Origin of the sequence: Mannheimia granulomatis (genome assembly GCF_013377255.1) — a bacterium.
Lineage (GTDB): Bacteria > Pseudomonadota > Gammaproteobacteria > Enterobacterales > Pasteurellaceae > Mannheimia > Mannheimia granulomatis.
In genome coordinates this window covers 485,344-716,029 of sequence record NZ_CP016614.1, presented here as the reverse complement: position 1 = coordinate 716,029, position 230,686 = coordinate 485,344, and the positions used below count along the sequence as shown (strand labels likewise).

Below are 230,686 nucleotides of genomic sequence, written 5' to 3'. Positions count from 1 at the left end.
GCCAACCGCCTCATTAAATAATTTCGCTTGGCTAATCGCATTTTGCCCTGTGCCGGCATCAAGGGTGAGCATAATTTCATGTGGTGCGGTTTCATCATATTTTTTCATCACCCGCACAATTTTTTTCAGCTCATCCATTAAATTATTTTTATTTTGCAGACGACCTGCGGTATCTGCAATTAAAATATCGATCCCTTTTGCAGCAGCCGACTGCATCGCATCAAAAATGACTGAAGCAGAATCAGACCCCGTTGATTGAGCCACCACAGGAATATTATTACGCTCACCCCAAACTTGTAGCTGTTCAACTGCTGCGGCTCGGAAAGTATCACCTGCAGCCAACATCACCGATTTTCCTTCGTTTTGGAATTTGCGGGCTAATTTACCGATTGTTGTCGTTTTACCAACACCATTTACGCCTACCATTAAAATCACATACGGCTTTTTCGGCTCAATCACTAAAGGTTGAGCAACCGGTTTTAACACCTCTCCCAACTCAATTTTAAGTTGTTGATAAAGTAAGTCTGCATCTTTTAATTGTTGCTTAGTAGCGTGTTGGGTTAAATTATGAATAATTTTTTGAGTGGTCGGCATACCGAGATCCGCCACAAGTAGCTGTTCTTCTAATTCTTCAAACAGCTCATCATCAATTTTTTTGCCGCTAAAAAAATTGCGGAAACCGGAACCGATATTCTGTTTAGTTTTAATTAAACCTTGAATTAAGCGGCTAAAAAATCCGCCTTTGCTTGGTTTTTCTTGGTATTCATCTTGAATGGTTTCGCCTTCATTGTTTGCAACAATCTCTTCCGCTGATTCTTGCTCAACAAGCTCCGCTTCAACAGCTTCTTCTACTTGTTCAGTTAATTGCTGTTGCTCGTGAAAAACAAGCTCTTCATTTGCAAAATTTTGCAAATTCTCGACCGCTTGCTCACCTTCTTCAATCTTTTCTTCTACTTCAGTAAAAAACGCTTTAGCCTCTTCTACTTTATCTTCAATAAAATCTTCAACTTGTTCTGCTTTTTGCTCAAGCTTATCTTCTATTTGCTCAACAAATTGTTCGATTTTCTCTTCTTTTTCTTCAATAAAATCGTCAAATTTCTCTTCTAGATGCTCAAATTTTTCTTCTACTTTTTCGATAAGCAATGGCTCAAATTCCTGCTCTTGAATCTGAGTTTGCTCATCTTGTATCGGCTGTAATTGAGGCTCGTCTCCCTGCTCAACTTTTTGCTCTTCCTGTTGCGGATCTTTTTTACCAAGACCAAACCAAGACCAGAAACCTTTTTTCTTCTCTGACATATTTTTCTCTCATTTCTCGTGAAAATAGACTAAACTTGACTAGTTTATCAAATAATCCTTTATTTTCCTTTAGTTAGTATGAAAAAAAATCGAAATTCTCCGCAATCTGCTCATCAAATGGGCGAGGTTAGAATTATTGCCGGTCTTTGGAGAGGTAGAAAACTCCCTGTACTCAATGCAGAAGGGCTAAGACCCACCACAGATCGTGTTAAAGAAACTTTATTCAACTGGTTAATGCACGATATCGCCCATGCTCGCTGTTTAGATTGCTTCGCCGGCAGTGGTTCACTGGGAATCGAGGCCTTATCCCGCCAAGCTCAAGCGGTCGTTTTTTTAGAAAAATTTGCAACTGCGGCAAACCAACTCAAAAAAAACTTACAAGTTTTAAAATCTGAGAACGGTTCTGTGATGAATGTCGATACTTTGCAATATCTGGCACAAAAAAACAGCGGTGCCCCCTTTGATATCGTTTTTATCGATCCACCTTTTCATCAAGACTTAGTGCCTCAAGTGTTAAAATTACTGATTGAAAATCAGTGGTTGGCAGAAAATGCGATACTTTATATAGAAACGGAAAAAAATCATCCGCCATTAACTTTGCCTGAAAATTGGCAGATAATAAAAGAAAAAACAGCAGGTATGGTGACAAGCCGATTAATAAAACGGTAATATCTTTGTTTTTTATAACTAAAAATCATACAATAAAATATATCTATCTAATATTTTCTTAACAATCCGATTAGAATTAGCCTATGACAAAATTAACACCTGATGAAGCAATTGATATTGCTTACGATATTTTCTTAGAAATGGCAGGAGAACATTTAGATCCTGCCGACATTTTACTGTTTAATCTACAATTTGAAGAACGTGGCGCAGTTGAAATGGTCGAAACTTCTGAAGATTGGGATCAAGAAATCGGTACATTAATCGATCCTGCTGCCTTTGCCGAAGTTTGGGTCGGACTGGTAAACGAGAAAGATGAAATGGACGATGTGTTCGCCCGCTTCTTAATTTCGCACGATGAAGAAAATCGTGAATATCATGTTGTTTGGAAAGAATAATAAGGGAGAAATATGTCAAACATCGATACATCTCAACCAATTGAGGCTTCACTTCAATTTCGTGAAGCAATGGCACACTTATCTTCAGCAGTTAGTATTGTTACGACAAACGGTATTGCAGGAAAAGCAGGGCTTACTGTTTCTTCAGTCTGTTCAGTAACAGATGCCCCACCGACTGCTTTATTCTGTATTAATAAAAACAGCCATGTTCACGATATTATTAAACAAAACGGTAAAGTGTGTATTAATGTGTTAAACCACGAGCAAGAAGATCTTGCCAAACACTTTGCAGCAATCCTTGAAAGCACAATGGAAGAACGTTTTAATTGGGATATTTGGGATATAGGTGTAGATGAGCAACCGGTATTACGTGGCGCTATTTCTGCTTTACAAGGTAATATTGTTGATACCTACGCTGTCGGCACTCATACCATTTTTGTAGTGGAGTTAAGCCATATTGATGTTGAGCCGAATCACAGCCTTGTTTATTTTGCTCGTCAATTTAAAAGTATAAGTGTTAAATAACATACAAAAATATATTTCACATAAATTTGATCAAATCCGACTTTTTTAGTCGGATTTATCTTTTCTGCTCGTTAAACAGTGCTAAAATTTTTAGCGTTCTATGTTTACTCACGAGGAAAACTCTATGGAAAACTTAATTTGCTATAAACAAATGCCGGTATGGACAAAAGCCACTCTACCACAAATGTTCCAAGAAAAGCACAATACCAAAGTTGGTACTTGGGCAAAACTGACTATTTTAAAAGGCTCTCTGAAATATTACGAACTTACCGAAGAAGGCGAAGTGATTAAAGCAGAAATTTTTGATGCCAACCACCAACGTCCAATGGTTGAACCACAATTATGGCACAAGGTTGAAGCACTATCTGATGATTTAGAATGCCAACTAGCTTTTTACTGCAAACCCGAAGATTATTTTGCTAAAAAATATAATCTCACCACCACACACTCTGAAGTGTTAAATGCGGTAAATTATGTTAAAAGCGGCAAGGTGTTAGATTTAGGTTGCGGGCGTGGCCGTAACGCGCTTTATTTGAATCTGTTAGGATTTGATGTTACTGCACTTGATCAAAACCCGGAAAGTATTGATTTTCTTAATTATATGATTGAGAAAGAAGAGGCTAAAAATATTACTGCAAGCATTTATGATATTAACGAAGCGACTATCGGCAATCAAAATGGCGAATATGATCTGATTGTTTCCACCGTTGTGATGATGTTCTTAAACCGAGATCGCATTCCCGCTATTATTAATAATATGCAAAAAAATACTAAAGTGGGAGGCTATAACTTAATTGTTTGCGCAATGGATACTCAAGACTATCCATGCCCTCTGCCGTTTTCCTTCACCTTTGCCGAAGGAGAATTAGCCAATTATTACAAAGATTGGGAGTTGGTTAAATATAATGAAGATTTAGGGCATTTACATAAAACCGATGAGCAAGGTAACCGTATCCAGCTACGCTTTGCGACTATGTTAGCTAAAAAAATAGCCTAAGCTAAAGTTGATTAAATTAAGTTGAACGCGCTGTTTTAGTAAATTAAGCTAAACAGCGTTTTTTATTTTATTCTACCTCTTTTTTAAATTCATTTTACGCAAACGTTTGCTTGCTGTTATAATGCCATCGTTTTCTTCAAATTGCTATCGAGGTTAAAATGAGCAGAACACAACTTAGTTACAAAGATGCAGGCGTTGATATTCATGCCGGTAATGAATTGGTAGAACGTATCAAAAGCGATGTAAAACGCACTCGCCGTCCAGAGGTATTAGGAGGTTTGGGTGGTTTTGGGGCCTTATGTGCCTTACCGACTAAATATAAAGAACCTATTTTAGTGTCTGGCACTGATGGAGTAGGCACAAAATTACGTTTAGCGATCGATCTCAATCAACATGATACGATAGGCCAAGATTTGGTGGCGATGTGTGTAAATGACTTAGTTGTTCAAGGCGCAGAACCTCTTTTTTTCTTAGATTACTACGCAACAGGGAAGCTTGATGTGGATGTCGCTGCTTCTGTAGTAAAAGGTATTGCAGACGGCTGTGAAATTTCCGGCTGTGCATTGGTCGGAGGGGAAACCGCAGAAATGCCGGGCATGTACCACGAAGGCGACTATGACTTAGCGGGTTTCTGCGTGGGCGTGGTTGAAAAATCAAAAATTATTGACGGCTCTGCAGTTAAAACCGGCGATGTGTTAATCGCATTAGGTTCAAGCGGCCCGCACTCAAACGGTTACTCATTAATCCGTAAAGTAATTGAAGTAAGTGGAGCAACCCCTGCTAAAGATCTGCTTGAAGGTAAATTATTAAGCGAACATCTACTTGCTCCAACTAAAATTTATGTGAAATCCATCTTGAAATTAGTGGAAGAAGTGGATGTTCACGCTATCGCTCACTTAACCGGCGGCGGTTTCTGGGAAAACATTCCTCGCGTATTACCTGAATCAGCGAAAGCGGTGATTGATGAATCAAGCTGGCAATGGCCTTCCGTATTTAAATGGCTCCAAGAAAAAGGAAACATTAGCCGTTATGAAATGTACCGCACCTTTAACTGCGGTGTTGGTATGGTAATCGCCCTACCTGCTGCTGATGTTGAAAAAGCCTTAGCCATCTTAAAAGAAAACGGCGAAAATGCTTGGGTCATCGGTAAAATCGAAGATTTAGGCAACGGCACAGAGCAAGTTGAAATCAACTAATTTGCAAAATAAATGCTAAAATCAACCGCTTGTAAGACAATGTTCTACAAGCGGTTAAATTTTTAATAAGGAATGCAAATGCAGCTATTTTGGTTTTTCTATTTCATCCTAATGAACTTAGCAGCACTTTATTTAATGTATAGCGATAAACAAAAAGCCATTAAAAAAGCATGGCGCGTGCCGGAAGTTACCCTACTCTCTTTTTGCTTATTAGGCGGTGCTATTGGGACTTATTTGGGGATGAAATACTTTCATCATAAAACGCAGCATTGGTATTTTCATGTTGCAATCATTTGTTCTACTTTTGCTTGGCTAATTGGTTTGCCTTATTTTTATTTGGTCTTGTAATGACATAAATTTATCATTAGTTTTTTTAATCTAAAAGCACAATTTATATCCTAGTTCTCCCGCAAGAAATTTGATTTAGATCGCATTATTTATCTATTAAAATCGCTATTATCTAACAAAACTTATTTTATTATATCTAAGGAGATAACTATGTCAGATATGCGTATTGAACACGATTTATTAGGTGAAAGAGAAGTCCCTCATAATGCCTATTGGGGGATTCACACATTAAGAGCTATTGAGAACTTTAATATCTCGAATGTCACCATTTCAGATGTACCTGAATTTGTTCGTGGCATGGTAATGGTGAAAAAAGCCACTGCCTTAGCAAACGGTGAATTAGGGGCAATTCCTAAAAAAGTGGCAAAAGCGATTGTTGAAGCCTGCGATGAAGTGTTAGTGAAAGGCCGCTGCTTAGACCAATTCCCGTCTGATGTGTATCAAGGCGGTGCTGGCACATCGGTAAATATGAACACTAATGAAGTGATTGCTAACTTGGCGTTAGAAATTTTAGGCGAAGAAAAAGGCAAATACGACATCATCAATCCGATGGATCACGTTAATGCCAGCCAATCTACCAACGATGCTTATCCAACCGGTTTCCGTATTGCTGTTTATAACAGCATTATCAAATTAATCGATAAAATTGTTTATCTACAAACTGCCTTTGGAAATAAAGCCACTGAATTTGCCGATGTGTTAAAAATGGGTCGTACTCAATTACAAGATGCGGTGCCAATGACGCTCGGTCAAGAATTTAAAGCGTTTGCGGTGTTATTGGAAGAAGAGGTGCGAAACCTCAAACGTACTGCCGAATTACTGCTTGAAGTAAATTTAGGTGCAACCGCAATTGGTACAGGCTTAAACACCCCTGAAGGTTATTCGGCATTAGCAGTCAAATATTTAGCAGAAGTCACAGGGCTTCCTTGCTCACTTTCAGAAAACTTAATTGAGGCAACTTCTGACTGCGGAGCTTATGTAATGGTTCACGGCGCTTTAAAACGCACCGCAGTGAAACTCTCTAAAGTGTGTAACGACTTACGTTTACTTTCCTCCGGTCCACGTGCAGGTTTAAATGAAATTAACCTGCCGGAACTGCAAGCCGGTTCCTCTATTATGCCGGCAAAAGTCAATCCGGTTGTGCCGGAAGTAGTCAATCAAGTTTGTTTTAAAGTAATTGGTAACGACACCACCGTCACCTTCGCTGCAGAAGCCGGTCAACTACAATTAAATGTTATGGAGCCTGTTATCGGGCAAGCGATGTTTGAATCTATCGAACTACTTGCTAACGCCTGTATTAATTTACGTGATAAATGTATTGACGGCATTACCGCTAACCGCGAAATTTGCCAAAATTATGTCTTTAACTCAATTGGTATTGTAACTTACCTCAATCCATTTATCGGCCACCATAATGGCGATATTGTCGGCAAAATTTGTGCAACTACAGGTAAAGGCGTGAGAGAAGTAGTTTTAGAGCGAGGTTTACTCACCGAAGAGCAGTTAGATGATATTCTCTCTCTCGAAAACTTAATGAACCCGACTTACAAAGCTAAACGCTTTACTGAAGATGAATAATCTAAGCTAATAAACAAGCGGTCAAATTTGTAATATTTTTTGTAAATTTGACCGCTTGTCTTTATTTCTTATTCGCCTTTAACATCGCCATTAAGTTAGCAATATTAGCGGAAGATTTTTCCACTTTTTGTTGTTCGGTTAATGGAGTTTTATCCCGTTCCCACACCAAATCATCTTGTGGCAGTTCGAGCAAGAAGCGGCTTGGCTCAGGCTTGATGATTTCACCGTATTGGCGACGTTCTTTGCAGAGCGAAAAGGTTAAAGTTTGCTGTGCTCGGGTAATGCCAACATAAGCCAAACGGCGTTCTTCATCCACATTATCTTCATCCAAGCTGGTTTGGTGCGGCAGAATGCCCTCTTCCATTCCAATTAAAAATACGTGCGGAAATTCTAAGCCTTTTGAAGCATGCAGGGTCATAAGTTGAACTTGGTCAGCTTCATCATCATCTTCACCACGTTCGAGCATATCGCGTAAAGTCAAGCGATTCACTACTTGCACCAAATTCATTGGTTCTTCAATTTCATCGCCTTCGAGCATACCTTGTACCCACTCAAACAGCGTTTGCACATTACGGCTTTGCATTTCTGCCATTTTCGGCGTGGTAGCGGTTTCATACAAATAGGCTTCGTATTGAATCTTTGCCAAGAGATCTTTTACCGCTTCAATCGGGTCGGAACGTTCAGCTTGGTCAGCAATTTCTACAATCCAACGGGCGAAATCCTGCAAGGCTTGGTAAGGTTTTGGTGTTAAGCGTTGAATCAGCTCAAAATCAAAAATCGCTTCAAACAGGCTAACCTGCTTTTCATTGGCGAGCATCCCAAGTTTTTCTAAGGTTACCGCCCCGATTTCCCGTTTCGGTGTGTTTACAATGCGTAAAAAAGCGGCATCATCATCTTGATTTACTACCAAACGTAAATACGCCATCATATCTTTGATTTCGGCTCGGGCAAAAAATGAAGTACCGCCTGAAATTTTGTAGGGAATACGGTTTTGCATCAACAATTTTTCAAGCAAACGAGATTGATGGTTGCCTCGATACAAAATTGCATAATCTTTATATTTAGTCTTTTTCGAAAAACGATGAGCAATCAGCTCGCCAATAATTCGCTCGGCTTCATGCTCTTCATTCTTAGCTTCGATCACATTCAGCTTTTCGCCCTCGCCCAGCTCGGAGAAAAGGCGTTTGCTGAATAAATGGGCGTTGTTATCAATTAAAATATTGGCACAATGTAAAATCCGCTGGCTTGAGCGATAATTCTGTTCCAGCTTAATAACTTTTAAGTTGAAATCTTCTTGTAAGCGTTGCATATTCTCAGGCTTCGCACCACGCCACGAGTAAATGGATTGGTCATCATCACCGACCACCGTAAAATTTGGCTCATCGCCAACAATTAATTTAATCAACTCATATTGGCTGGTGTTAGTGTCTTGATATTCATCTACCAACAAATAGCGAATTTTTTGCTGCCAGCGGGCTTTTGCTTCAGGAAATTGGCGGAAAAGCAGCACAGGAAGCATAATTAAATCATCAAAATCTAACGCATTATAGGCTTTGAGCTGATTTTGATAGAGTTGGTAGAAATGGGAAAACACCCGCTCACGCTCGTCACGCACACGCGTAATAACCATTTCAGGGGAAAGTAAATCGTTCTTCCAATTTGAAATAGTGGAAATGAGCGTCTTGAGCAGTTCTTTATCTTCCGTCACATTTTCCGGTAACAAATGTTTGAGTAGGGCGATTTGGTCGTATTCGTCAAATAAGGTCATGCCTGATTTAAAACCGAGCAATTTATATTCACGTTTTAAAATCTCAAAACCTAGGGTGTGAAAAGTCGAAATCGTCAGCCCTTTGCTCTGTTCTTTGCCGATAGAATGAGCCACCCGCTCACGCATTTCACGGGCAGCTTTGTTGGTAAAAGTGACCGCCGCGATTTGTTTAGGCGAATAGCCACAATGTGCAATTAAGTGAGCGATTTTATTAATAATCACCCGAGTCTTGCCCGAGCCTGCTCCGGCTAAAACAAGACAAGCTCCTTTGGTATATTCCACTGCTTGTTGTTGTTGAGAATTGAGTTTCATTGAATTATTGTTCTTTTTTATATTGATAGCCTATTTTAACGAAAAGCAAACAAGCGGTCTATTTCCTTGCGAAATTTGCAAAATTTTTGCTAAAAATGACCGCTTGTAAAAGGTAAGAAAAATCCTTAAAAAGTAAATTTTTCCTTTCATTCTTCCCCCTTTAGCTATATTATTATCAATTGATTTTTTGGGGGCAAAACGCCTAATTTGATTAGTCCTTTTCTTTTTGATTTAAGGGAAAACAGCAGTAGATGGAAAAATTAGAACAAAAAGCTATCATCGAGCTTAAAAATGTAACAAAAAGCTACGGTAGTAAAACGATTCTTAAAAATTTAAATTTGACCATTAATGATGGTGAATTTTTAACAATTTTAGGCCCTTCAGGTTGTGGTAAAACTACCGCATTACGTTTAATTGCAGGTTTTGAAGATTTAACAGATGGCTCAATTATTCTTGATGGTCAAGATGTTTCTGATATTCCTGCGGAACAACGTCCTGTTAATACCGTATTCCAAAGCTATGCATTGTTCCCACATATGACTATTTTTGAAAATGTGGCATTTGGCTTACGTATGCAAAAAGAGCCGAATGCTGAAATTGAGCCTCGTGTAATGGAAGCATTACGTATGGTTCGACTTGAAGATAGAGCACAGCAAAAACCGGCTCAACTTTCAGGTGGTCAGCAACAACGTATTGCTATCGCTCGTGCGGTTGTAAACAAACCTAAAGTATTATTATTAGATGAATCTCTTTCGGCATTAGATTACAAATTACGTAAAGAGATGCAAAATGAATTAAAAGCATTACAACGCCAATTAGGTATTACCTTTATTTTCGTTACCCACGATCAGGAAGAAGCATTAACCATGTCTGACCGTATTATCGTGATGAACGGCGGTAAAATTGCTCAAGACGGCACACCTCGCGAAATTTACGAAGAACCCAGTAACCTGTTTGTAGCTCGTTTTATCGGCGAAATTAATGTTTTCGATGCAACGGTAATTGAGCGTGTCGATGCACAAAATGTGAAAGCAAATGTAGAAGGTCGCATCTGCAATATTAAAGTGGAAAATATGGATGTTCATCCAAACCAGAAACTAAAAGTGCTATTACGCCCTGAAGATATTGTGATCGAAGAGCTAGATGAAAATGAAAGTTCTAAAGCGATTATCGGTCATATTATTGATCGTAACTATAAAGGGATGACGCTTGAATCAAGCGTTAAGTTAGATCATAACGGCTTAAACGTATTAGTTAGCGAATTCTTTAACGAAGATGACCCGAATATTGACCACGAAGTCGGTCAAAAAGTGGCATTAACCTGGTACGAAGGCTGGGAGGTTGTGTTAAACGATGAAGGCGAATAGTAAGTTCCAAAATGGTGCGGTCTCTGCTATTTTCGGTTGGCTATTGCTTTTCGTATTAGTGCCGAACGTACTTGTTTTAATTATCAGTTTCTTAACAGAAAACCGTCAAAGCCAGTATTTCGTTGATTTTGCGTTTAGTCTTGAAGCATATAAATCATTATTCAACGATACCTATGCCACAGTATTGTGGAACTCGCTTTATATGGCGGGCATTGCTACATTTTTCTGTTTAATCATCGGTTACCCTTTTGCATTTATCATTGCAAAAATGCCGGCAAAAATCAGACCGTTTTTACTGTTTTTAGTGGTGTTACCATTCTGGACTAACTCACTCATTCGTATTTACGGAATTAAAATTTTCTTAGGTGTGAAAGGTGTCTTAAACGAAACATTATTATCGCTCGGATTAATTAGCGAGCCTTTACGTTTATTAAACTCTGAAATAGCGATTATTATCGGTTTGGTTTATATATTATTACCATTTATGATTTTACCACTGTATTCATCCATTGAGAAAATTGATCACCGTTTGCTTGAAGCCGCTAAAGACTTGGGAGCAAATGCTTTCCAACGCTTTATCAGAGTAACCATTCCTCTGACAATGCCGGGCATTGTTGCTGGCTGTTTATTGGTATTACTACCTGCAATGGGTATGTTCTATGTAGCAGACTTACTCGGTGGGGGTAAAACACCATTAGTCGGTAACATTATTAAGAGCCTATTCTTAAATACAAACCAATTTGCTTTAGGCTCTGCGGTAAGTATTGCATTAACAATTTTAATGGCATTGATGCTTTATGTTTACTATCGTGCAAATAAATTATTAAATAAAAAGGTGGAGCTTGAATAATGAAAAAGACATTTAGAAACCTTTTTATGTTCGTGGTGTTTGCGTATTTGTATATTCCAATCATCATTTTGGTAGTAAATTCATTTAATGCAGACCGTTTTGGTTTAAATTGGAAAGGATTTACTTGGAACTGGTACGAGCGTCTATTCAGTAATGACACTTTAGTACAAGCAACGATAAATTCATTAACCATTGCATTCTTTGCTGCGACATTCTCAACGATTTTAGGTGCTTTAACCTCAATTGCCCTTTATCGTTACCGTTTCCGTGGTAAAAAATTAGTGGGTGGTATGTTGTTTGTGGTGATGATGTCACCTGATATTGTGATGGCAGTGTCTATGCTCGTATTATTTATGATTTTGGGCATCAAACTTGGCTTTATCTCACTCTTAATTGCACATATTACATTCTGTTTACCTTATGTTGTGATTGCTATTTCATCACGCTTAAGTGACTTTGACGGCAAAATGTTAGAGGCTGCAAAAGATTTAGGGGCAAGTGAAGTCACTATTTTACGTAAAATTATTTTACCATTAGCCTTACCTTCAATTATTTCAGGCTGGTTATTAAGCTTTACGATTTCACTTGATGACGTTATCGTATCATCATTTGTGACCAGCCCAAGCTACGAAGTATTACCACTGAAAATCTTCTCATTGGTTAAAACCGGTGTAACCCCGGAAGTGAACGCACTTGCAACCATTATGATTATTTTCTCGTTAACTTTAGTAGTGCTAAGCCAATTAGTGGTGAGAAAAAAGGTATAATCCTCCATAAAAATTCAAGAAATAATAATCTGCTCTTTATAAAGTAACCACTTTGCAAAGAGCAGATTTTTTATGCCGGTCTTAGTACCGGATAATTAAAAATAACAAAAGCAAGGCAAAAGAAGATCAAAGCCATGTTTATATTTGTTAAACGGTTTTACTACAAAATAAAAAGAGAAAGGCATAGGCTCACGGCCTATGCCTTTCATTTGCAAAAAATTACTTAAATTCAACCGCTTGTATTTTGCATTAAAATTATGCTTTCTCTGCTTCAAAGCGTTCAAATGCCAATACTTTGCTTTCTAATTTTCTTAACGCTAATGTCATAATACCTGTAATTACAAGGTATATAACGCCTGCCATACCATAAATAGATAGAGCATCATATTCTGTACCATATAGCTGGCGAGCATATCCCATAATATCCATAATAGTAATGGTTGAGGCAAGCGATGTTCCCTTAAACACCAATACAATCTCATTACTATAAGATGGTAACGCACGTTTTAAAGCATAAGGAATCAAAATTTTAAGCGTATCTAGTCTGCTTAAACCTAAAGCAGCACAGGTCTCCCACTGCCCTTTTGGAATCGCCTTTACTGCTCCATGGAAGAGCAGTGTTGAGTAGGCAGCACTGTTCAGAGCTAATGCCAGCATAGCACAAAACCAAGCATCAGAAAGTACTGACCATAACGGGCTTTGTGTAATCCACTCAAACTGTCCGGGACCACTATAAATCAAGAAAAACTGAATCAATAATGGCGTGCCGGTAAATAAAGTAATAAAACCATTCACCAGCCATTTAAGAGGACGGTTTTCTAGTGAAAGAATAAATGTAAGTATAATAGCCAAAATAAAGGCAATAATTAATGCCACAAAGGTCAATTGAAGGCTTGTACCAATACCTTGTGAAATTTCAACTAAATAATCCCACAACATCAGGCAACTCCTCGCTCAAAACGGGTAAAGCGGGCTTCTAACAGCTTAATCACTCGTTGGCTGATAAGAGTGATCGCTAAATAAATAAGAGCAGCAATACCATACCAAGTAAAAGGTTGATGAGTATTCGCATTAATTAATTCCGACTGGCGCATTAAATCATCTACTCCAATCAAAGAAACCAAAGCGGTATCCTTTAATAATACTAACCACTGGTTGCTCAACCCCGGCAATGCATGTCTCCATACTTGTGGCATCACAATACGGATAAAAACTTGCGCACGACTTAATCCTAAAGCAGCACCTGATTCCCACTGTCCTAGTGGAATAGCCTTAATCGCTCCACGCAAAGATTGGGATGCATAAGCAGCAAAAATAATTCCAAGCGCAATAGAACCGCACCAAAATGCATTCAACTCTGCAAATTCATCCGTCATTAAGAAAATAATTTGGATTAATCCAAAATAAATGAGGAATACCACTAAAATTTCAGGTAAACCTCTTAATAATGTGATCATGACAGTTGTCGGCTTGCGGATGCAAGCAATCTTACTGGTTTCAAGTACCACAAATAAAATTGACAACAACATACCAATAAAAAGGCTTGCCACTGCAATCCCTAATGTCATCAAGGTTGCACTGGCAAGTAAGTTAAAAATATCAGAAGACATTATTTTCCTGCCATCCAAGTATTATAGATTTGCTCATATTTGCCATTGTTTTTAATAGTGGCTAATGCAGCATTTAATTTTTCTAACAATGCAGTATTGGATTTATTTACTGCAATACCATACCCATTACCAAAAAATGCCTTATCCACTACTTTCTCCCCCACAAACGCTAACTCTTTTTCAGTTTTTAACCATTCAGTTAATACAGGGGTATCACCAAATACCATATCAATACGACCATTTTTAAGATCTAATACTGCAGATTGTAAAGTAGCATAAGGTTTTAAATTATACTGTTTTGCATTTTTTGTTAAATACTGCTGGAAGGTTGTACCATTTTGCACACCCACGTTTTTTGCAGTTTCCGGTGTAAATTTACCTTTTACTGCCATGAAGCTAACCGAGTTTTCTAAGTACGGTTCTGTAAAAGAAACCTGTTTCTGACGAGCTTCGGTAATATCCATCCCCGAAATGATTGCATCGAAATTTTTAAATTTTAAGCCGGCAATCAAACTATCAAATGATTGTGTTTTAAATTGACACGTCGCTTTAATTTCTTCACATAATGCTTTGGCAATATCCACATCAAAACCAACAACCTCGCCTTTTTCATTAGTCATTTCAAAAGGTGCATAAGATGGTTCCATTGCAAAAGTAATAGTTTCTTGTGCGGAAGCGGAAAGAGAAGCTAATGCAATTGTTGAAGCTAAAAATAGTTTTTTCATTGTTGTGTCCTTATTTCTGTTTTAATTTACTCAGAATGAGATAAATACTGCGCAAACTGTTCCGTTTTAGGCTGTTCAAAGCAACTTGCATCCCCTTGCTCAATAATTGAGCCATGCTCCATATAAACGACTTTAGTAGCTACTTTACGCGCAACGCCAACCTCATGGGTTACGATAACTTGCGTAATACCTGTTTGTTGAAGCTCTTTAATAATATCAACAACTTGCGCTGTAATCTCAGGATCAAGTGCAGCGGTTGGCTCATCAAAAAGTAGCACTTGAGGCTGCATCATTAATGCTCTGGCAATCGCTACACGCTGCTGCTGTCCACCGGAAAGCTGTAATGGAAAACGCTCGGAAAACTCTGCTAAGCGCAAACGCTCTAAATGTACTTTTGCACGTGAGATTGCCTCTTCTTTACTTAATCCGAGCACTTTCATCGGAGCTTCGATTAAATTTTGCAGCACCGTTAAATGCGGCCATAAATGATATTGCTGAAACACCATACCTACTTCACGGCGTAATAAACTGACAGCTTTGTTGTCTGCTTTCGCTGTTAAGTCAAATTTATGGTTTGCAATTTCTAATGTTCCAGATTGAGGGACTTCAATAAGATTTAAAGTACGAATTAAAGTACTTTTTCCTGCACCACTCGGCCCTAATAAAACTACAGTATCGCCTTTTTCAATCTCTAAATTAATGTCAAATAAGGCTTGATTTGAACCATAAAAAAAATTGACATTTTGAATACGAATTGCCATTCGTTAAAATCCTATTACACTTTTAAATAATGAATGAATACTAATTATTTTTGCATAACTATGCAATTAATTTTTCATTATATTGCAATATTTTTACAAAAAATAACCGCTTGCTAAACCAAACCTAGGCAAGCGGTCGAATTTCTCCAGAATTTTGTAATTTATTCCGCTATAATTTGTCATATTTATTAATGTTAAACTATCCTCAAGAGTCTAAGATTACTATGATTAAATATTTTTTGTCCATTTTCCTTAGTATATTGATGATTCAACCTGCCTATGCAGGCCTCTTTTCATCTAAAAATGAATTTCTAAAATCAGAAGATGCTTTTGTCTTTTCATTAGGCCAGCGAGAAAATAGCCTTTTACTAAATTGGCAAATTGCAGAAGGTTATTATCTTTATAAGAAAGAAATTAAAATTACGCCTCATAATATAACTATTGGCGAGCCACAATTCCCACAAGCTGAACAACATAATGATGAGTTTTTGGGACAGGTAGAAATATTCCGCAACCAATTACAAGTATCGCTTCCTCTTTTAGAATCTCAAGATAATGCAGTTATAGCGGTGGAATATCAAGGCTGTACTAAAGGTTTCTGCTACCCACCGGAAAAATTAGAACTTACCTTAAATACTATTATTCCAAGTGAACAAGCCGCCGAAGAGACACAAAATATTATAGACTCCAATCAAAATAAGTTAGCAGAAGAATTATCCAGCAATAAATTTTCTATATTTTGGTTTTTTGTTTTAGGCTTAGGTTTAGCTTTTACTCCTTGCGTATTACCAATGTTACCGCTCTTATCTGCGATTATTATTGGTAATCAAAATCGCCCTTCTTCAACCAAAGCATTATTACTCAGCATAGCTTATGTGCAAGGTATGGCTATTACTTATACTTTATTAGGTTTAATCGTAGCGGCAATCGGTTTACCTTTCCAAATAGCATTGCAAAGCCCGCCTGTTCTAATCGGATTAGCAATTGTATTTACACTTTTAGCCTCTTCAATGTTTGGACTCTTTGAATTGCAACTACCTAATTCATGGCAACAAAAGTTAAATTTATTAAGCCAAAAACAACAAGGCGGCGCTTTTGGTAGTGTCTTTTTAATGGGTATGATCGCAGGACTAATTGCCTCACCTTGCACTTCCGCACCACTTTCAGGCGCATTGCTCTATGTTGCACAAAGTGGCGATTTAATAACCGGCGGGCTAGCACTTTATCTGCTTGCATTGGGCATGGGTATTCCATTGATTCTTATCACCCTATTTGGCAATAAAATTCTGCCGAAATCGGGAGACTGGCTATTAAACGTCAAAACTGCATTTGGTTTTGTTATGCTTGCCTTACCTATATTTTTAATAACACGTGTTTTGCCAAACCATTATGAACCGTTTCTATGGTCTGCCTTAGCAATAGCTTTTTTGATTTGGTTATTTGAGCTGATTCCATCTAGCTCTATCCTAAAAAGAGTCTTTAAAGTGATATTGTTAATAGGCTTAGCTTTATCAGCAAAACCTTGGGCAGACTTAGTTTGGGGAGGGTCAAAAATACAGATTGAAAATGCTCAACATTTACAATTAGAACGTATTCAATCACTTGCCGATTTGGAAGAAAAACTGACCGCTTCTAAAGGCAAAAAAGTGATGCTGGATCTCTATGCCGATTGGTGCGTTGCATGTAAAGAGTTTGAAAAATATACTTTTACTGATGCCAAAGTACAAGAAAAGTTAAGTGAAATGGTAGTGCTACAACTGGATATGACTAAAAACTCAGACGAAAACTTTGCGTTTATAGAACGTTTTAAGATACAAGGTTTACCTACCATCTTGTTTTTTGATGAAAACGGCAAAGAAATGACCCAATCTCGAGTAACCGGCTTTTTAGATGCAGATGGATTTTTACGCTGGCTAAATCAGCTATAGAAAATTAAGAGGAACACAATGAATCAAGACCATCATAAAATTGAAGATATTATCCGAATATTTGATGAATGCTTTGCAACAGAATATAACACTCGTTTAGAGCGAGGTGAAGATTATCCGATTTATTTACCTGAATATATTGATGAAGATGGAATCAAAAGTGAGCGACCTTATAACGTGATTCTATTTGCGCACGGCTATTACAGCAGTGCCTTACACGAAATCTCACATTGGTTGGTTGCAGGTGCCGAACGCCGTAAATTAGAAGATTTTGGTTATTGGTATGAACCGGACGGACGCTCTGCCGAACGCCAACGGGAATTTGAAAGTGTAGAAGTTAAACCACAAGCGATTGAATGGGTTCTCGCCACCGCTGCAGGTTTTCGCTATTTTGCAAGTAGCGACAATCTGACTGGTAATCCGGGAGATAATTCCGCCTTTAAGCAAGCGGTGTATGATCAAGTTAAAATATATGCGGAGAGAGGATACTTACCAAAACGGGCAGAGGCACTACGTAAAGCACTCTGCGAATTTTATGGTACACCTGATGTGATTGATTTATCACAGTTTGATATTGAGCGAATTTAATTCGCAAAAAATTGTGCTTTTTTAACCGCTTACACCTCACCATTAACGAAAAAAGCAGAGATATTATCTCTGCTTTCTCTTTAAATTGCAGCTGTAACGACAATTTCCACTTTCCAGTTTGGGTTAGCTAATTTTGCCTCTACTGCTGCTCGTGACGGAGCATTATTTTCAGCAACCCATTCATCCCATGCTCGGTTCATTTCCGCATAATCTGCCATATCTTGCAAATAAACCGTTGCCATTAAAATTTTACTTTTATCCGTATTCGCTTTTGCCAGCCACTTATCAATCTCAGCTAAAGTCTGCTGGGTTTGGGTGTAAATGTCGGCATTTTCATCCAGAGGCACTTGCCCTGCCAGATATGCCACTCCGTTATACACTGCCATTTCCGAAAAACGGCTACCTACTTCAAAACGTTGAATCATAACCTTCCCCTATTTTTTAACACATTGACCTTTATAAGTCTTATGCCCTTTTATCTCTTGTTTAATATCCATTTCGGTATTATCGAAATCGGTTACCGTTAATTCAATAGTTTTATTGCTATCCTTTTCAGAAAGCGTGTTAAACAAGCTATCTTCGTATTGCTGCAATTCACTGTCGCGTTGCAGTTCCGCCCACACATTCGCATTGTGGTTGCGTTGAATGGATTCCGCTAACACACGGTAAACAATGCGGCTATTTTTAAGTGTCCAACGACCGCTATTCTGCACAGTATAAATAAAAATCGGCTTTTGCATTGGATAGTGGATAGAGCCCTGCCCTAACACATTACCGTTTGCGGCAAATTTGAGATTATCCACAGTGCGGATATTAAAATCATCATAATCAATGGTGCAACGCCAATCCCCCACCAGCTGGTTAGAATTGGAAACGCTTGAGGAGCAGCCGGTTAATGCGACTACGGATAAACCTAAAAAAATTAACTTTTTCATACTCTGTCTAAAAAAATCAAGCGGTTAAATTTGCAAAAAATTTTACGAATTCGACCGCTTGTAACTTAAATTATTCTACTTTTACAATCCAGCCTTCCGGTGCTTCTAAATCACCAAACTGAATACCGGTTAATTCTGCATATAAGCGACGGGTAATCGGGCCGACTTCGGTTTCGGAATAGAAGACGTGGAAATTGTCTTTATGCTGAATACCACCAACAGGAGTAATCACCGCAGCGGTACCACAAGCACCTGCTTCTACAAATTGGTCTAGTTGGTCAATATAAACATCGCCTTCAACCGCCTCCATACCTAAACGTTCTTTTGCGATATGTAATAAAGAATATTTGGTGATACTTGGTAAAATCGACTCGGAAATCGGGGTGATAAATTTATTATCTTTAGTAATACCAAAGAAATTCGCCGCCCCTACTTCTTCAATTTTAGTGTGAGTTTTCGGATCTAAATAAATCGCATCGGCAAATTTACGCGTTGATGTGCCTTGATCTACTGCTAATTCATGTGGCAATAAACTCGCTGCATAGTTACCGCCCACTTTCACTCCGCCTGTTCCCATTGGGGCTGCACGGTCGTATTCGGTGGTAACAAAGTTAGAGGGTGCTAAACCGCCTTTAAAATAAGCGCCTACAGGGCAGCAGAATACAGAAAAGATAAACTCAGGAGCAGCTCTTACGCCAATATTTTCACCTACACCGATTAAAAACGGACGCAAATAGAGCGTTGCTCCTGAGCCGTAAGGCCCTAGCCATTCTTGGTTAGCTTTCACCACTTCTTTACAGGCACGAATAAATAATTCGGTCGGCACGCGTGGCATTAATAAACGATCCGCGGTACGTTGCATCCGCTCTGCATTTTGGTCTGGGCGAAATAGGTTAATTGAGCCGTCTTTACAATGATAAGCTTTTAAGCCCTCAAAACATTGCTGTCCGTAATGTAATGCGGTTGAGCCTTCGTGAATGTGTAATACGTTATCTTGTGTTAATTCGCCTTCATTCCATTTGCCATCTTTCCAGTGTGCAATGAAACGGTAATCTGTTTTAATATAAGAAAAGCCTAAATTTGCCCAATCTAAATCTTTTAATGCCATGTTGTGTCCTTTTATTTTATGTTGCGAAATAATTTCATCATTCTAAAACAAAATTACAAACTAGGTAATAATTTTCCATAAAATTAAATGAAAAAATTAAGGCCCTTAATAAAATTAAGAGCCTTAACAATTATATTTCAATTAAGCAGGTTGTTTTGCTGCTGTCGCTTTTAATAATTCCTGAAGTTCGCCTTTTTGGAACATTTCTAATACGATATCACAGCCACCGATTAACTCTCCCTCCACCCATAATTGTGGGAATGTCGGCCAGTTAGCAAATTTTGGTAATTCCGCACGAATATCCGGATTTGCTAAAATATCTACATAACCAAATGGCACTTGGCAGTTAATAACTGCTTCAACCGCACGGGCAGAGAAACCGCAAGATGGGAATTTTGGGGAGCCTTTCATATAAAGCAGAATTGGGTTTTCACTAATTTGTTTTTTAATTTTATCGATAGTTTCCATTTATGTTCACCTTAAGATAATAGAATTTTTATAAAATAGTTGAGTAATTGTATCAGAATTAGATATCAACAGAAATATGTTTAAAGCGTAATATCACGTCTTCCTGCAAAAGAATGCGAAAGTGTTGTACCGTCCACCATTTCTAGTGAGCCTCCAACAGGTACACCATGAGCGATTCGAGTTGCTTTAACATTATACATTTTGCACATTTCAGCAATATAATTTGCTGTAGCATCCCCTTCAATTGTTGGATTGGTCGCTAAAATTACCTCATGAAAAGATTCATTTTCCAAACGTTGTTGCAGTAAATCCAGCCCAATTTCACGAGGTCCAATACCATCGATAGGTGATAAATGCCCCATCAGCACAAAATAACGCCCGGAAAACTGCCCGGTCTGCTCGATGGCTTGAATATCTTCCGGCATTTCCACCACGCAAAGCTGGCCGCTCATTTGACGCCTTGGATTTTTGCAAATGGCACATTCCTCTTCTTCAGTAAAGGTTCGACAAGATTGGCAATGCCCAATATGGCTCATAGCTTCGTTTAATGCCTTAGCCAAAGCCACACCGCCTGAACGATTACGCTGAAGTAGATGATACGCCATTCGCTGTGCCGATTTTGGCCCAACACCGGGTAAAGCACGTAGGGCTTCCATCAAATTTTCAAGTAAAGGACTGGTTTGCATAATTAGAACGGAAATTTCATTCCCGGCGGTAATTGCATACCTGAAGTAACGCTTGCCATTTTTTCTTTTTGCATTTCATCAGCACGGCGAACCGCATCATTAAAGGCTGCAGCCACTAAATCTTCCACCATCTCTTTATCATCTTCCATTAAAGATGGATCAATTTCAATACGACGGCAATTATGAGCACCGTTAATAGTCACTTTAACTAAACCAGCACCGGATTCACCCGTTACTTCTAACTGTGCAATCTCTTTTTGCATTTTTTGCATACGCTCTTGCATTTGTTGAGCTTGCTTCATCAAGCCGCCTAAACCGCCTTTTCCGAACATAATTTTTTCTCCATTTAGCTATAAAAATAAACGGCTCATTTTACTGAACGCACTTCTAATCTGCAAGCGGTTAATTTTTACAATTTTTTTGCAAAAATTGGTAGAATAGCGTTTCTTTTGATTACCGATACATTCACTATGGCTTTAACCCGTTTATTAATAAACCACTTCCGCAATATCCAAAATGCCGACTTGACATTTAGCCCGCATTTTAACTTTTTAGTAGGGGCAAACGGCAGTGGTAAAACCAGCCTGCTGGAAGCGATTTTTTATCTCGGACACGGGCGTTCGTTTAAAAGCCATATCAGTAACCGTATCATCAATTATGATAGTGATGATTTCGTGCTACACGGCAAAATTGATGAAGCTCAGCACTCATGGTCGGTCGGTATTCAAAAATCACGCTCGGGCGATACCACCCTTAAAATCAACGGTGAAGACGGCAATAAAATAGCCGATCTTGCCCATTTATTACCGATGCAAGTCATCACCCCCGAAGGCTTAACACTGTTAAACGGTGGCCCAAGCTATCGCCGTGCCTTTTTGGATTGGGGATTATTTCATCAACACACCGATTTTTACACCTATTGGACAAACTTACGCCGTTTATTGAAACAGCGAAATTCTGCTTTGCAACAAGTGCGGTCTTATCAAGAATTAAAAGCGTGGGATATTGAGTTGGTGAAAACCACTTATGCGGTAAGTGAAATGCGAGCCGAATACGCTGAAGCCCTACGCCCCGAAATTGAAAAAACCTGCCAATTTTTCTTGCCTGAAATTGAAATCGGCTTGAGTTTTCATCAAGGTTGGGAAAGAGGTACGGATTATGCGGAGATTCTTGCCCAAGGTTTTGAACGGGATAAAACCCTTGGTTATACGATGATTGGGGCACAAAAAGCGGATTTCCGCTTTAAAGCCAACGGACTGCCGGTGGAAGATGTGCTTTCTCGCGGGCAACTTAAATTACTTATGTGTGCCTTACGCCTTGCTCAAGGGGAACATTTGGTCGCCCAAAAACAACGCCAATGTTTGTTTCTTATAGATGATTTTGCTTCAGAATTAGACCCAACCAAACGTGAACTTCTCGCCCACCGACTAAGAGAAAGTGGCTCACAGGTGTTTGTAACAGCAATCACTCAAGATCAACTTAACCAAATGCAGTGGCAAGACAGACAAGATGACTGTTTGTTTGAAGTACATCAGGGACTCATCAGCCCTAGATAACAAAAAACGCATTGTAAGTACAATGCGTTTTCTAACCTTATCTTCTAGAGTCATGAGCTTGTTGCAACAAGACCCGGCTCTCTTTTAAAAATTGCTCGGAATAATCCCCAAACCAATGATGTACCTCTTCAAATGCTTGAATGAAGGCAGCCTTATCGTTGCGTTTGAAGAAATCCAAACTTTGTTCAAAGCTCTCTTTCAATGCTTCAATTACTTTTATATTTTCCGGTTTATCGGAAATAATATCTGCATATAAACTGCCGTCTTGAGCAAACAAACGCCCGATCATCGCCAATTCTAAACGGTAAATCGGTGAAGATAAGGCTAGAAGCTGTGAAAGCTGAACTGGCTGGCGAGAAAGATGCAAACCAAAAGCAAAGGTAGAAAAGTGGCGTAATGCCTGAATATAGGTCATTGCATTATCATGTTCTTCCGCCTCAATTTGCTCTATTTTGGCTCCCCAAATTTTCATCTGCTCAAGTAGCCACTCGTAACGTTCCGGGAATCGCCCGTGGCAACAGGCAATCACCTGTTTGGCAAGGCTTGCGACATCAGGACCGAACATCGGGTGTAAGCCCACTGCTGCCCCGCGATGGATTTCCAACATTTTTTTCAGCGGTTGAGTTTTGACCGAGGTTAAATCCGCCAAAATCATTTTTTCGGTTAAATACGGCTGTAAACGCTCAATGGTTGCTATAGTGTCGGCAATCGGCACACATATAATCACTAAATCCGTGTTGGCTAAAATAGAGGTGGCATTATCCCAATCATTACGCCCCAAAGCTTCCACTTGATAGCCGGAGAGCGTTAAATAGTGAGCAAATAATCCGCCTAATTTACCCTTACCGCCAACAATCACAATTTTTTGAATGTTTGGATTAACCGTTTTAAAACCGTGCTTATTTTCGTTGCTGTAAGATTCCCGCATCACACGGCGAAGCACATCTTCAATTAAATCTGCGGAAATGCCTTTATTCTCAGCCTCATCTCGGCGGGCGGAAATCATTGCGGCTTCACGGTCAGGGGCATAGACAGGAATACCGTGTTCTGATTTCACTTTACCGACTTCTGCCACCAAGGACAAACGCTCAGCAAGCAGTTCAATAAGTTGTTGATCGACTTGGTCGATTTTTTCACGCAACGGGGCTAATGGGTTCATATTTCTTAACTCAAAATAAAATACAAGCGGTCAAAAAAGCATAATTTTTTGCAAATTTACTGATTGCGTAATTTCTCTGCGAAATTCGTTAATAAACTCTCGGTAGTTTCCCAGTCAATACAGGCATCAGTAATGGAAACCCCATATTTCATCTCACTAAACGGCTGTTCTGATGCTTGGTTACCTGCATTTAAATGGCTTTCAATCATCAAGCCGATAATAGAAGTATTGCCCGCTAATAATTGCGCTAACACATTTTCGGCAACGAGCGGCTGGCGGCGGTAATCTTTATTGGAATTACCATGGCTACAGTCGATCATAATCGCAGCCGGCAAGTTTGCTTTACGCAGGGCTTGCTCGCATTCATCAACATATTGCTTTTCAAAATTTGGCACTTTACCGCCACGTAAAATGACGTGTCCGTCCGCATTGCCTTTGGTTTTAAGCAAAGTAACCTGCCCTTTTTGGTTGATTCCGATAAAGCTATGGCTCTGTGATGAAGATTGCATCGCATTTAACGCGACCGCTAAACCACCATCCGTACCATTTTTAAAGCCCACTGCCATGGATAAACCTGAAGCTAATTCGCGGTGTGTTTGCGATTCGGTGGTTCTCGCCCCAATTGCCGACCAGCTGAATAAATCCGCTAAATATTGTGGCGTCATCGGGTCTAGGGCTTCGGTTGCAAGCGGTAAGCCAAGTTCGGCTAATTCCAAGCAGAGCTTACGCCCAACACGTAAGCCAGTTTCGATATCAAATGAACCGTCCATTTTTGGATCATTAATTAAGCCCTTCCAACCGACTGTCGTGCGCGGCTTTTCAAAATAAACACGCATAACAATATAGAGCTTATCGCTTAATTTATCTGCCAAAGCTTTTAATTTTTTGCCGTATTCAATAGCCGCTTTGGTATCATGAATCGAACAAGGGCCGATAACGATTAACTGACGTTTATCACGTCTATGGATAATATCAGAAATTTCTTTACGCGAGGTTTCAATCTGCTTGCGTAAATGTTCTGGCAATGGAAATTCTTGTTTTAGTTCTTGGGGAGTTAATAAAATCTTCTCATCTTTAATGTTGACGTTGTGTACACTGTCCTGATTGAATACGGTGTTCATTTTTATTTCCTTATGTAAAATTTTTAATACACTCACTTTACAGCTTTATTTTTAAAGTTTCAACTATTTTTTCTTTCACGGCCTCTACCGTAATTTTTTCCATCCAATCTTTTCCCTTTGCTTTAGTTGCCCAAGCCAATTGTTGCCAAGGTTTGCCATAACTTTTTAAAATTGCCTCATCATACACCGATACCACTTTATCCAAATCTTGATAAGGGCCAGTTCGTCTTGGGTTATGAATCGCATAAAGTCCAATAACAGGCGTATGCTGAGAGGTCGCAATATGTGCCGGGCCAGAATCAGACGAAATCACTAAATCCACTTTCTGAATCACCGCAGCTAATTGTTTTAGTGTCGTTTTTCCTGCAATATTTTGGCATTTTGGCGAGAGTTGTTGAATTTTAGCAGCAGTTTCTAATTCATAAGCAGAAGGAGATCCCGCAACAATTACATTAATATTTTGCTCAATCAACCAATTTGCGATTTCCGCATAACGTTCAGGCAGCCAATCTTTCTCTTTTTTGCTAGAACACGGTGCAATCAGTACATTTTTCCTTTCTGAATCAATTAGTTGGCTAGCAAAAGTTAAATCAGCCTGACTAACAGGCAAATGCCATGTGGCGGATAAATCGGTGACTCCAATCGCTTTAGCAAACATCATTTGTCCATCTAAAACGTGTGGTGAGTCTGTTATTTCTACTTTTTGATTGGTAAACAACCACTGCCCTTCTCTGGCTCGATCTTTATTAAAACCTATTTTTTTCTTGGCTTTAATTCCTAATGAGAGTATTGAGGCTCGAAATGCCGTTTGCAAATTTAATAGAAAATCAAACCGCTTGTGGGAAAGTTGCTGCCATAGTGTAAACATTCCTTTCCATCCTGCTTTTTTATCGTAAGGAATGAGTGTTACATTTGGAATATCTTTCATTAAAACAGCTTCGGTTTTGCCAATAATCCAGCTGATTTCAGCTGTTGGGTAATGACGCTGAATAGCTTGAATAACAGCAAGCGTATGGCATACATCACCAATAGCAGATAAACGCAGAATACAAATAGAAAGAGGTTTAGAATTCATACAGATTACATCAGTTAAAAATCATTGTTTTATATTAAGACATAAAAAAATCCACGTAAATTCTTACGTGGATTTTTATTTCAAAAGTTTAAATTATTCAACTCTTAAAATACGGCAAGTGTTTGTACCACCGGCTCTTAGTTCATCACCGTGAGTTAAAAGCACTAATTCACCGGTTAATAAATAACCTTGCTCTTTTAATGTCGCAATCGCTTTTTTTGCACCTTCCATTGTACGGCTCTCTTCATTGTAATATACCGGTGTTACACCACGGTAAAGAGCAGAGAGATTCAAGGCTTTTTGATTACGAGACATAGCATAGATAGGCAAGCCTGAGCTGATACGGCTCATTAATTTTGCCGTTTCACCAGAATGTGTTAATGAAACGATAGCAGAAACACCTTCTAAATGGTTTGCCGTATACATTGCAGACATTGCAACAGCTTCGTCAATAGACTTAAATGAACCTTCCATACGATGGCGAGAGATATTAATACTTGGCATAGTTTCCGCACCTAAGCACACTTCAGCCATTGATCTTACCGTTTCAACCGGATAATCACCGTTTGCCGTTTCGCCGGAAAGCATTACCGCATCAGTACCATCTAATACCGCGTTAGCAACGTCCATCACCTCTGCTCGGGTCGGCATTGGTTTTTTGATCATAGATTCCATCATTTGCGTTGCAGTAATAACAACACGGTTTAATTTACGTGCTCGGCGGATTAAACGTTTTTGAACACCAACTAATGCCGCATCACCGATTTCAACACCTAGGTCACCACGAGCAACCATCACAACATCTGCACCTAAAATGATGTCATCCATTGCCTCTTCGGTGGCAACAGTTTCTGCACGTTCAACTTTAGCAACGATTTTCGCGTCTAAACCGGCTTCTTTCGCTAATTCACGAGCATAGTGTAAGTCTGCGCTTGATTGTGGAAATGAAACCGCTAAGTAATCTACTCCAATTTTTGCTGCTAATTTGATATCTTCTTTATCTTTCTCTGTTAATGCTGGGGCAGATAAACCACCACCTAATTTATTGATCCCTTTGTTATTCGATAGCGGACCGCCAACAGTCACTTCAGTATGAACTTTCATTCCTTCAACTTCTAATACTTTAAGTTGAACATTACCATCGTCTAATAAAAGAATATCACCCGGCACAACATCATTTGGAAGGTTTTTATAATCTAAACCTACTGCTTCTTGGTAGCCTTCACCACGAGGTAAATCTGCATCTAAGGTAAATTTATCACCGATATTTAAGAAAATTTTTCCATCTTTAAATGTAGACACACGAATTTTAGGACCTTGAAGATCACCAAGAATCGCAACATGACGGCCTAATCTTGATGCAATTTCACGCACTTTATTAGCACGTTCAATGTGATCTTCAGGCACACCATGAGAGAAGTTCATACGAACCATGTTCGCACCGGCTGCAATAATTTTTTCTAAAGTATTGCCACGGTCCGTTGCAGGCCCCATTGTACAAACAATCTTGGTTCTTCTGAGTTTTCTAGACATTATTTGACTCCGTAAATGAATTTGAAATATAAGTTAAAATCTTTCTAAACATATTGATTATGCTTTAAACGGCGTTCATTATACGCTTAAATTGCAAGAGTTTAAATACAAACAGAAGGAGAAAGTGATGAATATTTGGATTATGCGACATGGGGAAGCCGGTTTTAATGCACCGAATGATGCAGCTCGTTCTTTAACCGACTCCGGCATAAAAAGCATTGGATTACAAGGGCAATGGCTAGGGCAACATTTAATTAATCAAAACATCCAATTAGATAAAATTATCGTTAGCCCCTATTTAAGAGCTCAGCAAACACTTGAGCAACTCATTTTAGGTATGCAAGCGGTTAAATTTTCACAAAATTTTGCTACTATCACTGAAATCTGGGATGAAATCACACCTGATGGTAATCCATATACGGTAGAAAACTATCTGGACTTTTTACGCAATGAGGGAGCAAAACAGGTTTTGGTTATTTCTCATCTACCACTGGTATTCGATCTAGCTCTCTCATTAACTCATCATCAAGCCAATATTGCCTTTCAAACTGCTACCATCGCAGAAATTGACTGGCACCAAACACAAGGCAACCTGATTCAGGTTAAATACCCTTAATTTAATTATTTTGGGGATGTCAATAGAAATATTTTCAATATTTTTGCAAATTGTCCAATTTATAGGCTTCCAAAATGATTAAAAAATGCGTATCATACGCCCCCTCAAGTCAGCAAAAGCTGATAATTAGCTTATATAAGAAGTACGGTATTTGCCGTACTTTTTATTTGGATATATTTCTGGTTAAAATTACTTCAAATTTGTTAATAAAAGGTTAAAAATGCAAATAGGACAATATGTAATAAAAAACCGTATTTTCCTTGCACCTATGGCAGGTATTACTGACCAACCTTTTCGGCGTTTATGCCACCAACTTGGTGCAGGCTTAACCTTTTCAGAAATGATGTCCACTAACCCTGATGTATGGCATACTGAAAAATCAAGATTGCGTTTAGCACATCATGAAGAAATCGGTATCAATGCTGTACAAATTGCAGGATCAGATCCGGCTGAAATGGCTGAAGCTGCAAAAATAAATGTTGAGTATGGTGCCGATATTATTGATATTAATATGGGCTGCCCGGCGAAAAAGGTCAATAAAAAAATGGCAGGCTCCGCTCTGCTACGTGAACCGGAATTAGTCGCTCAAATATTAGATGCTGTAGTGAATGCTGTGAATGTGCCTGTAACGCTAAAAATTAGAACAGGCTGGGATCCGGAAAATAGAAATTGTCTTCAAATTGCTAAAATCGCAGAGCAAGCAGGTATTGCTGCATTAACTATTCATGGACGTACTCGCAGCTGTTTATTCAATGGCGAGGCTGAATATGAGAGTGTCAAAGCGGTAAAGCAAGCAATTTCAATCCCTGTAATAGCTAATGGAGATATTACCTCTGCAGACAAGGCAAAGTTTGTCCTTGACTATACTCATGCCGATGCGGTCATGATTGGTAGGGGCAGTTTTGGGAATCCTTGGTTATTTAAGGAAATTAATGATTTTTTTGAAACCGGACAATATTCAAGCTTGACCAAAGATGAAAAATATCAATTAATGTTTAAGCATATTGAAGACCTGCACCTCTTTTATGGTGAAGAAAAAGGTTATCGAATCGCAAGAAAACATGTTGGTTGGTACATTGAACAATTACAGCCGGAATCAAATTTTAAACGCACTTTTAATACATTAAGCTCGACTCACGAGCAACTTAATGCATTAGAAGATTTTGTTAAATCGATTCGTTAGAATCTTAAGAATAAACGTTGGATAGAAAAAAATGTTAGAGCAACAACCTACACAAAACCCATTAACAGTAACCATGTTAAATGCACAAGCACAGCAAGTCAGCAAACCGCTTCGTGACAATGTGAAAGCTGCATTAAAAAACTATTTATCTCAATTAAATGGCGAAGATCCAACAGAATTATACGAATTAGTATTATCTGAGATCGAACACCCGATGTTAGATATGGTGATGCAATATACACGTGGTAACCAAACTCGTGCTGCAACAATGCTCGGTATCAACCGTGGTACATTACGCAAAAAATTAAAAAAATACGGTATGGGTTAATTACCATTTAAATCCGAATAAAAAATCCACTTTCAATGAAAGTGGATTTTTTTGTTTTAATCACAAGGTAATATTTTTATAGCTAAACCACCGGTGGAGGTCTCACGGTATTTCGCATTCATATCCTTACCTGTTTCATACATCGTTTCGATAACCTTATCCAAGCTCACTTGTGGACGGGTTGTACGACGTAAAGCCATACGGCTGGCATTAATTGCTTTCACTGATGCAATTGCATTTCGCTCAATACAAGGCACCTGTACCTGTCCGCCCACAGGATCGCAAGTTAATCCTAGATTATGCTCCATCCCGATTTCAGCAGCCATACAAACCTGATCTGCTGTTCCCCCCATAATTTCGGTTAAAGCAGCCGCTGCCATTGAACACGCAACACCAACTTCGCCTTGACATCCTACCTCTGCACCGGAAATGGAGGCATTCATCTTATAAAGTGAACCAATTACACTTGCTGTAAGCAAATAGCGCTCTATTGTTTCGGTATTAAGTGGGGAAATAAATTTTTCATAATACGCCAAAACTGCAGGCACAATGCCACAAGCACCGTTAGTCGGAGCAGTAACCACTCTTCCCCCCGCCGCATTTTCTTCATTTACCGCTAAGGCAAACATATTTACCCAGTCAATAATCTGCATCGGGTCAATATTAAACTTACTGTTTGCCTCCAATGTACGACGTAATGAGCAAGCACGGCGAGCCACTTTTATTGGTCCGGGTAATAACCCTTCGGTATGTATACCTCGTTGGATACAAGCTTCCATCGTTTGCCAAATTTTAGCCAAATAGGCAGAAATTTCTTCTTTACTGTGAAGGGCTAATTCATTTTTCCACACCACAGAAGAAAGCGGTAAGCCATTTTCGCTACAATGTGCCAATAGGTCTGCTGCATTTTTATAAGGAAAAGGTACTGTTATCGCACTTTCTTGGACTTTGCCAAAGTTCGCCTCATCGACAATAAAACCACCACCAATGGAGTAATAAGTATTTTCAAAGAGTAAATTTTGCCCCTCAAAAGCACTAAACTTAACGCCATTTTCGTGTAGCGGTAAAAAATCACGATGAAAAGGCATATCCTCAAAGAAATCAAAAGTAATTACTTTCGGCTGCTGACTATTTTCAGCTAAGGTTAACTGCTTAGTTGATTTTAAATCAGCGACGGTTTGCTCAATACGTTCAATATCAACATTATGCGGAAGGTAGCCCATTAGCCCCATAATAATAGCAGTATCTGTATTATGCCCACGTCCTGTTAACGAGAGAGAGCCATAAACATCAACACGCAAGCGGTCAATTTTTGCTAAAAATTTACGATTAAGTAAGTCATCAACAAATTCTTTCGCCGCTTTCATCGGCCCAACAGTATGGGAACTGGACGGTCCGATTCCCACCTTAAACATATCAAAAACACTAATCATAAACACATACTTAAATAAATAATAAAAATAAGGGCGTCATTCTACATGGATTAAAGTAATCCGTACACTATCGCTGAAATAGCTATACAGCCCATTACAAAAACAAAAGCATTACTAAATAGATTTTTAAAGCGAGCTAATGCCGGCACTTTGTAAACCGCATAAACAGGCATAATAAACAGAATCATCGCAATAATAGGTCCACCTAAACTTTCAATAAAACCTAAAATACTTGGGTTAATCGTTGCGACAATCCATAAGACGACTAAAAAAACCACCGCAGTAATTTTACGGAATTTGCTTGGTTCAATCGGGTGCTCACGCATTTGGTTGACTAATCCTTCTAATCCCTCACGAGCCCCTAAGTAATGCCCGAAGAATGAGCTACCGATTGCTAAAAAGGCAACGAAAGGACCAAAATAGGAAATAATCGGATTATCAAATTTATTCGCTAAATAAGACAAAATCGAAATATTTTGTACTTTTGCTTGGGCCAATTCTTCAGGCGTGAGTGTAAGCACACAGCTAAACACGAAGAACATCACAAATAATACTAAAATAAAGGCTGTTGAACGTAATACCTTACTTGCCTCAATTTCTGCTTTATTGCTATCTTTATAGAAATTTTGCTGCGAGAGTGCAAAAGATGAAATTGCAGGGGAATGGTTAAAAGCAAAAACCAATACCGGAATGGTCAACCAAAGTGTCGTTAAAAAATCGCCTGTTGTCGGCATCTGTTTTAATGCCGCACCATTCCATTCAGGAATAAGATAAATCGATAGTCCAAATAAAATAAAGACTAGCGGATAAACTAACCAAGCGGTGATTTTTAACATCACTTGTTCACTTAATAACATCACACCAATCATTGCTGCAATTAAGATAAACGATAAAATCACTCTAGGTGGTGCTGTTAGCTGAAGTTGGTTTTCAATAAAAGAACTAACGGTATTGGTAATCCCCACCCCATAAATTAATAAAATCGGAAAAATCGCAAAGAAATAAAGCAGTGTAATTAATTTACCTGCTTTATCGCCAAAATGTTCACGCACAACTTCAGTAATATCACTCCCTTCATGCTTTGAAGATAGTACAAAACGTGTTAACCCACGGTGTGCTAAATAAGTCATAGGCCCCACTAATAAGGTCATGATAACAAGTGGATAAAATCCTCCCATACCGGCATTAATCGGTAAAAATAAAACCCCGGCTCCAACTGCTGTACCAAATAAATTAAGCACCCAAGTTAGAGAAAAACGTTGAGATGGCATAGCCATAATAAGTCTCCTTGATCTAGTAAATTAATTTAAAACAGCAATATGCTACGCCTTTATAAAAACAAAACAATCAGATTATTTTGATTATGTGAACTCGCTAGCAAAGTTAATAAAAATAGTTTTTTATACGAACAATAATCCGACAAAAAGTTAAATATTTTACCTAAATCAAAGAAATAAAGCATTTTATAATGTATATATAAGCAATTTATAAACAATAAAAAAATCTGCTTCTAAAAAGTTAAAAAGTCTAATCACTCTTCAACTTCTCAAAAACAGATTCAATTAAGCTAGTAATAAAAGAGTTTAACCGCTTTATTCCGGCGAAACTAATGGAAAGCCACCCAGATCTTTCAATCGATTGACCATTGCACAAAACAATTCGGCCGTTTTTTCCGTATCATATAACGCAGAATGTGCTTGGTGACCATCAAAAGCAATTTTAGCCATTTGGCATGCTTTGACTAAAACCGTTTGTCCATACATAAAACCGGCAAGACTTGCGGTATCAAACATGGCAAAAGGGTGAAACGGATCACGTTTAGCATTAATACGCTTCACCGCAGCTTGTATAAAGCCTTGGTCAAAAGCCGCATTATGAGCAACTATCACTGCACGCTGGCAACCCTGCTCCTTCATTGCCTTACGAACCATTTTAAACATTTCGGGAATCGCAATATTTTCTGCTACCGCACCACGCAGTGGGTTATCAATATCAATACCGTTAAACTTCAGCGATTCGGGGTTAATATTCGCTCCTTCAAAAGGCTTGATATGGAAGTGGCATTTCTGATCAGGCACTAAATAGCCTTCCTCATCCATTTTCACCGTAATCGCCGCAAGCTCTAATAATGCGTCTGTCTGTGCATTTAACCCTGCTGTTTCAACATCAATTACTACAGGCAAGTAGCCCCGAAAACGATTTTTTAATAATTTATAATCGACTTGTTCCGCTGTTTTTTCCATCTTCTTTTCTTCATCAATTTAAACTACAAGCGGTCTGATTAGCGAAAATTTTTGCAAATTTTCAAACAAATCCGACCGCTTGTCACACAACCATGTGCAAAAATTAGTTACCTAATGCTGCTTGTGCGTTTTTATTTTCAATAAATTCAATTTTATAACCGTCCGGGTCTTCTGCGAATGCAATAACGGTTTTGCCCCCTAAAACAGGGCCCGGCTCGCGGGTAATTTTGCCACCGGCAGCACGTATAGATTCAATAGTGGCGTAAATATCATCCACACCTAATGCAATATGACCATAAGCTGTGCCCAGTTCGTATTTATCCACACCCCAGTTATAAGTTAACTCAATAACAGCACTTTCACTCTCATCAGCATAGCCCAAAAATGCTAAAGTGTATTTATATTGCTCATTCTCACTTCTACGCAATAAACGCATCCCTAAAACTTCAGTGTAAAATTTAATAGAACGCTCTAAATCGCCCACACGTAACATAGTATGTAAAATTCGCATTTCTTATGCCCTCTTGAAGTTAAAAAACGGCTATTATTATGGCATAATCTTGTCCTAAAATCATTTTTCTTTAAACCTTTTGGGATTATTTATGGCTCACGCTCACGATACGCCGTCAAAACTTGAAATTGCTACCCATGCGGCTCTGCCAATGGTATTAATGCTATTTATCGAGATGGCTTTAAATTTTTACGCTGCACCAACAAATTCTATTTTTATTTCACCTTATTTATTAGCTATCTTCATTACCGCTTTAATCAGCTTTATTGTGCTATGGAAAGGGGAAATCTGCCGTGGGCAAAGTAGCCGCTTAACCTTTATCCTGCCTTTCTTGCTGATTTTTGCTATCGGTAACTTTATTTATTCAATAGGCTTTACCCCTAAGCACAATCCACTTGCTATCGCTAACATTGCGGCGATCTTTTTATGTTTAATTTACTTCCGCCTACCGCAGGATGAGAGCCTATATAACACCTTAATGTATTGCGGATTCGCTATTGTTACTGTTGGCATTATTCAATACCTCGCAGTCTATTGGTTTGAAATTCCCTCTTTATTTAATGGTATTCGAGCCAACAACTTTGCTCAAATTCTGCTCGGCATTTTACTCGCCGGCTGGTATTTAATGTTAGCAAAAAGTCGTTTAGAAGTTTTCCTAAAATTGTTGGTCAAAATAGCATTAATTGTGCTGGTACTCAATTATTGCTGGACGGCATTCGTACTCTATCAACATCTGCAAATTATGCCTGAAATGTCACTCACCCCATTTGCTATCTACTTTGCAGTACAATTTGTGGTGCTGGCAATGCTCGCGTGGCTACTATTGGGAAAAAACATTAAAAATCCAACCGCTTGGACAGTAGCAACTTTCCTTGCGATTTTATATCCCTTTACTAATATCATTTAATTATGATGAAACGGACATTAGGCATTCTTGGCATTCTCGCGGTCATGTTAATGACAGCGATTGCTGTGCTTATGTCCAGCCCAATGCTCGGCACTACGCTTAATTGGCTTTTACCTAAAGGATGGCAAATTCAATTAACTAAAGGTTTAACCCCTGGCTGGCAGAGGGCATCGTTGCCTTACTTTAAGCTTTCCTACCAAAATTGCCCGCTGATTAGCATGGATAACAGTGCCGTTACTTGGATTAAAAAACAGCATTTATCTATCGAAAACATAAAAGTTGACTACCAATGCTTATCGCAGTTACCACAAACGCAAAGTAATAATTCCGGTACATCACTAAAAGCCTTATTAGCCCTTATTCCCAATGGCGAGGCCAGTATTCATGCCTTAACATGGGTCAATTTGCCTGAAAACTTATCGCCTCGACTAAATGCCTTATTAAGCAAACCTACTGCATTCCATATTGCCTCGTTAAATCAAAGTATTACTGCGTCTTTACAGCAACAAGCGGTCAACTTCTCGGCAAATTTTGCAAATGAACAACTGAATGCCGAATTAACTTACCACCCTAATGAAAAAGAACAACACAAATTAAACTTCTCTGCTCAGCTCAAAGATGATTTAAGCCAACTTCCCCCTAAGCTTTCAGCTAAATACCAATGGCAATTGTCTGATGAAATTATCTCAAATGCGGCCTTACAAAGCGGAACCTCAACCCTAACTTGGCAACAAAATACTGCACAACAACTAGAAGGAAATTGGCAACTTAATTTGGCTGGCTCAGAAAATGATAAATTCGATTTTCCGTTTCTCTTTGACGGGAAAAATCTAGAAATAAAACAGGGGCGTTTTGACTGGAGCTTAATAGAACAATTTCCATTTCACGGTTTTATTAGTGCTAAATTCACCCCCGAAACATTGCAGTTAGAGAATATGTTCCCAATAAAAACTGCGGTACGAATAAGCCTGCTTTCCCAAAATAGATGGGGAAAAGGCAATATCGTGATTTCAAGTGAAGGAGGTGAAGTCAATCAAGAAAGCTTAACACTACCAATACGATTAACCGGGAACATTAAACATGGGAATTTTATTTTATACAGTAGTATTCCTTTAGATTTACAAGGTAAATTTGACGATCTAAGGCTAAAATTTCTGCCTTCTTCTCTACTGCGACTTACCGGCAAAGAGCGTTACTTAACCATTGAAGATTTACGTTTTCCACTTGCAGGATTACAAGTCGATAAATACGGCATCCACGGTCGTTTATATGCCATTTTAAAAGGCGAAAGCCCCGACTTTAAAAATATCAACTTCCATTTAGACGGCTATGCGAATAATTTTAAAGCCGGAGCATTAGATTTCTTCCAAAATGCCCCACAGCTTGCTCTCCTTCAAGACAACTGGAGCTGGAGAATTTGGGGAAATTCCACTCTCAAAGCCTTTAACAGCAAAGTTAATTTAAACGGTCGGGGGCAATGGCATAAAAATAGTATTCAGCTTACTGAGTTTAAAGGCAATCTATCCGAGATAAAACTGGATGACACGATCATTCCAAAAACAGAATTAACTCTAAATGACACAATCAAATTTGATACTACACAGAACACACTCAAGGGTGAAATCAAATTAAAATCGCCTGAGATCCGTTTTAGCTATGGCGGCAATCTACCTAAACCTGAGGCAAAATTAGCGTTTAACGGTCGGACCGAAAATCTCAATTTTAAAGGTATTATTAATACAACCGAACTAGGTCCGCTAAAGCTCTTTGCTCGCCGCCAATTAACCGAACAATCCAGCCAAATTGTCGGTAAATTGTATTGGCCGGAACAATCAGCACGTGGTTTTCAACCACTTTTTCCGTTTCGAAGCCAATGGATTATCAAACAAGGAACGATTCGAGGAGAAACTGCTTTTAGTGCCAGCATAAAAAACGGCTTAATCGCAGGTGGGCATCTTGCTATTCGAAACGGGGGTATATCTTTGCCGGATGGTGAGGCCACAGGTATAGAGTTTGCATTGCCTTACCGCTATCGAGACGGACATTTTCATTTTGGTGTCAAAAAGCCTATTGCAGTCAACATCGCACAAATTAAATTAGGGGATTTAGCACTAGATAAGATTTCTATGAAAATCAACGGCTACTACCCTTATAACAAAACCAAACCGTTAAATTTAAATGAATTAACCTTTAAATTATTTGGTGGAAACCTCAATATTAAACACTTTTCCTTGCCACAAACAGAACTCGCATATTTAAACTTAGAACGAATTGATTTCGAAGAGCTACTTAATTTTATACAGTATCAACAAATTGATTTAAAGGGAAAAGCAAACGCTACTTTACCATTTTGGTTAAGCGGTAAGCCTTGTTATATTTGCGATGGACTACTGACCCAAGCACAAACCTCTTATTTAACTTTCACCCCCGAATTACTGGCTGCAATGGGAAATAGCGGCTATACCGAACAAATTTTGCTACACTTAGTAGATAAAAGTACAATCAATGATTTTCGTAGTCTTATTAATGTCGGGCCGAGTGGGGATTTAGTGCTGGACGGCAAATTAAAATTATCCTCAAATCAAGGGAAATCTAAGGTAAATTTAAATTATAATCACCGAGAAAATATGTTTGATTTATGGGATTTGATTAACTATGGTTCTCAGTTTGAACAAAAACTGGAAAATTATCTCTATCAAAAATTGGAAAAATAAAACATCACGGATAAAGAATGAAAACGAGCCAATTTTATTTTGCAATATTTTTAGCAAATTTGACCGCTTGCACGCCCAAAGTGCAGTTGGAAACTCCTACTGAAGGCATTACGATTAATATGAATGTAGTGGTTGATCACCGCATTGATGTGAAAATGGATGAAAAATCCAGAGCGGTGATCAAAACCGGTGAAAATAAAATAAAAGATTAACTAAAAACGACCATATGGTGATCTTTAAATTGCTGATAAAGATCGAACAGTTTTTCTCCTGTGGGTAAAATTAAATCAGGGGTTAAGCTAAACAGCGGTACAACTACAAATTCACGGTTTTTCATCTCAATATGCGGTATGGTTAAACGCTCGGTTTGAATCTGCTGATTACCGTATAAAATAATATCCAAATCCAAAGTACGCTCCCCCCAACGGCGTAAACGAACCCGCCCTTGTTTCTGTTCAATACTTTGTAATTTATCCAATAAATCCGTTGGCGATAAATCAGTATCAAATTTTGCTACCGCATTCACATAATCGGGCTGATCTTGCGGACCAACCGGCTTTGAGCCATAAAACGGGCTAATCTCAAAGCGAGTTGCAAAACTTTTTAAATTTTCGACCGCTTGTTTTAGTTGTTCTAAGGGATTATTTAGGTTTGAACCTAAGGCAATATAAACTGTTTGCATAACTTTTCCTATAAGGACGAAAGGTTTTTCGACCATATCCTTAAATTTTATTGGGGCAAAAAATATTTTGCCCCAATAAAATCATTCTACTTTAGCCGCTTTTGACTTTTTCCTAAACGTCTTGCGGCGGCGTTTTTTCTTTTGTTCTGCTTGCACGCTTGGTAAATGGCGGACAGATTTTAACAACTCATTGCGTTGTCCATCATTACTGAATTGATATTCATGCCACCAGGCAGATAACTCAACTAAGTCTCCCCCTTCAATTTCCGCACGCATAACCAATAAATCAAAACCGGCTCGGAATTTAATATGCTCTAGCGTTTGTTGTGGGCGATTTCCACTGCGTTTCATCATTTGGAATTGCAATGACCAAATATCTCGAATAACCGCAGTATGACGGCGATGCAACGCAATAGATTTACAGCTTTCTGCCAATACATCATTTGCTGCTAACATCATCGCATCGTGGCTGTTAAAACCACCTTCATTTTTAAGCTGTTCCATTTTTTCACGTAGTGGATACCAAAGCAGTGCCGCAAATAAAAACGCAGGGTTAACCGGCAACTTATCAGCAATACGCTCATCAGTAGAAGTTAATGCTTTTACAATCATTCGCTCAGCATTAGAATCTTCTTTTTGAGTAAAAAACGGAATAAGCACAGGAAATAAGAAATTTAACAAGCCATATTCCCGTAGTAACCGGTAAGTTTTAAGCCCTTCTCCCGACTGCAATAATTTTAACGATTCATCAAATAAACGAGCAGCAGGTATATTAGTTAACAAAGGAGCCATCTCTCGAATTGGAGAAGCTGTTGCTTTATCTAAAAACATATCTAACTTCGCCATAAAACGAATAGCCCGTAGCATACGCACCGGATCTTCTTGATAACGTACCGCCGGCTCTCCAATTAGTGATAATTTTCCGGCTCTTAAATCTTCAATACCATTGAAGAAGTCAAAAATTAAGTTACGTTTTGTATCATAATATAACGCATTAACGGTAAAATCACGGCGTTCGGCATCATCTCTTAAGCTGCCGTAAACATTATCACGCAGCAACATTCCTTCATCACTTACTTTTGATATTTTATCATTGCTATGAGAATCGTGACCGGCTCTGAACGTGGCTACTTCGAAAATCTCACGTCCATACACAATATGAGCCAAACGGAAACGACGACCGATTAAACGACATTGTCTGCCGAAAATACGCTGTATTTCTTCCGGACGAGCGTTGGTTGCAATATCAAAATCTTTTGGTTTTTTCTCAAGTAGTAAATCACGAATACAACCACCCACCACATAAGCTTCGTAGCCGGCTAAGTGTAATTTATCGACAATAGAAAGTGCATTTTTAGGGAAACTCTTCGGACTGATACCATATTGTGAAGCATTTGCCGTGAATTTTTTATGTAAAAGATGAGATGGTACATCTGTTTGATGCCCTTTAACGTTTTTTTTCGCACTTTGTTGTCTGGTCAATTTAGGCGTTGAGCGTTTAGTACGGATTGGTTTTTCAACATTCTCCGCCTGTTTCACTCTTGATTTCTGCTCATTTTCCTGTGTTTGTTTTTTAGACTTGGAAAACAACGACTTAATATACTTAAAAATAATACACCTCAAAATAGTAAATGCCTCTTAAAAAGAGGCATTATGCAAAACTGATTATAAACCTAGCTGCTTCTCACGAATTTCAGCCAATGTTTTGCAATCTATACATAAATCAGCTGTTGGACGTGCTTCTAAGCGTTTAATACCAATCTCTACACCACAAGTTTCACAGAAACCATAATCATCATCTTGAATTTTATGCAATGTTTGTTCAATTTTTTTCAATAACTTGCGCTCGCGATCACGGTTACGTAATTCTAAACTGAACTCTTCCTCTTGGCTTGCTCGGTCATTTGGATCAGCAAAGTTAGTCATATCCTCTTGCAGCTGGCTCTTTGTTCGTTCCGCTTCATCCATGATTTGGCTATGCCATGCTTTAAGAATTTTTGTGAAATGCTCACGTTGAGCTTCATTCATATATTCTTCATCTTTTTTCGGCTCATAAGGTTTAACACCGGCTAGTGCTAATAAACCTAGAGATGTGGTTTTAGCCACTTGAGTCATAGATTATACTCCTTGTTCAGAATTTTCATTGTTGGAATTATTATCCCCGAATACGAACTAACTTCCTTGTAATTTCACTATACGCGAAAATCAACATCTTCGGGCTTTCATAATAACGGCGGCTATAAATAACACAAAATCGCCTAACTAATCAAATGAATTTGCAAAAAATTTGCATTAAATTTCATTTATTTGACTTCATTCAAAACAATAGCCGAATATTATTCGGCTATTGTTTTTTTGTTCCCACCCTATTAATTTAATGAAATTACCAACTTTTTGACCACTCAGAAAGCCACTTTTGAACCGTTTCAGGCGATGGTTGGCTAAATTCTAATGTTTTGTAAGTTGGCATTTTTGCAAAGGCTGCATCAACACCTTCACTTAACACAGGATTCATCACATTATGGTATGAGATAATACGCTGTGATTCCGGTGTATGCAAAAAGTTCAAAAATTGATTGGCTAATGCTTTTTGCTGACTGTTTTTTAAGATAGCTGCATTTTCAACTTGTACTAAATGCCCTTCTTCAAAAGGTGCTGCCACATATTTATCGGTATTTTCATGCCATTGATGATATAAGGGCGAAGTAGTATAACTTAATACTAAATCAGATTCGCCTTTTAAAAAAGCACCGTAGGTTTCAGACCACCCTTTACCAACAGTTACCGTGTGTTTTGCTAAGCTTTTCCAAGCATTTGCTGTTTCATTTCCGTAAACTTGATTCATCCATAATAGAAAACCACGTCCAACACTGCTGCTTCTTGGATCTTGATAAATCACTTTTAAATCTTGGCGTTCAACCAGTTCTTTTAAGCTTTTAGGTGGATTTTTTAATTTTTCTTTATCATAAATAAACGCATAAGAACCGGTATCATAAGGGAAAAATATTTTGCTCTTAATCTCTAGAGGCGTGTTCACCTCAAATTCTGTAAACAGTCCCGATTTTTCCGCCTCAAGCTGTAAAAAGTTATCAATACCGACAACCACATCCGCTTTCGTTTTACCGCCTTCTAAACGTACACGATTAAACATCGTAACACTATCACCAAAAGGCATAAATTTTACATCACAGCTACACACTTTTTCGAAGTTTTGTTCTAATTTTGGTGCAGGGCCGTATTCAGAAGCAAAAGAACTATAGGTATAAACCGTTAAGGTGGGTTGCTGGGCAAAGGCTGTCGCAGCCAAAAATGCCAGCGAAGATACAGTAAATTTCATAACGTTTCCTTCTAAAAATCAATAAATAGAAGGATTTAAGAATGGCAGTTTGCTATCTCAAATCCCTACGCTGATATTAATCAGATCAGGTTCTATGGGTCTTTCTCAGCCACAAGCGGTCACAAAAAGTATCGCTTTTTGAACGTTGGCTTTGCCAACGGCAGCGAAGCTGTGAACAATCCTTACAAAGGATTGTGAATACATTTTGCAAATTTTTTACTAAAAATGACCGCTTGTAGCACCCCAATGAGAACGCTGCCATTGTAAAAAGTTTATCTATAAATTTCAACTTTAGGCAAACGTTTGCCATTTTCTAAAAAAATCATTATACTACTGCTCTAGTCCAAACAAGGAACTAGAAATGAATTACCATACACTCACAAAAGTAAACTCTACAAAGCTGCGCATCGTTTTTCGAGGTGTGGCTCTTTTATTATTCATTTCTTATTTTTTAAAAATCGCTTTTATAAGCGATTTTTTTATTCTCTATACTTACGTTTTCAAACAAAAGCGTTTATCACCCCAAATTTGCACATTCAATATATAACACAGAGGAATAGCATAAATGAGCCAATTGATTCGCACCCTAAAAAGCCATATTCGTGATGAAATTATCAAAAAAGGCGGCTGGGTTAATGCACATGCTCACGCTGACCGTGCGTTTACAATGACACCTGAAAAAATTACTGTCTACCAAAATGCTAATCTTCAGCAAAAATGGGATTTAGTCGATGAAGTAAAACGAAATTCTAGCGTTGATGACTATTATCGCCGCTTTTCGCAGGCTATTGAGTTAATGATTTCTCAAGGAGTTACAGCATTTGGTACCTTTGTTGATATTGATCAGGTTTGCGAGGACCGAGCTATTATTGCAGCTCACAAAGCCCGAGAAGTTTATAAAAGTGATATTATTTTAAAATTTGCTAACCAAACCTTAAAAGGCGTGATTGAGCCAACTGCTAAAAAATGGTTTGATATCGGCTCTGAAATGGTGGATATGATTGGAGGCTTACCGTACCGAGATGAATTGGATTACGGTAAGGGATTAGAAGCAATGGATATTTTAATGGATAAAGCAAAATCTCTTGGCAAAATGTTGCATGTCCATGTTGATCAATTTAACTCGCCAAAAGAGAAAGAAACCGAGCAACTGTGCGATAAATCTATCGAACATGGTATGCAAGGGAAAGTAGTTGCTATTCATGGTATTTCGATCGGTGCACATCCAAAAGATTACCGTAAAATGCTTTACCAAAAAATGCGAGAAAGCCAAATGATGGTGATTGCCTGCCCAATGGCGTGGATTGATAGCGGCAGAAAAGAAGATCTGCAGCCGTTTCATAATGCATTAACACCGGCAGATGAGCTCATTCCGGAAGGAATTACCGTTGCAATCGGTACAGACAATATCTGTGACTACATGGTGCCACTTTGTGAAGGCGATATGTGGCAAGAACTCAGCCTACTCTCTGCAGGCTGCCGCTTTACTAACCTAGAAGAAATGGCGAATATCGCAAGTGTTAACGGTAGAAAGGTTCTAGGGTTAGTCTAAATATTTCTCAAGTAAAAAAGAGTGAGTATTTTAAAATACTCACTCTTTTTAATATTGGCTATTTTCTATATTTACCGGCCATAGCTTGGTAAACAGCATTCTCATTAGCAAGAATCGCATATTTTGCATTTAAAATAGCAAGCTGCGAGTTACGTGCGGTGTTCATTGATGTAATCCAATCACGGAATTCGGAAATTCCTTGCTCATAGCGATTTTTATAGTATGAACTGATACGTTTGTCATGCTCATGAGTATCTTGCAAGGTTTTTAATGTGCTTTTTGCTTGTGTGTAGCTGTAATAATAACGATCAATCTCATTTAATGCTGAGGTAATTTTCTGCTCATAATTTAAACGAGCTGTAACATAATCAGTTTCTGAGATTTTTACATTATTCTTGACACGATTCCAATCTAAGAAAGGTAAATCCAATTTAATAAGACCATTACCTACAGGATTATCCGCCAAGTTACCTAAATTTTTCGCACTACCTGTAATTGAACCACCAATAGTTAAGGTTGGGAACCAACTTTTCTCCGCTGCGGTTAAGGTTTTAAACGCACTTTGTAAACGTTGTAATGCCCCAACCACATCCGGACGATTTGCAATAGCTGAAACCGGCACATTTAAATCAATATCTTGTAATTTCACATTCATAATATTCGGATAACGAATATTAAGCGGTGTGTTTGGCTGAATATTTAACAAATTCCGCAATGTCTGTTCTGCCACTTTTTGCTCAGTACGTAATTTAACCACATTATTTCGTGCATTTAATACGGCTTGTTGAGCTTGATCCACCGCTAAACGGTCGATAACACCTGCATTTAATTTATTATTTAAAATACGACTGATTCGCTCATAATCTCTAATACTATCTTCCGTAAGACGAATAGCATCATGGTAATAAGCCAAATTATAGTAAGTCGTCACAACAGAGTTAATAATCGACAAACGAGTCGCTTTTAAATCTTCAATCGTTGCTTTATGAGTCCACTCAGCTGCACTCGCGGTATCCGCCAAACGCTGCCATAAATCAATGGTATAACTCAAATTAAATGCAGCTTGAGCTGCAGTGTTTGAAACACCGGTTGAAATATTATTTGAAGTTGAACCTATACCTTTAGCCGCAGACACTGTGCTAGAAGCACTAAAAGTAGGAACTAATGCAGCCCCAACCAAATTGGCATTATAAAGTGCCTTATTAACCGCAATACCACTTTTTGCCAAATCAAGGTTATTTTTAATCGCGAGATCAACAATACGATCTAATTCTGTATCACGATAACCTTGCCACCATTGTTCATTGATTTGATATTGTTTGGTGATTTCTTCATAACTTTGATAGGTATCTGTTGCTTTTTGCAACGAACCATCACGACTCATATTCCCGGTTGTACAAGCACTAACTGCTAGTGCAAGTACTACGGAGAATGCTAATTTAGAGAGTTTCATTACGCTTTCCTTATTTAAATAAAAATAACCGTCGTATTTTACGCAAAAATATTTTCACTTACCAGTTAAAATGAACGATTGTTCATTTAATTATTTAGCAGTTCACCAATCAGATTTTGATAGCGAATTTTCTGACTCTTTAAGCACAAACGCTCTGCCATTAAAATCGATTTCAATTCAGCTAAAGCCTGCTTAAAATCATCGTTAATAATTACATAATCAAACTCATCATAATGGCTCATTTCTGACACAGCTTCCGCCATCCTCTTTGCAATGGTTTCTGTCGAATCTTGTCCACGCCCAATTAATCGTTTTTCTAATTCCGCTTTTGAAGGCGGTAAAATAAAGATAGTTTTCACATTCGGCACTTTTTCACGAATTTGACGTGCGCCTTGCCAATCAATATCTAAAAAGACATCTATACCTTGTTCAAGGCTACGTTCAATCATTGGCAATGAAGTACCATAGTAATTACCAAACACCTCCGCCCATTCTAAAAAATGCCCTTTCTCAATTAAACGCCTAAACTCATCATAGGTTGTAAAATAATAATGCACACCATCTTCTTCTGCAGGGCGAGGTTGACGTGTTGTGTGAGAAATAGAGAGTTGAACTTCAGAGCGGGGTAAATCTGCCAATAATGCATTAATTAATGATGATTTTCCTGCGCCACTCGGTGCTGAAATAATATAAAGATGACCTAAACTCATTTTAAAAATCTACAAAACAGGTAAAAATAATGGACAATTTTCATTGTCCATTACACGATAAAATTACTTGCGAGCAAGCGGTGGAACAAAGGTAATACCTAAATCCCAAGGTTGCTCAATCCAAGTTTCTTGAGGAATATCAATCACATAATCATCAACAAGCGGAGCACCATGTGGTTTAGCAAAGACTGTTACAAAACGAGCTTTCGGATACATTCTACGAATTTCTTTTGCTGTGTTGCCGGTGTCCACTAAATCATCTACCACAATAAAACCTTCACCATCAGTTTGGGCCGCATGCAATACTTTTAGCTCACCTTGCTTGTCGTGATCATAACTTGCAATACAAACTGTCTCTACGTGGCGAATACCCAATTCACGAGCTAAAACAGCAGCAGGGAACAAACCGCCACGGCTTACTGCAATAATCCCTTTCCATTGGGAAGCAGGTAATAAATTCTCCGCTAACTTACGGGCATGCATATGAAACATATCCCAAGTTACCACATATTTTTCATTTGTGTATTTTTCACTCATAGAAACAACCTAATATAAAATGGGGATTAACCCCTGAATATAAAAATTGCGTTAGGATAACCCGAAAATGCTTTTTTCGCCATCATTTCATTTAATTTTTTGTCTAAACGCTCACACAATTGCACACTTAGTACAAAAAACACTCACAATTCCCATGCCAACTAAAATAATTTTTCCAATATGAAAGGGAATACCAAACACAGCAATCCTTACTAGCTTAAGCATATCCAACTCTCTCTGGAACCCTCGTCATCAAGTACTTTTTTCATTTTTTAGGCAATTTTTTCATCCATTTCCGTTAAATTAATCTACAATAGTAAATGTATATGCCGACTTAAATACAAGCGGTCATTTTTTCGCAAAATTTTACAAAGGAGTTATCTATGTCTGAAATTTCAACTCTCGCCCCTAACCTGCTCTGGCAATGGTTTGATAAAATCTGCTCTATTCCGCATCCGTCCTATCATGAAGATGAATTGGCTGAATTTATTGTTAACTGGGCAAAATCAAAAAATTTATTTGTAGAACGCGATGAAGCCGGCAATGTACTGATTCGTAAGCCAGCAACCGCGGGAATGGAAAACCGCCAAACCATTGCATTACAGGCTCATTTAGATATGGTGCCTCAAGCGAATGCTGACACTGTTCATGACTTCAAAAAAGATCCGATTCAACCTTATATTGATGGCGAATGGGTAAAAGCCAAAGGTACAACGCTCGGTGCTGATAACGGCATTGGTTTAGCCTCTTGTATGGCAGTGTTGGAAAGCACAGATTTAGCTCACCCAACCCTTGAAGTGTTGCTCACTATGACTGAAGAGGCGGGAATGGAAGGGGCGATTGGTTTACGTCCGAATTGGCTTACAGCTGATGCAATGATCAACACCGACACCGAAGAAAACGGTGAAATCTATATTGGTTGTGCCGGTGGCGAGGATGTGAATGTAAGCTTACCGGTTAATTTAGAATCTAACCAACAAGACGCTGCACTGACCATTACCCTAAAAGGCTTAAAAGGCGGGCATTCCGGCTGTGATATTCACACCACTCGTGCAAATGCAATTAAAGTTTTCACTCGCATTTTGGCTGAAGCACAATTAGTTGCAGAATTCCAAATTGCCGATATTCAAGGCGGTTCGGTACGTAATGCTATTCCGCGTGAAGCTCACGCAACCATTGTGTTATCTGCAAAAAATAAGGAAAATTTGACCGCTTGTTTAACTGATACTGCAGCTCAATTAAAATCGCAACTCAAATTTGCTGAGCCAAATTTCACCTTATTCATTGAAGAAGCTGCAACACCGGCTCAAGCGTTCGATACAGCAAGCACCCAGCGTTTAATTCATTTCCTAAACGTGTTACCAAATGGCGTGGTGCGTAACAGTGATGTGGTAGAAAATGTGGTGGAAACCTCATTAAGTATTGGCATTCTTAAAACAGAAAATAATGAAGTGAAAGCCACCATTCTTGCTCGCTCACTAATTGAGGGAGGAAAAGCAGATGTTAGGAGCAAAATCAACTCATTAGTTGCCTTAGTTGGGGCAAATGTTGAATTTAAAGGAAGCTACCCGGGCTGGGAACCAAATCCGGATTCAAAAATTACCCCATTAACTAAGACAATTTATGACGAGATTTTAGGCTATGAAGCTGAAATTAAGGTAATTCACGCAGGGCTTGAGTGCGGTCTAATCAAGAAAATCTATCCGGATATGGATTTTGTCTCAATTGGACCAACTATCCTCAATGCTCATTCACCGGATGAAAAAGTGCATATTCCGGCAGTGGAAAATTATTGGGCACTTTTAACAAAAGTCTTGGCTCAAACGCCTGAGAAATAAATGTTATTCAAAAAAAGGGCGAATGATGATTCGCCCCTATTTTTTAATTTGCGTAAATATCTTCCCCATTACGTCTGGTTTTAAGCAAACGTAAAATCCAAACATATTGTTCTGGATTTTTCTCAACAAAATATTCAATCACTCGGTTCATTTCACGAGCCGATTGTTCAGCATCGCCAGAAAACTCAAGCGGAGGGAGAATTTCCATTTCATAAACTGCTTTTTCGGCATTGTAAATGGAAAACATTGGGATTACCTCCGCATTCGCCACCCTCGCCATTTTATTTAAGCCCGGCAAAGTCGCTTTTTCGGTTGCAAAAAAATCCACATAAACGCTTAACTCTTCGCCAAAATCTTCATCTGGCAAAAAATAACCGACATCACCTTTACGCACATCTGCCAAAAATGCTTTAATGCCATTTTGGCGAGTGTGCATTCGCCCACCTAAACGCTCACGAGTAACATTCCATAGCCAATCAACTAGCGCATTGCGGTGTGGATTGTACATGGAAGTCATAGGGTAACCTAAAGAGAACATTGCAACGCCTGCCATATCAATCGACCACGTATGTGGTACAAGCATAATTACGTTTTTCCCGCTTTCTTTCGCTTTAACCACATACTCAAAGCCTGAAAACTCGCAGCGTTTTTGTAAATAAGAAACAGGGCGAATAGCGGTTTCACCAATGGCAAGCATGGTTTGCGCCACAGTAACAAACATCCGTTCAATCACTTCTTCCCGTTTTTGCTCATCCCAATGAGGAAAGCAGTAACGCAAATTCACTTTTGCTCGATGATAGCCTTTTTTATTCTTCTTTCTAAGATATTGGTAAGCAATTTTACCAATCCAACCGGAAAACTTATCCCGCAAACGAGCCGGCACATAGGCTAAAATCACCAATCCAAACACCCCTAACCACACCCCCCAATATCTCGGGTGCAGAAAAGACCATAAGAATTTGTGTGTATAGCCGTCTTGGGCGGTAATTCGTGTCATATCCTTACTCCCAGCCGCGAAAAGCGGCTGTATCATACTAACTTAGGACATAACCCTAAGATAGGCATCTCACAGCCATGCTTAGGATGGCTGCCTCATACTAACTTACTAACCTAGGACATAAATCCCAGGAAAGCTATCTTCCAACCACTTAGAGTGGCTGCAAAAACTAATCTAGGACTAAACCCTAGGAAAAACTATTTTTTATCAATAATATTCTTCACCGCCAAAATCACCCCAAGCCCAATAAAAGCTCCCGGTGGTAAAATAGCCAATAATAATCCGGAATCAATATGCAGCACATCTATGCGGAGTGCTTTTGCCCAATCACCCAGTAATAAATCTAATCCGTCAAATAAAGTTCCGTTGCCGATTAGCTCGCGCAATGCACCTAGAACAAGCAAACTTAATGTCATTCCCAGTCCCATTGCAAAGCCATCAAAAGCAGAGAGTTTAACCTCATTTTTTGAAGCATAAGCCTCTGCTCTACCAATCACAATACAATTAGTAACAATCAGCGGAATAAAAATCCCTAATGATTGATACACAGGAAACGCAAAAGCATTCATTAGCAATTGCACCGCGGTTACCACTGTTGCAATCACCATAACATAAATCGGGATCCGAATATCATGTGGTGTAATTTTACGAAATAGTGAAATAGTCGTATTTGTGCAAATCAACACAAACAGTGTTGCAAGCCCCAAACCTAACGCATTGGTTACACTATTTGAAACTGCAAGTAGCGGGCAAAGCCCGAGTAATTGGACTAACGCCCCGTTATTTTTCCAAACACCTTCAGTAAATAGGTTTTTCCATACCGAAGCTTGTTTAGGCCCAGCTTCAACATTCAGCACAGGAATTTGATTATCTGTTTCCATTTCTTCTACCGATTATTTACAAGATTGAAATTGCTCAAGCATTGCCGGATTTTGTGCTAATTCAGTAATCACCCATTTCGCACTTTGGCGAACGTTATTCACCACCGCACGAGGAGTAATAGTCGCCCCGGTAAATTGATCAAATTGTCCACCATCTTTTTTGACATTCCAATCGGCTTCATTTTCCAAACTAAAGAATTTATTGGTAAAAGATAAAATCCAATTTGAAATACGGGTCTCAATTTTATCGCCTAAGCCCGGTGTTTCTTTATGCTCAAGGGTGCGAACACCTAATACATTGCCATTTGGTTGAATCCCCATTAACAGCACAATATTGCCTGAATAACCATCAGGGGCCGTGCCTTGAATAAGGTAAGCGGTTAAATTTTCCGATTTTTTTGCAAGATAAAGACGATTTAAATAAGGTGCATGCTCTAACTTAACCACTTTACAAGTAGCTAACACATCATTATCAAAATGTGTTCTCGGCACAACTTCTTCTAATAACTTACGTTGCTGCATTGCGGTAACATCATCAATTTTGCCTTTTGTGAGCAAATACACACCGGTAGAAACCGCCGTACAAAGCAACGCAATTACACCTAAAATTAAGGCATATTTCAAAGTAATTTTTGAGGTATTCATTATCGTCTATCCAATTTTGTGCCGTATAGTCTCGGCTGCGTGTAATGGTCGATTAACGGTACGCAAATATTGGCCAACAAGACCGAAAACGCTATCGCGTCAGGGTAATTACCATAATAGCGGATAAGGTAAACCAGCAATCCAACCAAACTACCAAAAATTAATTTACCACGTGGGGTAATAGATGCGGTAACAGGATCTGTTGCAATAAAAAATGCACCGAACATCATCGCACCACTAAACAAATGACTTAGAGGATGCAAGTATAAGTTATTAGAAAACAGCTCCGTTACCAAACTCAACAGTAAAAATACTGCCAGCATTGAAACCGGAATTTGCCAATGAATAATCCGCTTATAAATTAGAACCAAACCACCAAATAAAAAGGCAATATTCAGCTGAAACCAACCTGTTGCAAATAAGCCACTAAAAATCGGGCTTGCCATCACAGCCTCAAAACCTAATTTATGACCACTGCTTTTCATACTATCTAAAGGCGTTGCTTGAGTAATACCATCTACACTATTTACTAGCTGATATGCACTAAAGCCATCAGTGCTTACTCCTTTAAAAATAAGCGATATTGCATCTGCAAACATTGGTGGTTCACTGAGCAAATGAGTTGGCACCATCCAAGATGTCATTTGAACAGGAAAAGAAACCAATAATAAAGCGTATCCTACCATTGCAGGATTAAACAAATTCTGCCCTAAACCACCATAGCTATGTTTTGCCAATAATAATGCGACTATTACCCCAATCAAAACGACCCAGTAAGGAGCATAAGGTGGAATTGACATCGCTAAAATCATCGCTGTTAAAATGCCGGATAAATCCGATAAATAGAAAGCGGTCTTTTTTTTGCGTAATTTTGCAATAATGATTTCAATCACTATTGCAAGACTAATCGCTAACAGCGTTTGAATGAGAACCCCAAACCCAAAATAATAAAGCTGAACCCCAAAAGCAGGTAGCATCATCGCAATTACCCACAACATAAAATTTGCTGTCAGATTACTTGAATGCGTATGGGGGGAACTGACCATTTTAAACATATCTTTCCTTTTTCTAACCACATAAGCGGTCTTTTTTCATTCTTTTTTACAAAAAATCAGTAAAATTTGACCGCTTGTTATACCTTCGGCAAATTCAAATTAAAGCGGATTGCCAGTAAGCGAATAATAATTACGGTGGCAACCGTTGTTAAATAAACCCAATCGCTTTCCAGCCCCAATGAGTTGGCCATTACAAAAATCACACCGCCAATCAAACTTGCCGTCACATATACTTCTTTTTGTAGCACAATCGGCACCTCATTGCGTAAAATATCGCGAATTACACCACCGAAACAGCCTGTTACCGCACCAAGAGCGATACAAATCAGCGGGTGTAAGCCGAAATCCAACCCCTTTTGCACACCAATGACAGTAAAAACGCCCAGCCCAATCGCATCAAATACTAACAAGCCTGTTTGCCAGCTTTTGCGGGAAATTTGATTGCGGAAAATCGCAGTAATCACCACCGCCAACGTAATCATCAGCACATAAATAGGCTGTTTCATCCAAAATACGGGCATGGAACCAATCATCATATCCCGCAATGTACCACCGCCAACACCGGTTACAAATGCCAGCACAAACATGCCGAAAATATCCATTTTATGCTGGCGGGCAGCAATCGCCCCAGAAATAGCAAACACAATAGTACCAATTAAATCCTGCACGAATAAAAACGACCAAGGAAATTCGGGGATTAGACTACTGAGCATTATTCTTCTCCTGTTGAGCCGCCTTTTTCGCTTTGGCTCGAGCTATAGCTGCCGCAACAGCAGCTTTGCGCGGGTCTTCAACTGCCGTTTCGGACGAATTGCCATTCGCCCTTACAGTTTCATTTTCATTATCCGATTTTGCAAAATTCTCGCTTTTTTCGACCGCTTGTTGAGCAGTTTTTTTGGCTTTTGCACGAGCCAATGCAGCAGCAACTGCTGCTTTGCGTGGGTCTTCGATTACTGTTTCGGGCGAATTGCCATTCCCCCCTACGGTTTTATTTTCATTATCCGATTTTGCAAAATTCTTGCTATTTTCGACCGCTTGTTGAGCAGTTTTTTTGGCTTTTGCTCGGGCTAATGCTGCGGCGACAGCGGCTTTACGCGGGTCTTCAACTGCTGTTTCGGACGAGTTGCTATTCGCCCCTACAATTTCGTCTCTGTTATCTGATTTTGCAAAATTTTCGATATTTTCGACCGCTTGTGCCTCTTGCTCCGCCAATTTTGCGGCACGGCGGGCCTTACGTTGTGCCATTAAATCACTGTTGTCCGGCTCGCCATTCGCTTTAGCTTGAACAGGTGATGCGGTTGGTTGTTCCACACTTTCGGCTTTTTTCGCTTTCAGACGTTCAAGAGCGGCTTTAACTGGATCAATTCCGCCGGCATTTGCTACTTCTTCTCGGCGTTTCTCAGCAGCTTGAGTAATACGTGCGGTACGAGCCTCTTTTTCTTTTTGTAAACGAGCCTCTCGGGCTTCAAAACGCTGTTTGGCTTCCTCTGCTTTACGGGCTTTTTCTTCCACTTCATGAATTTTCGCTTTTTCTTGGCGAAAATATTGAATCAGCGGAATGTAACTTGGGCAAACATAAGCACAAACACCGCATTCAATACAGGCATCTAGGCGGTATTCTTTGGATTTATCGTGATCTTCCGAACGGGCAAACCAATAAAGTTGCTGCGGTAATAATCCAACCGGGCAGGCATCTGAGCAGCTCGAACAACGGATACAAGCTCGTTCCGGCTCCGGTGGTGCGTATTCAAAATGATCCGGCGCGATTAAACAGTTAGCTGTTTTGGTGATCGGAGCCTGCAAAGAGGGCAGAATAAAGCCCATCATCGGTCCACCAAAAAAGACCGGGAAGCGCTTGTCTGCTTGGTAATCAACCTGTTCCAATAAGTGCTGAATTGGTGTCCCTAATCTTGCCCACACATTGCCTTTATTACGGATTTTATCGCCGGTAAGCGTTACTACCCGTTCAATTAACGGTTCACCATCAATAATCGCCCGTTTTACTGCAAATGCGGTACCGATATTGTGCATTACAATGCCCATTTCAATAGTTCGCTTGCCGGAAGGGATTTCCAGCCCTGTCAGCACTTGCACCAGTTGATCCGAAGCACCCGATGGATATTTTGTCGGAATCGTTCGCACAAACATGTCGTTTGAGCCTTTTAATGCTTTTTCTAATGCATTGATGGCTTCAGGCTTATTATCTTCCACCGCAATCACAACTTCCTCAGGGCGTAGCACATAGCGTAAAATGCGGATACCCTCGATTATATCGTGGGTGTAATCTTGCATTAAGCGATCATCACAGGTTATATATGGCTCACATTCTGCCCCATTGATTACCAGTAACTTACAACGTTTATCGGCAAAATTTAGTTTTGAGGCCGTTGGAAATACCGCACCGCCCAACCCCGCAATACCGTATTGGTAAATTTTTTGAATAATTTGATCGCTTGTTAAAGTTAGAAAATCCTCAATCGGCTGACGTTCACCCCACTCATCTTTACCGTCGGTTTCAATAATAACCGTCATTTCCGGCAACCCGGAGGGATGTGCAGAAGGGTAAGGCTCAATCCCGATAACTCTACCGGAGGTCGGACTATGCACCGGCAATTGACGATAATCATCACCTTTCGTAAGTTGCTGACCTTTTAAGACTTTATCCCCTACTTTAACCAATAGCTCACCCGCCCAACCGGAATGCTGCACCAGCGGCACATAGAAAAAGCGAGGTAAATTTAAGCGGCGAATAGGCTTGCCATTCGATTGGGTTTTATTTTCCATAGGGTGAATACCACCCGGGAAATCCCATAATTTTCCGGTTTCTTTATTTTGGCGGATTCGCTCAATCACTAAATTAGGACTGCTCATTTTTCCCTCCGCCGGTCACTAATTTTTTCTGTAACTCGGTTGTATTCACAATCGGGATAATTAAATTTTGGTCGAATTGCCAATTCCAAGATTTTGTTGTTTGTTTTATCGGAATCATTTCAATACAGTTAGTCGGACAAGGCGCAACACATAGCTCGCAACCTGTGCAAAGATCAGCAATCACAGTGTGCATTGCTTTATTGGTACCGATGATCGCATCTACCGGACAGGCTTGAATACATTTAGTGCAGCCAATGCACATATCTTCAATCACAAATGCCACTTTCACTTCAGGCTCTACCATTCCATCCATTTCAGGCACTTCAACACCTAAAAGCTCGGCAAGATTCACCACTAAAGGCTGCCCGCCCGGTACACATTTGGTGATTACATCACCGTTTGCAATCGCTTCAGCATAGGGCTTACAACCAGGGTAACCACATTGCCCACATTGGCTTTGTGGCAACAACGCATCAATTTTTTCAACAATAGGATCGGCTTCTACTTTAAGTTTGATTGAAGAATAGCCTAATACCGCCCCGAAAATCAGAGCAATAATCGCAACAGCAACAAGGATATAGGCAATAATTGGAAGATCTAACATTATAGTTTCACCAACCCTGTAAAGCCCATAAAGGCAAGCGACATCAAACCTGCAGTAATCAGGGCAATAGAAGCCCCTTGGAATGGCCTAGGCACATCGGCTGCCGCCAAACGCTCACGTAACGCCGCAAACAAGACTAACACTAAAGAAAAACCGGCAGCCGCGCCAAAGCCATAAAGCACAGATTCCACTAAGTTATTGGCTAAATTCACATTCAGTAACGCCACCCCAAGTACAGCACAGTTGGTGGTAATAAGCGGTAAATAAATACCTAATAGCCGATAAAGCATCGGGCTGGTTTTATGTACGATCATTTCCGTTAGCTGAACAATTACCGCAATCACTAAAATAAACACCAAGGTTCTTAAAAACTGAGCATTTAACGGCACAAGCAGGTAAGTTTCCACCAAATAGGCAGAAAGTGAGGCAACCGTTAACACGAAAGTGGTAGCAAGCCCCATTCCGATTGCAGTTTCAACTTTTTTCGACACCCCCATAAACGGACAAAGTCCTAAGAATTTCACTAGGACAAAGTTATTAATTAAGGCAGTGCTGATGACTAACAAAATATAATCGATCATAAAATCCACAAATATAAGGAAAATAAGCGGTCAAAAATACATTTTATTTTGCAAATTACGACAAAAATCTGACCGCTTGTCAAATCATCTCATAAAAATAAACGTGATATTATCCCTTGTTTTCGGCTCATTCACAATAAGAAATCGGAGATAGTCAATGCAATCAAAAAGTGCCCTATATTTTGGCAGTAAATTCAAGTAAAATAGGGCGAATTTTTTTGTGAGGAAAACTAACGATGTCAACTCAATTTGTTTATACGATGCACCGTGTCGGTAAAGTTGTGCCGCCGAAGCGTCATATCCTTAAAGATATTTCTTTAAGTTTTTTCCCGGGTGCAAAAATTGGTGTACTCGGTTTAAACGGAGCCGGTAAATCAACCCTATTACGTATTATGGCAGGTGTGGATAAAGAGTTTGAAGGTGAAGCTCGTCCACAGCCGGGCATTAAAATCGGCTACTTGCCGCAAGAGCCTAAACTTGATCCGCAACAAACCGTGCGTGAAGCAGTAGAAGAAGCAGTAAGCGAAGTTAAAAATGCCTTGACTCAACTTGATGAAGTCTATGCACAATATGCCGATGAAAATGCCGATTTCGATAAATTAGCGGCAAAACAGGCGGAGCTGGAAGCGATTATTCAAGCCCACGACGGTCATAATCTGCAGAACCAATTAGAGCGTGCTGCCGATGCGTTACGTCTGCCGGATTGGGATGCCAAAATCGAACATTTATCAGGTGGTGAACGCCGCCGTGTAGCACTTTGCCGTCTGTTGCTCGAAAAACCGGATATGTTGCTGTTAGACGAACCAACCAACCACTTGGACGCAGAATCTGTGGCTTGGTTAGAACGCTTCTTACACGACTACGAAGGTACAGTGGTGGCAATTACCCACGACCGTTACTTCTTAGACAACGTTGCAGGCTGGATCTTAGAGCTTGACCGCGGTGAGGGTATTCCTTGGGAAGGTAACTACTCTTCTTGGTTAGAGCAAAAAGAGAAGCGCTTAGCTCAAGAACAAGCGGCGGAATCTGCACGCCAAAAATCAATTGAGAAAGAGTTGGAATGGGTTCGCCAAAATCCAAAAGGTCGCCAAGCGAAAAGCAAAGCGCGTATGGCTCGCTTTGATGAATTAAATTCAGGCGAATACCAAAAACGTAATGAAACTAACGAACTATTTATCCCACCAGGTCCAAGACTAGGCGATAAAGTAATTGAAGTGGAAGGTTTAAGTAAATCTTACGGAGACCGCACTTTAATTGATAATTTATCCTTCTCGATTCCTAAAGGAGCGATTGTCGGCATTATCGGTGCAAACGGTGCGGGTAAATCAACCCTGTTCCGTATGCTTTCAGGGCAAGAACAACCAGATTCAGGTTCTATTGTGATGGGTGAGACTGTTACCCTTGCTTCTGTGGATCAGTTCCGCGATTCAATGGATGATAAAAAAACGGTGTGGGAAGAAGTTTCCAACGGACAAGATATTCTGGCTATCGGCAACTTTGAAATCCCAAGCCGTGCCTATGTAGGGCGTTTCAACTTCAAAGGCGTAGATCAGCAAAAACGTGTCGGCGAATTATCGGGCGGTGAGCGTGGTCGTTTACACTTAGCGAAACTCTTACAACGCGGCGGTAACGTACTGTTATTGGACGAACCAACCAACGACCTTGACGTCGAAACTCTACGTGCGTTAGAAAATGCGATCTTAGAATTCCCAGGCTGTGCAATGGTCATCTCGCACGACCGTTGGTTCTTAGACCGTATAGCCACCCACATTTTAGACTACGGTGATGAAGGTAAAGTCACTTTCTACGAAGGTAACTTCTCTGACTATGAAGAATGGAAGAAGAAAACTTTTGGTGAGGCAGCGACTCAACCACATCGTATGAAATATAAGCGTATCGCGAAATAATCAGATTATTAGCTTATAAGAAAATAGCGGATAAGGGCCAACTTATCCGCTATTTGTTTTTAATAAATAAGAATAATTCGTATTGATTTTGATTTAAATTAAGACTACACTAGCCGAGATCCCGCTCATATTTTATTCTAGGAGATGAAAATGAAAAAAGCCCTTTCTACTCTCGCACTTGCAGTTTCTGCTTTTGCATCAACTACTACTTTTGCTGCTAATGAAGTAAACGTTTATTCTTACCGTCAGCCATATTTAATTGAGCCAATGCTGAAAAACTTTGAAAAAGATACCGGCATTAAAGTAAACGTAATTTTTGCCGATAAAGGTTTGGTTGAACGTGTGAAAAAAGAGGGCGAACTTAGCCCGGCAGACGTACTTTTAACCGTAGATATCTCGCGTGTTATGGAGATTGTAAATGCCGGTTTATCACAAAAAATTGAGTCTAAAGTATTAGAAAAGAACATTCCTGCACAATTCCGTGACTCTCAAGGTGACTGGTTCGGTTTAACTACTCGTGCACGTGTAATCTATACATCAAAAGATCGTGTAGGCAAATTGCCGGCAGGTTTTGACTACTTAGACTTAGCCAAACCGGAATATAAAGGCAAGGTTTGTGTCCGCTCAGGTAAAAACTCTTACAATGTATCGCTCTTTGCTTCAATGATCGAACACTACGGTGTAGAAAAAACCAAAGCATTCTTAGAAGGTCTAAAAGCAAACTTAGCACAGAAACCACAAGGTGGCGACCGTGACCAAGTCAAAGCAATTAAAGAAGGTATTTGTGACTACGCTTTAGGCAATAGTTACTACTATGGCAAAATGTTAGATGACGAAAAACAAAAAGCCTGGGCAGAATCTGCAATCATTAACTTCCCAAGCGGTAAATACGGTACACACAAAAATATCAGTGCCGTTGCAGTTGCAAAACACGCACCGAATAAAGCAAACGCAGTTAAATTGATTGAATACCTCAGTGGCGATAAAGCACAAGGTTTATATGCAGAACTCAACCACGAATATCCGGTAAAAGCCGATGTTCAACCATCTGCTCTAGTGAAAGGCTGGGGTGAATTCTCATCTGATATAATCAAATTAGAAGACATCGCAAAACACTATGAAGCAGCGTTAAAATTAGTGGATGAAGTTAAATTTGACGATTTCGCTGAGAAAAAATAATGCCGACAAGCGGTGAATTTTAAGCAAAAAGTTGCAAAATTTTGCTAAAATTATACCGCTTGCAAAAGGACGCTTTGCGTCCTTTTTGTGTTTTTGGAAAAATATAACTCGAGCTTCGTTTATTTATTCTGCCAAATCTCCCCCTCCCCTCTTTGCTAAAGAGGGGGGATCATTCAGAGAAAATGTAAAATTCGTCTGACTCTTTAAAAATATAAGGAAAAAAGATGAATTTAAAATCTTTGGAGATCAAGTCCCCTTCCTTTAGCAAAGAGGGGCTAGGGGAGATTTGGCAGTAATGAAAACGGAGTAATAACTAGAAAATGAAAAAAAACCTCGGCTGGAAAACCCTTTCCCTACTAATTACGTTAATTACCCTCCTACCACTACTGGCTATCGGCTATCACACCCTTAGTGGTGATTCGGAGAATCTGGCACATTTGTGGAATACCATGTTGCCGATTTACATCAAAAATACCAGCTTATTAGTATTAGGAACGGTATTCCTCTCCCTTGTTTTTGCTCTTCCAACAGCTTGGTTCATGGCAAATTACCAATTTTGGGGACAAAAAACCTTACAGTGGCTACTCTGTCTGCCACTCGCAATGCCTGCCTATTTAATTGCTTATCTTTATACCGATCTGCTCGACTACTCAGGCGCATTGCAAGAAATGCTAAGAAATATTTTCGGCTGGCAACGCCCACAAGATTATTGGTTTCCACAAATCCGCACCCTTTATGGTGCCTGCTTTGTACTTGCCTTAGTGCTTTATCCCTATATTTTCCTACTGGTTCGAGTAGCATTATTAGAACAATCGGAAAATCTAACCCACAGTGCAAAAATGCTTGGGGCATCACCGGCAGAAATTTTCCGTCGAATTACTTTTCCATTGATTCGCCCGGCAATTGCCATTGGAGCAGCTTTGGTTGCAATGGAAACCTTAGGAGATTTTGGGACTGTCGCTTATTTTGCCGTACCAACTTTAACAACCGCTATTTATGACTCTTGGCTTGGTTATCACGACCTTGGTACCGCCAGCCAAATTGCTATTTTTATGTTGCTGATGATTTTCCTGTTTTTAAGCCTTGAACAATACAGCCGCCGCAAACAGCAAAGTTATCAAAGGGGATACGAAAAGAAATCAGCCTTTAAACAACTTCAAGGTTGGAAATTAGTTTTAGCACTTATCTGGTGCTGGGGCTTGCTTGCCCTTGCATTTTTTATTCCGCTTGCACGCCTGCTCTACTGGGCATATCATTATTTTGAACAGTCTTGGAATTTAGATTTCGTCGAATTTGCAATAAATAGCTTAAAAGTATCCGTAATTGCGTCGATTGTAACGGTATCTTTCGCTTTAATTTTACATTTTGCCCACCGTCTCTCTTTTGGTAAATTTTCGGTAAAATCTACCCGCTTGTCGTTGCAAATTTCATCATTAGGCTACGCCATTCCCGGCACAGTGCTGGCAATCGGCTTGCTGTCGCCTTTGACATTTGCCGATCACAAACTGCATGCACTACTGAAAAGCCTTGAACTCTCGCCGGTCGGCTTGATTTTCTCAGGCTCCTTATTTGCTTTGGTGATTGCCTATACAGTACGCTTTTTGGCAATGGCAATCGGAAGTCTGGAAACTTCATTCGGAAAAATCTCACCATCACTTGATATGGCAAGCCAAACGCTTGGTAAAAGCGGGCTAAAAATGTTTAAACATATTCATATCCCACTGATTTATAAAGGCATTTTAACCGGTGGTTTAATGGTATTTATTGAAAGTATGAAAGAGCTAAACGCTTCACTCTTACTACGACCGTTTAATTTTGACACCCTTGCCACTCATGTATTTACCTTTACCTCTGATGAACAATTAGAGCAAGCAGCTCTACCTGCGATTGTGTTGGTGCTGGTGGGATTACTGCCGGTGATTTGGCTGACGAGATCGTTGATTTCGCAATCGGAAAAAGAACGATAATATACGTAAAATCTGTTCGGGCGGGTTAAAACCCGTCCCTACGCCACAATAAAAACTAAAAGCGAAAAATACAAAATAACATAGGAGCGAGTTTTAACCCGCCATCAAAACATAAGAAAAATTAAAAACGAAAATACAAAACAACGTAGGGACAGGTTTCAATCCGCCCGCACAAGGAATTTTATGTCTGTTTTAACTATCAAAAACCTCTGCCTTGATTTCGGGCAAACTTCGGTACTACAATCGCTTAATTTAGCGGTGAATGAAAACGAAATTATCTGCTTACTCGGTGCAAGCGGTTGTGGAAAAACCACGCTTTTAAAAGCGATCGCAGGCTTATTACCGATTGAGCAAGGAGATATTCATTTGGCAGGAGAATGTCTGAAAAGTAAAGCTGTGGAGAATCGCCAAATCGGACTGATTTTCCAAGATTATGCTCTTTTCCCCCATTTAACTGTAGCAGAAAATATCCAATTCGGGCTGTCAAAACTAGCTAAAACCGAGCAGGAAAGCATCACGGAGAAAATGCTTTCCGTGGTGAAATTGCAAGGTTTGGAAAGCCGTTTTCCGCATGAACTTTCCGGCGGACAACAACAGCGTGTTGCTATTGCACGAGCTTTGGCATGCCGTCCGCAATTATTGCTATTAGACGAACCTTTTTCGAACATTGATAGTCAAACCCGATATGCGATGATCCAAGAGATTAAACAAATCTTGAAAAGCCAAAATGTTCCTGCGATTTTCGTTACTCACAGCAAAGAAGAAGCCTTTGCCTTCGCGGATAAAATTGCCGTAATGGATAAAGGCAAAATTATCCAGTTCGGCAGACCAAATGAACTGTATCATTCACCGGTTAATCCCTTTGTTGCAGATTTTTTAGGTGGAACTAACTATCTAAGTTGCACCGTGAGCGAAGAAAAGTTGCTACGTAGCCCGATTGGAGAGTTTCGTCTTTTTCCTGAGATGGAAGTCAAAAAAGGCGCGTGCCAATGGATGTTACGCCCTGAACAGTTGATTTTGAAACCAAATGAACTGGGATTGGGTAAGGTGGCTGGTAAGTTATTTTTAGGACTCTACTACCGCTACCAAATTGCTATTAACGGTGTGGAGCTGACTGCCTACCAAACTCAAGAATTGAAATTAGGTGAACAGGTTGAAGTTGGATTTCAAGTGCGAGAATTTACTTTATTTTAGAAACTAAAAGGCTGAAACCGTTAATGCGGTATCAGCCCCAAATCGACAGTTTTATTTTTTGCAAGGTGAAACAAGTTCAATGATAGAAATACCCATCCAAGTTGAATTTTTACATACATTACCTGAACCATCGTGTCCACGAACCCCAGTACAAGCAGATAATGTAGCAATTAGTGCAGTAAAAGCAAAAATTTTTGTTATTTTTTTCATCAGTTAAAACTCCTTAATAAAATTATTTAGCAACTAAAAGTTGCAGATGAATTGTATATTAAATTATACAAATTATCCATATTTTTATTGTGTCATTTAGCTGTTCATACCACCTACAAATAATCTGCATAAAAACAGCATGTAAACAATTTAATTTTGGTAAAATTTACTGAATACTATTATGTAAGGAATAAAAAAATGAGTGACCCAATTATACGCCAAGTTGTTCTTGATACTGAAACTACAGGGATGAATATGGCAGGAGGACCGCCACAAATAGGGCATAATATTATTGAAATCGGTGCAGTTGAAGTCATTAACCGTCGCCTAACAGGCAGAACTTATCATGTCTATATCAAACCGCCTCGTGAAGTTGATGCAGAAGCCATTGCAGTTCATGGCATTACAAATGAGTTTTTGCAAGATAAGCCCGTTTTCGCAGAAATTGCCGATGAGTTTTTAGCATTCATCAAAGGCGCAGAATTAATTATCCACAATGCCCCCTTCGATGTGGCGTTTATGGATCAAGAATTTTCTTACCTACCAAATCCTCCGGCTAAAACGGCTGAAATGTGCACAGTTACTGATAGCCTACAAATGGCTCGCAAAATGTACCCGGGAAAACGTAACAATTTAGACGCATTGTGTGACCGTTTAGGCATTGATAACAGTAAACGTATCCTTCACGGAGCTTTACTAGATGCGGAAATTCTAGCCGATGTATTCTTAATGATGACAGGTGGTCAGATTTCCTTATTAGTTGAGGAAGAGACAGAAACCACGTCAATAAGTGTGGATACAGAAGAGGAACTTTCAAGCATTGTGTTAAATGCTGATGATGCCATTATTTTAAAAGCAACAGATGAAGAAGAAACATCGCACTTAGCATTATTGAAATTAATTGAAAAAAAATCAAAAGGAAACTGCTTATGGGCAAAAGCATTTACTGAAGAAGCAGAAAACCTTAATTAACTTTAAAAAGTACAAAAAACCCAGCTTTCGCTGGGTTTTCTTTTTGCTTTAACTGATTATTCAGCAACTACGTTAACTGTTACAGTTGCATTCACTTCCGGGTGTAAGTGAACTTTAACATCATGTTCGCCAGTTGTACGAAGTGGACCTTCACCTAAACGAACTTCAGATTTAGCAACTTCAACACCTACTGCTGTTAATGCTTCAGCAATGTCTTTTGCAGAGATTGAACCGAATAAACGACCATCATCACCTGCTGTTGCAGATACAGATACTGCTGCGATAGCTGCAATTTTTGCTGCACGCTCTTGTGCTGCTGATAATGCTGCTGCCGCTTTTGCTTCTAATTCTGCACGACGAGCTTCGAAGTGAGCAATGTTTTGGCTAGTTGCCATAACTGCTTTACCTTGTGGGATTAAGAAGTTACGAGCAAAACCAGATTTAACTGTTACTTGGTCACCCACAGAACCTAAGTGAGCAACTTTGTCTAATAAAATAACTTGCATTGTACTCTCTCCTGATTATTGGTGGTTATCAGTATATGGAAGTAACGCAAGGTAGCGAGCGCGTTTGATCGCACGAGCTAATTGACGTTGATACTTCGCACGAGTACCAGTAATACGGCTAGGAACAATCTTGCCGCTTTCAGAAATGTAGTTCTTTAATGTAGCGATATCTTTGTAATCGATTTCAACAACATTTTCCGCAGTGAAACGGCAGAACTTACGACGACGGAAATAACGTGCCATTTGGCTTCTCCTGATCTATAAATTCAATTTGTTCGGTGTGTAAAACTAATTGGTTTAAACCGTTGTAGTCTTTGTGAGTATGGATAAAACCTTTGATTCTCACTCTCTCACCGAGCTTAATTTGTTGGGTTAAATAACTAAATTGATTGCCACTCAAAACCACTTGGATTTTGCACCACGCTTGGCGTTCTAAATTAACTTCTATTTGACTTGAACGATGTTCTAACCAAAAACTGTAATTCGGAATCCCTAGCGGGCTTAGGCTCTGTTTAACTAAGCTGGCAACTTTGCCGCTTAAGATTAAACAGTTATCAATCGGCGAATTACTCGCCTGCTTCCTCTGATTCAACTTCAGCTACCGCTTCAGCAACTTTGCTTTCTTTCGCTTTCGCCATTGGTGAAGCTTCAGTTACTGCAGCTTTAGTGTGAACGATTAAGTTACGAAGAACTGCATCGTTATAACGGAAGTTAGTTTCTAACTCGTCGATTACACTTTGAGGTGCTTCTACATTCATTAACACATAGTGTGCTTTGTGAAGTTTGTTGATTGGGTATGCTAATTGACGACGACCCCAATCTTCTAAGCGATGAACTTGACCGCCAGCTTCTTTAACAGATGCTGTGTAACGCTCAATCATTGCCGGTACTTGTTCGCTTTGGTCCGGGTGAACCATAAAAACGATTTCGTAGTGACGCATTGACTATCCTTACGGGTTAGCAGCCTCCAACTCTAGCCAGTCACCAACTTGTGGAAGCAAGGATTAAAAAACGGATGTGACTGAACGGCGGAATTATACTGAAAAAAGCATATTTTGCAAGCAACAATTAGCAAATGTGCAAAAAATCATGTAAAAACGACCGCTTGTTTTAAGGTTTATTTGTATTAAATAATCAAGTACAATACGCGCAAACGTTTGCTTAACTCATTTCATCAAGGAATTCAAATGAATATTTTAATTATTGGCAACGGTGGGCGTGAACATGCTCTTGCTTGGAAAATACGTCAATCTCCATTAGCAGACAAAGTCTTCGTTGCACCGGGCAATGCCGGCACAGCAGCAGAAAAAGACATTGAAAACGTGTCTATTTCAGGCACAGATTTAAATGCCTTAGTTGCATTTGCTAAAGAAAATAATGTTGGTTTGACTATCGTCGGTCCGGAAGCTCCCTTAGTATTGGGTGTAGTAGATGTTTTTCGAGCCAATGGATTAAAAATTTTTGGTCCAACACAAGCAGCCTCACAATTAGAAGGCTCAAAAGCCTTTACTAAAGATTTTTTGGCTCGCCATAATATCCCAACCGCAGAATACCAAAACTTCACTGAAATCGAGCCTGCCCTCGCCTACTTAAAAGAAAAAGGCGTTCCTATTGTGATTAAAGCCGATGGTTTAGCCGCAGGTAAAGGAGTCATTGTAGCAACGACCTTACAAGAAGCAGAAAATGCAGTGTGTGATATGCTTTCAGGCAATGCCTTTGGTGAAGCCGGTAGCCGTGTGGTGATCGAAGAATTTTTAGATGGCGAAGAAGCCAGCTTTATCGTGATGGTGGACGGTAAAAATATCGAACCAATGGCCACCTCACAAGACCATAAACGCGTGAGTGAAGGTGATCAAGGCTTAAACACCGGTGGAATGGGAGCGTATTCTCCTGCTCCTGTGGTAACTCAAGAAATCCACAACCGTGTAATGGACGAAATTATTTACCCGACCGTGCGTGGTATGGCAAGTGAAAACAATCCATACACGGGTTTCTTATACGCAGGCTTAATGATTATGCCAAACGGTCAGCCGAAAGTGATTGAATTTAACTGCCGCTTTGGCGATCCGGAAACCCAACCGATTATGATGCGTTTAGAATCAGACTTAGTTGAACACTGCTTAAAAGCGTGCGAGGGCAAATTAGATACTATCGAATCAAAATGGTGCGAACAAGCCGCCCTTGGCATCGTACTTGCAGCGGAAGGCTACCCGGGCTATTACCGAAAAGGCGATGAAATTAGTGGCATTCCGGCAGCCACGCCAAACCAAAAAGTATTTTTAGCCGGCGTGGAACAAAAAGACGGCAAATTGCTCACTAATGGCGGTCGAGTGCTTTGTGCTACTGCTCTTGGCAACACTGTGTTTGAAGCTCAACAACAGGCCTTAAACCTTGCTGAGCAAATCCAATGGCAAGGAAAATTTTACCGCCGAGATATTGGCTATCGAGCAGTTGCCAGAGAACAGGCGAAGTAATCGCAAAAAACCCAAGCAAGGCAGTGCTACGAAATTAAAAGAAGATAATATAAATAACAAGCGGTCGGATTTTGCAAAAAAATGACAAAATCCAACCGCTTGTGCTTATGTTAAGCAAGCTGTTGATGGTTGCGGGAAAGTTTAATCCAGTTGTAGTAGCCGTAAATTGAGTTACATAAATACATTATATACATCACTAATAACGGTAAGCTGGTTTCCCCATTTTGGAAGTACATTGCTGCCCATAACGAAATAGTCATAATATTGACAATAATCCATAATGCCCATTGTTCACGGTATCTCAGTACCATCAAAATTTGTGCAACGATGGAAATTACAACAGTTGCTCCATCAAGTACTGCTAATGCACTCCCTAAATATTTTAATAATTCAATATAAAGAACAGTTCCAACAATGGCAGAAAATATTACAATTAGCCATTGTTTAGCGGTTAATGACTTAGCAATAACCTCTTCAGCACCGGCATTGTTCACTGTATTTTCACGGGTCATATTCTTACGCCAAAAATAAAAGCCAATAAACTGCACCGGCACATAAACGAATAAATTCAACATCATTTCGCCATACAAATTAAAGGTATAGGAAATGTAAGCATATAATGAAACGGAAATTAAACCGAACAAATAGTTGCTGATTTTACCTTTACCCACAAAGACCACACATAAAATACCGGTAATTGCTGCAATGGTTGCAATCCACGTATCGGGCTGATAAATGAAAATTCCGATTTGGATCGCAAGAAAAGTGAGCAACCAACCTGCCTCAAATCTGGTCCAACCAGTTAAAAATTCTTGTTTTAGCTTAACTAAAATCGATGTACCGCTCATTTTTCCTCCAGATAAAGTGAACCATTCTTTCCAAATTCTAATGTATAAAAAATGAAAAATCAAAATAAGGATACCATGTGTAACAAAATGGTATGATTTTAATAACTCTTCTCATAAATCCCCCTAAAAAAACTAACAAAATACCACCTATTTACACCATAAAATCCTGATTTTATACTTTTTTCGAATCTATTTTATAAATTAATAGATGTAGCCTTCATACTTACTAATTAACATAAATAAAAGGAATGGTTTATGAATAAAATTTATCGTGTAGTTTGGAATCACGCTAAACGTACTTGGATGGTTGTTTCGGAATTATCCAGAAACGCGACAAAATCAAAAGCAAACAAAACAACACCTTCAGCCACTAATGTGATTAAACTTAGTGCATTAAGCCTTGCGCTTTCAGCGGGTTTTGCGAGTGCGGCAACTTACGAACCAAAATATGGAACTGTGCCAGATAATAATACTCCACAAAATTCGATCGCAATTGGTGAAGGTTCTAAAGTGGAATCAACTGTAGCACCTACAATAACAGGCTTGGAAGGACACACCGGCAAATTTTCAACTGCGATAGGTTATAATGCAACAGCCAAAGCCGATCTTTCAACAGCACTAGGTGGTCTTGCTAACGCTAGTTTCGCTGCAACCGCAGTTGGTGGGCAAGCAAGTGCTGATAAACGCTCTGTTGCGGTAGGTTACAATGCTTCTGCAACCGGTTTTCGCGAAGTATTTGTAGGTGATAATGCTGGTTTAAACCACACTACTACAACAGAATACAACATTGGAGTGGGTTATTCAGCCGGCTCTAACTTAACAGGTAATAATACGATTTCTATTGGTAATGCTGCGGGTGATGGCACAAGTGGCAGCCATAATATTGCCATTGGTACCTATGCGAATGCAAAAGTAGCAGGACCAAAGGCAGATGTAACTAGTGAGAATAATATCGCTATCGGTAATTCTGCTCTGGCAAATGGACTAACCTCTTATAAAACTACCGATCCTGCAGCAGTAACGTCTGATACAGGCAAAGCCACCGCTGTTGGTAGCCATGCAAAAGCAACCGGTATTGTAAGTTCTGCTTATGGTGCTGATGCAAATGCTTCTGCAATTCACTCAACTGCATTAGGTTCAAAATCTAAAGCAACAGGCGATAACTCAACAGCAGTTGGTTATGAAGCAAGAACATCCGGCCATGGCTCAACTGCATTAGGTTACTATGCAAATGCAACTGCTCTTTTAACCACAGCTGTCGGTACAAATTCAAATGCAATTAAAGACTATGACTCTGCATTTGGTCGTGAAGCTAATGCAAGCGGCGGTTCCGCAACCGCTTTAGGTAACCGTGCAACGGCTTCAGGTGCGGCTTCAGTAGCACTTGGGGTAAGCTCTAAAGCAACAAACCAACGTACTATTGCAATTGGTGATTCAACTAATGCTTCCGGTTTTAATACTATTGCAATTGGGCGAAATGCAACAGCTGAGCAGACTGATGCAGTTGCACTAGGCAGCAATTCTGTGACCGCCGCAGCCGTACCGACAACAACAGCAACTGTAAATGGAATTACTTATAGTGGGTTCGCAGGCACTGCACCGATTGCAACAGTAAGTATTGGTGCGGAAGGCAAAGAAAGAACCATCACGAATGTAGCTGCAGGTCGTATTTCTTTAACATCTACCGATGCAATCAATGGCTCACAACTATACTTAACCCAACAAGCTATAGGCAATGTTGCTACAACAACCGCTAATATCTTAGGTGGCGGAGCAACTGTTACTGAAAATGGAAATATCACTTTCCCAACTTACACTTTAGTGAGTGGCACACCAGATGCAGATAAAGAAGGCAAGCAAGGAACATACAATAATGTTTCTGCAGCACTAAGTGCATTAAACACTGCGGTAATCAGCCCGTTAACCTTTGCCGGTGATACAGGAACTAATTTTGAGCGTCGTTTAGGTTCAACAGTTAATATCAAAGGTGGCTATAAAGGCACATTAACCGAGAATAATATTGGTGTTGTGGCTGATGGTACCGATACTTTAACTATTAAATTAGCAGAAAACGTTGACTTAGGAACTAATGGTTCATTAACAACAGGTGATACAGTTGTTAATAATGCAGGTGTAACCATTGCTAATGGTGCGGCCGGTAAACCGGTAAGCCTTACTAAATCCGGATTAGATAATGGTGGCAATAAAATCATCAATGTTGCCGCAGGCGATGCAGATACTGATGCGGTCAATGTCAGTCAGCTCAAACAAGCAATCAGCAAATTCGCAACTCATTACGTCAGTATTTCAGATGACGGTATTCAACGTGCTAACTATGATAACACAGGCTCTAGCGGCGTTAACTCAATGGCTGTTGGTGTTGCAACAAGTGCTAATGGTGATCTTGCAACTGCTTTAGGTTCAGAAGCAAAAGCGAACGGTGAACGTACAACTGCGGTTGGTCCTCGCGCAACAGCTGATGGTATGAATGCAACTTCTGTAGGCTACAATGCTAATGCAAGCGCAACAAATGCCTTAGCAGTTGGTTCTGCAGCCAATGCAAATGGCGATACCTCAACAGCTATTGGTACAGCTTCAACAGCAACAGCTGCCCGAGCAACCGCATTAGGTGCTAAATCTGAAGCGACCGGTGAAAATTCAACCGCTGTAGGTTATGAAGCAAGTTCAACCGGTGCTGGCTCTCTTGCAGCAGGTTATAACGCAAATGCTGCGGGCACACAGTCAACCGCTTTAGGTAACTCTGCCAATGCAGGTGGAATGTGGTCAACTGCTGTGGGTAGAAATGCCAATGCTGCAGGTGGCTCGGCTATTGCTTTAGGTAACAGTGCAAATGCTGCCGGTGCGGCTTCTGTTGCATTAGGTGTTTCATCACAAGCAACAGCAACCGGTGCTGTGGCTCTTGGTCAAAATGCAAAAGCAACACATCAAGGTTCTGTTGCATTAGGTACTAACTCTGAAACAGCAGCTGCAGTTGCAACAAAAAGTGCAACTCTAAACGGCAATACATACACATTTGCAGGTACTACACCAAGCTCAACTGTAAGTATTGGTTCTGTAGGCAATGAACGTACTTTAACTAATGTAGCAGCAGGTCGTATTTCAGACTCGTCAACCGATGCTATCAACGGTTCACAACTTTATGCAGCTTATACCGAAATTGATAGTTTAAATACTAAAGTAGATGAGTTAAGCAATGGTACTCTTACTTTTGTGGATGATGCAGGAACTGCAATTGCTCGTAAATTAGGTGATTCTCTGAACGTTAAAGGCGGTGCCGATGCAGATAAATTAACTGATAATAATATCGGTGTAGTGGCAACAGATGCTAATACATTAACAGTTAAATTAGCCAAAGACATTGATTTAACTCCTGCCGGCTCTGTGACTGTTGGCAATTCAAAACTAAACAACAACGGCTTAACCATTACTAATGGCCCAAGTGTTACAACAACAGGTGTCGATGCAGGCAAATTAAAAGTAACTAACGTAGCTGATGGTGATATTTCACCTGTCTCAAAAGATGCTGTTAACGGTAGCCAACTTTATGCTACTGCAAGTTCTGTTGCCAATGCTTTAGGTGGTGGTTCAACTGTCAATACTGACGGCACAGTCTCAGCACCAAGTTATACTGTGGTAAATGGAGCACCTGCTGCCGAAGCAAGTAAAACGGTTAATAATGTAGGGGATGCAATTACTGCATTAAATGATGCGGTAACCAGTCCATTAACATTTGCTGGTGATAGTGGCACCGCTTCTAAACGTAAATTAGGCTCTACTGTTACGGTAAAAGGTGGTGTGTCTAGTGAAGCACAACTAACTGATAATAATATCGGCGTTGTGTCAGACGGTAATGGCACATTAACGGTTAAATTAGCTAAAGATATTAAAGTTAATTCTGTCACAGCAAAAACAGTAACTGCCGATACAGTTAAAGCCGGAGATACTACTATTGATAACAACGGGTTAACTATTGCCGGTGGTCCAAGTGTAACTAAATCAGGTATTAATGCGGCCGGAAATAAAATCACGAATGTTAAAGCCGGTACAGCAGATACTGATGCAGTTAATGTTAGCCAATTAAGAGCATCTGAGCAAAATATTAACAATAAGATCAACAATATTGACGCCAAAATCAATAGAACCGATAAACGCTTACGCGCGGGAATTGCCGGTGCAACTGCTACAGCAGGCTTACCACAAGCATATTTACCGGGTAAAAGCATGCTAGCTACATCTGGTGGCACATACCGTAATGAAGCTGCAATCGCTGTTGGTTATTCTCGTATCTCAGATAATGGTAAAGTTATCTGGAAAGTGACCGGAAACAGCAATACTCGTGGCGACTTCGGTGGTAGCCTAGGCATGGGTTACCAGTGGTAATGGCTTTAGATATCTAGTTAATATCACTGAAAAAATAGAAAACCCGGTAAAAACCGGGTTTTCTTATTTCTATATACCATTTTAATTTGAAATATAAAAATTACGTTTCCTATTTTTCCGTTATATCGCCCTTTCTTACTTCTCGGCTAACCTCACCCGAACGGGTTTCTGTGCTAACTGCGGTAGTACCCGCTTTCGAAAATGTGTAATCCGCTTGGTTAAACTCACCGGTTTGATTATGGATAAAAAACGGACGGTACTCTTTCACCCATAACGCTGCAGCTCCGCATACCGCAACAGGCATTACCACAAGATTCACAAATGGAATCATAGTAAATAAACTTACTAAAGCACCAAAGGTAAAGTTAAGGATACGGTATTGTGATAAGGCATTTCTCATCCGCTGAAAGCTAATTTTATGGTTATCAAACGGATAGTCACAATACTGAATAGCAATCAACCAAGCACTAAACACAAAAGCTAACACAGGGACAATAGTTTGCCCTAAAACCGGCACAAAACCAAGCAAGAATAAGGCAACTAATCTTGGAATGCTATACATCATTTTTTGCCACTCTCGCTTTAACATTCTAGGTACATCTTTTAGCATAGCCATAAATGACATATCCCCCAAGGGTTCACCTGTTAATTGCAACTCTACTTTTTCTGCCAACAAAGCATTAAAAGGGGCTGCAACAAAATTAGCAAGTGTGGTAAAAGCAAAATAAAACCCGACTAAGATCATCAGAAAAATTAAGGGAATAAGTATAAAGCTAAGCCACTCTAACCAATCCGGTAGTAGCATTGCCAATAATCCTCCAATATTGGCAAAAAACGCCCAAATCAACCCTACCATTAAAACAGTGTTAATTAAAATAGGGAAAATCACAAACGGTAAAAATTGACGTTGAAGCATCAATCTCCAGCCATAAATAAAATAATGAAAGCCTAATCCAACTTGGTTTTGTCGCTTAGAAAACAATGAAGACATAATCATTCCTTATTTTTTGCAAAAATTACACAGAAATATGGTAAGCTACGCACATTATTTTCGCAAACATGAAAATGAATTTTTATTGATTATTTGATAAAGAGGACACAATGGAACTGCATATTATTTTCTTTATTCTTGCTGGTGTGCTGATTGCAGTATTAATCGGCTTTAGCTTATGGTCTGCCCGTCGTGAAAAATCTACGATTTTCTCTAATACGTTTTCAACCCGCCCTATTGCGGTACCACCATCCAATCAAGGGCTTCAAGCTAATATCCCGACTTCACTCAAACCTCAGCCTGAGGAATATCAAGCGATGTCTGTACCGGAAGAAACCCCACAGCAAATCCAGCAAGAAGTGGAAAGTTCTCTGCAAAATATCAAAATCAGCTTGCCGAACGAGCCACAAGTGAATGCAGAGCCAACATTTAGTACCTACGGTCAGCAAATTTCTAATCAACAACATATCCAAAATGCTCCGGATTTTGCTAATCCAAGTATTAACACTGCAATTTTACCTGAAGAGCCAAAAGTAGCAGCAGAGGAACAAGTTGTGGAACCTGCTACCATACAAGAAGAAAATCCATTTGTTACACTTTATATCTATGCCCCGCAAAATGAGCCTTTCCGCGGTGATTTAGTGGTACATTATTTGGAAGAAGTGGGATTACGCTTTGGTGAACACCAGATATTCCACCGCCATCAGCATATTGATGATTTATTCAGCCCGACTATTTTCAGTGCGGCAAATTTAATGAATCCGGGTACTTTTGATTTAAACAATATCGCGAATTTCTCAACTGTAGGCTTAGTGCTATTTATGCAATTACCGTCTGAGGGTAGCGATATCGCTAATATGAAATTACTGATTAACAATGCCGAACATTTAGCCGGCTCACTCGGCGGATTCTTATACGATGACAATCAACAACCATTTGACGAGCAATCCCGCCAGCGTTATATGCAGCGTGTGATGCACTGATCACAAAACGAGTTGCAAAAAAGTTTAGAAATCCGACCGCTTGTAACAAGCGGTCTTTTTTGTAGAGAATTTTACCAATGTCTTTATCCAATCAAACCGCCTTCTCTTTTGAAGAAAACGCCACTACGGAAGTATCAGAGCAAGTTGAACAACTTCGCCAAAAACTACGTCAATATGAGTACGAATATCACGTTTTGGATAACCCAACCGTGCCGGATGCCGAATACGACCGTTTAATGAATGAGCTGAAAAATCTCGAATGGCAGCACCCCGAGCTTATCACCTCAGATTCCCCAACTCAGAGAGTAGGTGCAAAACCGCTATCGGGCTTTGCTCAAATCACACATGAAATCCCGATGTTATCGTTAGATAATGCTTTTGCGGGTGAAGAATTAGATGGTTTTTTACGCCGTATGGAAAGTTATATTAGTGAGAACCCGGGTAACTTGGAGTTTTGCTGTGAACCCAAACTTGATGGCTTAGCAGTGAGCATTTTATATGAAAACGGCATTCTCACCCGAGCCGCAACCCGTGGAGACGGCACAACAGGTGAGGATATCACAGCGAATATCCGTACTATTCGCAATATTCCGTTAAAGCTTAATCTGCAAAATCCGCCTGCTCGTTTGGAAGTACGTGGCGAAGTTTTTATGCCGCAAGCAGGCTTCAATACCTTAAATGAAAAGGCACTTGCTAAAGGCGAAAAAACTTTTGCTAACCCACGCAATGCGGCGGCAGGCTCATTACGTCAATTAGATCCGAAAATCACCAGCCAACGACCTTTGGTGCTAAATGCTTATAGTATCGGCGTTTATGAGAGTGATGATGAGCTACCCTCTACTCATTACGATCGCCTACAATGGCTAAAATCCATCGGCTTACCGGTAAATTCGGAAATTCGTTTGGCAAAAGGTAAAGGCGAATTATTGAATTATTACGCCGATATTCAAGCAAAACGCCCACAACTCGGCTATGATATTGACGGTACCGTGTTAAAAGTAAACGATATTGCCTTGCAAGAACAACTTGGTTTTATTTCACGCTCACCACGTTGGGCAATTGCTTACAAATTCCCGGCACAAGAAGAGATGACCATTCTTAATGATGTGGAATTTCAGGTCGGGCGTACCGGAGCCATTACCCCTGTCGCCAAATTAGAGCCTGTGTTTGTAGCAGGGGTGACCGTCAGTAACGCTACTTTGCATAATGGCGATGAAATTGAACGCCTGGGCATTGTGATTGGTGATACCGTAATTATTCGCCGTGCCGGGGATGTGATTCCACAAATTATTGGTGTGGTGGCAGAACGTCGTCCGGAAAATGCAGAAAAAATCGAATTTCCGACCGCTTGTCCTATTTGTCATTCAGCTGTTGTGCGTGTGGAAGGCGAAGCTGTCGCCCGCTGTACTGGCGGATTATTCTGTGGGGCTCAACGTAAAGAGGCCTTAAAACATTTCGTTTCCCGCAAAGCGATGGATATTGACGGCGTGGGAGAAAAACTGATTGAACAATTAATGGAGCGTGAGTTAATCCACACCCCCGCTGACCTCTTTAAGCTTGACCACACCATCTTAATGCGGTTAGAGCGAATGGGCGAGAAATCTGCTCAAAATGCGTTAAACAGCATTGAAAAAGCGAAAAACACCACTCTTCCTCGCTTCTTGTTCTCTTTAGGGATTCGTGAAGTTGGTGAGGCAACCGCATTAAATTTAGCTAACCATTTCGGCAATTTAGAGGCTATCCGCCAAGCGACTTTCGAACAACTAAAAGAGGTACAAGATGTGGGCGAAGTGGTGGCAAACCGTATTGTCAGCTTTTGGCAAGAACCGCATAATGTGGATGTGGTTGAAGATTTGATCGCTCAAGGTGTACATTGGCAAGATGTAGTGAAAACGGAAATTGCCGATAACCCACTGAAAGATAAAAATGTTGTTTTGACAGGTACGCTTACCCAATTAACCCGTGATGACGCCAAAGCCTTATTGCAAAGTCTGGGCTGCAAAGTTTCCGGCTCAGTTTCTGGTAAAACCGATTATTTAATTGCGGGTGAAAAAGCAGGTTCAAAACTCACTAAAGCCCAAGAATTAGGCATTCAAATTTTAAGTGAGCAAGAGTTTATTGAACTCACAACTCATTAATATTAGCGAAATCGGCGCAAAGCGAGTAAAATGCAAGCGGTCGTTTTTCCAGAAAATTTTACAAAGGAATAGAATATGGCAATTTTAGTTACAGGTGGTGCAGGCTATATCGGTTCACATACTGTTGTTGAACTGTTAAACGAAAATCGAGAAATTGTAGTGTTAGATAATCTTTCTAACTCCTCTGAGGTTTCACTTGAACGTGTAAAACAAATTACCGGCAAAAGCGTAAAATTCTATCAAGGCGATATTTTAGATCGTGCAATGTTACGCAAAATTTTTGCTGAAAATCAGATTGAATCAGTCATCCACTTTGCCGGCTTAAAAGCGGTAGGCGAAAGCGTGCGTGAACCACTGCGTTACTATCAAAATAATGTGACAGGTTCTATCGTGTTAGTGGAAGAAATGCTAAAAGCAAATGTAAATACCATTGTATTTAGCTCATCTGCAACTGTTTACGGCGATCCACAAGTGATTCCGATTGTCGAATCTTGTCCGGTTGGCGGTACAACCAACCCTTATGGCACCTCAAAATACATGGTCGAACGCATACTTGAAGATACAGTAAAAGCCTTCCCACAATTAAGTGCGGTAATTTTACGCTACTTCAACCCGGTGGGGGCTCATGAAAGCGGCTTGATTGGTGAAGATCCAAACGGTATTCCAAACAATTTAATGCCGTTTATCAGCCAAGTAGCTGTAGGTAAATTGCCACAGCTTTCTGTCTTTGGTGGTGATTACGATACCCACGACGGCACCGGCGTACGTGATTATATCCACGTGGTCGATTTAGCATTAGGTCATTTAAAAGCCTTAGATAAACACCAAAATGATGCCGGCTTGCATATTTATAATTTAGGCACAGGCACAGGTTATTCGGTATTGGATATGGTAAAAGCCTTTGAAAAAGCGAATGGCATCACTATTCCATATAAAATTGTCGATCGCCGCCCAGGCGATATTGCCGTGTGTTACTCCGCCCCACAAAAAGCCCTTACTGAGCTGGGTTGGAAAACCGAACGTGGCTTGGAACAAATGATGAAAGAAACTTGGAATTGGCAAAAAAATAACCCAAATGGTTATAAGGGCTGATAAAACTCTTCATCTTAACGCATAATGTAAAGAGGTATGGTTAGCTAAAACCATACCTCCTTCTTTTAAAATGATATCGACTAAGGGCGAACGCCTAAGGTGTGGCAAATGGCATAAGTTAACTCACTACGATTTAAAGTGTAGAAATGGAAATCGTCCACCCCTTCACGAGACAACACTTTCACCATATCCATTGCAATACTTGCTGCCACTAAATTACGGGTGGTTTGATCATCATCCAACCCCTCATACATTTTCCCCATCCAACTTGGAATTTTCACATTGGTAACCTTAGCCATTTTTTGTAATTGTTTAAAATTCGTTACCGGCAAAATTCCCGGCACAATTTCACAATCAATCCCAATAGAAGCGCAACGATCACGGAAACGTAAATAACTCTCTACATCAAAGAAAAATTGCGTAATGACATGGTTTGCACCCGCATCAATTTTACGTTTTAAATTCAATAAATCAGCCTGTGCCGATTTTGCTTCAGGGTGAACTTCCGGATAAGCCGCTACGGAAATATCAAAATCCGCCACCGATTTTAATAATGCCACTAAATCAGACGCGTAAAATAGTTCTTTGTTGTAACCTTGCGGCACATCACCACGCAAAGCCACAATACGGCGAATACCGCTATCCCAATAATCTTTAGCAATGACTTTTAATTCTTCCGGGCTGGCATCAATCCCCGTTAAATGTGGAGCGGAAATAATCCCTGTTTTATCTTGAATTGATTTTACAATACTATGGGTCCTATCACGCTCGCCTGAATTAGCACCATAAGTTACTGAAACAAACTTCGGATTTAATCGACTTAATCTATCGATTGACTCCCAAAGCATCGTTTCCATCTTTTCATTTTTAGGCGGAAAAAACTCAAAAGAGATATTAATTTTATGATTAATATCTGCAATATGTTGATTTAATGCATCGATTTGTGTTGCATAATTCATAAGCCAAGCTCCATGTTATTTATTAATATTCCTATAAAAAGATTAGTTGGATTCTATAACAAACAAAATTAAAAAAACAACAACTCCCAAGCTTTTTAGTGATGTTATTATTTTAAGTTAATTATTAAAAATTTTCATAAACTCTCGATTTTTATATTGATTTTATTATTGTATAATGCCCACAAATTACACTAAGGAACTTAAAAATGAACAAAAATTTAATCACAGTAACACTACTTGCCGTGTTGCCAAACCTTGCTTTTACTCAAACAAAGACAACTCAACTAGACGAAGTGAAGGTCTACTCTGCTTATGCTACCCCAATCAATCAAGATAAAACCGCTTCCAGTGTCACAGTGTTAACCGAAAAAGATTTCGCCGCACGCAATGCCACTTATGTGAGTGATGTGTTGAAAACGGTAGCGGGGGTGACTCTTACAGCCAGTGGCGGACGCGGTACATTAACAAACGTATTATTGCGTGGTGCCGATGCTAACCATGCTTCTGTCATCATTGATGGAGTGAAAGTCAATCCTGTCACAGGCTATGGTTTTGATTTTGGTGGCTTAAGCTTAAGTAATATAGAACGTATTGAAGTTTTACGTGGTGAACAATCCGCTTTATGGGGAAGTGATGCAATGGGCGGTGTAATTTACATCACCACTAAAAGCGGCTTATATAAAGATAAACCATTCAATATAGATTTTGATTTAGGTACGGGCTCACAAGGTACTTATGATGCATCAGCAACAATTTCGGGCTACCAAAATGGCTTCTACTACGCTTTACACGGTGATAGCCACCGCGCTCATGGTATTTCAGCCTATAGTACCAATACTTTCCACTATACCGCTGAAAACAGAACAAAAATTAAAACTGGTGGTGCCACTGAGCGAGATAAATTCCATCGTGATAATGCCTCATTACGCTTTGGCTATGATGACGGCAAAAAAGGCGTAGAGCTTTTAAGCTCACATAGTTCACAAAATGCGCATTTTGATAACAGCCTTGCAGAAGAAAAATCCTTCGATGATTATACTCGCACACGTGAAACACTGTTTAAACTCAGCAGTTATTTAGGCACGGCTCAAGAACTTATCAAACAAAAATTCAGTATCAGCCACTTAAAAACAGACAGCGATACATTCAGCTCTTATGCCGGTAGCTACGATGCGAAAAAATTCAACGGTAACTATCAATTAGACATCAATTTTGACCGTGAAGGTGATATTACTCAAGCCGTTAGTGTATTAGCAGATTACCAAAAATCATACTATGACTCATCTTCATACAGTGAAGAAAAAGGTTTAAAAGAGAAAAGTGTGGCAACTGAATATCGCTTATTTAGTGAAGACGATCACAGTCTTAGCCTAAGTGGACGTTATATTGACAGCTCTCAATATGAAAATGCTTTTACCGGTCGAATTGCAGGAGCTTATCGCCTATCTCCGAATTTCCGCTTACACGCAAGTTTTGGTACAGCAATTCAAAACCCAACAATGACTGAATACTACGGTTGGAACGGTAAATATGTGGCAAATCCAAACTTAAAAGCGGAGAAAAGCAAAGGTGGCGATGCCGGTGTTTTAATCGAAAGTTCAGATAAACGTCATAGCTTTGATTTAACCTATTTCGCCCGCAATGTGAGTAATTTTATCAGCAGCCGAACTGTAAGCTGTGTAGTAAATGTCTGTGTTTCACAAGCTACAAATCTTGATGGCACAACCAAAATCAAGGGGGCGGAAGCAGCTTATAACAGCAAAATTACCGACAACCTAAGCAGCTTTGCTAATTATACTTTTACTAGAGTAAAAGACAATCAAGGAGTTGAAGTCATTCGCCGCCCGAAACACACAGCTAACTTTGGTCTAGCCTATCAAATCAGCGAAAAATTAGGTTCTAACGTAAGCTTATCTTATGTGGGTAAACGTGTAGATACTTATTTTGATGAAGTAACTTACGCCGCCTCTCGCGTTAAGCTACCTGCTTACACAGTGGTAAATGTCGGCGTAAACTACCAACTAAGCCAAAATCTGAATATTTATGCAAATTTGAATAACCTATTCAATAAAAAATATGAGCAAACTCTCGGCTATGGTCAGCCAGAGCGTAATGTCTATGTTGGATTAAAAGGTTCATTCTAACTAAAAACGGGCGGGTTAAAACCCGCCCCTACTTTGGGCATTCCCAATATCTATGCAAAAAACAGCCAAAATTCTGACCGCACTTTTTCTTACCGCCACCGCACAAGCCGAGCAATTTATCTCGCTCAATTTGTGTAGCGACCGCCTGCTGCTGGAACTTGCCGAACCGCAGCAAATTGCGGCACAATCCATCTATTCCAATAACCCGAAAATGATGTTGGATAAGCTGAATTTAGACAAACCGCGCCTCAAGCCCGAACTGCCGGCATTATTGCCCTATGCGGATAAAACCATTCTCGTCAATACGCTGTTCTACCCTGAGCTTGCTCGGCGTTTGAGCGAATTCGGTTTTAAGGTTGTGCCACTTAACGATAACCCGAAAACGGCAGAAGAGCTGTTTGCTCTGATTTTACAGCTTGGCGAACTAACCCAAAATCAAGCTAAAGCGGAAGCCTTAGTCGCAAAACTGCGTTTGCAAAAAATTCCCGAAAAACGACCGCTTGCCGAAACCGTGATTCTCTCCGAAACAGGGGTGGCGGATATGCACCAGCCACAATACCAAACTTTGCTGGCGCTGCTCGGGTTAGAGCCGGTCAAAATTCCACTTCCAGAACGGAATTTTTCCTTGGAAAAGCTAATTCAAAGCCAACCGCACCAGCTCATTCAACTCACCGACAATAAAAGCTACAACGCCCAAGCCGAGTGGCTTCACCACCCGATTTTGCAAAAAATCTTCAAAAGCCGACCGCTTGTATCACTTCCGATGAAATACACCTACTGCTTCGACCACGGTGTGTGGCAGGGGGCAGAGTTGATTGAACAACAATTTCATCGTACTTCTACGCCTTAACGACCGACAATTCCAAATTCAATGCGTGAATAATCTTGCGGATCGTCTCAAAACGGGGCTTGCTGCTGGAAAGGCTTTGATACAAACTTTCACGCCCAATCCCCGCTTTTTTTGCCAACTCATTCATCCCTTTAGCGCGTGCTACCGTATTCAAGGCTTGAATAAACTCCTCGTCTGTGCCGTCTTTCAAGGTTTCGGCAAGGTAAAGTGCGATAAGCTCGTCATTGGTGAGATATTCTGCGGCATCGAATTCCGTGATGCCGTATTTTTCAACCATTTCGAGTGGAAAGTGACTCATAGTTTTCTCCTCTATACTTCTTCATTTCGTCTAAAAGTGTCCTTGCTTTGGTAATATCATTTTGTTGTGAGCTTTTATCTCCGCCATTTAATAGAAAATAAATGGTGGTATCTATTTGCGTATAATAAATACGATAACCTTTGCCACTGTCAATCCGCAGTTCGGATATACCGCCACCAAGCATTTTGTGGTCGCCAAGATTACCTTGTTTAGCTCGCTCAATCCGTTTTGTGATCATAATCCGAGCGATAGGATCTTTAAGCACTTTTAGCCATTGCTTAAAAATATCAGTCTGTTTGATGACGTACATTCTACCCCCAATTTGTAAGGTTTTAAATACAAAAATAATGCTGTTGTAGGAATATAACAAACGCGGCAAAGCAGGGCACTGAGCAAAACCGATTTTCTCGACTGTGATCGCAAAAACAGATTTTCCAGCTTGACTTTATGGCTATGCTATAATTTGCATGTTTTTAGATGAGAGAGGAAAATGAATAAACTGAATGTCTTTCTGCTAGGGCTATTGGTGCTGATTTGTGCCTTCGCCGCCAACTACCAACTCAGCGACTTTGCTTCGCTCAAAAACAGCGAAGGTGTGCTAACCGATATGCGATCTTTGGTGTTGCTTGAAATCCGCTTGCCGCGCATTGCTCTTGCGGTGCTGACAGGGGCGAGTTTGGCGTTGGCAGGTAATGCGATGCAGGGTGTATTCCAAAACCCGCTGGCAAGCCCCGGCTTGCTCGGTAGTAGTGCGGGAGCGACGGCGGCGAGTGTGTTTATGCTCTATTACCTTTCCGTGCCGTTTGGCTGGCTGTTGTTGGGTGGAATGACGGGGGCGTTGGCGAGCTTTTTGTTGGTCTGGTTTATTGCCAAAAATCATGGCACCACGATGATGATTTTAAGCGGTGTGGCGGTGAATTTGCTGCTCGGCTCAGCGATTACGCTCCTGCTTTCCAATGCCGAAAGCCCGTGGGCATTGGCGGAGCTTTACCGCTGGCTACAAGGCTCGCTGGTTTGGGCAAGATTAGATTCGGTGCTGATGTCGCTGCCGTTTCTCGCACTGGGCATCGCTTGCCTTTATGCCACCCGACGCTACCTTGATGTGCTGACCTTCGGCGAAGAGACCGCCGCGACAATGGGCGTGAACTTGCCGCGTAGCTCTTTTCTCGTCAGTCTTGGCGTGGCATTACTGCTCGGGGCAACTATTCCACAAACCGGCACCATTGGTTTTATCGGCTTAATCGCCCCACACCTTGCCCGACTTTGGTTGAAAAAGCCGCCGTCGCAACTCTATCTGCCGAATGCATTGATTGGGGCATTGCTGTTGCTAACCGCCGATCTTGTGGTGCAATTTGTGCCGTTTTTCTCTAATATCTACATCGGCACGCTCACTGCCTTGCTCGGCGCACCGTTTTTGATTTGGATTTTATTGACAGAACAGCGAAAATTATCCTAAAAATCATAAGGGCGGGTTGTAACCCTCCCAAATAAATGTTTGGAGAAGCAGGAGGGTTAAAACCCTCCCCTACAAAATATCATGATAAAAATTGAAGATCTCACGTTATCTTATGGCATCAAAAATCTTTCGTGCGTTCTGCCGCAAGGAAAACTGATCGGCATTTTAGGGGCAAACGGGGCGGGTAAATCTAGCCTATTAAAAGCGATGGCGGGGATTTTACCACCTACAAGCGGTCAAATTTGGCTGGGAAATTGCAAAATCGGCGAACTTAGCCCTCAACAGAGGAGCGGAAAACTCGCTTATCTTGCCCAAAATTTGCCGGTGGCGTGGCAGCTTTCTGCCTACGAAGTGATTGCCCTAGGCTTGGCAAAACCACTTCCGACACAGGTAGAACAGGAGAAAGTGCGGTCAGTCGCCGAGAAGTTTTCAATTCAGCATCTGCTTGACAAACCTTACCAACAGCTCTCAGGCGGTGAAAAAACGCGAGTACATCTCGCCCGTTGTTGCATTAAAAACGCCTCGATTTTGCTCGCCGATGAGCCGATTGCCGCGCTCGACCCCTATTACCAAATTGACATAATGCAGCGCCTTAAAGCTCTTACACCGCAACAAACCTGTGTGGTGGTCATTCATCACCTATCGCTTGCCTACCGTTTTTGTGATGAAATTATTCTGCTCAAAGACGGCAATTTACTCGCTAACGGCAGTACGCAAGCGGTCATAAACGCTGAAAATCTTGCAAAGGCGTTTGGCATTAAGGCTGAAATGGATGGTGAGAAACGGGAAATGTGGAGGATTGAGAAGTTGGCATAGGGAGGGTAAGCCTCCATTGCTGTTAGCCCTGACGGCACTCCAACCAAGGTACTTGTGTGCCGTTGAGATTTCGATAGTAAGTCGAGCTATGCTCGCGGGCGATTAAATCAATATAGCTGCCGTCAATCGGTTGATAGGAACGGTAGCTCACTTCAAACTTATTGCCACCTAATGTGCGATTTTGTAGATGATCAAACGGCTCGGCTTTACCACCGTCTAGCTGAAAATAAATACCAAAATTTTCTTGCTTACGGCTTTCACGCGATAGCGGAAAATAGGTCGCCAAAAACGAGGTTTCGCCCGTAGTGAGGTTGTTACAGTAATAATTGTAGCGTTTGTAATTCGCGGTATTATTCAATTCCGCCTGGCTGATATTTGCTTTCAAATACCCTACCTGTGCCGATTTCTTTTGAACAGTCGGCGTACAGCCAAATAAGCCGGCAACAGTTGCAGTGAGTAAAATAAGTTTAAATTTAGACATAAAAATTTTCCTAAAATAGGGTTAAAAACAAAGGTTATGATAGCGGCATTTGAGCTGGGTGCAAGCAGTCTGTCTTGTTAGAAAGTTTGCAAAGTTTTTGTGGCAGAGCATGTTAATTCATTTAGAATTTTTAATTACTCCGCAGCATAACCATTTGAAGGTAGCTCATCGCTATCTAAATAAGCTTTGCCGTTTTTAGCGACAAGGCGGTTTGTACAAAACCATTCCACAACGAGTGGGTAGTAACGATGTTCTTGCTCCACCACTCTCGCCTGTACCTCTTCCACACTATCTTCAGGGTAAATCGGCACTTTGGCTTGTAATACGATTGCACCGGCATCCACCTCTTCGTTCACAAAATGAATTGTCATTCCGTGTTCAGTTTCGCCCGCATCAAGTGCTCTCTCATAGGTGTTTAAGCCCGGATATTTAGGTAATAGAGAGGGGTGAATATTTAAAATTTTGCCGTCAAAACGCTGCGTAAATTCAGGGGTGAGAATCTTCATATAGCCGGCGAGTACAATCAATTCCGATCCCAATTTTTCAATTTGTTCGGCAATAGCTAAATCCATTGCTAAATTGCTTTCATAATCCTTACGGGAAAACACAAAGGTTGGAATACCGGCTTGCTCTGCCCTAACCAAACCATATACGTCAGCTTTATTGCAAATTACACCACAAATTTGACCGCTTATTTTGCCTGCTTTTTGGGCATCAATAATAGCTTGCAAATTAGAACCATTTCCTGAAATTAATACGACGAATTTTTTCATTTTATTGCTTATTTTGACATTAATAATTAGCTATATTATGCCTTGAATCATAAGGTCCGTACAGAGAATAAAGCAATCTTTAATAAGAAAGAAACTGACTTAATAATAAAATAGAATCTTTGAGAAGTATGGCTGGGGTACTAGGATTCGAACCTAGGGATGCCGAGATCAAAACCCGGTGCCTTACCGCTTGGCGATACCCCAAAAGAAAAAAACTAACTTAACGTTAGCTTGTGATTAAGACTTGAAAAGTTGAAAATTAAGTGGCTGGGGTACTAGGATTCGAACCTAGGGATGCCGAGATCAAAACCCGGTGCCTTACCGCTTGGCGATACCCCAACACTAATTTTGTTAATCGATAAATGGTGCGGGACGAGGGACTTGAACCCACACACCTCGCGGCGCCAGAACCTAAATCTGGTGCGTCTACCAATTTCGCCAGTCCCGCAATGGTGGCTACAGCGAGATTCGAACTTGCGACCCCAACATTATGAGTGTTGTGCTCTAACCAGCTGAGCTATGTAGCCATTTGCGTTCACCATATCGGTCAACGGTGTGCATTATGCTGATTTTAGAGCTTCTCGTCAAATACTTTTTCAAAAAAAAATGATTTTTTGATTCGCTTGAGTAGATATTCATCATTTTGATGTAAATCTAACATTTTTTGTTTATAAAATAATAAGTTATCTTTGGTTATTTTCCAGTTTGCATTTCATCTTTTAGTTGCGTAAGAACCGGTTCAACATCAGGGAATTTATCCTCCCATAACGCAAACGCAAAAGCTGCCTGCCCGACTAACATCCCTAAACCGTCTTGGCACTGTGTAGCACCACAGCTTCTAGCATAATTGAGGAAAGGAGTCCACATATCTAGCGCATATTGCATATCATAAATTTTCGCCGAAGTGAGTAAAGCAGGCGGTAACTCCACAAATCCTCCCTGTAAACCAAGTGAAGTCGCATTAATAATTAAGTCAAACGTTTGGTTTTCTAGCTGCTCAAAACAAGCGGTCTGAATTTTGCCAAATTTTGCAAATTTTTCGACTAAAATAACCGCTTTATCATGGGTTCGATTATAAAGTGTGATATCTAAGCCGGCTTTGAGTAGCGGTAATAACACCCCTTTAGTCGCCCCACCTGCGCCTAGTATTAAGGTTTTCTGCCCTGATTGTAACCAACCTAGTCGCTCCAAATCTGATGCTAAACCTTCTCCATCGGTATTATCAGCATATAATCGACCATCTTCTAATCGTTTTAAGGTATTACACGCCTCAGCTAATAGGCAGCTTTCACTATGTTCATCAGCTAATTTAAAGGCTCGTTCTTTAAAAGGTGCAGTAATGTTGCAACCTTTCGCACCTTGAGCAAAAAATACTTTTAGCTGTTGCTCAAACTCAATTTCATCGCCCAATTTCGCTAAATATTCGATATTTTTTTTGGTTTGTAAGCCAAATAATTGATGAATACGAGGCGATTTACTCTGTGCAATCGGGTTCCCCCATACAGCATATTGGTTCATTGGTTATCCTTGTCTAAAAATCTGTTGGCTAAATATATCTCGAATTTCAGAGGGGTTTTCTCTTTCAAAAGTTGGGGCATTTAATACCGGAAACGCATCACCAAATTGCTTTTTTACCTCTAAAGCCGTTCTACATGGAGGAAGTCCGCTCAAATTAGCACTGGTAGAAGTGAGTGCAAAACCGGTTGCTTCACATAATTCAACAACTGCAGGAAGATTGCATAGGCGTACTGCAATAGAATCAAATTTTCCTCGTAAATAAGCCGGCACACTTTCCTTTGCCGGCACAACCCAAGTTATCGCTTGCTCCCCAACCTGAACTAATTGCTGCCAAGCAGATTCATTCATTTTGCTCTCATCAATGTAAGGTAATAAATAACTTAAGTTAGAAGCCAGTAAAATAAGCCCTTTTTCCTCCGGGCGTTGTTTAAGCTGCAGTAATTTTCGAACCGCTTTTTCACTTTGCGGATTGCAGCCTAAACCAAATACTGCCTCTGTTGGGTAAGCAACAACTTCTTCTTGTTTTAATTGATTAACAATGTCTAAAAAATTATTCATTAGGTTTTATTTCTGTTTGATGCAAGCACTCTTTATTAGCGCAAATATAGATTTGTTTACCACGTACTTTTTTGATAATAGCTAATTCGCAACCGCATTCGCTACATTGCTGTTTAATCGGTTTGCTCGCTAGCGTAAATTTACATTCGGGAAAGCCGGCACAACCATAAAATGTTTTTCCAAAACGCCCTCGTCTTGCCACTAATTTATGCGTTTTACACTCCGGACAATCTAATTCTTCTTCAACTTCACTCTCTTCTTGCACAATAAAGTGACATTCCGGATAATTGCTACAACCAATAAAAATACCATAGTTACCTTGTTTTAACTGCAGCTTTCCAGCGCATTCGGGGCAAAGTTCGTCTAACTCTTTGATAATATGGCTGGCGTGATGTAAAGGTTTAATATAATCGCATTCAGGGTAAGACGAACAGCCTAAAAAAAGCCCTTTTTTACCCTGTTTCAGTTGCAAAGCAGAACCACACTCCGGGCATTTTTCCGTCTGTTTAGTAGATTTAAAAAGTGCCATATTTTTCATTCACAAACAATAAAAACTTAAATAAGTTGGTAGTGAATCATAAAAAATTCATTATCGTTTGGATAAATTGCTCGAATTACTTCTTTAAGTTGTTCCAAGCTCATATTTTCTTGCAAAGCATGCTGTTCATTGAGTTCATCATAGTTAATCGGCGTGACGGAAAGCACTTTAATACGTGCAAAAAAGCGATCTGTTTCATTAGTAAAAACATCTAACTCTTGATTCGGACGAAAGTAGGACTCCGCTTTATCTCGAATCGTAATGGTTTTTTTACCACTTAAAATATCTGTTTCAAATCGGCTAAAAAAAGTAATTTTATTCATATTCATTGTAATCAATATCCATTAAATGGCTAAAATGATCGTTGTAAAAACCTCGGCTAACCATAAATCGCCACATTTTTTGCTTGGCTTTGAGATCCCTCTCAAGCGGTCGTTTTTTCTCAAAAATTTGCTCAGCCAATGCAAACCAATCAACCTCTGCATTTTCTAATTCTTGGTTGATTAACCAATCTTTGATACCTTTTAGCTTTAATTCTTGCTTTAAACGTCGAGGTCCAATGCCTTGCGATGAGCGGTAACGAATGAAAGTCACACAAAAACGTTCATCACTTTGCCAACGATTTGCTTGAGCTTTTGCAAGTGCTTCATCAATTTCTTCCAGCGAATATTCTTTCTGCTTTAGCTTTTGTCTGAGCTCATTCTCGCTATAATCCCGTTTGGAAAGTAAATATAGCAGATAATTTACTGCTGTATACTTATTTGTTTTAGCTGTAGTTTCTGATATCGTCATATTGTCTAAATAAAAATGCGATTTCCACATTAAGAGGAAACCGCACTTATTTTAATTAATTATAGTTCTTCGTCATTAAATTCTTCATCAATATCTGCACTGTCTTCAGCATCTGATTTACTTGCAGTTAAATTTGGCGAGCTAATTAATGAAGCACGAATTTCCTGCTCAATTTTCTCTGCTACTTCAGGATGCTCTTTTAGCCATTTAATCGCATTATTTTTACCTTGACCGATTTTATCGCCGTCATAGGAAAACCATGCACCGGCCTTTTTAATAAAACCATTTGCTTCAGCAAGAATTAATAATTCATTCATACGCGAGATACCCTCACCGTACATAATATCGAATTGGACTTCGCGGAATGGCGGAGCAACCTTGTTTTTAACTACTTTCACTTTGGTTTCACTACCAATCACTTCATCACCATCTTTTACCACACCGCTGCGGCGGATATCTAAACGAACAGAAGCATAGAATTTAAGTGCATTACCGCCTGTGGTGGTTTCAGGGTTACCAAACATTACACCGATTTTCATACGGATTTGGTTGATAAACACAACCAAACAGTTAGTTGCTTTAATATTAGCCGTTAATTTACGTAATGCTTGAGACATTAAACGAGCCTGCAATCCCATGTGCGAATCACCCATATCGCCTTCAATTTCAGCTTTTGGCGTAAGTGCTGCCACAGAGTCTACAATAATCACATCAACTGCACCGGAACGTACTAGTGCATCACAAATTTCCAAGGCTTGTTCCCCGTTATCCGGCTGAGAAATTAATAAAGCGTCAGTATCTACCCCTAATTTACGTGCATAAATAGGATCTAGCGCGTGTTCTGCATCAATAAAAGCACAAGTTTTTCCCGTTTTTTGTGCTTCAGCTACAACAGATAACGTTAGTGTGGTTTTACCTGAAGATTCCGGGCCATAAATTTCAACAATACGCCCCATCGGTAATCCACCAATGCCAAGTGCGGCATCTAACCCAATAGAACCGGTTGAAACTGCTTCAATATCCAGTGCTTGAGTATCACCCAAGCGCATAATTGATCCTTTACCAAATTGCTTTTCAATTTGGGCTAAGGCTGCTGCTAACGCCTTTTCCTTTTGATCCGGATCAGTTTGCTTTACTGCCGCATTCTTTTGGTTTTTTTTATCTACCGCCATAATTTATCCTTTATACGATTATTGGGTTAAAGCAGCCCTAAGCCGCCAAAAATAACTGCGCATTATTATAGTGTTTATTTATACAGTTTCAAGCACTTTTTTTACGAATTTCGATCTACATCACAAAAATCAATTTGAGAAATTGCCAATGCCCTTTCTTCATCAAACGGATTTAAGGCATTAATCAGCATCACCTTTTCATAAAGTGGCAAATCGGCTTTTTTAATTTGTGTTAAAACCACTTTTTGTTGTTCAAGCAATCGGGTTAACTGTGTACCTTTGAGCAAATAATTTGCAGGGCTATACCAAATACCTTGCTTCAAGAAGAGCAAATTACCGATAGAACAATCGCTTACATTACCATTGTTGATAATAATCACCTCTTCATTTTGCAAAATATTGAGCAAATCAAACCGCTTGCGATCGCTGTATTTCAAGCTGTAGTCCCAATTTTCCACTTCCACACAGCGGAATTGTTGAATCTGTTTCGGGTCATAAGGAAAAAATTTCACCTCAAACTGCTCGGCGTTGTAATCAATACGGCAACGTATTTTCCCGTGTTGAAATTCTGTTGGAATATGCAAAATTTGGGCTAACGAAAAAGTTGGCTTACGTCCGAAAAAGGCGCTGACCGCTTGCTCAAAGCGTTGTTGATGATAGGGCAAATTTTGAATCTGCCCGTCAATAATCGAGAGGGTTTCAAACAGCGGAAATCGGCACATAGACTTTCTCTAAAATTTCGTTATATTCCTGTTCCAACACGCTTTGTGAGGTAATACCGCCGCCACTGCGAAACACTAAACCGTTTTCGGTTTGCTCAATGTAACGAATTGCCACCGCACTTTCTAAACTTTCGCCGTCAAAATAGCCGAAAATACCCGTGTAGTACCCACGCTTGCCTCGTTCTGCCTGCTGAATAATGGAAACCGTTTTCTCTTTTGGCGCTCCACTAATTGAGCCGGCTGGTAATAAAGCAGCTAAAATTGCTCCTATATTTTCTTGCCAATTTTCAGCAAGTTCACCACAGATCTCGGAACTTGTCTGCAAAATCGCCCCGCGATGGGTGTGTACCTTCTCCGCATAACGATATTTTGTAACCTCAATATTTTTAGCAACTAAGGCGAGATCGTTCCGGATCAAATCTACAATAGTATTATGTTCGGTAAACTCTTTTTCAGAATCCATTAATTTCTGCTCAGCATTTTCTTCGCTCGCATTAATCGTTCCTTTCATCGGGTAAGAAAAAATGCGGTTCTGCTCAATTCGCACAAAGCATTCAGGCGAGAAGCAGACAAATTGATCTTGCAGATAACATTTATATTTTGCCTTGCTACTTGTAAAAATCTCCGCTAATGAATAATTGGTTTCAATGGCTGTTGGATAGCTTAAATTCAGCAAATAGCTATTACCGGCTTGAATTTCTTTCTTAACTAATTCAAAGCCTGCTTGATATTCAGCAAAAGTAATTGGATTTACTAAAAATTCAAAAGATTTAGCCACTTTTTCAAAGGTTTTTTCTGAATTCGATTTGCAAAAAAACTCAAAAAAAAGACCGCTTGTATGAGCCTCTTCGAGCGGAAAAATAAGCGGCTTTTCCTGCTCAAAATCAATTAAGAAGAAAAAAGGACGTTTCGCTCGCCCATATTGATTGGCTTTGTCTATAAAATCTTGCATAAAACTGAAATGCTTAATATTGGAAAGCTCTGTTATAATGCAAAGTAATAGTTTTGAAAAGCATTTTTTGAAAAAGGTTTTACCGATGAACACATCACTTAATATTGATGAAATTTGGCTTTATATCGCTCTTGCAATTTGCGTGATAATAGGGATTTATCTATTTTTCTTGAAATCACGTTATCAGCGAGATGCTTATGAATTAAACCAAGATCTCGACATAATCACCGCAAAATCCGAGCAAATTCAACAAAAGTATGAGGTTTTAGCCCAAGAAAAACATCAGCTGGAACAGTGGGCGGTACAACAACAAACGAAATATGAAGCCGTAAGCGAACGCTTGAGTGAAAGAGATGCTCAGCTACAACGTTTTCAACAAAAAATCGAGCTTGCCGAGCAACAAGAAAACCAGCTGGAACGCTATATTAATGAACTGAAAGAACGCATTGGTTCGGCACAAGCGAAAGCCGAAAGTTTGGAAGAACAATTGCAATTTAGCCAAAGTTCGCTTTCTCATAAAGAGCAGGAAAATCAGTCGTTATTTGGGCGATTAAACGAGGTACAAAACGAGCTGACCGAATTACGCACCACTTTATGCGAAAAACAGGCGAATTTTGAGCAGCAACAACGCAATTTTGTGGAAGTTAAACAACAGCTGAATATAGAATTCCAAAATTTGGCACAACAAATTTTGGACGAAAAAAGTAAGCGATTTAGCGAAACCAATCAAAGCTCGCTTGAAGCCCTACTCAAGCCGTTTAAAGAACAAATTGAAGGCTTTCAAAAACGAGTGAATGAGGTGCATAGTGAATCGCTCAAAGGCTCGGCGAATTTAGAGGCAGAAATCAAACGTGTGCTGCAAATTGGCGTATCGATGTCAGAAGAGGCACAAAACCTTGCCACCGCCTTAAAAGGTAACAATAAAATTGCCGGCAACTGGGGTGAAGTGCAACTGGAAAGTGCGTTGCAATCCGCCGGCTTATTGGCAGGTGAGCATTATCAGGCACAAGAGAGTTTTCGAGATGAAGAAGGGCGACGTTTCGCCCCCGATTTTGTCGTACATCTACCCGACCAAAAACATCTGATTATTGACAGCAAAGTGTCGTTAGTGGCGTACGATCAAGCGGTCAGATCCGAAGAAAATTTTGCAATTTCCCAAGCGTTAGACGAACATTGCCGTTCATTGAGAAATCATATCGAGGGACTTTCCAAGAAAAATTATAGTGCCCTGTTAGGTGTAAAAAGCCCTGATTTTGTGCTGATGTTTGTGCCGATTGAGCCGGCATATATTGAAGCGATGAAACACGATCCGCAACTCTTTAACTTTGGCTACGAACGCAACGTGATTTTGGTTTCCTACACCACGCTAATGCCGATTTTACGCACTGTGGCGAACTTATGGCGAATTGAGAGAGGGAATACGGAAGCTCGGGAAATCAGCGAAAAAGCGGGTGAAATTTATAACCAAGTGTGTGCGGTGGCCGATCGTTTAGCGAAATTAGGCAATACGCTGAACACAGCCAATAATCAATATAATCAAACAGTTACCTCACTCGTTGGGCGACAAGGCTTAATCGGCAAAGTGGAACGTTTTCAACATCTTTCCAGTAAAGCCAGCCAAATAATGCCGCAGGTGGAATTGTTGGAAAACGAAGCAGACACGATAAAACTAGAAATGGTGTCTAGGGAATTATTGGAAGAATAGTCAAATCTCGCCTCATCTAGTAAATAAGCTTTATCTGGCTATTTAGTGATAGAAGAAAGATGGGTTAAATATTTATAGCGATCTAGTCCCCCTCTTTAGACAAAGAGGGGCTAGGGGAGATTTGAAAAAAATTACATAAAACAAAATGAACAAAAAATTACTTATCATCGACAATCACGACTCTTTTACATTCAACTTGGTGGATTTACTTCGCAAAATCCATATTCCAACCAAAGTGGTATTGGTGGAAGAGCTAAACCTAGACGAAGTGGAACAATTCAGCCATATTTTGATTTCGCCCGGTCCTGACGTACCGAGGGCTTACCCAAAAACCTTTACGATGTTGGAACGCTATCATCAAAGCAAGTCTATTTTAGGCGTGTGCTTGGGGCATCAAACAATTTGCGAATTTTTTGGTGGCACTTTGTATAACCTGCAAAATGTCCGACACGGGCAACAACGCACCTTAAGCCAAATTGAGCAGAACCCGATTTTCAACGGCTTACCCGCCCAATTTCAGGTGGGCTTGTACCATTCTTGGGGCATTTTGCAAAATTCTTTGGAAAATACACCGCTTGTTGCCACCGCTGTTTGCGACCAAAATGTGTTGATGGCGTTCAAACATCGGAATTTGCCGATTTATGGTGTGCAATTCCACCCTGAATCCTTTATCACCGAATATGGGCTTCAAATTTTGCAAAATTGGCTGGCGAATTAAACAAGATTTTCAGCCGAAAATCCGCTATAATCTGCGGTTATTTACCTTATTTCAAAACAAACGAGAACAGCTTTAAAAAATGAAAGATTCCATCATTAATAAATTAGAAAGTTTAAGTGAACGCCACGAAGAATTACAGGCACTTTTAGGTGATGCGTCGGTCATTGCCGATCAAGAAAAATTCCGTGCCTATTCCAAAGAATATTCCCAATTAGAAGAAGTGGTCGGCACTTTCAATCGCTGGAAAAAACTCAATAACGATATCGAAGAAGCTCAATTACTGCTTGATGATCCAGATATGAAAGATATGGCAGCGGAAGAAATTGCTGAAAACAAAGCTGAAATTGAGAACCTTGAACAACATTTACAAATTTTATTGCTGCCGAAAGATCCGAACGATGAATACAATGCCTTCTTAGAAATCCGTGCCGGTACAGGTGGCGATGAAGCGGGAATTTTTGCTGGCGATTTATATCGTATGTACAGCCGCTATGCTGAAAGTAAACGCTGGAGAATTGAGGAAATGTCCGCAAACGAAAGCGAACAAGGCGGATACAAAGAGATTATCGTCAAAATCAGCGGCGAAGGTGTTTACGGACAGCTTAAATTTGAATCGGGCGGTCATCGTGTGCAACGTGTGCCGAAAACCGAATCACAAGGGCGTATTCACACCTCAGCCTGTACGGTTGCGGTAATGCCGGAACTGCCGGAAAGCGAAATGCCGGAAATTAATCCGTCTGATCTGCGTATTGATACTTACCGCTCATCGGGTGCAGGCGGTCAGCACGTTAATACCACTGACTCTGCTGTGCGTATTACCCATATTCCAACCGGAATTGTGGTGGAGTGCCAAGACGAACGTTCGCAACACAAAAATAAAGCTAAGGCGATGGCAGTGCTTGCTTCTCGCATCGTGCAAGTGGAACAAGAACGCCAAGCGGCAGAACAGGCTGACACCCGCCGTAACTTACTCGGCTCGGGCGACCGCTCGGATAAAATCCGCACCTATAACTATCCGCAAGGACGTGTAACCGACCACCGTATCAACCTGACGGTTTACCGTTTAGATGAAGTAATGAACGGTAAAATTGATGAATTAATCCAGCCGATTATTACTGAATATCAAGCAGATCAGTTAGCAGCATTGTCGGATCAAAATTAAATTACAAGCGGTCAGATTTTGCATAATTTTTGTAAAATTTGACCGCTTGTGGACTACATAAAGAGGAATTTCAATATGAAAAAAATATTATTAGCCATAACGACTACTCTACTTGCTGCTTGTAACAGCTTTATTAACTCAAGCCCTGCGGTAAAAAACGAAGTCATTACACCAACTACCGAGCATTTTGTTGGAGAGTGGGAATGTGCGATGAATGGCGTTGCGGCAACAACCAATAAAGTGAAATTAGGCAAAGATGGCAAAGCGAACTATCTTGGAAATGTAACGCTCCCTGCTGAAAACCCAATCTTTAACTATGCTCTTGAGCGTTCAGGCAGCTGGAAATTTGCAGATAACACCTTAACTTATAACTTTACCCAAAGCAAAGTTTCTCGTGCTCACGCGGATGAAGTTCAAGCTAATTTACAAGCAAACCAAGAGTTACAAAGTTTAGAGCAACAATATTTTGATGCATTAAACCAACAAACAAAAAAAGCAGGAAAAACCAAAGTAAGCCTTGCCGTAAGTAACTTTACGACCAAAGCATTTAGCATCGAACAGAAAGTTGCTGAAACTGTACGTTCAGGGAATTGTGTAGGGGTTTTATAATTTACTATTCTAAATTGAGAATAGATCGATTTTTTAGCATATATTAATATGGAACCTAATTTCTCTTATCAATGGCAATTTGGCATAAAACCTAATACCTTAGCCAATCTCGTGGTTGCGGGTAGAAAGACTGCAACTTGTTCAGGTTATTGCTTTTATGCGTTAGAAAATCAACCGCTTCCACAAAAAGGTGAAAAACACATTGTATTAGACAGCCAAAATCAAGCTGTCGTGTGTATTCAACTGGAGGAAGTCTTCATTGAACGCTTTAATGAAGTCACAGAAGAGTTTGCCCTTGCCGAAGGAGAAGGCGACTATCAATCTTGGAAAATTGCCCACCGCGATTTTTTTAAAGGGGAACTTGACAAGGAGATTGATGAACACTTTGAAGTAGTTTGTGAACGGTTTTATGCAGTAAATATTTTCCCCAAAACTTACGCAGAATGGCTCACCTTTGCTGAACAAACATTGCTTGAAAATGCCGAAAACAACCCTTTTTTAGATGCCAAATTCGATGCAAATTTGCTCCTACAAGCGGTTACAAAACGCACAAAATCAGCAATTTTTGCGTTTAGCGAAACTATCTTAACCGAAAATGAGCTAAAACAACTTGCCGAATACTTAGCAAGACGTGCAAACGGTGAACCAATGGCGTATATTTTGGGCGAACGGGAATTTTGGTCGTTGCCGTTGAAAGTGTCCTCCGCAACACTTATTCCCCGACCTGATACCGAGCGTTTGGTGGAATTAGCATTAGATTGGGCTCACAAGCGGTTAGAAAAACAAAAAAACTTGCAAATTTTAGATTTAGGCACCGGCACAGGGGCAATTGCGTTGGCAATGGCGAGCGAGTTAGGCGATAAAGCCGATATTATCGGTGTGGATTTTCAGCCTGAGGCGGTCAAACTTGCGGAAGAAAATCGCCAAACTCTTGGCTTTGATAATGTCCGATTTTTACAGAGTGATTGGTTTTCTGCGATTAAAAATCAGCAGTTTGACTTGATTTTGTCGAATCCACCCTATATTGATGAAAATGATGAAAATTTAACAGTTGGCGATGTGCGTTTTGAACCTTTAACCGCATTAGTTGCCGATAACAATGGCTTGAGCGATTTGCAAAAAATTATCGAAAATGCACCGCTTCACTTAAAGCCACAAGGGGCATTAATGTTGGAACATGGTTGGCAACAAGCTGAAATGGTACGAAATTTATTTAATTTAACCCTGTGGGAAGCCCTTGAAACATTACAAGATTATGGCGGTAATGACAGAGTGACTAAAGCAGTTTTAAAAGAATAAAAGGCAGGAAATGGACGATATTATTCAAGAATTATTAAGAGAGCTGGAAGAACCAAAAATTACGATTAGTGAAGTGGAATTAAAAAAATATCTTTATCGTGAAATTTTGCGACTCACTACACTTATTGATAGTAATGTACGCGAGCAGCAAGTGTTTGGGCAGATGTCTGCCTTAGTAAAAAAAGCTCGTTATAATGTCAATGGCGAAACAGATGAAGAGCGTATTAATCAACTTCTGACTTTAGTTTATCAAGAGTGGGGCTTCAGCTGCTATTATGAAGATTATTTCCATACGGAAAATTTATTGTTAAATCAAGTAATCCGCAAAAAACGTGGAATGCCTGTGTCACTGGGTTCAATTGTGCTTTATTTAGCCTCAGTGTTAGATTTACCACTCTATCCGGTAAATTTCCCAACCCAGCTGATTTTACGAGCTGAAATCCGTCAACCGAACGGAGCAACCAAAGTTCGTTTTATCAACCCTTGGAACGGCGAATTTTTAACAATTGAAATGCTAAATAAATGGCTAGAGGGCGAATTAGGCTTTGGCTCTGAAGTCACTCCCGATCTTTTAAAACGAGCGAATATGACCGAGTTATTAGAACGCATCGAAACCGTGTTTAAAATGGCACTCACCCGAGAAGGAAAATACGAAGAAACGCTACGCTTAATTGAATACCGCCTAGCCTTTAGCCCGGAGGATCCATACGAGATTCGTGATCGAGGTATGGTGTTAGCAAGTATGGATTGCTACCAAGCAGCCTTAGAAGATATTAATTATTTTATCGACCAATGTCCTGAAGATCCATCTACAGAATTGCTGAAAATGGAAGTGCAAGGCTTGGAACGCAAAAGCCAAAAAAGTTTGGTGCATTAACTTTACCCCTAGCACGCTAAAGCGTGCTAGGACACTTAAAATTAAGGACCCCCTATGACAGATAAAATTGTAAAAGTCGGTAATATTGAAGTGGCGAATAACAAAGCATTTACCCTATTTGGTGGTATGAATGTGCTGGAAAGCCGCGATATGGCACTTCGTGTGTGTGAACAGTATGTGGAAGTCACGCAAAAATTGAACGTACCTTATGTGTTTAAAGCATCGTTTGATAAGGCGAACCGCTCGTCTATCCATTCTTACCGTGGGCCGGGTATGGAAGAAGGGTTGAAAATTTTTCAAGAATTAAAACAGACTTTTGGAGTGAATATCATCACTGATGTACACGAAATTTATCAATGTAAACCTGTGGCTGAAGTAGTCGATGTGATTCAGCTTCCCGCATTTTTAGCTCGTCAAACCGATTTGGTTGAAGCAATGGCTCGCACCGGTGCGGTAATTAATGTAAAAAAACCGCAATTTTTAAGCCCTGGTCAAATGGGGAATATCGTGGAAAAAATCGCAGAGTGTGGCAATGAAAATGTGATTCTTTGCGACCGTGGTACCAACTTTGGTTACGATAATTTAGTGGTGGATATGCTAGGTTTCGGCATTATGAAAAAAGTATCAAAAGGTTGCCCAGTAATCTTTGATGTAACCCATTCACTGCAATGCCGTGATCCGTTCGGAGCTGCTTCAGGTGGTCGTCGCTCACAAGTCACTGAACTTGCCCGTTCAGGTATGGCTGTTGGTTTAGCAGGGCTTTTCTTAGAAGCTCACCCGGATCCAAACTCAGCAAAATGTGATGGTCCTTCAGCCTTACCGCTTTCCAAATTAGAAGCCTTTGTATCTCAAATGAAAGCGATTGATGATTTAGTCAAATCCTTTGCTGAAATTGATACCGCTAACTAAAACTTGATGATGAAGGCGAACCGCTGTGTTCGCCTCTTTATTCGTTATTTTGATAAGAAATTCAATGAATTTAACCCCTTTTTTTATCGCTTTTCGCTATTTTAGATCGAAAAACGCAGACCGTTTCGGACGATTAGTTACCAATCTTGCAAGCCTTGGCATTGTGCTGGGGGTGATGGCATTGGTGATTGTATTGTCTGTAATGAACGGCTTGGAAAATATGCAGAAAAACAATCTGCTTTCTACCTTACCACACGCGATTATTTCTCCCCAAGAGGGAAACTTTAGCAAAGATGAAAAGCTGAACCTCCCTGAATTTGCAAACGGAAGTGTTGCTATTAACCATGCTAACGTCATTATTCAAAGCTCAGAAGGAATTAATGCCGGTCAGCTTATTGGTGTTGAGCACTCAACTGATGATCCACTATTAGTTTCAGAAAATATTTCCCAATTATTACCAACCGGCGAATTTAAAGTGGTAGTTGGTTCACGTTTGGCAAATAAGCTCAATTTAAGCATAGGCGATAAGTTACGTTTAATGATTACCGAAAATAGCCAATATACTCCTTTAGGACGTGTGCCGGTACAACGGTTATTTGAAATTTCAGGCATTTACCAGTCTAATCGAGAGGCGAGTGAGTTTACCTTATTTGCGAATTTAGCCGATGTAGGACGTTTACTCAGAATTACTGAAGACCAAGTTCAAGGCGTACGTTTATATCTGCAAGATCCGTTCCAAGTGACCGAACTTCCACAATATTTTATGGAAGAAAACTACCAAATCAGCGATTGGCGTGAACAAAAAGGCGAATTTTTCCAAGCGGTGAAAATGGAAAAAAATATGATGGGCTTGCTCATTAGCCTGATTATTGTAGTTGCTATCTCGAATATCGTCACATCGCTTAGCCTAATGGTGGTGGATAAACAGGGCGAAATTGCCATTTTGCAAACCCAAGGTTTAACCAAAAAACAAGTAATGCAAATTTTTGTGTTCCAAGGAGCAATTGTGGGCGTGATTGGAGCATTAGTCGGTGGAGCGATTGGTGTGTTGATTGCGATGAATTTGGATCAAATCATTTTATTGCTTAACCCAACCATTCATTTACCAAGCTTAATTCCGGGCTCACAAATTGCAATTATTATCGGCATTTCTATTTTGCTTTCGCTACTTTGCACCATTTACCCGGCTTACCGAGCTTCAAAAATTGAGCCGGCTCAGGCATTGAGATATGAATAACAATTTACAAAATTTTAAGCAAAAATGACCGCTTGTATTGACGATAAATCAATGAATTTAGTGTGTTAGGACAAAAAATGACAGAATTACTCCGCTGTGAAAATATCAGCAAATTTTATGATGAAGGCGAACAGAAAGTTCAGGTACTAAAAGAAGTTTCGTTTTCAATGAATACCGGTGAATTAGTTGCAATTGTCGGTAGCTCCGGCTCGGGCAAAAGTACCTTACTTCATACGCTTGGTGGTCTAGATCAACCTAGTTCAGGAGAAGTATGGATTCGCGAGCAATCTTTGCAAAAATTAAACTCAGACAAATTAGCCCTCTTACGTAACCAAAATTTGGGCTTTGTGTATCAATTTCATCACCTAATGGCAGATTTCTCTGCCCTTGAAAATGTGATGATGCCTATGTTAATCGGTAAACAAAACAAAACGGAAGCTGCCAACCGTGCTGAAAAGATGTTACAAGCGGTTGGATTAGCTCATAGAGTTACACATCGTCCGTCAGCACTTTCAGGCGGTGAACGTCAGCGTGTGGCGATTGCTCGTGCTTTAGTAAACAATCCAGCTTTAGTGCTTGCCGATGAACCGACAGGCAATTTAGACCAAAAAACCACCGAAAGTATCTTTGAACTGATTCAACAACTCAATCAAGAGCAAAATATTGCTTTCTTATTGGTCACCCACGATTTAAATCTTGCCAATAAACTTTCACGCCGTTTAGTCATGCGAGATGGTGTGCTGAGCGAGGGAAATTAATGAACACTCCGTTTTTTATCAGCTGGCGTTATCAACGAGGCAAACAGAAAAATCGATTGGTTTCACTCATTTCTCTTTTCTCAAGCATTGGAATCGCCCTTGGGGTAGCGGTGCTGATTATCGGCTTAAGTGCAATGAATGGTTTTGAGCGAGAGCTAAACCAACGAGTGCTTTCTGTTGTACCACATGCGGAATTAGTGTCTTATCAAGGTAATAAAAGTGTACCGATTGGCAATGCTTCAAAATTAGAAACATTGGTAAAAAAAACCAAAAATGTGACCGCTAGTTCACCTTTCGTGAGCTTTACCGCATTAATCGAAAACGGCTCACAGCTTAAAATTGCTCAAGTGCGAGGGGTTGATCCACAAAAACAAGATCAAGTCAGCCGCCTAAGCCAATTTATTCTGTCAGAACAATGGCAAGCGTTCTCCAAACAGTTTCAGGCTAATGAAGACGGTTTAATTCTCGGAGCGGGTATTGCTAAAGCATTAGAAGTTTCTGTCGGTGATGAAGTCACTATGCTGATTCCACAGCCAACAGAAGACGGGAAATTAGCTCAGCCGTTGCGTTTTAATATGCCTGTCACCGGCGTGCTACGTTTAGAAGGGCAACTTGACCATAGCTACGCACTAATTCCGCTTAATCAAGCCCAAGAGTTAATGGAATATCAGCCGAATGAAATATCAGGACTTGAAATCAGTCTGTCTAATCCTTTTGACGTGCAACATTTGGAAATGCCACAGCTCAACGGCTATCCACAACCGCTGTATTTAAACACTTGGATTGAGAAATTCGGCTATATGTATAACGACATTCAACTGGTTCGCACCGTTATGTATATTGCGATGGTGTTGGTCATCGGGGTGGCATGTTTTAATATTATTTCTACCTTGATTATGGCGGTAAAAGATAAGCAAGGCGATATTGCCATTCAGCGAACCCTTGGAGCAAATAACGGCTTCATTCGCCGAATTTTCCTTTGGTACGGCTTGCTTTCAGGAATGAAAGGGGCTGTATGCGGTATTATTTTAGGCGTAATTTTATCGCTAAATTTGACCGCTATCATCAAGGCTGTTGAAGGATTTTTTGGTATAAAATTACTGTCTGACGGTGTTTATTTTGTCGATTTCCTACCTAGCGAACTGCATTGGCAAGACGTGAGTTATGTGCTATTGGCAACTATCATCTTAAGCTTATTTGCCAGCCTATACCCTGCAAACCGGGCTGCAAAACTAGAACCGGCTAAGGTATTAAGCGGACACTAACAACTAATATTAACAAAAAGCTGCTAACTCTTTGAAAAATCGTTAGCAGCTTTTTTAAATTAAATAATATGCTTAATTATGGATTAAACGGGAAGAACCACGGAATAAGAATAATACCCAAAATCCAATATAAGAGGTTAAGCGGTAAACCGATTTTAATGAAATCAGTAAATTTATAGCCCCCTGCACCGTAAACCATCGTATTAGTTTGATAGCCTACCGGCGTCATAAAGCTAGTTGCCGCAGCAAACATAACAGCAAGAATAAAGGGGGAAGCATCAACACCAAGCATTTTGGCCGTTGAAATAGCAATAGGAGTCAATAATACTGCTGTTCCCGCGTTACTCATAAACTCAGTGAGTATCATTGTGAGTAAATATAACACTGCAAATACAACCAGCGGTCCAAATTCACCTACTTTTCCTAAAGTATTATCTACAATAAACTGTGCTGCACCACTATTTGCCATGGCTTCTCCCAATGGCAATAAGCCGGCTAGTACTAAAATAATTTTCCAGTCAATAGAACGGTATGCTTCCTCGGCTGTTAAACAACCGGCAACACACATCGCAACAGCCCCTAATAATGCACTAATGGCAATGGGTACTAAGCCTAATGCAGCGGTTGCTACAACAGCTACCATCACAGATAAGGCAAATTTGCTGTGCCATGATTCTTCATCTTTCACTAAATCGGAAGATAACACAATAAAATCTTTATCTTTGCGTAAGCTTTCCATGTCATCTTTGGGTAATGTCAGTAAAAGAATATCCCCCATTTTAAAAGCTGTAGAGCGTAAGCGTTCACGAATGACCTGACTACGACGTTGTATGCCTAATGCTGTCGCATTTTTATTCCAACGCTGTCTTAAAATCGGGATAGTACCGCCAATCCAACGAGAAGTAGGTGAAATCATTACTTCAGCTACCATTAAATCATCCTCAAGGTTCTCCTCATCACTATCACGTCGCCCATAAACAACATGGTGTAAACCATATTTTCCGCGAACCTTAGCAAGGTCTTCAGATTCCCCTCGTAGCAATAAAATATCGTGTTTTTGCAGCACTTGATGGCTTGGCGTAGATAATCGCTCACCATCACGCAATACACCAATAGTGAATAAATTAAATTCTTCGTTTAAACCTGAACCGGCAGTACTGTTACCAATTAAAGGCGAATCCTTATTTACTTTTAATTCAGAAACATATTTTCCAAAACCTTCGCCATCTTCTAGCTGCAAGCGTGATTCCGGCAGTAAAAAACGGCTGGTTAGTAATAAGTAAACCACACCAACCGCAAAGAAAATAAGACCTAAGGGCGCAAACTCAAACATACCGAAACCGGAATGTCCTTGTTTTTGAGCAATAGCATTGACTAACAAGTTAGTTGAAGTCCCAATCAGTGTACAGACCCCCGCCATTTGAGAAGCAAATGAGAGTGGAATCAAAGCCTTAGATGGAGCCATTTTAATATTTTGCGCAGCAACAATAACAATTGGAATTAACACGGCAACTACTGCTGTATTATTAACAAAAGGAGATACAGCAGCATTCACTCCACATAATATCAACAAAAACAACCAAGGTGACTTCGCATTTGCCAATAAGCTCCCTACTCTATCTAATGCGCCGCTGTTTTGTAAACCCGCTGCTAAGACAAACATTGCAGTAACAGTTACTGTTGCGGAATTTGAAAATCCACTCAATGCAGATTGAGCATCAACCTGCCCTAATAAAACCAATGAACATAATACCAAAATGGCTACGGCATCCATTCGCATTTTTTCTGTTGCAAACAAAAACACGGCAATGAAAGTTACTGCTAACGTTATTACAATGTCCCAAGACATAACTTTACTCCATATTAAATATGTAAATTAAGATAATCCATACCTTATACTGACTCTTAAAGTGAGTGTTCATCGCAAAATAGAAAGACTATCTTAGAAATTAAGACAGTCTTTCAGCAATGTTATTCATTATCTAAGAGCGATATTTTTGATGCTGTTTCACAGCCTTACGAATTTGGCGAATATTCGTGCGGCGACGATTAGCCGTTACATCAACTTTTGTTTCAGTTTCTGCCGGCAAGCCCACAAGCTCACGTAAATAGTTCACTTGCTCAAGCCCCATTTCTTCCCAGCCGCCACGAGGTAAGCCTTTATCCAGCTTAATATTACCATAGCGGATACGAATCAAGCGGCTTACTTCCACCCCTTGTGACTCCCACAAACGACGAACTTCTCGATTACGCCCCTCGGTTAAAGTCACATCAAACCATTGATTTAGACCTGTACCACCAACAACTTTAATCTGTTTAAAATTTGCCGGACCATCTTCTAATTGAACACCTTTGCGTAAACGCCCAAGCATTGCATCATCAATATTACCAAATACTCGCACCGAATATTCACGCTCCACCTCTCGGCTTGGATGCATTAAACGATTAGCAAGTTCGCCGTCTGTTGTAAACAGCAATAAACCTGAAGTATTAATATCTAAACGCCCAACCGCAATCCAACGTGCACCATTTAAACGTGGTAAGCGGTCAAATACGGTAGCTCGTCCTTCCGGATCAGAGCGTGTACATAGCTCTCCTTCCGGCTTGTAATACATTAAGACTCGGCAGATCTCTTTTTGCGTTAGAGTCAGGTTAATTAAATGCCCATCGATACGAATTTTAGTCGATGAGCTCACCTGAACACGATCACCTAATGATGCAATTTTGCCATCTACACTCACACGTCCGGCAGCAATAATTTCCTCAAGTTCACGGCGAGAACCTTGCCCGGCGCGTGCTAAGATTTTTTGTAGCTTTTCACCGGCTACTTTCCCTTGTTTATCAGCTGATAAAGCGGTCGTTTTTTCGATTTTTTTTACCGTTTTTTGTACCAAAGGCTTAGAAGTCGGACGCTGTGGTTTTTCCGCATTTTTGCCGAATTTGCGCGCACTATTATCTGCTTTTTCATCTGTCTTTTTAAATGAACGGTTACTACTAGGGGATTTCGCATTTGGCATCGCCTTACCAAAGCGAGAATTATTGGCTGGTTTCTTTTGAAAAGTTGTCATAAAGTTCCTTTTGTCGCTTTCACAAGCGTCTGAATTATTATCTCTCCCTTTGTGGGAAAGAGCTAAGCTATTAATTAAACGGGGTCAAATCGCCCGAACCTGCTCGAATAACAGCAGGGCTATCCCCGGTCAAATCAACCACCGTAGTCGGTTGTTGACCTAAATATCCACCATGAATAATCAACTCAACACGATGTTCTAAATAATCTCTAATCGCATCAGGATCAGATTCTGTTACCTCCGTTTCCGGCAGCATTAACGAGCAAGATAAAATCGGCTCGCCTAAAGTTGAAATTAACGCCAATGCAATCGGATTATTCGGCACCCGAATGCCAATAGTTTTCCGCTTTGTCATTAACCGACGAGGTAACTCTTTGGTTGCCGGCAAAATAAAGGTGTAAGGGTTTGGCGTATTATTTTTGATTAAACGATAAGATTGATTCGTCACCAATGCATAAGTCGAAAGCTCGGATAAATCACTACACACCAAGGTGAAATTGTGATTTTCCGGCAATTTACGAATTGCCACAATTCTATCCATCGCATGCTTATCACCCATCGCACAACCCAACGCGTAGCCGGAATCTGTCGGATAAACAATCACACCGCCTTTTTTGATAATCTCAACCGCCTGTTGAATCAAGCGTTGTTGCGGATTGTCCGGGTGAATATAAAAAAATTGTGTCATATTATCCTCAAGCCAAAGGCTACACATAAAAATTGTTGCAATTATACACGAATCCAACTGAAATACTGAATAAATATCTCAACTAATCTCTTGACTTATCTTTAATGTACTAGTTTAATAGTGCAAATAAAATAAATAGCAGGAATTTACTATGCCTCAATTAACTGTTACTCAAACGGAACTTCCTTACTTTGCCGACACCACAACGGTTTACTACCATTTATGTGGCGAAAATCCGCATACTTTATTATTAGACTCCGCCGAAATTCAAAGCAAAAACAGTTTGAAAAGTTTATTGTTTGCTAAATCAGCATTGCATATTTTTTGCGAAGCACAAACCGTTACCTTTCAAGCTTTAACTGCGAACGGAAAAGCAGTGTTACCATTAATTGAACAAACGCTGAACCAACTCAACCCTGCGCCTACTTGCAAATTTTTGGTAGAAAATGACCGCTTGCAAGCCGAATTTCCGGAAATTAACAACCATTTAGATGAAGACAGTAAACTGAAAACCACCACTGTATTTGACGGTTTACGTACGGTGAATCATCTGTTTAATAATGCCGAATCACCTATTTATTTAGGTGGCTTGTTTAGTTATGATTTAGTTGCTAATTTTATCCCAATGGAGAATATTCTCCTGCAAGATGACGGCTTAAGTTGCCCTGATTACAGTTTCTATCTGGCTGAGCAGTTAGTGACTATCGATCATCAAACACAAAAAGCCTTTTTAAGCACTTTCTGTTTTGATCCTAATGAACAGCAAAATCTGGCTCAACAAGCGGTCGAATTTGCTGAAATTCTTGCAAATCAGCAAGGGAAAACACTTGATCTCAACATTCAAGCTGCTTATACCGAAGCCACAACCAATATTGAAGATGAAGATTTCAAAGCAATTATCCGCAAATTAAAACATCATATTAATATCGGTGATGTGTTCCAAATTGTGCCATCTCGACGTTTTAGCTTGCCTTGCCCGAATAGACTTGCCAGTTACAGACAGCTAAAAATCAATAACCCAAGTCCTTATATGTTCTTTATGCAGAGCGAAGACTTCACCTTATTTGGCGCTTCTCCTGAAAGTGCATTGAAATATTCACAACATAACCGTCAGCTGGAAATTTACCCGATTGCAGGCTCTCGACCTCGTGGTTTTGATGCCAACGGCAATATCGATCCGGAATTGGATTCTCGTTTAGAATTAGAACTTCGTCTAGATCAAAAAGAGCTCGCCGAGCATTTAATGTTGGTGGATTTGGCTCGTAATGATGTGGCTCGTGTAAGTGAATCCGGCACTCGCCGCGTGGTGGATTTAATGCAAATCGACCGCTATTCACAAATTATGCACTTGGTTTCGCGTGTGATCGGCACACTTCGCTTTGATTTAGATGCCCTGCACGCTTACCAAGCCTGTATGAATATGGGTACATTGACCGGTGCACCAAAAATCAAAGCCATGCAGTTAATTTATCAAGTCGAACAACAAAAACGCCACAGCTACGGTGGTGCAGTGGGTTATTTAACCTCGGAAGGCAATTTAGATACCTGTATTGTTATCCGCTCCGCATTCGTGCAAAACGGTATTGCCTATGTGCAAGCCGGTTGTGGCGAAGTGTTAGATTCCGATCCACAATTAGAGGCTGATGAAACCCGCCATAAAGCACGAGCGGTGTTAAAGGCAATTGGGCAAGTAAACGCACAATAATTGAGTTCCCCTCTTTGCTAAAGAGGGGAGAAAAATATAAGGTAACAACTATGGCAAATATTCTTTTTATTGATAACTTTGACTCTTTTACCTACAACCTTGTAGATCAATTTCGTGAATTAGGGCATAAAGTCACTATTTTCCGTAATGATTATCCTCTAGATGATTTTTTAGACAAAGCATTAAGCACAGAGGATTGCTTAGTGGCACTATCACCGGGGCCGGGTAATCCGGCACAAGCAGGCAATTTATTAGACATTATCCGCCGCCTAAAAAATAAGGTACCGATGATTGGTATTTGTTTAGGACACCAAGCCTTAATTGAAGCCTTCGGTGGAAAAGTGGTGCATACCGGCACGGTATTACACGGTAAAGTTTCCCGTATTGAACACGATAACCAAGCGATGTTTGCAGACATAAACAACCCAATGCCGGTGGCTCGTTATCATTCCCTCATGGGCGATGATTTACCTGAGGAATTTATCATCAATGCGAAATATGAGCATATTGTGATGGCAATTCGCCATAAAACTTTGCCGATTTGTGGCTTTCAATTCCATCCGGAATCCATTTTAACCGTGGAAGGCACAAAATTACTCAAGCAATCAGTGCAATGGTTATTAGAGAGCAAAAAATGATTAGTGTATATGGTTTAAAACAGACATTAGCAGACCGCCGGGCCAAAATTGCCGAGGTTATTTTTGATTGTTTAGAAATGAGCCTTGGTGTGCCAAAACAACGCCATGCCTTGCGTTTTGAACTGCTAGAGGCGGAAAACTTCTACTTACCTATCAATCGCAGCCAAGATTTTATCGTGATTGAAATTAACCTCATGTTAGGACGTAGCGAACAGATCAAAAAACGACTAATCAAAGGTTTATTTAGCTCTTTGCAATCTAAAGTCGGGATCCTACCGATGGATGTGGAAATTACTATTAAAGAACAACCTGAACATTGCTGGGGCTTTCGCGGAATGACCGGCAACGAGGCAACCGATTTGGAATATCAAGTGCATCGTTAGTGCTTTTATTGCTATTTTAGGTATTTAAATAAGGAATATATTATGCAAACACTCTTAGATAAACTATTTGCAAACCAAGCCTTAACTCAAGAGGAATCGCACGCTTTTTTTAATGAAGTAATAAAAGGCAATGTCTCAAATGAACAGCTTGCAGCAGCGTTAATTGCATTGAAACTGCGTGGCGAAACAGTTGCAGAAATTGCAGGAGCGGCAAACGCAGCACTTGAAAATGCCAATCCGTTCCCCACACCACATTATGCTTTTGCTGATATTGTCGGTACAGGTGGCGATGGGCATAATACCATCAATATTTCTACCACTTCAGCACTTGTTGCCGCAACAATGGGTTACAAAATTGCCAAACACGGCAACCGTAGCGTATCAAGCAAAACAGGCTCAAGTGATGTGTTAAGCCAATTAGGCATTAATGTAGGCATTAGCCCACAAAACGCACGCCTTGCTCTTGATGAAACCGGTATCTGTTTCTTGTTTGCCCCAACGTATCATAGCGGTTTTAAATATGCAGCTCCGGTTCGCCAAGCTTTAAAAACCCGTACAATCTTCAATATTTTAGGGCCTTTAGTTAATCCTGCTCATACTAAACGCCAACTCTTAGGCGTTTATTCCCCGGAGTTAGTAAAAGTATATGCCGAAACAGTCAAAACACTAGGTTGTGAGCATACTATTGTCGTACACGGTGCGGGGCTAGACGAAGTGGCTGTGCACGGTGAAACACAAGTTGCTGAAATTAAAAACGGGCAGATTGATTATTACACCCTAACCCCCGAAGATTTTGGCATTCCCCGCTACTCACTTGATGCCCTAAAAGGTGGTGAACCTGCAGAAAATGCGGAAAAAATCACCGCTATATTACAAGGAAAAGGTGAGCCTGCTCATATTGATGCGGTAGCGGTAAATGTGGCATTACTGCTGAAAGTATTTGGAGAAAGCAATATCAAAGCCAATGTATTAAAAGTGAAAGAAGCCATTGCCTCTGGCAAAGCCTTTGAAACTTTGCGAAAATTAGCAACATATCAATAACCATATCGTAGCGGCGGGCTTTAACCCGCCTTTATTGACAAACGATTAAAGCCTTCCACCAACTAAAAGACTATTACGTGAAAAAAAGTATTTACGACACCCCCATTTTCTTTGAACGCTACCAGCAGCTACGGCAAAATCCTATCAGTATGAATGAAGTCGTAGAAAAGCCGACAATGTTCTCGCTATTGCCCTCACTCAAAGGCAAAAAAGTGTTAGATTTAGGCTGTGGCACAGGAGGTCATCTCGCTCATTATTTAAGCTTAGGAGCGGCAAAAGTAGTCGGCTTAGATTTATCCGAATTAATGCTGCAACAAGCCGAAACCGAACTTTCTAAACAATGGCAAAAAGGCACCGATTTTTCGCTTTACTGTCTACCAATGGAGCGTTTAGATGAAATTGAAGAGGGCTATTTTGATGTTGTTACCAGCTCTTTTGCCTTTCACTACATTGAAAATTTTACTGATCTACTTGCAAAAATTTCCGTAAAAATGACCGCTTGCGGCACGCTGATTTTCTCCCAAGAACACCCTATTGTGACTTGTTATAAAGAGGGTTACCGCTGGGAGAAAAATGACGCAAAACAACAGGTTGCTTATCGGTTAAATTATTATAGAGACGAAGGCGAGCGGGATCGCAGTTGGTTTCAGCAGCCTTTTAAAACCTACCATCGTACAATGGCAACCATTTTAAATCAGCTAATTCAAAGTGGCTTTGAGATCATTCAAGTAGAAGAGCCGATGCTTGCCGAACAACCCGAGTGGCAGAATGAATTTAAAGACTTGCAACACCGCCCACCATTGCTGTTTATTAAGGCTCAAAAATGCAAATAATCACTAAAAGTGGCGATTTTACAACCAATCAAACACTATTTAGCGAAAAATCATTTGCTCAATTTAGCCGAAAACACTATTATTCTTCCACCAGTACGGAGCGGTAGTTCAGCTGGTTAGAATACCTGCCTGTCACGCAGGGGGTCGCGGGTTCGAGTCCCGTCCGTTCCGCCAACAAATTTAAGCCTCTAAGAAATCAGAGGCTTTTTTGTTTTTACTCAATCACAATCAACTTCTGTATCTGCCCTAACCCATTTAACCTTGTACTGGTTAAGTTCGGGGAGATTTTTAGCTCATCAAACATCGCCTTTAAATTAAAATCTTTCAATTCTTCCTCTGATTTTTCTAACAACGCAGTCTGCACAATCATTAAAATCCCTTGCATTAAACGGGCATCACTATACGCCTCAACCTTGCGGGGCGATAATTGAAATTCAAACCACAGTCGGCTTTCACATCCTTCAATTTCAGGCAACTCTACCAACCTTTCTTCACTCGGTTTAGGTAACTCACGACTTAATTGAACCAACAAGCGGTATCTTTCTTCCCAAGATTTGCAAAGTTCAAACTTTGCGTAAATTTCAGCTAACTTCATACTATCCTCAATATATTTGCAAAAGATTTTAACAATCTGACCTCTTGTTGTTAATGATTTTCTGAAAATTTGCTAGAATACGTGAATTTCGTATTACGACAGAGGAAAACAAAATGGCATTAGTCCCTATGGTGGTTGAACAGACCTCAAAAGGTGAACGTTCTTATGATATTTATTCACGTTTATTAAAAGAGCGCATTATTTTTTTAAATGGTCAAGTTGAAGACCAAATGGCAAATTTAATTGTGGCACAGCTGCTCTTTTTAGAAGCGGAAGATCCGGAAAAAGATATTTATTTATACATTAATTCACCGGGTGGTGTGGTCACAGCAGGACTTGCTATTTACGACACGATGAACTTTATTAAGCCTGATGTGGCAACGCTTTGCACCGGGCAAGCAGCTTCTATGGGCGCTTTTTTACTCTCAGCCGGAGCAAAAGGTAAACGCTTTGCTCTACCACACGCTCGCATTATGATCCACCAACCATTAGGTGGTGCAAGAGGTCAAGCAACCGATATTCAAATTCAAGCGGAAGAAATTTTACGTTTAAAAGAAACCTTAACCCGTCGTATGGCAGAACACAGTGGTCAAAACTATGAAAAAGTGTTAGCAGACACAGAACGTGATAATTTTATGTCGGCTCAAGAAGCAGCGGATTACGGCTTAATCGACAAAGTATTAACTTCACGTGGGGAGTTTGCATAATGGCATTTGAAAAAGAACCACACTGCAGCTTTTGCGGCAAAAAACGCACTGAAGTTGATCAACTTGTTGAAGGCTCCGAAGGCTATATTTGTAATGAATGCATTGAGGAATCTTATGCGCTTTTACACGGTGATGAAGAACCTTTAATTGATGAAAACCAAGAAGATGAAAGTAGCTTTTTTACCCGTGTGCCGACTCCGCACGAATTACACGCGCATTTAGACGATTATGTGATCGGTCAGGAACATGCAAAAAAAGTGCTTTCGGTAGCGGTTTACAATCACTATAAACGCTTAAAAAGTGCTTTATCAAACCACGAAGCAACAAACGGTGTAGAACTAGGCAAAAGTAATATTTTATTAATCGGTCCGACAGGAAGCGGTAAAACGTTACTCGCCGAAACACTCGCCCGCCGTTTAAATGTGCCTTTCGCCATTGCTGATGCCACCACCCTTACCCAAGCAGGCTATGTGGGCGAAGACGTTGAAAACGTCATTCAAAAACTATTAATGAAATGTGATTTTGAAGCGGAACAGGCAGAACGAGGTATCGTCTTTATTGATGAGATCGATAAAATTACCCGCAAATCGGAGAGCGCTTCTATTACGCGTGATGTTTCAGGTGAGGGCGTACAACAAGCCTTATTAAAACTGCTTGAAGGCACAGTGGCGAATATTAACCCTCAAGGCGGTCGTAAGCATCCGAAAGGCGAAACCATTCCTGTGGACACCTCAAAAATCCTGTTTATTTGTGGTGGTGCTTTTGCAGGCTTAGATAAAATCGTGGAATCTCGTACTAATACTCAAGGCGGTATCGGATTTGGTGCTGCATTGAAGAAAGATAAAGAGCGCCAAGATTTAACTGAATTATTCAAACAAGTTGAGCCGGAAGATTTAGTCAAATTTGGTTTAATCCCTGAATTAATCGGTCGTTTACCGGTCGTTACACCATTACAGGAGTTGGATGAAGAAGCGTTAATTCAGATCTTAACCGAGCCCAAAAACGCGATTATTAAGCAATACCAAGCATTATTCCAAATGGAAGGAGTAGAATTGCACTTTACCAAAGATGCGCTAACTGCAATCGCCCATAAAGCAATTACCCGTAAAACAGGGGCTCGCGGTTTACGTTCTATTGTCGAAAACCTATTGCTCGATACAATGTACGACCTACCAACCTTAAAAGCGAAGAAAGTGACTATCGGCAAAGGCTGTGTAGAAAACGGGGATAAGCCGAAGGTGGAATAATCCATTCTTTATTAAAAAGGTAAAAGGTGCATTAATGCACCTTTTGCTTACTTACTGAATTTACCGTTCAAATTAATGAGCGATAAAACGAGCGATAAAATGAAAATCTGGCAAACAAAATCCCTTATTACTTGGCTGCTTTCGCCACTTTCGCTGCTGTTTTGGTTAATTAGCCAAATTCGCAAGCGGTTATATTCTCTGAATATTTTGCAATCATACCGCTCGCCTGTGCCTGTTTTAGTAGTGGGTAATATTTCTGTTGGCGGTAACGGTAAAACGCCTGTGGTGGTTTGGCTGGTTGAGCAGTTACAGCAAAGAGGAGTAAAAGTTGGGGTAATTTCGCGTGGCTATGGCGGGAAAATTAAGGAATTTCCCCAGCTAGTCACGCTACAAAGCTCAGCAGAAATGGTAGGCGATGAACCGGTTTTGATTGTACAGCGGACTCATGCGCCGCTAGCGATTTCACCTAACCGCCAGCAAAGTATTGAGTTGCTATTAAGTCAATTTGAATTAGATCTGATTATTACCGACGATGGCTTACAACATTACGCTTTAGAGAGAGATATTGAATGGGTAGTCGTTGATGGCACAAGGCGTTTTGGTAACGGTTTTGTACTACCAGCCGGCGGATTACGTGAGCTGCCAAATCGTTTAAATTCAGTAGATGCGGTCATTTGCAACGGTGGCACACCTAACTACAACGAACATTTGATGACACTTGAGCCTTCTGATGCCATTCATCTTTTAACAAATGAACGTAAGCCTTTAAGTGAATTTCGCTCACCTTGTGTGGCGATTGCCGGTATCGGGCATCCGCCTCGCTTTTTCACAATGCTGGAAAAATTAAGCATTCCGCTTATAAAAACACAAGGTTTTGCCGATCATCAAACCTTTGATGCTAATCAACTTAAAGCCTTAGCAGACGAGCAAACACCATTATTGATGACAGAGAAAGATGCGGTAAAATGCAAAGCCTTCGCGCAAAAAAATTGGTGGTATGTGCCGGTTTCTGCAAAATTTTCAGAAAAATCGACCGCTTGTTTAATTGAGCAAGTGATGAATAAAATCAAAAAATAGATAAGGAATAGTAAATGAACGAAAAACTACTGAATAATCTTGTTTGCCCGGTTTCTAATGAAAAATTGGAATGGGATAAAGAAAACAACCGTTTAATCAATCGTAAGCTTAAAATTGCCTATCCAATTAAAAACGGCATTCCAGAATTACTGCCTGAAGCAGGTGAGTCGTTATAAAAAGAGGGCTGATATTAAATTATCAGCCTTCTATTTAAGAGATAAAAAATCAATATAGCTTAAAAATTACTTAAACAAATTACCTAAAATACCCTTTGCTGCTTGAGCTAATAAATCATTTGCATCAAGATTTTGTAAGTCTTCTACTTTTCCGTTTGGCGTTAAAGTATCTACAATTTTTGGTAATAATTGAGCCAGTAAATCGCTTGCATCCGCAGCCTCTACGCCAGCTTCTTGAGCGACACTTTGAATGTTTTCTTGGCCAAATACATCACTTATCTGCTCACTTGAAACAGGTGCGTTATCTTCATCACTACTGATCCAAGTGCGTAATACATCATCTAATCCACCTTCTTGGAATTTAGCAATTAATCCTTCAATACCACCTTGTGAGGCAATTAAATTTTGAATTAATTGGGTTGCCGTTGACTGATTACTGCCACCTAAAACAGATGAAGCAAGTGAACCTAAAATATTCCCTAACATAATTTCTCCTAAACAAGCGGTTGATTTTTCTGAAAATTTTGCAAAAAATTAAATCAATTCAGCCACTTGCAATACTTAATTAACGAGCCAGAATTGCTCGCACTCTTTCCAAATCTTCCGGCGTATCTACCCCTACTTGTGGGGCTTCTTTCGCCAGTTCGATATGAATTTTTTCACCATACCATAATGCACGTAACTGCTCTAAAGATTCCAATTTTTCCAGCGCGGTCGGCACCCAAGCGACATATTGTTTTACAAAACCGGCACGATAAGCATAAATGCCGATATGACGTAAATAACCTTGGCTTGCAACAAATTCATCATCGCAATTTGGGAAGTTATCACGGGCAAACGGAATGCTGGCACGTGAAAAATAGAGTGCCATACCATTTTGATCTGCCACCGCTTTCACTGCATTCGGGTTGAAAAGCTCTTCTCGGGTTTCAAGCTTGACCCCAAGCGTTGCCATATTCACTTGGTAAGCATCTAAATTGCGAGCCACTTGCTCTACAATTACAGGTGGCACTAATGGCTCATCACCTTGAATATTCACGATAATTTCATCATCATGAATATTCATTTTTTCAATCACTTCCGCCAAACGCTCGGTGCCGGAATTGTGCTTTTCCGAAGTCATACAGACTTCCGCCCCAAAGGCTTTGGCTGTCGCTTCAATTTCAGGGTGATCGGTGGCGATAATTACACGAGTCGCTCCTGCAAGTTGTGCTTTTTCCCAAACATGTTGAATCATCGGTTTGCCGGCAATATCCAACAATGGCTTGCGAGGCAAACGACTAGAAGCATAGCGTGCCGGAATAATCACGGTAAAGTTCATAACGACTCCTTATGCTTCTTGCGCATCTAAAAAACGTTCTGCATCAAGGGCTGCCATACAACCTGTACCGGCAGAAGTAATGGCTTGGCGATAATTATGATCCATTACATCACCTGCCGCAAATACCCCCTCTACAGAAGTTGCCGTTGCATTGCCTTCTAAGCCTGATTTTACTTTGATATAACCGTTTTCAAGCTCTAACTGCCCGTCAAAAATGCCGGTATTCGGTGCGTGACCAATCGCCACAAAGAAGCCATCAACCTTGATTTCTTCTGTTAGCTCTTCTTTGGTAGATTTTAAGCGCAAGCCGGTTACACCCATATTATCGCCTAACACTTCTTCAACAGTGCGGTCAGTGTGCAGAATAATTTTGCCTTCTTCAATGCGTTTTTGCAGGCGGCCTAATAAAATTTTCTCAGCACGGAAACTATCACGGCGGTGAACTAAATGTACTTCGCTTGCAAGATTGGCTAAATACAACGCTTCTTCTACAGCCGTATTACCGCCACCTACCACAGCAACCGGTTTGTTGCGATAGAAGAACCCATCACAAGTGGCGCAAGCAGAAACCCCTCTGCCTTTGAAAAGTTCTTCCGACGGTAAACCTAAATATTTAGCAGATGCGCCTGTGGCAATAATTAATGCATCGCAAGTAAAAGTGTGTAAATCGCCTTTTAAAGTAAACGGACGTTGGGATAAATCTACGCTGTGGATATGGTCAAACACGATTTCCGTATTAAATTTTTCCGCGTGTTTTAACATTTTGTTCATTAATTCTGTACCGGTCGTTTGCTCAAATTCACCCGGCCAGTTCTCAATTTCATCGGTAGTCGTTAATTGTCCGCCTTGCTGCATACCTGTTACCAGCACAGGGCTTAAATTTGCACGAGCCGCATAAACCGCTGCCGTATAGCCTGCCGGGCCTGAACCTAAAATTAACAGTTTAACGTGTCTTGTTGTCATAATTAATCCTCTGAATGAAATTGGCATCTATTTTATCTCAAATTTACATTTAACTCTATTTTCGTTTTCGCTCACATTTTTTTGATTTTGTGACAAAGTTAACAGAAATCTTCTTCGATTCCATGTAAATTAAATAAATCCAATGTTTTATGGAGAATAAAGTATGAAAAAATTAATTAATACTGTAGAAACAGTCCTAGATGAACAACTTTCAGGATTTGTTAAAGCACATTCTTCTTTAATACTAAATACTGAACCTACCTATATTCATCACAAACCGTCAAGCAATCAGCCTAAAGTTGCTCTAATTTCAGGTGGTGGCAGCGGACACGAACCAATGCACGCAGGCTTTATCGGTAAAGGAATGTTAGACGGTGCTTGTCCCGGAGCAATATTTACTTCACCAACACCAGATCAAATGTTTGAATGTGGTTTAGCCCTTGATCGTGGTGAAGGTGTGCTTTTAATTATTAAAAATTACACCGGCGATGTACTGAATTTTGAAACAGCTACGGAATTACTTGCCGATGCCGGTATACAAGTGGCAACTGTATTAGTAGATGACGATGTGGCGGTAAAAGATAGTTTATATACGGCCGGACGCCGAGGTGTAGCAAATACGGTATTGATTGAAAAATTATTGGGTGCTGCGGCAGATAAAGGTTATTCATTAGCTGAATTAGCCAAACTCGGTCATCAATTAAATAACAACGGACATTCTATCGGTATTGCACTTGGTGCTTGTACCGTACCGGCAGCAGGAAAACCTTCTTTCACGTTAACGGAAAATGAGATGGAATTTGGGGTAGGTATTCACGGCGAGCCGGGGATTGAACGCCGTACCTTTGAAAATCTAGATAAAACAGTTAAACAAATGTTTGAAACGCTGATCGAGCACGGCAATTATCAGCGAACGATTCGCCACTGGAATCAGGAAAACCAACAATGGGATGAAGTTGAGGAAAGTAAACAAGCATTAAAACAAGGTGATCGAGTTATCGCTTTGGTGAACAATCTTGGAGCAGTGCCATTATCAGAACTTTATGCAGTCTATGATGCTTTGGAAAAAGAGTGTAAAACATTTGGGCTGCACATTGAACGCAATTTAGTGGGTTCTTATTGTACCTCTTTAGATATGCAAGGTATCTCAATCACCTTACTTAAAGTAGATGATGCGATTCTTCAATTATGGGATGCTCCGGTAAATACGCCGGCATTGCGTTGGGGTGAGTAAAGTTTATCTTTTAGGAAACAGAAAATGGCTATCTCTAAACAACAAATTTTAACGTGGCTTAATAATTGCCAACAAGCAATGGATGAAAAACGTGATTATTTAACCGAATTAGATACGGTTATTGGTGATGGCGATCACGGCCTAAATATGCAAAGGGGGTTCACTAAAGCCGTTGAAAAAGTGAAATCAGTCGAAGATAAAGATATTGGTACTATCTTAAAAACAGTAGGTATGACTTTACTTTCGCAAGTAGGTGGGGCGAGCGGACCACTTTACGGCACATTTTTCATTAAAGCCGCACAAAGTGCCAATGGAAAAGAAACATTGACATTTTCTGATTTGATGACGATGTTGCAACAAGGCACAGAAGGCATTATCCAACGAGGTAAAGCTGAAGTAGGCGATAAAACGATGTGCGATTTTTGGCTACCTCTATTACAGGAGCTTGAGCAAGCAGATAGTTCTCGTTCAATCGGAGAGATTCTCTTACAAGCGGTCGAAAAAGCTGAAAATTTTGCAAATCAAACAGTACCGCTTATCGCTAAAAAAGGGCGTGCAAGTTATTTGGGTGAGCGTAGTATCGGACATCAAGATCCGGGTGCGACCTCAAGCTACTATATTTTCAAAGCACTCTCAGATGCGGTGCAATAAGGAGGCATAATGGTTAATTTAGTGATTGTTTCCCACAGTGCCAAGCTGGCGGAGGGAGTTGGCGAGATCCTCTCGCAAATGACTCAGGGCAGCTGTAAAATCGCCCTTGCCGGTGGTATTGAAGATGCTGAGAATCCGATTGGGACTGATGCAGTAAAAATTATGCAAGCAATTGAGTCAGTATTTACCCCTGATGGCGTGATTCTATTTGTGGATTTAGGTAGTGCAATTTTAAGTGCCCAAACGGCAATTGATCTGCTTGAACCCGAAATTGCCGATAAAGTGATGATCAGCTATGCACCATTAGTAGAAGGTGCATTTGCTGCCGTTGTTGCAGCCTCTGCCGGAGATAGTTTAGAAGATATCTTAAAAGAGGCAAATGAAGCAGCTTCTCTTAAACAAGAACAAGCCTTTTAAATATAAAGATGCCGTAAAATATAAAAATTCACGGCATCTTTCCTTTCTCAAAATGGCTTTATTAATACAAAAGAGAATAAAGCTGTCTTCTAAACTGAGGCACAATCGGATCATTCCCTAGTGCCGATAAAATCGCTAAAAACTGCGTTTTCACCTCACCGTTTGCCACCGTTAAATCGGATTTTAACCAATCAAATAACAAGCTTAGTGCCTCTTCATTCTTGTGGGCTTGATGTAATTGGTTCGCTAATTTAATCGCAATTTCAGGGGTTTTATTTTGGGCGTAATCGGCTTGTAACTGCTGCAACTCCGGCGATTCACTCGCCTGCTCTAGTAATTCGATTTGAGCTTGCAAACCGTGCCAGCGGCTATCTCTATCTTGTAGAGGGATCTGTTTGAGAATCTCACGTGCCTCTTCCACTTTTTTCATTGTGATATAAGTTTCCGCATAAAGCAGAGCAAAATCGCTGTTTTTCTTATCTGTCATTTCCCACGCAGATTTCAGCAACGGCAATGCATCTTCATAACGCCCGTCTTGCAGCAACTCTAGGGCTTGAGTAAATTTCAGCTCCTCTTCTTTCGGTAAAATATTTGCCAAACGAATACGCAATTCCTGCTCACTCACCATACCTTGAATGGCATCTATTGGCTGACCACTGGCAAATAGATAGAGAGTCGGTAGCTGCATAATTCTAAACTGTGCTGCAAGCGTAGGTTGCTCATCGCAATTTACTGTTGCTAATACAAATTGTTTTGGGTTTTCATCCGAAATACGGCGTAATAACGCATCCATTTCCAGCGAGGCAACTTCTCTAGGCGAAATAAAGCTAAATACGGTCGGTACCTGCCCTGCTGTACTCCATACTTCACTAAAATTTTGTTCACTGACACTAACTACATAATCCATAAAAACCTTCTTAACTTAACAAAAATTATGTTTGATATGGTAGCGTTAGTAGGAAGTTTCAATAGGTAAACCGTTTCTTTCCCAAGCCTCAAAGCCACCTTTAACGCTATAGACATCTTCAAAACCCTGTTCAATTAGAAATTGTGCTGTACTTTGGCTACTGACACCATGATAGCAAATCACGATAATAGGCTCATCATAATCTACTTCATCTAAAAATTTGCCGTAGCTTTGGTTAGTTAAATGAAAGGCATCTTGCGGATGGCTGTAAACATAACGGCGAGCATCGCGAATATCGGCAAGAACTGCTCCTTCGTTTTCCATTAATTCCCAAGCCTGTTGGGGAGTGATTTCTTTAAACGTTATTTCCATAAATGATGTAATCCTAGATAAAAAATGGTGGAACTATACCATAAAATCCCTAAAAAAATGGCTATTATTTCAAGTTGAAAAATCAATGCTTTTCAGATATAATTGCGAACCATTTTCAACTTCGCAGAGTTAATCAATAATTTTTTAAGGGTTATTATGAATCAACTATTTCAATTTTTAGAACATTACACAGATTTCATTATTTTAGGATTATTAGGCTTACTCAGCGTTGTCTGTTTATGGAAAGCCATTGAGCGTATTATGTTTTATGCGAAAGTAGATATTACTAAATACCATACGCTGGAAGAATTAGAGATAGATTTAACGCATAATCTCACAACCATATCAACCATAGGCTCAAATGCCCCTTATATCGGCTTATTGGGCACGGTTGTGGGTATTCTTTTAACTTTCTATCATTTAGGTCAATCAGGCGGCGATATTGATGCTGCATCTATTATGGTCAACCTTTCTTTAGCCTTAAAAGCAACTGCCGTTGGTATTTTAGTGGCAATTATTGCGATGGTGTTCTACAACGGTTTTGGTCGTAAAGTAGAAGAAAATAAATTGAAATGGTTAGCTTTACAGGCTAAAAAAGCTTAATTTTAAGACAGACAAACGGTCTAATTTAAACCATTTTTTGCAAATTATAAGGCACAATCAATGAAAAAATTTGATGAAATCAATATCATCCCTTTTATTGACATTATGTTGGTGTTACTTGCAATAGTACTGGTAACAGCCTCATTTATCTCGCAAGGTAAAATCCAAGTTAATGTCCCAAAAGCAACTACTACACAGCCAATGAAAGCAGATGAGTTGGCAAAACTTTTAACCATTACAGAGAACAATGAGTTTTTCTTTAATGATAAAGCCGTAACCAAAGAGCAACTGGCAACAGAAATTGCGACTTGGGATAAAAGTCAGAAAGTCTCATTAAAAGTAGATGGTGCCGTTGCTTTTGAGAAGTTTGTAGAATTAACGGATATGCTATCAGCCAATGAAATTAAAAATGTGGCAATTATTACTAAAAAAGAGACCGCCTCCCCAAGTAGTACCCCCGTCCAAACAGGCCCACAAACGCCTGTAACGCCTTAATGAGATAGCACGAATATGAGAAAAAAACATTCCCATATCGGGCTTATCACCTCTTTGGCGATTCATGGTGCCTTAATAGGTGGTGGTTTTGTTTGGCTGAATGAGCATAAAATCGAAAAAGCTGCCGAGCAAAATGCTTTATCACTGGAAATGGTTGCTGCTTTGCTTGAGCAACCCCAAGTTGCGGTCGCACCGGAACCTGTTAAGGAAGAAAGCAAAGAAATTGAAGAAGAAAAAATTGAACCCAAACCGGAGCCCGATGCGATTCCTGATCCTACTTTGAAGCCAAAGAAAGAAAAGCCAAAAGAAGATAAACCGAAAAAACAGGAAAAACGCAAAGAGCCACCTAAAAAAGAAAAACCTAAAGAAGAAAAGCCAAAAGAGAAACCAAAACCGAAAGAAAATAAGTCGATTAAAGTGCTAGAGAAAGGCATAGAAGCTAAACAAGGTATTGTTGCTAAAGCCATTCCAAATGCAATTCAAGGTGAAAAAGAGGTTAAAGGTGTTGTAGCTGGGCAGAAAAACGGCTCACTAAATTCAACTTCAACTACCGGCTCTAGTAATGTAAACGGTGGTAACGCCAATGAAATTTCAGCTTATAAAGTGGCATTACAACGTGCATTACAGCGTAAAGCAAATAACTCGTACCCTCAACGTGAAAAAATGATGCGTAAAACAGGGACTGTAACGATTAAATTTAGTATTTCCGCATCTGGAGCAATTTCGAATGTCTCTGTAGCCAATTCATCAGGTAACAGTAATTTGGATGCCGCCGCCGTAAGAAGTGCGGAGGGTCTAAATGTATCTCCTCCACCTGCAGGATTCCCAACTCAAGTAACCGTACCGGTTAAATTTGCGATTGAATAAAAAAATCCCCTCAAAAATTTAGTTTTGAGGGGATTTTTATTTAATACTTACTCTTCACCCAATAACTTCAGCTCACGTGCTTTGATTTGGTTTTTCAGAATTTCAACCAACTCTGTAACGGCATAAGTACCTAAATCAGCACCTTTACGGGTACGCACTGACACTTTACCTTCGGCGATTTCTTTATCACCACAAACCAGCATATAAGGCACTCGACGTAAAGTGTGTTCACGCACTTTAAAGCCGACTTTTTCGTTACGAAGATCTGCTTTAACACGAATACCGGCATCTGAAAGCTGTTTAACAACTTGCTGAACATATTCGGCTTGGCTATCGGTAATGTTCATCACAATGGCTTGCACTGGAGCTAACCACGTTGGGAAGAAACCTGCATATTCTTCGGTGATAATGCCGATGAAGCGTTCGATTGAGCCAAGAATTGCACGGTGGATCATCACCGGTGTGCGACGACCATTATCTTCCGCTACATAAGAGGCATCTAAACGCCCCGGTAGTGCGAAGTCTAATTGCACCGTACCACATTGCCATTCACGACCTAAGCAGTCACGTAATGCAAACTCAATTTTCGGTCCGTAGAATGCCCCTTCGCCTTCTTGGATTTGATATTCCAACCCATTGTTACGTAACGCATTTGCTAGGCCTTCTTCTGCTCTATCCCACATTGCATCATCACCAATACGGTTTTCCGGACGGGTAGAAAGCTTAACCGCAATGTTAGTAAAGCCGAATGTGCTGTAGATGTCATATACCATTTTAATGCACGAAGTTACTTCAGATTCGATTTGATCTTCAGTACAGAAAATATGGGCATCATCTTGAGTAAAACCACGCACACGCATTAAACCGTGCAATGAACCAGATGGCTCGTTACGGTGGCAAGAACCAAATTCCGCCATGCGAATCGGTAAATCACGGTAAGATTTTAAACCTTGATTGAAGATTTGCACGTGACCCGGGCAGTTCATCGGCTTAATCGCATATTCACGGTTTTCAGATTGCGTGGTGAACATTAAATCTGCATAGTTTTGCCAGTGTCCTGTTTTTTCCCAAAGCACTCGGTCCATCATAAACGGGCCTTTTACTTCTTGATAATCGTACTCTTTTAATTTGGTACGCACGAAAGTCTCCAATTCACGGAAAATCGTCCAACCGTCATTGTGCCAGAACACCATACCCGGTGCTTCTTCTTGCATATGATATAAGTCTAACGCTTTACCGATACGGCGGTGGTCGCGTTTTGCCGCCTCTTCTAAACGGGTTAAATATTCCGCTAATTGTTTTTTATCTGCCCAAGCCGTACCATAGATGCGTTGCAACATTTTGTTTTTGCTGTCACCACGCCAGTAGGCACCCGCTACTTTTTGCAGTTTGAAATGTTGGCAAAAACGCATATTCGGCACGTGCGGGCCACGGCACATATCAATATATTCTTCGTGATGATATAACGCCGGTGTAGCAGTACGTTCGATGTTTTCATCTAAGATCGCCATTTTATAGCTTTCACCACGTTTCTCAAAGGTATCACGAGCTTCTTGCCAGGTTACAGGGCGTTTAACCACATCGTAGTTGGTTTTAGCTAATTCCAACATACGTTTTTCAATTGCATCTAAATCTTCTTGGGTTAAAGAACGGTCTAAATCCACATCATAGTAAAAACCGTTTTCAATAGTTGGCCCGATTGCCATTTTGACATCTGGGAATAATTGTTTAATGGCATGACCAAGTAGGTGAGCACAAGAGTGGCGAATGATCTCTAAACCATCTTCATCTTTTGCAGTAATGATTTCAAGAGTGCTATCTTGGCTGATAATATCGCACGCATCGCGGCGTTCACCGTTTACACGACCGGCAATGGTAGCTTTGGCAAGACCTGCTCCGATAGATTGAGCAACTTCCATTACGGAAACCGGGTTATCAAATTGGCGTTGTGAGCCATCAGGTAAAGTGATAATAGGCATTTTGTATCCTTGTTACAGTGGTAACCCATACGAGAGGTTACTTGTTTGGTTTATAGAATTAAAAAACCGCTTACAAGCGGTCTTATTTTATTAAAATTTTGCATTGCTTATTATTGCCCGTACAAGTGGGGAATAAAAGCACGGCTATTTTAGCACAACCAAGTGCAGAAGAAAAATTAAACGTTTTGATTTTAGCAGAGGTTTTTAGTCCCCCTCTTTAGCAAAGAGGGGTTAGGGGAGATTTGGCAGTACTGATTGACGAAGAGATTAGTTTAAAATCCTGTTTTTTTAACTTTTATGATTTTTCTATCTTATTTTTTCCAAAACAGCACTTCACTACTTTTCCAAATCGTTTCGGCAATTTCCTGTGGTGATTCTGTTCGCAATTCGCAAAGAGTGTGGAATGAATTTATCAACCGTTCCGGTCGATTTGGTTGTCCTTGAAAACCGAACACCGGCATATCCGGGGAATCGCTTTCCAGCAGTAGACTTTCTAACGGTAATTTTCGAATAGCTTCTCGGGTTTTGTTCGCCCGTGCGTAAGTGATAGTTCCGCCCACACCAATTTTATAGCCGAGATCAACAAAACGTTTGGCTTGCTCATAGCTTCCTGCGAAACCATGCACTACACCACTTCTAGGCAATTGAACTTTTTTCAAAAAAGTGGAAAGTTGATCATGACTTCGTCTGGAATGTAAATTCACCGGTAAGTTGCATTGTTTAGCGAAAGCTAGTTGAGCCTCTAAAAACTCACACTGTTTCTTCCATAATGCCGGGGAAGTCAGCTCGATAACAGCTTTTTCCAAACCGATTTCAGCGAGCGCGGTGCATTGTGGGTCTTTCTTTTGAAGTAGATTTTCCAATAAATCCAAATCTTGCAAGGTATGTTGTTGAATATAAAGCGGATGTAGACCTAAACCATACACCAAATTTTCTGGTTTTTCTTTGGCACAAGCGGTCACTTTTGCGAAATTTTTTGCAAAGACAGAGACAATCAGAATTCGCTCAACCTGATTTTGTTTAGCATTTTCTACTAGAGTAGGCACGCTTAAATTTAAGCTTTCGGATAAATAATCCAGATGAGTGTGGGTATCAAAAAATCGCATAGTAAAACCAAAAAAATAGGGACTTCATTGTCCCTATTTTTAATTATCTAATCAAGCTTAGTTTGTTACATAGGCTTGCTCATCACGTCCTTCAAATGGTTTTAGAAGGGTGAAGAAGCAGATAATACATACTAACGTAATCGCTAAACCAATATATACAGATAATTGGTAATCTAAACCAAAGCCGATTTTGTTATACGCTAAGTAAGTTGCACATACGGTTGTAATGAACCACGCAGGGATCGAACATACCCAGTGGAATTTTTTATAGCGATATAAATAAGCCGCGGCAGTCCATAACATGACCATTGCAGTCATTTGGTTTGCCCAAGTGAAATAACGCCATAATACGCTGAAATCCAATTTCGAGACAATGAAACCAAGCACAAACAGAGGAATAGCAATATATAAACGTTTTACTAAAGTACGTTGCTCTAAACCAAAAATTTCTGCTAATTGTAAACGTGCCGCACGGAATGCTGTATCGCCTGAAGTAATTGGTAATACAACTACACCCAAGACCGCAAAAATACCGCCAATAAAGCCTAAGAAGTGTAATGAGCTGTCATAAACCACTTTAGATGGCGAACCCGCACTAATTGCATCTTGTAACGCTTGTGGGCTTTCATAGAATGCAAGACCAACCATACACCATACTAATGCAATTACACCTTCGGTAATCATTGCACCGTAGAAAATAAAACGACCTTCGCTTTCATTTTGTGCACAACGAGCCATTAACGGAGTTTGCGTTGCATGGAAGCCTGATAATGCGCCACAAGAAATCGTTAGGAATAGTAATGGCCAAATTGGAACATCACCTTTCACTTGGAAGTTTTGGGTAAATTTTTCCCAGGTTAAACCTTGACCGTCTGCATTTACAGTACGGAAAAAGTCAATCGGATCAGCGACACTTAAGTGTGCAGAAACTAAGCCGTACACCATACCTACAGACATAAATAGCAATAATGCGCCGAAGAATGGGTAAATACGACCGATGATTTTATCAACAGGTAATAGCGTCGCTAAAATATAGTAAGCAAAAATAATCAATGTCCAAACGGAGATAACAGTCGCTTTATCCATACCCCAAACAGTTACGCCACCTGCTGCGACAGCTTGTTTGATAGTTTCAACATCACCTAACTCCATTGTACCTTGAGTTGCCCCTGCAACGTCCATTGTAATAGTCGCTAATAATTGAGCAGGGCTTGCTACGAATACCACACCAACTAATAAAAGTAGAATTAGCGCCATCACGTTAATAAACACTTTGACCGGGCGACCTAAAAATTTACCGGCAAGGTTTGGCATTGTTGCACCACCGTTACGGATACTTAACATACCGCAAAAATAGTCATGCACAGCACCGGCAAAAATACAGCCGATAACAATCCATAACATCGCTACGGGTCCGTATAACGCACCAAGGATAGGGCCGAAAATCGGGCCTGTACCGGCAATATTTAATAACTGAATAAGCCAAATTTTTGTCTTAGACATTGGCATATAGTCAACACCGTCTTTCATAGAATAGGCAGGCGTTGTTCTTTTTGGGTTAATCACGAAAATCTTTTCAATGATCTTTCCGTAAACAAAGTAGCCGAGCACAAGAACTGCCACACAGAAAAAGAACCATAACATAATAGTAAATCCTATAAAATTATAAATGAGAAAAAGATGATTTTTAGTCAAAACGACCAAAAGACGTGCTATTGTAAGAAGGAGTGCCGGTAAAGTAAAATAAATTGTTAGGTTTGTATGAATATTTTCCTAAAAGTGTGAAGCCCATCAAAAATCCCCTTAATTTAAGGGGATATGAAAAGGACTAGAAACCTAATTTTTGAATTTTTGCTTCGATACCTTTAGCATCTAAGCCAAGCTCTGCATAAGCCTCAGCTTGGGTAGCTTGAGGCACGAAAAAGTCAGGAATACCGAGCATAACAAGCGGTTTGATTTTGCCAATATTTTGCAAATATTCATTTACAAAACTCCCTGCACCGCCTTGAATTGCATTCTCTTCCAGCGTGACTAAAAGCTCGTGAGAATCTACCATTTTTTGGAGCAATATTTCATCAAGTGGTTTTACAAAACGCATATCAACTAACGTGTAATCGTATTTCTCCGCAACAACTTTTGCTTCATCTAACAAGGCACCGAAATTAATAATAGCGACTTTTTTCCCCTCTCGGATCACGTTACCTTTACCAATTTCCAATGCTTGCATCGGCTGTAGCTCTACTCCTTTTGCATTCCCTCGTGGATAACGGATTGCAGTTGGTGTATTCATCGTATAAGCGGTATAAAGCATCTGACGCATTTCATTTTCATCACTAGGTGCCATAATGGTCATATTCGGAATACAACGCATGAAACTTAAATCAAAAGCCCCCTGGTGAGTTTGACCGTCTGCCCCAACAATGCCGGCACGGTCGATAGCAAAAATGACAGGCAGATTTTGAATCGCTACATCATGAATTAGCTGATCATAAGCACGCTGCAAGAAGCTCGAATAAATTGCCACTACCGGTTTGTAACCTGCGATAGCAAGCCCTGCACCAAAAGTTACAGCATGTTGTTCGGCAATCGCGACATCAAAATATTGCTCAGGGAAGCGTCTTGAAAATTCCACCATCCCAGAGCCTTCACGCATTGCAGGGGTAATACCGATAATTTTCGGATCACTTTCAGCCATTTCACACAACCAATCACCAAAAATATTGGAATAAGTAGGTAATGTTTTCGATTTAGGCAGCTCACTTACCGCTAAATCAAATTTCGGCACACCGTGATAACCAATCGGATCATTTTCCGCCGGTGTATAGCCTTTACCTTTTTTGGTACGAACGTGTAAAAACTGAGGTCCGTTCAACTCTCGCATATTACCAAGCGTTTTCACCAACTCATCAATATTATGTCCATCAATCGGACCGATATAATTAAAGCCCAACTCCTCAAAAAGCGTACTTTCAGGAGAGAAAATTACTCCTTTCATATGCTCTTCGCTTTTTTTCATAAAGTTTTTGATAGTTGGTACTTTATCAAGAATTTTTTTGCTACCATCACGTACCGATGTATAAAGTGAGCCCGAAAAAATACGTGCAAGATGATTATTTAATGCACCTACATTCTCCGAAATAGACATTTCATTGTCATTTAAAATCACCAACATATCAGTATGCAATGCACCCGCGTGATTTAACGCTTCAAAAGCCATCCCGGCGGTAATAGCGCCATCACCAATCACACAAACAGTTTTACGACCGGCGTTTTCTTTTTCGGCAGCAATCGCAATCCCTACCCCTGCACTAATTGAAGTGGAAGAATGCCCCACACTTAAAACATCATAAGGGCTTTCCTCACGCCATGGGAAAGGATGAATACCGTCTTTTTGACGAATAGTGTGCATTTGATCACGGCGACCGGTTAAAATTTTATGCGGGTAAGCTTGATGGCCGACATCCCAAATTAGTTGGTCAAACGGTGTTTGATAAACATAATGCAATGCAACGGTAAGCTCAACAACGCCTAGCCCCGAAGCCAAATGTCCGCTACTTTGGCTGACAGACTCCAATAAATAGGCTCGCAGCTCATCGGCCACAGTTTGAAGTTGATCTTTAGCAAGTAAACGCAAATCTTCCGGAGAGTTGATGCTGTTTAACAAAGAATACTTCTTTTCCATAATGTTTATCTTCACTCCTACTAATTTCTTCCCTCATATTTGAGGCAAGCTTCCCACAAAATAGAGAACAGGATATCGCAAATTTTTGACGAAAATGAACCGCTTGTTTTTGATATTAACAGAAAGCCGCTCTAATTCCTTTATGCCTTTAACTCTTCAGTTAAAGTCGGTTGAATGCTATTTAAAATTTCTTTAACCACACGTCCGTTACCTACAACTAAATTACCTGATTTCAAGTAATCTGTACCGCCAACAAAGTTAGTCACAATCGCCCCTGCTTCACGAGCAATCAGTTCACCGGCTGCACAATCCCAAGGTTTTAAGCCGATCTCAAAGAAACCATCAACACGACCTGCAGCAACATAAGCTAAATCTAAAGCCGCTGAGCCCGTACGGCGGAAATCTGCCACACCATTACTCATCAAACTTTCAAGCATATTTAAGTGTGCAGGACGATGTCTAACTACTTTGAAAGGAAAACCTGTTGCAAGTACCGCGCCTTTTAGGTCACGACGTTCAGCATCAATACGTACACGAAACTCGTTTAATTTTGCACCTTCGCCACGTACTGCTGTGAAAAGCTCATTACGGATAGGATCGTAAATAACACCTACAGTGGTACGCCCATTTTCACGAATAGCAATAGAAACCGCAAAATGAGGTAAGCGTTTTACGAAGTTAGTTGTACCATCTAATGGATCAATCACCCACTGAACATTTTCATTGCTTCCGTTTAAAATACCTGACTCTTCTGTAACAATTGAATGATCGGGATACGATTTACGAATCACATCAATAATAGCCGCTTCTGCCGCTTTATCAATTTCAGTAACGTAATCATTTGTATTTTTTTGTGATACCTGAGTATCTTGAGGCGATTGTTCATAGCCTTTGGCAATAATATTGCCTGCTTTTCGTGCAGCACGAATAGCAATGTTTAACATTGGGTTCATATTTCCACCAGATTTTAAAGAACATAAGGAGTAGCGATTATAAAGAAAGTAGTCGGATAAAGAAATAACAAGCGGTCTAATCTGTGAAAAATTTTGCAAAAAAGTCGCTTTTTCTAACCGCTTGCAGTTACGATTCGTTATAATAGCCCCTATCTTAGCCCCTATTAGGTATTAAAAATGCAATTCAAATTTAAAGAAAATCAAGATAAAGCTCGCTTCAAAACAAGAGATGAGCGTCGTTTTAATGAATCATCACCTTCTTCAGAAAAAGGAAGAGCCGGTGCTTTTAACCGGAAAGGTGAACATGCCAAATATGAACATAAAGACAACCGCAAACCTCGCGTTAACCGCGGGCAAGAAAATACGCCTCAAGAACGAATTTATCCAACTGAGGGCAGAAAAGCTAACGGTGAAGGTCATGTTCAAATTTGGGTAAAAGGTGGAAACGCGACAACAAAAGGGAAAAAGACAGGTCCACTTTCGCCAAGAGCACCGGAAAAAATCAAAAAAAATCGTGCCGAGGAGATGAAAATTTACGGCGAAAATGCCTGCCTCACGCTTTTCCAACAACGCCCTGAAGCGATTGTCCGTTTATGGGCAAATGTAGAGGGAGCGAAAAAATTGGGCGATATGATGAGCTATTTAGCAGAAAATAAAAAAGCTTATCATGTGGTTGACCGAGAAGAAATGGAACGAGTAACCGGTACCGAACATCACGGTGATGTCTGTTTATTGGTGAAAAAAAACTTACCATTCGTGTTAGAAGGTTATCTGCAAGTACCAAAGCAACAGGATTGTTTAATCCTATTAGATGGTGTCAATAATGCTCAGAATGTAGGCGGTATTGTACGAACCTGTGCCTTCTATGGCGTCAAAGGAATAATTACTGAAAATGCCGATACCTTAAATTCCAGTGCTGCTGCGCGTGTTGCAGAAGGCGGTTTGGAGTTTGTTCGTACGCTGGAAACTAAAAATAAACAGATTGCTTTAGTCCAATTGCGTCAAGCAGGTTACCAAATTGTACACTTAACTCGTCATAAACAAGCACAATCACTCGTTAAAACTAAACTTGCAGAAAAAGTCGTATTTGTGTTAAGTGAAGTTCCAAGCAGTGATATTGTTTATGCAGAAGATACCACCGTACAACTTTCCTTTGAAAACCCACTTAATAGTGGATTAAATGTGGCTGTGAATGCCGGAATTTTAATAAACCAATGGTATCAGACTCACATACTTTAACTCCTAATTTAGGTTAACAAGATGAATCAGCAAAAACCATTTGAAAAAATTGCAATTGTAGGCACACCTCGCCACGACAGTGCATTCGAAACCCATATTGCGATTTATAACTGGTTAAAAGATCGCAATTACACCATTTTAGTTGAATCAGCAGTTGCCTCACAGTTAAGGCTTGAGGAAAGCTACAACTTAGATGAGATCGGTCAACGTGCAGAGTTGGTGATTGTTATCGGTGGAGACGGCAATATGTTAGGAGTCGCCCGTGCCTTGGCAAAATATCGGGTTCCGCTTATTGGTATTAACCGTGGTAATCTGGGCTTTTTAACGGATATTGCCCCTCAAACCGCATTTGAGCAGCTCTATAGCTGCTTAGTAAAAAATGAATTTATCATTGAAGAGCGTTTTTTATTGGAGGCCTATATTGAGCGTAACGGTAAAATTATTGCTTCCAACAATGCACTAAACGAAATTGTCGTACACCCAACCCAAGTTGCCCGTATTATTGAATTTGAAGTTTATATTGACGGTAAATTTGCCTTTTCGCAACGTGCAGATGGCTTAATTATATCAACGCCTACAGGCTCAACAGCTTATTCACTTTCGGCCGGAGGCCCGATTCTGACGCCAAATATGAATGCCATGGCATTAGTGCCAATGCATCCACATACCCTATCTTCCCGACCGTTAGTGGTTGATGGTGATAGTCAAATTTCCTTACGCTTTGCCAAATATAACACCCCTGACTTAGAGGTGATTTGTGATGGACAAGAGAAAATGAACTTTACCCCTGAAGATAGAGTATTAGTCAGAAAAAGCATTGATAAACTACAGCTTCTACATTTAAAAGATTACAACTACTTTACAGTGCTAGGCTCAAAATTAGGCTGGGCAAGTAAATTATTCTAACAAGCAAGCGGTCATATTCGGTAAAAATTTTACTCAATATGACCGCTTTGTTTTTATGATTTTAAAAAAGTTTTATATAAATAGTACTATCTATCAGACTCAAAAATGCGTAAAATGGGCTATAAATAACCCACGCAAACGTTTACTTAAATTTTAGAGGAGTCCGCAATGTTAAAACGAGATATGCATATCGCAGATTACGATGCTGTTTTATGGCAAGCAATTCAAGATGAAGATCGCCGTCAAGAAGAGCATATTGAACTAATTGCTTCAGAAAACTACGCAAGCCCACGTGTAATGCAAGCACAAGGTTCACAATTAACCAATAAATATGCAGAAGGCTACCCGGGTAAACGCTACTATGGTGGCTGTGAATATGTCGATATTATTGAGCAATTAGCTATCGATCGCGCAAAAGAGCTATTCGGCGCAGATTATGCAAACGTACAACCACATTCAGGCTCGCAAGCAAACGCTGCGGTTTATATGGCTTTATTAAATCCGGGTGATACTATTTTAGGGATGAGCTTAGCTCATGGTGGCCACTTAACTCACGGTGCATCAGTAAGCTTTTCAGGCAAAATCTATAAAGCTGAACAATATGGCATTACTGCTGAAGGCTTAATTGACTATGATGCATTACGTAAACAAGCATTAGAAGTAAAACCTAAAATGATTGTCGGTGGTTTCTCTGCTTATTCACAAATTGTTGATTGGGCGAAAATGCGTGAAATTGCTGACGAAGTGGGAGCATATTTGTTTGTGGATATGGCACACGTTGCAGGTTTAATTGCCGCCGGCGTTTACCCTAACCCGCTTCCACATGCACACGTTGTTACGACAACAACACATAAAACTTTAGCCGGCCCTCGTGGTGGTTTAATTTTATCGTCTTCAGGTGATGAAGAAATGTATAAAAAACTGCAATCTGCTGTCTTCCCTGCCGGTCAAGGCGGTCCGTTAATGCACGTGATCGCAGCGAAAGCCGTGTGTTTTAAAGAAGCTTTAGAGCCTGAATTTAAAGCTTACCAACAACAAGTGGTGAAAAACGCGAAAGCGATGGTTGAAGTATTTAAACAACGTGGTTTCGATGTGGTTTCAAACGGTACAGAAAATCACTTATTCCTAGTGAGCTTTGTAAAACAAGGCTTAACAGGTAAAGCAGCAGACGCCGCTTTAGGTGCGGCAAACATCACCGTAAATAAAAACTCGGTACCAAACGACCCACAAAAACCGTTTGTAACATCAGGTATCCGAGTAGGTACTCCATCTGTTACCCGACGTGGCTTTAAAGAAGCGGATGTAGCGGCATTAGCCGGCTGGATGTGTGATGTATTAGACAGCTTAGGTAAAGATAATCACGAACAAGTGATCGCAGAAACCAAAGCTAAAGTGCTAGACATCTGCAAACGCTTACCGGTTTACGCATAATATTTCTTTAAGAGAATTCCTATAAACAAGAAAGGCGAACAAATGTTCGCCTTTCTTTATGTTAGCACTAACACAAAAATGTTTATTTTGTATAACGTTGGAACACTAAGCAAGCATTCGTACCACCGAAGCCGAAGCTGTTTGACATCACAGTCGTTAATGCTTTGTCTTGGCGTTCTGTTACGATATTCATTCCTTCAGCCTGTTCATCTAAAGTTTCAATGTTAATGCTTGGTGCGATAAAGTTATTATCTAACATTAATAATGAGTAGATTGCTTCGTGCGCACCTGCTGCACCTAATGAGTGGCCGGTCATTGATTTGGTTGAAGAGATTGCAGGGGTTTTATCACCAAATACATTGCGAATTGCACCTAACTCTTTTACATCACCCACCGGTGTAGAAGTACCGTGTACGTTGATGTATTCAATTTCACCGTTTACGGTTGCCATCGCTTGTTTCATACAACGCTCCGCACCTTCACCGCTTGGCGCCACCATGTCGTAGCCGTCAGAAGTTGCGCCGTAGCCTACGATTTCTGCATAAATTTTCGCACCACGAGCAAGGGCGTGTTCTAATTCTTCCACAACCACAACTGCACCGCCACCTGCAATTACGAAACCGTCACGGTTTGCATCATAAGCACGGCTTGCTTTGGTTGGAGTATCATTATATTTGCTCGACACCGCACCCATTGCATCAAACTCTGTTGCACATTCCCAAGAAAGCTCTTCTGCCCCACCGGCAAAAACAATATCTTGTTTACCTAATTGAATTAACTCCATTGCATGACCGATACAGTGAGCAGAGGTCGCACAGGCCGAGCTAATCGAATAGTTCACACCACGAATCTTATATGGCGTTGCTAAACAGGCTGAAACACTAGATGCCATCGTTTTCGTTACCGCATAAGGACCAATACCTTTTACACCACGAGGACCACGTACTGCATCACATGCCACTAATTGGCTATGTGCAGAACCTGTACCGGCACCAATAACTAAACCGGTACGATCGTTAGAAATTTGTTCTTCGGTTAAACCCGAATCTTCAATCGCTTCTTTCATTGAAAGATACGCATAAGCGGCCGCATCTCCCATAAAACGGTAAACTTTACGGTCAATCAATTCTGCGGGATTCAATTTGATTGTACCGGCTACTTGGCTACGCATACCAACTTCAGCAAATTCCGGCACAAATTCAATACCGGACTTACCTGCTTTAAGCGACTCCAATACTTCTTCTTTGTTGTTACCAATACTTGAAATAACACCTAAACCAGTAATAACGACTCTTTTCATTTTGTTTCCTTCATTTTATGTTCTGAAAAAATAGCTGAATCAGCTTACACTTGTTCGCTGAAATAAGCTACTAAAACTTGACTATTCTACACGATTTCATGACTGGTCTGAACTCTTTTAATACATGCAAGTACCAGATCCGAGTTGTTTTTTATTAAACAGAGAAAAATTTGAATTCCTCGACTTTTTTAACTGACTTTATTACAAAATCCCCGTATTTCAGATAAAATATTAACAGATTCACTTTTTAGCAAGGAACACTGACGTGAAAGAATTAACACTGCATGCTAATTATTTAGATGGAACTGATATTCATGCTGTAAATAGAGTAAGCTTTGCTCAAAAACTCGCTTTCACGAAAGAGAGAATCAACAAACTCAATCAGTATCGAATTGAACGTGCAATAAGTGCGAATAATCAAAACTTCACCCATATTTTTTCACTGATTCCCTTACTGATTCATCTTAATCACCCTGCTTTGCCTGCTTATGTGGAAAATGCTCCGCAAGGTATTTGGCGTTTTGAACTCTCCGATTATCAAAAATACTTCCTAATGTCATATAGCTTTGATAAGTCACTTTCAGCTTACCACAGCGAAAACCAAACAAACTTTGATGCACTCTATTCTATGGGAAGTACCGGCTCTATTACCCAAACCAGTTTATCTGATCTTGATTTGTGGCTATGCTATTCGAATCATCTAACTATTGAGCAATATAAATTAATGGAAATTAAAATTGCCAAATTACAAGAATGGGCGAAAAGCTTTCAAGTTGATATCAATATCTATTTGATGAATCCGGAGCAATTTAAAAGCCAGACTTATAGCAGTGGTGTTACCGATGAACACAGTGGTTCTGCCCAACATTTTTTCTTGTTAGATGAGTTTTATCGCTCAGCTATTTTACTGGCAGGAAAACGCCTACTTTGGCTACATTTGCATAAAAATGAATATCAAAACGTCCATAATAATCCCGAAATTAATTTAGATGAATGGGTGGATTTTGGTGATTTTTCCAGCCTTTCTACCAGTGAGTTTTTCGGTGCAAGCTTATGGCAGCTCTACAAGGGTATCAACAATCCATATAAATCAGCAATCAAAATTTTGCTGCTGGAGTGCTACGCCTACACTTACCCAAAAACAAAATTAATTTCAAAAGAATTTAAAAAGAAAATCTTAAGTGATGATGCCGTGCAATATCACTTTGACCCTTATCTGGCAATGCTTGAATTAGTCAGTGAAACGCTTACTATCCGTAAAGAATGGGTAAAATTAGACCGCTTGCGTGTTTGTTTTTACACCAAAGCAATTGAGGGTGAAGCCAGTAAAAGCTGGCGTGCTGCCGACTTAAAAGAGTTAGTAACACAGTGGCGTTGGTCTGAAAAGCAAACAGAATTACTGGCTAACCGTTCCAATTGGAAAATTAAACAAGTGATGAAACACGAAATGATGTTGGTGGATCATCTACTACAAAGTTATCGCAATTTAATCCATTTTGCCCGTAAATTTCATATTAACCCGAGTATTATGACTAACGACATTGATATTTTAATGCGTCGCCTTTACTCTGTTTTTGAAACCTTACCGGGCAAAGTACCGTTAATTAATCCTAAAATTTCTTCAAACTTAGCCGAAAAGAACATTACTTTTATCGAATCAAAAGAAGGTTGTTCAATCCAACCCGGTTGGTATTTACTAAATCAAGCCCCTAAAAGCCAATATGATTCGGAAAACCGTTATGTTCACTATAACAAAAGTCCGATTAAGCTAATTGCATGGGGCTATTTTAACGGCATTATCAATGCAAATACTCATTTACATACAACAAGTCAAAATTTAGACACAGATAAATTACGCCAATTTATTACGGATTTACGTTTATCCTTCCCCACTCAAGCGCCGGAAGTAACAAACGAAGATATGCATCATCCAAATGAAATTCGTAATTTAGCGATTGCTATTAATTTAGTGCAAGATCCTACCCAGCATATTCCTGATCTGCCGAAAAAAGTCCATCAAAGCGATTTATTTAATTTCGGGAATGCTCAGAAACCGTTAGTTGGTAGTGTCAGCATTATTTATCGCAATGTATGGAATGAAATCCGTACTCAACATTTTGAAGGAGATGATGCCATTTTAAAATCACTAAAATTGGTCTCTAACCGGATTTATCAAGGGGTCTTTTCTCCTCAATCTATCAATGTATTTTGTTATAGCAAACATTTACGCAGTGAACTACGTGAATTCGTTGCTAATTTGGTTCACAAATGTATTACCATTCAAACCGGATGTGTGCTACAAGCAGATGAACTCAGCACCTTAAAAATTGCAGGCAAAACTTGGCAGTTAGTTTTTAGTAAACAAAGTTTTAAAATCAGACAATTGGAGGAACAAGCGGTCAAAAATACACATAATTTTGCAAATACCGGATTAAAAATAAAAGCACCGAAAAAAACCAAAAAAGTCTTCCCCCAACAGATCAGCGAATTTGCCAGCGAAGGCTTCTTACAGTTTTTCTTTGAAGATAATCCTGATAACAGTTTTAATGTGTATGTTGTAGATGAGCGTAATAGCGTAGAAAGCTACTACAACTGCCTAGGAAACAAAGAAGAAAAAATAAGAAAAATCAATAAGTTACAAAATGAAAAACAACTCAATGCAGAAACCACATCTGAGTTGAGTAGTTTTAATCACCCACAATTTTATCAATTAATTTCGCCAAATAATGAAATCTGTATTGTGCCGTTTCAAAGTAGGCAGCACTTAGAGTATTTGGCACAACAACAAAAACAAATTTAACAAAAATAAACAATCTACAGGTAGAAAAATGTCGAGTTTAGTCAGTCCAGAATTAATCAAAACTGTTGTGTTACTTGCAACCAGCGTCACTATTGTACCTCTTTTTAAACGAATCGGATTAGGTAGCGTATTAGGCTATTTGGTTGCAGGTTGCTTAGTCGGCCCGTCCGGTATCGGCTTATTCCAAGACCCAAGTGCTGTTGTGCATATGGCAGAACTTGGGGTGGTCATGTTTTTATTCATCATTGGCTTGGAAATGCACCCCGAATTGCTTTGGGCGATGCGTAAAGCTATTTTCGGACGAGGTTTCTTACAAGTTGCTACCTGCGGCACCTTATTAACACTCGCCGGCATTTATCTGCTAGGTTTTTCAAAAGAAGTCGCCTTTATTGCCGGAATGGGTTTTACTCTTTCCTCTACCGCAATTGTAATGCAAGTACTTGAAGATAAAGGCATCAACTCAACACCTAAAGGACAACGTATTGTTGCAACACTTTTATTTGAAGACTTAGCTATCGTTCCTTTATTGGCTTCTGTCGCTTTTCTTGCGCCAAATCAAGTCGATACTGAATCTAGTACAAATTGGGCCGCAATTGGCTTGAGCCTCGCTGCGGTACTGCTTTTAGTCGCCGCCGGAAAATGGTTGATTAATCCGATTTTCCGTATCATTTCAAAAGCTAAAATACGTGAAATGATGACTGCCGCTGCCTTATTAGTGGTGCTAGGTGCCGCGTTATTAATGGAAATCAGCGGGCTTTCTATGGCAATGGGAGCATTCCTTGCCGGCGTAATGCTGTCCGAATCCTCATTCCGCCACCAATTAGAAGCAGATATCGAACCCTTCCGTGGCTTATTGCTCGGCTTATTTTTTATGGGAGTCGGGATGTCATTAGATCTTAGCCTTGTTTTAAATAACTGGCTCTGGTTACTGGCAATTGTGGCCGTTTATGTGCTTGGCAAAGGATTGGGAATTTTTATTATCTCAGTTGTAACCCGATTATCGCTCACCGAATCTATTATGCGAACCACTATTATGGCTCACGGTGGCGAATTTGCCTTCGTTCTGTTTTCGGCAGCAGCAACCGCAGGCATACTCTCACCGGATAACCACGCTACATTCACTGCGGCGGTTATTGTATCAATGCTATTTTCACCACTGTTAATTCTGGTTAAACAAGGGGTGAAAAAGAAAAAAGCCAAACGCAACCTTCCCAATATGGCAGGAATTGAAATTCCGGATGATTTAGAGGCAAATGTTTTGGTAATCGGCTTTGGTCGTTTCAATCAAATTGTCTGCCAAGTATTATTGGCAAGGGGATTAAGTGTATCGGTGATTGATTCCAACACTGATCATATTCGCGCAGCCGCACGTTTCGGCTTTAAAGTGTATTATGGTGATGGTGCGCGTTTAGATGTATTGCGAGCCTCAGGTATTGCTAACGCCAACTGTGTGATTGTCGGCGTCGGGAATCCGGAAAGAACTGAAAAAATTGTTGAATTAATCAAATCAGAATACCCTCTTGTACCGGTTTTCGTACGCACGTTTGACCGTCAAAGTGCGGCAAATTTAGTGAAAAATCACCACGTAGATTACTATGTGCGCGAAACCTTTGAATCCGCACTCACCTTAAGTAAAGCAGCAATTGAACGTTTAGGCTCAAGCGAGGAAGAGGCAGCTGACATCATCAATTACGTCCGCCGTTTAGACACAGAACGCTTAAACGAAGAGATCCTCTATGGCTTCTCAGACGAAGTGATACGTAAATATTGGATGCCAACGCCGTGGGTAAATCCGCAACATGAAGGCACGGCACTGAATGCTGAAACCGCTGATATGCTGGAAGAACTAGGCGAAAGCATTGAAGTGGTAGAAGTTGAAGTAGACGATGAGCAAGAAATGCAAAAAATCAAACAAGCAGCAGAAAAGCACGCATAAAACTAATTAGTGGATTTCAAAATAAAACGACTTACTAAGTAAGTCGTTTTTACAATTTAAAGTTTGACAGGCTCAATAATTTCACTTGGGTAACAGCCTAATACTTTGAGATAGCTTGTGACTTTCTCAAGCTCAGCTAAAGCAGCTTGCGTATTTTGTGAATGGATATTCGCTTCTAATTCCACATAGAACATCTCTTCCCATGGTTTGCCGTAAATTGGGCGAGATTCTAATTTGGTCATACGAATGTTATGGGTTTTAAACACCATTAGTGCATCCACCAACGCCCCAGCTTGTTGAGTAGTTGTCATTAGTAGCAAAGTTTTAGTTTGCACCTGAGGAGAAACTTTTACTGCTTCCTTAGATAACACAATAAAGCGTGTAATATTATTCGGCTGATTGGCAATATCGGTTTTAATATTAGTTAAACCATAAAGTTTACCACCATCTTCATTACCCAACGCCACAATATTCGGTTTATTTAAACGAGCCACCATTTGCATTGCATGTGAGCTGCTTTCACAATATTTAATATGCACTTTATCTAAAGTCGCTAAAAATTGACTACATTGCTGTGCCGGCTGAGGGTGAGTGTAAACCGTATCGACTCCCTCTAAATCTACATTGCCATTCGCTAAAACACAATGCTTAATTGGATAAGCCAGCTCCCCTACCAACGTTAAATTGGTATGTTGTAATAAATCATATACTTCATTAATAGAACCCGAGGTAGCATTTTCGAGCGGTAATACACCAAAATCAGCCTCACCCAGACTCACCTTATCAAACACCTCATTAAACGAAGCGCAGCTTAATTCAATCAATGCCCCTTGATATTTCTTGGCAAATTGGCGGCTCGCCATATTGGAATAAGAGCCACGCATACCTAAAAACGCAATTGACACCTGATCTTCTTTTTGAGCATTAAGCTTATTTTGCAAATAATGCTGCTGAGTCAGCACTGAATCTTCAATAATACGTTGGAAAATCTGCGTAACATATTGCGGATCAAGCTGGTAATTCTCTGCTTCTGCAAAATTGACTAACTCTTGCAACAAGGCTTTTTCACGCTCTAAATCCCGCAAGGGTTTTTGAGTGATCTCTTTACTACGCACCACATCAAACGCCAAACGATGACGTTCTGCAAGCAGCTTTAATAAATTTCGGTCAAGGGTAGTGATTTGTGTTCGAATATCGGATAAATCTAAAGACATTATTACATTCTCTTATATTATATGTGGCAGAAATTATAACCTGTTCCACAATAAAGAAAAGACAAGCGGTTAAAATTACAAGTTTTTTTACAACAAAATGTAATGCTTTCTGCTAACGAGAGCCTTTCATTTACAGCACTTACTTTTCTGATAAAATAAGAAGTGCTTTCGGCATTTGCCAAGCAATGTATTTAACAGAAGGAATTAACCATGAAAAAATTACTTGCACTTTCAGCAATTGCTCTTTTAGCAGCTTGCAGCCAATCACATCACAACCACAAAGGCCATGACCATCATTACGGCAAAGAAGCGCACAGCAAAAACCCTGCACTTGCACAAGCGATGAAAGAATGCCACAGCACCATCAAAGAAAACAAAGATATGGTAGCATTTGAAAAATGTTTAAAAGAAAAAGGGTTCGAAAAACCGGCAGATCACCCGAAAGCAAACGGCATGCATAAACACAAAGACCCAGCTCTTTCAAAAGCAATGAAAGAGTGCCATAAAGGTGTGAAAAGCAAAAAAGACAGTGCAAAATTTGAAGCTTGCTTAAAAGAAAAAGGCTTTGAAAAACCGGCAAACCACCCGAAAGTGAAAGAGCATCACTAATTGATATAAAAACAAGCGGTCAATATATCACTTAAATTTGCAAAAATTTAAATAAAATTGACCGCTTGATTATATTTGACATATAAATTTTTCGTCTCTAGCTCCCTAGCTCCAACTGGTTAATATTCCTACCGCACCTTCCAACCCAAAGCCGTTTGCCCCTTGTGATTTACCCAAAAACGCTCCCACGCTCCAACTGCTGCTCTTGTTGTCGCTTCGGTTGCTTTGGCTGTCTGTAGCAGCGAGTAGGTTGACATTATTACCTTCAAGCTCTGTGCGGGTGGCATTGATTTTGGTGCTGACTATTGTATTATCGCCATCCGTTGCTCTCACTATCACCTTACCTGCTTCCAGCTCGCTGCCTTTGTGGGTGGTTTGTTGAGTGTGGCTGGTGGAAACCGATTTGCTTGAACCCATACTGACTGAGAGTTTAGCGTCACTGTTTGCCAGTTTTTCTGCGGTGTCGCCATTTGAGTTCAGGGCGTCAACCACTTTTGCTGCTTTTTGTGCCGTCTCATAAGCCTCATTCGCCGCTTTCACTTTCAGTAATTGACTTAAACGTTCATCCTTTACATCACCTGAACGGCTTAAGGCTTGTTTGGCTGCCATCACGCCATCTGTTACCGCTGAGCTGAAAGAGACGGTTAAGCCCGATTGTTTCTTCTCATGACGCTCTTTAGAAGAGAGGCTATCTTCACTCGCACCAATATAGGTCGATTTGCCTTCCACTAAAATCTGTTTACCCAACTCTTTAGAGGCAACCGCATCCACGCCCGCTAGGTGTGCATGATTGCCGGCAGACACCGTGATATTGCCTGAAAGACTGCCTAAGGTGCTGCGGGCTTCGCTACCTCGCCAGCCTTCTGTTTCGTGCTCGTGTTTTTCCGACCGCTTACCAAAGGTGATGCCAATCCCACCGCCGGAGAATACCCCTGATTTGGATTTTTCTCTCACACTCGTGGTTTTAAAGCGATTAACAGCGTTTTGTATCGTCACATTATTGCCACCTTTGATGATAAGGTAGTTAACCGCTTGTAACATATATTAAATAGCACTAACATGGGCGCTCTATCATGCTCAATCCAACATACAGGCTACATCCCTTTATTTCTTGATTTTAACTTTTCTACTTTAGAAGACTTTATTCTCTCTAGGCATTTTAATAAAAATAACATGCAAAGATATAGATAGAAACACAAAGAAAGCCACCCTCAATGACATAAAAAAACATCACCATAAATTGTATATAGTTCAAACACTCCATATTTTACCTTTGAATAATATAAGGAATACCCGCCAAAGAACAATAATAAAATTACAAAAGAAAAGATGAAATAAACTATAGAATATGAAAAAACATATAAAATCCATTTCATTTTATTTGCTCTCCATAGTCTTATTCATAAACTCTTCTGTTTTATCTACACCTGTTGACAACACCTCACTAAAAATAGAATTTACAGTAGGTTTTATAATATTTTTAACATACGGATTCTGAGAGTTTTGAGAAATGTTATCGATTTTTTTGCTACCAATAGCTCCTATACTAACACTTACCCCTTTCTTAAAGTATTCAAGATCTTCTTTTATACCAAATCTTGTTTCTTTCTCCAGTTTTTTTGTAGGAAAATAACAAAAAATCTATTTTCCATTTTGTTACCCTTTATTCCTTTTGCAAAAATACAGTATAGTTTTAAAGAGCGGAGATATAGATAACAAAATAGCCCCCATGAAGCTTAAATTAACACTATCCTTTAATATTAAAAATATATCTTTATCGAAATAATAATTCGCATTAGTAAAAATAGAAAATAAACTAAATGTTAAAAACAGTCCTAAAAAAGAGGCAACAAAAAAAATAGAAAAAATGTAAAATAACAAGTAAATTACTTCTCATCATTGCCTCCTTGTTTATTATTATCTATTTTATTTATACGATTATTGATAAATTCACTATATAAAGAATCAGCTACATTTCCTAATTTCTTTGGTAAATATTTATATTCGGAATCTTGCATTTACATTAACCGCCTTCCCCTCCTTTGCCGCTTTGGCAATAATATTCTCAAAATAAATTTTATATGCAGAGTTATTAAAATTAGCATCTTGTGGGAATAAATTATATTTACCTCCTTCATATTTACCTAATGCTTTAAGAAGCACATCAATTTCACCATTAAATTTCATTTACTTTATCCCTATCTGTGAGACTAGGCACTATTGCATTTCTGTTCTAACAAAAATTGCTCAACCAATTTTATTGCTTTTTCTTTATATTTATAATTCCATAAATTCCACCTAACAGGGCATCCATTCATTTCCCATTCATCAAGAGCTAGTGCATTTAGAATTTCCATATTCAACCAACTATCTAGATAGCCATAATCATTTTCTAGTGAACATACAAATTCATTATATGAAAAAATATCTTTAGTATGATGTGAAATATTATTTTTCATAAGTAACAGTAATAACCTTTCCTTTTTCATTAGGAATAATTTTAACGCCATTAGTTCTGTCTTTGTAAATAGTTACTCCTAAATTATTGACAGTTTTCTCTCCTGTCGAGATCGCATATTCAATAACTGATGGTAGTTAACATTTCCTAATACCATACACAAACTATCTCCTTTGTCCAAAATACATGACCATAATGGCTAGTGCAGTAATAATAGGCATAAATAATAAAAATCTAAGATCCTCAAGCATAAAATTTAAAAAAGGTATCCCCATTTTGTACTTAAAAAAATAAAAATATAATTTTATAAGCGAAAATATACCTAATATAGCAATATTAGAAAAAATATATGATATAAAAAATGCAAAAACATAAACTCTTAGAGGGTATTTCATTTTTCCACTCCATTTAAAAGTTTAAATTTTTCATATTCATTTTCTGAAAATTTATTACTAATGCTATCTACAGCATTCCCAACCCCTACTGGAATTGGACTAAGCTCAACATACCGACTAATTGGGCTTCCTACTCTAATCGGCTCTGTCCTTAGACTATTTCCATAAGTATTGATATTTTTATTCAAAGTACCTTCAACGCCTTTACCAAACACATAGCCAAACGTACTTGTTGCAGTTTTTACCCCGGCTTTTTCTAAGCCATTTTCAATAGAAAATCCTTGTAATTTACCATCTTGCCATTTAGTATTTTCTAAACCACCCTCTAAAAAACCTATTCCAATATTCCAAGCCGTATATCCTTTAAAACTAAAGTCTTTCGTAATATAGGCTTCTCCCATATCTTTTAAGGTTTCTTTTACACTAACCTCTCCATTAGTCAGGTATTGAGCAGCAGCACTTACCGCACCATTTGCCCCCAATATCACACGAGTTGATGTTGATGAGAGGTCGAATAGCGTTTTGCCTAATTTGCCAGCCCCCAATGCTGTAGAGAGATAATATTCTGGAACAACCGGTTCTGCTCCTAATTCTCGTCCAAAAACAGAGTAGTTATTTGAAAGACTAGCAATATTCGGATATTCCATCCTTGCACCAAATTCATAGGCATTCGTTTTTTCAGCTCTTACTGCACTAGCGGCTTGATCAATACCTTTTGTAAGCTCTCGCTTTATAAGAGGATCATTTTCAACTTTATGTCTAATCTCTTGATTAGATAAAGCATTCTCTATCTGAGTAATCGCCTCACTACCTAATAGCCCTTCTGTTGGTTTTACTTTAGCCTCAGATTTATTCGTATTCATTATTTTTGCCATCCAGCCTGAGCCGTCAAAGCGAACATTCTCTCTCGCATAATCAAATCCTTCTTTAGCAAGCGATGTTTGTTTAGCACATTCCCCTGTATTTCCTCCCAATCTGCAAGCAGCTTTTAATGTTTCACTATTTGCTTTATTCACATCAGTAAATTCTTCTTTTACTTTTTCAATACATTCTTGATTGTTGCCACAAGAAGTTACCTCTCTTTTGTAGTCAATCCAGTCTTGTTTGGATAGGTAGTTATTTTCCACCGCATTCTTCCCAATCCCTTGCCCCGTTTTCACCGCTTGGGCTGTTGATAGGGAATTTCCTCCGCTTGCAGATAAACCACCAGCCAGCCCAACAGCCACTTGGCTGAGTTCCGACACCGTCCGTTTTTCCGCTTCTGTTAGGTTTTCAGGCTTTTTACCGAAGAGGTTTTGGGCGATGATACTTGCCCCTACTTCGCCCGTTACTGCTGCAACCGCACCTGCTTCAGCCTTACCACCTTGCGTATAAGCCTCCACCGCTCCCCACACAGCGTGAGCAATCAGGTTAGCCGCTTCGTTGCCTTCGGTTGCTTTTTTGATTTCTGTATTGATATAAGGCGAAATTGCACCTGCTGCCACACCTGCGGTTGGGCTGCCGCCCAAGGCTAACCCTACCGCATTGGTTATCGCATCAACCCCTTGTCGGTAAGTGCCTCCGGTTTCCCATCTCTCGGCTTCTTTCTCCAGCTCATTCGCTTTGGCAAAGTTGCCCGCTGCTTTTGCCTGTTCTGCTTCGGCTCGTTTATTCTCTGCATGAGTAGCGACTTTTTCATTGATGGTAGAAACCGTTGTGGTTTGAAAATCAGTAATGGCTTTTACTTGATAACCTAGCTCACTTTGGAGTTTAGCTTTATCAAAGTTATTTATTGATAAAATAATCATCAATAATATTTTAATCACAAATTACATACCCCTTTATCCCATTTAGAATTTTGATATCCACATTCAGCAGGAGTTAAATGAATATACCCTTTTTTAATCATACAGTGATAAAAGATATCTGACTTTTCTACTGTAGTTATACTTTCTTCTTTATAATCTCCATATTTACCGCCACAAGCTACAACATCTTTCCAGCGTTGTTCTGAATTTGTTTTGCCTAAATTATATGGTTTTTGGTATCTAGATATTGAAGGAAATACATCTCCTTTATCTATATAGCAATTAACCATTTGTGGAGTATAAATACATCCATCGGAATAAAAACAACCGTTTAATAAAAGTAAAATTCCTAAGTATAATTTCTTCATTTTATTGCCCTCCTAATTTAAACAGTACTTCCATCATATCTAGACTGACTAAATCGGATATAGTGAATGCTACTGCAACAGGAGTTACAAATACTTCTGTTATCATAAATTACATACTCCTTTATTCCATTTAGGATCCTGATAACCGCACTGGTTGTTTTTTATGTATATATACCCTTTGTTTAGCATGCATTCATCAATCTTTTGGTAAAATTTTTCAATATCCTGATGTTCAGGATAATAAGTCAAATTGTAGTCTCCATATTTTCCACCGCAAGAAACAAGGTCTTTCCATCTCTGCTCAGTGTTTGTTCGACCTAGAGTTGCTTTCTTTTGGTAGCCCGCCACTAATGGAAATTCTTTTCCTTTATTCTTATGGCAGCTATTAGAAACCACTTGAATAATAGGTTTAATGCATTCATCTTCAAAAGAATACAAACAACCATTTAATATGACAGAAGAAGTGATCAGTAATAATCTTTTCATACTAATTACCTCCCAGTTTAAATAGTACTTCCATCATATCTGAACTAATCAAATCAGATATTGCAAACGGAGCTGAAATGGGGATTGCTATTTCTGTTGTCCTATCTGCCAGAAACTGCTGAACATTATTTTTCTTGGAAGTATTTCCTTGTTTGTCATACCATCTTGGTAGTTGTCCTCCTAAATAATCATGAGTTCCTGCAAAACTCTCTACTAACATATCCGAGAAATCACCGGCTTTATATGGAAATTCAGCACTACCTAAATACCAACCACCTTGAATAGACTGATATCCCCCTGTTGGTCCATATAAAGAACTTGCCTTTTTATTTTGCTTAGGATCAATAGCATCCAATAATGACGGTAATTCTTTGCTTCCTTTATAAACCACCCTTCCGTCATCATTAGTCTGACATCTATCACTCCCACAAATTACATCTAGGTCAATCCTTACACCACCTAACTTCACACCATCAAAATAACCACTATCATAGCTGTCATTTCTGAATACTTGTCCTGTTTTCTCATCTTTAATTCCAGCGAATAATCGAGAATTTTTCAACGTTTCTTCACGCATTTTTGTTGCTGCAAGTTGTAGTGTTCCTTGCGTAATGGCTACATCAGGTGTTCCTGCAATGATCCCTACCGTTGTTTCTAACAAACGCTTCTGATACTGTAATTTATAAATGTCTTTATAAAGTTCATCTTTCTCAGCTTCTGTTTTGGCAAGTTTGACTTTTTCTCGCAATTCAGCTTGTTTTGGTAAAACATACGCATCTATCGCAGAAAAAGCATTTTTCCTAAAATCTTCAGTTACCTTAACTTGAATATTTAACTCTTTGAGTACTTTTTCTTTGTCAAATCGATTTTCTAATTTACCCGAACGACTTTCCGCTGTTTCAGTAGTAATATCAGTTTTAACGTCTTCTTTAATTTGCTCAACAGTTTTACCCGTTCTATCCAATTGCTCTTGTTCATCTCGAATAATCAGATTTTGTGTGTTAATTCCAGATATAGTTTGGCTGGATTGGCTATCTTTATCTGAGCCAATACCAATAGAAATATCCCCGATGAATGATTCTGTTCCGTGAGCTAACACTTTTTCTCCATAACCATTTGTGTTATAGACTCCCTCTGCCTGATACAAAGGCTCTCCGTTTTCATTCACCGCTTGTTTATTACTCTGTGCTTGTCCTTTATCTCCCAACGGTGTATCAAAATTTGCTGCCGCACTCGCACTGACTCCCACGCTACTGCCTTTGTAGTTAGCGTGATTGTCCAAGTTCGTGGCATTCAGCGTACCTGTCGCAAAACGGTTTTTACCTTCCGCTTCGGCTTTTTCAGTTGAGGTCACTAAGCCAGCAGTCAGTTCCGTATGGTTTTGGATATCGACATCATACCCCTCATCCCCGGCAAAAATCCCTGCCTGCTGATTGACTGTCGCCATATCCGCTTTCATCTTCGATTTGCTGTAACTCGCACTGCCCGAAGCACCATAACCCACCGTCACTTGGGCTGAGGCACTTTCTTGCTTGCCCTCATACTTCATCGTGTCTTGCAGGCTTTGGATATTCAGGTTTTCCGCATCCACTTTGACCGATTTGCCTTTGGCTTGTGAGCCGATAATGTTGGCATCGCCTCCGCTTTCAATCGTGGTTCGACTGTCTAAGCTTCCCACTTGGCTTCCTACCCACGCTTGGCTTTCACCATTACCGTAGCCTTTTGCCACATTACCACCTGCCGTGACACCAAACGCAAAACCGCTTGAGCCGTAGCTGATTGCCACACCGGCATTAAAGCCGCTGGATTTGTTTTTACTCCGTTCAAGGCGGTTTTCATCGACTGCCAAAATATTGACATCGCCCTCTGCTTTTAAGTGTGTGCCGGCTTTGCCTGACACATCAGAACCAGCAATAGTGAGGGTCGAGTCTTTTCCAGCCCCTTCCGTTTTGATATTCACTTTGCCACCAGCATTGATTTGGCTTTTCTCGACCTTATTCCCTTCGCTGTGTTGGGTTTCGACACTCTTTTGTTCTCCATAAGTAATAGAGACACTCACATCTTGGCTTAGAGCTTGAGTTGGGTTCTGTCCCATTGCTTTGGCAAGGTTGCCAACTTGTTCTGCCGCTCGCCACGCCTCAAAACCAGCATTCACCGCACCTAATGCATTGATTCGGTCGTTTTTATTGCTACCCACCGATTTTGCAGATTTCACCGCAGAATCGACCGCTTGTAAGCTCATTTCTAATTCCTATATTTCATATTTTCCATACAAGTCTTAGTATTATCTCCATCCTGTGCTAAACACCAATATATAGGAGCTTTAAATTTATAACCAAGCTGATATATACAATCTCTAAAATAAGCACCTTCTTTTCTTATCAGATAAGAATAACGTTCATAATCTTGTTTCCTACGATAAAGATTTTCCCAATTTGTATCTCCTTCCTTTAATAAATCTTTATCAGCTTTTGATAAGTTATCATTTGATTGTTTTCTACAGAAAGCCCAATCATTTTTCTGTTCTTCCACACTTGCTTGAGGTTTTATCCAAAATTTATATTGCGCAGGTGAACCGTTAGCTAAGTAACATCCTGATATTATCAAAGGAAATATGATGAATAACTTTTTCATTATTTATCTCCTTCTTCATTATTCAGTAATTTTTTATTATTGAATTCAATTACCTTTGTTTTTGGACCAATTTGCCCCCAAGTGTTTTTTTGATAATCTTTGATTTTATCAATATTTTCTCTGTTAATCCCATCCTTATCAGTATTTAAGAAGTTAATTACTCTCTCATCCTTATAATAAGCCTTAGTATGATCTCCTGCAAAAATCCCCCATAATGGGATACCCGTTGTATTGCTGCCCGTTGTGTTAGTATTACCAATCCCTAAACTAAATTTCCCCGGAATCCAAAGTAACTGCACTCCTGTGCCGACAATATCTCTAGGTGCTACCGCATACTCCACGTTTCCATCTCTAAATAGGGAAGCTGCTTTCTCTGTATAACCTTGATCATACAAACCAAAAGATAATCTTCCTCCAATAGTATTATTGGTCATCGGGTAAGATGTTCCCACCGTATTAGCATTTAATGTCGTATTATCGAACTGCATTCCCTTATAAGCAGCCCAATTCATCGCATTTTTACTGCTTGAGACTCCCAAGCTATGTGATAAGTGTTTTAAATCCACCCGCTCAGTCGGGTTATTTCGGTTGTATTCTTCCAATAATCCCCAGACTTTCACTTGCTTTCTGCTGGCATTTGAAGCACCAAATATGCTCGGCATATCTAAACCTGCTCTTAAGCGTTCAAATACTATGTAGGTCAATTCGGATTGCACTGAGGTATAAGGTTTTCTGACCACCAATACATCATTTTCTAAATAATCTTCACCTCCATATTGAATAGCCCCTTGCAAACGGTCATCATCATTTTTATTCATAATACCGTGGGCATACATTCTTGCTAACTTTTCAGCTTTTTCTTTTTTTTTGGCACTTCCAAATTATCCATATTTAAGAAACCTTTATTAATAAAAATATAATTAAACAATATTTATTTCTTGTATTTTTTGTATGCTTCACATTCAACCTCATTGGAATAATGATAACAATACTTAGAAAATAACTGTGATTTAAATACAAACCCTTTTTTTCGTAAACATTTCCCATGATATAATCCAACTTCATATCTATATGGATATAAATTTTCATCATCCTCCAAGCCCTTAGTCTTTATAACTTGTTTTCTTCCTTCATAATAACACTCATTATAAAGTTCAAAGCTGACATTTTCTTTAGTGTCTAAATGCTCCCATTGGTCTTCAGATTTTGGAATAATTGAAGAATAACTTGGATATAATGAAATAATGGATGAACAACTTGCCATAGAAATAGAACACAATAAAAACAATAATACTTTCATTTTATTCTTTCTCCGAGAGTTTGTTGAATTTTCTAATACCATTAGGATAAGTATTTTTTAACATTTCATAAACATCTGCCCATTTCTTTTCTTTATTTCCATTCTCCTCTAGTTTATAAATATACTTCAAATTATTAATATTCTGATTAGCCTCTGAATGAGCTTGACCAAATCCTAATCCCTCTACTTGTCTAGCATTCGGATTATTTCCTATAAACCAACCTCCTATTCCTGAATATACAAAATCACCTTTTGCACCATGATATTCCGTATTCACACCGCTAAATAGCTCTTTCGCTTGTTTGTCTATTTCAGCAGACGGATATGAACCGCCTAAATGCGAGAAATTAATCTTCGTGTTCTTATATTCATTTCCGACATACTCCGACCAATTCAGCATATTTTTATTGCCCGAGACACCCAAACTGTGAGCTACGTTATTAGCAGAGACTGATGATTTTCCTTCAGATATTCTATGTGCATTATACTCTTCCAATTTCTTATTGATTTGAGCGTGATCCCTTGTCGCATTTGAGGCTCCAAATACACTTGGCATATTTGCCCAAGCCCTCAAACGTTCGAAGCCTGTAAAAATAACTTCATTAACAACACCAGCACTACCTCGATTTAAAATCACCGCTGTTTCGTCAATTGAGGTCAAATCCCTATCGTATAAAATTGCACTAGATACTTTGTCTTCTCGTTCCAGATTCAGCATTCCCGCAGTAGCAACTTTACTCAGTAATTGAGCCTGCTCATCCGTTAAAATTTCATCACCGTAAATAATCTGTTTTAATTCTTGTGAATTATCAGCCTTGAAATCTAAGCAACTGATATGATTACAATCTTCAGTTTTCTTTTGAACGGAAAATACGGAATCCTCATTTTTTTCCATTTTGTAATAAATTTCGTCACCCCTTTCGTGAAGATTTTCCACAAAATCCGTTGCCGTTTTTAAATCTCTCTCGACATCAGCTTTTATTTGTTCAATATCCGCTTTATTTACTTCCTGATGAATATTCGCTTTATTAATTTCTTTTACCGTTTCCCCCGCTGTTTTTCCGGTTAATTGCTGTTGAGCTTGCTTATCTCGAATGATGATGTTTTTTGTGTTAATTGAAGCCGTTGTAATACCGTCTTCGCTGCCTTTATCACTTGCTTGCCCTAAGAGTGCCGTTGCCAGTTTTGCAACGCCCCTGTTGCCTTGTGAAGCAGCACCGGCAACACCACTCATCTCGACTTTTGATGAGCCATCTTTGTGATTTTCTCCAATTTGTTGTAATTTCACCCCAGCTATTTCTTTCGGGGCTTCACCGCCGCTCACACTAAAACCACCATTCAAGCCAAAGCCTTTTGCCGAATAATCCGAATGATTATAAATATCCTGATAAGTCAGTGTATTCGTTGTAAATCGATTTTTTCCGTCTTGTTCCGCTTGTTCTGTGGAAGTGATTGTTCCGCCTTTTAAATCGGTATGGTTACGAATATCGACATCATAGCCATCATCTCCAGCAAATATCCCTGCTTGTGTTTTCACATTCGCATAATTTGAGTAGGCTTTGGAATTATTGTAACTACCGCTAGCTGAAAAACCATAACCCACCGTAACTTGTGCAGAAGCACTTTCTTGTTTGCCCTCATATTTTGCGGTGTCTTGCAAACTTTGGATATTCAAGTGTTCTGCCGTAAGTTCAACCCGTTTACCTCTCACTTGTGAGCCGATAATATTGGTATCACTTCCGCTTTCTATCGTAGTTTTGCTGTTTTTATCGCCCACTTGGCTTGCCAACCAAGCCTGACTTTCACCATTACCGTAGCCTTTGGCCACGTTTCCGCCTGCGGTTATCCCTGCCGATACCCCATTACCGAATTGGATCGCAACGCCCACATTAAAACCGCTCGATTTATTTTTACTGCGTTCGAGATGGTTTTCGTCTGCTGCTTCAATACTGACTTTGCCGTCCGCTTTTAAATGCGTACCGCCTAAACCGGCAACATCCGAGCCGGCAATAGTGATATGTGAATCTTTACCTGATCCTGCCGTTTGAATATTCACTTTACCTCCTGCATTAATTTGACTTTTTTCCGCCGTATTACCCTCGCTGTGTTGCGTTTGTACCGATTTTTGCTGTCCGTAAGTCAAACTAACCCCTACAGCACCGCCTGTCAGTGAGCCGTTTGAGATGGCTTCATCTATTTTCATTATTTGATCCACCGCTCGCATTGCCTCAAACCCTGTATTTGCTGCAGCCATTGCATTAATGCGGTTATTTTTACTATCTCCCACAGTTTTTGCAGATTTCACCGCAGAATCGACCGCTTGTATCGCTTGTACCACAGGAATATTCACCGCAATCGTGACGCCTTTTTGTTCATAAGTTCGTTTATAGTTGCTTTCATAATCTGAACGAGCAGCAGTAATATTGGCAGACTTCGCTGTAATATCTACATCGCCGTCTCGAGAAGTCACGATACTGCCGGTTTGTTGGTAATGCCCGTCTGTACGGATTATCGTATCGCCCGATAAATTCCCCACTTGGCTACGAGCTGCACTTTGTTGGGTGTGGTCTTGTTCAATCTGTTCTTTCTTCTTGCCCACACTAAAGCCAATACCGCCCGTCCCCATTAAACCGCTTTTCGTTTTAATGTGTTCCTCTTCGGTATAGTGCGTATTAGTCGCAGAGGTGATATTGACACCGGCTTTGCCGTCAATCAGTAACTGTTTATCGGCAACCACCGCAGAGCCGTGAATATCCACTTTGCCGGTTTCCGAGTAGATTGTTACGTTCTTGCCATCTACCTCACTGCGGATATTTTCAGTGGTATTATGATAGTGCCGGCGGGTTTCCGTCGTTTTACTAAACCAGCCTTTGGTACTGCCTTTCGAACTGCTGGCTAATTGTTCGGATTGCACGCCTGATTCAATACGCACGTCGCCTTTTGAGCCGATGAAAGTGTCCCCGTTTTCGCTGCTCACTGTCGCTTGGCGAAACGTAGCATTTTCCATTCCGACTAGGCGAACACCGTCTTTACCTCTCAGGGTAGAGCCAATTTCACCTTGTTGGTCTAAACGATAGTAGTTATCTGCATTGCCGTTGTAATGTTCTTTGTTACTGACATTCAGTGTCGTGATGTTCAATGTCTTGTCTGCACTGGCTGTTAATGTGCCTTCGCTTTCAATATTAGCGGCTTTTATCGTGAGGTTATCATCACTGTGTAAAGCTAAACGTCCGCCTTCACCGGTGACTTTTACCGAAGCGAGTTGGTCTAACACCGTGCGGGCAAAATTGCCATCCGTACTTTGGCTCGATGATAGGGTAGAGCTGATTTCAAGATTTTTTCCGGCATAAAGGGATAAATCTTTCACCGCCTCAATCTTACCGCCTAAGTTAATGAGATTCTGCGTAACGGATAGGTCTACCGTATTCCCTAACATTACCCCTCGGTTTTCCAGCTGATTGCTATGTAGGCGGGTTAAATCCAAGCCGGCAATTACCCCGCTGTTTTCCACTTTATCCGCACTGCCGATAATTTGATTCGCCGAAATCACTGCGCCTCGAGAGGTAATGTCACTATTGCGAGCAACGAGATAAACCTGTGGCACAAGGGCGGTGACTTTTCTCCCATCAATAAGGGTGACTTCTTTGTTTACCAGCCACACCATATCAGTCGTGAGTTCCGACATCTGTTTAGCCGTTAAGCCAACACCCACTGCAAGGTCAAATTGTTTGGCGTATTTCACTCCGCTATTCATTAAGGCTTTGTATTGCTCTAAATCATTAGCATAGCCTTGTATAAATCGGCGACCGGTGAGTTGGTTGATTTGTTCGTTGATTAAACGTTGCTCATAGAACCCATCGCCCAAGCGTTTATGCACGTTATCATGGTTGTGGCGAAGCTGTTCAAACATATAGTCTGAACTCAGCCACTGTTTGCGGTCGGTAAATTTAGGGTCGGTTTCGACCAGATAGCCGTTTGTTGCATCCGGGTTGATTTTGTATAAACTCGCCTGTGGTAACGTCACGTCCGCTAAATGGGTTTTAATTGTCGGTAACGTCAACTCACCAAATTTATCGGGATCAAAATTATCAATAGTGGTATCTAATTTACCGATAACTTGCCCTGAATTAACGATTGTGTTTTTATCTTTATCGTTAAGCGTTGGCGTCAGTGTAATATTTACCGTACTGCCTTTTGAGTCGATGTTATCCCCTGTAATGCTGATGGTGTCTAGGGAAACGTTGTTGGCTTCGACTTTTTCACCAATTTTATTACCAGTATATTGTGGACTTATTCCTATAACGTTTTGTATTAAATTAAAATTAATGTCCTCATAAGAATATTCATCTATGTCTCTATCACCCATTGGTTCACGAAAGTTTTTATGACGCCATTTTCTTTTTGTTGGTCTTCGTTCAAATTTATAAATGGTTTCTTTTCCTAAATCATAATGTATGATTTTTCTTTCCAAATCTTGATTAACTAGAGAAAAACCATTCCCTATTAATGATTTATTATATTCATTCTCAGTAAAATGCTTGCCATTTAAAATAAGCCTGTCGCCTACTAAAATATGGCTATATTTATTTAACATTTTCTCTTCACCATCAATAGATAATATACCACCAACTAAAAACTTAGCAGGAGAGGCATCATAATAAGTAGGCGTTTTTGTCTTGCGTAAATAATCTTGTTCAAACCAAAAGTCTTGACTACCATTAGAATAAGCATTTGGATCTTGTTTATTTCTATCAAAAAATATAAATCTGGTATGTCCGCTTTTATGCCCGTTATAACGATGATAAATACCATCAACCCCATGTCTAAACCAGTCTGTTCGTGTTGTTTTACCGTTTGCATCGGTATATTCACGCATATAATTTAGATGTTTTTTCTCACTCTCTTCAAAGCTTTCCTTCAAATGTATATCCTGATTTATAGCCTCTTTTATGCCTAGTTGAACATTTCCTAGTACTTCAATTGTCGCACTACCATTATCAACAAAATCTGCTTTACCAATTGCAGAACCTTCACTATCTAAATCACCACCAATCGCCATTTCACCTAAGCTCAGAATAAGCGAGTGATCTCTATTCGTTAAAGTCCCTACACCAAAATCCAATCTTTTTCGTGCAGCGATTGTTGCAGCATGACTTTTGCCATTTGCTACTTCCGCAATATTATTGATGTTCTGTCCTTTTAATGACAGATGATCACCATAAATCCTTCCTGTTCCAATATTTTTAATTTTACTTGCATTTAGTAATGTTTTCTCGCCATCAATCAAGCCTCTATTGGTTATCTCTTTCGCCGTTAATTTGCTGTTTTTTGAGGAAATTTCACCGCTTGCAGTATTGATAATTTGATTTGCAGAGAGGGTTGCACGATTACCAATCAATAAAGCAACATTATTGGTAAAATCGCCTCGCGTACTAAAATCGAGATCATTCCCAACCTCAAAGGTGTTATTTAAAGTAAAGCTATCTTTTAAACGAACGGTTAAATCTCCTTCCGTTTTAATTGAGCCTTCATTTTCTAACGTTTTTGCTGTTAAGTTAATGCGATTTTTTGCTTGAATTAAACCTTCTTGATTGTTAAGGCTTAAATTGCCATTATCTTTTATGGTTAATTCATTATCTGAAAGCAATTCGCCCTGTAAATTATTGAGGGTTTGATTAACCGTTATCATTGCAACATCAGCAACATAAACACCACCTTGTTGATTGGAGAGCATATTGCTATTTAGCGTTAATTGCCCTGCTTGAATACCTTGTGTCGGGGCTTTATCGGTGTGTTTTCTTTTTGTGTTTTGGTTAGCTAACTGCTCTACATTTAACACAAGCTGAGTTGTGCCTAAAATCAACGAACCAACATCACTGACTGCGTTATTATCAATCGCTTTCGCATTCACTTCCGCTGTTTTCGCACTGATTGTGCCGGCTTTATTATCAATTTGTTCGGCATTAAGCGTTAAATTCTCTTTACTATTTAAAATGCCTTGTTGGTTATTAATGTTAGAAGTAGCCGAAACCGCCAATTGTTTATTTGAATGGATAAAGCCTTGTTCGTTATTAAGCACGGAAAGATGATTTAGAGAAAGTTTATCTAAGCCGATAATCCCTTTATTTTCAGCTTGCGTATTACGGTTATCAATTTGGTTTTGCTGTGTATTAATTTCTGTCTGTTTTGCCGAAATTAAGCCTGCTCGGTTATCTAGCTTACCGCTTTGAATGTTTAATACTTGGTTAGCAAACAGTGTGCCATTGGCATTATCCAGCGTTGATTGGTGGGTATTAATTGTAAGAGAGTCTGTTTTGCTGGCAATAATCCCATTCCGGTTAGTAATGCCTTGTTTAGCCTCTAATGTAAATGATTTATTTGCTTGTAAACGGCTATTTTGATTAGCGACTTTATCGGCATTGAGAGTAATTTCATTGGCACTAATTTCGCTATTTTGGCTTGAATTAAGTTCCGACAAAGTAAGCGTTGTTTTGTCTGCTGTAATCAATCCATTTTTTTGCGATAAGTTTTTCGATTGAATATCAAGATTACCGCTAATACGAATTTGCCCGCTATTATTGATGATTTCACTTGTATTGAGCTGAGCTGTATTAAAGCTGAGGACATTACCCATCTGGTTATCTAGCACTTTTGTATTTAATGCTAAATTTTGCCGAGCAATAATACCTTTATCTTTTTTTCCGGTAAGGGTATTTTGATTATTTAACGAGCCATTATTCGTATCTAAGCGAATATTATTAGCCGTAATAAAACCTTGCTCATTTAATAATGAACTACTTTGTAAATTCAATTGTTGAGCCGCAACAATTTTACCTGCTGTATTATTGATCTGATGATTATGAGTATTTAACTGTAAATCCGCAGTTTTGCTACCAATAACTCCGCCAATATTAGTTACATTACCACCTGTTGTTACATAAGCCCCTTTTTTCGCCACAATACGGCTATTTTGATTATTCAATTCGCCCTTGGTGGTAAGATTAAGTTGCTCTGCAAAAATAAGACTATTTTCTGTGGAAGCAAGGTTATTTGAATTTAATTGTAAATGTTGAGCCTCAATAATCCCTTTTTGCTGGTTAATTTCGCTCACCGTTAAATTCGCTTTTTGAGCCGAAGAAAGTATTCCTTTGTGGTTTAACAATATATCTGCATGAATATCTACATTATGCTCAGCACGAATAGCCCCTTCTTCATTATTTATTTGAGAAGTCATTAAACGAATATTTTCACTTGTTATTTGACCTTTTGTATTATCAAGTGTCTGACTTTCTAATAATAGCTCCTTGCCTGCAATAATGCCTTTATAGGTTGAGGTTGAGTTTGTATTCTTATTACTCACTAATCCATTTTTAACCGCTATACCTATTTTTTGTTTAGCATAAATTAAACCACTATCATTATTTAAATTTTGGCTATTGATTCTTAGATTTTCTCCCGCAAATAATTTTCCATCAGCCGAATTTAAATGGCCTTTTAAATCCAAATAAAGCGATTTTCCACTACTTAGTGTGCCTTGTTGATTGTCTAATTGCTTAGCATTAATGAAAAAATTACCCTGCGTGCTAAACTCGCTACCTTGGGTATTAATCCTCTCTCCGGTTAAACGAAAATCCTGCTCACCCGTTTGTTTCCACACTGCATTTTGGGCATTTAAGGATTTTTGTGATGTATTTATCACGTTCGCTGTTAAAAAACTGCCTTGTGTGGAAAGTAAGTTTGGCGTAGTTAAATGGATTTGTTCTGCCGTTAAACGCGCATTATCTGCCTGAATATCGCCTGATTTCGCCGTATATTCAATTGTATATGCATTATTTTGGATTAGGTTAGCGTCAATTTCTGTGGCAGAAATCGTGATTTTGCCTGAGGCAATATTTTTCCCCTGAGCGGTAATTTTTCCTTGACTGACAAGGTGAACGGATTTTCCTTGTGCAGATTTTTCTTCTAATTGTCGGGCTCCACCTTGCTTACCATCTTGGATATTTACCCCCGCGGCAATTAAAGAATCCTTCGTTGCTTCTATATTTTTTGCAGTATAACGAATATTTCCCTTCGCTACCGCCTCACCACTTTGGTGAATTTGAGTCTCCGCTTTTTGCTGAATATTGCCGCCACGAGCAACCATCGAGCCGCTGTTTTGAATGTCTGATTTTGAAGTGAGCTGAATATCCCCCTGCTTATTCTCAATTTTCCCTTTATTTTCAATCCCTTGGCTTGCGGTTAATGTCACCGGTTTGGCTGCATTGAGCGTGCCGGTATTCACAATTCGCCCTTGGCTGTCGATTTGTAGCGTTTCACTACTCGCGCCAATATGTCCTGTATTGCGTACCCCCACACCCTTTTCCGTGCCGATGAGGTGGATTTTGCCCGAATACATGCCGCCTAGTTCACCCACATCAATTGCCACCTGTGGTTTGTCTTCATTTGCAAGCGGTTGTTTTGTATTAATAATTTGCAAATTTTTGTCCGTTTCCGACCGCTTGATGGTGTTTTTACCAGTAATCACCTTTGTCTCTTTTTTCGACCAAATTCCGGCATTCACCTCAGCTTCTCGGGCAAGAATTTCGGTGTAGTCCACACGGCTGTTGTCCAGCCCTTTACCACTGACTTTTACTTTTCCCGCCTCTATTTTGAAGTTGTCCACCTGCCCGTTTTTGATTTCCGGTTTGCCGGTAGTAAAAGTCGCTCGGTCGGAATTAATAATCCCACAGCCTTCGCAATGCAAGCCGCTTGGGTTGGCGATAATCACATCGGCTTTTTTCCCTGCAACCTCCACATAGCCTTTCATTACAGAAGGTTTGTTGGAATTGACTTCGTTTAAAATCACCTTCGCTTCACCGCGAGCTAAATAAGGGTTGCCCTGCACTAATCCTGCTTGTTGGGTTTGGGTAGTTGTACGGCTGTTGTTGAGAATTGCCCCTTTCTCGGCAACATCAAATTGGCTGTATTTGTTGTGAGAAAGCCCTTTATCGTTCGGAGTTTGGATATTGACTTGAGGTAAACCGTTTGCGGTTTGTAAGATAATCGGCTGCTGATTTTTCGAGGCTGAGCTGTCAGCTTGAATAATTAAATTTTCCGCAAAGGCATTCTGCGAAAAAGTGACAAAGCCCAAAGCGTAGAACAAACTAAATACAAGCGGTCTTATCTTGCAAATTTTTTGCAAAATCTGACCGCTTGGAGAGGATTCTGTTGATTTCCCTTCAGATTTGGCTAATTCAGAAACGACAACTAAACGTTGTAATGTTTTGCTGAAAATGACTCGGAAATATTGTTTGTTCATACTTTAATCCTTAAATCTTTGCCAAAATTTGGCTTGCCCGAAAAATAAATTAAAAATTGTAGCCGATATTAAAACCAGCAACGGCATCAGAGGTTCTAAAACCTTCCGGTTTACGCATCGGTCTGCCCATAAAAACATCATAACTAAACCCTTTTACACTACCGCGTAAACCAATCGCCGTCCCCATTAGGTGATGTCCCAGCTGATTTTCCGTAGACCAGCCGGATACCCGTCCACCATCAACCGCCCAATAAAAAGCGTGCGTTGGTCTAAACTGCCAAACCAGTTCATTTCGCCAGTTCCAGCCACGCTCACCGGAAAGTGAGAGTTCACCATCAAAGCCTCGTACCGTATAACGGCTGCCAATCGAAAAACGGTCTTGCGGAATCAATGGGGTTTTGTTCCACTGAGCATTCAAACTACTTTGCCACTGCCAAGATTGATTTTCCCATTGAAACGGTTTGGTTAAGCTCACGCCGGCTGTAATGATTTTCGGACGAGATGTGCCTTCGCCATAAAGCTCTTCAGGAGCAGATAAGGAACCTCGAGCAGCAGTACCACGCTTGAAGCTTGCAGAAAACTCTAAAGTTGCCGCCGGAAAGTATTCTTTATGGTTAAAACCGACTTCCCAACCTGCCATTCGACGCTTTTGTACCTCAACTTCACCACCGTCAATATAGTTTTGAGATTGACGAGACCAAAGCGAACCGGAAATACCGGTTTTGCGTGTGCTGTCTCGGTAAATCAAGTAAGAAAGGGTTAACTTATCAGTATCACTTTCACCTGCATACATGTAGCTTTTATCGAAAGCCCCAAATACTTCTTGGTGATAACGATTTTGGGTGTGGGAAAAGGCTAGCTGCCAATAGCCAAACGGAATCGAATAGTAAAGAGAGAAATTTTTGCTGGCACGCTTGCCGTTATCATCGCCTTTTTGTTTAATGGAGTGAGTAAAAGAAGTATAGAAAAGGTCGTTTGCAGAAAAAATATTATCAATAGAAAGTGTGCCGCTGGCTTGCCATTTCCCCGTTGAAGTGGAACCTGCATCATCTAAGCCTAAATTCAGACGAAATGGAAAAGCTTGGTTGTAACTGATTTTTAAATCACTTTCACCCACTTCAGCTTTATCACTTTCGCTCGGTAAAATCTCAATATTCGCGTCAACTGTCGGCACGCGTTTTAAGTTTTCTAACGATTGTTCAATATCCCGAACATTCAGTAAATCACCCGACTCAAAGGTTAAAGCTGTAAAAGCGTGTAATGGTGTGAATCGAGGAACAACACCGCTGTCTGCAACTAGCGTATTACGAACCTTACCGGGAATCACTGTTAATGCTAACTTTCCGCCACGCAAATCTTGCTCTTGAGTCACCACTCGAGTGGTCACATAGCCACGACCGATAATTTCATTTTGCACCTGCTTCATCAATATACCTAAACCTTCACCACCAAAACAGTGTGGTAATGTCAAACGGAGTGATTTGGCAGCTTTTTCAAATGCCCATTGGAATTGACTGGTTTGGGAGGGGCTAGCGTAATCGGTTATGGTAATTTGGTGAATAGGGTAACAAGGAGATTCGTGATTTGATAAAAATAGACTATCTTGAGTTAAATCTGTACGCACATCGGCAGAAGGGGTAAATTGTCGTTCTTGCTCTTTTTGTTGCTGGGTTTGGGTTGTTGCTGAGTTGCATCAATTTGATTTAAATAAGGGTCTAATTGAGGTGCTGCAACCACTAACTTAGGGAAAAGAGTCCATAAAAGTAATGAATAGCGTTTCATATAATTATATCCTAATACTGAGTCGCAAAATTTTAACATAGAGAATAAACTATTTATACTTTATTTGAAGTAAATGATTAATTTATTGTCAACCATAATAAAGCCTCCATTTATTACAATTAATGGAGGCTTATCTGAATATTATTCTATGCTATATTCCGCTGTATTAATTACCTGAAATCCCTTTATGTCTGAGTAAAGCATCAAGGGTTGGTTTTCTCCCACGGAAGCGCTCAAATAGCACCATTGGCTCTTCTGAACCGCCACGGGTGAGAATGTTGTCTAAGAAAGATTGCCCCGTTTGAGCATTAAAGATCCCTTCTTCTTCAAAGCGTGAATAAGCATCGGCTGACAGCACTTCCGCCCATAAGTAGCTATAGTAGCCTGCTGCATAACCACCGGCAAAAATATGCGAGAAGCTGTGTGGCGTTCTTGCCCAATCTACACCTTTGGCAACTGCGACTTTCTCTTTCACTTCTTTCAACAATGCCAACACTTGCCCTTGTTTTGTTGGGTCGTATTCGGTGTGTAGGCGGAAATCAAATAAGCCGAATTCTAATTGGCGTAATACAAACATCGCTGCTTGGAAGTTTTTCGCCGCTAATAATTGCTCTAATTTTGCTTTTGGTAGCGGCTCGCCTGTTTCGTAATGGCCGGAAATGAAGGCAAGAGCCTCTTCTTCCCAGCACCAGTTTTCTAAGAACTGGCTTGGTAATTCTACTGCATCCCAAGGTACACCGTTAATGCCGGCAACATCGCCCACCTCAATTTCAGTCAGCATATGGTGAATACCATGTCCAAATTCGTGGAATAAGGTCGTTACCTCATCATGAGTGAATAACGCCGGCTTATCGCCAATCGGCTTGTTGAAGTTACAGGTTAAATAAGCGACCGGTTTTTGTAATGAGCCATCTGCCAAACGTTTTTGGTTGATGCAATCATCCATCCACGCTCCGCCGCGTTTGTTTTCACGAGCGTATAAATCAAGGTAGAATGAGCCACGCAAGCGGTCATTTTTATCAAAAATATTGAAAAAACGCACATCTTTATGCCAAACATCTACGCCTTGCTGCTCTTCCACTCGCATTCCGAAAACACGTTTCATCACTTCAAATAAGCCTGAAAGCACACGGTTTTCCGGGAAGTATGGACGAAGTTCTTCATCGTTAATTGAGAATAACGCTTGCTTTTGTTTTTCACTATAGAAGGTGATATCCCATAAATCCAAATGCTCTACGCCAAAGTGTTCTTTGGTGAACTTTTTCAATTCACATAATTCGTTTTTGCCCTGTGCTTTTGAGCGAGTAGCCAAATCGTTTAAGAAATCCAACACTTGTTGCGGATTTTCCGCCATTTTAGTGGCAAGAGAATAATCAGCATAAGTTTTAAAACCAAGTAATTGTGCGTTTTCGTGGCGTAATTTTAAGATTTCATCAATGATCGGGCTGTTATCCCATTTGCCGCTATTCGGGCCTTGGTCGGAGGCTCGAGTAACAAAAGCACGGTACATTTCCTCACGTAACGCTTTGTTTTCACAATAAGTCATCACAGGCAAATAGCTTGGGAACTCAAGCGTAAAACGATAGCCTTTTTTGCCTTTGCTTTCAGCAGATAATTTTGCTGCCTCTAATGCCGATTCCGGTAAACCTTTTAGCTGTGATTCATCAGTAATCACAATATCCCAGCCCATTGTGGCATCTAGCACATTATTGCTAAATTGCGAGCTAAGTTCAGATAAACGAGCCGAAATTTCACCATAGCGTTTTTGTTTATCCGCCGGCAAAGAAATCCCCGATAGTTCAAAATCTTTCAGGCTATTCTCAATCGCTTTTTTCTGTGCAACCGAATAGGTTTCAAACTCAGGGCTATTTTTAAGCTTTACATAACCTTGATACAATCCTTGGTGTTGCCCTGCCCAAGTGCTGTATTCAGATAATAACGGCAAGCAAGCTTGATAAGCCTCACGCAATTCAGGAGAATTTTTCACTGCATTTAAATGCCCGACAGGCAACCACGCACGAGAGAATTTATCGCCCGCCATTGCTTGTGGCATATAGAAATTCTCCCAAGTCGGATTTTCAATTTTCGCCACCGTTTCTACGGTTTCACGGCATTCTTTGATAACGGCCTCTACCGCCGGTTTGATATGTTCAGGTTTAATTTGTGAGAAAGCAGGCAAGCCTGTGTAATTTAAAAGAGGGTTAGACATTATTTTTTCCTTACTTATAGGGTCAAAATTAATAATTTGTTACCAGATAATACACAAAGTTTGATAGAAAAGAAAACAAGCGGTCATATTTCAATAATTTTTTGCAAAAAAATCACAAAATATGACCGCTTGTCTTTAGAATTTCACACTATGGCCGTAACTTTCAATAATATTCTGCAAGTGTTCCAGCTTTTCTTTCGGTGGAGGCATTACGCCTTCTAACTCATATTTATAGCCTAAGGTTTCCCATTTGTGTGCCCCTAATCGGTGGTAAGGCAGAAGCTCTACTTTTTCGATATTATCCATACCTTGAATAAACTGCCCTAAGCGGTGGGCGGAATCATCATCGTCCGTATAACCCGGCACCACTACATAGCGAATCCAAGTCGGCTTATTCATTTTTTGCAGATAGCGAGCGAAATCCAAGGTACGTTTATTCGATACCCCCACCAAATCTTGGTGGATTTCATCATTAAGTTGCTTTAAATCCAGCAAAACTAAGTCGGTAACTTCCAGCATTTCATCTACTACAGGGCTGTAATTACGCACAAAACCATTGGTATCCAAACAAGTATTAATGCCTTCTGCTTTACAAGCTCTAAACCAATCCCGCACAAATTCCATTTGCAACACCGCTTCCCCACCGGAAGCCGTCACGCCACCACCGGTCGCCTTCATAAAATGCTTGTAAGTGGTAACCTCTTTCATCAGCTCTTCAACCGTAATTTCTTTGCCACCGTCCAAATCCCAAGTATCCCGATTATGGCAATATTTACAACGCATCAAGCAGCCTTGTAAGAAAAGAATAAAACGAATCCCGGGTCCATCCACCGTGCCACAAGATTCATAAGAATGGATACGTCCAACAACAGACATTTGCTCACCTCAACCCTCAAAAAATTTTGATAAATTGTAGCAAAATTTTAGGTTTTTCGCAGAAATAAATAAAGCAACTACGCTTGACTAAAGAGAGAAATCCTATTCTATTTTTTGATCTCTTTCAGAAAATCAACTAAGAGTGATTTTTGCGTTTGGGTTAACTCCTGCCAATAGCGGTTGGCTTCATCACTATTCCAATCAAAGCCCTCCATACAATCAGCAAAAAAATCAAATTTCTTAAACCCATTTCAACCGCTTGCAAGCGGTTAGTTTTCCGTAAAAATTTGCAAAATTAGCCGGCGTGGTATTTGGCAGCCATCTCTTTCACTAGCAAATCAAAATCGCTTTCGTAGGTGAGATCTTGTTTCACTCGGTATTTTTCAAACTCACTTAATGCAAAAGAACGAGCAATTTCAGCGGTTACTTTGCCGGCATCTTGTAAAATTTCACGGTCAGTTGCTGCGAGAAAGCGGTTTAATCGGGTTTCCCAATCTTGCATTGTCATTGGAATTTGGCGTTCTGCCATATCTTCTGCCATATCTAGATAAGCCGATACTAGCCGTTGTAATTGTGCCAGCTCATTGTCAGACAGATAATTTTTGGCAACTACTACATCAAAGGGGTAAATTTTGCCTTGTGGAGCGTCTTTCCAATTCGTTAGCCCCATATTCGGTTTTTCGGCGTTGGCCCGTGCCATAATCAACTCGGCGGCAGTGTGTCCGTGAATTGCCCAGTGCAATTTATTTTGTACTGTAGCAAAAAAGCGTTTGGTGGCAGTGGCGGTACTGTCGTAGTCCACAGCGGTTGCATAAATGTCGGTGATTTTTTGGTAAAACTTACGTTCAGATAATCGAATTTCCCGAATACGGGCAAGCTGTTCTTCAAAGTATTTTTTGCCTAAAATCGTGCCGTCATTTTTCAGCCGTTCATCGTCCATCGCAAAGCCTTTAATAGCAAAGCTCTGTACAATTTCAGTCGCCCATTTGCGAAACTGCACGGCACGTTCAGAATTGACTTTATAGCCAACGGCAATAATCGCCGAGAGGTTGTAATGAAACGAATTATAGTGTTTACCGTCTTCGGCAGTTATTCGAAAATTTCGAATAACTGAATTTTCAGCTAACTCTTTATCTGTAAAGATTTTTTTAAGATGATAGTTAATGGTATGGCGTTCAACATCATACAACACCGCCATCATTTTTTGGCTGAGCCATACATTTTCATCGGCATAAATGGCATCAACTTGGCTCTCGCCGGTGGCGGTAATAAAAGTGAGGTATTCCGCCACAGAGGAACGTATTAAATCCTGCTTAGGCATCTCTTTCTCCCATATAAAACACTGTAATTATAAACAATATTTATAAGACTGTGTAAATGAATCATCATTTTTTCGAGCGAGATCACAAAAGAAAAAACCGCTTGCGGCATAAACTGCTACAAGCGGTCGATTTTGTTAGAAATTTTACAAATTTCTATTACATACATTCAGTAAAGGTACGGGTAATTACGTCCATTTGTTGCTCTTTAGTTAAAGAGTTAAAACGCACCGCATAACCTGATACACGAATGGTTAATTGTGGGTATTTTTCCGGATTCTCTACTGCATCAAGTAATGTTTCACGGTTCAATACGTTCACATTTAAGTGTTGACCACCTTCCACAGTAGATTCATGGTGGAAGTAACCATCCATTAAGCCTGCAAGGTTGCGTTTTTGGGCATCAATATCTTTACCTAACGCATTTGGTACGATTGAGAAGGTATAAGAAATACCATCTTTCGCGTAAGCAAACGGCAGTTTCGCCACAGACGTCAATGAAGCTACTGCACCTTTTTGGTCACGTCCGTGCATTGGGTTTGCACCCGGTCCGAATGGCGCACCTGAGCGACGACCGTCCGGTGTATTACCTGTTTTCTTACCATATACCACGTTAGAAGTAATAGTAAGTACTGATTGTGTTGGTGTTGCGTTACGGTATGTTTTAAGCTTTTGAATTTTCTTCATAAAGCGTTCAACTAAGTCGCAAGCAATATCATCTACACGGTTATCATTGTTACCGAATTGTGGATATTCACCCTCAATTTCAAAGTCGGTTGCTACATTTTTCGCTACACCAACCACTTCGCCTGCTTTATTTTTAATTTCAATATCGCTACGAATTGGTTTTACTTTCGCATATTTAATTGCTGAAAGTGAGTCTGCCGCAACAGAAAGCCCTGCAATACCACACGCCATTGTGCGGAATACATCACGGTCATGTAGTGCCATTAATGCTGCTTCATACGCATATTTATCGTGCATAAAGTGGATGATGTTTAACGCTGTCACATATTGCGTTGCTAACCAATCCATAAAGCCGTCTAAACGGTTCATGACATCATCGTAATCTAAGTATTCGCTGGTAATTGGCGCAGTTTTCGGCCCTACTTGGTCACCTGATTTTTCATCCACACCACCATTGATTGCGTATAACAAGGTTTTCGCTAAGTTCGCACGTGCACCGAAGAATTGCATCATTTTACCCACGATCATAGGTGATACGCAGCAAGCAATTGCATAGTCATCATTTTGGAAATCCGGACGCATTAAGTCGTCATTTTCATATTGTACTGATGAGGTATCAATAGAAACTTTTGCACAATAGCGTTTAAAGCCTTCCGGTAATTGCTCAGACCAAAGAATAGTTAAATTTGGCTCCGGCGATGGTCCCATTGTGTAAAGGGTATGTAAAATACGGAAGCTGTTTTTCGTCACTAAAGTCCGACCATCTAAGCCCATACCGGCTAAAGTTTCGGTTGCCCACATTGGGTCGCCTGAGAATAATTGATCGTATTCCGGTGTACGTAAGAAACGCACCATACGTAATTTCATTACTAAGTGGTCAATTAATTCTTGTGCTTCTTGCTCGGTAATTTTGCCGGCTTTTAAATCACGCTCAATGTAAATATCTAAGAATGAAGACACACGACCGAAAGACATCGCTGCACCATTTTGTGATTTCACCGCTGCAAGGTAAGCAAAATATGTCCATTGCACCGCTTCTTGTGCATTAGTTGCAGGGCCTGAAATATCAAAACCGTAGCTTGCCGCCATCTCTTTCATTTTGCCTAAAGCACGATGTTGCTCAGCAATTTCTTCACGCAATTGAATAGTTGCTTGAATATCTTCACCGGCTTCTAAACGAGATTGTAATGAAGCAAACTGACGTTGTTTGTCTTTCATTAAGAAATCTGCACCGTAAAGTGCCATACGGCGGTAGTCCCCAATAATACGACCACGACCATAAGCATCCGGTAAGCCGGTAATTACACCCGATTTACGGCAACGTAAAATATCCGGTGTATAAACATCAAACACCCCTTGGTTATGGGTTTTACGGTATTCGGTAAAAATTTGCTCTACTTCAGGTTTTAGTTCACGACGGTAAACTTTACATGAACCTTTTACCATATTGATACCGCCAAATGGCATAATCGCACGTTTTAACGGGGCATCAGTTTGAAGTCCTACAATTTTCTCTAAATCTTTGTTGATATAGCCCGGTGCATGTGAAGTAATGGTAGATGGTGTATCACAATCAATGTCATACGGTTCGTGGGTTTTGTTTTCCACTTTGATCATCTCCATCACATCCGCCCACAATTTGCTGGTAGCAGGTGTTACCTCCGCTAAGAAAGACTCATCACCTTCATACGGAGTATAGTTTTTTTGGATAAAATCACGTACATTTACTTCAGTTTGCCAATCACCACCGGCAAACCCTTCCCACGCTTTTTGTTGAGCGTCTGTTAATTGAGTCATATTAAGTCCTCTTTAAGTTAATAATTAGGGTTACAAGCGGTTGGAAATTGCAAATTTTTTGCTAAAAATAACCGCTTGTTGGAATCTTTTGCTAATGTTTTCTAATATATAAGAACCACTGCATGAGACCGATGAAAAACACACCACCGACAATATTACCAAGTGTGGCCGGAATGAGATTCTTAATAACAAAATGTTGAATATCCAAATCGGCAAATTGGATCGGATCCACATTAATGGCTGTCCAAAACTCAGGGCTGCCAAAGCTCTGAATTAAAATTCCCATTGGAATCATAAACATATTTGCCACACAGTGTTCAAACCCCGATGCCACAAACATAGCAATCGGCAGCATCATAATAAAGGCTTTATCGGTTAAACTTTTGCCGGCATAAGACATCCACACGGCAATACAAACCATAATGTTACAGAAAATACCAAGGCAAAACGCCTCAAACCATTCGTGGTGAATTTTATGCTGAGCCGTATTTAAAATAGTTAAGCCCCACTGCCCTTTGGCAGCCATAATCTGACCGCTAAACCAAACCAGCAATACAATAGAAATTGCGCCGATAAAGTTGCCGAAATAGACCACTACCCAGTTTTTAAACATCTGCGCCCAGCTAATGCGGTTACTCGCTTTAGCCACGATAGTAAGTGTAGAAGAAGTAAATAACTCCGAACCAAATACTACGCACATAATCACACCGAGAGAGAACACTAAACCACCGATTAATTTAGCAATGCCCCAAGGCATTTGGCTCGCACCGACTTGCGTAGTAGTATAAAATACAAATGCAATTGCAATGAAACCACCTGCTGTGATGGCGGAAAGAAAGGAGTAGAATTGATTTTTTGTTGCTTTATAAACTGCACCATCTTCAGCAATTTTTGCCATTTCAACAGGAGAAAACATCAGCTAACCTTAAAAATGTGAATTGAAAAACGTCTATATTTTGAAAGAATTATAGATCTCTTCATTCCATCTTAAAATAGAAATCTTGCTTAATCAGAGGTATTTCCATCCCTTTTTTTGATATAGAACAAAATCCCTTTAAGGCGCAACATTTAATCAAATTTACAAAAACATTTTTATAACAAATCGATCATAAAATAATGACAGAATATCTTACTTCTTTTTTCAGTTTATTCTTTTCCGGTGAAAATCAGCTGCTCACAATGTTCTTTAGCGGCTTGCTTAGCTCAAGCATCTTACCCGGTAACTCGGAAATTATTTTCACCACTCTTGCCAGCCAAGATATTATTGCAAACAGCGGCTTTCACTCCACTTCACTCATTTTCTTAACCACCGTTGCCACTCTCGGCAATAGTTTAGGCAGTCTGATTACTTATGCAATGGGAAGATTATTACCTCAACCGAAACAACATCGTTATCTAAATTGGGCGTTAGAAAAAAGCAAGAAATATGGCGTTTGGGTGTTGTTGTTTAGTTGGCTGCCGGTTATAGGAGATCTATTTTGTGGTATCGCCGGCTGGTTGAAGTTTAACTTTTGGCAAAGCTTGATTTTGATTATGATGGGAAAACTGCTTCGTTATCTGTTTCTGCTGGCAACGCTCTATCCTATTCTACAATATGCATCATAACGGCAATAAAAAACGGTTTGATTTGCAAAATTTTTACAAAATCAAACCGCCTGTGAGCTTATAAATTATAGATTTCTTAACGCTTCAATACGTTTTTCAAGTGGTGGATGGCTCATAAAAAGTTCTTTACCACGAACACCGTTAATCATAAAGGCAGCTAAAGACCCTTGCATTTCCTGCGGTTCATGAACGCGTTGTAAACGTTGTAATGCGGCAATCATTTTTTCTTTACCCACTAATTGAGCTGATCCGGCATCAGCACGGAATTCACGCTGACGAGAGAACCACATTGCAATCATTGTCGCTAATACACCGAATACCATCTGTAACACAATATCTACCACCCAGAAGACTAATGTATTCGTGCTTGAGTTACCATTACTGTCACGAGTAGTTGCCGCTGCAGTTGAAATTATGCGAGCCAAGAAAATCACAAAGGTATTTAACACGCCTTGTAATAAGGTCATTGTTACCATATCGCCATTGGCAATGTGAGCCACTTCATGTGCAACAACTGCTTCTGCTTCATCTTTCGTCATTGAATTAAGTAAACCTGTACTTACGGCTACTAACGAATTGCTCTTTGTTGCCCCGGTTGCAAATGCATTAACATCTGCAGAGTGATAAATCGCAATATCCGGCATCGGAATATTCGCTTGCTGAGATTGACGCTGAACAGTATTAAATAACCATTGCTCAGCTTCATTACGCGGCTGTTGAATCACTTCTGCTCCCACCGAACGTAATGCCATTGATTTTGACATAAACAGAGAAATTAATGATCCCGCAAAACCAAATACTAGAGAAAGTACTAAAATCCCGGCAACACTCTGCCCTTGAATGCCGGTCACATTAAAAATAATATTTAACACGATCCCTAAAACAAAGGTAATCGCTAAGTTAGTTAATAAAAATAGAATGACACGTTTTGCCATAATGTTGTAAATCTCCAAAAATAACAAATGCACAATCGCCTAGACTATAATGGTGTTTTCATCAGTAAATTCAAGTAATAATTTACATTATTCCCACAAATTTAACTGATTATTTACTTTTTTCTCAGGAAAGTGAACACTTAGACCTACTAACCGAATCTTTCGTTCATTCCGCCTACTAAAAATTTGGTGTAACAATTTCAAAAACCGCTCATAACTTAACCCTTCTGTCGTTCTCTCTAGAGTAGTTTGGCTGAAATCATCAAATTTTAATTTAATACCTAGTTTTTTAAAATCGGTTAAAGGAATGTCACCCCAATTTCGCTGAATGCGAAACAGCAATTTTTCAAATAAATCTTCAATGATTTTTTCTGCCACTTCAATCTGCCAAATATCTTCCAACAAAGTATTTTCAACAGCAAGCGACTTTCTCGGGCGATTAGTTTCAATTACTCTCTCATCAATACCGTGGCTAAAATCCCAAAGCCGTTGCCCAAATTTACCGAATTCACGATAAATCATAGCTTGCTCAGCTTGTTGAATATCGCCACAGGTTTCCAGCCCTAATTTTTTTAGCTTTTCATTTGTTACTTTCCCCACCCCGGGGATTTTTGCAAGCGGTAGATTTTTCACAAAATTTTGCACTTCATCAGGTGCAATGACAAACTGCCCGTTTGGCTTATTCTGGTCTGAAGCAATTTTAGCTAAAAATTTAAGCGGTGCTACACCGGCTGAAGCAGTTAAACGTAGTTCTCTCCAAATATCATCGCGAATGGCTTTAGCAATCCAAGTAGCCGAGCCCGAATAAAGTTCGCAATCGCTCACATCTAAATAGGCTTCATCAAGGGAAAGGGCTTCGATAATATCTGTATAGCGGTGAAAAATTTGGTGAATTTGAGCGGAAACCGCTTTATACAACGGCATATTGACCGGTAATAAAATTAAATTAGGGCATTTTTTCAAAGCGGTTGCGGTTGCCATCGCACTGTGTAAGCCAAATTTTCGGGCTTCATAATTGCAAGTTGTCAGCACACCACGTTGATTTGCACTGCCGCCCACCGCCACCGGCTTGCCGAGCAAAGACGGATCTTCTCGCATTTCCACCGCAGCATAAAAACAATCCATATCAATATGGATAATTTTCCGCTGACTTTTGCTTTGATTCGACATTTGCAAAATTCCCCAACAATCACACCGCTTGCAATAAAATAACTGTATATAAAAACAGTTTTATTTTATGCCCTTATTGTTAAAATTTCAAGATTAAATCAATATTAAAAAAGGATAAAAAATGCTCTACGGTTTAGCCATTGTGCTAATTCCCCTTTTTCTTGGTTATCTAATCACCGTTAAAAACCACCGCTATATGGCGATTGTCAATAAAGTCGTGAACATCTGCCTTTACCTGATTTTGTTGGTGATGGGGATTTCGCTCGGGCAAATTGACAACATCTTAACCGAGTTGCCACAAATCGGCGGAATGGCGTTTAGTTTAGTTGCTATTTTGCTTCTCTCAAACATTGCAGGTTTAGTGATTTACGACAGATTACAACCAATGAAAAGAGAGCAAATCAGCCAAGACGAACTCCCTTCTCGTCTGCATTTACTCATTGATTCCTTTAAATTAATCGGCGTAACCTTATTAGGCGGCATTATTGGCTATTACACTAAAGGCTCTGTGAATTTCCCTCTGCACGCCAGCACTTATGTGTTAGAAGTGATGATTTTCGGGGTGGGTATTCAGCTTCGCAATAGCGGTATTCCATTGCGAGAAGTATTCTTTAACAAACGGGGCATTTACACTTCAATTGTGATGATTGCAAGCTCGCTAATTGGTGGCATAATTGCCTCATTTTTACTCAATATTTCACTTGCTAAAGGCTTAACCTTTGCTTCTGCTTTCGGTTGGTATTCCCTTTCAAGTGTGCTGGTGAACGATGCTTGGGGTCCGATTTACGGCAGTATTGCTTTTTTTAATGATATTTCTCGTGAAATTTTATGCCTGTTTTTAGTGCCGCTCTTTATGCGACAATTCCCTTCAACCGCAGTTGGCATTGGCGGAGCAACCTCTCTTGACTGTATGCTCCCAATTATTCAAAAATCAGGCGGTATTCAAATTGTGCCACTTGCCATTAGTTTTGGGTTTATTGTGAATTTAGCCGCTCCGTTATTGTTGGCGATTTTTATTGGTTTGGAAGGCTGATTTATAGGAATTCCCCCACCATTGACTAAAGCTAACAAAATGTGAGCAAACTCGTGGCGGGAGAATTAAATTCGATGATTATTTGACCTTTACCAAGCCGCCTAAATTTAAGTTTTCCAATGCCAAGAACTGACTACGGGCTAGGTTGCGAAGTTCGATCATTCTTTCCTCTTGCGGTATGCCTTTTTCAATCAGCACCGCATTATAACTTTCCATATTGGCTAAAATCAGCAATTCATTTAATCCGGCTTCATCACGCATATTGCCTTTCTGTTTTGGGTTGGCTTCCCGCCACTGTTTTGCGGTTTGCCCGAACAGAGCAACATTCAGTAAATCTGCTTCGCTGGCATATTTAAAACGTAACTGTGCCGGGGTCAAATCAGCAAGCAAGTGCGTTTTCACAGCATCTGTATGAATTTTATAATTGATTTTGGCGATTTCCCGATTCAGATTCCATTGCTGCGAAAAACGGGAATTTTCATCGTTTTTCAGCCGTTTATAATCCTGAATAATGTAGAGTTTAAACTCAGCAGAAATCCAAGAGGCAAATTCTAAAGCAATATCTGAGTGAGCAAATGTGCCACCATATCTGCCTGATTTGGAAACAATACCAATGGCATTAGTTGTTGTTATCCATTTCTGAGGTGTCATAAGGAAACGATTAAGCCCAGCCTCACTTTTAAAGGTGTCGAATTGCACACGGTTAAAATCAGGATTATTTAATGTTTCCCATAAACCAATAAATTCTAAAGTATTACGATTACGTAACCAATTTTGTATCACAAATCGAGGATCTTCTGTATTTTTATAACGAGCGATATCCGTCAGGCTAATGTAATCGTTTTGATAATCTGTAGTGTAGATACCGATTTCAACACCACTGGCACGAATCAGATCTTTTTTCATTGCAGTCCCTAAAAACAACTGTTTAAATTTACAGGTATTCTAAACTGATAATTTCTACTATTGCAAGGTTCAAAAACAATTTTTTCGAGCCAGATCGCAAAAAATAATAAAAAATTAAATATCAAAGACAAGCGGTCAATTTTTCAGGAAATTTTGCAAAATTTCTGCGAAAAATAACCGCTTGCGTGCTTTTACTATCCATTTCCCCTCAAATTTCCGCTATAATCCCTAAGTTTTCTCCGATATTCGGAACCTAATTTTAGAAAAGGAAAAATTTTTATGATGCGTTCTCATTATTGCGGCAACTTAAACCGCTCGCACGTTGGACAAGCTGTTACCCTAAGTGGTTGGGTACACCGTGTTCGTAACCTTGGTCGTTTTATTTTTATGCAAATTCGTGACCGTGAAGGCATTGTTCAGGTGTTTTTTGATGAAAAAGATGAAGTGCTGTTCAAACAAGCCTCAGCCCTGCGTTCAGAAGCTTGCGTACAGATTCAAGGTGAAGTGATTGCTCGTGATGAATCGCAAATTAATCGCGATATGGCAACGGGCGAAATCGAAGTATTGGTGAAAAATTTAGTGGTATATAACAATGCTGAAGTATTACCGCTGGACTTCAACCAAAACAATACCGAAGAACAGCGTTTAAAATACCGTTATTTGGATTTACGCCGTCCGGAAATGGCGGAAAAATTGAAAACCCGTGCCAAAATCACCAGCTTTGTTCGCCGCTTTATGGACGAGCATGGTTTCTTAGATATCGAAACCCCAATGCTAACCAAAGCTACTCCTGAAGGTGCGAGAGATTACTTAGTGCCAAGCCGTGTGCATAAAGGCAAATTCTATGCGCTACCGCAATCACCACAGCTTTTCAAACAGCTTTTAATGATGTCGGGCTTTGACCGTTATTACCAAATCGTGAAATGTTTCCGTGACGAAGATTTGCGTGCAGACCGCCAGCCGGAATTTACCCAAATCGATGTGGAAACTTCGTTCCTTACCGCAGAAGAAGTGCGTGCGTTAATGGAAAAAATGGTTCACGGCTTATGGCAAGAAACCTTAGGCGTGGATTTAGGCAAATTCCCAATGATGACTTGGAGTGAGGCAATGCAACGTTTCGGCTCAGACAAGCCGGATTTACGTAACCCACTTGAAATGGTCGATGTTGCCGATATTCTAAAAGAGGTGGATTTCAAAGTTTTCAGCGGTCCGGCAAACGATCCGAAAGGGCGAGTGGTCGCATTGCGTGTGCCAAACGGTGCAGCCTTAACCCGCAAAAACATTGACGAATACACCCAATTTGTTGGTATTTACGGTGCCAAAGGTTTAGCTTGGGCGAAAATCAATGACGTAAATGCCGGCTTAGAAGGCATTCAAAGCCCTGTGGCAAAATTCTTAAATGAAGAGGTGTTAAAAGCACTCTATGTTCGTTTAAATGTACAAAATGAAGATATTATTTTCTTTGGTGCAGATAACTGGCACGTTGCAACCAATGCAATTGGTGCATTACGCTTAAAAGTGGGTAACGATTTAGGCTTAACTGATACTTCTGCGTGGAAACCGCTTTGGGTCGTTGACTTCCCAATGTTCGAGCGTGATGATGAAGGCAATCTTTCTGCAATGCACCACCCATTCACTTCACCAAAAGATTTATCGCCGGAAGAATTGGTGAAAGATCCGGAAAATGCGGTGGCAAACGCTTACGATATGGTCATCAACGGCTACGAAGTAGGCGGCGGCTCTGTGCGTATTTTCAACCCACAAATGCAACAAACCGTGTTCAGCATTTTAGGCATTAGCGAAGACGAGCAACAAGAGAAATTCGGTTTCTTATTAGATGCGTTAAAATTCGGCACACCGCCACACGCAGGCTTGGCATTCGGCTTAGATCGCTTAACTATGCTAATTACCGGCACCGATAATATCCGCGATGTTATCGCCTTCCCGAAAACCACCGCAGCCGCGTGTTTGATGACCGAAGCTCCTAGCTTTGCAAATCCGAAAGCATTGGATGAGTTGGCAATTGCGGTGAAAGCGGTCGAAAAAGCAGAATAATTTGCAAAATGAAATGCGGTCTGATGATCGCATTTGTTATTTATAATCTTTAATCAGAGGGATTTTTATGGTTCGCCCATTATCTGTCAGTGTAATCAGTTGGTACACTATTATTTCTAGCTCATTAGCGATTTTTTCAATAGTAGCACAAATGATTGCCAACTTAATACCTGATAATTTCATTACGACACTGCCTATTATTTTTGGTACTCTTTTTCTAAATATATTAAGTGCTATCTTAATGTTAAAAGGATATAGAGCTGGGAGAATTTTATATACTCTATTAGCATTAACAACAGTCTATTCAGCATTCCAAAGTAAAGATAATACAATGGCACTACTAGGTGTATTAGGTGGAATGATATTAGCAATTATTTTTTTAGTTTTTCTATATAGAGAAAATGCAGATCAATTTTTCTTACGCAAAAAACTAAAACAATCTGCTCAGCCAAAAGGATAATGTGAAACTTAAATAAATCTATTCTCAATAATGGCACAAGCATCCACGCTTATACTACTTTTCCTAAATCAAAACAAACTCTGCTGCCCTAACAAATGTTCTGGCACAGGTTTAATTTGAAATCCTATCTCCGCCAAAAAGCCTTTTAGTATTTGGATATTATAAAACGCGTGGCTTTTGGTGGTGTTTTCAAAATAGAGGTAGAGTTTGTCAAATTCTGCTGTCTTTTGCACAAGCAACTCTGCCAAGCCTTTTAATTCCTCGTCTGAATAACGGTAATCGTGGCGTTCGGCGGCACTTTGCCCTTTCCACCAATTTGGGTTTCTGCCGTGTAATCTCAAATAGGCGGTACGTTGATTAGCGAAAAAATGAAATGCCGGCAAGCCGATATTTTGCGGATAATCCACATTGCACCAAATCAAATCCGGGCTTTTGGCAAAGGTGTCAAACACCGTTGGAATATGCCAGCTTGGATGACGGAATTCAATCGCCAGCGGATAATCGCCAAACAATTGGCATAATTCGGCAAGGTAACGGCGGTTAAGCGGTGTACGTTCAAATTGCATCGGGAATTGCACAAATAAATTTGCCAATAACCCCTGATCACTCAGTGGTGTGAGAGCATTCAGAAAAGCCTCCGCTTGTCCTTGAGTCGCCGTACGGTTATGGCTGAAGTCTTGATGTAACTTCACCGAAAAATTCAACCTACCAGCGGCTTTTTCCACCATTCCCTCAAAGGCTTTTAAGCCAATTGGGGCGTGGAAAGTGCTGTTGATTTCAAGGGTGTCATAATGCTGGCTATAGATCGCTAAAAAATCTTCTTTCTTGGTACCGTAAGGGTAAAGCGTGCCGATTAAGTCGGTGTCGGCATAGCCGCCGGTGCCGATATAAATTTGGGGAAAGTTTTTATTCATATTGTTTCAAAATTTTTTTGCAAATTTTAGTCATTTTTAGACCGCTTGCAAACTATTAATAAAGGAGTAAGATTTACTCTCTTTTCTTGTTAGGAATCACTATGTGGATTTGGTTTACCCTGCTTGCCGCTATAGCTCAAGCCGGTCGAAATGCGTTTCAAAAACAGTTAAGCCTAAATGTGCCGGTGCTGGGGGTAACACTTGCCCGTTTTTTCTATGCCGTGCCTTTGGCAAGCGGTTATTTGGCGTTTTTGTATTGGCACGATAAATCACTGACTTTACCGAATTTCCCTCCGCTCTTTTTTGTGTATGTGGTCGGTGCAGGCTTGGCTCAAATTTGGGCGACCTCATTAATGGTGCAGCTTTTTCATCTAAAAAATTATGCGATTGGTGTTAGCTTAGCCAAAAGTGAGGCGGTATGGGCGGCATTACTTGGTGTTATATTTTTCGGTGTAACCATCAGTAGCGTTGGTTGGCTCGGCGTGGTACTCGGTGGGGTCGCAATCTTTTTAATGACAGGGAGCGGCAATTTACGCCAACTTTCGTGGAAAACACTTTTCCTCGGTATTGCCAGTGGTTTATGTTTTGCCCTCACTTCACTTTGGGTGCGAGAAGCAAGCTTGCAACTTAACAGCCATTTTTTGATTTCGGCAGCATGGGTCTTGTTTTCTGTCATCAGCTTTGAAGCGGTATTATTGGTTGGTTATTTAGCTATTTTCCAGCCTGACACTTTAAAGAAATTTTTCCGCTTCCCAAAACTTGGTATCCTCACAAGCCTGTTCTCTTTTCTCGGCTCTTTTGGTTGGTTTAATGCAATGAACCTCAACCACGTTGCTTTTGTGAAAACTCTCGGGCAAATTGAGATCTTCTTTATTTTAGGCATTTCCTATTTCGTGTTTAAAGAGCGACTTAAAATTCAAGATTTTGTGGGGCTGATTTTAGTCGTAGTTGCGGCAATTTTGGTGGTGCTAGGCTAATGAAATCTCAACATCAGTATTCTTATCGAATCAACCAAATATTTTAGTGGAAAATTATTGATTTTTCTTCCTTCATACAACACAATGAAAATAATTCTCATTAATTAATTTTGTTATGTTATCTCGTATTCTCTCTTGTTTAACTAGCCTATGTCTGGCTTTTTTTATTTTAGGCTGCTCGTCTTCATATAAACCTTTAATCCCTAAAGAGGCGGCTTCTATCGGTCAAATTATTGATTTAAAAACAAATCAGCCAATTTCTGTCAATGATTTATTATCTCGGCTTTCCACTCAGGATTATATTTTGATTGGGGAAGAACACGATAATCAGCTTCATCATCAAATCGAATTATATTTATTCAATCAGCTCACTCAAAAAACTAGGGTGCATTTACTGGCTTTAGAAATGTTAAATGTTGAGCAGCAACCTTTTATTAATGATATCCAATTCAATTGCCGTTTTTCTTTGTCTGATTCTGAATTAAGAAAGGCAATTAGATGGAAAAACTGGGATTGGGTAATGTATAGAGACTTAATTGTTGAAAGTTTGCAATCGAAAAGCCACCTGATTGCGACTAATTTAACAGATAGAGAGGTTGAAATTTTATTACAAGGAGCATTGCCATTAAGCGGTACGTTTTCAACCTATAATGAGGTTAAACAAAAAATTGCTCAACTAGTATCTTCAATCAATCACCACTCACCTTCTTCAATTGAAAATATGGTCGCTGTGCAGCAATTTCGTGATCGTAGAATGGCAGAACAATTAATAAAAAATGCGTTATTTACGAGCATACTTATTGCGGGTAATCATCATGTGAATAAAGAATTCGGTGTACCGTTACATATTGCAGAATATGATAAAACGAAAAAAGTCGCAGTGTTAATGCTAAAAACAAGGAAAGAAGATATGACTTCTTCACAAGCAGATTATCTTTGGTTAACAAAATAAGGAAAATTATGAAATTAAATATCATTACACGTGTTTTACTGCCATTTTTGAGCGTTGGACTATTACATAATGTATCAGCAGCGGAAGAAAAAGAGATTGCTGAGCTTGATACAGTAACCATTTATGGCAACCTGGAAAATCCAAATTTTGGAAATTTTACCAAGGCAGGATCGGAGAGTTCTCGCGCAATGAATGTAAATGCGATGCAAAGTTTGGATAGCATTGTTCGTTCAGTTGCTGGCGGTTATACCCAAATTGACCCGGGTCAAGGCGGCGTGAGTGTGAATATTCGCAGCATGACAGGGCTTGGTCGTGTAAATACAACGATTGATGGTGTGCCACAAACTCAACTTGGTACATCAGCAAATGGTGGCGGCAAATTCCATGCAGATGGTAATGGGCCAATGAGCCAATTTAGCACACTTATCGATCAAAATTTCTTAACTCGAGTAGATATCTCCAAAGGGAACCCCGCCGGAGCAGCAGGTTTGAATGCATTAGCCGGTAGTGCAAATTTTAAAACCATTGATGTAGAAGATATTTTATTAGATAAAAACAAAGTCGGTATTTTAAGCCGCTTTAATTACGGCAATAACGATCTAGGTAGAAACGGGATGATCGCCTTAGCAGGTAAAACAAGCGTGTTAGAAACCGGCTCACTTGGCAGCTTATTGGCCTTTAGTAAAAGCAGTATTAGCCAAAATTATCGTCGTGGTAACGGCACAATGGCAACAGACTCCGCCTATATGCAAGGACTAAAAAATCATCCTGAATCTTATATGGGAAAAATTGCGTTTAAGCCAAACGCAGATATAGAGTTCAAACTATCAGGCCGCCAATATAAAAATAGTTTAGTTGGACGAAACATTAATAGCTCCACTTATTCTTTAGAGTCAAGCTACCGCCCTCTATCAGATTGGATTGATATAAAACTGCTAACCGCAATGACTAAAACCAACCAAGATTTCCATGATGATGCGAAGTTATGGACATTAGAAGATGCCTCAACCAAAAACAAAATGTGGATGTTGGATTTAAATAACACCAGCCGTTTTGAAATAGGTAAATTAGCCACATCATTTACCTATGGTCTGAACCTTTTGCATAATAAATATTCTCGTTTTCTACCGAAAAATGTCAATGATGATGGTGCAGTCAGAAATGCAGCATTTGGTCCCGAAGGCACTCAGAATATCAATTCACTTTATTTAGATTCTGAATTTAAATATGGTATTGCAACATTAAATGCAGGCATTCACTACTCGCGTTATCAATTAAAAGGGCACAAACCAAAATGCGATGCTGATGATATGGATTATTGCTTCCCTTCTTTTGCATTTGATGTGAATAAAAAACACAGCGCTGTTAATCCATCTGCAACCTTATCATTTGAACTAACAGATTGGCTGCAGCCTTTTGTAAGTTATAGAGAAAGCTCTCGCTCGGCGAATGTGCAAGAAATGTTTAACACCAGCCGCAATGGCTTGAGTGTAAATCCGTTTTTGAAACCGGAAAAGGCAAAAACTTATGAGGTTGGTTTTAATATCCATAAAGATAACTTACTGTTAAACAATGATCTTCTAGGTTTAAAAGTAGTGTACTTTAATTCACATATTAAAGACTACCTTTATAACTTATCACTTTATGGCTGTGGTCCAACCGTATGTAGAAATGTGAATGATTCTACCGATACAACCCATTTCCAAATTTATCTGAATCATCATGAAAAAGTGAAAAACCGAGGTTGGGAAGTAGAGCTAGCTTATGATTCCGATTACTTATTTGTGAATGGAAGTTATACCCGTACAGAAAGTACAGCACCAACTTCAAAAGGAGCAACTATTCTTTACGGATTTGGAGTAGAAGCTTATACTCAGCTGCCAAAAGATTATGCTACGCTGGAGTTAGGAACCAAATTGCTTGATAAAAAGTTAACCTTATCCGGCACCTTTAAATATACAGGTAAAGCAAAACGTGTCGGTATTGATTTAGATGAAGATGGTAATATTATTCACGAAGATTTCCGAATATTCCTGTAATTGTTGATTTATACGCTAACTATAAAGTAAATAAGCATTTAACATTAAAGGCAGGTGTACAAAACTTAATGAATCGAAATTATCTTGACGCACTAAATGCCTATAATTCTTCTCCTTCGGAAGATTATGATTACGATACAAATACCTATCGCTTTACCAACAGTGCAAGGGGAAGAACTTACACTTTAGGAGCAGAAGTACGTTTCTAATGTAAAAAATACAATAAAAATGGCCGCTTGTTTGATCATATTAAGCGGTCATTTTGTTTCCTTGATTGCAATTATTCTGATTTAGGAGAAAGATAATACTGCTCAGTGTAAGAGCAATATCGACATCCCATTTTCATTTGATAAAGCTCGTCTAATAATGAACTTTCTGCAATTTCCTTAGCAGCTCCTTCAGCAAATTTCTCACCATTTTTCAGCATTAAAATACGATCAGACTGATTAATCGCAAGTGCCGGATCATGCAGAATCGCAATAATGGTTAAACCCTGCTGTTTGAGATTTTGTAACAAAGCAAAAAGCTGATACTGATGGTGAATATCCAAATGGTTAGTCGGCTCATCAAGCAATAGCCATTTGCCTGTTAAATCAGCATTAGGTTCAGGCAATAATTGAGCCAACACACGAGAAATATGCGCTCGATGTTGCTCTCCTCCAGAAAGTTGCGTACTACTTCTGTCTTGCAGTTCAGTTAAAGACATCGCCTCTATCGCCCAAGCGGTCATATTTTCATTAAATTTTGCAAATTCACTATTGCGATAAGGTTCTCTACCAAGCTGAACGAGTTCTTTTACTTTAAGCGGGAAAGCAATTTGACTTTGTTGGCTTAATATTGCCCGTTTTTGTGCAAGTAAATTACCACTTAAATTTTTCAGACTTTTATTTTGATAAAATACTGCACTGTTTGCATATGCATTGCCACTTAAGGCTTTGAGTAAGGTTGTTTTACCTGCCCCATTCGGTCCAAGAATAGTGGTGAATTTAGCTTGCTCAAAAATAGCACTTGGAAGGTGTAATAACTTTTTTTGTTGGTGATACACGCTTAAATTTTGGCAGGTTAATAAATTCGTCATGATAAATATTTCCCACTTTTCCAGACCATTACAGCTAAGAATGGAGCCCCAAATAAAGCCGTAAAAATGCCAATCGGAATTTCTGCCGGTGCAGCTAAAGTTCTTGCTAGCGTATCTGCCAGCATGAGTAACATTGCCCCTAAAATCAAACTGTTAGGCAATAAATAACGATGGTTACTCCCCCCATTAACCGCATTAAATGTGGAATAACTAAACCAATAAAACCGATAGTTCCAACACAAGCTACACTTACGCCCGTTAATAGAGCAGCATAAAACACTAAACGTCGTTTAACCTTAGCGATCTCAAAACCGATATATTGCGCATCTTCTTCGCCTAACATTAAAGCATTTAAGGCTCGATGCTCACGCCAAATGAGCGGGCTACAAATGATGACCGCAGTTGCTATCATTGCAACCATTTGCCAGCTCATTCCTGCAAGCGATCCCATCCCCCAAAAAGTCAAACTACGTAGCTGAGCATCATCAGCAATATAAATTAGTACACCTGTTAAGGCTCCGGTAAAGGCGGCTAAGGCAATACCTATTAATAACATAATAGCGATATGTAACTGTCCGTTACGTTGTGAAAGTAGATAAAGCATAAAAGTAACCAGCCAGCCACCTAGAAAGGCAGCTATAGGCAAAGCATAAGCATTGAAAGATTCAGGTAGTAATGGTTGAATAATGACAATATATAAGGCCGCAGCCAAAGCAGCACCGGAAGAAACGCCAATGATGCCAGGATCAACTAAAGGATTGCGAAACAACCCCTGCATTGTGGCACCACTAATCGCAAGAGCCGCACCAATAAACAAAGCTCCAAGCAAACGTGGAAGACGAATCTGCCATAAAATGTAGGCAGAACTTTCACAATCAACAGAGGTACAGTACCAAGCTGATAAAGGTAATGGCATTGCCCCAAGGTGGATACAAACCACTAAACTGATAATGAGGGTAAAAATTAAGGTTAAATGCAGTTTCAAGGCTTATCCACTTATTTTAAACAAGGTTGAATGGTGGTTAAAATTTGGTGCGCATAATTCGCAGTATAAGGCCCAAAGCCTAATGCATCTAAAATATTAATTGCAAAAATACAGCCTTTTTTGCCCGCTTGCGTATTGGATAACTGAGCATATTGTGGGTGGTTTTTCGCCAATTTTACTATCGTAGCAGAATCTTTTGCCTCATTTCGAGAAGCTAATAAAATTACAGTTGCATTACTACTTGCTAAGGACTCTGTAGATAATGGTTTATTCCCCTCTGTTTGAAAATTATTCGTAAGATTAATTAACCGTAAAAAATGATCACCAACACTATTTTTACCCAAAGCGAAAATCCCTTGGGAAGCAGTATCAATGAGTATTAATGCATTTTTATCTGTGGCATGCTGAGTACGAAATTCGACTAGTTTTTTTTCATCAGCCAAAATTTTCTCAATTAAAGTTTTAGATTCAGATTCTGCTCCAATCGCTTTAGCAATTTGCTCAATATCATCCCGAATACCTTCTAAACTTTGTGTATCAACTAAAGTCAGTAATCTAACACCACTGGCTTTAATTTGTTCAACCACAGCTTGTGGGCCAGCATCTGGAGCAAGAATAACGAGATCTGGTTGTAATGAGAGAATCCCTTCTGCAGAAAGTTGGCGGCGATAACCGATTTTTGGTTTTTTATCCATAATATCCTGAGGCTTAACAGATGTGGTATCTACTCCAACTAAATTATCAGCTTTTCCTAATCTGGCTACAATTTCAGAGGCATAGCCTGCGGTAGAGACAATTTTATCCGCTGCTTTTACAGTATTTATGTTTAAGTATAAAACGATTGTGATTAAAGAAAGAAAAAAAGATTTCATTTTAAATTCCATTTGATTTCATCAATCTTTAAATAATAATTATTATTATTTTGTTTTTCAATTAAAATGATACGATTGGTATTAACAATTCTCTTAAAACAACCTCATACTTTTCGAAACCACTCTAAACAGCATGCATCCCAATAGCCATCCGGCGAAACTGTAAATTTGAAAATGTGTGCCTCCTTGGCTCATTATCAAGATAAAATAAAAAAGATTAGTATTAACAGAGTAAGATTATAGGTTTTGAGGTATTATTACTTCATTCTTATTTAGAAAATTGGAAGTGATGCAATATAAAAACCCTAACAGCATTCTCGTGATTATTTATGCAAAAAACACAAACCGGGTATTAATGTTACAACGCAAGGACGATCCCGATTTTTGGCAATCGGTAACAGGATCTATCGGCATTGGCGAGCAACCTATTGATGCTGCATACCGTGAAGTATTTGAAGAAACCGGTTTGCAAATTTCTACACAAAAACAACCGCTTGTTGATTGTAATCAACAGATAGAATTTGAAATTTTCCCGCATTTTCGGTATAAATACGCACCTAATATTACACATTGTGTCGAACATTGGTTCTTACTGCCACTTGAAAGCGAGCAAGAGCCAATTTTAAGCGAACATTTAGCCTATCGCTGGGTGTCTGTTGATGAAGCTATTAATATGACGAAATCACCAAACAATGCACAAGCGATAAAGCAATATTTAACAACATTACAATAAGGACAAAAGAATGGCAGGCCATAGTAAGTGGGCAAATATTAAACACCGCAAAGCAGCTCAAGATGCTCAACGCGGTAAAATTTTTACCAAACTCATTCGTGAATTAGTAACCGCAGCTAAATTAGGTGGCGGAGATGTCAGTGCAAACCCTCGTTTGCGTTCAGCAGTGGATAAAGCGCTATCCAGCAACATGACTCGAGACACTATCAACCGTGCAATTGAGCGTGGTGTAGGTGGTGGTGATGACACCAATATGGAAACCAAAATCTATGAAGGTTATGGCCCGGGCGGCACCGCAGTTATGGTGGAATGTTTAAGCGATAATGCAAACCGCACTATCTCACAAGTTCGCCCAAGCTTTACCAAATGCGGCGGTAACTTAGGCACTGAAGGCTCTGTAGGTTATTTATTCAGCAAAAAAGGCTTAATTTTAATCGCATCAGGCGATGAAGATGCGTTAACTGAAGCCGCAATTGAAGCCGGTGCTGATGACATTCAAGCGCAAGAAGACGGCTCCTTTGAAATCTACACTGCTTGGGAAGATTTAGGCGATGTACGTGATGGTATTGAGCAAGCCGGCTTTAAAATTGAGTCTGCAGAAGTAACAATGATTCCATCAACCACCGTTGAACTTGATGCAGAAACCGCACCAAAATTACTTGATTTAATTAATCGTCTTGAAGATTGTGATGATGTACAAAATGTTTATCACAATGGTGAAATCAGTGATGAAGTAGCTGCTCTTCTTTAAAAAGTTTGCAATTCTTTTAAAGAAAATGAACTTTTTCAAAATAAGTGGTCTAACTAGATGTGACTACTTATATAACAACAAGGAGAAAACTATGAAATTAGTGAAATTTGTTCCTGCTTTAGCGGCAACGTTAGTCTTAGCTGCCTGTTCTAATGCCGGTGATCAACAACCAGTGCAACCTAAACAGAACCCTGTAGCACAAGCTGCAGAAAAAGCGGCTCAGCAAGTTAACGATATTGCAGGCACAGCACATGGTACAGGTGCAGTGAAAGTAGAAAAAGCAACTGATGGCGCAAAATCTATCGTATATCGTTGCCAAAGCGGTAAACAAGTCACCGCAACTTATGCTTTCCAAGGTGAAGAAGCTAAAGCAGTAAATTTAGTTTTAACTAACGGTAGAAAATCGCAAAAAATCGAAACATTAACACGTGATACTGCAAGTCAAGATTTTCCGGTGTTTAAATCAGACCAATACAATTGGAGCTTAGAAAGCGGTTTTTCTCTTTCATCTAACGACCAATCCGGTATGTTAGTAAAATATGGTGATAAAACGGATAAAATCTTAGCTAAACTTTGTAATGTGAATAAAGGCCTCACATCAAAATTGAATAAATAAAATCCCTTGATTTAAATTTAAAAAGCGGGAAGATATGCTCTATCTTCTCGCTTATTTTATGGAAAAATGTCTATTATTTTAGGAATTGACCCGGGTTCAAGGGTAACAGGTTACGGTATTATCCGTCAAAACGGTCGGAATTTAGAATATCTTGGCAGCGGTTCTATACGTACTGCTGCAGACGATCTTCCAACTCGTTTAAAACGTATTTATGCAGGTGTGAGTGAAATTATTATTCAATTTCAACCGGATATGTTTGCGATTGAACAAGTTTTTATGGCAAAAAACCCTGATTCTGCATTAAAACTCGGACAAGCACGTGGAACAGCTATTGTAGCCGCGGTTAACCACGATTTACCTGTATTTGAATATGCCGCACGATTAGTGAAACAAACGGTTACAGGGCTTGGCTCAGCAGATAAAGTTCAAGTACAAGATATGGTAACCCGAATGCTACAACTCTCAGCAAAACCACAAGCGGATGCAGCCGATGCACTGGCAATTGCAATTACACACGCCCATTCCATGCAACATTCGCTGATTGTCGCAAAACAAAGTAACCAAAATGTCAGTAGCGAAAAAGAACAAATCTTAGCATTAATGAAAACCCGCTATAGCCGCGGGCGGTTTAGGCTGAAGGGCTAAACATTTCTTTTGCAAAATAAATATAAAAAACGACCGCTTGTTTTGTGACAAGCGGCCATTTTTTCATAAAATTTTACTCACCTTCAAATGGTGCTGAAAAACGTTCAATTCTTGCACCAATACCACGAAGTTTTTCTTCAATATGCTCGTATCCGCGATCAATATGATAAATACGATCAACAATGGTTTCACCGGTTGCTATACAACCAGCTAACACCAAACTGATAGAAGCACGTAGATCTGTTGCCATGACCTCTGCAGGCTTTAAGCGCTCAACCCCGTAACAAATAGCAGTATTGCCTTCAATTTCACCTTTTGCGCCCATGCGGTTAAGTTCAGGAATATGCATAAAGCGGTTTTCAAAAATGGTTTCAGTAATACGACTTGTACCATCTGCCACTGCATTCAACAGAGTAAACTGAGCCTGCATATCTGTTGGGAAACCAGGGTGTGGCATAGTGCGAATATTTACCGCTTTTGGTCTACGACCTAATGAATCAAGGGTGATAGTATCTTCTGTAATATCTACCTGCATTCCGGCTTCACGCAATTTTTCAATCACCGCATCAAGTGTATCCGCTTTAGTACCACGGCAAGTAATTCGACCACCGGATACGGCTGCAGCGACTAAGAATGTACCTGTTTCAATACGATCAGGCACCACACTATGCTCACAACCACCTAAATGCTCAACACCTTCAACGGTGATCATATCACTGCCTGCTCCGGAAATTTTCGCCCCCATTGCATTTAAGAAATCAGCGGTATCAACAATTTCCGGCTCACGGGCAGCATTTTCAATAACAGTTATCCCTCTTGCCAAAGTCGCTGCCATCATAACGGATAAAGTCGCACCAACGCTGACTTTATCCATATAGATTCTAGCACCATTTAAACGACCATGAGATGTCGCTTTTACATAGCCTTCATCTAATTCAATTTGAGCACCCATTTTTTCGAGACCAGAAATGTGCATATCTACCGGTCTTGCTCCGATAGTGCAGCCACCCGGCAAAGAAACTTGGCCAACTTGAAAACGTGCTACCAATGGTGCTAATGCCCAAATTGATGCTCGCATGGTTCTGACTAATTCATAAGGTGCAACGTAGTTGTTAATTTGGCTTGCATCAATATGAACCACGCCTTTTTCCGTTCCTTTTTCAACTACAACGCCCAACTGGCGTAAAATTTTGAAAGTAGTATCAACGTCTTTTAAATCAGGTACGTTTTTTAACGTCACCGGTTTTTCTGCCAAAATTGCAGCAAACAAAATAGGTAGTGCTGCGTTTTTCGCACCAGAAATATCAACGGTTCCGCTTAAAGTGAAAGGACCGTGTACACGAAATTTTTCCATTTGGAATCCTAATATTAAGAATAACAATTTATAACAAAATACAAGCGGTCAAAAAAGTAAATTTTTTGCAACTGCAAAGTTTTAGGTAAAAAGCACCGCTTGTTAATTAAGATAAAGACTCGAATCAGCCCACCATATTCAGTAAGCGCTCAGTTTTCCATTTTTCTACGCTGAATACTTTAATAGTTAAAGCATGAATAGCATTTGTGGTGAAATGCTCTGCTAAAGGTGCATAAACGGCTTGTTGTTGTTTGACTCTTGAAAGTGCCGCAATACTGTCACTTACTACAATTACACCAAAATGTGCATTTTCACCTTGTGCGTGTATTTCTGCTGCATCAGGAAAGGCCTGTTTTAAAATTTCTTCAATTTGTGATGGATTCATGTTAAGTCCTAACTATGATCTGGTAATCAATTCTTAAATAATAAACTGCTCAAACCAACCGTCTAAGTCATATAAATCTGCTAATGTTTTTACAGAATCTGGGATATTAATCAAACTGTTTGGGATGATTTTATGATAATGGTTTAATAATTCAGCAAGCAAAGTGAAGCCGGCAGAATCCACTCGAGTAATCTCTTTTAAATCCCAATATAAATGTTGATTCGCTTTTGGTGATAAAAAAGAAGCACGTTGCTTCCATAACGGAAGCAACGTGTTACGAGTTAATTCGCCCGACAACCTCACAAATAAACTTTCATTGTTTTGCTGAATGTCCCATTGTAATGTTTTTTGAGGCATAACTAAACTACTTATTTTAATGTAATCGGTTGTTTTGCTGATTGCGCTACTTGTGCAGTTAAAGCATCAATCCCTTTTTGACGAATCACACCCGCCCATTCATTTTGTTTGGTTGCAACCATACTCACACCTTCAGCTGCCATATCGTAGGCTTGCCATTCACCTGTTTTACTGTTTTTACGCCATTTAAAATCTAATTTAATCGGCTGGGCTGCACCGTTTGCCAATACATTTACACGAATACTCACGATAGATTTGCCATCAACTGATTTCGGGCTTTCAATTTGTACATTTTGATCTTGATATTGCGTTAATACTTGCGCATAAGATTGCTCAACAAACTGACCAAAAGCAGTAAAAAATGCTTCTTTTTGTGCATCAGTGGCTGAAGCTAAATTTTTACCTAGCACTAACTGCCCTGCATATTTTACGTGAACATGCGGCATTAAATCATTACGTACAATAGTACGTAAATATTCAGGATTTGCTTTAATCTTACTTTGACTTGCTTTGATATCGCCAAATAATTTATCTGCAGTTTGCTGCATTAATACATAAGGACTGGTTTCTGCAAATGCTGTAGTTGAAAATAACGCAGAAACTGCCACTAAACCAGTTACGATAATTTTTTTAATGCTTTTTAACATTATTGATAATCTCCAAAATCTCTAATTAGAGGTTCTTATTACTGAATTACTCTGCTTTAGGTTCTGCAGAGCCATTCGCTTTTTCATCTCCAGTTTTATCTGACTTTTTATCACCATATAAGAACTGGCCGATCAAATCTTCTAATACCATTGCCGAATTGGTATCAACAAAAGTATCACCTTCTTTCATCATTGCGGTTTCGCCTTCCATCACAAAGCCGACATTTAACGCAACGTACTGTTCACCTAATAAACCGGAGGTTTTAATTGAAAGTGAGCTTGTATCCGGAATTTGGTTAAAACTTTGGTTCACTGCTAAAGCAACTTTAGGAGTATAAGTTTTTTCATCAAGAGAAATATCAGATACACGCCCCACTACAACCCCACCTACTTTAATAGGAGCACGCACTTTTAGTCCACCAATATTATCAAAAGTTGCATAAAGGGTGTAAGTTTTCTCACTGGAAAAGCCCTGCACATTTGCTACTCTCAGACCTAAAAAAACGAGTGCAGCTAAACCGAGTAATACAAATAAACCTACCCAAAATTCATATTTAATTGATTGACGCATTGTCTGTTCCTTTTACTAAAATCAACCACCAAACATAATGGCAGTTAAAATAAAATCTAATCCTAAAATCACTAATGAAGCATTAACTACCGTCCTAGTAGTTGCTTGGCTTATCCCCTCTGAAGTCGGGAGACAATCATAACCGTTGAAAAGCGCAATCCAAACGACTGCAAAAGCAAAAATCAGGCTTTTAATAAAACCGTTGATCAGATCGGTGGCAGTCACTGAATTTTGCATCACAGACCAAAAACTTCCACCATCGACTCCTTTCCAGTCAACCCCAACAAGAGAACCGCCCCAAATCCCGATTGCAGTAAAAATTACCGCTAAAATCGGCATTGAAATTACCCCCGCCCAAAAACGCGGTGCAATAATTCGTCTTAATGGATCAACTGCCATCATTTCAAGGCTGGAAAGCTGCTCTGTTGCTTTCATCAAACCGATTTCAGCCGTTAATGCCGAACCTGCCCGTCCGGCAAATAATAATGCTGTTACCACAGGCCCTAATTCACGTAAAAGCGAAAGGGAAACCAAAGTACCTAAACTGCTTTCTGCTGCAAAATCAACCAATACCACATAGCCTTGCAAGCCTAATACCATGCCGATAAACAAGCCTGAGAGCATAATAATCAGTAAGGATTGTACACCTAAAACATAAAGCTGTTTAATCAATAACGGCGTATGTTTACGAAATTCCGGCTTACCGACTAACGCTCCCCATAACATAAAGGTAGAACGCCCAAATGTGCGGATAAAGTTAATCACAAAAGCCCCAATTGAGCTAATAAACTTAACCATTAAATAGCTCCTCTGTATAATCTTTTGCCGGATAATGGAACCTTACCGGTCCATCTGATTTACCACTCAAAAACTGTACCACTTGCGGATCTTCACTTGCCAATAACATCTCTGCCGTGCCTTCTGCAATCACACGCTTATCTGCCACAATATAAGCATAATCGGCAATGCTTAGCACCTCTTTTACATCGTGTGAAACCACAATTGAGGTTAAATTTAACGCCTGATTCAGCTCTTTAATTAACTCAACAATTACGCCCATACTGATAGGATCTTGTCCGGTAAACGGCTCATCATACATAATCAAATCAGGATCTAATGCGATCGCACGAGCAAGAGCCGCACGGCGAGCCATACCGCCCGATAATTCAGACGGCATTAAATTAGCCGCTCCACGAAGCCCAACCGCTTCTAATTTCAGCAAAACTAATTTTCGAATGATTTCTTCAGGCAAACGGGTATGCTCACGAATCGGGAACGCGACATTATCGAAAGTTGACATATCAGTAAATAACGCACCAGATTGGAACAACATTCCCATACGTTTACGGATTTCATAAAGCTCTTTGTTATTGGCTGTACAAACATCTCTTCCATCAAATAATATTTCACCGGATTCCGGTAAAATCTGCCCGCCGATTAAACGTAGCAAGGTGGTTTTACCAATGCCGGAAGGCCCCATGATTGCAGTGACCTTACCCTTCTGCACTTGCAGATTTAGGTTGTCATAAATGATTCTCTCCCCTCGTTTAAAGGTCAGATTCTTTACTTCAACCAAATTTTCCGTTTTATACATCAAAATATGGACTCAAACTAATAAAAAATGGCATTTATGGTCTATCAAATTTCAGCGAATGTCAAAATACTTTTAAGAATCTGACAAAAAAATTGAGTAACAAGCGGTCAGATATTCTAAATTTTTTGCAAATTCGCTGAACTGAAAAAGAAAGGTTTTGTCTTAGCAAATACGAGTGTTTACGCTCGTAAGTATAAAAAACATAGGATATGAGGAACATACACAATATGAATAGAACAATGAAGAAATCATTTTTAACTGCATTAATTTTAGGCTCAACAATCGCTGCAATGCCGATTGCCGCACAAGCGACCTTACCGACAGAAGTAAACGGTCAAGCATTACCAAGCCTTGCTCCAATGCTGGAAAAAGTTCGACCTGCAGTAGTGAGTATTGCTGTTGAAGGTAAAACAAAAGGCGAATCTCGCTATACTCGCGACATTCCTGAAGAGTTTGAATTCTTCTTTGGTCCGAATGCCGATATGTTTGGAGATCGCTCCGGCCCTCGCAACTTCCGCGGAATGGGTTCCGGTGCAGTTATTAATGCAGAAAAAGGCTATATTATCACTAACAATCACGTTATTAACAATGCAGATAAAATTACCGTAAAGCTGGAAGACGGACGTGAGTTTAAAGCAAAATTAGTAGGCAGCGACCCGCTTTCAGATGTCGCATTAATTCAAGTTGAAAACCCTAAGAACCTTACCGAAATTAAATTTGCTGATTCAGATACACTCCGTGTAGGCGACTTTACTGTGGCAATCGGAAATCCTTTTGGTTTAGGGCAAACTGTAACATCAGGCATTGTATCCGCACTTGGTCGTTCCACCGGACAATCGGACGAAGGTTATGAAAACTACATCCAAACCGATGCCGCGGTAAACCAAGGTAACTCAGGTGGTCCGTTAATTAACTTAAACGGCGAATTAATTGGTATTAACACTGCCATTATTTCTCCAAGTGGCGGAAATGCAGGTATTGCCTTTGCTATTCCAAGCAATATGGCAAACAGCCTTGTCACTCAAATTATCGAATTTGGCGAAGTTAAACGCGGAATGCTGGGTATTAGAGGAGGCGAATTAAATGCAGATCTCGCTAAAGAGTTTAATATTTCCACCCAACAAGGTGCTTTCGTTAGCGAAGTATTACCGGATTCCGCTGCTGCAAAAACCGGCTTTAAAGCAGGTGATGTAATTACTGAAATCAATGGTCAAAAAGTCCGTAGCTTCAGTGAGTTGAGAGCTAAAATAGCAACCTCAGGCGTTGGAAAAGAGATTGAATTAACTTACTTACGTGACGGCAAAGAAGCAAAAGCTAAAGTAACATTGCAATCCAATTCTGAAGCAAAAGTAACTGCCTCAAACCTACTTCCGGCTTTAAAAGGGGCTGACTTTAATAACTATAACGCCAAAGGCATGAAAGGAGTTGAAATTTCTAACGTAGAAAAAGGCTCGATTGCTGAAATGCGAAGCCTCAAAAAAGGTGATATTATCATCGGCGTAAACCGCCATTCAGTTGAAAATATTGCTGATTTACGCAAAATTTTAGAAGCAAAACCATCAGTAATCGCACTCAATATTGTGCGTGATGGAGTAAATTTCTATGTGATTCTGCAATAACTTTTTACTTACTCCAAATAAAAAAGCTGATGATAACATCAGCTTTTTTATTTTACTTTCTCTGCTGCCCTTGCAACATTTGGCGAGCCATTTCCATACTTTGGATTACCGCTCGGCGGTCTATGGATTCATTATTGCCGTCTAACACTTTTCGCCAATAATCCAACGCCTCTTGATAGCGGTTATTAAGAAAACTGTCTGAAGCCAATAATAACAAGCTGGCACTTTCGGTTTTATCTAACGAGAGGGCTTGGTCAATTATCGATTGGATTTCCGGAGTCATTTTCTGTCCGTTGTCGTAGTAACGAGCAGTTGCTACAGCACCTAAAACGGCGGGTCGTTTACCGAGCAATTTTTCGGCATTATCATAACAAATCAATGCCGAATCAAAATCATTGTTTAAGGTATAGGCTTGCCCTAATTCGTACCACAGATCGCCATTATTCGGGTTTTCTCGAAGCTGATTTTGTAGGCTAATAATATAGCGATCGTTTTTGGATTCAGTCGGATGCTCAATACTTTGCCGCTCGAATGCTTGGTGAGCCGAAATACCCTCTTCCACGGCTTGGTAACGCCCACTCTGCCAATAATAAGCTGACGACAGGACAAAAATCGCCAATAGACTGATTAATATGGTTTTAGCAAGCGGTCGATTTTGTCCGTTTTTTTGCAACTGGCTCTGCTCAAATTGAGCTTTCTCAAAGTGATAGCGTTGCAGAGCCTCATGCTCAAATTCTTGACGTGCCTCTTCTGCAAAATGTTGGGCAAATCTGACCGCTTGTTGATAATTTTCTCTACTTAATTGCTCGCGAGTTTCCATTTTTTGCTCTATTTTCGTCTGGTTCGCCACAAAACCGCCATAAATAACAGGCTAATTAGCCCTAAGGGTAATCCCCAAAGTAGCCATGTTTGGCCGGTGAGTGGCGGATCGTAATTCACAAAACTGCCGAAACGTTCGGTCATAATGCGGATAATTTCCTCATTGCTTTTGCCCTGATTAACCATTTCATACACTTCGATTCTCAAGTTATAAGCAGCAGTAGCATTAGATTCCACCAAATTCTGATTTTGGCACTGTAAGCAGCGTAACGAGCGAGCGAGAGCAACTGCTCGCACACGGTCTGACTCATTTTTGAATTCAAAAGTATCCACCATTTGGGCTTGAGCTTGAGGAATAAACAACATCGCCCCCGATACAAGCGGTAGAATTAGCCAAATTTTTTGCAAATATCGTATTAGGCTACTTTTCATTTCTCAAAGCCTCTAATTTCGGTAGAAAATCTTGAGCAAAATCCGCGTTGTAGCCCTTTTGCTGATAACGCACAACGCCGTGGCGATCAATCAAATAGCTGGAAGGTGCGGAAGAGACTTTCAGCGTTTGAATCAAAAAGCCTTTTTCATAATCATCAATAACCAAACTAAACGGGTTGCCCCAATTTTCCAATGCTTTAATCGCATCATTAGGACGATCGCTATAAGTCAGGCCTACAATCGGTACGCCCTTTTGTTTTAGTTCCAATAAAATTGGAAATTCCTTAATACACCACGTACACCAACTCGCCCAAACATTGAGAATATAAGGCTCTTTAGGCAATGAGTTGCTATTTAAATGGGCATTACTATCAAGTAAGTTCTTGCCCACAAATTCCGGAAAAGGCCTGCCTTGCCAATCTTCAGTCGGAGCGATAGCATCTTTATTCATAAGTGGTACGGTAAGAAAACCGACAAGTGCAATCAGCAGAAAAAGCGGAATTAACAACAGCGTTTTTTTCATTTTTTATATTCTCTACGGTAACCCAATAATGCTAATAATGAAGCAATAATCATAATAATCCCTCCCAACCACAAGGCTTGCACATAAGGTTTGTAGTGCAGACGGAAGGCGTATTCCAAATTACCGAATTTATCACCCATCACAATGTAAATATCGTCTAAGTAGTGATGATATAGTCCGACTTCTGCCATAGTCATCGTACGAACATCATAATAACGCCTTTCAGGAGCAACAGTCGCAAGGTTTTCACCCGCTCTGCTAATGGAAAAAACGGCTTGTTCCGCCGTATAATTCGGCCCGATTAAATCATTGTAGCTTTCATATTTAAAGGTGAAGCCAGCAAGTTCAGCCTGTTCGTTCGGTTTTAAGCGTACGCCCACTTCATCGCCATAATAGCTATTCATCATCGCGCCAATCACACACACAGCAAAGCCAATATGTGCCAAACGCATTGCAAGCGGTCTGATTTTAAACATAAATTGCAAATACGGAAGATGAGTTAAAATAATCCAAATTGCAAGGCTGACAAACACCACCGGCAGCAACGCCAACTCAAAATGCGGACGTTGGGAAATCGTGTGATAAATCAAGACTAACGCTAAGCCAATCGCCACCGGGAACAGCCATAATTTCACTAAAATCTGTTTGATAGGGATCTGCTTCCAACGCAGCACTACCGCCAGCCCCATTACCATCATCAACAACAATGTGAGTGGGGCAAACACATTATTAAAATACGGCGCACCCACTGAAATACTACCCCAGTTCATCACGGTGAAAATCATCGGGTAGAATGTGCCGAGCAAAACCACTGAGGTTGCAACACTTAATAAACCGTTGATCATCAAAAATGCGGTTTCTTTTGAGAACAAATTAAACCGAACCTTGCCTTGCCATAAATTCACCTTAAAGGCGAATAATGCTAATGCAATAAAACTTAAACTGAAGAATAGCACCAATAATGCCATACCACGATCGGGATCAACCGCAAAGGCGTGAACCGAGGTTAAAATGCCCGAACGCACAATAAAAGTGCCGAGCAAACTTAAAGCAAAAGCAAAAATGGCGAGCAAGATCGTCCAATAATAAAAGATCCCCCGCTGCTGGCTCACGATCAAACTATGCACTAATGCAGTGCCCAGTAGCCAAGGCATTAGTGAGGCGTTTTCCACCGGATCCCAAAACCACCAGCCGCCCCAGCCAAGTTCATAATACGCCCACCAAGCGCCTAAAATAATGCCTGCGGTAAGAAATCCCCACGAGATCATTGTCCACGGGCGAATCCAACGCATAATGGCAGCATCCATTCCACCGCAAAATAAAGCTGATACCATCATTGCAAAGCTTACCGCAAAACCAACATAGCCTAAATAAAGCAGTGGCGGGTGGAAAATTAAGCCGATATCTTGCAACATCGGATTAAGATCTCGCCCTTCCGGTGGCACAGGAAAAGCACGCTCAAAAGGGTTAGAAACCAGTAAAATAAAAAGCAAAAAGCCAAGTGCGATTACACCTAGCATCGTTAAGGCTCGATTAGCAAACAAGCGGTCAATTTTTTGAGAAAATTTGCAAAAGACTGCCGACCAAATAACCAGAGCAGCTAACCAAAACAGCATTGAGCCTTCATGCCCGCCCCAAGTTGCTGCGAACTTAAAGAAATCAGGCAATTGGCTGTTAGAATGGGAAGCGACATAGGTAACTGAAAAGTCGTCAGTTAAAAATGCATAGACCAAAACAGAAAAAGCAAGTGTGGTGAAAGTAGCTTGTAAATAGGTAAAAAGAGGTGCCAACGCCAGCCAATGATATTGCTTGCGTATCTCTCCCCATAAAGAAAAACTGACTTGGAAAATAGCTGTGAGTGCAGCCATTAAAAGTGAAAAATAGCCCAGTTCCGGTAGCATAATAAATCCAAAATATGACCGCTTGTAAAGGTTTGGTAGGAAAAGATTTTATCTCTATCCTCTAATCTATGAATAAAACGGGAGGGTTAAAACCCTCCCCTACCAAATTACCGATTAACTTTTCCTTAGCTCGCAACCGTAAGCTGCCCTGCATAAAGGATAAAGTAACGTAAACAGAGTACACCGATTAAGTCAAAAATGGAAATTAAAATAATAAATTTCACATTATGTTTCAAGCGATAGCTACCAAAAATATTTGCCGTTAATGGAATAGCGATACCAATTAACATTACGCCGATCCAGAATACGCTACCCCAGAAGCCTGAAAGTGCATTTGTTAAAGCAAGTGATTTATCTGCCCCACCGAAATGCAATCCCACGAAGAATGCCACAATTAAGCCTAATTCGGTTACCATAATCGGCACTTCAAATTTGTGCATAAAGTGAACTTCGTGGCTTTCGCCAGATAATTTACCGGCAATTAACACCATAAGGAAAGTTGCCGCAATGCCCGATGATGCACCGGATGCTAAGAACAACGCAGGTAATACAGGGTTGTTTAACATCGGATAACTAACTAAGGCTGATAATAAGAATCCGGTATAAGCCCCTAATACTGCTGCCAATATAAAGAGGATAAACTCAATCGGTTTTAACAGTTTAGCTTCTGCAAAATCAATCCAACCCAGCAAAAATTTAAATATTGGTAGATAGCGGTTTACAAAACACGCCAGCCAATCTTTAAACATAATAGCAATCCAAACAACAAGAACGGCCATATAAAGCTGGAATAACATTACCCCCATCGACATCACGGAAGTAAAGTTATAATTGAACATTAATTTCCAGAATGTCCACGGTTTCGTTAAGTGAAAAATCAGCAATAACAAGCCGATGATAGTCGGTAAAGTACCTAAGATTGCTGCACTACGGATAATCCAGTTCTGGCTTGGCTTTTCAATTTTCACACCGCTATTGCGGTAAGCAATCGCTAACTGAACCGCCCCCGATGAAATACCGAGTAGGAATAAGTAAATTGCGATTGTGCCATCCCAAACAAGGTTTGGGGTTTGGAAAGGTACATATTCATTCATTATCTATGTTCTCCTTTACCAAATGGAATGTGATACAAGTTCGGCTCTGTGCCTAGTGATGTTTTCGTGCGATAAACCGGATTGTTTCTCACTTTATGGAAAATATCACTTGTAGGATCGTTCATATCACCAAAGGTTAATGCCTTGGTCGGGCAAGCCTCAACACAAGCCGGTTGTTTGCCTTCGGCCAAGTTTGTATCACGACAGAAGTTACATTTGTCTGCGGATTTTTTCTCCGGATGAATAAAACGTACACGATATGGACAAACCGCAATACAGTATTGGCAACCGACACACAAATCTGCGTGAACATCGACAATACCGGTTTGTGGATCGACAAATGAGGCTCCCGTCGGGCAAACACTCACACAAGGTGCATTAGTGCAATGTTGGCAAGATTGACGGAAAAACTCATATTGTACATTAGGAAATTCACCAAAAGGTTCACTACGGATAATTTCTAAGCGAGATACACCTGCCGGTACATTATTGGTTGTACGGCATGCATCCATACAAGCAGTGCAGCCGATACAAGATGTTTCATCGTGTACCATCGCATAGCGAATTTTCTTTTGTTCTTTCTCAGTAGCAAGAGTTATAGAAGTGGCAAGGCCTGTACTTGCCACAACTGCGATAGCACCTGCCCCTGAGACGAAATCTCTACGGGTGCAAGTCATTATTTTGTTCCTTTTGCTTCTGTGGCTTTCATTTCAGGATTTTTAAATTCTCCTGAATGAATTTTAGTATGGCAATCAACACAGAGTTTGATTCTGTCTTTTTCACTAATTGCCTTCATCGGTTCTTTTTCCGGGTGTAATTCATGACAGTTAGTACAAGAAATTTTCGTTGCATGAGTATCATGAGCCCAGAATTTTTCACGTAATTTCTCCGGAGTATGGCAAGCGATACAGACTTGATTCTGCGCATTAACAGAACGCTCAAGTGAAGGATTGCTTGCTTTACCGTGAGGATTAAAACGCATTACATCTTTTGCACCTTTACGGTGGCTTTCAGAAATATTGCCATGACAACTTACACAAGTAATCGGCTGACCATTATTCGGGCTTTTTACATCTTGTTGGAAATGCTTACCCGCGTGGTGGAAAGGCTTACCAGTTGCATTAGCCGACTCATGACATTGGGTACAATATTTGTTTGGGTCACGGCGTGCATCATTTGAAATTTTTGCATCATCTGATGTTTGCTCAATCCAAAGAGGCTTTGGTTGTTCCGGCATTACCGCATTAGCGGTTGGAATTGCAAAAAAACCTGCAAATACGACCGCTTGTAGGAGGGCGATTGCTCGCCCTGTTTTTGAAATTAAGTTTTTCATAGTCCACCTCAAGCTACATTATTTTGCTTCTGCTTTTGGTGCTGCTGTTTCTTCTGCCGGTAATAAGCCCTTAGCACGAGCTTCTTTTTCCCATTGAGGAACTACAGTTTTTAAGAACTCCTCTTTCGCAGCTTTATCTTTTGGAATATCTAAACCAATTGCCACTTGTGCTTTCTCTTTGGTTGAAATATCCGGAATGGCTACAGGAGTTGTTACGCCATGTTTCGCTAATACTACACCTAATTGAGAGCGAGCATCTGCGGCACGGTCAATACCTGTTGCGATAGTACGTAACATAACATCCGGTGCATGGAAGTGGTTACCATGACCTGCGGCTGAGTAATCCCAACGCCATTGAGAATGACGGATTGCAGTTAAGATATCTTTCATCTCTTCTGCTGTTGCACCTGCATCCCATGCGGCTTTCGCTTCGAAGTGAGCTTTCACTAATTGATCTTCCAAACGAATCATCGCTTCTTTTACTTCGTGTTTGTACTCTTTAACACGTTTTTCTAAGGTTTCTTTACTTTGTTCATGACAAGTTTTACAAGTCGCTTCAAAGTTATCGAATGGATTACCGATTTTATGCTCAGTATAAACTTTGCCATCTTTATCTTTCACTTTAGGCATATGACAATCAATACAAGTTACACCGTTTTTACCATGCGTACCTTGTGCCCAAACCTCAAAATCCGGGTGTTGCGTTTTCAACATTGGCGCTTTAGATAAGGCGTGAGTCCAGTCGGTAAAATTGATTTCATCATAATATTTTTCGATGCTATCAACATCTACCCCGTTTTTCCAAGGGAAGGTAACGTCTTTTTTATCTTTAAAGTAATATTCAACGTGGCAGTTTGCACATACCGCCGGACGTTTACCGTGTTTATCGAGGTCTTCAAATTTCCAGCCGATAGTATTTAAAGCACGTAATACATGCGGACGAGCTACTCGTAAGGCAGCTTTACCTTGCTTAAATTCCTCTGATGCAGTGTCATGGCAGTCTGCACAACCGATTGGATTAACGACTTCCGAACCATATTTCGCCCATTTTGGATCAAAATAGCCACGCTCGCCTTTTTCTTCGATTAAACGTGCTACATCAGGGCTTTTACAAGTCCAACACGCCATCGGCTGAGGGCCATCATCTTCACCTTTTGGAGCACCTGTACGTAAAATCTCACGCACATCGGTAATTGCATAATAATGCCCACGAGGCTTATTATAATCTTTAGCAAATGCATAACCTGCCCATAAAATCACATAACGAGGGTCAGCTTCTAACGCACTACCTCTATCGGTTGAACTAGAAGTTGCCTTCCAAGAGTTATATTGTAATGGGTATTTTTCTGCAAAAAGGTGATTTGCAGATTCAACCGTTACGCCTAATTTTTCGTGTTTCATCGCTTTATCTGTTAGCGATTCTGTTTTTGCTTCTTCAGCTAAAGCAGTTTGAAAACACCCCAATATTGAAATTGTCGCCACGGCTAGGCTTTTTGCTAAAAATTTCATTTTGGTTCTCCCACGCAGGTAAAAAAATCATTAGATAAAAGTAAGAATATTTCCTATCAAATTAATAAGATAATCCTAATAATTCACTAGTGAGAATATGAAATTTAAGTCAAACCGACTATCTGAAAATGAAGATTTATTGAATTAAATCAAGAAAATTCCGCAAAATACCTCTTAAGTGTTAACCCCTTCTCTTAGCTAAATAAAAACGACTTTTATTTAGCTAAGCTATGCGAAAAATCCGGCTTAATTTCACCGAAAATAAAGTTTAAAAAACTGAGAATTTATGGTATCTATATCATCTTCTTTTAAAATAATAAAAACCTTAAGAGGCACAACATCAATGAATGGTGCAAGATTAATTACCGAGAGCCTAAAAGCTCACGGTGTCATAACTCTCTTTGGCTATCCAGGGGGCGCGATTATGCCTACCTACGACGCCATCTACGACTCGGGTTTAGATCACCTTCTCTGCCGTAACGAACAAGGCGCAGCAATGGCAGCTATTGGCTATGCACGCTCAACAGGAAAAGTAGGCGTTTGTATTGCCACCTCAGGCCCCGGTGCGACTAACTTAATTACCGGATTGGGTGATGCTGCATTAGACTCCATCCCTATTGTTGCAATCACAGGGCAAGTGGCAAGCCATTTAATCGGCACAGATGCTTTCCAAGAAGCAGATGTATTAGGTTTATCACTCGGCTGTACTAAACACAGTTTTATCGTTCAAAATATTGAGGAATTGCCTGAAATTTTAGCTCTCGCATTCCAAATTGCCCAAAGTGGCAGACCCGGTCCGGTATTAGTTGATGTACCTCGTGATGTACAATTAGCTGCTACCTCCGCGGAGCCGATTGTTTATCCAAAAGAAAAACCCGCTTTACAAAATCCGGAGAACTTACTTGCTGCCAAAAAATTATTAACGGAGGCAAAACGTCCTGTGCTTTATGTCGGTGGCGGTGTGGGCATGGCTGATGGCGTGCAAGCGGTCAGAAATTTCGTAAAAATTGCAAATATTCCATCTGTATCCACCCTAAAAGCTTTAGGCACTATTGATCCTACCGATCCGCTTTATATGGGTATGATCGGCATGCACGGCACTAAAGCCGCAAACTATGCGGTACAAGAATGTGATTTGCTAATCGCTTGTGGTGCAAGGTTCGATGACCGCGTAACAGGCAAATTAGACTCTTTTGCCCCACACGCTAAAGTGATCCATATTGATATTGACAATGCTGAGATCAATAAACTACGTAAAGTTCAAGTAGCTTTACAAGGCGATCTGATCGAAGCGGTAAACTATTTGGCTCAACCGCTTTCTATTGATGCTTGGCGTGAAGATATCCGCAATTTAAAACAGCAATTTGATTTCCAATATCAAGAGAATTCAGGCGAAGGTGATATTAATGCCGTGGCATTATTAAACACGCTTTCCGAGCGTAAAGCGAAAAACAGCGTGGTCACTACCGATGTCGGTCAGCACCAAATGTGGTCGGCACAGCATTTAACTTATCATGATCCGAAAAACTACATTACCTCAGCCGGATTTGGCTCAATGGGTTTTGGTTTACCTGCTGCTATCGGAGCGATTAAAGCTCGCCCTAACGATCAAGTGATTGTAATCACTGGTGACGGCTCCATTATGATGAATATTCAGGAATTGGGTACACTTAAACGCGGTAATCTGCCGGTGAAAATTTTACTGCTTGATAACCAACGTTTGGGCATGGTTCGCCAATGGCAATCACTGTTCTTTCACGGTCGCCACAGCCAAACGATTTTAGACGATAATCCTGATTTTGTAATGCTGGCAAAAGCCTTCGATATTGAGGGTGAACGTATTGAAAAAGCAAATGAAGTCTCGGATGCTATCAATCGCTTTCTCAATGCCAAAGGAGCCTATTTACTGCATGTTTGCATTCCACAAGAAGATAATGTTTGGCCGCTTGTGCCACCGGGTGCCTGCAATGCTGATATGTTGGACGATGATGTATAGGAGAGTAACATGGAAGAGTACCAATTAACTATTACCGCAAATAAACGTCCCGAAACCTTAGAAAGGATTTTAAGGGTTATCCGGCACCGAGGCTTTGAAGTAAAAAATTTAAATGTAGAATCAACAGATTCTATTTTTAACCTAAATTTTACATTAGCGAGTAAACGCCAACTCTCACTTTTAACTCATCAATTAGAAAAAGTTTTTGATATTATAGAGATCAATTAGCCAAACTTTTCATAAACCGTGTAGCAAAATACACGGTTTTTTTATTTCCAAAATTTACAATTCTCTATCTTTTTGATTTTATTCACTTCTTCAAATTGCAACTGATTTTTTTCTTTTTTTGCTCTTTATTTTAAAGTTCAACAGATCTAATATACTACATATAGTGTTAAACAATGTTAAAAAACACAACATATTGTGTTAATACCAATAGATATGGAAAACCTTAGATTCAACTCAGAGCAAATTGTTTGGCAAGAAGTGCCGAATGAAACCTCGCTTGCTTTTCTAATTACAGGCTGCCCGCTTGGCTGCAAAGGCTGTCATAGTGCTGATAGCTGGAAAGCCTGTAACGGGACAGTGCTGACACCGGAATACCTATCTCATCGCTTAACACGTTATCAGGGTTTAATTAGTTGCGTTCTCTTTATGGGGGGAGAATGGAAAGCAGAAAAATTAACACCACTCCTAAAGCTTGCCAAACAGCAAGGGCTAAAAACTTGTCTTTATACAGGATTGGAAAAAGATCAGCTTCCCGAATGTTTATTAGCCGAATTAACCTATTTAAAGACAGGTCGTTGGATTGCTGAACGTGGCGGATTAGAAAGCTTAACGACTAATCAACGCTTTATAGATTTACGCAGCAACCAAAACCTCAATCATCTATTTATAAAAGGAGACTTAATATGATTCGCTTACAACAAGAACAATTAAACGGAAAATTAGCTTTTATTGACCATTACATCCAAGCACAAAATGCAGCTGACGGTTCAAAAATGGATGCCAATGCGAATGTGACACAAAAAAATATTGCGACAATGGAAAATGAATTGATGAAAGATTTTTTTGTACAGATCAATCGTGCAAAAGTCAGTCAGAAAATTGAAACATTATTTGATAAGGCTACCGCACAAGAATACATACGCCAGATTGAGGCACATGAAATTTACGTTCACGATGAAACCAGCCTAAAACCTTACTGCGTATCTATCACTATGTATCCATTTTTACATGACGGATTAAGCAAATTAGGCGGCGAATCTAAAGCACCGAAACATTTAGCTTCTTTCTGTGGCTCTTTTATTAACTTTGTCTTTGCCGTCAGTGCTCAGTTTGCAGGTGCGGTTGCAACCGTTGAGTTTCTCACTTATTTTGACTATTTTGCTCGTAAAGATTTTGGTGATAACTACTTAAAAACTCACAGCCGAGAAATTGAAAATCACCTACAACAAGTAGTTTACAGTATCAACCAACCTGCTGCAGCCCGAGGTTATCAAAGTGTATTTTGGAATATCTCGCTCTATGACAAATTCTATTTTGAGGCAATGTTTGGCAATTTTGTTTTTCCTGATTTTGAAAAACCGAACTGGGAAACGACCGCCAAATTACAGCTATTCTTTATGAAATGGTTCAATAAAGAACGCAGCAAAGCTATTTTGACCTTCCCTGTTGTTACCGCAGCCATGCTAACCGCAAACGGAAAATGCAAAGATGATGAATTTGCCAACCAAATGGCACAAGAACTCTCACAAGGAAACTCATTTTTTATTTATCAATCAGATAATCCGGATTCCCTTGCCTCTTGCTGCCGCCTACGCAATGAAATCAGCGATCACACCTTCTCTTACTCACTAGGGGCTGGCGGTGTGGCAACAGGTTCTATTAATGTGATTACGATTAACATGAACCGTTTAGTGCAAGATAAACGTGATTTAGTCACAGAAGTCAGCAAGATCCACAAATATCAATACGCTTATCGCAAATTAATGGAAGAGTATTTAGCCAACAGCATGCTCCCTGTTTACGATGCCGGCTTTATTTCACTTGATAAACAATTTCTGACGATTGGCATTAATGGCATGGCAGAAGCAGCAGAATCCCAAGGCTTAACGGTTGGTTACAACCCAGATTATATTGAGTTTGTGCAATCCCGCCTAAAAACGATTTTCCAAGCCAACCAAGCCGCCAGTGAAAAATATGGCGTCAAATTCAACACCGAATTTGTGCCGGCAGAAAACCTTGGGGTAAAAAATGCCAAATGGGATAAAGCAGATGGCTATTTCGTACCGCGTGATTGCTACAATTCCTACTTCTATGTAGTCGAAGATGAAAGCACCAATGCATTAGATAAATTTCTACTACACGGCAAAGAATTAGTGGAGTGGTTAGACGGTGGCTCAGCTCTCCATCTCAATCTTGATGAGGCTTTAAACGTCGGTAGCTACCGCTTACTGTTAGATACTGCAGCTAAAACAGGCTGTAACTATTTCTGCATTAACGTCAAAATCACCATTTGCAATGAATGTAACCATATCGACAAACGCACTTTGCACACTTGCAGCCAATGTGGCTCACACAATATTGATTATGGCACAAGGGTAATCGGCTATTTAAAACGGGTTTCCGCCTTTAGCTCTGCCCGCCAAAAAGAGCACAGCTTGCGGTTTTATCATAAAGAAGCAGCTTAAGACGCTGCGGTTGTAATCTGCTTTACAACCGCTTTTTTAGCGATTATATTAAAACCTCATTTAGTCGGGGTGCTTGCTTTAAAGCCAAGCTGAGAAATACCCGTTGAACCTGATGCAGTTAGCACTGACGTAGGAAACTAAAGGCGTAAAACCATTCTATTCCCGTTCGTGTTGGCTCGTATTTTTTCACACAATGAGGAATAACGATGACCACTCCCCTTTCATATCAAACGCAATATTTGCAAAAAATTCGGCAAATTAACCCGCTTGTACACAACATTACCAACATTGTTGCCGCTAATTTTTCTGCTAACGGCTTACTTGCCCTCGGAGCTTCGCCGATTATGGCCGCTGCCATTGAGGAAATGGAAAGCGTGCCGCAACTGAGCTCTGCGGTAGTCATTAATATCGGCACTTTAATCGGCAAAGAAGTGGATGCGATGTTACTGGCAGGCAAAACCGCTAACCGTTTAGGGATTCCTGTCGTGTTAGATCCTGTGGGTGTAGGGGCCACGCCATTTCGCCTCCAAACGGTAGAAAAACTGTTAAGCGAAATTCAATTTACCGCCATTCGCGGCAATGCCGGTGAACTTGCCACCCTAGCCAATGTGGATTGGCACGCGAAAGGGGTTGATGCCGGTGAAGGTAGCCATAGCTTGCAAGAAATCGCCCAAACTGTAGCAGCACAATATAAAACCATCGCCGCTATTAGCGGAGAAACCGATGTGATAAGCAATGGCTCACACACTGCATTACTGCAAAACGGTACAGCGATGTTCCCGAAAACGACTGCCTCCGGCTGTTTACTCAGTGCTATTTGCGGGGCTTTTCTTGCCGTTGCAGATAAAGAAAAGGAATTTGCAGCCCTCGTTGAAGCCTTCACCGTCTATGCGGTTGCCGGCGAGCTTGCTGCCCAAACTCTCCGCCCAACTCAGCACGGACAATTTGCCGTGAATTTATTGGATCAGCTTGGCGAAATCACGCCTGAAACCGTTGAAAAGTTAGCAAAGGTGGCGTATGTCTAAATCTTCCCCGCTTAAAGTCGCCGTTGCCTCCATGGTTGGCACCGCCGTTGAATACTTTGATAATTACATCTACACCATGGCTGCCGTACTGGTATTTAATGTGCAATTTTTCAATAGTGACGATCCGGTTTCTAACCAATTAATGTCTTTGTCGGTTCTGGCTCTTGCCTTTTTCACCCGCCCGATGGGATCGATTATTTTCGGTCACTTTGGCGACAAATACGGACGTAAACAAACGCTGATTGCCTCGCTTTTATTGATGGGGCTTTCCACTGTGGCAATCGGCTTATTACCGAACTATGCCGCTATCGGCATTTGGGCAACATTACTGCTCTGCTTATGCCGAATCGGACAAGGATTAGGCTTAGGCGGTGAATGGGGCGGAGCCGCCTTAGTTGCTACCGAACACGCCCCGAAACACAAGCGGGCATTTTTTGGGATTTTTCCGCAAATGGGGGCACCAATCGGCTTATTGCTGGCAAACGGGGCTTTCTATTTGGTGAACCTCATTTATGGAGAACAAGCCTTTCTCGACTGGGCATGGCGAACTCCATTTATCGCTTCCCTTGTGATGATTTTTATCGGCTTATACATTCGCCTCAAAATCAGCGAAAGCCCGATTTTCTTAAAAGCAGAGAAACAAGGCAAAAACCGCCACACACCGCTTAAAGTGCTGTTTAGCCGCCACTTAAAACCTTTTACGATTGGCGTGTTAATTGCCACCGCTGGCTATGTGCTGTTTTATATTTTGGTTGCCTTTACTCCGATTTTTGTGAAAAGCCCGGTAGCGGTTTCTCAAGCGGGCTACGCCACAGGTTTAGGCTTACCGGCAAATCTCTACACCCAATATTTGCTGATTACCTCGGTGATTTTCGGCATTGCGATTTTCTTTTCCGGCCTTTATTCCGATAAAATCGGCCGCCGTTTATTACTGCTGATAGCCACAGGAGCCACAGCGATTTACGGCTTAACGATGCCATTTTTCTTAGAAAACGGCACGCCAACCTCAATATTTATCTTTTTGGCGATTGGCATGATATTAATCGGCTTAAGCTACGGCCCGATGGCAGTGATTTTGCCCGAACTGTTCCCAACGGAAGTCCGCTACACAGGGGCTTCACTCGCCTATACTATCGCCGGCATTTTAGGGGCAAGCGTATTCACCATTATTGCGGTAAAAATTAACGAAAACTTTGGACTATTTGGCGTGGGTGGATATTTATCGGTCGCCTCATTACTGAGCTTCTGGGCATTATGGCAGGTTCACGAAACCAAAGATTTGGAATTGACAGAAATCTAGCAAAACCGCAATAAAACAAGCGGTCCAATTTGCATTTCTTTTTACAAATTGGACTGCTTACCTATCTAACTTTGCTGATTAACAATTACCACTGATAACGATAGTTAGCCAAAATCGAAATTGGTTGTTTTAACTGTTTACCATGCGTAGTGGAAGCCTCTAAACCTACGCGATGGCTGCCATTACCTGCGGTGAAACCAATTGAGGTTTGGAACCGTCCATGATTTTCCGGCACATCAAAGCGGTATTGATTCACACGCACTTTAGCATTATTGGCTTTTTCTGCAATCGCATTGAACTCAGCGTAAGGTTGTAAATTCCAGCCACTAGCTAAGGCAAAACCTTTGGCAATACGCATACCGGCACGAGCGGTGAACAGACTTAAACGGCTTTCATCCGCTTTGCCGTTGATGGTGTGATAAGCCAACTGAGCTTGTGGCGTAACCGTCCAATCATTCGATAACGCAATGCGTCTACCCACCTCACTTGATAAGCTAAAAGCATTGTATTTACGTTTTTCATTTGATGCCTGTGCGGTTAAACGTTCGTACTTGCCGACATTATCCACATACCAGCCGTCTGCATTTGCAAAAGTGGCGTAAAATCCGACCGCTTGCGAACGTAATTTACCCTTGCCATATTCGCCGTTGAAATCCACATCTGCACGACTCGTACCAACAAATCCGCCTAAACGGAGGTTATCACTCACCGCACGATCTGCCCCGATTTGTAGGCTGTGGGAATCCATCTCAAAGCCCGAAGAACGGCTATCCGCTGCAACATTTTGAGCTTTCACTTCTGTACGGCTATTAATATTTTTCACCCAAACATTGCTTGATTTATCTGTTTTTAACTCGCCTAAACGTTGGTGAATACCTTGTAAGTTTTGGCCCACTAACACACTTTGAGCTTGGCGAAGTGAAGAAAGAGCGTTAGATTTTTCGCTTAATGCGAGTAATGCAGGAGCGACAGGAACACCAGGTTGTGTCGGCTGAACAACCGGCTGACTTGGCACTGTAGGCGTGGTTGGCTGAACAACAGGCTGAGTTGGTACTGTAGGCGAAGTCGGTTGAACCACAGGCTGAGTAGGAATTGTAGGTTGGCTAGTTGTTACTCTCTCAGACTGACGGTTTGCCAGTACCCAATTTGTTCCTTCTTTATTCAAGCGGTAGCGATAAGCACCGGCATCAACATAATCTCGATCTTTTAAGCTAAATGTTGCTTGCCCTTGCTGAGTTTCCACTAAAGTGACTTTGCCATTTGCTGCGTCTGGTTCATTGCCGCTGTCTTTAATACCTAAGGTGAAATTACCGCTGTCTTCGCCTTTTACCACGATTTTGTCGGATTTTTGGTTGGCGAGATCGGTATTAAGGTCAAAGTGGCCGTTGCCGGAAAGGTTGCCATAAATAGTAAAGGTCTGAAGTCCGAGATTATTCTCTAGTGTGATTTGACTTTCATCTAATTTAAGATTAGTCACGCCATTATGAGCCACAACATTCGTATCTAAATCTCTAGCAGTAGGTAAAACCCAAGATGATGAAGTTAAACTCACATCAGTTTTCGATTTATCCGCATCGCTATCAAAAGAGAGCATTGAACCGAAAAATTGAGCATTATTTGCTGAAAGAGTCGTTTTCTCAGTAGCAACTACTCCATCTGTTTTATATAACTCAGTTAACCCCCCTGTAGACAGAATAATTGGGGCTTTCAAAACAGAGTTTTCCACCTTAATATTCCAGTTTGAATATTCATTTATTGGGCGACTTGTTGACCACCAAGATCCAAAAATGGAATCTTCGGAAGAGATATTGGAATTTTTCAATGTAATAGAAGTTAATGAATCTTCATTTTCTGTTGCATAAAGAGCTATCGTACTCGCCTCGCCTGTTGATACTAAAGTAACATTGTCTAATATCAGACTGGAGATCCCTGTTTTTCCATCACGAATTCGTATAGTTTCCGATGATATATCCTTATCATCAGTATTATTTCGAGTAAGGCGACTATTTGTGATTTCTACATTAGAATCTTCGATAGCAATAACATCGGCACCATGCTTACCGGAAAATGTTAGTGTCGAATTATTAATATGAAAAGTAGAATTAGAAATATTAAGCAACGATGACTGATTGAAAAGAGATCTGTTTTCAGTAGCATCAATATTAAGATTACAACTATCTAAATTGCCATTCTGCTGATTTTCTACTGACATCGGTACTTTGCATTCAACTGCATAGCCTTGTGAAGCAGCCCCTAATAAAGCAATCGAAATCGCAGAAAGTTTAAAAAAATGATGTTGTGTCATAAATTTTCTCCAATACAAAACAAGCGGTTCAATTCTAGCAAAATTTTGCAAATTTTCACTCCAATTGAACCGCTTATTTTTCTATTTTGTGACTTTTCTCACAATAACCGTTGTTACAAAAATCACTAACATCACAGGAATGGTTAAGCCAAGGGGTAAATGCACATTACTATAAGATAAACCGTGATAAAGCATAAAACCGATAAACCAAAGCCCGAAAGCCAGCCAATCCATATTTTGTTGGGACTCAGTGCGTTTTAACACGAAAAAGTCGGCAATTTGCACCGCAATCATTGGCGCGAATACAGAGCCGATTAGCAGTAAAAAGTTTTCATATTGGGTTACCGGCAAGCTTAAGGCTAACACCGTACCAAGCAAGGTAACAGCAATAGCTGTCGGGGTTTCTTTTAATTTAGTGCTGATATTACTTGCACTCACTCCTGCGGAATAAGCATCTAAGAAAGTCGTGGTAACAGTAGATAAAATCATCACAATAATACCAACCAAGCTCATACCTGTTAGCAGGAGCATCGGGGCAATTTCACTTTGCCCGGTGAACAGCACCATACCAAGCCCCAACGCATACATCCATGCACTGGTAATTAAATAACCGACACTTGCCGAAAGCGTTGCCGCAAGCGGTTTTTTCGCTTTAGAGGTGTAGTCAGACACCAGCGGCAGCCAAGAAAGCGGCATAATAGTGGCAAGCTCCACTGCGGTGCTAAACGGCATATCGCCCGATGTGGCGGGTTGATTCTGTCCATTGAGCACTTTTAGGCTTAACCATAAAGTCAGCACAAACATCGCAATCAGCGTGAATAATTTTAATTTTCCCACCTGATTAGAGCCGCTAAAAAGCCAAAGAATAATCAATACGCCAAGCACACACGCCCAAAGGCTAAAAGCAGATAGATCCCACAAGGCAAGGCTTAGGGCATTACTAATTTCTGCCCCTGTGTAAATCATAATCGCGGTCCAGCCCACTAGTTGCAACACATTCGCAAGCGAGAAAAAGACCGAGCCTTTACCAAAAGAAATCTGCACCGTTTGCATGGCGTTTTTGCCGGTTTTCGCCCCGATAAAACCGGCAGCAAAAAATAAAATGCCGCCGAGCAAATGCCCGAGAATAATCGCCAGTAAACCTTGTTGCCAGCCAAGTGGTGCAATCCACGTGCCGACTACAATCGCACTGGCGCTAATGCCCGCTCCCGCCCAAATCAAGCCGCTGTTGAGCGAACTTAAACTTCTACTCATCGTTGCCTCCTTTTTTGCCGCCATTTGCAAATTTTTCTAAAATTTTAACCGCTTGTTGCCAATCTTGAGCCTGAGTAATTGCACTAACTACCGCCGCACTGCCTACGCCACATTGCATCACCGCCTCAATATTGGTTTGGTTAATGCCGCCAATGGCAATGGTTGGAATGTGCAGTGGTGAAACCAAATCCGCATAGTTCGCCAAATTGATTAAACCCTGCGGTTGGGACGGCATGTCTTTGGTTTGCGTTGGGAAAACGTGGCCAAAAGCGATATAAGAAGGTTTCACCGCTAAGGCTCGCATAATTTCAAAATAACCATGGGTAGAAACACCTAACCTCAAGCCGGCTTGCTGAATTGCATGTAAATCTGCGGTAGCTAAATCTTCCTGGCCTAAATGCACGCCGTAGGCTTGATATTTCACCGCCAACTGCCAGTAATCATTGATGAATAAACGCACATTATGCTGCTTGGCAAGTGCGACACTTTGGGCGATTTCGTTTTCAATCTCTGCAAGCGGTCGATTTTTCATACGAATTTGCAAGGTTTTCACGCCGGCTGAAATTAAACGCTCAATCCACTCAAAACTTTCTACCACAGGGTAAAGCCCAAGTTGATAATCGGTTGGAGCGAAAGCCTTTTGTGACACATCAAGCGGTGCCGACACCAATTCCGTTTGAGGGAAAAAGGCAATATCGGTCGGATAGCCTGTGTGGCAAAGGGAACTTAATGCAGTCTGTCCTCTCCCTTCGGTTTCCGACAAACCTTTTTGTAGATAGGCGGTGGCAACGGTAACCGCATCCGGCAAATCAAAGCCTTTTGCCAACATGGCACCAATGGCGGAGGCAAAGGTGCAACCGGTGCCGTGGGTGTTCACGCTTTCTAAACGAGGGTGGGAAAAGCAGTAGCTCTCTTGTGGCGTGAGTAAATAATCGTCTACCATTTCACCTTGCCACTCAAAATGGCCGCCTTTGGCTAATACAGCCTTGATGCCTTGAGCAAATAATTTTTCAGCAGCGGTTTTGACATCCTCAAAAGTAGCAATTTCTGTTTCGCTCAGTAAGGCTAATTCGGTGCCATTTGGGGTGATTAAATCCACTAAGGGATAGAGTTTTTCCTGCACAACAGGCAACACAATACTGTCTGATAGAGCTTGTCCGCTACTTGCCACCGCCACCGGATCGTAAACCACGTGGCAATATTCTTGGCTTTCGGAGCGGATTTTTTGGATATATTCGCATAAAATTTCCACTTGGTTTTGGGAACAAAGCAAACCAATTTTAATCGCATTCGGGTAGCCTTGAATAAGCAAAGCCTCAAACTGCTGGCGGAAAGTGTAATCATCAACAGGCGTGACGCAAAGCACGCCATGCGGGTGTTGAGCAGTAACAGAAGTCACCACCGAGCAGCCAACTACATTGAAATCGTGAAACGTATGGAGATCGGTTTGTAAGCCTGCTCCGGCACAAGAATCCGAGCCGGCAACCGTCCAAATGACTTTAGGTGAATGATGTGAGTGAGAAATAGACATCGCAAAAGCCTCATTTTAGAGTTAAGGGTTTGCTTGTCAGAGATGTGGTAATCGGTAACAAAAGATTGATTGAAAACCTTAGTTGATAAGGCAGCAATCAATCTCTGAATTTGGTAAAACTTGTTCCCTACGCAGGTACTAACCTACAGGTTCCACGGATCTCGCATTTGCGATCTCAGCCTTACGGCACTCCGACAAGAGTTTTTAGTATATATCAACAAGCGATCTTTTTTTGCAAAATTTTTGCAATTTTTAACCGCTTGTCAGACCTCTAATCTATTTTCCCACAATTTAAACAGTAGAGATACATCTGTTTTGGATCATTAAATCGTGAGAGTATATCAACTTGTTGGGCTGATTTTTTAATCCATGGTAAATCAAGCCAGCTCACTAATTTCACCTGTAACTGAGTTTTAAAATCGCGGGCTAGAGTGCCTAACAGACTGTTATCTTCTTCAACAAACCATTGTAAATCCAATTGCTCGATTTCAGGCTGATTTTCCGTCTGACGTTTTTGATTAATTAAAGTAGATAGCGTCGAATAGGCGGTATTAAAATCACCTAACTCATCCACTAATCCATGTTTTAAGGCCTCATTACCAGACCAAACTTGGCCTTGAGCGACTTTATCTACGGCTTCTTTTGACATTTTTCTGCCACGGGCAACCAATTCCAAAAAGCGTTCATATCCGTTTTCAATGCCAATTTGTAACACTTCTCCCTGCTCTTTTGGTAAGGTTTTTAACCCAACTTTCTGAGCTAAAGCAGAAGTCGCAATGCCATCTTCAGTTACACCAAATTTTTTCGCTGTTTTCTCAAAAGTGACCGCTAAACCGAAAATACCGATAGAACCGGTGAGCGTGTTTGGGCTGGCAATAATTTTATCGCTGGTCGCGGCAATCCAATATCCTCCCGAAGCTGCAATGTCACCCATTGAAGCTACGACAGGTTTACCCGCTTTTTGAAATTCTTCGACTTCTTGGCGGATAATTTCCGATGCCATTGCGCTACCACCTGGGCTGTTAATACGCAACAACAAGCCTTGAACATTGCTATCCTCTCGGGCTTTTTGTAGTAATTTCACCACAGTTTCACTTCCTACGCTGGAGTCATCACTCTCGCCATCCATAATCTCGCCTTCCACATTTATTACCGCAATTTTAGGTTTATTTATATTATTAAAGCGGTCATTTAGCTCATAAAGATAATCGCTAAATTCAACGTGGTTGTAGCTGTTTTCTGGGTTTTTACCAAACCGGGAAATTAACATACTTTGGCTTTCTTGGTTAGACACCAATTTCGTTACCCACTTTTGCTTAAGAGCAAACTCAGCGTCGTTACCTTTGGCTTGCTTATATTTTTCAATATAAACCTCTGGGGTTAAGTCAATTTCTTGGGGAGTAATATTGCGGTTTTCTGCAATGGTTGTTACCGCTTTATGCCAAGTATCTTTCAGCCAACCTTCAGCATTTTGTTTAGCCTCAGGAGACATATCATCTCGGATAAAGGGTTCAACTGCAGATTTATAAGTGCCGACACGGAAAATATGTGGCTCAGCCTCAATTTTGTCGAGCAAAGCTTTAAAGTAAGTATTGGAATAGCTTAAGCCTTGTAGCTCAACGGCACCAGCTTTGTTAAGGTAAATTTCATCAGCAAAAGAAGCTAAATAATATTGCTTTTGCGAATATTGCTCGCCTACTGCAATTACCGGCTTACCGGATGTTTTAAAATGCTTAATTTCATTGCCAACAAAATCCAAAGAGGAAAAATCCGCATTTTGCAACGCACTTAAATCCAGCACTAATCCGGTAATTTTAGGGTCATCTTTAGCTTGCCTAATGGCTTGCACTACATCAAAAGTAGAAATTTTAAGCGACTTGCTATCACCTAATTCAGATTGTATCAAGCGATAAAAATCGGCAAATTGTTCACGATTATCCGCTAAATATCCCTCTAAATTTAGACGTAATGCCCCTTGAGTAAAAATAGGCTTTGTCGATTGTGTACCCTCTGAAATAAAGGCAAAAATCGGTATAAGCATTAAGATAAAAAGCACAAAAAAGAGGTTGATAACACACTCTCTAATGCATCGGAAAATGCGATAAAAAATATTAAAAACTTTAAACATAAGCTTGTCTCCTAATAAAATTATATAAAATAATTCGGGACATAGTATAAAGCAATCGCGCAATGAGTAAAATATGATATGCTTTTACTACTCTTAACTCTGAATCTATAGGTATTTCTATGCAAACATTAGATTTATTACAGCGTCGCCGTTCCAATAAAAAATTCGGTGATAAAGCCCCAAATGCAGAACAACTTGAACAAATTTTAAAAGCAGGCTTGCGTGTGCCTGACCACGGTCGCTTAAAGCCTTATCATTTCGTGGTCATTGAAAAAAGCGGAATGCCAAAACTTTGCGAACATTTCAAAGCTGCTGTGGCTGAATTCAATCTGAGCGAAGAGCATTTAGCAAAAGCAGAAAAATTAGCCTCCCGAGCGCCAATGATTATCGGTGTGGTAGCAAAATTAGACCATAACATTGCCAAAGTGCCGGCGTGGGAGCAGATGCTCTCTGCCGGCTGTGCGACTTACGCCATTCAACTTGCCGCCAATGCGTTAGGTTTTGATACAGTTTGGATCACAAACAAATGGGTAAACGGCTCTTCGCTTCGTACCGCTTTTGACTGCCAAGAGGGCGATAAAATCATTGCACTACTGATGATTGGCTCACCGATTGAGGGCGAAAACATCAACTTAGCCGCAGAAAGCGAAAACTTAGACGGTTTTGTCAGCTACATTAAATAATATGAAGACGATTTTAATCACAGGCTGCTCATCGGGTATCGGTTATGCAACCGCAGTACATTTAAAACAAGCCGGCTGGCGAGTGATTGCCAGTTGCCGTAAACCTGAAGATGTGGCTCATTTGCAAGCAGAAGGCTTGGAATGTATTGAACTGGATGTAACCAACTCCGCTCAAATCCAACAAGCCTTTGATTACATTCGTGCAAGCGGTCAATTAGATGCGATTTTTTGCAATGCCGGTTACGGCCAACCCGGCTGTGTGGAAGACGTGCCACGTGCAGCGTTGCGTGAAATTTTTGAAACCAATGTATTTGGCACTTGGGAAGTGATTAATGAAGCGATGAAAATTTTCCGTGCCCAGAACCACGGCAGAATTTTAATCAATAGCAGTATTTTAGGCTTTGCAGCGATGCATTATCGTGGAGCTTATAACGCCACCAAATTCGCGTTGGAAGGCTTAGCAGACACACTTCGCTGCGAACTACACGGCTCAAATATTTATGTTTCGCTGATTCAACCCGGCCCGATTCAAAGTAACTTCCGCCCAAACTCGGTGGCAAAATTAGAACAATATATTGATTTGGAAAATTCCTATCATAAAGAGCTGAACCAAACACAATACCAACGCTTAACCACAAAAGGCAATGCTAACCTGTTTACCTTACCAGCCTCAGCTTGTGCCAAAGCTTGTTTAAAAGCGTTGAATGATAAAAAGCCCAAAGCACGCTATCAAGTAACCTTTCCGACTAAACTGTTTTGGTGGTTAAGACGAATTCTGCCAACAGTAGCTTTTGATTATATGAATCGGAAATTTGGTGGATAATTAATAAAAAATAAGGATGCACATAGCACATCCTTATTTTTTGATTACTTCTTCCACCCTTTCAACGCATCAGCAAAGGCATTATTGCCAAATGAGTTGCGGTTATCGTTACGCAAGCGGTCATTTTTTTGCGGATTTTTGCGAATTTCTTGCGAATTTTGACCGCTTGTTGACTCTTTTTTATCGGCTGGTTTATCATCTAAACGCATTGTTAGGGCAATACGCTTACGAGCCGCATCCACTTCCAACACTTTGACTTTCACCACATCACCGGCTTTCACTACTGTGTGCGGATCTTCCACAAAAGAATTAGAAAGCATTGAAATGTGGACTAAGCCGTCTTGGTGAACGCCAATATCCACAAATGCCCCAAAGTTTGCAACGTTTGTAACCGTTCCTTCTAAGATCATACCCACTTTTAAGTCGGTAATTTCTTCTACACCATCCATAAACACTGCCGTTTTAAACTCGCCTCGTGGGTCTCGTCCCGGTTTTTCCAGTTCCTTGAAAATATCGTTTACGGTTGGTAAACCAAATTGTTCGTCTACAAAATCTTTGGCATTCAGTGAATGAATTTTTGTGGCATTGCCCATTAAATCTGCCAAGGTCGAAGTCGTAGCTTGCAAGATTTTTTCAACAATTGGGTAAGCTTCCGGGTGAACGCTCGAGGCATCTAAGGCATTTTTACCGCCTAAAATTCGCATAAAGCCGGCACATTGTTCAAAAGCTTTTGGGCCTAAACGTGGGACTTTTTTCAGATCGGAACGGCTATCAAAACGCCCGTTTTCATCACGGAAAGCAACAATATTTTGTGCCAAAGTTTTGGTCATGCCTGCCACACGGGCCAGTAAAGCCGCAGAGGCAGTATTTAAATCTACGCCAACCGCATTTACACAATCTTCCACTACTGCATCTAATTTACGAGCCAGTTGAGATTGGTTTACATCGTGCTGATACTGCCCCACGCCAATCGCTTTCGGTTCAATTTTCACTAATTCTGCCAGTGGGTCTTGCAAACGGCGGGCAATGGATACCGCACCACGAAGTGACACATCTAAATTCGGGAACTCATTTGCCGCAAATTCAGAAGCAGAATAAACCGAAGCGCCGGCCTCACTCACGACCACTGTTTGCGGTTTGTTCTCTTTGATCTCTTTAATCACTTCTTTGGCAAAACGCTCGGTTTCACGTGAGGCGGTGCCGTTACCAATCGCAATCAACTCCACATTATGCTTTTTAATCAGCGTGAAAATCGCCACTTGAGCCTCTGATTCTCGCCCTGTATGTGGATAAATGGTCGCAGTATCGAGTAATTTTCCGGTGTTATCCACCACCGCCACTTTTACGCCGGTACGCAAGCCCGGGTCTAACCCCATCGTGTTTCTTGCACCGGCAGGAGCAGCCATTAACAATGCCGATAAGTTACGAGCAAAAACACCAATCGCCTCTTCTTCTGCCTTTTCACGTAAACTACCCATTAATTCGGTTTCTAAATGCAGAGCTGCTTTGATTTTCCACGTCCAAGCAATCACTTGCTCACGCCATTTATCTGCCGGTTGATTGTTGAGTATCACCCCTAAATGGCTGCGAATAATCTCCTCACAATGACTGATTTTACTGCCTTCTTCCGTTTCCGGATCAGCATTAAGAGAAAGGGATAAAATGCCCTCATTCCGCCCGCGGAACATTGCCAAAGCACGGTGAGAAGGCACGGTTTTAAAAGGCTCACTGTGAGCAAAATAATCACGGAATTTTTCGCCTTCTTCCTCTTTGCCCTCAATAACGTTAGATTCAAGCGTGGCGTAAGCGGTCAAATATTGGCGAAGTTTTGCAAGTAATTCTGCATCCTCACTAAAACGTTCCATTAAAATATATCTTGCCCCGTCTAAAGCGGCTTTGGTGTCTGCAACGCCTTTTTCGGCGTTGATAAACTGCTCAGCAAGTAATTCAGGCTCTTGGTTTGGATTATTCCATAAGCTATCTGCCAACGGCTCAAGCCCTGCCTCAATCGCAATTTGCCCGCGAGTACGGCGTTTAGGTTTGTAAGGCAAATAGAGATCTTCCAACTCGGTTTTGCTTTCGCAATTTAGAATTTTTGCTTTCAGCTCATCGGTTAATTTACCTTGTTCCTCAATGGATTTCAGAATGGTCTGGCGACGGTCGTCCATTTCACGCAAATAGATTAAACGTGTTTCAAAATGGCGAAGTTGGGTATCGTCCAAACCACCTGTGACCTCTTTACGATAGCGGGCGATAAAAGGAATAGTGTTACCTTCATCTAATAAGGTGATTGCTGCTAAAATTTGGTGAGTGCCGACATTTAATTCGCCGGCGATAATTTGGCTGATTTGTTGATTTAAGTCAGTCATTTCGTTTCCTTCAATAAATTCGCTCGAAGTTTGTCTAATTTCTCAAGCTCTATAAGTGTTTGTACCACTTTCTGTGGATTCGGCTCTTTTTTTGCACACAGAATAATATTTGCTAAGCTGTCTGCTTGGTGGTAATAAGGTTTGGGGCTTTGTATCGCTTTTTCAAATTGTTGATAAGCCTGTTGAAATTGACCTTGCTTACATAAAAAGGTGCCGTAATTATTCAGCACATCAGGGCGATTTTCGCTTAAATTTAAGGCCTGCTGATAGGCTTTTTCCGCATTCTCTACATCGCCTGTTTGTTGGTAATAGTAGGCAAGCACGGAGTAAGGTAGGTAATCTTGGCTGTCGTGAGCGAGGGCTTTATCAATATTCTGCTTCGCTTTCGGGAAATCATTTTGCTCCAAATAAGCTAGAGCAAGATTAATGCGGGCTTTCACTGCTTCCGAGCGGCTAAATTTAGGCTCTGGGGAAGAGTCTTGGCTAGAAGAACAAGCTGCTAGTAACACAATAGCAACACAAGCGGTCATTTTTCTAAAAAATTTTACAAACATAGCGTTCCCCTATCATCAAAAGGCTAAATTCTACTGTTCAATATCCGCTAAGACTAGTGATTTTTGCAAGCTAAGGGAAATTTTTAATGCTGATTTTTCGATGTATATCACAAAAATACTGAGTAATAACTTAATTTTACCAGACCTCATACATCAATTCGTAAATATAGACTTTTCAGCAGCCACCCAAATATGACTTTGATTACTTTTTAAGCTAACTATAAACCTACTTCAGCCTTTATGATACATAAGTTCTGAAACCATTTTATTAATTATAGCTTGGCTATATCTACGTTGGCACAAGTTCGATTTCAGTGTACTAAATTTCAAAGTAAATCGTTATACTCTACCGCTTACCTTACTTTTGATAGTTGGTACAGGGTTAGTTGCCGATATCTATCAGGGATTAGCAGGAACTCTGACCGTCACTACATTAGGGCTATCGTTCTGGCTATTCCGTTATAAAATTCCGGGTCTAGTGCCCTTTTTTCTAGCCCATATGGCATTTGATATTTTCGGATTAAGTTTGCTAGGGTTATTATTTTAGAGCAAAACTAAGACGTATAATATATAAGGAATAAAGGCTACTTGTCCTAACAAATAAATTATTCCGCAACCAGCTCTATCCAGCATTCATGATAATCGCACAGACCACATTCAGGATGGCGAGCTACAGCCAGGAATTGGAAAATAACATATTGTGGACGATAGCCCATCTTGCGGGCAAGATCAAATAGCTCGTTGCTGTTTTCCTTTCTATTTTCTCGTTCAAAACGTAATAAACCGTTGAGATAAGTCATTGGTTGTGTATCAGCAGGACGTAGAATTTTACCGCAACCGTTTTCCCACCACATTCCCGCCATCCAGTAGCCGGCATCATCTGCATGCAATAAATCAGCTGCTTGCATTGGAATAAGATACTTTCTAACATCATCCATATCCTGCAAATCTACCTTATAAATAGCAGGCATTTGTCGGTAAACTATTGTAGGCTTCTTTTGTTCTAATGTTTGCAATCGCCGTAACGCCTGTTCTTTCAGATTAATTTTAGATAAAATCTGCTGTAATTTGATAATCTTGTTTTTTTGCGCTATACGGTTTTCATCTAATAATGCTAATAGCTCATCTGCTGTCATTTGCGGAGTCTGTTTAATTTTACAGATCGGCACATCCATTTCACGATAATCCAAGACATCAAGCAAATCCAAAATAGTGAATAATGATACCTGACGATAAGCATTTTGCTGGTCGCGATCAAATGCGACTAAGCCTTCTTTATCCCAATAGCGTAGAGTGGATGCCGGTATTCCCAATATTTTGGAAACCTCCTGCAAACTTAACCCACCTTCTAACCACCGACTTTCTTCTGTTTTTCTTTTCATTATTTAATTTTAAATCTAACTTAACCTTAAATATCGTATGTTATCGATTAAGGGAAAAAACGCAAGGTCAGAAAAAAGCAAGCGATCAGTAAAAGTAAAAACTTAATAAAAACTGATCGCTTGCGGAAGGAGGAAATTAAAAGCTAATTAAAAGCTATATAAAAGACCTAAGCTAGCTTCGCTTTGGTATTTATCATTAATAATCGGGCTATTCCGAATAGTTTTGGCAATTTTATCATTGCGAATTGATGCAAATGCACTAAGATTTTTAGTGAAATCGTAATTTGCAGTTAATTCGACGTAAGGCTGAATGGAACTTTTAGGCTTATAGGTTCGAAAACCACTTCGCTGGCTTTCTATTTCCGATACACCGTAATAGTATCGGTTATATTTAGCGTTAGCATAGGCTAAACCAACCGCTGTTTTAATTGTAAGCTTCGGTGCAACGTCCCAATAAATACCATATTGTGTTGTCGCTAAAATCCCCTTACTTCTGCCTAAAATATCCCAAGAGAAAGCATTTTCCAGACTACCGTAAAGCGTGTGAATATTATAGACAACATCCGCCATTATCGTTGCTTTTCGATTATCAAGGCGCTTCATACGCTCATCGCTACTTTTACTTGCTTTAAAAGAATGAGGCGAATAGGATGCACCTAAAAGAAGTTCTTGGCTTTGATCTTGTGATTGCCAAAACTTAATACCGGCTCCTAGACCTTGAATATAAAAATGATCATTTTGATATTGGAGTATCGGAAGTACATCCTGTTCATTTTTGTAACCTATATAGGGAGTAGTACTGATACTACTACTTACTCCGACAGAAAATATTCCCTCTCCTGCAAAAGCAGTTGAAACAGATAATAACGGGATTAGATATAATGCACATTTTCTCATAGTATTCCTCAATAGACTTAAATAAATGGATAACCGAATAAGACGTTAACATAATAAAGGTTAAAGTAGATTTAAGGTCAAGAGAAAAATTTTCTTATAGTTGGTGCTATTATAATGCACGAAGGGAATAAACGATTTATCTTTATCGATTTTTCTTGCCACGTTTAGTGATGCAATAATATTGAGCTAATTAGAATTAGCCATATACTGAGGAAAGACTACCTCTATGAATGGTTATCTACAGTTTTTAGGCTGATCGCTGTAGTATATTTATTTTATATGCTCTATTCCAATAAGCTGGTCGATTGTATATCTTCATTTCTTCTACAACTGATGAAAAAATCTTATATACAATAACCAGCTTTTCTGTTTGCCTTAAAAAGTGTTCAAGACTACATTAAAAAAATTAATGCATTTTCACCTCAATCCCTTGACCAAACTTACGTTTTTCAAGGGTACGCTTGGTGCGGTCGATTACATCACCGGCAAGCTGGCCACAGGCAGCATCAATATCATCACCTCGGGTTTTACGTACGGTAACCGTAAAGCCATATTCCATTAACATTTTTTGGAATCTGTCTGTACGAGAGTTTGAACTCTTGCCATAAGGTGCTTGTGGGAACGGGTTCCAAGGAATAAGGTTAATTTTGCACGGCGTGTTTTTCAGCACCTCAGCAAGCTGATGAGCATGCTCGGTACTGTCATTTACGTGGTCTAACATTACATATTCAATGGTTACTTTGCCGTGGTTAGCGTTAGAAACCTCTAGGTATTTATTGACCGATTCCATCAACATTTTGATGTTATATTTTTTATTAATCGGCACTAGAATATCACGTAACTCATCATTCGGTGCATGTAAAGAAATTGCCAATGCCACGTCAATTTGTTCACGCATTTTATCAAGAGCCGGCACAACCCCCGAAGTTGAAAGTGTTACACGACGTTTAGATAAACCATAGGCGAAATCATCTAACATAATTTCCATTGCCGGAATTACGTTATTCATATTCAGCAATGGCTCTCCCATTCCCATCATTACCACATTGGTGATTGGGCGAACGCCGGTCACACCAAAATTTCCGATAATTTTAGAAGCACGCCATACCTGCCCGATAATTTCCGCCACGCTTAAGTTACGGTTAAATCCTTGTTGAGCCGTTGAGCAGAATGTACATGCCAAAGCACAACCCACTTGTGAAGAAACACAAAGGGTTGCGCGGTCATCTTCCGGAATATACACCGTTTCAATTTGCTGATCGCCCACTTGCATTGCCCACTTAATAGTACCATCAGCAGAGCGTTGCTCCACTGCGACTTCAGGGGCCTTAATTTCCGCAATACGTTTTAATTTCTCACGCAATACTTTGTTAATATTGCTCATATTATCGAAATTATCTTCGCCAAAATGGTAAATCCATTTCATCAACTGATCGGCACGGAAAGGTTTTTCCCCCATTTCCGCAAAAAGCTCACGCATTTCTTGGCGGTTAAGGTTTAATAAATTGATTTTTTCTTTTGTTTGCTCTGCAGCCGACACTGCACCCACAATTTGTTCTGACATAAAATTGAAAGCCTCGTTATTACACGTATTACGGCAAAAGGTTAGTTTTGCAATATGATTTTTGAAGTCGGCAATTTTACTGACTCTTTGTTCGTTAAGCCAGCAATTTTTAATCGAAATTTTGATATTTACGAAATAAATACTTGACCAGGTATATCAACAATAACCTTATGAAAAATAAGACTATTTACATCATTCAAAATAATCTATAAAATAACAAACGATAATTCTCATTCTCAATAACATTAAGGAGGCTGAAAATGAAACTATCACATATTAAAAAAGCATTTGTATTAACTTTTGGTTTAAGTGCAGCTATGGCAATGGCAGAGCCTTTTAAAGTTGTTACAACCTTCACTGTTATTCAAGATATTGCACAAAATGTGGCCGGTGATAAAGCCACAGTCGAATCAATTACCAAACCCGGTGCTGAGATTCACGATTATCAACCTACCCCAAAAGACATTGTTAAAGCTCAGAAAGCCGATTTAGTTTTATGGAACGGTATGAACCTTGAACGCTGGTTCGAGCGTTTCTTCGAAAATGTGAAAGATAAACCAGCGGTTGTGGTAACAGAAGGGATTACCCCAATGCCAATCACCGAAGGTGAATATAAAAATCTACCGAATCCGCACGCTTGGATGTCTACCGACAATGCATTAATTTACATTGAAAACATCCGTGCGGCTTTAGTAAAATACGATCCTAAAAATGCCGAAACGTATAATGCCAACGCTAAAGCCTATGCAGAAAAAGTAAAAGGCATTGCAGAACCACTACGCCAACGTTTAGCCTTTATTCCGGAACAGCAACGTTGGTTAGTAACCAGCGAAGGGGCATTTAGCTACTTAGCAAAAGACTACAACTTAAAAGAACTTTATTTATGGGCAATCAATGCTGAAGAGCAAGGTTCACCAAAACAAGTGAAAAAAGTCATTGATGGCGTAAAAGCGAATAAAATTCCTGTTGTCTTTAGTGAAAGTACAGTTTCAGACAAACCGGCTAAACAAGTCGCAAAAGAAACCGGAGCATTATATGGTGGGGTAATTTACGTGGATTCACTATCTGAGAAAAATGGCCCTGTACCAACTTATTTAGATTTACTTAAAGTGACTATCGGTACTATTGTTGAAGGTTTCGAGCGTAGCAAAAAATAATAAGATTTAATCATGACAACTGTTTCAGCCTCCATTTCTGTCGAAAATTTATCTGTCCGTTATAATAATGGGCATATCGCTTTACAAGATGTATCATTTCATCTTGAAAACGGCACAATTTGTGCATTAATCGGCGTAAATGGAGGTGGAAAATCGACTCTTTTCAAAAGTTTAATGGGATTGGTTAAACCTCTAACCGGCTCAATTAAACTTGGACAATTGCCTATTTCTCAAGCCCTCAAGCAAAATTTGGTCTCTTATGTGCCACAAAGTGAAGAAGTAGACTGGCAATTCCCGGTTTCTGTTTATGATGTGGTGATGATGGGGCGATACGGCTATATGAATTTCTTACGTCGCCCAAGCCAAACGGACAAGCTCAAAGTGGAACAAGCAATGCAGCGTGTAGATGTTTTGCATCTTAAAAGCCGACAAATTGGGGAGCTTTCCGGTGGGCAGAAAAAGCGTGTTTTTTTAGCTCGAGCATTAGCTCAAGAGAGTAAAATCATCTTATTAGATGAACCCTTTACCGGTGTGGATGTTAAGACGGAAAATGCAATCGTAGAGCTATTGAGACAACTTAAAAATGAGGGACATTTGATTTTAGTTTCTACCCATAATCTTGCCAGCGTGCCGAGTTTTTGCGATCAGATTTTAATGATAAATCGCACACTAAGGGCTGCCGGCAAAACGGAGGAAACCTTTAATAATCAAAATTTAGAAAGGGTATTTGGCGGTTTACTGCATTATCAAAAAGAAGTGAGCAGCTAAAAAAATAGAGAGGGAATTTAAACATTCCCTCTTTTTTAGGCTTTTAATTTGGAATATGCAAAACTTAACAAAAATATAACCGCTTGTACCAAGATAATCGTTGGGCCAGAGGCGGAATCAATATGGTAGCTAAGCAAAGTGCCGACCACAGAAGAGCTAATTGCGACAGCCAATGCAATAAATAACATCCTCTCAAAACGAGTTGTGAGCAAATAGGCAGTAATTCCTGGTGTAATCAGCATTGCGACCACCAAAATCACACCAACCACTTGCATTGCACTGATAATTGTCAAGGCAAGTAATGATAACAATCCATAATGCAGTAGCTTAACAGGCAGCCCTACTACCCTTGCCTGATTCATATCAAAGCAATAGAGTAGGAAATCTTTACGCTTTAACAAAATAACAAGCAAGGTGAAGAGACTGATACATAAGGTTTGTATTAAATCACTCTGGCTTACACCTAATAAATTTCCAAATAGAATATGCGTTAAATGCTCTCCAGTATTAAAAGCTGTAAACAGAATAATGCCTAAAGCAAACATACCTGAAAACACGATACCCATGACTGTATCTTCTTTTAATCGGCTATTTTCTTTCAAATAGCCTACCGATAACGCGCAAAATAATCCGGAAAAAAATGCACCGAAAGATAAAGGTAAGCCAATCAATGATGAAACCACTACTCCTGGCAATACTGCATGGGAAATAGCATCCCCCATCAAAGACCAGCTTTTTAGCACCAAATAACAAGACAAAACTGCACTCACGCTTGCTACTAAAATGGCGGTGAGCAAGGCAGTTTGCATAAAATCAAACCGCAGAGGTTCTAAAATCCACTCAAGCATGCTCACAAGCTCCTTTTATTTTACTCTTTTGGCTTATCAACCCATATTTCGGTGCAAGGCAAAAAACAAAAAGAAAAATAATAGTTTGCAAACAGACAATCACTGCACCTGTTGCACCATCTAAAAAATAACTCAAATAGGCCCCAACCCCTGAAGTTAAACTGCCGATACACATTGCAATCAACACTAAACGCGGAAAACGGTCAGTCAATAAATAGGCCGTTGCCCCCGGGGTGACAACCATCGCAATCACTAAAATTGCACCAACAGTTTGCAATGCCACCACAACGCAAGCACTTAATAACGTAAAAAAAATGATTTTATAACGTAATGGTGAAAGCCCAACAGAAAGGGCGTGATGTTCATCAAAGAACACCAGCAGCAGACCTTTCCAAAATACTGCCAATCCCCCTAATGAAAGAGCGATAATCAGTACCACCTGCCATAAATCCTCATCAGCAATACCTAAAATATTCCCCATGACGATAGAATTAACATCCACTGCTGTCGGATTTAAGGATACAATAAACATCCCCAAAGCAAAAAAAGTAGTAAAAATAAAACCAATTACCGCATCTTCTTTGATTTTAGTTAGGCTTTTCACCCAGATAATAGATAAAGCAGCCAGAATACCGGAAAAAAATGCTCCAAAGGCATACGGTAATTTTAATGCATAAGCAATAGCAACACCCGGCACAACGGCATGCGATAAGGCATCACCAATTAAAGACCATCCTTTTAACATTAAGAAGGCAGAAAGAAAGGCACAAACCAAACCGACACCCATACTGACAAAAATCGCTTTCTGCATATAGTTGTAAGTGAAAGGTTCTAATAAAATTTCAAGCATAATATTTAGACCTTATTGAGAATAAGGTCTTATCTTAACACAAAGCCATAAAAATTATAAGGCAATTTATTCTTTATTTTTCATTTAATTCAAGCTCAAACAGATAAGGATCCTCATAACGATAAACAAAACCAAGCTCATCACAAATTTTTGTCGCCTTAATCGTTCTTACAAGCGGTTGATTTTCATTGGAAAAATGCAAATCAGCCAAACCCAAACGCGCTGCCATTTCACTATAATACGCTTGACGGCTAGGATGTTTAGGCGAACACAAATGAAAAATTCTCTGCCCGTTTGGCTTGGATAAAAGCAAAGAAATTGCCGCTAAGCAATCATCTAAATGTACTAAATTTACTGGCTGACCTGCTTCCTTCAGATTAGTTTTCCCTGCCAGATAAAAAACAGGATGACGCTGTTTGCCCACTAACCCTGCTAATCGCAAAATATCGCAATTAATCTCCCGGCTTAACAACCACTTTTCAACTCGAGCAAGCAATGAATTAGGATCGATTACAGTATTTTCGTCAAAATCCCCTTGCAACATGGGTAACACAGAAGTTGAGCTGATAAAAATCAGATGATTTAACCCCTTAGCAATTGAAAGTGATGTAAGTTTCTGAATACCCGAAAGGTAATCATCTTCATTAGATATCGAGGGTGGCAAAGCAATTACCATCGCATCTACCGCCAAAATATGTTCAATTTCAGGTGTAATCTCAAGATGATTTAAATCCAGCGGATAGCATTCAATCGGCAGATCACCCATTGTACGTTTTGTTCCAGCGACTTGCCAGCCCTCACTTTGTAACTTTTGAGCAAGTGGAAAACCAAGCCAACCTAAGCCAATGATAGTGATTTTTTTCATAATTTCCTGCTGTATTCATACTTGATTCGCTTAGAAATATATCACAGACTTATTCACGACAATAAGTAATTTCAGATATAAAAAAAGCACCTTGTGGTGCTATCTGCTTTTAAGATTGGAGCGGGAAACGAGGCTCGAACTCGCGACCCCGACCTTGGCAAGGTCGTGCTCTACCAACTGAGCTATTCCCGCATATTTGGTATATTATCGAAATGGTGCCCGAGGCCAGACTTGAACTGGCACGCCCCGAAAGGCGAGGGATTTTAAATCCCTTGCGTCTACCGATTCCGCCACTCGGGCTTCGATAATTTTTTTGATTTTAAAATTTGTATTTTTCTAAATGGTGCCCGAGGCCAGACTTGAACTGGCACGCCCCGAAAGGCGAGGGATTTTAAATCCCTTGCGTCTACCGATTCCGCCACTCGGGCGACACGATATAGAAAAATTGGAGCGGGAAACGAGGCTCGAACTCGCGACCCCGACCTTGGCAAGGTCGTGCTCTACCAACTGAGCTATTCCCGCATATTTTAAATTGTTGATTTCTAAATGGTGCCCGAGGCCAGACTTGAACTGGCACGCCCCGAAAGGCGAGGGATTTTAAATCCCTTGCGTCTACCGATTCCGCCACTCGGGCAGCACGATATAGAAATTGGAGCGGGAAACGAGGCTCGAACTCGCGACCCCGACCTTGGCAAGGTCGTGCTCTACCAACTGAGCTATTCCCGCATTTAAAAACGCTACGAAGCTCGTAGCGTTTCAACAGGTGCATATTCTATGGATTTCCGTTTCAATGTCAAACAAATTTCGCAGAAATCCGCTAAAAATAAATCGAATGGCGAAAAATAAGGCTTTTTTGCAAATTTTTGCACAAATTTGACCGCTTGCTATTTTGCTCAGGTGTTAAAATTGATGCTCAGTAAAACCTTTGGCAATACCCACAACCACATTCGCCGCTTTCTCCATGGTATCGACCGAGATAAACTCAAAACGCCCGTGGAAGTTCTCACCACCGGTAAATAAATTCGGGCAAGGTAAGCCCATAAAGGAGAGACGCGAGCCGTCTGTACCGCCGCGGATTGGTTCTAAATTCGGCTCAATCCCCTGCTCTCGCATCACTTTTTTGGCAATCTCGACTAAATAGCCGTAATCCGCCAGCACTTCTTGCATATTGCGGTACTGCTCGACAATTTCGACTTTTCCACAATTTTCGCCGTAAATTTGCTGCATTTCGCACATCGTTTGCGTCAGATAACCGCCTAATGTTGTCAGTTCTTCTCGGGAGAAACTGCGCAAAATGTAGTGAATTTCCGCTTTATCAATCCCGCCCTCAATGCCGTGCAGCATAATAAAGCCTTCACGTCCTTCACTCGTGGCTGGGGTTAAATGCGGCGGCAGGCGGTGCTGAAATTCACAGGCACGTTCTAAGGCGTTGATCATCTTGCCTTTTGCCGTGCCAGGGTGAACGCTGCGGCCAAAAAATGTCACGATTGCGGCATCCGCGTTGAAGTTCTCATATTGCAGCTCGCCAAGTGGGCCGCCGTCAAGCGTAAACGCCACATCGGCTCCGAAGGCTTTCACATCAAAATGATCTGCACCGAGCCCGATCTCTTCATCGGTGGTAAAACCGACGCGGATTTTACCGTGCGGAATCTGCGGGTTAGCTTGCAAGTATTCGATTGCAGAAAGAATAATCGCAATGCCCGATTTGTCGTCCGCACCGAGCAGGCTTGTGCCGTCAGTTGTCACCAGCGTGTCGCCAATCAGTTTGTTCAAATTCGGGAAATCGCGTGGAGAAAGGCGGTCACCGCTGCCGTTTAGCAAAATATCGCCGCCTTCATACCGCTTGATCACCTGCGGTTTGACATTTTCACCGTTGAAATCGGGCGACGTATCGACGTGGGCAATCAAGCCCAGCACTGGGATCGCTTTGTCGGTATTGGCAGGGAGTGTAGCAAACAGATAGCCATTCGGGTCAAGATAAATCTCACTCAGCCCCATTTGAGTAACTTCATCACGCAGTAAATAAAGCAAATCCCACTGCTGCGGCGAACTTGGCACGCTTTGGCTTTTCGGATCAGAGGTGGTGTGAATTTGAGTGTAGCGTAGTAAACGGTCCAGAAGAGCTTGTTTCATACAATGTCCTTAATCATAGAATTTGCAATATTTTAGCCCAAATTGCCCGCTTGTTACCAACTAATAGTGGGTTTTCGTTTCTGCTCGACACAATCTTTCAAATAAAGATTGATCAAGGTTTGATACGGCAAATTCACCTCTTCGGCAAGCTGTTTAAAATAGCTAATCACCTCATCTTCAATCCGAATTGTTACCACACTTTTACTTTTTAGCCCTTTTGCATAAGGGTTTTTCACACCGTTGGAAAAATCGTATTCTTCTCTCATTTAATGTACTCCTCTATATTGTCCGCTTTCGCGTTTAGTTGCCAAGCGAGCCGAAATAATCCGAATATTAGTATTTCTCTCACAATGTACTACCACAAGTAGATTTTCTTTATCACTACGCCCAAGCAACAAAAAGCGTTCTTCTCCCATTGAATGATCGGGATCAGCTATCAGCAGTGCATTATCATCATAAAAGACACTGACTGCCTCTAAAAAGCTTACACCATGTTTTTGCTGATTACGCAGAGCCTTTTCACTATCCCATTCAAAGCCATTGATTTGCTCCATGCCAGTTTACTCCTTTTTTGATGTAAATAAAATATATTTACAAATATGTTTTTTAGACGATAAACAGGCTAAATGAAATTCTCATAAGCACAATAAACAAAAACGATTTTTACGACACAGATCGCAAAAATCGTTTTTAGGGATTGACGGCTTTTACTCAGCCGAAATTGCTTTTAGCAAATTCTCCAAAAATTCCAACCGCTTGCTGTTCTCTTCCAGTGGCAGGCGGAACTTGAATTTCACCGCCCCTTCAAAGCTGTACACCGCAGGCTGTTTTTGGATAAGTTGAATAAACTTCATCGGCTCGGGTTGGGCAGTTGGTTTAAATTCCAAGTAGCCGCCGTTGATGCCGGCATCGATTTTCTTCAAGCCGAGCGGTTGGGCAGCGAGGCGGAGTTGGGTAATCGCAAACAGGTTTTTGGTCGCCTCAGGCAGTAAGCCGAAGCGGTCGATCAGTTCGATTTTGAGATCTTTGAGCTGGTCGAGGCTTTCTGAGCTTGCGATCCGTTTGTAGAATGACAGTCGCATATTCACATCAGGCAGATAGTCATCAGGCAACAATGCCGGCACTCGCAGTTCAATCTCCACTTGGTTTTGGGTAATTTCGTCTAGCGTTGGTTCTCGCCCTTCCTGCAGAGCTTTTACGGCATTTTCGAGCAAGTCCATATAGAGCGAAAAGCCGATGCTTTCGATCTGTCCGCTCTGCTCCGAGCCGAGCAGTTCGCCCGCTCCACGGATTTCCAAATCGTGGGTGGCAAGGGCAAAACCGGCACCAAGATTGTCAATGGTACTCATCGCCTCCAAGCGTTGCTCGGCATCTTTGGTGAGCGTTTTCGGGTGTGGCGTGAGCATATAAGCGTAGGCTTGGTGGTGCGAACGCCCCACACGTCCACGCAGTTGGTGGAGCTGTGCCAAACCAAATTTGTCCGCCCGTTCGATGATAATCGTATTGGCGGTCGGTACATCAATCCCGGTTTCGATAATGGTCGAGCAGACCAGCAGGTTAAAGCGTTGATGATAAAAATCGCTCATCACTCGCTCCAACTCTCGCTCTCGCATCTGCCCGTGTCCAATCACTACCCTTGCCTCCGGCACAAGTTGGCTGAGTTTTTCGGCACAGTTTTCAATGGTGGCGACATCGTTATGCAGGTAGTAAACCTGTCCGCCACGCAAAA

General features: G+C 40.2%; 211 protein-coding genes, 11 tRNA genes, 3 pseudogenes and 2 riboswitches (2 of these 227 running past the window's edge). Of the genes and pseudogenes, 89 read left to right on the top strand and 136 right to left on the bottom strand.

Going from position 1 to position 230,686, the window contains the following annotated elements:
• Positions 1-1,296 carry the 5' portion of a signal recognition particle-docking protein FtsY gene (gene ftsY, locus A6B41_RS03345; RefSeq protein ID WP_027075228.1) on the bottom strand. The gene continues 189 nt to the left of window position 1, outside the view, so only the first 1,296 of its 1,485 coding nucleotides appear in the window; its start codon is at positions 1,294-1,296; its stop codon lies beyond the left edge, outside the window.
• A 78-nt stretch (positions 1,297-1,374) separates the two neighbouring features.
• On the opposite strand from ftsY, the gene rsmD reads away from it, so the two are divergent.
• From rsmD to aspA, 7 genes are all read left to right on the top strand, one after another.
• Positions 1,375-1,965: a 16S rRNA (guanine(966)-N(2))-methyltransferase RsmD gene (gene rsmD / locus A6B41_RS03340; protein WP_027075227.1), complete on the top strand. Its 591-nt coding sequence runs from the start codon at positions 1,375-1,377 to the stop codon at positions 1,963-1,965.
• An 83-nt stretch (positions 1,966-2,048) separates the two neighbouring features.
• Positions 2,049-2,360, top strand: a complete 312-nt coding sequence (locus A6B41_RS03335) for an HI1450 family dsDNA-mimic protein (protein ID WP_027075226.1) — start codon at positions 2,049-2,051, stop codon at positions 2,358-2,360.
• 12 nt (positions 2,361-2,372) lie between these two features.
• A complete protein-coding gene (gene hpaC / locus A6B41_RS03330) occupies positions 2,373-2,885 on the top strand; it encodes a 4-hydroxyphenylacetate 3-monooxygenase, reductase component (protein WP_027075225.1) in 513 nt (170 codons plus the stop codon).
• 124 nt (positions 2,886-3,009) lie between these two features.
• Positions 3,010-3,882 (top strand): SAM-dependent methyltransferase TehB, encoded by an 873-nt coding sequence (tehB, locus tag A6B41_RS03325; RefSeq protein WP_027075224.1) that lies wholly within the window; start codon positions 3,010-3,012, stop codon positions 3,880-3,882.
• A gap of 158 nt (positions 3,883-4,040) precedes the next feature.
• Positions 4,041-5,078 carry a phosphoribosylformylglycinamidine cyclo-ligase gene (gene purM / locus A6B41_RS03320; RefSeq protein WP_027075223.1) on the top strand — a complete coding sequence of 346 codons (1,038 nt, stop codon included), beginning with the start codon at positions 4,041-4,043 and terminating at the stop codon, positions 5,076-5,078.
• 78 nt (positions 5,079-5,156) lie between these two features.
• On the top strand, positions 5,157-5,426 hold the full coding sequence (locus tag A6B41_RS03315; RefSeq protein WP_027075222.1) for a DUF1294 domain-containing protein: 270 nt from the start codon (positions 5,157-5,159) through the stop codon (positions 5,424-5,426).
• Between the two features lie 150 nt (positions 5,427-5,576).
• Positions 5,577-7,004, top strand: coding sequence for an aspartate ammonia-lyase (gene aspA / locus A6B41_RS03310; protein WP_027075221.1), 1,428 nt, complete (start codon positions 5,577-5,579; stop codon positions 7,002-7,004).
• A gap of 61 nt (positions 7,005-7,065) precedes the next feature.
• Here the strand turns inward: aspA and rep are convergent, their stop codons facing one another.
• Entirely contained in the window at positions 7,066-9,084 is a 2,019-nt protein-coding gene (gene rep / locus A6B41_RS03305; RefSeq protein ID WP_027075220.1) for a DNA helicase Rep, read from the bottom strand.
• Positions 9,085-9,335: 251 nt separating this feature from the next.
• Here rep and potA point away from each other — a divergent pair, with 251 nt between their 5' ends.
• The 3 genes from potA to potC are packed head-to-tail and all read left to right on the top strand — an operon-like array spanning position 9,336 to position 12,068.
• Positions 9,336-10,451 carry a spermidine/putrescine ABC transporter ATP-binding protein PotA gene (gene potA, locus A6B41_RS03300; RefSeq protein ID WP_027075219.1) on the top strand — a complete coding sequence of 372 codons (1,116 nt, stop codon included), beginning with the start codon at positions 9,336-9,338 and terminating at the stop codon, positions 10,449-10,451.
• Complete coding sequence (potB, locus tag A6B41_RS03295) at positions 10,438-11,301, top strand: spermidine/putrescine ABC transporter permease PotB (protein ID WP_027075218.1); 864 nt, start codon at positions 10,438-10,440, stop codon at positions 11,299-11,301. Before potA ends, potB begins: the two co-directional genes overlap by 14 nt.
• Complete coding sequence (gene potC / locus A6B41_RS03290; protein WP_032847641.1) at positions 11,301-12,068, top strand: spermidine/putrescine ABC transporter permease PotC; 768 nt, start codon at positions 11,301-11,303, stop codon at positions 12,066-12,068. Before potB ends, potC begins: the two co-directional genes overlap by 1 nt.
• A 255-nt stretch (positions 12,069-12,323) precedes the next feature.
• Here potC and artM read toward each other — a convergent pair whose 3' ends face one another.
• Genes artM through artP form a run of 4 tightly spaced genes read right to left on the bottom strand, consistent with a single transcriptional unit; the run spans position 12,324 to position 15,164 of the window.
• Positions 12,324-13,007: an arginine ABC transporter permease ArtM gene (gene artM / locus A6B41_RS03285; protein WP_027075216.1), complete on the bottom strand. Its 684-nt coding sequence runs from the start codon at positions 13,005-13,007 to the stop codon at positions 12,324-12,326.
• Complete coding sequence (gene artQ / locus A6B41_RS03280) at positions 13,007-13,678, bottom strand: arginine ABC transporter permease ArtQ (RefSeq protein ID WP_027075215.1); 672 nt, start codon at positions 13,676-13,678, stop codon at positions 13,007-13,009. Before artQ ends, artM begins: the two co-directional genes overlap by 1 nt.
• On the bottom strand, positions 13,678-14,403 hold the full coding sequence (locus A6B41_RS03275) for an arginine ABC transporter substrate-binding protein (protein WP_027075214.1): 726 nt from the start codon (positions 14,401-14,403) through the stop codon (positions 13,678-13,680). The genes artQ and A6B41_RS03275 overlap by 1 nt, the downstream gene beginning before the upstream one ends.
• 26 nt (positions 14,404-14,429) lie before the next feature.
• Positions 14,430-15,164: an arginine ABC transporter ATP-binding protein ArtP gene (artP, locus tag A6B41_RS03270; protein ID WP_027075213.1), complete on the bottom strand. Its 735-nt coding sequence runs from the start codon at positions 15,162-15,164 to the stop codon at positions 14,430-14,432.
• 224 nt (positions 15,165-15,388) lie between these two features.
• Between artP and A6B41_RS03265 the strand changes: the two genes are divergently transcribed.
• Both A6B41_RS03265 and A6B41_RS03260 read left to right on the top strand, forming a co-directional pair.
• Positions 15,389-17,092: a protein-disulfide reductase DsbD gene (locus tag A6B41_RS03265; protein WP_027075212.1), complete on the top strand. Its 1,704-nt coding sequence runs from the start codon at positions 15,389-15,391 to the stop codon at positions 17,090-17,092.
• Positions 17,093-17,110: 18 nt separating this feature from the next.
• Positions 17,111-17,680 (top strand): elongation factor P hydroxylase, encoded by a 570-nt coding sequence (locus A6B41_RS03260; RefSeq protein WP_027075211.1) that lies wholly within the window; start codon positions 17,111-17,113, stop codon positions 17,678-17,680.
• Between the two features lie 80 nt (positions 17,681-17,760).
• On the opposite strand, the gene A6B41_RS03255 is transcribed toward A6B41_RS03260, so the two are convergent.
• From A6B41_RS03255 to A6B41_RS03230, 6 genes are all read right to left on the bottom strand, one after another.
• On the bottom strand, positions 17,761-18,105 hold the full coding sequence (locus A6B41_RS03255) for a RidA family protein (protein WP_027075210.1): 345 nt from the start codon (positions 18,103-18,105) through the stop codon (positions 17,761-17,763).
• A gap of 9 nt (positions 18,106-18,114) precedes the next feature.
• The gene (locus tag A6B41_RS03250) at positions 18,115-18,615 is read right to left on the bottom strand and encodes a membrane lipoprotein lipid attachment site-containing protein (protein WP_027075209.1); all 501 of its coding nucleotides are present in this window, start codon (positions 18,613-18,615) and stop codon (positions 18,115-18,117) included.
• A 70-nt stretch (positions 18,616-18,685) separates the two neighbouring features.
• Entirely contained in the window at positions 18,686-19,738 is a 1,053-nt protein-coding gene (locus A6B41_RS03245; protein WP_322785860.1) for a branched-chain amino acid aminotransferase, read from the bottom strand.
• A gap of 126 nt (positions 19,739-19,864) precedes the next feature.
• The gene (gene grxD, locus A6B41_RS03240) at positions 19,865-20,191 is read right to left on the bottom strand and encodes a Grx4 family monothiol glutaredoxin (protein WP_027075207.1); all 327 of its coding nucleotides are present in this window, start codon (positions 20,189-20,191) and stop codon (positions 19,865-19,867) included.
• A gap of 80 nt (positions 20,192-20,271) precedes the next feature.
• Positions 20,272-20,877: a recombination mediator RecR gene (recR, locus tag A6B41_RS03235; RefSeq protein WP_027075206.1), complete on the bottom strand. Its 606-nt coding sequence runs from the start codon at positions 20,875-20,877 to the stop codon at positions 20,272-20,274.
• A 2-nt stretch (positions 20,878-20,879) separates the two neighbouring features.
• Positions 20,880-21,209, bottom strand: coding sequence for a YbaB/EbfC family nucleoid-associated protein (locus A6B41_RS03230; RefSeq protein WP_027075205.1), 330 nt, complete (start codon positions 21,207-21,209; stop codon positions 20,880-20,882).
• A 138-nt stretch (positions 21,210-21,347) separates the two neighbouring features.
• Between A6B41_RS03230 and recF the strand changes: the two genes are divergently transcribed.
• Entirely contained in the window at positions 21,348-22,433 is a 1,086-nt protein-coding gene (gene recF, locus A6B41_RS03225) for a DNA replication/repair protein RecF (RefSeq protein ID WP_027075204.1), read from the top strand.
• 37 nt (positions 22,434-22,470) lie between these two features.
• On the opposite strand, the gene tyrA is transcribed toward recF, so the two are convergent.
• The 4 genes from tyrA to pyk all read right to left on the bottom strand — a co-directional run bounded on the left by tyrA (position 22,471) and on the right by pyk (position 27,321).
• A complete protein-coding gene (tyrA, locus tag A6B41_RS03220) occupies positions 22,471-23,592 on the bottom strand; it encodes a bifunctional chorismate mutase/prephenate dehydrogenase (protein ID WP_027075203.1) in 1,122 nt (373 codons plus the stop codon).
• A 56-nt stretch (positions 23,593-23,648) separates the two neighbouring features.
• Positions 23,649-24,713, bottom strand: coding sequence for a 3-deoxy-7-phosphoheptulonate synthase (locus A6B41_RS03215; RefSeq protein ID WP_027075202.1), 1,065 nt, complete (start codon positions 24,711-24,713; stop codon positions 23,649-23,651).
• Between the two features lie 37 nt (positions 24,714-24,750).
• Positions 24,751-25,788, bottom strand: a complete 1,038-nt coding sequence (locus tag A6B41_RS03210) for a glycosyltransferase family 9 protein (protein ID WP_027075201.1) — start codon at positions 25,786-25,788, stop codon at positions 24,751-24,753.
• A 93-nt stretch (positions 25,789-25,881) separates the two neighbouring features.
• Positions 25,882-27,321 carry a pyruvate kinase gene (pyk, locus tag A6B41_RS03205; protein ID WP_027075200.1) on the bottom strand — a complete coding sequence of 480 codons (1,440 nt, stop codon included), beginning with the start codon at positions 27,319-27,321 and terminating at the stop codon, positions 25,882-25,884.
• Positions 27,322-27,448: 127 nt separating this feature from the next.
• Here pyk and sixA point away from each other — a divergent pair, with 127 nt between their 5' ends.
• From sixA to fis, 3 genes are all read left to right on the top strand, one after another.
• Positions 27,449-27,937, top strand: a complete 489-nt coding sequence (gene sixA / locus A6B41_RS03200) for a phosphohistidine phosphatase SixA (protein ID WP_027075199.1) — start codon at positions 27,449-27,451, stop codon at positions 27,935-27,937.
• Positions 27,938-28,157: 220 nt separating this feature from the next.
• Positions 28,158-29,120 (top strand): tRNA dihydrouridine synthase DusB, encoded by a 963-nt coding sequence (dusB, locus tag A6B41_RS03195; protein ID WP_027075198.1) that lies wholly within the window; start codon positions 28,158-28,160, stop codon positions 29,118-29,120.
• Between the two features lie 31 nt (positions 29,121-29,151).
• Positions 29,152-29,448, top strand: coding sequence for a DNA-binding transcriptional regulator Fis (gene fis / locus A6B41_RS03190; RefSeq protein WP_027075197.1), 297 nt, complete (start codon positions 29,152-29,154; stop codon positions 29,446-29,448).
• 56 nt (positions 29,449-29,504) lie between these two features.
• On the opposite strand, the gene A6B41_RS03185 is transcribed toward fis, so the two are convergent.
• From A6B41_RS03185 to gloA, 4 genes are all read right to left on the bottom strand, one after another.
• The gene (locus A6B41_RS03185; RefSeq protein WP_027075196.1) at positions 29,505-30,881 is read right to left on the bottom strand and encodes an L-serine ammonia-lyase; all 1,377 of its coding nucleotides are present in this window, start codon (positions 30,879-30,881) and stop codon (positions 29,505-29,507) included.
• 50 nt (positions 30,882-30,931) lie between these two features.
• Positions 30,932-32,158 carry an aromatic amino acid transport family protein gene (locus A6B41_RS03180; RefSeq protein WP_027075195.1) on the bottom strand — a complete coding sequence of 409 codons (1,227 nt, stop codon included), beginning with the start codon at positions 32,156-32,158 and terminating at the stop codon, positions 30,932-30,934.
• Positions 32,159-32,473: 315 nt separating this feature from the next.
• The gene (gene rnt, locus A6B41_RS03175) at positions 32,474-33,124 is read right to left on the bottom strand and encodes a ribonuclease T (RefSeq protein ID WP_027075194.1); all 651 of its coding nucleotides are present in this window, start codon (positions 33,122-33,124) and stop codon (positions 32,474-32,476) included.
• A gap of 103 nt (positions 33,125-33,227) precedes the next feature.
• On the bottom strand, positions 33,228-33,635 hold the full coding sequence (gloA, locus tag A6B41_RS03170; RefSeq protein WP_027075193.1) for a lactoylglutathione lyase: 408 nt from the start codon (positions 33,633-33,635) through the stop codon (positions 33,228-33,230).
• Positions 33,636-33,726: 91 nt separating this feature from the next.
• Between gloA and A6B41_RS03165 the strand changes: the two genes are divergently transcribed.
• From A6B41_RS03165 to A6B41_RS03155, 3 genes are read left to right on the top strand one after another with little or no spacing between them, the layout of a single operon-like run.
• Entirely contained in the window at positions 33,727-34,542 is an 816-nt protein-coding gene (locus A6B41_RS03165; protein WP_027075192.1) for a hypothetical protein, read from the top strand.
• 2 nt (positions 34,543-34,544) lie between these two features.
• Entirely contained in the window at positions 34,545-37,256 is a 2,712-nt protein-coding gene (locus A6B41_RS03160) for a YdbH family protein (protein WP_027075191.1), read from the top strand.
• 17 nt (positions 37,257-37,273) lie between these two features.
• Positions 37,274-37,468, top strand: coding sequence for a YnbE family lipoprotein (locus A6B41_RS03155; protein WP_027075190.1), 195 nt, complete (start codon positions 37,274-37,276; stop codon positions 37,466-37,468).
• Here A6B41_RS03155 and folK read toward each other — a convergent pair.
• The 4 genes from folK to thiB all read right to left on the bottom strand — a co-directional run bounded on the left by folK (position 37,465) and on the right by thiB (position 41,275).
• The gene (gene folK, locus A6B41_RS03150; RefSeq protein ID WP_027075189.1) at positions 37,465-37,938 is read right to left on the bottom strand and encodes a 2-amino-4-hydroxy-6-hydroxymethyldihydropteridine diphosphokinase; all 474 of its coding nucleotides are present in this window, start codon (positions 37,936-37,938) and stop codon (positions 37,465-37,467) included. The two genes, A6B41_RS03155 and folK, sit on opposite strands and share 4 nt — an antisense overlap.
• An 81-nt stretch (positions 37,939-38,019) precedes the next feature.
• Complete coding sequence (pcnB, locus tag A6B41_RS03145) at positions 38,020-39,561, bottom strand: polynucleotide adenylyltransferase PcnB (protein WP_237052491.1); 1,542 nt, start codon at positions 39,559-39,561, stop codon at positions 38,020-38,022.
• Positions 39,562-39,603: 42 nt separating this feature from the next.
• The gene (dksA, locus tag A6B41_RS03140; RefSeq protein WP_027075187.1) at positions 39,604-40,053 is read right to left on the bottom strand and encodes an RNA polymerase-binding protein DksA; all 450 of its coding nucleotides are present in this window, start codon (positions 40,051-40,053) and stop codon (positions 39,604-39,606) included.
• Between the two features lie 268 nt (positions 40,054-40,321).
• The gene (thiB, locus tag A6B41_RS03135) at positions 40,322-41,275 is read right to left on the bottom strand and encodes a thiamine ABC transporter substrate binding subunit (RefSeq protein ID WP_027075186.1); all 954 of its coding nucleotides are present in this window, start codon (positions 41,273-41,275) and stop codon (positions 40,322-40,324) included.
• 565 nt (positions 41,276-41,840) lie between these two features.
• On the opposite strand from thiB, the gene A6B41_RS03130 reads away from it, so the two are divergent.
• Positions 41,841-42,827: an amidohydrolase family protein gene (locus A6B41_RS03130; protein WP_027075185.1), complete on the top strand. Its 987-nt coding sequence runs from the start codon at positions 41,841-41,843 to the stop codon at positions 42,825-42,827.
• Between the two features lie 58 nt (positions 42,828-42,885).
• Here the strand turns inward: A6B41_RS03130 and tdeA are convergent, their stop codons facing one another.
• The 3 genes from tdeA to gpt all read right to left on the bottom strand — a co-directional run bounded on the left by tdeA (position 42,886) and on the right by gpt (position 45,527).
• Positions 42,886-44,280, bottom strand: coding sequence for a toxin/drug exporter TdeA (gene tdeA / locus A6B41_RS03125; protein ID WP_027075184.1), 1,395 nt, complete (start codon positions 44,278-44,280; stop codon positions 42,886-42,888).
• 86 nt (positions 44,281-44,366) lie between these two features.
• On the bottom strand, positions 44,367-44,990 hold the full coding sequence (gmk, locus tag A6B41_RS03120; protein WP_027075183.1) for a guanylate kinase: 624 nt from the start codon (positions 44,988-44,990) through the stop codon (positions 44,367-44,369).
• A gap of 63 nt (positions 44,991-45,053) precedes the next feature.
• Positions 45,054-45,527, bottom strand: coding sequence for a xanthine phosphoribosyltransferase (gene gpt / locus A6B41_RS03115; RefSeq protein ID WP_027075182.1), 474 nt, complete (start codon positions 45,525-45,527; stop codon positions 45,054-45,056).
• A 383-nt stretch (positions 45,528-45,910) separates the two neighbouring features.
• Between gpt and A6B41_RS03110 the strand changes: the two genes are divergently transcribed.
• Complete coding sequence (locus tag A6B41_RS03110) at positions 45,911-47,365, top strand: aminoacyl-histidine dipeptidase (RefSeq protein ID WP_027075181.1); 1,455 nt, start codon at positions 45,911-45,913, stop codon at positions 47,363-47,365.
• 43 nt (positions 47,366-47,408) lie between these two features.
• On the opposite strand, the gene lpxM is transcribed toward A6B41_RS03110, so the two are convergent.
• From lpxM to rsxA, 8 genes are all read right to left on the bottom strand, one after another.
• Positions 47,409-48,362, bottom strand: a complete 954-nt coding sequence (gene lpxM / locus A6B41_RS03105) for a lauroyl-Kdo(2)-lipid IV(A) myristoyltransferase (protein ID WP_027075180.1) — start codon at positions 48,360-48,362, stop codon at positions 47,409-47,411.
• Between the two features lie 197 nt (positions 48,363-48,559).
• On the bottom strand, positions 48,560-49,243 hold the full coding sequence (locus tag A6B41_RS03100; RefSeq protein ID WP_027075179.1) for an electron transport complex subunit E: 684 nt from the start codon (positions 49,241-49,243) through the stop codon (positions 48,560-48,562).
• Between the two features lie 12 nt (positions 49,244-49,255).
• Positions 49,256-49,888, bottom strand: a complete 633-nt coding sequence (gene rsxG / locus A6B41_RS03095) for an electron transport complex subunit RsxG (protein WP_027075178.1) — start codon at positions 49,886-49,888, stop codon at positions 49,256-49,258.
• A complete protein-coding gene (gene rsxD / locus A6B41_RS03090; RefSeq protein ID WP_027075177.1) occupies positions 49,888-50,943 on the bottom strand; it encodes an electron transport complex subunit RsxD in 1,056 nt (351 codons plus the stop codon). Before rsxD ends, rsxG begins: the two co-directional genes overlap by 1 nt.
• 77 nt (positions 50,944-51,020) lie before the next feature.
• Positions 51,021-51,656 carry a trimeric intracellular cation channel family protein gene (locus A6B41_RS03085; protein WP_027075176.1) on the bottom strand — a complete coding sequence of 212 codons (636 nt, stop codon included), beginning with the start codon at positions 51,654-51,656 and terminating at the stop codon, positions 51,021-51,023.
• The gene (gene rsxC, locus A6B41_RS03080) at positions 51,646-53,814 is read right to left on the bottom strand and encodes an electron transport complex subunit RsxC (RefSeq protein WP_027075175.1); all 2,169 of its coding nucleotides are present in this window, start codon (positions 53,812-53,814) and stop codon (positions 51,646-51,648) included. Before rsxC ends, A6B41_RS03085 begins: the two co-directional genes overlap by 11 nt.
• Positions 53,801-54,418: an electron transport complex subunit RsxB gene (rsxB, locus tag A6B41_RS03075; protein WP_027075174.1), complete on the bottom strand. Its 618-nt coding sequence runs from the start codon at positions 54,416-54,418 to the stop codon at positions 53,801-53,803. Before rsxB ends, rsxC begins: the two co-directional genes overlap by 14 nt.
• Positions 54,418-54,999: an electron transport complex subunit RsxA gene (gene rsxA / locus A6B41_RS03070; RefSeq protein WP_027075173.1), complete on the bottom strand. Its 582-nt coding sequence runs from the start codon at positions 54,997-54,999 to the stop codon at positions 54,418-54,420. Before rsxA ends, rsxB begins: the two co-directional genes overlap by 1 nt.
• A gap of 236 nt (positions 55,000-55,235) precedes the next feature.
• Between rsxA and ettA the strand changes: the two genes are divergently transcribed.
• From ettA to A6B41_RS03050, 4 genes are all read left to right on the top strand, one after another.
• Positions 55,236-56,906 (top strand): energy-dependent translational throttle protein EttA, encoded by a 1,671-nt coding sequence (ettA, locus tag A6B41_RS03065; protein ID WP_027075172.1) that lies wholly within the window; start codon positions 55,236-55,238, stop codon positions 56,904-56,906.
• Positions 56,907-57,056: 150 nt separating this feature from the next.
• Positions 57,057-58,085: a Fe(3+) ABC transporter substrate-binding protein gene (locus A6B41_RS03060; protein WP_027075171.1), complete on the top strand. Its 1,029-nt coding sequence runs from the start codon at positions 57,057-57,059 to the stop codon at positions 58,083-58,085.
• A 320-nt stretch (positions 58,086-58,405) separates the two neighbouring features.
• A complete protein-coding gene (locus A6B41_RS03055) occupies positions 58,406-60,052 on the top strand; it encodes an ABC transporter permease (RefSeq protein ID WP_027075170.1) in 1,647 nt (548 codons plus the stop codon).
• Positions 60,053-60,235: 183 nt separating this feature from the next.
• A complete protein-coding gene (locus A6B41_RS03050) occupies positions 60,236-61,246 on the top strand; it encodes an ABC transporter ATP-binding protein (protein WP_027075169.1) in 1,011 nt (336 codons plus the stop codon).
• A gap of 51 nt (positions 61,247-61,297) precedes the next feature.
• Here the strand turns inward: A6B41_RS03050 and A6B41_RS03045 are convergent, their stop codons facing one another.
• Positions 61,298-61,456 (bottom strand): hypothetical protein, encoded by a 159-nt coding sequence (locus A6B41_RS03045; protein WP_156930234.1) that lies wholly within the window; start codon positions 61,454-61,456, stop codon positions 61,298-61,300.
• Between the two features lie 198 nt (positions 61,457-61,654).
• Here A6B41_RS03045 and dnaQ point away from each other — a divergent pair, with 198 nt between their 5' ends.
• Positions 61,655-62,428 (top strand): DNA polymerase III subunit epsilon, encoded by a 774-nt coding sequence (gene dnaQ, locus A6B41_RS03040; protein ID WP_027075168.1) that lies wholly within the window; start codon positions 61,655-61,657, stop codon positions 62,426-62,428.
• Between the two features lie 56 nt (positions 62,429-62,484).
• On the opposite strand, the gene rplI is transcribed toward dnaQ, so the two are convergent.
• From rplI to rpsF, 4 genes are read right to left on the bottom strand one after another with little or no spacing between them, the layout of a single operon-like run.
• Entirely contained in the window at positions 62,485-62,934 is a 450-nt protein-coding gene (gene rplI / locus A6B41_RS03035) for a 50S ribosomal protein L9 (RefSeq protein ID WP_027075167.1), read from the bottom strand.
• 15 nt (positions 62,935-62,949) lie between these two features.
• Entirely contained in the window at positions 62,950-63,177 is a 228-nt protein-coding gene (gene rpsR, locus A6B41_RS03030) for a 30S ribosomal protein S18 (RefSeq protein ID WP_005598105.1), read from the bottom strand.
• Entirely contained in the window at positions 63,152-63,526 is a 375-nt protein-coding gene (priB, locus tag A6B41_RS03025) for a primosomal replication protein N (protein ID WP_027075166.1), read from the bottom strand. Before priB ends, rpsR begins: the two co-directional genes overlap by 26 nt.
• On the bottom strand, positions 63,501-63,875 hold the full coding sequence (rpsF, locus tag A6B41_RS03020) for a 30S ribosomal protein S6 (protein ID WP_027075165.1): 375 nt from the start codon (positions 63,873-63,875) through the stop codon (positions 63,501-63,503). The genes priB and rpsF overlap by 26 nt, the downstream gene beginning before the upstream one ends.
• Positions 63,876-64,121: 246 nt before the next feature.
• On the opposite strand from rpsF, the gene purD reads away from it, so the two are divergent.
• On the top strand, positions 64,122-65,408 hold the full coding sequence (gene purD, locus A6B41_RS03015; protein WP_027075164.1) for a phosphoribosylamine--glycine ligase: 1,287 nt from the start codon (positions 64,122-64,124) through the stop codon (positions 65,406-65,408).
• Positions 65,409-65,518: 110 nt separating this feature from the next.
• Here the strand turns inward: purD and pnuC are convergent, their stop codons facing one another.
• Complete coding sequence (gene pnuC / locus A6B41_RS03010) at positions 65,519-66,256, bottom strand: nicotinamide riboside transporter PnuC (protein ID WP_027075163.1); 738 nt, start codon at positions 66,254-66,256, stop codon at positions 65,519-65,521.
• Between the two features lie 255 nt (positions 66,257-66,511).
• On the opposite strand from pnuC, the gene A6B41_RS03005 reads away from it, so the two are divergent.
• Positions 66,512-70,657: a YadA-like family protein gene (locus A6B41_RS03005; protein WP_027075162.1), complete on the top strand. Its 4,146-nt coding sequence runs from the start codon at positions 66,512-66,514 to the stop codon at positions 70,655-70,657.
• 109 nt (positions 70,658-70,766) lie between these two features.
• Here the strand turns inward: A6B41_RS03005 and cysZ are convergent, their stop codons facing one another.
• Positions 70,767-71,648 (bottom strand): sulfate transporter CysZ, encoded by an 882-nt coding sequence (cysZ, locus tag A6B41_RS03000; RefSeq protein WP_027075161.1) that lies wholly within the window; start codon positions 71,646-71,648, stop codon positions 70,767-70,769.
• A 110-nt stretch (positions 71,649-71,758) separates the two neighbouring features.
• On the opposite strand from cysZ, the gene zipA reads away from it, so the two are divergent.
• The 3 genes from zipA to galE all read left to right on the top strand — a co-directional run bounded on the left by zipA (position 71,759) and on the right by galE (position 75,861).
• Complete coding sequence (gene zipA, locus A6B41_RS02995) at positions 71,759-72,631, top strand: cell division protein ZipA (RefSeq protein ID WP_027075160.1); 873 nt, start codon at positions 71,759-71,761, stop codon at positions 72,629-72,631.
• A 77-nt stretch (positions 72,632-72,708) separates the two neighbouring features.
• Positions 72,709-74,769 carry an NAD-dependent DNA ligase LigA gene (gene ligA / locus A6B41_RS02990; protein WP_027075159.1) on the top strand — a complete coding sequence of 687 codons (2,061 nt, stop codon included), beginning with the start codon at positions 72,709-72,711 and terminating at the stop codon, positions 74,767-74,769.
• A 75-nt stretch (positions 74,770-74,844) separates the two neighbouring features.
• Positions 74,845-75,861, top strand: a complete 1,017-nt coding sequence (gene galE / locus A6B41_RS02985) for a UDP-glucose 4-epimerase GalE (RefSeq protein WP_027075158.1) — start codon at positions 74,845-74,847, stop codon at positions 75,859-75,861.
• Between the two features lie 80 nt (positions 75,862-75,941).
• On the opposite strand, the gene metF is transcribed toward galE, so the two are convergent.
• Complete coding sequence (metF, locus tag A6B41_RS02980) at positions 75,942-76,820, bottom strand: methylenetetrahydrofolate reductase (RefSeq protein WP_027075157.1); 879 nt, start codon at positions 76,818-76,820, stop codon at positions 75,942-75,944.
• A gap of 206 nt (positions 76,821-77,026) precedes the next feature.
• Here metF and A6B41_RS02975 point away from each other — a divergent pair, with 206 nt between their 5' ends.
• On the top strand, positions 77,027-78,964 hold the full coding sequence (locus tag A6B41_RS02975; protein ID WP_027075156.1) for a TonB-dependent receptor plug domain-containing protein: 1,938 nt from the start codon (positions 77,027-77,029) through the stop codon (positions 78,962-78,964).
• Between the two features lie 52 nt (positions 78,965-79,016).
• On the top strand, positions 79,017-79,814 hold the full coding sequence (locus tag A6B41_RS02970) for an ABC transporter substrate-binding protein (protein WP_027075155.1): 798 nt from the start codon (positions 79,017-79,019) through the stop codon (positions 79,812-79,814).
• Here A6B41_RS02970 and A6B41_RS02965 read toward each other — a convergent pair.
• Both A6B41_RS02965 and A6B41_RS02960 read right to left on the bottom strand, forming a co-directional pair.
• On the bottom strand, positions 79,804-80,112 hold the full coding sequence (locus A6B41_RS02965) for an addiction module antidote protein (protein ID WP_027075154.1): 309 nt from the start codon (positions 80,110-80,112) through the stop codon (positions 79,804-79,806). The genes A6B41_RS02970 and A6B41_RS02965 overlap by 11 nt on opposite strands.
• Complete coding sequence (locus A6B41_RS02960) at positions 80,084-80,422, bottom strand: type II toxin-antitoxin system RelE/ParE family toxin (RefSeq protein WP_027075153.1); 339 nt, start codon at positions 80,420-80,422, stop codon at positions 80,084-80,086. Before A6B41_RS02960 ends, A6B41_RS02965 begins: the two co-directional genes overlap by 29 nt.
• A gap of 180 nt (positions 80,423-80,602) precedes the next feature.
• Between A6B41_RS02960 and A6B41_RS02955 the strand changes: the two genes are divergently transcribed.
• Positions 80,603-81,568, top strand: coding sequence for a FecCD family ABC transporter permease (locus A6B41_RS02955; RefSeq protein WP_027075152.1), 966 nt, complete (start codon positions 80,603-80,605; stop codon positions 81,566-81,568).
• Between the two features lie 81 nt (positions 81,569-81,649).
• Entirely contained in the window at positions 81,650-82,384 is a 735-nt protein-coding gene (locus A6B41_RS02950; protein WP_027075151.1) for an ABC transporter ATP-binding protein, read from the top strand.
• A 22-nt stretch (positions 82,385-82,406) separates the two neighbouring features.
• On the opposite strand, the gene A6B41_RS02945 is transcribed toward A6B41_RS02950, so the two are convergent.
• The 14 genes from A6B41_RS02945 to A6B41_RS02880 all read right to left on the bottom strand — a co-directional run bounded on the left by A6B41_RS02945 (position 82,407) and on the right by A6B41_RS02880 (position 89,890).
• On the bottom strand, positions 82,407-82,865 hold the full coding sequence (locus A6B41_RS02945; RefSeq protein WP_027075150.1) for a hypothetical protein: 459 nt from the start codon (positions 82,863-82,865) through the stop codon (positions 82,407-82,409).
• A gap of 134 nt (positions 82,866-82,999) precedes the next feature.
• Complete coding sequence (gene purN, locus A6B41_RS02940; protein ID WP_027075149.1) at positions 83,000-83,638, bottom strand: phosphoribosylglycinamide formyltransferase; 639 nt, start codon at positions 83,636-83,638, stop codon at positions 83,000-83,002.
• Positions 83,639-83,767: 129 nt separating this feature from the next.
• Positions 83,768-83,842: transfer RNA gene (locus A6B41_RS02935), tRNA-Gln, on the bottom strand.
• Between the two features lie 60 nt (positions 83,843-83,902).
• A tRNA-Gln gene (locus tag A6B41_RS02930) sits at positions 83,903-83,977 on the bottom strand.
• 24 nt (positions 83,978-84,001) lie between these two features.
• Positions 84,002-84,086 (bottom strand) — tRNA-Leu (locus A6B41_RS02925).
• Positions 84,087-84,088: 2 nt separating this feature from the next.
• Positions 84,089-84,165 (bottom strand) — tRNA-Met (locus A6B41_RS02920).
• Between the two features lie 166 nt (positions 84,166-84,331).
• On the bottom strand, positions 84,332-85,156 hold the full coding sequence (gene aroE, locus A6B41_RS02915) for a shikimate dehydrogenase (RefSeq protein ID WP_027075148.1): 825 nt from the start codon (positions 85,154-85,156) through the stop codon (positions 84,332-84,334).
• 3 nt (positions 85,157-85,159) lie between these two features.
• Complete coding sequence (gene tsaC, locus A6B41_RS02910) at positions 85,160-85,714, bottom strand: L-threonylcarbamoyladenylate synthase type 1 TsaC (RefSeq protein WP_027075147.1); 555 nt, start codon at positions 85,712-85,714, stop codon at positions 85,160-85,162.
• Positions 85,707-86,243 carry a DNA topoisomerase family protein gene (locus tag A6B41_RS02905; RefSeq protein WP_027075146.1) on the bottom strand — a complete coding sequence of 179 codons (537 nt, stop codon included), beginning with the start codon at positions 86,241-86,243 and terminating at the stop codon, positions 85,707-85,709. The genes tsaC and A6B41_RS02905 overlap by 8 nt, the downstream gene beginning before the upstream one ends.
• Positions 86,244-86,269: 26 nt before the next feature.
• Positions 86,270-86,575: a N(4)-acetylcytidine aminohydrolase gene (yqfB, locus tag A6B41_RS02900; protein WP_027075145.1), complete on the bottom strand. Its 306-nt coding sequence runs from the start codon at positions 86,573-86,575 to the stop codon at positions 86,270-86,272.
• Entirely contained in the window at positions 86,568-87,044 is a 477-nt protein-coding gene (recX, locus tag A6B41_RS02895; RefSeq protein WP_050436819.1) for a recombination regulator RecX, read from the bottom strand. Before recX ends, yqfB begins: the two co-directional genes overlap by 8 nt.
• Positions 87,045-87,103: 59 nt before the next feature.
• Positions 87,104-88,216 (bottom strand): recombinase RecA, encoded by a 1,113-nt coding sequence (recA, locus tag A6B41_RS02890; RefSeq protein WP_027075143.1) that lies wholly within the window; start codon positions 88,214-88,216, stop codon positions 87,104-87,106.
• Between the two features lie 101 nt (positions 88,217-88,317).
• Entirely contained in the window at positions 88,318-88,938 is a 621-nt protein-coding gene (locus A6B41_RS02885; RefSeq protein ID WP_027075142.1) for an aminotransferase class IV family protein, read from the bottom strand.
• A complete protein-coding gene (locus tag A6B41_RS02880; protein ID WP_027075141.1) occupies positions 88,916-89,890 on the bottom strand; it encodes an aminodeoxychorismate synthase component I in 975 nt (324 codons plus the stop codon). Before A6B41_RS02880 ends, A6B41_RS02885 begins: the two co-directional genes overlap by 23 nt.
• Before the next feature lie 85 nt (positions 89,891-89,975).
• Here A6B41_RS02880 and A6B41_RS02875 point away from each other — a divergent pair, with 85 nt between their 5' ends.
• From A6B41_RS02875 to lolE, 10 genes are all read left to right on the top strand, one after another.
• Positions 89,976-91,595, top strand: a complete 1,620-nt coding sequence (locus A6B41_RS02875) for a DNA recombination protein RmuC (RefSeq protein ID WP_027075140.1) — start codon at positions 89,976-89,978, stop codon at positions 91,593-91,595.
• A gap of 145 nt (positions 91,596-91,740) precedes the next feature.
• Positions 91,741-92,313 (top strand): anthranilate synthase component II, encoded by a 573-nt coding sequence (locus tag A6B41_RS02870; RefSeq protein ID WP_027075139.1) that lies wholly within the window; start codon positions 91,741-91,743, stop codon positions 92,311-92,313.
• 79 nt (positions 92,314-92,392) lie between these two features.
• Complete coding sequence (prfA, locus tag A6B41_RS02865; RefSeq protein WP_027075138.1) at positions 92,393-93,475, top strand: peptide chain release factor 1; 1,083 nt, start codon at positions 92,393-92,395, stop codon at positions 93,473-93,475.
• A 75-nt stretch (positions 93,476-93,550) separates the two neighbouring features.
• Positions 93,551-94,084, top strand: a complete 534-nt coding sequence (locus A6B41_RS02860; protein WP_027075137.1) for a hypothetical protein — start codon at positions 93,551-93,553, stop codon at positions 94,082-94,084.
• A 48-nt stretch (positions 94,085-94,132) separates the two neighbouring features.
• Positions 94,133-95,383 (top strand): peptide chain release factor N(5)-glutamine methyltransferase, encoded by a 1,251-nt coding sequence (gene prmC, locus A6B41_RS02855; protein ID WP_084493786.1) that lies wholly within the window; start codon positions 94,133-94,135, stop codon positions 95,381-95,383.
• Between the two features lie 10 nt (positions 95,384-95,393).
• Positions 95,394-96,260 (top strand): SirB1 family protein, encoded by an 867-nt coding sequence (locus A6B41_RS02850; protein ID WP_027075135.1) that lies wholly within the window; start codon positions 95,394-95,396, stop codon positions 96,258-96,260.
• A gap of 54 nt (positions 96,261-96,314) precedes the next feature.
• The gene (gene kdsA / locus A6B41_RS02845) at positions 96,315-97,169 is read left to right on the top strand and encodes a 3-deoxy-8-phosphooctulonate synthase (RefSeq protein ID WP_027075134.1); all 855 of its coding nucleotides are present in this window, start codon (positions 96,315-96,317) and stop codon (positions 97,167-97,169) included.
• Between the two features lie 64 nt (positions 97,170-97,233).
• Entirely contained in the window at positions 97,234-98,406 is a 1,173-nt protein-coding gene (locus A6B41_RS02840; protein ID WP_027075133.1) for a lipoprotein-releasing ABC transporter permease subunit, read from the top strand.
• A 77-nt stretch (positions 98,407-98,483) separates the two neighbouring features.
• A complete protein-coding gene (lolD, locus tag A6B41_RS02835; RefSeq protein WP_027075132.1) occupies positions 98,484-99,164 on the top strand; it encodes a lipoprotein-releasing ABC transporter ATP-binding protein LolD in 681 nt (226 codons plus the stop codon).
• Positions 99,164-100,429 carry a lipoprotein-releasing ABC transporter permease subunit LolE gene (gene lolE, locus A6B41_RS02830; RefSeq protein WP_027075131.1) on the top strand — a complete coding sequence of 422 codons (1,266 nt, stop codon included), beginning with the start codon at positions 99,164-99,166 and terminating at the stop codon, positions 100,427-100,429. Before lolD ends, lolE begins: the two co-directional genes overlap by 1 nt.
• A 76-nt stretch (positions 100,430-100,505) precedes the next feature.
• Here lolE and A6B41_RS02825 read toward each other — a convergent pair whose 3' ends face one another.
• The 3 genes from A6B41_RS02825 to A6B41_RS02815 all read right to left on the bottom strand — a co-directional run bounded on the left by A6B41_RS02825 (position 100,506) and on the right by A6B41_RS02815 (position 104,185).
• Positions 100,506-102,278 carry an SLC13 family permease gene (locus A6B41_RS02825; RefSeq protein WP_027075130.1) on the bottom strand — a complete coding sequence of 591 codons (1,773 nt, stop codon included), beginning with the start codon at positions 102,276-102,278 and terminating at the stop codon, positions 100,506-100,508.
• A gap of 133 nt (positions 102,279-102,411) precedes the next feature.
• Complete coding sequence (gene rluB, locus A6B41_RS02820; protein ID WP_156930237.1) at positions 102,412-103,446, bottom strand: 23S rRNA pseudouridine(2605) synthase RluB; 1,035 nt, start codon at positions 103,444-103,446, stop codon at positions 102,412-102,414.
• A gap of 121 nt (positions 103,447-103,567) precedes the next feature.
• Positions 103,568-104,185: an L-threonylcarbamoyladenylate synthase gene (locus A6B41_RS02815; RefSeq protein ID WP_027075128.1), complete on the bottom strand. Its 618-nt coding sequence runs from the start codon at positions 104,183-104,185 to the stop codon at positions 103,568-103,570.
• Between the two features lie 151 nt (positions 104,186-104,336).
• Between A6B41_RS02815 and A6B41_RS02810 the strand changes: the two genes are divergently transcribed.
• The 6 genes from A6B41_RS02810 to A6B41_RS02785 all read left to right on the top strand — a co-directional run bounded on the left by A6B41_RS02810 (position 104,337) and on the right by A6B41_RS02785 (position 108,959).
• A complete protein-coding gene (locus A6B41_RS02810) occupies positions 104,337-105,890 on the top strand; it encodes an anthranilate synthase component 1 (protein WP_027075127.1) in 1,554 nt (517 codons plus the stop codon).
• A 50-nt stretch (positions 105,891-105,940) separates the two neighbouring features.
• Positions 105,941-106,528, top strand: coding sequence for an aminodeoxychorismate/anthranilate synthase component II (locus A6B41_RS02805; RefSeq protein WP_027075126.1), 588 nt, complete (start codon positions 105,941-105,943; stop codon positions 106,526-106,528).
• Positions 106,525-106,911: a tautomerase family protein gene (locus tag A6B41_RS02800; protein ID WP_027075125.1), complete on the top strand. Its 387-nt coding sequence runs from the start codon at positions 106,525-106,527 to the stop codon at positions 106,909-106,911. Before A6B41_RS02805 ends, A6B41_RS02800 begins: the two co-directional genes overlap by 4 nt.
• Before the next feature lie 42 nt (positions 106,912-106,953).
• Positions 106,954-107,952: an anthranilate phosphoribosyltransferase gene (gene trpD / locus A6B41_RS02795; RefSeq protein WP_027075124.1), complete on the top strand. Its 999-nt coding sequence runs from the start codon at positions 106,954-106,956 to the stop codon at positions 107,950-107,952.
• 77 nt (positions 107,953-108,029) lie between these two features.
• The gene (locus tag A6B41_RS02790) at positions 108,030-108,785 is read left to right on the top strand and encodes a class I SAM-dependent methyltransferase (RefSeq protein ID WP_027075123.1); all 756 of its coding nucleotides are present in this window, start codon (positions 108,030-108,032) and stop codon (positions 108,783-108,785) included.
• Positions 108,786-108,882: 97 nt separating this feature from the next.
• A tRNA-Asp gene (locus A6B41_RS02785) sits at positions 108,883-108,959 on the top strand.
• 40 nt (positions 108,960-108,999) lie between these two features.
• On the opposite strand, the gene A6B41_RS02780 is transcribed toward A6B41_RS02785, so the two are convergent.
• A complete protein-coding gene (locus tag A6B41_RS02780; RefSeq protein ID WP_027075122.1) occupies positions 109,000-109,380 on the bottom strand; it encodes a SufE family protein in 381 nt (126 codons plus the stop codon).
• A 92-nt stretch (positions 109,381-109,472) separates the two neighbouring features.
• Here A6B41_RS02780 and clpP point away from each other — a divergent pair, with 92 nt between their 5' ends.
• From clpP to A6B41_RS02760, 4 genes are all read left to right on the top strand, one after another.
• Positions 109,473-110,087, top strand: coding sequence for an ATP-dependent Clp endopeptidase proteolytic subunit ClpP (gene clpP / locus A6B41_RS02775; RefSeq protein WP_257792934.1), 615 nt, complete (start codon positions 109,473-109,475; stop codon positions 110,085-110,087).
• Positions 110,087-111,334, top strand: coding sequence for an ATP-dependent protease ATP-binding subunit ClpX (clpX, locus tag A6B41_RS02770; RefSeq protein WP_027075120.1), 1,248 nt, complete (start codon positions 110,087-110,089; stop codon positions 111,332-111,334). Before clpP ends, clpX begins: the two co-directional genes overlap by 1 nt.
• Positions 111,335-111,433: 99 nt before the next feature.
• Positions 111,434-112,411, top strand: coding sequence for a tetraacyldisaccharide 4'-kinase (gene lpxK / locus A6B41_RS02765; protein ID WP_027075119.1), 978 nt, complete (start codon positions 111,434-111,436; stop codon positions 112,409-112,411).
• Positions 112,412-112,425: 14 nt separating this feature from the next.
• On the top strand, positions 112,426-112,587 hold the full coding sequence (locus tag A6B41_RS02760) for a Trm112 family protein (RefSeq protein ID WP_027075118.1): 162 nt from the start codon (positions 112,426-112,428) through the stop codon (positions 112,585-112,587).
• A 66-nt stretch (positions 112,588-112,653) separates the two neighbouring features.
• On the opposite strand, the pseudogene A6B41_RS02755 reads toward A6B41_RS02760, so the two are convergent.
• From A6B41_RS02755 to trxB, 3 genes and pseudogenes are all read right to left on the bottom strand, one after another.
• A pseudogene (locus A6B41_RS02755) lies at positions 112,654-113,085 on the bottom strand (YidB family protein); the annotation flags it as partial.
• A 67-nt stretch (positions 113,086-113,152) separates the two neighbouring features.
• Positions 113,153-113,908, bottom strand: coding sequence for a 3-deoxy-manno-octulosonate cytidylyltransferase (kdsB, locus tag A6B41_RS02750; RefSeq protein WP_027075116.1), 756 nt, complete (start codon positions 113,906-113,908; stop codon positions 113,153-113,155).
• Positions 113,909-113,917: 9 nt separating this feature from the next.
• Complete coding sequence (trxB, locus tag A6B41_RS02745) at positions 113,918-114,871, bottom strand: thioredoxin-disulfide reductase (protein WP_027075115.1); 954 nt, start codon at positions 114,869-114,871, stop codon at positions 113,918-113,920.
• Positions 114,872-115,034: 163 nt separating this feature from the next.
• Between trxB and dhaK the strand changes: the two genes are divergently transcribed.
• From dhaK to dhaM, 3 genes are read left to right on the top strand one after another with little or no spacing between them, the layout of a single operon-like run.
• Positions 115,035-116,105, top strand: coding sequence for a dihydroxyacetone kinase subunit DhaK (dhaK, locus tag A6B41_RS02740; RefSeq protein WP_027075114.1), 1,071 nt, complete (start codon positions 115,035-115,037; stop codon positions 116,103-116,105).
• A gap of 24 nt (positions 116,106-116,129) precedes the next feature.
• Positions 116,130-116,756 (top strand): dihydroxyacetone kinase subunit DhaL, encoded by a 627-nt coding sequence (gene dhaL / locus A6B41_RS02735; RefSeq protein ID WP_027075113.1) that lies wholly within the window; start codon positions 116,130-116,132, stop codon positions 116,754-116,756.
• Between the two features lie 9 nt (positions 116,757-116,765).
• Positions 116,766-117,173 carry a dihydroxyacetone kinase phosphoryl donor subunit DhaM gene (gene dhaM, locus A6B41_RS02730; RefSeq protein ID WP_027075112.1) on the top strand — a complete coding sequence of 136 codons (408 nt, stop codon included), beginning with the start codon at positions 116,766-116,768 and terminating at the stop codon, positions 117,171-117,173.
• A 61-nt stretch (positions 117,174-117,234) separates the two neighbouring features.
• Here dhaM and A6B41_RS02725 read toward each other — a convergent pair whose 3' ends face one another.
• Together A6B41_RS02725 and glpE are read right to left on the bottom strand one after the other, a co-directional pair.
• A complete protein-coding gene (locus A6B41_RS02725; protein ID WP_027075111.1) occupies positions 117,235-118,080 on the bottom strand; it encodes a co-chaperone YbbN in 846 nt (281 codons plus the stop codon).
• Between the two features lie 45 nt (positions 118,081-118,125).
• Positions 118,126-118,452 (bottom strand): thiosulfate sulfurtransferase GlpE, encoded by a 327-nt coding sequence (gene glpE, locus A6B41_RS02720; RefSeq protein ID WP_027075110.1) that lies wholly within the window; start codon positions 118,450-118,452, stop codon positions 118,126-118,128.
• A 156-nt stretch (positions 118,453-118,608) separates the two neighbouring features.
• Between glpE and exbB the strand changes: the two genes are divergently transcribed.
• Genes exbB through A6B41_RS02705 form a run of 3 tightly spaced genes read left to right on the top strand, consistent with a single transcriptional unit; the run spans position 118,609 to position 120,417 of the window.
• On the top strand, positions 118,609-119,055 hold the full coding sequence (exbB, locus tag A6B41_RS02715; protein WP_027075109.1) for a TonB-system energizer ExbB: 447 nt from the start codon (positions 118,609-118,611) through the stop codon (positions 119,053-119,055).
• Positions 119,056-119,115: 60 nt separating this feature from the next.
• Positions 119,116-119,550 carry a TonB system transport protein ExbD gene (gene exbD, locus A6B41_RS02710; RefSeq protein ID WP_050436818.1) on the top strand — a complete coding sequence of 145 codons (435 nt, stop codon included), beginning with the start codon at positions 119,116-119,118 and terminating at the stop codon, positions 119,548-119,550.
• Between the two features lie 15 nt (positions 119,551-119,565).
• On the top strand, positions 119,566-120,417 hold the full coding sequence (locus A6B41_RS02705) for a TonB family protein (RefSeq protein WP_027075108.1): 852 nt from the start codon (positions 119,566-119,568) through the stop codon (positions 120,415-120,417).
• A gap of 47 nt (positions 120,418-120,464) precedes the next feature.
• Here A6B41_RS02705 and thrS read toward each other — a convergent pair whose 3' ends face one another.
• From thrS to suhB, 5 genes are all read right to left on the bottom strand, one after another.
• Positions 120,465-122,396: a threonine--tRNA ligase gene (gene thrS, locus A6B41_RS02700; RefSeq protein ID WP_027075107.1), complete on the bottom strand. Its 1,932-nt coding sequence runs from the start codon at positions 122,394-122,396 to the stop codon at positions 120,465-120,467.
• A gap of 311 nt (positions 122,397-122,707) precedes the next feature.
• Entirely contained in the window at positions 122,708-123,502 is a 795-nt protein-coding gene (locus tag A6B41_RS02695) for a TatD family hydrolase (RefSeq protein WP_027075106.1), read from the bottom strand.
• Positions 123,503-123,559: 57 nt separating this feature from the next.
• Positions 123,560-125,146 carry a carbon starvation CstA family protein gene (locus A6B41_RS02690; protein WP_027075105.1) on the bottom strand — a complete coding sequence of 529 codons (1,587 nt, stop codon included), beginning with the start codon at positions 125,144-125,146 and terminating at the stop codon, positions 123,560-123,562.
• Between the two features lie 184 nt (positions 125,147-125,330).
• Positions 125,331-127,184, bottom strand: coding sequence for a 1-deoxy-D-xylulose-5-phosphate synthase (gene dxs, locus A6B41_RS02685; RefSeq protein WP_027075104.1), 1,854 nt, complete (start codon positions 127,182-127,184; stop codon positions 125,331-125,333).
• Between the two features lie 140 nt (positions 127,185-127,324).
• A complete protein-coding gene (gene suhB / locus A6B41_RS02680; protein WP_027075103.1) occupies positions 127,325-128,137 on the bottom strand; it encodes an inositol-1-monophosphatase in 813 nt (270 codons plus the stop codon).
• A 177-nt stretch (positions 128,138-128,314) separates the two neighbouring features.
• Here suhB and A6B41_RS02675 point away from each other — a divergent pair, with 177 nt between their 5' ends.
• The 3 genes from A6B41_RS02675 (at position 128,315) to glyA (ending at position 131,713) form a co-directional block, all read left to right on the top strand.
• Entirely contained in the window at positions 128,315-129,376 is a 1,062-nt protein-coding gene (locus tag A6B41_RS02675) for a TrmH family RNA methyltransferase (protein ID WP_027075102.1), read from the top strand.
• 21 nt (positions 129,377-129,397) lie between these two features.
• Positions 129,398-130,282, top strand: a complete 885-nt coding sequence (locus tag A6B41_RS02670; RefSeq protein ID WP_027075101.1) for an NAD(+) kinase — start codon at positions 129,398-129,400, stop codon at positions 130,280-130,282.
• A 168-nt stretch (positions 130,283-130,450) separates the two neighbouring features.
• Positions 130,451-131,713, top strand: coding sequence for a serine hydroxymethyltransferase (glyA, locus tag A6B41_RS02665; protein WP_027075100.1), 1,263 nt, complete (start codon positions 130,451-130,453; stop codon positions 131,711-131,713).
• A gap of 82 nt (positions 131,714-131,795) precedes the next feature.
• On the opposite strand, the gene fabB is transcribed toward glyA, so the two are convergent.
• Positions 131,796-133,013: a beta-ketoacyl-ACP synthase I gene (fabB, locus tag A6B41_RS02660; protein WP_027075099.1), complete on the bottom strand. Its 1,218-nt coding sequence runs from the start codon at positions 133,011-133,013 to the stop codon at positions 131,796-131,798.
• 265 nt (positions 133,014-133,278) lie between these two features.
• On the opposite strand from fabB, the gene A6B41_RS02655 reads away from it, so the two are divergent.
• Positions 133,279-135,813 carry a class I adenylate cyclase gene (locus tag A6B41_RS02655; protein WP_027075098.1) on the top strand — a complete coding sequence of 845 codons (2,535 nt, stop codon included), beginning with the start codon at positions 133,279-133,281 and terminating at the stop codon, positions 135,811-135,813.
• A 28-nt stretch (positions 135,814-135,841) separates the two neighbouring features.
• Positions 135,842-137,749, top strand: coding sequence for a monovalent cation:proton antiporter-2 (CPA2) family protein (locus A6B41_RS02650; RefSeq protein WP_027075097.1), 1,908 nt, complete (start codon positions 135,842-135,844; stop codon positions 137,747-137,749).
• 56 nt (positions 137,750-137,805) lie between these two features.
• Here A6B41_RS02650 and A6B41_RS02645 read toward each other — a convergent pair whose 3' ends face one another.
• Positions 137,806-138,963, bottom strand: coding sequence for a chorismate mutase (locus tag A6B41_RS02645; protein WP_027075096.1), 1,158 nt, complete (start codon positions 138,961-138,963; stop codon positions 137,806-137,808).
• Between the two features lie 210 nt (positions 138,964-139,173).
• On the opposite strand from A6B41_RS02645, the gene A6B41_RS02640 reads away from it, so the two are divergent.
• Positions 139,174-139,572: a hypothetical protein gene (locus A6B41_RS02640; protein WP_050436817.1), complete on the top strand. Its 399-nt coding sequence runs from the start codon at positions 139,174-139,176 to the stop codon at positions 139,570-139,572.
• A gap of 105 nt (positions 139,573-139,677) precedes the next feature.
• Here A6B41_RS02640 and A6B41_RS02635 read toward each other — a convergent pair whose 3' ends face one another.
• The 17 genes and pseudogenes from A6B41_RS02635 to focA form a co-directional block, all read right to left on the bottom strand.
• Positions 139,678-140,613 (bottom strand): hemagglutinin repeat-containing protein, encoded by a 936-nt coding sequence (locus tag A6B41_RS02635; protein WP_027075095.1) that lies wholly within the window; start codon positions 140,611-140,613, stop codon positions 139,678-139,680.
• Positions 140,614-141,570: 957 nt separating this feature from the next.
• Positions 141,571-141,759: a hypothetical protein gene (locus tag A6B41_RS02630; RefSeq protein ID WP_027075094.1), complete on the bottom strand. Its 189-nt coding sequence runs from the start codon at positions 141,757-141,759 to the stop codon at positions 141,571-141,573.
• 23 nt (positions 141,760-141,782) lie between these two features.
• Positions 141,783-142,082, bottom strand: a complete 300-nt coding sequence (locus tag A6B41_RS02625) for a hypothetical protein (protein ID WP_050436816.1) — start codon at positions 142,080-142,082, stop codon at positions 141,783-141,785.
• Positions 142,083-142,421: 339 nt separating this feature from the next.
• Positions 142,422-144,230: a VENN motif pre-toxin domain-containing protein gene (locus A6B41_RS11100; RefSeq protein WP_237052490.1), complete on the bottom strand. Its 1,809-nt coding sequence runs from the start codon at positions 144,228-144,230 to the stop codon at positions 142,422-142,424.
• A complete protein-coding gene (locus A6B41_RS02615) occupies positions 144,227-144,580 on the bottom strand; it encodes a hypothetical protein (RefSeq protein ID WP_027075091.1) in 354 nt (117 codons plus the stop codon). The genes A6B41_RS11100 and A6B41_RS02615 overlap by 4 nt, the downstream gene beginning before the upstream one ends.
• 102 nt (positions 144,581-144,682) lie before the next feature.
• On the bottom strand, positions 144,683-145,066 hold the full coding sequence (locus A6B41_RS02610) for a hypothetical protein (protein WP_027075090.1): 384 nt from the start codon (positions 145,064-145,066) through the stop codon (positions 144,683-144,685).
• A gap of 1 nt (position 145,067) precedes the next feature.
• Positions 145,068-147,308 (bottom strand): hemagglutinin repeat-containing protein, encoded by a 2,241-nt coding sequence (locus tag A6B41_RS02605; protein WP_027075089.1) that lies wholly within the window; start codon positions 147,306-147,308, stop codon positions 145,068-145,070.
• 2 nt (positions 147,309-147,310) lie between these two features.
• Complete coding sequence (locus A6B41_RS02600) at positions 147,311-147,700, bottom strand: hypothetical protein (RefSeq protein ID WP_027075088.1); 390 nt, start codon at positions 147,698-147,700, stop codon at positions 147,311-147,313.
• Positions 147,700-148,518 carry a hypothetical protein gene (locus A6B41_RS02595; protein ID WP_156930233.1) on the bottom strand — a complete coding sequence of 273 codons (819 nt, stop codon included), beginning with the start codon at positions 148,516-148,518 and terminating at the stop codon, positions 147,700-147,702. Before A6B41_RS02595 ends, A6B41_RS02600 begins: the two co-directional genes overlap by 1 nt.
• A gap of 113 nt (positions 148,519-148,631) precedes the next feature.
• Positions 148,632-149,000 (bottom strand): hypothetical protein, encoded by a 369-nt coding sequence (locus A6B41_RS02590; protein ID WP_027075086.1) that lies wholly within the window; start codon positions 148,998-149,000, stop codon positions 148,632-148,634.
• 1 nt (position 149,001) lies between these two features.
• Complete coding sequence (locus A6B41_RS02585; protein ID WP_050436814.1) at positions 149,002-158,298, bottom strand: two-partner secretion domain-containing protein; 9,297 nt, start codon at positions 158,296-158,298, stop codon at positions 149,002-149,004.
• 49 nt (positions 158,299-158,347) lie between these two features.
• Positions 158,348-160,080: pseudogene (locus tag A6B41_RS02580) on the bottom strand (ShlB/FhaC/HecB family hemolysin secretion/activation protein).
• Between the two features lie 166 nt (positions 160,081-160,246).
• Positions 160,247-162,289, bottom strand: coding sequence for an oligopeptidase A (gene prlC, locus A6B41_RS02575; RefSeq protein WP_027075085.1), 2,043 nt, complete (start codon positions 162,287-162,289; stop codon positions 160,247-160,249).
• A gap of 135 nt (positions 162,290-162,424) precedes the next feature.
• Complete coding sequence (gene pflA / locus A6B41_RS02570; RefSeq protein ID WP_027075084.1) at positions 162,425-163,165, bottom strand: pyruvate formate lyase 1-activating protein; 741 nt, start codon at positions 163,163-163,165, stop codon at positions 162,425-162,427.
• Positions 163,166-163,460: 295 nt separating this feature from the next.
• The gene (locus A6B41_RS02565) at positions 163,461-164,486 is read right to left on the bottom strand and encodes a virulence RhuM family protein (RefSeq protein ID WP_027075083.1); all 1,026 of its coding nucleotides are present in this window, start codon (positions 164,484-164,486) and stop codon (positions 163,461-163,463) included.
• A 157-nt stretch (positions 164,487-164,643) separates the two neighbouring features.
• Positions 164,644-166,968, bottom strand: coding sequence for a formate C-acetyltransferase (pflB, locus tag A6B41_RS02560; protein ID WP_027075082.1), 2,325 nt, complete (start codon positions 166,966-166,968; stop codon positions 164,644-164,646).
• 91 nt (positions 166,969-167,059) lie between these two features.
• The gene (gene focA / locus A6B41_RS02555; protein ID WP_027075081.1) at positions 167,060-167,884 is read right to left on the bottom strand and encodes a formate transporter FocA; all 825 of its coding nucleotides are present in this window, start codon (positions 167,882-167,884) and stop codon (positions 167,060-167,062) included.
• Between the two features lie 200 nt (positions 167,885-168,084).
• Here focA and A6B41_RS02550 point away from each other — a divergent pair, with 200 nt between their 5' ends.
• Entirely contained in the window at positions 168,085-168,573 is a 489-nt protein-coding gene (locus A6B41_RS02550; protein ID WP_027075080.1) for a YqaA family protein, read from the top strand.
• A 65-nt stretch (positions 168,574-168,638) separates the two neighbouring features.
• On the opposite strand, the gene htpX is transcribed toward A6B41_RS02550, so the two are convergent.
• Together htpX and dinB are read right to left on the bottom strand one after the other, a co-directional pair.
• Complete coding sequence (htpX, locus tag A6B41_RS02545; RefSeq protein WP_027075079.1) at positions 168,639-169,508, bottom strand: protease HtpX; 870 nt, start codon at positions 169,506-169,508, stop codon at positions 168,639-168,641.
• A gap of 87 nt (positions 169,509-169,595) precedes the next feature.
• Entirely contained in the window at positions 169,596-170,678 is a 1,083-nt protein-coding gene (gene dinB, locus A6B41_RS02540; RefSeq protein WP_027075078.1) for a DNA polymerase IV, read from the bottom strand.
• 121 nt (positions 170,679-170,799) lie between these two features.
• Between dinB and A6B41_RS02535 the strand changes: the two genes are divergently transcribed.
• The gene (locus A6B41_RS02535; RefSeq protein ID WP_027075077.1) at positions 170,800-171,711 is read left to right on the top strand and encodes a LysO family transporter; all 912 of its coding nucleotides are present in this window, start codon (positions 170,800-170,802) and stop codon (positions 171,709-171,711) included.
• Positions 171,712-171,789: 78 nt separating this feature from the next.
• Here the strand turns inward: A6B41_RS02535 and A6B41_RS02530 are convergent, their stop codons facing one another.
• On the bottom strand, positions 171,790-172,617 hold the full coding sequence (locus tag A6B41_RS02530; protein ID WP_032847629.1) for a KilA-N domain-containing protein: 828 nt from the start codon (positions 172,615-172,617) through the stop codon (positions 171,790-171,792).
• Positions 172,618-172,896: 279 nt separating this feature from the next.
• On the opposite strand from A6B41_RS02530, the gene aspS reads away from it, so the two are divergent.
• Positions 172,897-174,672, top strand: coding sequence for an aspartate--tRNA ligase (aspS, locus tag A6B41_RS02525; RefSeq protein ID WP_027075075.1), 1,776 nt, complete (start codon positions 172,897-172,899; stop codon positions 174,670-174,672).
• Between the two features lie 67 nt (positions 174,673-174,739).
• Positions 174,740-175,132: a hypothetical protein gene (locus A6B41_RS02520; protein WP_027075074.1), complete on the top strand. Its 393-nt coding sequence runs from the start codon at positions 174,740-174,742 to the stop codon at positions 175,130-175,132.
• 68 nt (positions 175,133-175,200) lie between these two features.
• Here A6B41_RS02520 and A6B41_RS02515 read toward each other — a convergent pair whose 3' ends face one another.
• Positions 175,201-176,046: a DUF72 domain-containing protein gene (locus A6B41_RS02515; RefSeq protein WP_027075073.1), complete on the bottom strand. Its 846-nt coding sequence runs from the start codon at positions 176,044-176,046 to the stop codon at positions 175,201-175,203.
• 101 nt (positions 176,047-176,147) lie between these two features.
• Between A6B41_RS02515 and A6B41_RS02510 the strand changes: the two genes are divergently transcribed.
• From A6B41_RS02510 to A6B41_RS02500, 3 genes are all read left to right on the top strand, one after another.
• Positions 176,148-177,023, top strand: coding sequence for a DMT family transporter (locus tag A6B41_RS02510; protein WP_027075072.1), 876 nt, complete (start codon positions 176,148-176,150; stop codon positions 177,021-177,023).
• 115 nt (positions 177,024-177,138) lie between these two features.
• Complete coding sequence (locus tag A6B41_RS02505) at positions 177,139-177,975, top strand: ChaN family lipoprotein (RefSeq protein ID WP_027075071.1); 837 nt, start codon at positions 177,139-177,141, stop codon at positions 177,973-177,975.
• Positions 177,976-177,983: 8 nt separating this feature from the next.
• On the top strand, positions 177,984-180,014 hold the full coding sequence (locus A6B41_RS02500; protein ID WP_250646011.1) for a TonB-dependent receptor domain-containing protein: 2,031 nt from the start codon (positions 177,984-177,986) through the stop codon (positions 180,012-180,014).
• A gap of 280 nt (positions 180,015-180,294) precedes the next feature.
• On the opposite strand, the gene A6B41_RS02495 is transcribed toward A6B41_RS02500, so the two are convergent.
• From A6B41_RS02495 to A6B41_RS02485, 3 genes and pseudogenes are all read right to left on the bottom strand, one after another.
• Positions 180,295-181,092: an ABC transporter ATP-binding protein gene (locus tag A6B41_RS02495; RefSeq protein WP_027075070.1), complete on the bottom strand. Its 798-nt coding sequence runs from the start codon at positions 181,090-181,092 to the stop codon at positions 180,295-180,297.
• Positions 181,089-182,008: pseudogene (locus A6B41_RS02490) on the bottom strand (FecCD family ABC transporter permease). Before A6B41_RS02490 ends, A6B41_RS02495 begins: the two are co-directional and overlap by 4 nt.
• Before the next feature lie 80 nt (positions 182,009-182,088).
• The gene (locus A6B41_RS02485; protein ID WP_237052489.1) at positions 182,089-182,949 is read right to left on the bottom strand and encodes a heme/hemin ABC transporter substrate-binding protein; all 861 of its coding nucleotides are present in this window, start codon (positions 182,947-182,949) and stop codon (positions 182,089-182,091) included.
• A 289-nt stretch (positions 182,950-183,238) separates the two neighbouring features.
• Here A6B41_RS02485 and nudB point away from each other — a divergent pair, with 289 nt between their 5' ends.
• The 4 genes from nudB (at position 183,239) to ruvC (ending at position 185,694) form a co-directional block, all read left to right on the top strand.
• On the top strand, positions 183,239-183,682 hold the full coding sequence (gene nudB / locus A6B41_RS02480; protein ID WP_027075067.1) for a dihydroneopterin triphosphate diphosphatase: 444 nt from the start codon (positions 183,239-183,241) through the stop codon (positions 183,680-183,682).
• 10 nt (positions 183,683-183,692) lie between these two features.
• Entirely contained in the window at positions 183,693-184,433 is a 741-nt protein-coding gene (locus A6B41_RS02475) for a YebC/PmpR family DNA-binding transcriptional regulator (RefSeq protein WP_027075066.1), read from the top strand.
• Between the two features lie 91 nt (positions 184,434-184,524).
• Positions 184,525-185,049, top strand: coding sequence for a hypothetical protein (locus tag A6B41_RS02470; protein ID WP_027075065.1), 525 nt, complete (start codon positions 184,525-184,527; stop codon positions 185,047-185,049).
• 66 nt (positions 185,050-185,115) lie between these two features.
• On the top strand, positions 185,116-185,694 hold the full coding sequence (gene ruvC / locus A6B41_RS02465) for a crossover junction endodeoxyribonuclease RuvC (protein ID WP_027075064.1): 579 nt from the start codon (positions 185,116-185,118) through the stop codon (positions 185,692-185,694).
• Positions 185,695-185,767: 73 nt separating this feature from the next.
• Here the strand turns inward: ruvC and murA are convergent, their stop codons facing one another.
• The 7 genes from murA to mlaF form a co-directional block, all read right to left on the bottom strand.
• Positions 185,768-187,048, bottom strand: coding sequence for a UDP-N-acetylglucosamine 1-carboxyvinyltransferase (murA, locus tag A6B41_RS02460; protein ID WP_027075063.1), 1,281 nt, complete (start codon positions 187,046-187,048; stop codon positions 185,768-185,770).
• Positions 187,049-187,172: 124 nt separating this feature from the next.
• Positions 187,173-187,433, bottom strand: a complete 261-nt coding sequence (locus tag A6B41_RS02455) for a BolA family protein (protein WP_027075062.1) — start codon at positions 187,431-187,433, stop codon at positions 187,173-187,175.
• Between the two features lie 33 nt (positions 187,434-187,466).
• Positions 187,467-187,790, bottom strand: coding sequence for an STAS domain-containing protein (locus A6B41_RS02450; protein ID WP_027075061.1), 324 nt, complete (start codon positions 187,788-187,790; stop codon positions 187,467-187,469).
• 11 nt (positions 187,791-187,801) lie between these two features.
• Complete coding sequence (gene mlaC / locus A6B41_RS02445) at positions 187,802-188,437, bottom strand: phospholipid-binding protein MlaC (protein ID WP_027075060.1); 636 nt, start codon at positions 188,435-188,437, stop codon at positions 187,802-187,804.
• A 46-nt stretch (positions 188,438-188,483) separates the two neighbouring features.
• Positions 188,484-189,008, bottom strand: coding sequence for an outer membrane lipid asymmetry maintenance protein MlaD (gene mlaD / locus A6B41_RS02440; protein WP_027075059.1), 525 nt, complete (start codon positions 189,006-189,008; stop codon positions 188,484-188,486).
• A 21-nt stretch (positions 189,009-189,029) separates the two neighbouring features.
• On the bottom strand, positions 189,030-189,806 hold the full coding sequence (gene mlaE, locus A6B41_RS02435; protein WP_027075058.1) for a lipid asymmetry maintenance ABC transporter permease subunit MlaE: 777 nt from the start codon (positions 189,804-189,806) through the stop codon (positions 189,030-189,032).
• Positions 189,799-190,602: a phospholipid ABC transporter ATP-binding protein MlaF gene (gene mlaF / locus A6B41_RS02430; protein WP_027075057.1), complete on the bottom strand. Its 804-nt coding sequence runs from the start codon at positions 190,600-190,602 to the stop codon at positions 189,799-189,801. The genes mlaE and mlaF overlap by 8 nt, the downstream gene beginning before the upstream one ends.
• A 227-nt stretch (positions 190,603-190,829) precedes the next feature.
• On the opposite strand from mlaF, the gene A6B41_RS02425 reads away from it, so the two are divergent.
• Positions 190,830-192,221, top strand: coding sequence for a Do family serine endopeptidase (locus tag A6B41_RS02425; RefSeq protein ID WP_027075056.1), 1,392 nt, complete (start codon positions 190,830-190,832; stop codon positions 192,219-192,221).
• Positions 192,222-192,273: 52 nt separating this feature from the next.
• Here A6B41_RS02425 and A6B41_RS02420 read toward each other — a convergent pair whose 3' ends face one another.
• The 8 genes from A6B41_RS02420 to nrfA all read right to left on the bottom strand — a co-directional run bounded on the left by A6B41_RS02420 (position 192,274) and on the right by nrfA (position 199,832).
• Positions 192,274-193,041 (bottom strand): TPR domain-containing protein, encoded by a 768-nt coding sequence (locus tag A6B41_RS02420; protein ID WP_027075055.1) that lies wholly within the window; start codon positions 193,039-193,041, stop codon positions 192,274-192,276.
• 8 nt (positions 193,042-193,049) lie between these two features.
• Complete coding sequence (gene nrfF / locus A6B41_RS02415) at positions 193,050-193,472, bottom strand: heme lyase NrfEFG subunit NrfF (protein WP_027075054.1); 423 nt, start codon at positions 193,470-193,472, stop codon at positions 193,050-193,052.
• Positions 193,462-193,995 carry a redoxin family protein gene (locus tag A6B41_RS02410; RefSeq protein ID WP_027075053.1) on the bottom strand — a complete coding sequence of 178 codons (534 nt, stop codon included), beginning with the start codon at positions 193,993-193,995 and terminating at the stop codon, positions 193,462-193,464. Before A6B41_RS02410 ends, nrfF begins: the two co-directional genes overlap by 11 nt.
• The gene (gene nrfE / locus A6B41_RS02405) at positions 193,992-195,896 is read right to left on the bottom strand and encodes a heme lyase NrfEFG subunit NrfE (protein WP_027075052.1); all 1,905 of its coding nucleotides are present in this window, start codon (positions 195,894-195,896) and stop codon (positions 193,992-193,994) included. Before nrfE ends, A6B41_RS02410 begins: the two co-directional genes overlap by 4 nt.
• A 125-nt stretch (positions 195,897-196,021) precedes the next feature.
• The gene (gene nrfD, locus A6B41_RS02400; RefSeq protein WP_027075051.1) at positions 196,022-196,990 is read right to left on the bottom strand and encodes a cytochrome c nitrite reductase subunit NrfD; all 969 of its coding nucleotides are present in this window, start codon (positions 196,988-196,990) and stop codon (positions 196,022-196,024) included.
• Positions 196,990-197,667, bottom strand: coding sequence for a cytochrome c nitrite reductase Fe-S protein (nrfC, locus tag A6B41_RS02395; protein ID WP_027075050.1), 678 nt, complete (start codon positions 197,665-197,667; stop codon positions 196,990-196,992). The genes nrfD and nrfC overlap by 1 nt, the downstream gene beginning before the upstream one ends.
• Positions 197,667-198,323, bottom strand: a complete 657-nt coding sequence (nrfB, locus tag A6B41_RS02390; protein ID WP_027075049.1) for a cytochrome c nitrite reductase pentaheme subunit — start codon at positions 198,321-198,323, stop codon at positions 197,667-197,669. Before nrfB ends, nrfC begins: the two co-directional genes overlap by 1 nt.
• 18 nt (positions 198,324-198,341) lie before the next feature.
• Positions 198,342-199,832 carry an ammonia-forming nitrite reductase cytochrome c552 subunit gene (gene nrfA / locus A6B41_RS02385; protein WP_027075048.1) on the bottom strand — a complete coding sequence of 497 codons (1,491 nt, stop codon included), beginning with the start codon at positions 199,830-199,832 and terminating at the stop codon, positions 198,342-198,344.
• A gap of 343 nt (positions 199,833-200,175) precedes the next feature.
• On the opposite strand from nrfA, the gene ilvG reads away from it, so the two are divergent.
• The 6 genes from ilvG (at position 200,176) to A6B41_RS02355 (ending at position 206,846) form a co-directional block, all read left to right on the top strand.
• Complete coding sequence (gene ilvG / locus A6B41_RS02380; protein WP_027075047.1) at positions 200,176-201,828, top strand: acetolactate synthase 2 catalytic subunit; 1,653 nt, start codon at positions 200,176-200,178, stop codon at positions 201,826-201,828.
• 9 nt (positions 201,829-201,837) lie between these two features.
• Positions 201,838-202,056 carry an acetolactate synthase 2 small subunit gene (gene ilvM, locus A6B41_RS02375; protein WP_027075046.1) on the top strand — a complete coding sequence of 73 codons (219 nt, stop codon included), beginning with the start codon at positions 201,838-201,840 and terminating at the stop codon, positions 202,054-202,056.
• Between the two features lie 213 nt (positions 202,057-202,269).
• Positions 202,270-202,743: an anaerobic ribonucleoside-triphosphate reductase activating protein gene (gene nrdG, locus A6B41_RS02370; protein WP_027075045.1), complete on the top strand. Its 474-nt coding sequence runs from the start codon at positions 202,270-202,272 to the stop codon at positions 202,741-202,743.
• The gene (gene nrdD, locus A6B41_RS02365) at positions 202,740-204,521 is read left to right on the top strand and encodes an anaerobic ribonucleoside-triphosphate reductase (protein ID WP_027075044.1); all 1,782 of its coding nucleotides are present in this window, start codon (positions 202,740-202,742) and stop codon (positions 204,519-204,521) included. The genes nrdG and nrdD overlap by 4 nt, the downstream gene beginning before the upstream one ends.
• A gap of 55 nt (positions 204,522-204,576) precedes the next feature.
• Positions 204,577-204,674: riboswitch (TPP riboswitch) on the top strand.
• Positions 204,675-204,727: 53 nt separating this feature from the next.
• Complete coding sequence (gene thiM, locus A6B41_RS02360; protein ID WP_027075043.1) at positions 204,728-205,546, top strand: hydroxyethylthiazole kinase; 819 nt, start codon at positions 204,728-204,730, stop codon at positions 205,544-205,546.
• A complete protein-coding gene (locus A6B41_RS02355) occupies positions 205,539-206,846 on the top strand; it encodes an MFS transporter (protein WP_027075042.1) in 1,308 nt (435 codons plus the stop codon). The genes thiM and A6B41_RS02355 overlap by 8 nt, the downstream gene beginning before the upstream one ends.
• 85 nt (positions 206,847-206,931) lie before the next feature.
• Here A6B41_RS02355 and A6B41_RS02350 read toward each other — a convergent pair whose 3' ends face one another.
• From A6B41_RS02350 to sppA, 4 genes are all read right to left on the bottom strand, one after another.
• Positions 206,932-209,151, bottom strand: coding sequence for an autotransporter outer membrane beta-barrel domain-containing protein (locus tag A6B41_RS02350; RefSeq protein ID WP_237052487.1), 2,220 nt, complete (start codon positions 209,149-209,151; stop codon positions 206,932-206,934).
• Between the two features lie 81 nt (positions 209,152-209,232).
• Entirely contained in the window at positions 209,233-210,405 is a 1,173-nt protein-coding gene (gene cytX, locus A6B41_RS02345; RefSeq protein ID WP_027075040.1) for a putative hydroxymethylpyrimidine transporter CytX, read from the bottom strand.
• Complete coding sequence (gene thiE / locus A6B41_RS02340) at positions 210,398-211,936, bottom strand: thiamine phosphate synthase (protein WP_027075039.1); 1,539 nt, start codon at positions 211,934-211,936, stop codon at positions 210,398-210,400. The genes cytX and thiE overlap by 8 nt, the downstream gene beginning before the upstream one ends.
• Positions 211,937-212,043: 107 nt before the next feature.
• Positions 212,044-212,140, bottom strand: a riboswitch (TPP riboswitch).
• 67 nt (positions 212,141-212,207) lie between these two features.
• Positions 212,208-214,064 (bottom strand): signal peptide peptidase SppA, encoded by a 1,857-nt coding sequence (sppA, locus tag A6B41_RS02335; protein ID WP_027075038.1) that lies wholly within the window; start codon positions 214,062-214,064, stop codon positions 212,208-212,210.
• A gap of 119 nt (positions 214,065-214,183) precedes the next feature.
• On the opposite strand from sppA, the gene A6B41_RS02330 reads away from it, so the two are divergent.
• Both A6B41_RS02330 and A6B41_RS02325 read left to right on the top strand, forming a co-directional pair.
• Positions 214,184-214,747 carry a nitroreductase family protein gene (locus tag A6B41_RS02330; RefSeq protein WP_027075037.1) on the top strand — a complete coding sequence of 188 codons (564 nt, stop codon included), beginning with the start codon at positions 214,184-214,186 and terminating at the stop codon, positions 214,745-214,747.
• Position 214,748: 1 nt separating this feature from the next.
• Complete coding sequence (locus A6B41_RS02325) at positions 214,749-215,570, top strand: SDR family NAD(P)-dependent oxidoreductase (protein ID WP_027075036.1); 822 nt, start codon at positions 214,749-214,751, stop codon at positions 215,568-215,570.
• Positions 215,571-215,614: 44 nt separating this feature from the next.
• Here A6B41_RS02325 and A6B41_RS02320 read toward each other — a convergent pair whose 3' ends face one another.
• The 5 genes from A6B41_RS02320 to rlmN form a co-directional block, all read right to left on the bottom strand.
• Positions 215,615-217,939, bottom strand: coding sequence for a Tex family protein (locus A6B41_RS02320; protein WP_027075035.1), 2,325 nt, complete (start codon positions 217,937-217,939; stop codon positions 215,615-215,617).
• The gene (gene pilW, locus A6B41_RS02315) at positions 217,936-218,493 is read right to left on the bottom strand and encodes a type IV pilus biogenesis/stability protein PilW (protein ID WP_027075034.1); all 558 of its coding nucleotides are present in this window, start codon (positions 218,491-218,493) and stop codon (positions 217,936-217,938) included. Before pilW ends, A6B41_RS02320 begins: the two co-directional genes overlap by 4 nt.
• A 605-nt stretch (positions 218,494-219,098) precedes the next feature.
• Positions 219,099-219,875, bottom strand: a complete 777-nt coding sequence (locus tag A6B41_RS02310; protein ID WP_032847625.1) for a MerR family transcriptional regulator — start codon at positions 219,873-219,875, stop codon at positions 219,099-219,101.
• Positions 219,876-220,022: 147 nt separating this feature from the next.
• Entirely contained in the window at positions 220,023-220,772 is a 750-nt protein-coding gene (locus A6B41_RS02305) for a MipA/OmpV family protein (protein ID WP_050436813.1), read from the bottom strand.
• A 406-nt stretch (positions 220,773-221,178) separates the two neighbouring features.
• Positions 221,179-222,336 (bottom strand): dual-specificity RNA methyltransferase RlmN, encoded by a 1,158-nt coding sequence (gene rlmN / locus A6B41_RS02300; protein ID WP_027075033.1) that lies wholly within the window; start codon positions 222,334-222,336, stop codon positions 221,179-221,181.
• Between the two features lie 260 nt (positions 222,337-222,596).
• Here rlmN and A6B41_RS02295 point away from each other — a divergent pair, with 260 nt between their 5' ends.
• Together A6B41_RS02295 and A6B41_RS02290 are read left to right on the top strand one after the other, a co-directional pair.
• The gene (locus A6B41_RS02295; RefSeq protein WP_027075032.1) at positions 222,597-223,493 is read left to right on the top strand and encodes a metal ABC transporter substrate-binding protein; all 897 of its coding nucleotides are present in this window, start codon (positions 222,597-222,599) and stop codon (positions 223,491-223,493) included.
• Between the two features lie 12 nt (positions 223,494-223,505).
• Positions 223,506-224,261, top strand: a complete 756-nt coding sequence (locus A6B41_RS02290) for a metal ABC transporter ATP-binding protein (protein ID WP_027075031.1) — start codon at positions 223,506-223,508, stop codon at positions 224,259-224,261.
• A gap of 35 nt (positions 224,262-224,296) precedes the next feature.
• Here A6B41_RS02290 and A6B41_RS02285 read toward each other — a convergent pair whose 3' ends face one another.
• The 13 genes from A6B41_RS02285 to mfd all read right to left on the bottom strand — a co-directional run.
• Positions 224,297-225,109 (bottom strand): metal ABC transporter permease, encoded by an 813-nt coding sequence (locus tag A6B41_RS02285; RefSeq protein ID WP_027075030.1) that lies wholly within the window; start codon positions 225,107-225,109, stop codon positions 224,297-224,299.
• Entirely contained in the window at positions 225,102-225,959 is an 858-nt protein-coding gene (locus A6B41_RS02280; protein WP_027075029.1) for a metal ABC transporter permease, read from the bottom strand. Before A6B41_RS02280 ends, A6B41_RS02285 begins: the two co-directional genes overlap by 8 nt.
• Before the next feature lie 73 nt (positions 225,960-226,032).
• A complete protein-coding gene (locus A6B41_RS02275) occupies positions 226,033-226,824 on the bottom strand; it encodes a Rossmann-fold NAD(P)-binding domain-containing protein (RefSeq protein WP_027075028.1) in 792 nt (263 codons plus the stop codon).
• Between the two features lie 116 nt (positions 226,825-226,940).
• Positions 226,941-227,016 (bottom strand) — tRNA-Gly (locus A6B41_RS02270).
• Between the two features lie 21 nt (positions 227,017-227,037).
• Positions 227,038-227,124: transfer RNA gene (locus tag A6B41_RS02265), tRNA-Leu, on the bottom strand.
• 41 nt (positions 227,125-227,165) lie between these two features.
• A tRNA-Leu gene (locus tag A6B41_RS02260) sits at positions 227,166-227,252 on the bottom strand.
• Between the two features lie 18 nt (positions 227,253-227,270).
• A tRNA-Gly gene (locus A6B41_RS02255) sits at positions 227,271-227,346 on the bottom strand.
• Positions 227,347-227,371: 25 nt separating this feature from the next.
• Positions 227,372-227,458: transfer RNA gene (locus A6B41_RS02250), tRNA-Leu, on the bottom strand.
• Positions 227,459-227,474: 16 nt separating this feature from the next.
• Positions 227,475-227,550 (bottom strand) — tRNA-Gly (locus A6B41_RS02245).
• Positions 227,551-227,724: 174 nt separating this feature from the next.
• A complete protein-coding gene (gene pepT / locus A6B41_RS02240) occupies positions 227,725-228,957 on the bottom strand; it encodes a peptidase T (protein WP_027075027.1) in 1,233 nt (410 codons plus the stop codon).
• A gap of 53 nt (positions 228,958-229,010) precedes the next feature.
• Entirely contained in the window at positions 229,011-229,223 is a 213-nt protein-coding gene (locus A6B41_RS02235) for a BrnA antitoxin family protein (RefSeq protein WP_027075026.1), read from the bottom strand.
• A complete protein-coding gene (locus A6B41_RS02230; protein ID WP_027075025.1) occupies positions 229,224-229,511 on the bottom strand; it encodes a BrnT family toxin in 288 nt (95 codons plus the stop codon).
• Positions 229,512-229,664: 153 nt separating this feature from the next.
• Positions 229,665-230,686 carry the 3' portion of a transcription-repair coupling factor gene (gene mfd, locus A6B41_RS02225; protein WP_027075024.1) on the bottom strand. Its footprint extends 2,479 nt past the window's final position, so 1,022 of the gene's 3,501 nt are visible here — the last part of the coding sequence; its start codon lies beyond the right edge, outside the window; it ends in the stop codon at positions 229,665-229,667.

Bases quoted from the DNA above. Each gene is read 5' to 3' on its own strand.
- rsmD (WP_027075227.1), top strand. From the start codon at position 1,375: ATGAAAAAAAATCGAAATTCTCCGCAATCTGCTCATCAAATGGGCGAG.
- A6B41_RS03335 (WP_027075226.1), top strand. From the start codon at position 2,049: ATGACAAAATTAACACCTGATGAAGCAATTGATATTGCTTACGATATT.
- hpaC (WP_027075225.1), top strand. From the start codon at position 2,373: ATGTCAAACATCGATACATCTCAACCAATTGAGGCTTCACTTCAATTT.
- tehB (WP_027075224.1), top strand. From the start codon at position 3,010: ATGGAAAACTTAATTTGCTATAAACAAATGCCGGTATGGACAAAAGCC.
- purM (WP_027075223.1), top strand. From the start codon at position 4,041: ATGAGCAGAACACAACTTAGTTACAAAGATGCAGGCGTTGATATTCAT.
- A6B41_RS03315 (WP_027075222.1), top strand. From the start codon at position 5,157: ATGCAGCTATTTTGGTTTTTCTATTTCATCCTAATGAACTTAGCAGCA.
- aspA (WP_027075221.1), top strand. From the start codon at position 5,577: ATGTCAGATATGCGTATTGAACACGATTTATTAGGTGAAAGAGAAGTC.
- rep (WP_027075220.1), bottom strand. From the start codon at position 9,084: ATGAAACTCAATTCTCAACAACAACAAGCAGTGGAATATACCAAAGGA.
- potA (WP_027075219.1), top strand. From the start codon at position 9,336: ATGGAAAAATTAGAACAAAAAGCTATCATCGAGCTTAAAAATGTAACA.
- potB (WP_027075218.1), top strand. From the start codon at position 10,438: ATGAAGGCGAATAGTAAGTTCCAAAATGGTGCGGTCTCTGCTATTTTC.
- potC (WP_032847641.1), top strand. From the start codon at position 11,301: ATGAAAAAGACATTTAGAAACCTTTTTATGTTCGTGGTGTTTGCGTAT.
- artM (WP_027075216.1), bottom strand. From the start codon at position 13,007: ATGTTGTGGGATTATTTAGTTGAAATTTCACAAGGTATTGGTACAAGC.
- artQ (WP_027075215.1), bottom strand. From the start codon at position 13,678: ATGTCTTCTGATATTTTTAACTTACTTGCCAGTGCAACCTTGATGACA.
- A6B41_RS03275 (WP_027075214.1), bottom strand. From the start codon at position 14,403: ATGAAAAAACTATTTTTAGCTTCAACAATTGCATTAGCTTCTCTTTCC.
- artP (WP_027075213.1), bottom strand. From the start codon at position 15,164: ATGGCAATTCGTATTCAAAATGTCAATTTTTTTTATGGTTCAAATCAA.
- A6B41_RS03265 (WP_027075212.1), top strand. From the start codon at position 15,389: ATGATTAAATATTTTTTGTCCATTTTCCTTAGTATATTGATGATTCAA.
- A6B41_RS03260 (WP_027075211.1), top strand. From the start codon at position 17,111: ATGAATCAAGACCATCATAAAATTGAAGATATTATCCGAATATTTGAT.
- A6B41_RS03255 (WP_027075210.1), bottom strand. From the start codon at position 18,105: ATGATTCAACGTTTTGAAGTAGGTAGCCGTTTTTCGGAAATGGCAGTG.
- A6B41_RS03250 (WP_027075209.1), bottom strand. From the start codon at position 18,615: ATGAAAAAGTTAATTTTTTTAGGTTTATCCGTAGTCGCATTAACCGGC.
- grxD (WP_027075207.1), bottom strand. From the start codon at position 20,191: ATGGAAACTATCGATAAAATTAAAAAACAAATTAGTGAAAACCCAATT.
- recR (WP_027075206.1), bottom strand. From the start codon at position 20,877: ATGCAAACCAGTCCTTTACTTGAAAATTTGATGGAAGCCCTACGTGCT.
- A6B41_RS03230 (WP_027075205.1), bottom strand. From the start codon at position 21,209: ATGTTCGGAAAAGGCGGTTTAGGCGGCTTGATGAAGCAAGCTCAACAA.
- recF (WP_027075204.1), top strand. From the start codon at position 21,348: ATGGCTTTAACCCGTTTATTAATAAACCACTTCCGCAATATCCAAAAT.
- tyrA (WP_027075203.1), bottom strand. From the start codon at position 23,592: ATGAACCCATTAGCCCCGTTGCGTGAAAAAATCGACCAAGTCGATCAA.
- A6B41_RS03215 (WP_027075202.1), bottom strand. From the start codon at position 24,713: ATGAACACCGTATTCAATCAGGACAGTGTACACAACGTCAACATTAAA.
- A6B41_RS03210 (WP_027075201.1), bottom strand. From the start codon at position 25,788: ATGAATTCTAAACCTCTTTCTATTTGTATTCTGCGTTTATCTGCTATT.
- pyk (WP_027075200.1), bottom strand. From the start codon at position 27,321: ATGTCTAGAAAACTCAGAAGAACCAAGATTGTTTGTACAATGGGGCCT.
- sixA (WP_027075199.1), top strand. From the start codon at position 27,449: ATGAATATTTGGATTATGCGACATGGGGAAGCCGGTTTTAATGCACCG.
- dusB (WP_027075198.1), top strand. From the start codon at position 28,158: ATGCAAATAGGACAATATGTAATAAAAAACCGTATTTTCCTTGCACCT.
- fis (WP_027075197.1), top strand. From the start codon at position 29,152: ATGTTAGAGCAACAACCTACACAAAACCCATTAACAGTAACCATGTTA.
- A6B41_RS03185 (WP_027075196.1), bottom strand. From the start codon at position 30,881: ATGATTAGTGTTTTTGATATGTTTAAGGTGGGAATCGGACCGTCCAGT.
- A6B41_RS03180 (WP_027075195.1), bottom strand. From the start codon at position 32,158: ATGGCTATGCCATCTCAACGTTTTTCTCTAACTTGGGTGCTTAATTTA.
- rnt (WP_027075194.1), bottom strand. From the start codon at position 33,124: ATGGAAAAAACAGCGGAACAAGTCGATTATAAATTATTAAAAAATCGT.
- gloA (WP_027075193.1), bottom strand. From the start codon at position 33,635: ATGCGAATTTTACATACTATGTTACGTGTGGGCGATTTAGAGCGTTCT.
- A6B41_RS03165 (WP_027075192.1), top strand. From the start codon at position 33,727: ATGGCTCACGCTCACGATACGCCGTCAAAACTTGAAATTGCTACCCAT.
- A6B41_RS03160 (WP_027075191.1), top strand. From the start codon at position 34,545: ATGATGAAACGGACATTAGGCATTCTTGGCATTCTCGCGGTCATGTTA.
- A6B41_RS03155 (WP_027075190.1), top strand. From the start codon at position 37,274: ATGAAAACGAGCCAATTTTATTTTGCAATATTTTTAGCAAATTTGACC.
- folK (WP_027075189.1), bottom strand. From the start codon at position 37,938: ATGCAAACAGTTTATATTGCCTTAGGTTCAAACCTAAATAATCCCTTA.
- dksA (WP_027075187.1), bottom strand. From the start codon at position 40,053: ATGACTCAAGTGGCTAAAACCACATCTCTAGGTTTATTAGCACTAGCC.
- thiB (WP_027075186.1), bottom strand. From the start codon at position 41,275: ATGAAATTTACTGTATCTTCGCTGGCATTTTTGGCTGCGACAGCCTTT.
- A6B41_RS03130 (WP_027075185.1), top strand. From the start codon at position 41,841: ATGAGCCAATTGATTCGCACCCTAAAAAGCCATATTCGTGATGAAATT.
- tdeA (WP_027075184.1), bottom strand. From the start codon at position 44,280: ATGAAACTCTCTAAATTAGCATTCTCCGTAGTACTTGCACTAGCAGTT.
- gmk (WP_027075183.1), bottom strand. From the start codon at position 44,990: ATGAGTTTAGGTCATCTTTATATTATTTCAGCACCGAGTGGCGCAGGA.
- gpt (WP_027075182.1), bottom strand. From the start codon at position 45,527: ATGAGTGAAAAATACACAAATGAAAAATATGTGGTAACTTGGGATATG.
- A6B41_RS03110 (WP_027075181.1), top strand. From the start codon at position 45,911: ATGTCTGAAATTTCAACTCTCGCCCCTAACCTGCTCTGGCAATGGTTT.
- lpxM (WP_027075180.1), bottom strand. From the start codon at position 48,362: ATGACACGAATTACCGCCCAAGACGGCTATACACACAAATTCTTATGG.
- A6B41_RS03100 (WP_027075179.1), bottom strand. From the start codon at position 49,243: ATGGAAACAGATAATCAAATTCCTGTGCTGAATGTTGAAGCTGGGCCT.
- rsxG (WP_027075178.1), bottom strand. From the start codon at position 49,888: ATGAATACCTCAAAAATTACTTTGAAATATGCCTTAATTTTAGGTGTA.
- rsxD (WP_027075177.1), bottom strand. From the start codon at position 50,943: ATGTTTAAAATGGTCAGTTCCCCCCATACGCATTCAAGTAATCTGACA.
- A6B41_RS03085 (WP_027075176.1), bottom strand. From the start codon at position 51,656: ATGCTCAGTAGTCTAATCCCCGAATTTCCTTGGTCGTTTTTATTCGTG.
- rsxC (WP_027075175.1), bottom strand. From the start codon at position 53,814: ATGAGCAGTCCTAATTTAGTGATTGAGCGAATCCGCCAAAATAAAGAA.
- rsxB (WP_027075174.1), bottom strand. From the start codon at position 54,418: ATGTTAGATCTTCCAATTATTGCCTATATCCTTGTTGCTGTTGCGATT.
- rsxA (WP_027075173.1), bottom strand. From the start codon at position 54,999: ATGATCGATTATATTTTGTTAGTCATCAGCACTGCCTTAATTAATAAC.
- ettA (WP_027075172.1), top strand. From the start codon at position 55,236: ATGTCAACTCAATTTGTTTATACGATGCACCGTGTCGGTAAAGTTGTG.
- A6B41_RS03060 (WP_027075171.1), top strand. From the start codon at position 57,057: ATGAAAAAAGCCCTTTCTACTCTCGCACTTGCAGTTTCTGCTTTTGCA.
- A6B41_RS03055 (WP_027075170.1), top strand. From the start codon at position 58,406: ATGAAAAAAAACCTCGGCTGGAAAACCCTTTCCCTACTAATTACGTTA.
- A6B41_RS03050 (WP_027075169.1), top strand. From the start codon at position 60,236: ATGTCTGTTTTAACTATCAAAAACCTCTGCCTTGATTTCGGGCAAACT.
- A6B41_RS03045 (WP_156930234.1), bottom strand. From the start codon at position 61,456: ATGAAAAAAATAACAAAAATTTTTGCTTTTACTGCACTAATTGCTACA.
- dnaQ (WP_027075168.1), top strand. From the start codon at position 61,655: ATGAGTGACCCAATTATACGCCAAGTTGTTCTTGATACTGAAACTACA.
- rplI (WP_027075167.1), bottom strand. From the start codon at position 62,934: ATGCAAGTTATTTTATTAGACAAAGTTGCTCACTTAGGTTCTGTGGGT.
- rpsR (WP_005598105.1), bottom strand. From the start codon at position 63,177: ATGGCACGTTATTTCCGTCGTCGTAAGTTCTGCCGTTTCACTGCGGAA.
- rpsF (WP_027075165.1), bottom strand. From the start codon at position 63,875: ATGCGTCACTACGAAATCGTTTTTATGGTTCACCCGGACCAAAGCGAA.
- purD (WP_027075164.1), top strand. From the start codon at position 64,122: ATGAATATTTTAATTATTGGCAACGGTGGGCGTGAACATGCTCTTGCT.
- pnuC (WP_027075163.1), bottom strand. From the start codon at position 66,256: ATGAGCGGTACATCGATTTTAGTTAAGCTAAAACAAGAATTTTTAACT.
- A6B41_RS03005 (WP_027075162.1), top strand. From the start codon at position 66,512: ATGAATAAAATTTATCGTGTAGTTTGGAATCACGCTAAACGTACTTGG.
- cysZ (WP_027075161.1), bottom strand. From the start codon at position 71,648: ATGTCTTCATTGTTTTCTAAGCGACAAAACCAAGTTGGATTAGGCTTT.
- zipA (WP_027075160.1), top strand. From the start codon at position 71,759: ATGGAACTGCATATTATTTTCTTTATTCTTGCTGGTGTGCTGATTGCA.
- ligA (WP_027075159.1), top strand. From the start codon at position 72,709: ATGTCTTTATCCAATCAAACCGCCTTCTCTTTTGAAGAAAACGCCACT.
- galE (WP_027075158.1), top strand. From the start codon at position 74,845: ATGGCAATTTTAGTTACAGGTGGTGCAGGCTATATCGGTTCACATACT.
- metF (WP_027075157.1), bottom strand. From the start codon at position 76,820: ATGAATTATGCAACACAAATCGATGCATTAAATCAACATATTGCAGAT.
- A6B41_RS02975 (WP_027075156.1), top strand. From the start codon at position 77,027: ATGAACAAAAATTTAATCACAGTAACACTACTTGCCGTGTTGCCAAAC.
- A6B41_RS02970 (WP_027075155.1), top strand. From the start codon at position 79,017: ATGCAAAAAACAGCCAAAATTCTGACCGCACTTTTTCTTACCGCCACC.
- A6B41_RS02965 (WP_027075154.1), bottom strand. From the start codon at position 80,112: ATGAGTCACTTTCCACTCGAAATGGTTGAAAAATACGGCATCACGGAA.
- A6B41_RS02960 (WP_027075153.1), bottom strand. From the start codon at position 80,422: ATGTACGTCATCAAACAGACTGATATTTTTAAGCAATGGCTAAAAGTG.
- A6B41_RS02955 (WP_027075152.1), top strand. From the start codon at position 80,603: ATGAATAAACTGAATGTCTTTCTGCTAGGGCTATTGGTGCTGATTTGT.
- A6B41_RS02950 (WP_027075151.1), top strand. From the start codon at position 81,650: ATGATAAAAATTGAAGATCTCACGTTATCTTATGGCATCAAAAATCTT.
- A6B41_RS02945 (WP_027075150.1), bottom strand. From the start codon at position 82,865: ATGTCTAAATTTAAACTTATTTTACTCACTGCAACTGTTGCCGGCTTA.
- purN (WP_027075149.1), bottom strand. From the start codon at position 83,638: ATGAAAAAATTCGTCGTATTAATTTCAGGAAATGGTTCTAATTTGCAA.
- aroE (WP_027075148.1), bottom strand. From the start codon at position 85,156: ATGAACCAATATGCTGTATGGGGGAACCCGATTGCACAGAGTAAATCG.
- tsaC (WP_027075147.1), bottom strand. From the start codon at position 85,714: ATGAATAATTTTTTAGACATTGTTAATCAATTAAAACAAGAAGAAGTT.
- A6B41_RS02905 (WP_027075146.1), bottom strand. From the start codon at position 86,243: ATGGCACTTTTTAAATCTACTAAACAGACGGAAAAATGCCCGGAGTGT.
- yqfB (WP_027075145.1), bottom strand. From the start codon at position 86,575: ATGAATAAAATTACTTTTTTTAGCCGATTTGAAACAGATATTTTAAGT.
- recX (WP_050436819.1), bottom strand. From the start codon at position 87,044: ATGACGATATCAGAAACTACAGCTAAAACAAATAAGTATACAGCAGTA.
- recA (WP_027075143.1), bottom strand. From the start codon at position 88,216: ATGGCGGTAGATAAAAAAAACCAAAAGAATGCGGCAGTAAAGCAAACT.
- A6B41_RS02885 (WP_027075142.1), bottom strand. From the start codon at position 88,938: ATGTGCCGATTTCCGCTGTTTGAAACCCTCTCGATTATTGACGGGCAG.
- A6B41_RS02880 (WP_027075141.1), bottom strand. From the start codon at position 89,890: ATGCAAGATTTTATAGACAAAGCCAATCAATATGGGCGAGCGAAACGT.
- A6B41_RS02875 (WP_027075140.1), top strand. From the start codon at position 89,976: ATGAACACATCACTTAATATTGATGAAATTTGGCTTTATATCGCTCTT.
- A6B41_RS02870 (WP_027075139.1), top strand. From the start codon at position 91,741: ATGAACAAAAAATTACTTATCATCGACAATCACGACTCTTTTACATTC.
- prfA (WP_027075138.1), top strand. From the start codon at position 92,393: ATGAAAGATTCCATCATTAATAAATTAGAAAGTTTAAGTGAACGCCAC.
- A6B41_RS02860 (WP_027075137.1), top strand. From the start codon at position 93,551: ATGAAAAAAATATTATTAGCCATAACGACTACTCTACTTGCTGCTTGT.
- prmC (WP_084493786.1), top strand. From the start codon at position 94,133: ATGGAACCTAATTTCTCTTATCAATGGCAATTTGGCATAAAACCTAAT.
- A6B41_RS02850 (WP_027075135.1), top strand. From the start codon at position 95,394: ATGGACGATATTATTCAAGAATTATTAAGAGAGCTGGAAGAACCAAAA.
- kdsA (WP_027075134.1), top strand. From the start codon at position 96,315: ATGACAGATAAAATTGTAAAAGTCGGTAATATTGAAGTGGCGAATAAC.
- A6B41_RS02840 (WP_027075133.1), top strand. From the start codon at position 97,234: ATGAATTTAACCCCTTTTTTTATCGCTTTTCGCTATTTTAGATCGAAA.
- lolD (WP_027075132.1), top strand. From the start codon at position 98,484: ATGACAGAATTACTCCGCTGTGAAAATATCAGCAAATTTTATGATGAA.
- lolE (WP_027075131.1), top strand. From the start codon at position 99,164: ATGAACACTCCGTTTTTTATCAGCTGGCGTTATCAACGAGGCAAACAG.
- A6B41_RS02825 (WP_027075130.1), bottom strand. From the start codon at position 102,278: ATGTCTTGGGACATTGTAATAACGTTAGCAGTAACTTTCATTGCCGTG.
- rluB (WP_156930237.1), bottom strand. From the start codon at position 103,446: ATGCCAAATGCGAAATCCCCTAGTAGTAACCGTTCATTTAAAAAGACA.
- A6B41_RS02815 (WP_027075128.1), bottom strand. From the start codon at position 104,185: ATGACACAATTTTTTTATATTCACCCGGACAATCCGCAACAACGCTTG.
- A6B41_RS02810 (WP_027075127.1), top strand. From the start codon at position 104,337: ATGCCTCAATTAACTGTTACTCAAACGGAACTTCCTTACTTTGCCGAC.
- A6B41_RS02805 (WP_027075126.1), top strand. From the start codon at position 105,941: ATGGCAAATATTCTTTTTATTGATAACTTTGACTCTTTTACCTACAAC.
- A6B41_RS02800 (WP_027075125.1), top strand. From the start codon at position 106,525: ATGATTAGTGTATATGGTTTAAAACAGACATTAGCAGACCGCCGGGCC.
- trpD (WP_027075124.1), top strand. From the start codon at position 106,954: ATGCAAACACTCTTAGATAAACTATTTGCAAACCAAGCCTTAACTCAA.
- A6B41_RS02780 (WP_027075122.1), bottom strand. From the start codon at position 109,380: ATGAAGTTAGCTGAAATTTACGCAAAGTTTGAACTTTGCAAATCTTGG.
- clpX (WP_027075120.1), top strand. From the start codon at position 110,087: ATGGCATTTGAAAAAGAACCACACTGCAGCTTTTGCGGCAAAAAACGC.
- lpxK (WP_027075119.1), top strand. From the start codon at position 111,434: ATGAAAATCTGGCAAACAAAATCCCTTATTACTTGGCTGCTTTCGCCA.
- A6B41_RS02760 (WP_027075118.1), top strand. From the start codon at position 112,426: ATGAACGAAAAACTACTGAATAATCTTGTTTGCCCGGTTTCTAATGAA.
- kdsB (WP_027075116.1), bottom strand. From the start codon at position 113,908: ATGAACTTTACCGTGATTATTCCGGCACGCTATGCTTCTAGTCGTTTG.
- trxB (WP_027075115.1), bottom strand. From the start codon at position 114,871: ATGACAACAAGACACGTTAAACTGTTAATTTTAGGTTCAGGCCCGGCA.
- dhaK (WP_027075114.1), top strand. From the start codon at position 115,035: ATGAAAAAATTAATTAATACTGTAGAAACAGTCCTAGATGAACAACTT.
- dhaL (WP_027075113.1), top strand. From the start codon at position 116,130: ATGGCTATCTCTAAACAACAAATTTTAACGTGGCTTAATAATTGCCAA.
- dhaM (WP_027075112.1), top strand. From the start codon at position 116,766: ATGGTTAATTTAGTGATTGTTTCCCACAGTGCCAAGCTGGCGGAGGGA.
- A6B41_RS02725 (WP_027075111.1), bottom strand. From the start codon at position 118,080: ATGGATTATGTAGTTAGTGTCAGTGAACAAAATTTTAGTGAAGTATGG.
- glpE (WP_027075110.1), bottom strand. From the start codon at position 118,452: ATGGAAATAACGTTTAAAGAAATCACTCCCCAACAGGCTTGGGAATTA.
- exbB (WP_027075109.1), top strand. From the start codon at position 118,609: ATGAATCAACTATTTCAATTTTTAGAACATTACACAGATTTCATTATT.
- exbD (WP_050436818.1), top strand. From the start codon at position 119,116: ATGAAAAAATTTGATGAAATCAATATCATCCCTTTTATTGACATTATG.
- A6B41_RS02705 (WP_027075108.1), top strand. From the start codon at position 119,566: ATGAGAAAAAAACATTCCCATATCGGGCTTATCACCTCTTTGGCGATT.
- thrS (WP_027075107.1), bottom strand. From the start codon at position 122,396: ATGCCTATTATCACTTTACCTGATGGCTCACAACGCCAATTTGATAAC.
- A6B41_RS02695 (WP_027075106.1), bottom strand. From the start codon at position 123,502: ATGCGATTTTTTGATACCCACACTCATCTGGATTATTTATCCGAAAGC.
- A6B41_RS02690 (WP_027075105.1), bottom strand. From the start codon at position 125,146: ATGTTATGGTTCTTTTTCTGTGTGGCAGTTCTTGTGCTCGGCTACTTT.
- dxs (WP_027075104.1), bottom strand. From the start codon at position 127,184: ATGGAAAAGAAGTATTCTTTGTTAAACAGCATCAACTCTCCGGAAGAT.
- suhB (WP_027075103.1), bottom strand. From the start codon at position 128,137: ATGAACCCAATGTTAAACATTGCTATTCGTGCTGCACGAAAAGCAGGC.
- A6B41_RS02675 (WP_027075102.1), top strand. From the start codon at position 128,315: ATGCAATTCAAATTTAAAGAAAATCAAGATAAAGCTCGCTTCAAAACA.
- A6B41_RS02670 (WP_027075101.1), top strand. From the start codon at position 129,398: ATGAATCAGCAAAAACCATTTGAAAAAATTGCAATTGTAGGCACACCT.
- glyA (WP_027075100.1), top strand. From the start codon at position 130,451: ATGTTAAAACGAGATATGCATATCGCAGATTACGATGCTGTTTTATGG.
- fabB (WP_027075099.1), bottom strand. From the start codon at position 133,013: ATGAAAAGAGTCGTTATTACTGGTTTAGGTGTTATTTCAAGTATTGGT.
- A6B41_RS02650 (WP_027075097.1), top strand. From the start codon at position 135,842: ATGTCGAGTTTAGTCAGTCCAGAATTAATCAAAACTGTTGTGTTACTT.
- A6B41_RS02645 (WP_027075096.1), bottom strand. From the start codon at position 138,963: ATGTCTTTAGATTTATCCGATATTCGAACACAAATCACTACCCTTGAC.
- A6B41_RS02640 (WP_050436817.1), top strand. From the start codon at position 139,174: ATGAAAAAATTACTTGCACTTTCAGCAATTGCTCTTTTAGCAGCTTGC.
- A6B41_RS02635 (WP_027075095.1), bottom strand. From the start codon at position 140,613: ATGTTACAAGCGGTTAACTACCTTATCATCAAAGGTGGCAATAATGTG.
- A6B41_RS02630 (WP_027075094.1), bottom strand. From the start codon at position 141,759: ATGAAATTTAATGGTGAAATTGATGTGCTTCTTAAAGCATTAGGTAAA.
- A6B41_RS02625 (WP_050436816.1), bottom strand. From the start codon at position 142,082: ATGGCGTTAAAATTATTCCTAATGAAAAAGGAAAGGTTATTACTGTTA.
- A6B41_RS02615 (WP_027075091.1), bottom strand. From the start codon at position 144,580: ATGAAGAAATTATACTTAGGAATTTTACTTTTATTAAACGGTTGTTTT.
- A6B41_RS02610 (WP_027075090.1), bottom strand. From the start codon at position 145,066: ATGAAAAGATTATTACTGATCACTTCTTCTGTCATATTAAATGGTTGT.
- A6B41_RS02605 (WP_027075089.1), bottom strand. From the start codon at position 147,308: ATGAGCTTACAAGCGGTCGATTCTGCGGTGAAATCTGCAAAATCGGTG.
- A6B41_RS02600 (WP_027075088.1), bottom strand. From the start codon at position 147,700: ATGAAAAAGTTATTCATCATATTTCCTTTGATAATATCAGGATGTTAC.
- A6B41_RS02595 (WP_156930233.1), bottom strand. From the start codon at position 148,518: ATGAATAAAAATGATGATGACCGTTTGCAAGGGGCTATTCAATATGGA.
- A6B41_RS02590 (WP_027075086.1), bottom strand. From the start codon at position 149,000: ATGAAAGTATTATTGTTTTTATTGTGTTCTATTTCTATGGCAAGTTGT.
- A6B41_RS02585 (WP_050436814.1), bottom strand. From the start codon at position 158,298: ATGAACAAACAATATTTCCGAGTCATTTTCAGCAAAACATTACAACGT.
- prlC (WP_027075085.1), bottom strand. From the start codon at position 162,289: ATGTCTAACCCTCTTTTAAATTACACAGGCTTGCCTGCTTTCTCACAA.
- pflA (WP_027075084.1), bottom strand. From the start codon at position 163,165: ATGTCTGTTGTTGGACGTATCCATTCTTATGAATCTTGTGGCACGGTG.
- A6B41_RS02565 (WP_027075083.1), bottom strand. From the start codon at position 164,486: ATGCCTAAGCAGGATTTAATACGTTCCTCTGTGGCGGAATACCTCACT.
- pflB (WP_027075082.1), bottom strand. From the start codon at position 166,968: ATGACTCAATTAACAGACGCTCAACAAAAAGCGTGGGAAGGGTTTGCC.
- focA (WP_027075081.1), bottom strand. From the start codon at position 167,884: ATGTTTTCTCCTGTTGAAATGGCAAAAATTGCTGAAGATGGTGCAGTT.
- A6B41_RS02550 (WP_027075080.1), top strand. From the start codon at position 168,085: ATGACAGAATATCTTACTTCTTTTTTCAGTTTATTCTTTTCCGGTGAA.
- htpX (WP_027075079.1), bottom strand. From the start codon at position 169,508: ATGGCAAAACGTGTCATTCTATTTTTATTAACTAACTTAGCGATTACC.
- dinB (WP_027075078.1), bottom strand. From the start codon at position 170,678: ATGTCGAATCAAAGCAAAAGTCAGCGGAAAATTATCCATATTGATATG.
- A6B41_RS02535 (WP_027075077.1), top strand. From the start codon at position 170,800: ATGCTCTACGGTTTAGCCATTGTGCTAATTCCCCTTTTTCTTGGTTAT.
- A6B41_RS02530 (WP_032847629.1), bottom strand. From the start codon at position 172,617: ATGAAAAAAGATCTGATTCGTGCCAGTGGTGTTGAAATCGGTATCTAC.
- aspS (WP_027075075.1), top strand. From the start codon at position 172,897: ATGATGCGTTCTCATTATTGCGGCAACTTAAACCGCTCGCACGTTGGA.
- A6B41_RS02520 (WP_027075074.1), top strand. From the start codon at position 174,740: ATGGTTCGCCCATTATCTGTCAGTGTAATCAGTTGGTACACTATTATT.
- A6B41_RS02515 (WP_027075073.1), bottom strand. From the start codon at position 176,046: ATGAATAAAAACTTTCCCCAAATTTATATCGGCACCGGCGGCTATGCC.
- A6B41_RS02510 (WP_027075072.1), top strand. From the start codon at position 176,148: ATGTGGATTTGGTTTACCCTGCTTGCCGCTATAGCTCAAGCCGGTCGA.
- A6B41_RS02505 (WP_027075071.1), top strand. From the start codon at position 177,139: ATGTTATCTCGTATTCTCTCTTGTTTAACTAGCCTATGTCTGGCTTTT.
- A6B41_RS02500 (WP_250646011.1), top strand. From the start codon at position 177,984: ATGAAATTAAATATCATTACACGTGTTTTACTGCCATTTTTGAGCGTT.
- A6B41_RS02495 (WP_027075070.1), bottom strand. From the start codon at position 181,092: ATGACGAATTTATTAACCTGCCAAAATTTAAGCGTGTATCACCAACAA.
- A6B41_RS02485 (WP_237052489.1), bottom strand. From the start codon at position 182,949: ATGAAATCTTTTTTTCTTTCTTTAATCACAATCGTTTTATACTTAAAC.
- nudB (WP_027075067.1), top strand. From the start codon at position 183,239: ATGCAATATAAAAACCCTAACAGCATTCTCGTGATTATTTATGCAAAA.
- A6B41_RS02475 (WP_027075066.1), top strand. From the start codon at position 183,693: ATGGCAGGCCATAGTAAGTGGGCAAATATTAAACACCGCAAAGCAGCT.
- A6B41_RS02470 (WP_027075065.1), top strand. From the start codon at position 184,525: ATGAAATTAGTGAAATTTGTTCCTGCTTTAGCGGCAACGTTAGTCTTA.
- ruvC (WP_027075064.1), top strand. From the start codon at position 185,116: ATGTCTATTATTTTAGGAATTGACCCGGGTTCAAGGGTAACAGGTTAC.
- murA (WP_027075063.1), bottom strand. From the start codon at position 187,048: ATGGAAAAATTTCGTGTACACGGTCCTTTCACTTTAAGCGGAACCGTT.
- A6B41_RS02455 (WP_027075062.1), bottom strand. From the start codon at position 187,433: ATGAATCCATCACAAATTGAAGAAATTTTAAAACAGGCCTTTCCTGAT.
- A6B41_RS02450 (WP_027075061.1), bottom strand. From the start codon at position 187,790: ATGCCTCAAAAAACATTACAATGGGACATTCAGCAAAACAATGAAAGT.
- mlaC (WP_027075060.1), bottom strand. From the start codon at position 188,437: ATGTTAAAAAGCATTAAAAAAATTATCGTAACTGGTTTAGTGGCAGTT.
- mlaD (WP_027075059.1), bottom strand. From the start codon at position 189,008: ATGCGTCAATCAATTAAATATGAATTTTGGGTAGGTTTATTTGTATTA.
- mlaE (WP_027075058.1), bottom strand. From the start codon at position 189,806: ATGGTTAAGTTTATTAGCTCAATTGGGGCTTTTGTGATTAACTTTATC.
- mlaF (WP_027075057.1), bottom strand. From the start codon at position 190,602: ATGTATAAAACGGAAAATTTGGTTGAAGTAAAGAATCTGACCTTTAAA.
- A6B41_RS02425 (WP_027075056.1), top strand. From the start codon at position 190,830: ATGAATAGAACAATGAAGAAATCATTTTTAACTGCATTAATTTTAGGC.
- A6B41_RS02420 (WP_027075055.1), bottom strand. From the start codon at position 193,041: ATGGAAACTCGCGAGCAATTAAGTAGAGAAAATTATCAACAAGCGGTC.
- nrfF (WP_027075054.1), bottom strand. From the start codon at position 193,472: ATGAAAAGTAGCCTAATACGATATTTGCAAAAAATTTGGCTAATTCTA.
- A6B41_RS02410 (WP_027075053.1), bottom strand. From the start codon at position 193,995: ATGAAAAAAACGCTGTTGTTAATTCCGCTTTTTCTGCTGATTGCACTT.
- nrfE (WP_027075052.1), bottom strand. From the start codon at position 195,896: ATGCTACCGGAACTGGGCTATTTTTCACTTTTAATGGCTGCACTCACA.
- nrfD (WP_027075051.1), bottom strand. From the start codon at position 196,990: ATGAATGAATATGTACCTTTCCAAACCCCAAACCTTGTTTGGGATGGC.
- nrfC (WP_027075050.1), bottom strand. From the start codon at position 197,667: ATGACTTGCACCCGTAGAGATTTCGTCTCAGGGGCAGGTGCTATCGCA.
- nrfB (WP_027075049.1), bottom strand. From the start codon at position 198,323: ATGAAAAACTTAATTTCAAAAACAGGGCGAGCAATCGCCCTCCTACAA.
- nrfA (WP_027075048.1), bottom strand. From the start codon at position 199,832: ATGAAATTTTTAGCAAAAAGCCTAGCCGTGGCGACAATTTCAATATTG.
- ilvG (WP_027075047.1), top strand. From the start codon at position 200,176: ATGAATGGTGCAAGATTAATTACCGAGAGCCTAAAAGCTCACGGTGTC.
- ilvM (WP_027075046.1), top strand. From the start codon at position 201,838: ATGGAAGAGTACCAATTAACTATTACCGCAAATAAACGTCCCGAAACC.
- nrdG (WP_027075045.1), top strand. From the start codon at position 202,270: ATGGAAAACCTTAGATTCAACTCAGAGCAAATTGTTTGGCAAGAAGTG.
- nrdD (WP_027075044.1), top strand. From the start codon at position 202,740: ATGATTCGCTTACAACAAGAACAATTAAACGGAAAATTAGCTTTTATT.
- thiM (WP_027075043.1), top strand. From the start codon at position 204,728: ATGACCACTCCCCTTTCATATCAAACGCAATATTTGCAAAAAATTCGG.
- A6B41_RS02355 (WP_027075042.1), top strand. From the start codon at position 205,539: ATGTCTAAATCTTCCCCGCTTAAAGTCGCCGTTGCCTCCATGGTTGGC.
- A6B41_RS02350 (WP_237052487.1), bottom strand. From the start codon at position 209,151: ATGACACAACATCATTTTTTTAAACTTTCTGCGATTTCGATTGCTTTA.
- cytX (WP_027075040.1), bottom strand. From the start codon at position 210,405: ATGAGTAGAAGTTTAAGTTCGCTCAACAGCGGCTTGATTTGGGCGGGA.
- thiE (WP_027075039.1), bottom strand. From the start codon at position 211,936: ATGTCTATTTCTCACTCACATCATTCACCTAAAGTCATTTGGACGGTT.
- sppA (WP_027075038.1), bottom strand. From the start codon at position 214,064: ATGTTTAAAGTTTTTAATATTTTTTATCGCATTTTCCGATGCATTAGA.
- A6B41_RS02330 (WP_027075037.1), top strand. From the start codon at position 214,184: ATGCAAACATTAGATTTATTACAGCGTCGCCGTTCCAATAAAAAATTC.
- A6B41_RS02325 (WP_027075036.1), top strand. From the start codon at position 214,749: ATGAAGACGATTTTAATCACAGGCTGCTCATCGGGTATCGGTTATGCA.
- A6B41_RS02320 (WP_027075035.1), bottom strand. From the start codon at position 217,939: ATGACTGACTTAAATCAACAAATCAGCCAAATTATCGCCGGCGAATTA.
- pilW (WP_027075034.1), bottom strand. From the start codon at position 218,493: ATGTTTGTAAAATTTTTTAGAAAAATGACCGCTTGTGTTGCTATTGTG.
- A6B41_RS02310 (WP_032847625.1), bottom strand. From the start codon at position 219,875: ATGAAAAGAAAAACAGAAGAAAGTCGGTGGTTAGAAGGTGGGTTAAGT.
- A6B41_RS02305 (WP_050436813.1), bottom strand. From the start codon at position 220,772: ATGAGAAAATGTGCATTATATCTAATCCCGTTATTATCTGTTTCAACT.
- rlmN (WP_027075033.1), bottom strand. From the start codon at position 222,336: ATGTCAGAACAAATTGTGGGTGCAGTGTCGGCTGCAGAGCAAACAAAA.
- A6B41_RS02295 (WP_027075032.1), top strand. From the start codon at position 222,597: ATGAAACTATCACATATTAAAAAAGCATTTGTATTAACTTTTGGTTTA.
- A6B41_RS02290 (WP_027075031.1), top strand. From the start codon at position 223,506: ATGACAACTGTTTCAGCCTCCATTTCTGTCGAAAATTTATCTGTCCGT.
- A6B41_RS02285 (WP_027075030.1), bottom strand. From the start codon at position 225,109: ATGCTTGAGTGGATTTTAGAACCTCTGCGGTTTGATTTTATGCAAACT.
- A6B41_RS02280 (WP_027075029.1), bottom strand. From the start codon at position 225,959: ATGCTTGAAATTTTATTAGAACCTTTCACTTACAACTATATGCAGAAA.
- A6B41_RS02275 (WP_027075028.1), bottom strand. From the start codon at position 226,824: ATGAAAAAAATCACTATCATTGGCTTAGGTTGGCTTGGTTTTCCACTT.
- pepT (WP_027075027.1), bottom strand. From the start codon at position 228,957: ATGAAACAAGCTCTTCTGGACCGTTTACTACGCTACACTCAAATTCAC.
- A6B41_RS02235 (WP_027075026.1), bottom strand. From the start codon at position 229,223: ATGAGAGAAGAATACGATTTTTCCAACGGTGTGAAAAACCCTTATGCA.
- A6B41_RS02230 (WP_027075025.1), bottom strand. From the start codon at position 229,511: ATGGAGCAAATCAATGGCTTTGAATGGGATAGTGAAAAGGCTCTGCGT.